This window comes from uncultured Sphingobacterium sp. (assembly GCF_964277905.1).
GTDB classification, from domain to species: Bacteria; Bacteroidota; Bacteroidia; order Sphingobacteriales; family Sphingobacteriaceae; genus Sphingobacterium; species Sphingobacterium siyangense.
In genome coordinates this window covers 115207-309861 of sequence record NZ_CAXYKD010000029.1, presented here as the reverse complement: position 1 = coordinate 309861, position 194655 = coordinate 115207, and the positions used below count along the sequence as shown (strand labels likewise).

Genomic DNA, 194655 nt, shown 5'->3' with positions numbered 1-194655 from the left:
GCCCGTTTGGATAGCTAAGGCCATTCGTAAGGCTGTTGTCGACAACAAAATCGATACGGATGTCTTTTCCATTGTTGTATACTCCTCCAGTGGTTGCCATGACTTTCACCTTATGCTGGTTGTCGAGACTGTTGTCAAAAATGTCTTCGCCTAGGGTTACCGTTCTGACTGGTGTCTGATAGGCGAAGTATACCGATTGAAATTCGAAATCTGGGAACTCCCAGTCGTTATTTTTGCAAGACGCCAGGCTTACCAAAGCCATGGCGTAAAGAAGATTGATCTTTTTCATTATGCGTGTATTAATGTTAATTCCATCCCGTATTCTGTACAAGATTGCTGTATTTGAGTACTTCACTGTACGGGATCGGACCGTAGTACATAAAGTTTTCATAAAGCCTATTCTCTACCGGAATCTCGGTATAGCTGTTGTTGCTTATACTGACTCCTTTTGCAGCAACGTTGATATCCAACTTCCAGCGACGCAGGTCCCAAAACCGAAACCCTTCAAAACAAAGTTCTAGTCTCCGCTCATTGCGGATGAGCTGCCGCATTTGCTCTTTGTTGTTTTTTACCTGTTCTAGGTAAGGATCGCCATTGTTGGCTCCTACACCCGCCCGTCTGCGAATAGCCTTGATGATGTCGTAGGCCGAGAAGGTAAAAGTACCCATGCCAGTAGGCCCCCAGGCCTCATTTGCGGCTTCGGCATAGGCCAGATACATTTCTGTCATCCGTATACGTGTATTGAAATGCATTTGTTGTGTAGAAGATGAAGGGTTGAGGTTTACATCTTGGCGCAGCAGCTTTTTCAGGTAATAGCCCGTCCGAGTAGATGTCTCGACCTTATTTAACCCATCGTTTGTTGGACTATTGGCAGCGGTATTGATAGCCGTGTTGCTTACGCCTGCCGTGGCACCATTGACAATAATGTAAGTCTTCAATCGGGGATCCCGCTTGTCGTACGGATTGGTTTTATTGTAAGCCGAATTGGCATCGTCAATGGGATAGCCATTTTCCATGGGAAAGGCATCGACCAGATTCTGTGTTGGATTGAGACGTCCTCTGCCAAACAATGTTGGCGGAAAATGGTCCTGTTCCATGCTGTTGCTATTTCCTTTGTCGGTGCGCCAAAGTATTTCGGCCGGATTGGATCCGGAGGTTAAGCCATCGACCACATCTTTATTGTACCAGGTGAATCCTTTCGGATCGATACCACTTGGTCCACCTTTGGCCTGGATGACCTGCCCCGCATAGGTGGCGGCTTGCTCCCAGGTTGTTTTGCTGCCCTCGCTGTATGCCGGACTTGCCGCCATTAACGCTGCTCGGGCACGAATTGCCTGCGCGATGCGCTTTGTCATGCGGAGTTTGAAATAGGCTCCAAATACACGGTTGTAGTCGTCTTTATTGATTGTGCCTGCGTATTTGACCGGAACTTGACTGTCTGCACTGATGTCTTCGTAATCCATAGGCAACAGGTCTTCTGCTTTTTTGATGTCATCGTAAAGTTGCTGCATGCAGGCTTCGAAGGGTGCACGACTGTGGTTAAAATCCGAATTGACATCTTCGGGAGTCAGCAGGATAGGCACACCAAGTATCTCACCGGTACTCGACTTTCCGGCATGGGATTGCAACAGGTGAAACATAAATAGTGCCCGGAGACCATAAGCTTCACCTTTCATGCGATCGTTAAACATCGTACTGACCTTGGGATCTAAGGCCCATTCTACTTTATCACTTAGGGATAAAAAATTGTTGAGGTACTGTATGGCTGCATAGCTATTGCGCCATTGGTCGAAAGGATTGTTGATGCTTGTCCATTGTCCGGTTGCTGTTTTAAGGTAAGTATTGCTTTTATCGTTGCTCACAGCATTGTCTGTGGCGACATCATCAAAGCTATAGCTATTAGCCGGAACCCGGTTGTATCCATTTAAAAGTAGCCCTTGTGCGTAAAGTGGGCGACTATTGGCTGTTTCAATTTCAAGATTATTTTCAAGAGCCGGCTCAAACATATCTTCACAGGAAGAAAATAGTAAGCTGCTTAGGATGGCTATGGTTAGTATTCTTTTCATCATTCTCGTCTTAGATAGTAAAGATTAAAATAGTGCCTTCAGTCCGATGTTGAAAAAACGCATTTGTGGTGCTTGTCCAATATTCAATTGCATCGTTTCCTTTTCTTTGGCGATGGTCAGTAGGTTGGATCCCGTGGCATAAATCCCCAGTTCGTGTATAAACTTAGCATTGAATAGACGCTTTGGGAAATCGTAAGACAGCTGCACTTTGGATAGGTTGATGCGATCGGTCTTGTAAAGCCAAAAGTCTGAGCTTCGAAAGTTGTTGTCACTGTTAAAGGTGGTAAGGCGCGGATAAGTTGCGGCCTCCTTGGTCGACTCTGTCCAGCGGTCACGTACGACCACTGAATATTTATCTTCCGCATCTACCCAAAAGTAAGAACTGTTTTTCATCGCTTTGGCTCCGAACTGTCCCGTTGCCGCGGCAAATAATGTGAAATTATTCCATTTGACTGTCAGGTTGCAACCTAATGTCAGTGGGGCACCGGCCCATCCGCCTTTGCCTAAGTATACTTCGTCGCGGGTATCGATGGTACCATCACCATTCTGATCTTTATACTTGATATCCCCAGGCTTGACTTCTCCAAATGTTGAAAAGGCAGCTTGGTCAATTTCACTTTGACTGTTATAAAAACCATCATGCTGTAAGCCCCAGATGGCGTCTAATGGTTTTCCGGCTCTGTTTTGGTAAGCAAATTCATAGAGTTCGTCCCTTTTTACCGCCTTGGTCGTATAGTACATCCCGTTGAAACCCAGTGATACGAAGGTTTTGTTGATCTGTTTGTTCAGGTTGATGCCAAAGTCGACACCCCGGCGTTCGTCGTCGTTAAAATTGACATAGGGAAGGTCAGAATAAACCGGCCAGTAAGTCATAAAATACATTGGGTACTGTGTTGCCGCCTGTACCAACCCGCCGCTCATCCGATTAACAAAGTAGGACGTATTAAAGGTGATCAGGTTGTTGTAGAGCCCACCTTCGAGGTTGATATTAAATTCCTTGCGTTTCGGGAATTTCATGTTGGGGTTGTCACCCCTGCGTCTGTCAAAGGTATGGACGAGGTCACCGTCGCGCCAGCTATACCATGCTGCGTCGTTATAGGTATAATACCCCTGATAGAGGTAATAGTCGCTAATATCCAGATCCGTGTTTAATATACCGGCCGAGGCGGATAATCTTAACTCATTGACGACTTTGCTGTCGATCAAAAAATTTTCTTTAGATAGACGCCAGGCGAGCGCTAAAGTAGGAGATAGGGCTCTTCTATTCCCTTGTGGTAATTTGGCGGAATGACTGTAAGCACTGCTAAAGTCAACATAATATTTGCTTGAATAATTGTAGCCCAACTGCAGCCCTAGGTTGGCATTGCTGGTTTTGTGGTAGCTGCCAGAGGCAGCGATCTGGAACGCATTGGCCAATAGGATTGCCGATACATGGTGGTCATTACCGTAGGTACGGTTAAAGTTTAGGGACCCATTGAGACCGATGGTCTGTCTATAGGTACTGCCACTGATATTTTGGATGCCTGAAATACGGTCGTCACCATATTTTGTGAGGCTACTGATAAGGTCTTTTCCATCATAGTTGTTCCACGATGCCTGATAAACAGCATAATTGTTGTTATAGGATTGGTTGTAATTTGACTGATAATCCACAGCCAGGTTGGTTTTGAAAACCAGACCTTCCAAGATGTTTTTTAGATCAAAATTTAAACCCGTATTAAATTGAAACTGCCGATTTAGATAGCGGTTTGTGCCGCCGGCATAAACGTTTGCAAAGGCATTGGTTTGATCCAGCTGACTTCCCCCAAGGAGATATTTGCCATCGATGAGAAAATTGCTGTTGTTGACATACACCATCGAGTTGACGTCACCTTCTTCGATCATATCAATAGGAATGAGTGGAGAGAAGCGATGTGGCCGCACGGTTGCTGCTGCACCCCAGTAGTCCGCATTTACCCCTTTGGAAATATAAAAACTGGCTGCTGCATCGACGTTCAGGGAGATCAGATCATTGACTTTCACATCGATGTTACCGCGCATATTGAATCTATTGGCGCCACCATTTTTTTTCGCCTGTCCAAAATTGAGGAGGGACCCTTCAGACCAAAATCCAAAGTTGGTATAATATTGTGCACGTTGATTGCCTCCTGAGATTTCGGCGGTGGCATCGTAGCGATTATAGTGATCTTTGATATAGTCCGATGAATAGTAATCCACGTTGGGATAACGATAAGGATTTGTTCCGGCTGCATGTTGATAGATTGTTTCGGCACTATAGAGTGGTGATAATCCATCATTTTGTCGAGCTTCATTATACAATGTCATATATTCTGCGGAGCCAAGATATTGCGGATAGCTCATAGCCGCATTGATACCGCTATTGGCTCTAATTTTTATCTGTTGACTTCCGGATTTTCCGCGTTTTGTCGTGATGCTAATAACGCCTTTGGCTGCTCGGCTACCATAAAGAGCGATGGCATTGGCCCCTTTCAATACACTGACCTGATCGATTTCTGTTGGCATAACGTTATTGGCATCACGCGGAAATCCGTCCACTAATACCAAATAACCACCCATACCCCAAATATTACCGTTGTATCCCGGAATAAAGGCATCTAGATTTTCCAGACTGTAGGTGTTGTAACTCTTGTCGAGCAATTGTGGAACATTGATGGATTGTACATTGCCCATGAGGTCCTTCTTCTGAACTTTTCGGAAAGCGACCTGTACAAGTGTCGTACTATCGGTGCCAATACTGTCCGGACCAACAAATGTCGAGCGCTCCGGAAAAATATTTTTATGTTGTCTAATGGTTGGATTAAGTGATTCTTTCGCCATTCCTTCAGCGGTAGCTATCCAACTTAATCCAAGACATAGTGCTATTCTTAATTTTTTGTACTTCATTTTTTGAATGATTAAATGAAAAACTTGTTACCAGCCTGGGTTCTGATAGAACTCGGGATACATGTTGACATCTCTGACCTTTAGGGGCAACCAGTAATGCTTGCTTGTAAACTTCCGTTCCAAAAGGACATTTTCTTTCATGTTGACGACGCGGTTTTGGGATGGATCTACGGTGTTGAAGGTTCCTGCCCGATCAAAAACAACCGATTTTTTTAAGGTGTAAGGTGATTCGGTCAACAGCAACCAGCGTCGCAGATCATTAAAACGATGACCTTCAAAAGCGAGCTCCACAGCTCGTTCCCGCCGTAATTCAGGTAACAATGCGTTAGCCGAACCTAGAAATTTGGCATCTACATGCCCCACGCCAGCCCGGTCCCGAACGATATTGATCGCATCAACTGCTGTTTTACCGTAATTGTCGGCTTTGCCTGTAGCTGAGTTGGAAGCCATCATGGCGGATTCGGCGTACATCAGATAGACATCAGATAAACGCATATAGGGCACGTAAATATGAAGATTGGATCCATAATTATAGGCTTGATCATATTTGTTGGCTGTTATAGGGACAAATTTACGTAACACGTAGCCTGTCTGGCTGCCAGACTGGATATCTCGATAGCTTCCATTACTGTAAAGGTTAGCGTATCGATTTTTTTCGTCCTGTGTATTTCCCTGGACGACTTTTGTTCCATCGAAAATGATGTCCTTATAAAAGCGTGGGTCGCGATCTTTCCAAGGGTATTCGGCATTGTAACCTGATTCTGCGTCAGACTGGGTAATGTCTTTGATCGGTAAACCGTTTTTCATACCATAGTAGTCGACATAATTGGCTGTTGGAATAAACTTCAATGCATCTCCGTCGGAGACGACCAGCGGAATGTACTGTTTACTGGTACCATAATTCGATACCCATGCGTCAATGTAGGGCCCTCTAAATATAGCTTCTGTACTGCCGGGCATGGCCCAATTTTGGCCTGTTGTGTAAAAATTCAAGTGAATATTGGCCATAGGAACAAGGGCGTAATTTGTCTGTCCGCTTTCGACAAGTGAAAGTAGTTCGCCAAAGGCTTGGGCTGCTTTTTTACAATAGTCGGTATGATAGGTTTTATTCCCGGTAGACTGAAAATTCATCAAAGGGCTTCCCGCCCAAAGATAATTTTTGCCAAGATAAGCAAGGGCCATGATTTTGTTGATGCGCAATTGATTTTTCCCCAGGGTACGTTTTCCGGCAGTGGTATTGTCCCAGTCGATCGGCAATAGATTGGCCGCTTCTCTAAAATCGGCCGCAGCAAGATCCGCACAGACATGGTAGCTCAATCTTGGCAAACGCAGCTTTTCGTCACTTGGAAGTACATAATTGATGTACGGCATCCCGCCAAAATATTCCATCAGTCGGTGGTGAAACCAACCTCGGAAAAATAACAATTGCCCCTTGATCAGGTTCTTTTCTTCGGCGGTGGCTTCGGTTAATTTGTCGATATTTTCTAGTCCGAGGCTTACTTTTCGCAGACCAAACCAGGCCGCGCTCCATAAATCGCGGAAGGCGCGGTTGGCAAATACATCCCCATTGATGGTGGTAAAATCACCCTGATCCATCCAGCCGGAGCCCCAGCCGTCGGATTCTCTTTGCCAACCCCAAAAATTACCGTTGTCGATTTTGTGAACGAAATGATAATTTCCAGCCGTTGAGGTCATTTCATCTTCACCCCAGTTCCACGAGTTGGTCCAGTAGTTGTTGCTGAAGTTGACAACACAGCTGTATAACTCTTCTGTATAGCCCTGAAAGTTAATAAAGTTTTTAAATGCTTCTTTGGAGGACACATTGGACTGTTCTTCTTTATCCAGGTATTTTTTACACGAGAGTAGGGAAGTTGAAGACCAGATCACAGTAGATATAAAGATTACCTTGAAATACTTTTTCATAGTGGTAGGATTAAAATGTAATGTTTGCACCTAGATTAAACCGCTTTACCGTAGGGTAGGCGCCCTGTGATGCCCAGCCCGTACCGGCATAATTGGATTCACGGTCGTCTGGCATTTTGGACCAGAAAACTAAGTTGTTGCCATTTAGAAAAATGCGAAGGTTTTGAAGCCCAAGGCGTTTGATTACGCTGGATTCCCGATTAAAATTGTAGGCAATTTCGGCTGTTTTCAATCGAATGTAGGAACCATCAAACATATACCGGCTACCGGGTGTATAAGTACTCGACTGTGATAACCAGCGTGGTAGTGGTACGTCTGCATTGACATTGTCTTTTGACCAATAGGAACCTTCGTCATAAGCGAGGTTAAGCTGGCCCGAGAAGCTGTTGAAAACAACTTGCCGGGTGACATTATTTACGGCATACCACTGGGTCATGACACTGAAATTCTTCCAATCAAATCCAATGGTATAATTATAAGTGTTCTGTGGAACCGAAGGAAAGGCGTAGGGAATATTGTCCTTAGCATCGATAATACCATCCCCGTTATAATCCAGTATATGATAATTGCCGGGTAGTTTCGCTAGGTCATTGCTTTCGTGCGCGGTACTCGAATAAAGTTCGTCCCAAGTATTGTAATATCCGGAGCTAACATAAGAATAGGTTTGACTCACTTGTTTGTTATCCGGTTTCTGATATTCGGGCAGCAGCTCGGGTGCATCGGCATTGATGACTTTATCCTTGGCATGGGTAAAATTGATATCAGCCCATATTCTCCAGTCGGTATTGAGCTGTCTGTTAAATTTCAGTTCTACTTCAAACCCTTTATTCTGTACCTTACCTAGGTTGGCTGTAGGTGCCTCCATCCCAAAGTAGGAAGGAATGGCTCGGTTGGCGCCGCTAATCAGGACATCTGTCCTACGGTCTCTAAAAAAGTCGACTTTACCGGTTATCTGGCTATTGAACAGACCGAAGTCGAGGCCGACATTGAATTTGTTAACTTTTTCCCAGCGGATATTTGGATTGCCAAGCGCACTTTCCTTATACCAGATATAAGGACTGGTATTGCCGTCGGAGTAGGAGTAGCGGCCTTCAACCCCCATGCCAGCGGTGCCCCCATATGCCCATTGGGTTAGGTACAGAAATTGACGGCCGCCACTATCGTCACCGATGTCACCATAGGACGCACGTAACTTGAGCATATTGAGAAACGAGATAGGCCTCATAAACTCTTCTTCAGTAACTAGCCAGCCTATCCCACCGGAATTGAAAAAGGCGAATCTATTGTCAGGACCGAATTTTTCTGATCCCGTATAGGCTCCATTGTACTCGAGCATATATTTATTTTTGTAGTTGTAGGTGGTGCGGAATACCCAGTCTTCGCGATAGGAGGGAATCATACTCCCTGTTCCGGTCTGATTGCGGTTGAATAAACCCATGGCAGTGATGTTGTGATTCTTAGCGATGGTCGTTGCGTAGTTTAACTGCAATTGATAAAATAATCTTCGATAGGTAGACCAGTCTCTGACCTGTCCGGCACCGGTTGTCCAGTTTATGCCCTCGACGAAGTCAAATCTATTGGTACCATCGAAAGCGATCTGATAGGTTGGCAATCCCGTATTGGGATCGATCCATTTACTTTGTGTACTGTTGTTGGCATCATTGATACCGCGGCCGCCCTCGACAAACGTGTTGTCCAGTGAGATTGTCCCACGAACGTTAAGCCCCTTCGTTAAAAACTTAAGATCTTGTTCGAGCGTAAAATCTGTTGTAATACGACTGGTGGTGATGTATTCGGTTCCGCTAAGTGCCAGCACACGGGCAGAGTTTATCCCGGCTTGTGTGTTTAAGGCATAGTAACCCCAGGTACCGTCTGAATAGCGTGGATAAATAACATCTGGAGCTACCGTATAGGCAGCGATCCAATAGGAATAGTCGTTGCCGCCGCCCCATGGACTTTTTTTGACACCGCGAGACCCTGCCAAGTTGGTTGAAAATTTAGTTGTGGGAGTAAGCTGGAAGTCTAAATTGGACCGTACATTTAGACGGTTAAAACCGTAGCCAGCTTTATAACCGCGAGCATTTTCGAACTGGCGGAACATATCGCCTTCGTAAAGAAAGTCCGCATTGGCAAAATATTTGACAAAGGGTGTACCACCAGCAATATTGACGCTGCTATTTTGTGAAAAAGCGTGGCTTTTAAAGAGTTCTTTTGCCCAGTCGGTATTCACATAACGTTCGCGTTCCGTCCGGTCAGCGGGAAAACGGTATTTATTGATGACGTCTTGTGGAAGATAGTTGGCCCAACTGGAAGGAGAAATCCCTAACTCATATTCGATAACTTTGTTGCGTAGCATCAAAGCATCGTACGAATCCATTTTTCCCGGAAGTTGGGAAACCGTTTTTACAATGTTGTTGACGGTACCGCGTATCAGCATTTGCCCTTCTTTACCCCGCTTGGTGGTGATTAAAATAACGCCGTTGGCTCCTCTGACGCCGTAAACAGCGGTTGCCGAGGCGTCTTTGAGGACGGAAACAGTTTCGATGGAACTGATATCAACGGCAGATAGTGGTCGTTCCACCCCATCGACCATGACTAATGGGTCGGTATTATTCCAGGTACTGCGTCCGCGGATCACAATACGGGGATCTTCCTCGCCCGGCATACCGGTACTTGCCGTGGTAATGACACCGGGCACATTACCGGTCAATGCGGCGCCTACACTGGAAACACCACCTGCGCGCTCGAGGATTTTACCTGAAGTTTGCGCAATGGCGCCAACGACAGTTTCCTTTTTTTGACGACCATAGCCGACAACAATGGTTTCCTCGATTTCGATAGACTTATCGCTTAGTTGTACTTCTACCGTGTTCTTATTGTGGATATCCACTTCGAGTTGGCCATATCCTAGCTTGGAGATGGTCAATAAATTATTATCTGCAGGGACTTGGATCGTGAAAGCTCCATTGTCATCGGTAGCCGTGGCTAGCGAGGTGCCTTTTACCCTGATGGACGCACCGCTCACTTTTTTATGGTTACTATCGACGACAATGCCCCTTATCTGCCTTTTGGCCTGAGCATAGAGTGTTGCCTGTCCAACATAAAGCAGGAACAGCAGTAAAGTGAATGGCTTAGCTATACCCCATAGCTTTTTCCAATGCCTTACTCGTGTGATTGTACATGTAATCATCATCGCATTTGTGGATTGATAAATAGGTTGAAGAATTCTTGGTTAAATTTTCTCTAATTGGCTAGATACGTTTGTATCGGTGTTCCCTTTGTTCATTTTGATAAAAAATCTAAGGGACAGTCATGGATCATCAAGTACTGTCATATGCTGTATAATAATTGGTTAAATTTTTTATAACTATATAGCAACCGGTTGCATTGTTTGCATATAGTTTTCCCTATATTGGAATGCCTTTCAAAGCAGTTTATAATTGTATACCAAAGCTAGCCATTGGAAAATTTGGTGGATAGCAAGAATGTTTAAATGAAGGATAAGAATGTCAAAAAATATCGCTTACAGGGGTCAAATGATTGTAGAGACTAGTTTAGTAGGGATTAATTTGATAATTTAGTTGACAGTTCAATACAGATTTTTTTGTATTGAAGATTACATACCTAAATATATGATACGAACTTTAGTGGTATTCACCTGGATGATGCTGACGTTTTTTTCTTATGGACAAAGCCAGCCTGTAACTTTTCAACGCTATTCTTCAAAGGATGGACTTTCTTCCAATACAATCTATAGTATCTACCGCGATAGTTATGGTTTTCTTTGGCTAGGAACAGAGGATGGGCTTAATCGCTTCGACGGACGTCATTACAATGTCTACCGGTATGATGCCAACAAAGAGAATAGTTTAATGGCAAACCATATTTCGGCCTTATGTGAAGACATGAAGGGAAGAATATGGATCGGTACAAATGGAGGGGGATTAAGTTATTATGATCGGGAAGCTGACCGGATCAGGTCGTACAATCTTACCCCTGATGGTAAATGGCTCAGTACCGCTATTAATGCGATCGATAAGGATGCAAGTGGAAATATCTGGATCGCTTCCTATGGTGCTTTGTATATTTTGGACGTCAATGATCTACAAAAGAGAATGGATCCAACTTATCGACGTATTGTAGAAGCTTTTGCCGGTAAAGTAACGGGCAGTGTTTTTCGTGACCGAAAGAACAACATGTGGGTGTCATCAGAGAATGGCATATTTCGCATATCGGCAGACCTAAAGACCATAAAACGTTTTGAAGTTCTTTCGGAAAAGGAAGGATATGGAAATGGAATTGAAATTAGTTCCATTGTTGAAGATGATCAGGGCCGTATCTGGGTCGGATCTATGCTCGGCCTTAAATATTTGAATCCGGGCGATTCGCAGTTCAATAAATTTAGCGCAGGAGAAGGGAAAGGAGCTTTAAGTAGCCCCCGCATTTACACCTTATGTTACAATCAAAAGCAGGACTTATGGATCGGAACGGACAATGGTCTTGATGTGCTTAATACCAGGGATTTAACAATTCGGACTTTTAAGCCGGATCCAAGTAATGTTCATAGTCTTTCTCATAAATCAATACGGTCTATTTTTGTCGATAATAGCGGAATTTACTGGATAGGTACCTTTCAGGGAGGGCTAAATAAATTCGATACCAATTTAAGCCAATTTAGATTAAAAAGTTTAGATTTTTTGGAGGGTATGACCGGTGACCCAGCTATAGTAACTTCTTTCGCGGCTTATCAAAATAAGATTTTTTTGGGCGTTGATGGTGGTGGTATCTGGAAATATGATCGAACGACAGATAGACTGTCGTCTGTTGAACTTTCGGCGAACTTACCTAAAGATCTTACGGTGTTGACTTTGGAAAGAAAACTCGATCAGCTTTGGATCGGTACCTATCAGCAAGGGGTTATCTGTTATGACCTGCTTAATGGAAATCTAAAAAGATATACTGTTGGTAACAGGGAAGATAATTTGAATAATAACGATATTTTTTGTTTAAAAGTTGACTTTCGAGGAAATACCTGGGTTGGGACAAATGGCGGCGGCGTGAACATCATTCAAAAAGGAAGCGCTATCGTTAAAAAATACAAGCGGGAAGAGCACTCAAACGATGGGATAGAGCTACCTGGAAATTTTATACGTGCGCTAGCGGAAGATCAGGAACATAATATGTGGATAGGAACTTACGGCTCGGGCCTGGTGATGTATGATCCTTTGAAACAACAGACTACACTGTATGATAAAGCAAAAAATAAGCTCCCAAGCAATTATATATTAGCCGTGCATACGGATAAAAATGGAAATTTATGGGTTGGAACAAATGGCAATGGTGTAGGCTTGCTGCGAAAAGGGAAGACATTTTTTGAGACACTTTCTGAGAAAGATGGATTAGTGAATGGAGCCATTCAGAGTATTATTGAGGACGATAAAGGGAGGATCTGGTTTTCAACAAACAAAGGATTGAGTTGTTATTCTCCGGTGCAAAATAAGTTCAAAAACTATTCTAATGCTGTGGGATTGCAAGAAGGTGCTTTTATGCTCGGTGCGTCACTAAAAACGGACGATGGAGAAATTTATTTTGGTGGGCAGAAAGGGTTTAACCATTTTTATCCGGCTCATTTAAAAACAAATGGCAATCCTGCGAAGGTCGCACTGACGGATTTAAAAATTGACAATGTGATCGTTCAGCCCACGGAGAAGGGGCCAATACAGCAGTCTCTGTTGACTGCCGATCGCATCAACCTGAAATACAAACAAAATTTTTCAATTTCTTTTGCCGCGCTAAATCTAACTGTACCTGAGGATAACCAATACGAATACCGACTTGTCGGCTTTGACAAAAATTGGATTCGAAATGGAAAGGACAATAGCGCCTATTATACAAATTTGGATCCGGGAGATTATGTTTTTGAGGTTCGCGCAAGCAACAACGACGGTATTTGGAACAAGGAAATCAAATCGATTGCGATACATGTTGCTCCACCGTTTTGGCGCACCATTTATGCTTATCTATTTTATGTGCTAGCAGTAATGGGCGGCCTGCTGTGGATCAGACATCGCGGGATTCAAAAGTTAAAACAAAAATTTGCGATTGAACAAGAGCGTATCCAGGCGAGGCAGCTCATTGAACAGCAAAAGAGAGATGCTGAGACAAAGCATCAAATAGATGCAATGAAAATCCGATTCTTAACAAATTTAAGTCATGAATTCCGCACGCCAATCTCTTTGATCACAGGGCCCGTGGATGCTTTGATTGCCAAAAATAAAGATAGCAAACTGGGCGATCAACTAAATTTGGTAAGCCGTAACGCGCGGCGGCTTTTAAATTTGGTCAACCAATTACTGGATTTTCGTAAAATGGAATACCATGAATTGAAAGTGCAGGATGAAGATGGTGAATTGGTATCTTTTGTACAAGAAGTATACCGTTCATTTCAGGATATGGCGCTGCAAAAAGGTATCGATTATTCTTTTTTTCCATGCCAGGAAAAATTGTATTGTCGTTTTGACCGAAATAAGGTTGAGCGCATTCTATTTAATTTAATCTATAACGCTTTTAAATTTACCAAAAAGGGTGGGGATATCGCTGTAAGTATATCCTCCATAAGCCTTGTCGACAAGAAACTGCATGTTTCCCTTGAAGTGCGCGATACTGGTATCGGAATTCCCGAGCAATTGCAACAATCGATATTTGAGAGTTTTTTTCAGCATGATACTGAGGGCAAGGTGGCAAGTCAGGGTTCAGGTATTGGACTGTCAATTGCACAGTCATTTGTTCAGATGTACCATGGCGAGATTTCGGTTAGCAGTCAACCCGACAGCGGAAGTACCTTTAAATTTGATCTATGGCTGGATCAAGCTGAGCCGGTATATGAGGGTGGGGTTGAACCAGAAGTAGTTACGGAGATACAACCTGTGGAACTTAGACAGTGCCCTCTTGTGTTGGTTATTGAAGATGATGAAGATTTTAGATATTACCTCAGCGAGTCTTTAAAGGAGTATTATCAGATTATCGAGGCTACTAACGGAAAGGATGGCTGGCAAAAAGCACTTTTTCATCACCCTGACCTTGTGGTGAGCGATGTTCAGATGCCATATATGAATGGTATGGAATTTTCACAGAAGCTGGCGCAGGATAAACGGACAAAACATATTCCTGTTGTACTGCTGACGGCCTCACAGGTCGACAATGGTCTTGTTTGCGGGCTTGAATCGGGTGCGGTGGGATATCTGACCAAACCTTTTGATATGGATGTACTGGTAGCGAAGGTTAACAGTTTGCTTCAGCTGAACCAGGCGTTCAGGGAAGTCTATAGTAAACAAGTGTCTATTTTAGCTCCCGAAATGACGATCAGGTCCGAAAAAGATAAATTTTTACAAAAAGTACTCAATTATGTACACGATAATATCGATAATCCGCAGTTATCGGTCGAAGCGCTAAGTGCCCACACCTCGATGAGCCGAGCCTCCCTTTACAATAAGCTACTGGAACTGACGGGCATGTCTCCCGTAGATTTTATACGCTCTGTGAAACTAGAAAAGGCGGCAGGTTTGCTGGAAAAAAGCGATAAGTCTATTTCTGAAATTGCTTATGAGACGGGATTTGCCAATCCAAACTATTTTACAAAAGTCTTTAAAGCAAAATATCAAATGACGCCAAGTGAATATATCCAATCGCATAAAAGTACATCCGTGCACTAAGCATAATATTGTTGTTTAAAAGGTCGTTTTAGGTCAGTTTTTTAGGAGGGTAATCTGTTTTAAACATTTTTACCCTTCTTTTTTTTATTTGTTGCAATCCTATCTGGTTGAAAGCTATAGTTTTGTCTTATAACCAATCGCTGGAGATCTAGCGAATTCAAAACTAATCAACTAAAAAAATGAAATTTTTTATCGATACGGCAAGTCTCAGTGAGATTCGTATGGCTCAAAATTTAGGTGTCCTAGATGGTGTAACGACCAATCCTTCACTGATGGCCAAAGAGGGAATTACAGGAACAGCTCCTGTACATGCGCACTACAAAGCTATCTGTGATATTGTAGACGGTGATGTAAGTGCTGAAGTGATTTCAACTGATTTTAATGCGATGATTGAGGAAGGTTTGCGCTTAGCGGCCTTAGACAATAAGATTGTTGTTAAGGTTCCAATGACTGAAGACGGCATTAAAGCAATTAAATATTTTAGTACAAAACAAATTAAAACCAATTGCACCCTGGTCTTTTCTGCCGGGCAAGCACTCTTGGCCGCCAAAGCCGGAGCAACCTATGTATCTCCTTTTGTCGGTAGGCTCGATGATATCTCTGTCGATGGACTGGCCCTGATTCGCGAAATTCGGACGATCTACGATAATTATGCTTTCCCTACCCAGATTCTTGCGGCTTCGGTACGTCATAGTGCGCATATCTTGGGTTGTGCCAAAATTGGTGCGGATGTGATGACTGGACCTTTGCAGGCGATATTTTCCCTCTTAAAACACCCATTGACGGACAGTGGCCTTGCTCAATTTTTAGCTGATCATAAACGCGTTGCCGCACAAAGTAACAATTGAGATGGTCATGACAAGACATAGTATCCATAATTTAGAAGCGATTGTTAAGCAAGTCCGAAGGGATATACTCCGCATGGTGCATGGTTGCCAGTCGGGACATCCGGGAGGATCGTTGGGCTGCACCGAATTGTTGGTCTGCTTATACTTTGAATTGATGCAGCGAAACGATCAGTTTGATTTGAATGGCCTCGGGGAAGACCTGTTTTTCCTTTCCAATGGTCATATCTCTCCGGTATTTTATAGTGTGTTGGCGCGAGCAGGTTATTTTCCAATCGATGAACTTGCCACTTTCCGAAAGCTCAATTCAAGACTGCAGGGACATCCGACAACACATGAAGGACTGCCAGGTATCCGTGTCGCTTCGGGATCCTTGGGGCAAGGTCTTTCTGTCGCTATTGGTGCTGCTCAAGCCAAAAAACTAAATCAAGATAACCGCATGGTTTATGTGCTTATGGGCGATGGCGAATTGCAGGAAGGGCAGGTATGGGAAGCGGCCATGTATGCAGCTCACAACGAAATGGACAATTTGATTGCTATTGTAGATTACAATGGTGCGCAGATTGATGGGGCTACCAATGATGTCCTTTCGCTGGGCGACCTACCCCGCAAATGGATGGCATTTGGCTGGAAGGTTATAGAGGTTATGCGCGGTAATGACATTGGTTCTGTGATTTCAGGACTTCGAAAGGCCCAAGCTTCGACCGGAACTAAAATGCCTGTAATGGTGTTGCTACATACAGAAATGGGAAATGGGGTTGATTTTATGATGGGCTCACATAAATGGCATGGCATAGCACCCAGTGATGAACAACTAGCTGTGGCCTTAAACCAGAATGCAGAAACATTGGGTGATTATATCGCCTAATCGTAGGACGATTTTGAAATAGATTAACATGAAAAAATATACATATACAGAATCAAAAGACACACGTTCTGGATTTGGTGCCGGTTTGCTGGAAGCAGGAAAGGAAGATGAAAATGTAGTTGCACTCTGTGCAGACCTGATCGGTTCGCTCAAAATGAACGATTTCATCAAGGCCTTTCCGGAACGTTTTTTTCAGATCGGCATTGCCGAAGCAAATATGATGGGTATTGCAGCTGGACTTACCATCGGTGGAAAAATACCTTTTACTGGTACATTTGCCAATTTTTCAACGGGTCGGGTATACGATCAGATTCGTCAATCTATTGCCTATTCGGATAAAAATGTGAAAATAGCGGCTTCGCATGCCGGCCTTACGTTGGGTGAAGATGGGGCGACCCATCAGATATTGGAAGATATTGGATTGATGAAAATGCTCCCGGGGATGACGGTTATCAATCCTTGCGATTATAATCAGACGAAGGCTGCAACGCTAGCTGCTGCCAAACACAAGGGGCCAGTCTACCTGCGGTTTGGACGACCCGTGGTGCCGGTTTTCACCCCGGAAGATCAGGAATTTGTGATCGGCGAAGCCGTGATGCTCAATCCGGGTACAACTGTGACTATTTTAGCAACTGGACATCTCGTCTGGGAAGCCATATGTGCCGGGGAAGAATTGGAAACATTAGGTATTGATGCCGAAATCATTAATATCCATACTATCAAGCCTCTAGATGAGAAAGCCGTACTGACTTCTGTCGCTAAAACAGGCTGTGTTGTTACAGCCGAAGAGCATAATCGTATCGGTGGACTTGGAGATAGTGTAGCGCAACTGTTGGCAAAACAATTGCCTACTCCGCAGGAATATGTGGCTGTAAACGACAGCTTCGGTGAATCGGGACCGCCTAGTGCGCTGATGGATAAATATGGCTTAAACGCCGATGCTATTGTCGCTGCGGTATTAAGAGTACTCAAAAGGAAAGAGGTGATTTAGTTGAAATTGGGCGTTGTCCCGTCAAGGCCGATAGACCCGCTATCTATTTACTATTAAACCAATTATAATATGAAAAAGATGATCTGCACCATGTTGTGCGTTTTTTCCACCAGCCTAGTGGCCCAGGCGCAGCAGACTGCCCCACAGGGATTTGATGTTGAGCGAAAATTGACATCAACTGGGAAAATAGATTCCCTTGTTTATCCTTCAAAAACTGTAGGAGTTAAGAGGAAAGCGCTGATATATACCCCGCCGGGATACAGTGCCGCAAAAAAATATCCCGTATTATATCTCTTGCACGGAATTGGCGGTGATGAAAGGGAATGGTTCAGACATGGAAATCCTCAGGTTATTTTTGATAACCTGTATGCAGAAGGAAAAATGGAACCTATGTTGGTGATTATGCCCAATGGCCGTGCCATGGAAGATGACCGTGCTGGTGGAAATGTGATGGCACCGGATCGGGTAGCGGCGTTTTCAACTTTTGAAAAAGATCTGCTCGATGACCTGATTCCATTTGCTGAAAAGCAGTTTCCCGTTATCAAGGATCGCGAGCACCGCGCGATTTTTGGATTGTCTATGGGCGGTGGACAGGCCCTGAATTTTGGACTTGGCCATATCGATACTTTTGCCTGGGTGGGGGGCTTTTCCTCCGCGCCCAATACCAAGATGCCCCAGGAATTACTGCCTGTTCCGAAAGAAGCTAAAGATAAATTAAAACTGCTGTGGATCTCCTGCGGTGACCAGGATGGTTTGCTCAATATAAGTAAGCGCACACATGAGTACCTTTCAGAACATGGGGTGCCTCATATTTACTATCTGGAGTCGGGCGGGCATGATTTCAATGTATGGAGAAATGATCTCTATAATGTTTCGCAATTGCTATTTAAGGATAAGAAATAAAGGCCTTACTAATTTGATAATAGCAATAAACAATTCGACGGTTTGCCTTGGCCGTTCTTAAAATGAGTTTGTTAGTCCTGATGATTAATTCCGAAACTGCAAAAAATACTATCAAGAAAAATGATTGAAAACTTTATTTGGAAGTACATAAGCCTATTCATTGCGATCTTGTCACTGCATACTACAGCGTTGTTTGCCCAAAAGCGATCGGCATTGATCCTATGGTATGATCGGCCTGCAGACGAAAAGGTATGGGAACAAGCTTTACCGCTTGGAAATGGTCGGTTGGGCGCGATGGTTTATGGAATTCCATCTTGTGAGCGTATGCAGCTCAATGAGGAAACAATTTGGGCGGGAGGTCCTTATCGCAACGATAATAAGAAAGGTGGAGCGGCATTAAAAACTATTCAGAATTATATATTCGATGGGAAACCAGCTGAAGCCGATAAGCTTGCAAATGAAACCTTTTTCACTAAGACACATGGCATGCCCTATCAAACGGCGGGAAATATTCTGCTGCGATTTCCTGGGCATGAACGGTACCGGCACTATTATCGCGAACTGGATATTGAACGGGCAGTTGCGCTGTCGCGTTATACAGTAGATGGGGTAACATTTACCAGAGAAGTTTTTACTTCGTTTGCTGATGATGTCATTGTCATGAAAATAAAGTCGAGCAAGAAGGGGAAACTCAACTGCACATTAACTTATGAGAATGAGTCGAAGCATACTATTTACAAAAACGGTGATAAGCTTATTTTAGAAGGACGAGGATCCGATCACGAGAGTATTAAAGGGCAGGTTGTTTATCAGATTCATACGGGAGTAAAGCATACCGATGGACAGCTTGTTGTGAAAGAGGAATCGATTGATATAAAAGGTGCAAGTTCCGTTTGTCTTTATATTTCAATTGCGAGTAATTTTCAAAATTATAAACAACTGGGAGCTGATCCCTATAAGCTGGCCGCGGAAAGATTAGAAAAGGCCATGGACAAAGACTATCAGCAGGCTTCACACCAGCATACTGTTACTTATAGCAGACAGTTTAATCGATTCCAGCTGCATTTGGGGGATGCTAGTAGCGAACAACAGTTGCCGCTGTCCGCGCGTATTGCGGACTTTGCACGTACACAGGATCCGGCCTTAGTGACCTTGTTGGCTCAATTTGGGCGCTATCTGCTCATCTGCTCATCACAGCCGGGTGGCCAGCCTGCTAATCTGCAAGGTATCTGGAACCGATCCATGCAACCAGCTTGGGACAGTAAATATACGATCAATATAAATACCGAAATGAACTACTGGCCAGCTGAGGTCACCAACCTTTCCGGTACGCTTCAGCCGTTATTTTCCATGATCAAAGAACTCAGTGAACGTGGTGAAGAAACCGCGAAGACATTGTACCATGCGCGTGGCTGGGTGGCCCATCACAATACCGATATCTGGCGCGTGACGAGTCCGATTGATTTTGCCGCTGCCGGAATGTGGCCAAGCGGGGGTCTTTGGCTGTCTCAACATCTTTGGGAGCATTACCTTTTTACGGGAGATAAAGAGTTTTTGCGGCAACTTTACCCGGTTATGAAGGGAGCTTGCGACTTTCTTTTGTCTGCGCTTGTCGTGCATCGTGGTTATCCAGCTGAAAAATGGCTCGTCCTGAGTCCCTCAATTTCGCCCGAGCAAGGGCCACTTGCGGCAGGCGTGACCATGGATAATCAACTATGCTACGACATGCTTACCCGTACCGCTTTGGCGGCAGAAGCGCTCGATGTTGATGCAATGTATAGGGATACATTGCTGGCAACGGCACGGCGGATTCCACCAATGCATATCGGTCGATTTAATCAGTTACAAGAATGGCTGGAAGATGTGGATGATCCTCAAAATCAACACCGGCATGTATCCCATTTATACGGATTGTTTCCAGGTAGTCAAATTTCACCGTTCCGCACGCCTAAATTGTTTGAGGCTGCACGTAATTCATTGATATATCGAGGTGATTTTGCGACGGGATGGTCAATTGGATGGAAAATAAATTTATGGGCCCGTTTATTGGATGGAAACCATGCCTACAAAATTATAAAGAAAATGCTGAGCATTTCCGATGAAAACCATCCCGATGGACGTACCTATCCAAATCTTTTTACGGCACATCCTCCATTTCAGATTGACGGTAATTTTGGCTTAACAGCGGGTATTGCGGAGATGCTGGTCCAAAGCCACGATGGCGCTGTGCATCTGCTGCCAGCGATTCCCGATCAATGGAAAGAGGGTTGGGTAAAGGGTATCAAGGCGCGTGGTGGATTTGAAATTGAAATGCAATGGAAAAAAGGGAAGATAAAGGAGGTAATGGTCTTTTCACCTTTAGGCGGTAATTTGCGGCTACGGACAGCTTCGCCATTGAAAGGATCTGAACTTCAAATCGCAAAAGGCGATCAGACTAATACCCTTTTAGCTCCTGTAATAACACCAGTAAGTATTCAATCTGCAGATTCACAGCTGAAAGGAATTGAATTACCAAGCTATTATGAATACGATGTACAAACCTTGCCTGGAAAACATTATACTTTTAAGGCTTACTAAATTAATGCGACTAATGAATCCTGTCAATATGTTAAGAATGAAAATCGGCGCTTTTGTCTTCTCCTTAATGATCCCGTTTTTGGGAGCATTGGCGCAGCAAGCCCATAATCCAATCATCTTTGCTGACGTGCCCGATATGTCCATGATACGCGTCGGTGATACCTATTATATGAGCAGTACGACCATGCACATGAACCCCGGTGTCCCGATTATGAAGTCCAAAGACCTGGTCAATTGGACGTTGATTAATTATGCGTACGATCGTCTTGGCGATCAGGATGAACTCAATCTGTCAAACCATAAAAATGCGTATGGGCACGGCTCCTGGGCAAGCAGTTTGCGCTTTCATGAGGGGCGGTACTATGTCAGTACATTTTCGGCCAATACAGGAAAAACGCATGTCTACCACACAGCAGATATTGAACATGGCCCCTGGGTTTCGAAAGAATTTCAGCCGATGATGCACGATCATAGCTTATTCTTTGACGAGGGGAAAATATATATGATCTGGGGTGGGGGACGTATCTATATTGCTGAATTATTGCCTGATTTTTCAGGTGTTAAAGCAGGAACACAACGCGTATTGATAGACGATGCCTCTTTACCCGCCAAGCCTAAAGAAGGCAAAGCCGGTTTACCTGCTGAAGGATCCCAAATGTTTAAGATCAATGGTATGTATTATCTTTTTAATATTTCATGGCCAGCGGGAGGAATGCGCACGGTGATTGTACATCGGGCGAGCCAATTGGAAGGTCCATATGAGGGGAAAGTGGTTTTGCAGGATCAGGGTGTGGCACAGGGAGGTCTGATTGATATGCCCAACGGAAAATGGTATGCTTATCTTTTTCAGGATTATGGTGCTGTAGGCCGAATTCCGTTTTTGGTTCCTGTCAAATGGGAAGATGGATGGCCAGTGCTTGGTATTGACGGAAAAGTCCCGGCCACATTGGAACTTCCCGCAAATAAAAGCTTAAGCCCCGGAATTGTTGACTCGGATGATTTTGACCGGAAAGCCGGACAAGCCGCCCTTCCCCTGGCATGGCAATGGAACCATAATCCAGTTGTTGATCTTTGGTCAGTGACCGAACGCAGTGGCTTTTTGAGACTGCGAACCGGCGACCTTACTGATGACTTTCTTTCAGCTAAAAATACATTGACGCAACGCACCATCGGCCCGAGCTGCAGCGCCGCTATTGCTGTAGAGGTTTCTAACATGAAAGATGGTGATTTTGCAGGAATATCGCTATTGCAAAAAAACTATGGTTTAGTAGGAGTCCGGATGGAAGGAAATACAAAATCCTTGGTAATGATTAATGCGATGACGGGGGCGCCACAAGAACTGGCGAAGATCAATCTCAAACAGCAGCGTATATTTCTTAAAGCAAACTGCGATTTTTCAAACAAAAAAGATACGGCCCAATTTTTTTATAGTACCGATGGACACCATTGGAAGATGATAGGTAACGTGCTAAAAATGAGTTACACCATTCCTCATTTTATGGGGTATCGGTTCGGACTTTTTAACTATGCGAGTAAAGAGGCTGGTGGCTACGTAGATTTTGATTACTTCCATTTAACCATAAATTAAGATGATATGAGAAAACAATTTTTTACGTTATTTCTGTTTGGATTCCAATTCCTGTTTTTGCCTTCAATAAATACGTTAAAAGCACAAAATCCGATCGTACAGACATCCTATACGGCGGATCCGGCACCATTAGTGTATAATAACCGTCTTTATCTTTATACCACGCAGGATGAAGAAGAATCCACCTGGTTTAATATGAACAATTGGCGGGTGTATTCAACCAATGACATGGTGAACTGGACCGACCATGGTGCGATTCTCTCTTATACAGATTTTGAATGGGCAAAAGGGGATGCTTGGGCGGCGCAATGTGTTGAAAAGAATGGTAAATTTTATCTATATGTGCCTGTTATTTCTAAACTCAACAATCGTGGTGCGATCGGTGTTGCAGTTGCTGATAGTCCGTTGGGACCTTTTCATGATCCCTTGGGAAAACCATTACTACAGAGTGAATGGGGCGATATCGATCCGACTGTGTTTATTGATGACGATGGTGAGGCACATATGTACTGGGGGAATCCTCAGCTGAAATATGTCAGGCTGAATGAAGATATGATCTCTTATGCGGGTGATATCGTTGAGGTTCCGATGACAGCAGCATCATTTGGAAAAAGAGTGGGAGATCCGAAACGACCTACAACCTACGAGGAAGGTCCCTGGTTGTACAAAAGAAACAGCTTGTATTATCTTTTTTGGCCGGGAGGCCCTTTACCTGAATTTATTGGGTATTCGACCAGCAAAAAAGCCGAAGGACCCTGGAAGTATGGTGGTGTAGTCATGTCAGCCGAAGGAAAAGCATTTACAAACCATCCTGGTGTTGTCGATTTTAAAGGGAAGACCTATTTCTTTTATCACAATGGAGCTTTACCCGGCGGGGGAGGTTTCACGCGCTCTGTTGCTGTTCAGGAATTAAACTTTAATCCAGACGGCAGTATCCCGCCGATGAAAATGACTGCAGGAATTACTCAGGGGCTAGCAAACGTAAACCCTTACGAACTTCATCAGGCCGAAATGATTGCTTGGTCCGAGCATGTTAAATCCTATCAGCATGAAAAAGTAGGCGTTTTTATAAAGGCAAGGAAAGATGGAGCTTATACCTGTGTGAAAAATGTTGAATTTGGTGAGAAAGGTGCCAGCACTTTTTTTGCGCGGGTGGGAACAACACATAACGGTGGTGTGAGTATGGAGGTTCGTTCGGGAGCGATCGATGGGGCTTTATTAGCTACGATACAAGTTCCTATGACAGGAGGCGATGACCGCTGGACTACAGTGGAGACTGTATTAGCCGATAAAGTGAAGGGAATACATGATTTATACTTTGTTTTTAAAGGCAAGGCTCCGTCGAATATTCTGTTTTTCGATTGTTGGAAATTTGGAAGGTAAAGTGGTAGAATATGTTTTTTAGAATAGAAAATTTCTTTTGTTTTTCATCTTTTTTTAGTCGTCTAACGCTGGTTACTGTTTGGCTTCTCGGACTACTACCATGTGCTGCCAGTGTACGGTTGCCAGCGATCATGGGGGACCAGATGGTTCTACAGCGGGATATCGATCTTAATATTTGGGGATGGGCAGCGAAAGGCGAAAAGATTACTCTTCGTTTTAGAGGGGCATACTATTATACAGAAGCAGGGGGGGATGGTAAGTGGTCTGTGCATATCCCGCCACAGCATTACGGTGGTCCTTATCTCATGGAGATCAATGACATTGTTATTCGCGATGTGTTAATTGGCGATGTCTGGCTCTGTTCGGGCCAGTCCAACATGGAGACACCGATTAAGCGGCTTGTCGAACGTTTTCCTGAAATAAATGAATCGAATAATCATATGATCCGCTATTTCAAGGTGCCGACACAAAATAGTATAGTGGATAGACAGGAAGATATACCTTCTGGTGAACGATGGCATTCGGGTATCGCCTCTGATGTTATGAATTGGACGGCATTGGCCTATTTTTATGCGATGGAGTCCTATCGGCATAATGGTATTCCTGTCGGAATGATCGTATCTAGTCTCGGCGGATCAGGAATAGAGCGCTGGATTGATCAGAAATATCTGAAAAAGTTTCCTGAATTGTTGCTAGATCAACATGCTGTCGATAGCTTTCGGTTGGCCGAAAGAGATCTGGGAGCGGATTATTGGACGAAAGAAGAATATAACGATTCGGATTGGCCAACGGTGCTGGTGCCTGAATACTGGAAAAAAGCGCAGCGAACTACTAAAGGGGTACGTTATTACCGGAAGGATTTTACTGTTCCGGTAGCTAAAGAAGGGCGGCATGCTAAGTTGTATTTGGGGACTCTGATCGACAGCGATTCGGTGTATGTCAATGGTCATTTTGTAGGTTCTACTGCCTACCGTTACCCGCCACGGATTTACGATATTCCTGCAGGGATACTTCATGCAGGAAGAAATAATTTAACCGTTCGCCTGCGATCGGATGGAGGGGATGGCGGATTTACACCCGATAAATCCTATAAGATTAGATTGGACGATGTATGTATTGATCTTGCAGGCGAATGGCGTTGGCAAATTGCGATCGAGCAGGAAGAAGTTGAAAAGTATAAAAGCCGCCTGCGGCATTTGGGGCAGGTTGGTTCAGGCCTGTATAACGGAATGATCTATCCATTGCGCGGCTATGGAATAAAAGGTGTTCTCTGGTATCAAGGGGAAGCAAATGCGGGCGATCCATCCTATTATCAAAGCTATCTTACTAGTTTGATCAGTAATTGGCGCGCGCAATTTGGTCAGCCTCAGCTTCCTTTTTTGATGGTGCAGCTGCCCAACTTTATGGCCAAAGATACGTTACCGGCGGAGTCTAACTGGGCAAGGATCAGGGAGGCTCAATTTGAGGTTAGCAAAGAGGTCCCTTTAACAGCGCTTGCCGTGACTTATGATCTTGGTGAGTGGAACGATATACATCCGCTAAATAAGAAGGATATGGCAAAGCGATTATTTCTATGCGCGCGTAAGATGTTGTATGGCGAACAAGTAGTTGCCTCCGGCCCACGGTTTAAACATATGCGGACCGATGGAGATCAAGTTGTCGTTTCATTCAACGAAATTGGAAAGGGACTGGCTATCGGTCATGGTAAAAAATTGCAGCATTTTGCGATTGCAGGTTCAGACAGAAAATTCGTATGGGCGAATGCAGTTTTACGAGGGAATGAGGTTGTATTGAGTCATCCAAAGATCAGCAGTCCACAGGCAGTCCGCTATGCATGGAGCAATAATCCCGAAGATGCAAATCTAGTCAATAAGGAAGGAATGCTAGCTGTGCCATTTCGTACCGATAATTGGTAGCATGAGTAGTTCGAAGCAAAAAAATCAATTGAATAGTATAAAAATATAATTCAGCAATTTAAGTAATTAATATAATCAATTTATGAAGGGACTAAATATTGTCTTAAAAAAACGGACAATTGTATTGTTATTATCCGTTACGGGAATTTTATCAACAACACGGGCGTTGGGGCAGCAGCAAAATATGGTGAAGGATCTCAGTAAGGGGTTTGTGCACCAGTCTATAGGTAATCCATATCTACCGCTTTGGGAGCATCTCCCTGATGGTGAACCCCGTGTTTTTGAAGATCCTGACCAGCCGGGGAAATATCGCGCATATATCATTGGTTCCCATGATTTACGTTTTACGAGTTATTGTGGGCCTGACATTCGGATGTGGTCAGCGCCGATTGAAAACTTAACGAGCTGGCGAGACGAGGGGGCTATTTTTAGCTATCCGATTGATGGAAAATGGGATGTGATGTATGCCCCAGATCTTGTAGAGGTCAAACGTAAAGATGGAAAAAAAGAATACTACTTGTTTCCACACAGCAGAGGAGATAAACGTGAAGCAATGGTAGTCAAAGGCGATCGACCAAATGGCCCCTTTAAACCTATAAACCTCACGGAAGACGGTAAGCGTACTTTGCCCGGAAGTATCTTAGGGTTTGATCCGGCCGTTTACATTGAATATGTGACGGATCCCAAAGATCCTGATTATGAAATTGGATTCCGGGCATATGGTTTTTGGGGTTTTCAACGCTCGATGGCGGCACAGTTAGATCAGAAAACGATGTATTCGCTACGATCAGGTACCGAAATTATTAATTATCTATTGCCAGCAAGTGCACGATATGGTGAATTGCGTGATCCAAAAGGTACCGCCTATCCTAATATTTTTGAGGGCGAGGATTTAGGAACTTTTAATTTTTTTGAAGCTTCATCAATTCGTAAAGTCGGCAACAAATATGTTTCGGTATACAGTGGCTATTCGGGTCCTGAATATGGGGTAGGGAGCTCAAATTCAACCTTGCGGTACGCGGTGGCGGATTCACCTTTGGGGCCTTGGAAGAGTGGTGGTGTTTTGGTCGATTCGCGTGCTCCAGTATTAAATAAAGACGGATCGGCTATCGAAACCAGCAATGCGGGGCATAATACCCATGGCAGTATCGAATTGATCAATGGACAATGGTACGTATTTTACCATAGACCGCCACGCGGATTTGGCTTTGCACGTCAGGCGGTAGTAGAACCTATCAGAGTTTCGTGGGATGAAAAAAGTGTAAAAGATGGTGGGATGGTTGCTATCCGAGCTTTTGACCCATTTCAAGAAAATTTAACCATCAAAGATAAGCAGGGAAAAGAATATAAAGGTGCAGAGGTGACATCGGAAGGATTCCATTTCTATGGATTAGACCCCTATCGGTATTACTCGGCTGGATATGCCTGTTATCTTTCAGATATCAGTTTACAACAGGATTCATGGGACGTATGGGATAACCATATGCCTGTGACAAATATGAAAAATGGAACTATCGCAGGTTTTAAATATTTTGGATTTGGTGGCCTGAAACAGGATAAATTTGGATTAAAGGCGTTCGAGGGAACAAAAAAAGGAAATCGTACGACCTTCAATCTGTTTATTACACCAAAAACACAAGCTTCATTTAAGGTCAATGTGTGGCTGGATGGCCCTTGGGATAACGAAACCTGGAAGGGAAAGCGTATTGCGCAAATAACAGTTCCCGCAAATACGGCGACAACAGTAAAGCAATTTACGGTCGATGTTTCTAATTATGTCGATCACTTGGATGGCAAACATCCCTTGTTTCTAGTCGCCGAAGGTGAAGAGGGAAAGCCGCTTTTTGATTTTATAGGATTGGGATTTAGTTCGAAAGACAAAAAAATTGAACGTCCGGTACCGCCTTCGGTTACGATTACAGTGAATGGCAAAAAACTAATGTTGCCTTCGATTCCTGTGCGATCTACCGATGAGAACGGCATCGTTGGTTACAACCATTATGAAGTTACTTTTCCAATGGAAACCAACGATAAGAAGATTCCTGTGGTGAAGGCTATGGCAAATAACCCTGAAGTTGAAATCAAAGTTAAACAAGGCAGCTCGGTGACCGATTACGCACAGGTCGATTGTGTTTACAAAGGACAAACCAAAAGCTATCTGGTAAAGTATGTAAAGAATTGAACCGTTAGCCGGTAAGCGGCTTTACAAACATGTAGAAAAAGGCTGTCCCAAGAAAATGGGCAGCCTTTTTTAAACATTTTTATTGGAATATAAAACATTTGTATTGGTTCCTGGTAGAAAGCTACTTGTAGTTTTACCCTTGTAATTCAACTAATCGAATAACCAATTATATGGATCAAAGTATGACAGAGGTAAAGCCTATTAAAGGTTTTTACAAACTTTCAATGAAACAACGGGTGGGGTTTGGCGCTGGTGATCTTGCACAGAATCTTATTTACCAGACTGTTTCGATGTACCTCCTGATTTTTTATACCAATGTTTATGGAATTTCTGCTGCTTCGGCGGGAGTCATGTTTCTCATTGTCCGAATCGTGGATGTGCTGTGGGATCCCATTGTAGGTGCATTTGTCGATAAGAGAAATCCCCGGATGGGAAAATACAGATCTTATTTGGTGTTGGGAGGAATTCCATTGACGGGGTTTGCAATTCTGTGTTTTTGGAATGGCTTTTCGGGTTCTTTGGCCTACGCTTATATTACCTATGTTGGCCTATCAATGCTTTATACTTTAGTGAATGTTCCCTATGGTGCTTTAAATGCTTCTTTGACGAGGGATACGGACGAGGTGACAAAACTAACATCGACGCGCATGTTTATGGCGAACGTGGGCGGGCTGGCTGTTGGATATGGCGTACCGCTGGTCGTACAGTATCTCTCTCCAGATGGAAAGATAAACTCAAAAGATTCGGCCGAAGCCTGGTTTACAACGATGCTGATCTATGCTTTAGTCGGATTGGCCCTTCTGATTTTTTGTTTCTCACAAACAAAAGAACGGGTTATTATGGATGAAAAGGATACTGATAATGTACGCGTATCTGATCTATGGCGAGAATTTAAGCACAATCGGCCTTTGCGTATTTTGGCGTTTTTTTTCATTACAGCATTTGCGATGATGGCCATCGGTAATTCGGCAGGATCCTACTACATGATCTATAATGTACATGCTCCAGATATGCTACCTTATTTTATGGCTCTGGGCTCCCTGCCTGCTTTTATTTTTATGCCATTGGTGCCGGCTATCAAACGTACAATAGGAAAGAAGCAAATGTTCTATGTTTTTCTGACTGTCGCTATCCTTGGAATGCTCATGTTGTACATAATTTCATCCAACGAGACACTCAAGAGTAGTATTGGACTGGTATTGGCTGCTCAGTTTATCAAATCAACTGGTGTAATCGTTGCTACGGGGTATATGTGGGCACTTGTACCTGAAGTCATATCCTATGGCGAATATAAAACCGGTAAGCGTATTTCGGGTATTGTCAATGCACTGACAGGTATTTTTTATAAGGCTGGAATGGCATTGGGAGGTGTCGTCCCTGGATTGGTACTGACTTATGTTGAATTTGATAAAGATAATGCCGTAAGACAATCTGCATTGGCTGAAAAGGGAATTTTATGGTTGGTGGCTGTTATTCCTGCAGTACTTTTGGTGCTCGCGATGTATGTTATCTCCAAATACGAGCTGGATGATGTAACGATCGATAAAATTAACCGGGATATAGAATCAAGACATACTTATTAATCAAAAATAAACCATGAAGATGTTAAAAACTATTTTTGTGGCGGTAGCAGCCTTACTATTTGGTCCTGCTGCTTCAGCCACTTTGCAGAACCTGAAGGGGGCTCCTGATTCATTGACCTTGAAAGATGCATTTGAGGGTAAATTTTTTATAGGAACAGCATTAAACCTTGATCAGATATGGGAGCGCGATCAGGCAGCGGTCGCGGTGGTCAAAACGCAGTTCAACTCCATAGTTGCCGAGAATTGTATGAAAAGTATGTTTTTGCAACCAAGGGAAGGTGAGTTCGATTTTAAGGATGCGGACCGCTTTGTCGCATTTGGAGAAAAAAATAAAATGCAAATTATCGGTCATACGCTGATTTGGCATTCGCAGACACCAGCTTGGTTTTTTGTCGATAAAAATGGGAAAGAGGTCACCCGAGAGGTACTTATCGAACGCATGCGGAAGCATATACAAACCGTTGTTTCCCGTTATAAAGGAAGGGTATTTGGTTGGGATGTGGTGAATGAGGCCATATTGGATAATGGAGAATGGCGTAAAAGCAAATTCTACCAGATCATCGGGCCGCAATTTATTGAATTGGCCTTCAAATTTGCGCATGAGGCAGATCCAAATGCAGAATTATATTATAACGATTATTCAACTGCTATCCCCGAAAAAAGAAAGGGTATTATGCGCATGGTGCAACAGGTAAAGGCCGCCGGTGGGCAGGTCACTGGAATTGGTATGCAGGAACATAATGCATTGGACAATCCATCGGTCGATGAAGTCGAAAAAACCATACTCGGATTTGCGGGGCTTGGTGCGAAGGTAATGGTGACGGAAATGGATATTTCGGTCCTACCGCATGTACGTCCCAATATGGGCGCAGAAATAGGGGAGCGTCATGCCTACAGTAAAGCGATGAACCCGTACGAAAAAGGACTTCCTGCAACGAAAATGAACGAGTTGGGAGCGAGATATGTAGCGTTTTTTAATTTATATCTCAAACATCGGGATAAAATATCGCGTGTGACATTGTGGGGTGTTAGCGATGGAGACTCATGGAAGAATGGTTGGCCTATTCCGGGACGTACAGACTATCCGTTGTTATTTGACCGGAATTATCAGCCCAAACCTTTTGTAAAAGATATTATTGCGTTGACTCAAAAAAAAAAGAAATAAGAAAAATGAACAAAAGTAAGTATTTATATCCCGGAGGTTACATGGCTGATCCTTCAGCGCATGTTTTTGAAAGCAAAATTTATATTTATCCTTCTCACGATAGGGAAAGCGGCATCCCCGAAAATGATAACGGCGACCATTTCGATATGCAGGATTACCATGTATTTTCCCTAGAAGATATCAATGCGGAGGTTGTTGATCATGGAAAGGTATTGGATGTAAAAAACATTCCTTGGGCCGGTCGTCAGCTTTGGGATTCCGATGTAGCCGAGAAAGACGGGAAGTACTATATGTATTTCTCCATGAAAGACAAAAACGATATTTTTAGACTGGGTGTCGCTATGGCAGACCAACCCTATGGACCATTTGTGCCGCAGGATAATCCAATTAAGGGAAGTTACAGTATTGATCCATGTGCTTTTAAAGATACAGATGGTTCCTATTATTTATATTTTGGTGGTATATGGGGTGGACAGCTTCAATTTTATCGGAATAATAAGATTGTTTTGCCCAATGAATTGCCGAAATCTGATGAAACTGCATTGTCGCCAAAGGTTGTCAAGATGTCTGCTGATATGCTGGAGTTTTCGGAACAGCCGCGGGATCTTGTTATTTTAGATAAAGAGGGCAAACCATTAAAGCATGGGGATACGGAAAAGCGATTTTTTGAAGCTTCCTGGATGCATAAATATCAAGGTAAGTATTATTTTTCCTATTCTACAGGCGACAGCCATTTGATTTGTTATGCCATCGGAGACAATCCTTATGGACCATTTACTTATCAAGGGGTGATCTTATCGCCTGTTGTTGGTTGGACCACACACCACAGCATCGTGGAATTCAAGGGCAAGTGGTACCTATTTTATCACGACTCGGTTCCGTCTGGAGGAAAGACCTGGCTCAGAAGCATGAAAGTTATTGAGTTGACGTATGATGAGAATGGTCATATTAAGCCAATCGATGGATTGTCTTCTTAAAAAATGTATTTGTTTTTTCACGGATGAGGTATACCATGTATTTCCATTTCTTATTGTTGATGTTGCTTTGTAGTATCCCCACTACTTTACGGTCGGAGGATGGCAGTCAATTGTGGCTGCGGTTTTCAAAACAGGAGAAACCTGTAGGCACCATCCAGGTTATAAAAGGAAAATCAACCAATGTAACCTTGGCATTGGCAAAACAGGAACTGGAATGTTACTGGAAGGGAGGGGATGTCATCTTAAAATTAGATCCTAGCCGAAAGGATTTAAAAGATGGCTATCAGATAAGCCAACACGAAAATCAGGTTTATGTGATTGCCGGCCAATCTGTGGGTATATTATATGCTGTTTATCATTTATTACGTCTTCAGGAAACGGGAGTAGGGATACCCCGCTCGGGATGGGTTGAAATACCTTCCTATGATATCAGGGTTTTAAATCACTGGGACAATCTGGACGGGACAATAGAACGCGGCTATGCCGGGCATTCATTATGGAACTGGGGGGAATTGCCGAATAAACTTTCATCCCGATATGAACAATATGGACGAGCCAATGCTTCGATAGGAATTAATGCGACGGTATTGAATAACGTGAATGCTTCTTCGGATCTCTTGAAGACGGACTATCTGATAAAGGTTAAAGCGTTGGCGGATGTCTTTCGTAAATATGGAATTAAAGTATATGTGTCAATCAATTTTTCCTCACCCCAAAACATAGGCGGTTTAACCAATTCAGATCCCTTAAATCAGGAAGTTAAGCGCTGGTGGAAATCCAAAGTCAAAGAAATTTATGCATTAATTCCGGATTTCGGGGGATTTTTGGTCAAAGCAAATTCTGAAGGACAACCAGGACCGCAAGATTACGGAAGAACCCATGCGGATGGGGCAAATATGCTTGCCGATGCGCTAAGTCCTTATGGTGGTATAGTGTTTTGGCGGGCTTTTGTCTATCATCCGACTAAAGATGACCGTGCCAAACAGGCTTATCAAGAGTTTGTTCCCCTTGATGGCGAGTTCCGGGACAATGTTATTCTTCAAGTAAAAAATGGGCCTATAGATTTTCAGCCCCGAGAGCCATTCAATCCTTTGTTGGGCGCGATGCCTAATACAGCAAAGATGCTCGAATTTCAATTGACACAGGAATATTTGGGCTTTTCTAATCATCTGGTCTATTTGGCCCCCTTGTTTAAGGAAGTATTGGATAGTGATACCTATGCCAATGGGAAAGGGCAAACGGTGTCAAAATTGACCGGCAGTAGGGGGCATTTGGGAGGTAAAACTGCAATCGCCGCTGTCGCCAATATTGGTTTGGATACCAATTGGACAGGGCATCATTTTGCCCAGGCCAACTGGTACGCCTTTGGGCGCCTGGCGTGGAACAATAACCTTTCGTCGGCTCAGATAGCAGATGAGTGGATACGTATGACTTTTACTGGAGTTGAGGAGTTTGTGGAACCTGTAAAGAAGCTGATGCTTGAATCACGGGAGGTAGCAGTCGATTATATGATGCCTTTAGGTCTACATCACCTTTTTGCTTTTGAGCATCATTACGGCCCAGAACCTTGGGGCGATATCCCGGGGGGACGTCCAGACTGGATGCCATGGTATTACCATAATGCGGATAGCGTGGGATTAGGCTTTGACCGAACGGTTAATGGAAGTCGTGCTGTAACACAATATAATCCACCATTGGACAAGATTTATGGGAATATATCCACTTGTCCTGAAAATCTTTTATTGTGGTTTCATCATGTTTCTTGGAATTATCGAATGAATAGCGGCAATACGCTTTGGACCGAATTATGTTTCCGTTATGATCACGGTGTCCAAAAAGTGAGGGAGTTTCAAAAAGTTTGGGATCGTATGGAAAGGTATATTGATCGATCACGTTTTTCGGATGTTCAAGCTAAACTGAGAATCCAAGCTAGAGATGCAGTTTGGTGGAAAGATGCTTGTCTGCAGTACTTTCAGTGTTTTTCGCGTCAGCCGATTCCTTACGAGTTGGAGCGACCGATACATAATTTAGAGGAGTTAAAGAAAATTAAGCTGCCGATAGGGCATCATAATTAATAACGAAAGCAATGTCTTCAAGACCTTATTCATAAATGGGGTACTTTATCTGCTTATTCGACGTTTATAAATCGTAGGTGTTTCGCCCGTTATTTTTTTAAAGAGTCTGTTGAAATAAGATATATTTTCAAAGCCCAATTTAAAGCACAGCTGTTGGATATTGTCTTCATCGATTAACATCATCAACTGTGCTTTTTCTATCTTTTTTTGATTGATGTAATGTACCGGTGTGGCATTCATGTGTTTTTTGAAAAGTCGGATCAGATGATCTTTGGAGATAAAAATCAGATTGGCAAGTTGTTCGATTGAAATCGTATGATTGATATTTTCGTCTATGTAATCGAGCACACGCAGAAGTCGTTTTTCTACTTGTGGTATTTTGTTGGTCGCTTCTGCTAGAAATCGGCTCATCAACAAATGAATGATCGCTTGGTTTTCGGAGGCTCTGGCGAAAGGCGAAGCCGTTTGAAGTGCCATGTTTTTCATTAATTCTGATGAATTATCGTAGCCCTTTGGATCGTAAATTTTTAACTCACGACCTGGATTCGAGGCATAGAGATGCTGGATGACTGTTTCCAATAGCTGATCAGATTTGATCTCCTTTGGAAAAGTGTAACGATCAAAAATACTTGACCTTATTTCGGGATTTTCATAAATATGGATGTAATAAAGCGAGAGTTTAGCTGAGCAGGCATAGCTATGATGGATATAGGCTGGTGTAAGATAGAGATGGCCAGGTCGAAGTTTAATGATTTCATCCTTTAAAATAATAGATGCCTCACCTTCACATACATAATGTATTCTTGCAAAAGGACTCTTAATATTTTGAAAGTTCCAATCTGCCAGATGTTCCGCATAGCCAATATTCAATAGTGTAAAATCGAGTTTATTCTTTTCGTTATTTATCATTATGCTAAGCGGAAAAATAGTTAGATACCATATTAATCTCAGATACAATAATACTCGTTTTCTCTAAAAAAAAACAACACTTTTTACGTACAGTTGTCGATAATGTGGTTTTTGCGCAAGCAACACATCTCTAAGAGATCGTTGTATGTTTTTTGTGGAATTATTCCGAGAGTTTTGTTTTTTGTGAAGGTGATGGTTTCATAACAGCCGTACTAGTAGCTGAACTTATCTGAGCAATTTTTTTTTAGCATCAAGCAATTTATCTGATCGTTACTAACCTTCCCTTATTTGGAATTTTTGAAAGAGAGGTTTTGCAATATATAATGGGATGGATCGATATCGTGTTAGTTTTTATCGCTAATGGAGTTCCTTTCTCCATTCTATATAATTATTTTTGACTATACGATACTAGTAAAGATTCCAAAACAGGAAATCTCATCAATTCCGACAGGAGCTTTGATACAATTCATAATCAACGCAATTGTTATTTAAATCTTGATGCCATTTATAAATGAAAGCAATAAAAATAGTGAAAGAGGGACGTGTGGAAATCATGGATATTCCGCAACCGACTGTTAAGGATGGACATGTCCTCGTAAAGGTAGACTATGTTGGATTCTGCGGTTCGGATCTGAATACCTTTCGGGGGTTGAATCCATTGGTCAATTTGCCGGTCATACCAGGGCATGAAATTGGGGCAACGGTCGTGGAATTGGGGACTAATGTGACAACTGATCTTAAGGTTGGTACAAAAGTTACAGTAAACCCGTATTCCAACTGTGGTGTTTGTACCGCATGTAAAAATAATAGGCCCAACGCTTGCCGTTACAACGAGACTATGGGGGTACAGCGCGATGGTGCCATGACCGAATATCTTGTCTTACCTGTTGAAAAGATCATCGCTGGGGGACAACTTTCATCCAAAGAATTGGCTCTTGTGGAGCCTATGAGTGTGGGCTTCCACGCCGTTGACCGAGCATCGGTAACAGACAGCGATATTGTATTGGTATTTGGATGTGGTATGATTGGAGTGGGGGCAATCATTCGGTCAGCATTACGGGGAGCAACAGTCATTGCTGTCGATGTGAGTACTGAAAAGCTCGAACTAGCGAAAAAACTAGGTGCAAAGTATGCGATTAATAGCGCTACGGAAGATCTGCATGCGAGATTGGATGTGTTGACTCAGTCCATGGGAGCTGATGTTGTTATCGAAGCCGTTGGCCGAAAGGAAACATACCTGGCGGCCATTGCTGCCGCTGCATATACAGGCAGAGTGCTGTATATCGGGTATGCAAAGGAAGCAATTCCTTTTGATACACAGTTTTTTGTCAAAAAGGAGCTGGATATCAGCGGGTCGCGCAATGCCACGGCAAAGGATTTTGCTGCGGTAATGAATTACTTGAAAATGAAAACCTGCCCGATCGAAGAACTGGTAACGGCTATTTATCGGGTGGAGGATGCACAATTGGCCTTGGAATCATGGTTGAATGATCCTGGACGTGTTTTTAGGCTACTGATCGCGTTTTGATCGAAGCGGCTTTGGCTTTGTGAAAGATCGAATTGAGGGAAGGGTAACTATAAAATATCTTGCTGTTAAATGAAGGATGATGAAACAATATTAAAGCAATATATGTACATTTAGGTGTTCATAGTACAATTTAAATACCTAAAGGAAAAAAATAAACTTCAATGGCAATGCGCAGGAAATTTTTAGCATGTTTCTTCATCATATTGTTTTCAAGGGTGTTGTTTGGTAATTCCCAAGATTCTGTTCAGCAGGGATTTGTCGCCAAGACGGAACGATTTTTTAAAGAATCGGCTAAAAGGAGTGTCCGGGATTTGGAAATGGACCGTGCAGCGATCCGCCAAAATCGGGTATTGGAGGATATTAAGTTATTGGCGAGCCAATCGCGTTCCTTTCTGCGCAAAGGTTTCGATTCGTTGAACGTGGACCAGGGGCTGAAGGAGCTGATCGTCTTACATGATATTGCAAAAGATGGTGTCTTTGAAAACAAGGGTTCTGCCCAATCATCGCGCAACCTTACAGTGACCTTCAACATCTTGAACGCACTTTCCATAGAGGTAAGGAGTTTAAAACGCGATATGGACCGTTATCAGGATAGGATCACAAATTATCAGTTGGATCTCGACTCGTTGAGCAATGACCCCGCACTTTTTGTCATCTCTAAGGATTCCACTAATCTTGCCCGGTATATGGACAGGATTCGGGTGATTGCAAGGGAGATTTCACCCATTACGCTGAAATTGGCAGAGCGGATCAACAGTGTCCACGAACTGCAGAATAAAATTAATATCGAGCTGGCACGGCTGGAATCGGATATGGAGGAGGTGCTCTACTATCAGAACCGGCTCTCTAACCGAACGATAGCTCGTAACTTTGTCAATATTTGGGTCCCAAGTAAGTTTGAACGACCGATGAATGAAATCCTCTTCTTCTCATTCGTGAAAGCAAAATGGCTCTATTTCTATTATTTGAGAGCGCATCTGGGAAAACTGCTTTTCTTTTTTTTGGCAACCCTGGTCGTCGTTTCCTATGTTTATGTATTGCGCAGGAGGATCAACGATAAAAATATGGTTCAGTCAAGTCTGTTGCTGCACCGACCGCTTCTGAGCGGATTAATCATCGGATTGTGCGTCATGCAATTTATATTTCCCGCACCACCTTTTGTGTTTACGATCACCATATTGACTGTTGCCTCGGTCTTTTTATCCCTCGTTTTTAGACCGGCAATAACAGGGTATTGGATGGCGATATGGCTTTCCATTCTGACCCTTTTTATTTTAGCCGGATTAGATAACCTCGTGCTTCAACCTTCACGATCGGAACGTTGGTTGATTCTTGTCATTGCTACCCTTTCCTGCCTGGTCGGTCTGCTGGCGCTCTTGAATAAGGAACGTCGCGACGAGATCAAAGAACGTTGGATACTTTTTCCAATTGCATTTATGGTTTTCCTGGAATTTGGGTCTATTATAATGAACCTTTTTGGGCGTTTTAACCTTAGTAAGGTGCTTTTGGTGGCTGGATTGACAAATGCTGTGGTTTTTATTTTGTTTTTGTGGGTGATTCGATTGGTCAATGAGGGATTGCAATTGGCTTCTTCGGTCTATCAGAAGCAGGAAAGAAGATTATTTTATATCAATTATAATAGGGTTGGTAAAAGAGCTCCGGCTTTTTTCTATGCGGTATTGATTGTTGGATGGTTTGTGCTCTTTGGCCGAAATTTCTACGAATTCAGGTTCCTTGCAGATCCCTTGAGAGACTTTTTGGAAACCGAACACCGTTTGGGGAACTATCAGTTTTCGGTCAATAACCTCGCGGTGTTTCTATTAATTATGGTCTGTGCAACGGTGCTTTCGAAGATCGTTTCCTATTTTGCTGCGGACTCCCAATGGGAGAAAAAGGAAGGGGCAGCTCAGCATAAATTTAGACTGGGAAGTTGGATTCTGCTCGTTCGGATCACGATTATCGTGATTGGATTTTTTCTGGCCTTTTCTGCGCTGGGAATTCCGGTTCAGCAGATCGGAATTATCGTAGGGGCGTTGGGGGTAGGAATAGGTTTCGGCTTGCAGACGCTTGTCAATAATCTTGTGAGTGGTTTGATCATTGCCTTTGAAAAGCCTGTGAATGTTGATGACCTAATTGAAATCGGTGGACGATCGGGAAAAGTGAAATCTATCGGATTTCGCAGCAGTGTAATTGCGACAGCGGAGGGGGCCGATCTGATTATGCCGAATGGCGATCTGCTCAATGCACATGTGATGAACTGGAGCCAAGGTGGTGCCAAAAAACGTCTCAGTATTCGACTTGAGGTAAAATATGGGGTAGACCTTGAACGGGTAACTCAGCTGCTCAAAAAAATAATGGACGAGGATGAGCAGATTCTTTCTTCAGGAGGCACTGCTGTGCAATTTGTGCAGGTGAGCTCGCAGGCAGTGGTAGTCGAACTCTATTTTTGGGTCAGAATATCCAAAGATAGTGGCGGTGTCAAGAGCGGATTATTAACCAAGATTTATGCAGCTTTTGCTGATTCAGGTATCGATATGGCTTTGCCGATTCAACAGGTAATTCTCGATCAGACCGATAGCGAACAAAAGTAGAACCCAATCATTAAGGTTGCTCTACCTGAAGATGTCGAAAGAAAGAAGTACAAAGAAGCCGCCTTTTCGTTATGGAAAGCGGCTTCTTTTTTTAGATCAGGGGATTTTTTACCGGGCTATTTACCGATTGTCGCATCAGTACATCAGTTTACGGGAGTCGACTTTCGAAGTAATGGGATAGACGTCTTTGTAAACATCAATTCCGGTTTGGTCGAGTGGAATGCCTGCCATAACGGTTTCCGTTCCCTGAATCGTAATTTCTTTCTTACCAATCGATACCGTTGCCCAAATGGGATCCTGATAAACCAATGTGCGTTTTAAGATGCCATGATCTTTATAGAACGCTGCATCAAAAGCTTTGCTTTCAAAGGTTTCGCCTGCCCAATAGTACGAAGAGCTGTTGATCTGTACGTAGTGGATGCCGTTTATCTCATTGTGATAATTGAGGTGATGGTGGCCCGTTAGTACGAGGATGATTTTATTGAATCCTGCCTCGCTGTTGATCTGTTCAAGCAAATAGCGTACCTGCATGCCATTATCTAAGCCGCCTATGGTATTTTCGAGCCCTTGATGGCAAAAAATAATCGTTCTGAGTTTTGTCTGTTGAAGATCCTGTTTTAGCCAGGTCAACTGCTCTTTTCCGATCGTACGCGGATAGCCTTCAATCTTATTTTCGGGATCTTTTTCATTGCCGTCCAGCACAACAAAGTGGAAACCTTTATCGTCAAAAGAATAATAAGGGGATGTTGCATCCCAGAAGGCCAAAGCTTGTTGTTTGGTGAATCCGCCATCGGTATCGTGGTTACCCAATACGTAGTGTTTTTTACCCTTAAACTGTGCCCATATAGCCATCAGTTTTTTATTAGCGGGTTTTGGGACACAGAAATCGCCTAAGGAAATAATAAAATCAGGCTGTTGTTGGTTCATTGCATCGATAAAAAGTTGAGCGCGACGTTCACCATCATGCATAAGGTCATAATGCAGGTCGGCAATAATACCGAATTTTAGGTTTTGCTGTCTTGCTCCCAAGTTCTCAGATGCTGCAGAGTCTAGGTCTGTACGTGTTTTCGCAATACTGAATGCGGCGGGAGCTAAAAGTCCCGAAATACCTAGGCTGCCAATTTTTAGGAATTGTTTTCGGTTTATCATGGTTTTTTAATTGATATTGATTTTGGGCTTTGGACAAAACTAATGATTGTTGCACATATCGCACATATCAGCGCAACGAAAAGAAATATATTGGCAGTATTGCCTGTGTAATCGATCAGCTTACCAAACAAAGGTTCACCGACAGCAGCAAATACATAGGCAAACATATTCATTACACCAATGCCTGTCCCGACGAGTCTAGCTCCTAATAGATCTGGACTCAAGGTCCAGAAGTTGGCTTGTGGACCGTATACAAAGAAACCTGAGGTAAACATGAGGATACCCATTAGAAGGTGATTGTGAATAGGCACCCAATAAATGAGAAGGGCAATAATGCAGCTGATTATCATACCTGCGGCAATAGATTTACCTCTGTTTTTGTTAAAGACGAGGTCTGAAATGTACCCAAAAGAAAGGGCTCCGAGAGCCATTCCAATAGGGATGAGCAGTGTAAGCCACATGTTGCCTGAGGATTCTTTATAGTTGTTCCCTAAAAAGTGGATCGGTACCCAAAAGATTAAACCGTAGCGTGCCATACTTTGAAATCCAATGGCCAGCGAAGCGATCATAAAGTTGCGATGCCGAAATACGTGTAAATAAGACTGCTTCCAGTTGTCTTGTTTTTCCGATGCTGCAACCTTTTCTTGTGCGTCTTCTTGCTTCGCTATTCCTTCTTTTTCTTCAGCAAAAGTATATCCTTTTCGTTTGGGATCGCTGTATGCTACAAATAGAAAGACCACTAATGCCCCGGCAAGAAATAAGATGGGATAGCGAAATAGTGTACGCCAGCTTTGTTCCTGTTGGACGAGTAACAAGGCCATAAAAAAGGTCAGAACGGAGGAGCTTCCAGCAGCCATGGTATAAAAGCCAAAGGCCTTGCCACGTTCGGAACTGTTCCACCAGTTGGAAATAAGCTTACCTCCAGAGCCCCAGGCCATAGACTGGAAATAACCGTTCAATGTCCAAAGGACCAAAATAGCAATATAGGAGCTGGCAAAACTGATGGCGAGATTACAGAGAATAGATAGCCCTCCGCCAGCGACAATCATAATCTTGGGACTCCATCGATCGGCGAGATTTCCATTGATGAGCTGGCCTATCGCATAGCCCATTAACATTGCAAAACTGATCCAGCCTACTTGCTGAAAACTGATGTCTAGCTCTTTGGCAATACCTCTTGCTGCCCATCCAAAATTGTGTCGCCCTGTGTAAAAGAATAAGTAGCAAAACATGGTTACAAACAACATTTTCCACTGGTCTTTTCTAAATTTTCTTTCCATTAAAGCTGCTCCGTTGAGGGGTTGATGAATAAACCTGCTCGTATTGGTTTGTGCGTTAATGCATAGCTTATCGCTTCATTGACTTCGGCCAGTGGAAAGTCGCGTTCGATCAATGATTCGAAGGGATACTTTTGCCAGTTTTCGATGATAAAATCTACAGCCGCGGAGAAATCGGTATAGTTGTAATTGTGCAGCCCTTTAATCGTGAGCATCTTTCGGATCACTTTTTCGGCGTCTATCCCAGTAGGGCGCTGCTTAAACACAGCACCTACGAAAACAGCATTTCCATGGAGCGCCAAAGTTTCGATGCCGAGTTCCATAGCCTCTGGCGAGCCGCTCATGTCGATAAATCGATCTATTACTGTAGCTTGTAATGCTGTTCTGGATGTGGTTTCACGCAGATCTATTGTAGCAGTCGCACCAAATTTCTTGGCAAGTTCTAAACGTGCAGGATTAATGTCAGAAGCTATGATACTTTTGGCGCCCATTTCCTTGCACATGGCAATGCTAACCAGACCCAATAATCCAATGCCTGCGACATGAATGTTTTTTTTCGTAATGGTTCCTGCCAGGCGAAGGGCTCCGGCCGAAGTGGCAACAGCACAATTGATGGTGGCGGCTACTGCGGGGGAGATATCTTTTGGAAGTACCCGTATGCAGGTATGCGGCCGTAAGATGATATGTGTGGCTAATCCACCATGAAGGCCATCCGCTTCGGTTATCTGACGGTGACCATATTTGTAGATCTTATCGTTTTTCTGTGGAATATCCGGCTGATAGTTGGTACTATTCGGATCGCTGGAAAAAACAGTCCAGGTAATCAGGTCGCCAATATGTAGCTGATTGCCTTGTGTATCAAGTCCGCTATGATCAGGAGAAATCGCGGCGATAACGCCTACAATCTCATGACCTAAAATTGTAGGACGTGGTTCGTTGCGCAGCCCACAATAGGTATGGAGATCACTACCACAAAGTGTGGTATAGCGAATGTTGACCAAAATTTCACCATCCTGCAAAGGAGGAATAGGCTTACTCACTTTGGAGAGCGCTGTATTGGCACGATCAAATACGTAATATGTTGCTAGGTTTTTCATTTTATATAAAAATACATAAGTTTTGTAATACTAAACAAAGTTTATTTATACTGTATTTTTAAAGGGTTAAGTTTTTGTGAATTATGTATCATTTTTTTCTGGACAAAAAAATGAACAAAGTGAAAACGTTGTGTCGAATATCTTGTTATCTTGTCAAAAAAAGTGTAATCAGATTATTCTATGGAACTTGTAAAAAAGAGCATTCTGTTTTTGGGGCTGATAGCAGTCTCTTCCTGCGGTGATAAAGTTGAGAAGAGCGTGGTGGATTGTTTCGGTCAATCTATCCTAATTGATGTCGAGCACAAGGCTTCAGACTCAAATGCATCAAAGATTGATTTTAACATTACGTATGCAGGCAAGGAGACAGTGGACAATGCGGTTCGATGGGACTTTGGTGATGGCACGGTGCAAGATTTTACAGGACGAGATGCGAGTCATACATACACAAAAGCGGGGACGTATACAGCCATTGCCAAGGTAGGATTGAACAATGGACATTGCTCTTTCGATATTAAAGAAACAGTAACGATAAAATAGCGTTTTTAAGTTAGATTTAACCCTATAATTATACCCTTATCATGAAAAAGAAATATTTTTTTACAATGATCTTGCTGTGTATGTTTTTTTCGGTAATGGCCCAGGAGAACAAAAAGGTAAATGCGGGCTGTGGTATGGCATCCACCTATGCCGAGATGGCCTTTATGAGTTTTAAAAAAGCTTATCAGGCTGGATCACTGGATGATGCCAAAGTTTTGCTTAAGGACGCTGTAGGCAAAGCAAAAGAAGCTTCTGCTTACAGTATAATTCCAGATTGCAATTGTGCGAATGCCAAAAATTACGCACTTAATGCGGTAATCTTTGGAAACAAGGCGTTAAAAGCAGCTGATTTGGACAATCTAAAAAAGTGGGCCAAGAAAGCGATGGATATGTCACTGGATGTGATGACAGCCATACCCAATTGCAAATAATTTTGAGCATATTCAGTAAACTCTAGGCAGGCTTTGGAAATTTAGGAAATCTTTGCTGACAGTGCAGCATCGCCGAAATGGATTTTAAAATAGTTAAGTTTATTTGGCGAATAAACAAAAATAAAATACTTAAAACTATTTTACTGAGCTATTGTTCATTAAACCAAAGGTATATAAGGTATACGGCTATTAGAGGATAGTTTTTTGTAAAGGCTAGGTCAAATTGATCTAGCCTTTTTTTGAAAGAGTTAAGAAAGAATCGAAATTAGTGTAATTTTTTTTAAGGTAAATTTTTTAATTAGCATGTGATTGTTTAGCTTTGATATTCCATTAGTCATTATTGTTAATTTATTACCTAAAAATTGTGCAAAGCCAAACTATTATTACCTTACTTATTGTTGGAATAGTCATCAGTAAAACGCTGATAGGCGTACTGATCTACTTTTTAATCCGAAAGAATCGGTTGTTAAAGGTCGAGCAGCTCAAATTGACGACCGCAAACAGTATCCTCAGTGAACAGGCAATTCGTATTCACCATTATAATGAGGAATTAAAAATTGCCGAGAGTTTCAAGACTAAAGTCTTATCGATTGCCTCACATGATCTCAGAGCACCATTTGCATCGGTCGAAATTTTGTTGGCGATTGATGATATTTCTCTAGTTGATAAGGAGGAACTTAAACTCATCTTTTTAAATCTAAAAGGACAGGTGGCCAGATCGCGTACGATGTTGGAAGAGGTCTTACTATGGACAGAGTCACAACTCCGTGATAAACTTGAAAATACCGAGAACTGTAATATTCGCGATCAAATTGATGCGGTATTGGGGATCTATACGCTAGAAATCCAGCGTTTCAATATACAGATCATAAATTCGGTGAATCCGGATTTTTGGGCGGATACACATAAAGGAATTCTCGCTTTTGTGCTTAGAAATGTGATTAGCAATGCCATTAAATATGGACGAGTCGGCGGTAGCATTGTGCTGCAACTGATAGATGATCCGAGCGATCGGTGGGAACTTATCGTCAGCAACGAAGGGGAAGAACTTACGTCGGAAGTCCTCCATAATCTAAATTTTGTCAATAGCTGGGACCGAAAAAAATCTGAGAGCAAAAATGGTGCAGGCTTGGGTATCTCCCTCTGTAAGGATTTGATCAAACGGATAGATGGAAAAATGCAGTTCGAGAATCAGCCTGGTACAGGCGTTTCTGTTCGGATCTCGTTTCCGCGGAAGGCTTATCAGGCTGTCTCTTGATAACAATCAATCCGCTGTAAAAGCCCGATATAGATCGGGCTTTTTTTATGAAGAATTAAATGACAAACTTAGTTTTTTATGAAAGATCGATTGGTATGAAAGATCCGAAAAACCAATTATTTTGCGGCTTTTCCAGACGAAAAACACATCAAGGGTGTTGAACAAATTTTACTTTTTGATAGCCTCTAGCATAAAAAGTCCTTCAGTTTCGAAAGGGAGTTCAAGAATACGATTTTGGGCATCCATATCGACTTCAATAGAACCAAATCCAACTGCTTCCAATAGTTCGACGTCTTTAGCAGGACGTGGATGTGCACTGATGTCTAATGCCGATTTGATGTCATTGATCTGATCGATAGCGCCCGATGGGCATTCATCGTGCCTTTCGGTACTAAAGACCGTTTTCCCAAAATCGGCATCCAGGTTGATCAGTTTTCCGCCCGGCTTAAGCACACGTTCCATCTCGCGGTAGCATTTTTCAAGATCGGGGATGGTCCACGTCATCAACCTGGTGAAGACGAAGTCAAAGGTGTTGGCTTCAAACTGTAGTACTTGCGCATCCATGACCCGATAGTCTACGCGAAGTTCTAGTTCTTGGCTGACGAGTTTTGCATATTCAATCATTTGCGGGGAGAGGTCAACGGCAGTAACCTCAAAACCGGCAAGGGTCATAATGTTGGCAAAATATCCCGTAGCAGTACCAACCTCAAGTACTTTATTGCCCATAGTCTGGCTACGGACGGACTTGAAAAACGCTAGCCAGTGTTCGGTCTCCGGCCGGGACCAAGCTTCATCCCTTTCCTTCCGCCAGGAGCTACTACGGTCATTCCAATATGCTGTTATTCTTTTAATCATCGTAATAATGTTAACGGGTACAAATTTATCCATTTTATCAGCAACAATTGCTGGAATTTATGTCATATCTCCGATCAGCTTACTTTGGGTTTTTATTCTCCTTGCCTCAGCTGCGAACATAAATATCATCAAGCCAATGCACCAACGTAATAATAAATAATAAGCAATACCTGTTGAATATTACACGATGACGTGGGGAGTTTGCCGAGGAAGACAAATTTTAGCTGTTTTTTGATTGTTTCAGTTCATCAATTGTCCGGTTGTATCGATCATAAATGACTTTTTCAGGTTCAAAATTTGGATTAGGTTTCCAATATTCTTCGATCTGAATCGTATTTTCCCTTAAGGTGGTCTTTGACCTTAGTAGTGTTCCTTTTCCATGGACTTCGTTTATGTCAACAGGGTTGATGGAGGAAAAATGTTTTTCTAGCATTTTCGGGATTTCGCGAAAATTGATGCAATTTTCGTAAATAACGACCTTTTTGCTTGTTTTTATCAAGGGTAAGAGAGCTTTCGCTATCCATCCTGGCTTTTCTGACGCGATTTGAAATGCCGGTTGTGTCAGATAAAAGCTGAACTGCGCCTGGTCGTCGCTGTGGTAGTTGCTGTAGATAATGGTCTCGATAATTTCCCAGGAGATAAATTGGGTTGTTTTTAGCAAGGGGATTTGATAGGATAGGCCTTTATGATCGGATGTTACACTTTCCTGTTGGGCAATCTGTCGTGTTATGGTTTTCTCGGATACTCGAAATCCAACGGTCATACCGTACAGGATAATACCGGGGAATAGTATGAAAAGTCCAGAAACGACATAAGCTCCCACAACTTTGCTGTCATGAACCATCATCAATATGGTCAAAGCTATTCCGATGCAGATAAACAGCCCAAGTAATAATTTAATGACTAAAAGAGGGTTAAACTTCATTTGCTCAAAGCGCGTGATTTTTAGCTAAATGTACTAAAACTTCTTGATGTTTTAGAAAACATTTGAGCGTTTTGAAAAGAGGCAGTTCGTTGCTGGTATGTCAATAATTAGTATATTTGCTGCACTAGCGATACATGAAAGCGAAACAATTGATATGGATTCTACTGCCGCTGATGCTCCTGCAGAGCTTCTCTTCGGTATGGCTATGGACTGTTTTTGAATTTAACAGAGATTATATCGCTAAGAATGAGTGTATCAATCGATTCAACGAAAAGGCACTTTCCTGTAGAGGACAATGTATCTTGATGAAGAAAATGCGTGAACATGAGGAGAAGGAACAAAAAAACCTGGAATCTCGTATAATCGACGTTGTATTTATCAATAATCAGCAATGTTTTAACCTTGATATCGCTTTTTTTGAAGAAGCGGCTGCGGAGACCTTACTTCCAGCATATCAGGCAAACTATAGCTATAGACCAATCTTTACTATTTTTCATCCACCTTTGGTTTAAGTCATTTTGCTTTTCGTACGGGCTGTCGGCATGTTGACTGATGGCAGGTACTGTCTATTTTCAAAAGATTTAAATCAATACATATGAATTTATATTCCCGTGTCGGGACTGTCGGGGGCGTAATCTTACTGCTACTCGCGTTTTCAGTTGCTTTTTCAACTTCATCCTGTACTGCCGATCATTCAAAAAAGAACGGTAAGAATGCTACGGATTTTATCCTGCCTAAGGAGTCCGATCTGGTCCGTGTAGCGGATACTGTTTGGGATGTTACCAATTATACCGTATATGCGGATGCTAAACTCAACAATAAATATCATACCATCTATCTGCGTTTAAGAGATACCTCGGGAATTCCGATCAATGACAAATCCCTTGATTTTTATCCAGAAATGAGTATGGGACGTATGAAGCATGGTGGCCCCTTTGAGCATCCCGTCGCGCTCGGCGACGGCTGGTATAGAGGCCCAATGGTTTTTATTATGGCAGATATCCCGCAGATGGGAAAGGGTTGGCAATTACATACGATACGTAGTCACAATCGCATAAAAGATACACTTGCCATCAAGATTCCGGTTACTGCAGCAGCAACCATGCGAACAATGAGCTCAGGAACCAGAGACGATAGTCGCGTATTTATTTCCTGCCTATTGCCTGATAGCGTAAAGCAGGGAAAGCACCCGATCCGATTTTTAATGAATAAAATGGATGGTCATCATTTTCCGGTATTAGATCATTATGTCATTAAACTAAAGACCAATAGGTCTACTACGGAAACGGGGTCTTCGGAAAATTTTGCTGCTGAAAGTACAGGTAATGGTTACTATGAAGGCACTGTTAATTTTTCTATGCCTGGTCGTTGGGAAGTCATTGTCGAACTATGGAAAGCGGGCAAAAAATCAAATCAGGATGATATAAAATATCTAGTGCAGGTCATTTAATACAAACAGAATTTATTTTACCAATATACTTAAACAATAAAAATGAAAAAGAAAATCAACGTAATTCTAGGCTGTTTCGGTTTTGTAGCTATACTGGCGTGTAGCGGAAATGAGGGTACAAAAGTCAAGAAAGAAGATCGTGCCGAGCAACCTTCCGTAGCTGAGCCTGCGGCTATGCTCGATTATAAAACAGCGGGATCCAAAGGTGTAGGAACCATTACGTCCTTTGAACACAAACCCTTTGATGCGCAGCTTGCAAATAAGGGTGTAGAACTATTTGTGTCGAAATGTGCAATGTGCCATAGTTTTGACCGCACATTAGTAGGGCCATCATTGGATGCTGTCATCAAACGTCGTACCCCGGAGTGGATTATGAACATGATGTTAGATCCGGCAACCATGCTGGAGAAAGATGCCGACGCAAAAGTACTTAGCAAGGAATATGGTTCGCCAATGATTAGTTTGGGCTTGAAGCAAGAAGAGGCACGTGCCATTTTAGAATATTTGCGTGAACGTAATAGCACAACAAAATAGATCGGATCAATGAAGTTTCAGCGCTGTAGATGGTGGTTTTGTATGATAATGGCTTGGGCAATATGTGTGCAGGCAACCAATCTATTGTGGGCATTTATTGAATTTGAGTGCAATCGCACGTATATCGAGCAAAATCTCTGCGTCAATCGTTTTGAACCGGCAGTGAGCTGCAAAGGTTTCTGTTTCCTCAGCGAAAAGACGGTTGAACAAAAGGATGTGAACAATGTGCTCGCCAAAATGAAGGGGGTGGAAATATTGGTCTTTGTGCAGTATGTGAAGGAAATCTTGCTGTGCTCTCCAATAGTACCTGCTGTGAAGACTGTCTATCCGAAAGACTTTGTCTCTGATACCTTCGGAGGTATACTACCTAAAATTTTTAGACCGCCAATCATTTGATTATTCCACAAATATTTTTTTACAGAATAATCATAAAGAAATGGTAATACGAAAAGAGAAACTAGATTTTCTAAAATTAGAAGATATTGATTCCACTTCGAAGGGAATCGTTATTATGCCTATAGCAGCTTTTTTACAAGCTAAAGCAAATCAAAATACGCTCCATCTAAGATCTTTTTATACCCTTTTGTTTATCAAGAGTGGTGAACTGTCTATGGTAGCGGATCAGAGCGTACAGATTATAGCTGCCCATGATATAATCAGCATAAATTCAAATTGTGTGTGTAGTTTTCAGGCAGGTTCGTCTGTAGAAGGATACAGTGTCTTATTTACAGAATCTTTTTTCATGGAAAGGCAGAACACTGCTGTAAGAAAATCCTTTCATTTTTTAAGGAGTAGATGTAAGCACGCTTTTGTGCTCTCAAAAGAAGATATGATCAGTTGTCTACATATAGTAAGTTTGATGGAAACTGCTTATAATTCAGTTAAATTGAGTGCTCACGGTGTATTGAGCCGCTACTTAACCATGTTGCTCCAGATTTTGGGACGGCAAATCGTGGTCGATCATGTAGTTGTAAAGCAGGAGGATGATGACGATAAAATCCGAAGTTTCGAATCTTTGGTTGATAGTCATTATGCGCAGCAGCGTTATCCGTCATTTTATGCAGAGCAATTGAATATATCGATCAACTATCTTAATCGGATTTGTCGAAAAAAAAGATCGACGAGCTGCGGTACTATTATCCGTGGACGCATACTATTGGAGGCCGAGCGATTGCTTTATCATACTTTTAAAACGGTAAAAGAAATTGCCTTTGAACTTGGTTTTGAAAATGTACCATATTTCAGTACATTTTTTAAAGCAAATAAAGGAATGAGTCCCGAGGAGTTTAGGAAAAATTGTTGATGTAAATATGACTAAAGGCCTTTTTCATGTAGTTGAAAAAGGCTTTATCTTTCCATTGTAGCATCTTCCTGGATCTTCACAAAAAGAATAAAAGTGGATTTTCCATTTCCTTTTTATATTTTAGTAGTAAGATTCAACCAATTATCTTCTATTACCACAAAGTATCGAGATAAATTTATGTTCGCTTAACAGTAAAGTTAAATGGACATCGTTTATTTATCCATATTTTTTTACGATAAGAAACAACCGATGAGTTTAAAGGAAATGCCTATTGAAATAAATACGTTCATTCTTTTCCAGCAAGGAAATGAGCAGGCGTTTCGACGTGTGTTTGAAAAATATCAGCCACAGATCTTTTCACGCGCGTTATATTTCTCAGGTCAGTCGGAAGAGGCGGAAGAAATTACACAGGAAGCCTTTGTGCAGTTACATCGTTATCGTGAAAAAATAAACACTCCGGAATCAATTTATCCCTTTTTATATCGCGTTGCCAAACGTATGGCTATTTCTAGATTTAGGCGAAAGATATTGCGTGATCAATATGAACTCGAGCAGCATGCGGATTGGGAAGAAGCTGGACAGGCCTTGGCACAACAACTGGACTACCGTGAGCTTCAACAAGAATTGGAAAAAATCATAGGAGAACTTCCTGAACAGCAGCAGCGTATCTATCGTCTTAATAAGCTGGAAGATCATAGTTATCAGGATATTGCTGAACAGGTAGGACTATCCAAAAATACGGTGCGCAATCATCTGGCCCTGGCAAGTAAATTTGTCCGTCTTCGTCTGGACAAGATTTTTCTATTTTTTTTGTAACATAAAGCATCTTTAACATAAGGAATAGTAGCCTGGACAACCAAGGGTTGATGCCGCTTTTATTATTTTTTAAATACTTTATAATTCCATTGGTACATCTTTCTTTTTCGTTCGATTAGTTAGTATAGAAGAGCAAAGAAAGCATGAATGAAAATAAGGAATACAGTGAACTGATCGCAAAATATAGAAGAGGTTCTTGTAAGGCGGCGGAGATAAAGCGGATTCGGGAATTGGTAAATGACCCTAAGTTTATTGCTGCTTTGGAAGAGCAGTGGGAAAAGGGAGGGCATGTTGTCGAGGAGACCGCTATTGACAAAGAGCGACAGTTTCAACACATTTTATCGCGTATAGAGGCGGGTGAAAAAATTAAAGCGATTCCTGATACCCGTAACGTCGGACGGCAGGGACGCCTATGGCTTAAAGTGGCCGCTTCTATTTTTTTATGTGCTTTTGCAGCTTCACTATATTTTTATTTACAACAACCTTCCAAACAGACGGGCGAAAGAAGATTGGCCAGCCAACATTCGGCTGTGGTACCGGGGAGACAGACAGCACAGATCCTATTTGATGATGGAACTGCTGTCGATCTTGAGAAAATCATTGGAGATACCACTATCGTGCGCACATCGTTTACTGTTCGTAAAACCAAAGACGGAAAAATTACCTATCATTTTCCGCAGGGACAAGCTGAAAATAAATTGGTATATAATACGATAGTGACGCCTAAAGGCGGTGAGTACAAATTGGTGCTTCCTGATGGTACACAGGTGTGGCTCAATGCTATGACGAAAATTCGCTACCCCATCAATTTTCGGGCGCAGATTCGGGAGGTTGATCTAGAAGGTGAAGCTTACTTTGAGGTCACAAAGGTCATGAATGGAGGCAAACGCATTCCTTTTATCGTGAAAACGGGTGGACAGTCGTTGGAGGTGCTGGGGACAGCTTTTAATATCTCCAGTTATAATCAGCAGGTGGTTACTACACTTACTGAAGGAAAGGTGAAATTGACCTATGCGGGAGCCCAAGTTGGCGAGAAATTCCTGATACCCAATGAGCAGTCACGATACGATATCAAGAAAGCTGTATTTACCAAAGCTGTGGTTGATCCTTTTTACTTTATGGCGTGGAAAAATGGGAATTTCGCCTTTGATGACGCTTCAATCTATGAGGTGATGGAGGCAATTAGCCGCTGGTATGACGTCGAAATCCGCTATCATGGCAATTTAGAAAAAGTTCGCTTTTCGGGTTCTATATCCCGATATGAAAATATCGATAAACTGTTGAAAACAATCGCCCTAGCCGGGGGTGTCCGCTTTGAGCGGAAGGAAAGGAGGGTAGAGGTGATGTAACAGGAAAAAAACAGGAGTGTTGGAAGCACTCCTGTCTAATTGATGGATTTTGGATAAATCCTAGATTGATAGATCAAGTCGCTTATTATTAATTTATCAACCAATGCAAATTTATAAAAAAAATCGGGCTCGCGTTTTCCCGATGAAGGAAAACGTATGCTTTAAAATTCCAATTTCAATGAAATTGTCTATTGCTTTGCCGCTCTTATTTGCCGCAAATATGCATGTCGGAGCGATGACTTACGCGCAAAAGGTAAGTTTATCCATGAAAAATGCCAGACTATCTACCGTTCTCAAAGACCTACAGAAGAAAAGTGGTGTTAATATTTTCTTTAACGAGTCCATCTTTTCGGAAGATAAGCTTGTCAATGTAAATTATAGAAATGTACCATTTAACGATGTATTGGAAGACATCTGTAAGCGATACAAGATCGATTACAAGCGTGTAGATAATAATATTGTATTGAATCGCACCACGTTTGCCTTGTCGAAAACAGAAGACATTCGGATGAATATTCAGAAACGGCAGATCACAGGGATAGTCAAATCGGTAGACGGTAAGGGGCTTGCTGCTGTAACGGTAACAGAAAAAGGAATGGGCAATAAGACCAGTACCCAAGCGGATGGTAGCTTCCGAATTGAGGTACAAAGCCAAAACCCTGTTCTTCAGTTTACGATCGTAGGTTATCAGGCTAAAGATGTCGCTGTCAATAATAACAATGTATTGACTGTTCAATTGGATACGGTTATCAATGCAATGGATGAGGTTGTCGTTGTGGGATATGGAAAGCAGACGAAGCAGGATCTAACAGGCTCTGTCAATCAGTTGGATGCAAAGAGTTTCAGACAAGGTGCGGTCATCTCGGCCGATAATCTAATTCAAGGTAAAGTTCCCGGCGTGCGTGTAGTAGGGAACAGCGGCGAGCCAGGTGGTGGCGTGGATGTTACGATTAGAGGGGTAGGTTCTATCCGCAGTGGCAGTACACCGCTATTTGTTGTTGATGGAGTACCCTTGAGCAATGAAAATGTGAGCCCTGGTGGCCAGGATATCGGTTTTGGTTCAAGTAGACCTAAAAATCCACTGAATTTTCTGAATACAAGCGATATCGAATCCATTACGGTTCTTAAAGATGCTTCAGCAGCGGCAATCTACGGGGCGAGAGGTTCTAACGGCGTGGTGATTATTACGACAAAAAAAGGGAAGAAGGGGGAGGCTAATCTGACGGCTGATTCATACTTGGGATTTTCTTCGGTGGCGCATAAAGTAGATGTGATGTCTGCCGAACAATATCGCAGTGCAATAAAAGATAAGGCCTTTGATCACGGTAGTAACACCGATTGGCAGGATGTGGTCTATCGCACGGCAAAAACAAGGAACAATTCCCTCTCCTTTTCAAAAGCAAGTAGTACAGGTAATTATTATGTGTCTGCCGCACAGATGGACCAGCAGGGGATTGTGCAGAACAGTGATTTTAGACGAACTTCTGCTCGTGTTAATGCTTCCGAATCGTTTTTGGATGATAAAAGGCTTACGGTTGGATTTAACCTTACGGCTAGTGAAACCAAAGATATTGGTGTGCCGACAAGTGACAATACGGGGGCATTTGGCCAATTGATTACACATACCTTGATGGCAAATCCTACCCGTTCGGTATTTGATGACAAAGGGAATTTTACAAATTTTAATATGAATGCGCATTACAACCCGATGTATTTGTTGGATATCTATCGGGATAATACGCGGACACTGCGTGCATTAGGTAATTTGGATATTTCTTTTCGCATTATCGATGGGCTGGTATACAAGTTCAATTTGGGAATTGACCGCGCCATGGGTGAACGGAATACAACTATTTTCCCCAATATTACCGACCTCAATCCCCGAGGAAGATTCATGAAATATAATCAGAATTCGAAAAATACCCTGCTCGAGCATTACCTGAATTATAGTAAATTGATCTATAAACATAAAATTGAAGCTTTAGCGGGATTTTCCTATCAGAAATTTGATAATGGAGGAAATGGTTATACCATTGATGGCATCGCAAATAAGGGGGAAGGTGTACTTCCGGAAAATAATCCGGGCTACGCTGGACGTCCAACAACAGCAACAGGTTTTTCTCAGGTGAATGAACTGCAGTCCTATTTTACACGTGTCAACTACAGTTATGACAATCGTTACCTGTTGACAGCTTCCTTGCGTGCCGATGGATCTACCCGATTCGGAAAGAATAACAAATATGGTTATTTCCCTTCATTTGCTTTGGGCTGGAATATCGCTAAGGAAAACTTTCTGAAAGAGACCAATTGGCTAAATGACTTGAAATTCAGGGCCAGTTGGGGGAATACGGGTAATCAAGAAGTTCAAAATAAAATCACCAAAGCGAGTTACTCCTTGGCAGCTGGCAATGGCTACTACATGAATGACGATCTTGCATTGGTCAACGGCGTATCTGTCAATCGTACACCCAATCCAAATTTAAAATGGGAAGTTGTGACGCAAACAAACTTCGGTGTTGATTTTGATTTGTGGAAAGGTAAATTGTACGGAACATTGGAATACTACAATAAAACCACCACAGATGCAATATTAAATATTCCTTCGCAGGTATTGAGCCCTACGGCCGATATATGGGTCAATATCGATGGTAAATTGGTGAATAAAGGATTTGAATTTTTACTCGGATCAAAGTTGATCAATAAGGAAGGATTTAGCTGGACAGTGGATGTCAATGGTGCGACATTGCAAAATAAAATCGAAGATTTGCCTGTATCCGAAATTCTTTCTGGCGCTATTGCGGGGCCAGGGCAATCTGGTGTGAACGTCAATATTTATAAGAGCGGATATGCTGCCGGCTCCTTTTATTTATGGGATTATGAAGGAGTAGATGATAAAGGTAATTACCAATATAGTGACCAACGTCGAATTATTGAAGGGGCTTTACCCAAATTTACCTACGGTTTGAATAGCCAAATGTACTATAAGGCATTTGATTTTTCTTTTTCATTTATCGGACAGTTGGGCGGTTATAATTTTAATAATATGGCGATGAATGCATTGAATATTAATAATCTGGCATCGGATAGAAACGTGTCCAATAGGTATTATGCGCCCAATATCAGTCCTTCCAATAACCCGCAGATTTCAACGCTTTACCTTGAAAAGTCTGATTTTATTCGACTTAATTCTGTTCGTTTAGGCTATACGATACCTTTGGTCAGCAAGAAATGGGTTCAATCCGTTGGATTGTACGTAACGGGACAGAACCTATGGACGGTAACAAAATATTCTGGATATGATCCGTTAATCAACAGCCCGCGTGTAAGTAACGGCAACCAGTCGCTGGGGGTTGATTATACGGCCTATCCTTCGGCAAAGACATTTTTATTTGGTGCAACGATTAAATTTTAGTGATGAAAAAGATTTTTTTTAATAAATATATCCTCTGCGTATCCTTTATGCTGCTTTTAGGTAGTTGTACAAAGTTGGATGAGCAGGTACTCGATGAGGTTCTTGGTGACGATGCTTCAAATCCCGAAGGCGCATTGGCCGCGGCTTATGATCGTCTGGGAAAAGGAACTTTTGTTGATCACGGTGGTGTTTTTGCCCTCCAGCAATATACCACTGATGAAGCTATTTTGGCAACCCGTGGAAGCGATTGGGGGGATGGCGGTAAATGGCGTTCGATGCATGAATTTACCTGGACACCAGATAATGCCATTGTAACCGACAATTGGAATATGTTAACCAATGGAATCACACGAGCAATGACGGCGGTTAAAGCTGTGACTGAGTCAAATATCCCACAAAAAAAGCTCTTTCTTGCTGAATCCAAAGGACTACTGGCATTCTATATGTATACGGTTCTGGATTTGTATGGTCAGGTTCCTTATAGAGACCCTTTGAATGAACGGGAACCTTTGGAAATAAAAAAGGCAGCCTCCACTATTGATGAACTGATTGTAGAAGTCGAGAGCTTACTTCCTGATTTGGCTTCATTGGGTGATCAATCCACCCACAATGGTCGATTTACCAAAGAAGCAGCCTACGGTTTATTAACACAGATGTATCTCAATCGCGCTGTTTTTAAAAACAGGATGGCAAATACCTATGAATTTACCGAGAAAGCTGTCTCTGGTGATGGAACAGATATGGATAGGGTCATCTATTATTCTTCACTGCTGATCAATTCTTCAAAATTCCGTTTGGAAAGCAACTATTTTAATAGCTTTTCCATTAAAAATGAGAAAGGCCCAGAGCTAATCTGGGTAATTACACAGAAAATCGATAAGATCAGAAATGGATCCAATTCTTTTGCTTATGTCTGCGTCGAACGTAACCAGCGACCTACTCCGGTAAATCGTGGTACCAATGCAGCCTGTATCACACCTGAATTTTATGCGACATGGAATGGAAATCATGATGATCCACGTTTCTCAAGAAAATATCAATATGGCGACGGTACTTGGTTTTATAATGATCGGGAGCAAAGTGTTCCATCGACAGATATTGTACCGGGGACAAATCTGATGTGGTTTCATTTTAACCGCGGTATTATTGAAGGCCAACAGTATGGGCCAAAGCTGACTGCAAATGGCGCTTTTGAAATGACCGCAGACGGACGTATTAAGGTATCGCAATTGTCTATGGAGAAAAGTGCTGGTACAAAGATGATATTTACTCCAGAACTCAATTTTGACGATCCCAAACAGGCTGTCTTTAAGCAAGATCAAATCAATCGTGGTGTTCGGGTTTTTAAATATGAATACGATCCCGGAGACGGCAATGGCTCAAGTAATGTCGATATTCCATTGGTGCGCCTTGGTGCAATTTACACAATGCGTGCTGAAGCTTATTTCAGAAAAGGAGAAGTGAATTTGGCGCTCAATGATATTAATAAATTACGTTCATCACGCACGAGGGAGTCACTCTACGGAAATGAACCTGGGAAGACAATTTCCTCGTTGAATGCGAGCGATCTTTACCGTGAAATTGCTTTTGAAACGTATTGGGAGCTGCTTCGCCGCCCACAAATGATACGTTTCGGAAAGTATGATCTGCCTTATAGCGCCAAACCGGCAACACAACCGTTCAGGCGTCTGTTTCCGATTCCACAAAGTGTTATGGATGTGACGAAGGATTTTAAACAGAACGAAGGGTATTAAAAACGGGGTTCTTAATAAAATACTCCCCTATTCCTTAATAGGGGAGTATCAAATACTATTGAGACCGCTGGATTTCCGCTGTATACCTTGGTGAACCAACCTTATTTTTTCTTTTCCGATTTTTTCTTACCATCAACAGGTAAATCCAATATAGCCATTAATAATAGATAATAACCTTTTTCCAATCCTATTTTTTGCGCTTTTTGGTGTATAGTGTCCATATCTTTAGTCAATTATTGTTTAAATTCTATTTTACTATTTGGGTAAACAGAATCAAATGCTGTACCCAAAAGCTTCCCTTGGCCCGTTAACCGTATTTTTAGGGTGTAAATAACGTAACGCATTCACTTTGTGACAAAAAAATACGGACTGCTCAAGTATTTAATGCAGTGAAGGTATCGGACGTATCCGCAGTGAGATGTAAAAAGTACATGAACGTCATTGCTGTAAAACATTTTCAAGGCCAGTATTGTCATACTTCCAATTAATAATTAAAACAGGTATTTATGAAAAAGATAATTCCATTTGCGCTCATGTCGAGTTTATTGGTGCTCGTGTCGAGCTGTGCAGCAATTGAAGGTATATTTAAAGCTGGTGTGTGGTCGGGCATCTTATTGGTTGTTGTCGTAGTCGCTATTGTCATTTGGTTGGTGAGCAAGCTGTTTGGCGGATCAAAATAATGATATGAAATAGGATTTTCGCTAATTAGGGACTTATTGTTTTTCGACGAGATATTTCCAGTAACGTTTGGGAACATGTCTTAAGTGAAGCTTCAGGTTTTTGCGTGATTCAATAGAGGTACTCTTAAAATAAGTCTTCCAGAGATGCTGATAATCTTTTTCTTGAGGATCGAGATCCACTTCTAGCTGATATGGATCTTGAACCTCATGTGTATTGTTGTTGGATACCTCCAAGATATTTTTGCCATCATAATGGAAGCCATAGTTTCGCCGTATATCATAAATTAACCAGCACTGGTCGGCGAATCGGTTTTTAAAGAAGTCTACAACCAGGGGAATCACATTGAAATCGGGGTCAACGATGGCTGTGTAGAGATCATCGTTAGACTTGACAAATCGGATAAAAGCCTTCATGCGGTGTCGTTCGCGGCTGATCTTTTTGATCGTCTGATGGATACGGAGTACAGGTGGGTATCCATAATTGCGTATATCCAATTTTCCCCTTCGAAAAAGTTCAATGATCAATCGAAATCCATTGAGCCATTCAGATTGATTATCGGACAAAAAGTTATGATAAAAAATTTTTGTTTCTTGTGCTCCGAGTATCTTTTCCATTCCCACTAAAATGCGCATGGCTTTTTTTACATCAGTATGAACCTGTCGCTTCTCCGAAAAAATATTAATTTCCATAGGCTTTTCTGTTGTGGGAATGCTATCAAATTCTTTCCGTTCAAAGGCTTCAAATACACAACAGAGGTATCCGGAATAACTTCCGTCAAAAATATAGTCCATTAGAAAAGTGTTAGCTGTGTATTGGAAGCCGTGACCAGTGTACGCGGGTTACTTTCAAGAATAGACTTTCTGATGTTTTCGGGATAATGGAAGCCTCCAGCTATGCGTGTATCTTGGCAAACCATAAAATATTTGGCGCGATTATAGGCAATTCCTATTTTTCGAAGTTGATATTCCTTTAATTTTCCATATTTGCGCGACTGTACAATTTTGTTTGCGGATTGCCTGCCAATACCGGGGATTCGGATAATCCACTCATACGTAGCGCTGTTGATGTCGATGGGAAAGAATTGTGGGTTGCGTAGCGCCCAAGCAAGCTTAGGGTCTATTTCTAGATCGAGATGTTGATGCGTGCTGTTGAGTATTTCATGAAGCGAAAAACCATAAAACCGAAGTAGCCAATCTGTCTGATAAAGTCTGTTTTCACGTACAAGAGGTGGTGATGTCCCAATTTGGGGAAGGTTGGAATCGGTCGCGTTGATGGGAATATAACCCGAATAATAAACCCGTTTGAGATTGTAATCTTTATAGAATGAATTGGCGGCCTGCATAATCTGTAGGTCGCTCTCTGGAGTTGCTCCAATAACCAACTGTGTACTTTGGCCTGCTGGCACAAATAAGGGTGTTTTCTTGTTTTTTTTTCGATCCTGCCGAAGGTTGAGGATTTCATTTTTAATAATCGCTAGGGGCTCGCGAACGGATTGATGATCCTTTTCGGGAGCAACCAGCTTGAGTCCCTCCTCAGTGGGAATTTCGAGGTTCACACTCATCCGGTCAACATATAGACCTGCTTCTTTTAATAACGATTCACTCGCACCCGGAATGGCCTTGAGATGGATATAACCATTAAACCGTTCTTCCGTCCGAAGTTTCTTGACGACCAACATTAAGCGTTCCATGGTATAGTCGGCAGATTTGAAAATACCCGAACTTAAAAAAAGACCCTCAATATAATTACGACGGTAGAAGTTCATGGTCAATTCGACAATTTCCTTTACCGAAAATGCTGCCCGTTGTACGTCATTGCTTCGTCGGCTCACACAAAATGAACAGTCGTAGATGCAATAATTGGTCATTAAAATTTTTAGCAGGGAGACGCAGCGACCATCTTCGGTGTAGGTATGACAAATGCCACTAGTCGATGAATCACCTATACCACCACTATTTTTTCGCTTACTTCCGCTTGAGCTGCAACTTACGTCATACTTAGCGGCATCAGCTAATATTTGCAATTTATCATCAAAACCAAACATGATTTATTCTCTACTATTTTGATGTAAAATTACTAATATTATTAGTATTTAGAGTGCGTAAAATTACTTGATTTGCTTTTTTTTATTCGTACTTTTCCCCTTTCACTGCCGAAGATAGCCTGAATTTTCTGAAAAAATAAACGATTTTCTACAGGATACTGTTCCTTAATAAACGACATATTATGGCAGAGAATAATTTAAATAACAAAGAAGCTTTAGATAAGCTTAAAGCAATTGTAGATCAAATCGATGTGGGAACAGTGTGTTCATTCCCAGCTGAATCGGAGTATCCGCATGGGGTTCCAATGAGTAGACAAGAAGTAGACGAAGATGGAGATATTTGGTTTATTTGTTCTGCTGAGAGCGATACCTTTAAGAATATTGCACAGAACCCAAAAGCTTCCTTATTTTATGCGGACCCAAAACACTACACCTTTCTAAGTATAAATGGTAAAGCGAGTCTTTCGCGAGATCAGGAAAGGATAGATCGTTACTGGAACAAAATGATGGAAGGATGGTTTGAGAAAGGTAAGGAGGATCCCAATATCCGATTGTTGCGTGTTACGCCTAAAGATGCTCATTATTGGGATTCAGACTCCAATATGATTGTCAACCTGTTTAAGATGCTAAAAGTTAGACTAACAGGTGAAACAGAAGATATAGGTAAAGAAGGAGATCTGAATATTTGATTTCCTTAGCTGAAGAATTTACAGCAAATACAAGCTCCTCAGCGTTAAAATGAGGAGCTTTTTATCGTAATCAATAAACCGCTTACAGTCTTCACGCGTTTCCTTTAATTACACGTAGAAGCACTGCAATGATAGCGATAACCAAAAGAATATGAATTAGCCCTCCGCCAACAAATCCGCCAAAAAAACTGATTGCCCATATCAGGACCAAAATAACAGCGATAGTATATAATAGATTTCCCATAGTAATGATTATATGTGTTTATTGAATAACAATATTTATCCAGCGATGGTTTACTATTTTTTCTCTTTTTTCCACTTTCGGATTCTCCCGACTGCATTTTGATAAGGTGAAGCGGTGTTAAATTGAATCATTCTGCCTAAGGTCCATTTTTCGTACCACGTTACACCATAAAGCTGAATGTTTGTTTTTTGCTCAAGGAGTTCCATAATTCTTAAAACAGTTTGATCTAGTTTTGCGCACAAAGTCGTAAAATCTAGGTCGGCATAATCCTGATAAAATTTTTGAGCCAGTTTGCCTAGCTCATTCCATTTAAAACCAGTCTCCGGAAAATCAACCTCTTTGTCATCTTCACTTTTCTTATTCCATTTGAGAACCAGCTCACCCCAGCCAATTAAATAGGAAATTAGATTATTTATACTCATTATGGTTCCTTTAGCATGCCCCTGGAGTATAAGAAGATTAGTTTGATCGATTGGAATATCGGAAAGTTCACAGACAAGTTTGCTGTAATTTGTACGTATAGCTTGAAGGAGTTCGTCTTTTGTGGTTGGTATAGCCATGGCATAAATGTGAATCATGCATAAGATACAGATAATTATGTAAAATTGATGAGCTCGGGATGGAGTTGTAGCGCAGAACGCGTTCACAAGCTCGCAACAGACAATGTTTGACAATGCCCTTTGTTTTAGTCTGATAGCTTTTTTGAATATATTACTGGAATTGAAAAAACTTAGCCTTTAAAAGTGTAAAAAATATGGTTTAATTAGTTTTTTTTGATAAAATTTATTGTTTTATTGTGGTCATGTTGTGTTTTGTTCTGTTTATGGCGAATATTGTTGTAAGCATTTGAGTGGTGTTTTTTACAGAAAAAATACTGTATGAAATGTGCTGCCGATGAAATAATAAACTGAAAAATTGATACAAACATGAAAAAGATTTTATTGTTAGTGACTGTGGTTATGTTCGCCGTTACGGGCGCATTCGCTCAGATTCATAAACCTGTAAAATGGACTGTAGCCAGCAAAAAATTGAACAACAAGGAAGCTATTGTTTACGTGAAAGCTACCATTCAAGATGGTTGGCACATTTACTCTCAAAATGTAAAAGACGGAGGACCAATTCCAACATCCTTCAATTTTGGTAAAGCCGCAGATTATGCGTTAGTAGGTAAGACTGCTGAACCAAAACCAAAGATTAAACACGAAGAGGTTTTCAAAATGGATGTGGGATACTTCACAAATGAAGTGATCTTTCAGCAAAAGGTTTCGCTCAACAAAGGAACTGCAACAGTAAAAGGGACAGTGGAATGGCAAGCTTGTGACGCATCACAATGTCTTCCTCCAGATGAATATGCTTTTGCTGTAACGATCAAATAATGTCATAAATAACAGCAATGAACCATCTAAAGCGATTTTGCGCTTAGGATAATTGATAGAAAAAGGAAAAATTAAGGATAAAGGCGAGGTGTGATTACCTGGCCTTTTTGTTTAAAGGGCCTTTTGGTATAAAAAATAGACCCTTTGGTATAATATGTTAAATCTATTTTTTACGGAATTTTAGTTTTGCTTAAATGGATTACACAAATTTACTTCAGCAGGCAGACCTTTTTTTAGTGCAGAGTTATCGCGATAACCACAATCCACAACTGTGTTTTCACACCATTGATAGGGTTCGTGATATTGTAGATGCAGTAACGACCATAAGTGAAAAATATACCCTGACGGCCGAAGATAAATTCGTCGTAAATTGTGCCGCTTATTTCCAGGATATTGGTTATCTATTTGAAGGGGTAAAAGGAACCCGGCAAAAGAGTATATCGTTAGCGCGTTGTTTTCTACAGGAGCATTTTGTTGTAGAGTCGGTAATAAAAAAAGTTGAAATGTGTATTCTCGCAACAAGGCCCTCGAAAAAACCGGAAAACCTGCTGGAAGAAATAGTTGTGGATGCAGTTTCTTTTCATTTAGGAAGTAAAAGTTTTGTTGACCTTAACCAAAGGATGTATCTGGAGGTAAATTATAGAAAGAATCAGGTGATCGATGAACGTATCTGGTGTGCACTGACCCTTGCCTTCTTGCGAACCCACACGTACTTTACGAAGGAAGCGCGAATATTGAAGGAAAGTATAAAGAAAAATAATATAGCCTATTTTGTGAAGTTGCAAATTACAGGAAAACAGTTATTGGTCTAATGTAATGGTGTGTTTTATGGTAAAAATGATAAAGATAGATCGATTAAAGTTGAAGCATTGTACACTAGTTTGTTTTTTGATCATGGGATTGTTCGGTTTCAAGACCGCATGTTACGGACAAATGGGATTTGGACTTCGGGTTGGTGGTAATATTTCGCGTGCAAGTGGGAATGCATTTGGCGCCAATAGAATGGGATATCAATTGGGTGGAGATTTGATATTTGGGCTTAATAGCAAGATGGATATTCAAGTTGAACCTAGCTATAATTTAACCCGAATTCGTGTCAATGACAACACAGCCTCCCTTCCTGGAGGTTTGTCCAAAGGGACCCGTTCGCTGAAATATCTCAACACTCCGGTGTACCTTAAAGTTAATTTTACAAGAAAATTTTCCATCCTGGGCGGTCTAGACCTTAATATGCTGCTCAATGACGATGCTTATAAACTTAATGATGGAAAACCAGCGTTCAACAGTCGTACACGGATTGGTTACGCATTAGGGATAGACCTTGGCGCGCTGTATTTTAGATACCGACAGTTCAAAAAGAATAATAAAATCGTAGACAACTGGGATGCACATATTGACCAGTATCAACTGGGATTTAAAGTGCGTTTGTTTTAAGCGAATAGATCCACTGGTAGGTAACCTTTACAGACTTTCCTGTGCTGTAAGCTGAGCCGCTCTGATTTTGCTACATCAGGCGGCTTTAATTTTTTAATGATTAACCATTTGTTGTGAAGATGTTTATTGCTGGATATCAAGGATATTTCAATATCTTGTGTAGACAAACCAATAGTTCCTTCCGCTAAATTCGGGACGGCAATAAATTATAAACGAATGGATAGAAGAAGTTTTTTTAAGAAAGCCAGTTTAGTTGGCCTGGGCGTATTGGTCAGCAAATTTCCTGTATGGTCAAATACCGTATTTGCCTGGGATAAACCTGTTCACAACATTCCGGAGGAAAAAGGTATCAGCGGGCAATGGTTTGATTCGCTGTATGAAAAGGGTAAAAAAATTACTTATCGAAAAAGTAAAAATGAGCTTCGGTACATTGGAATGCCTGTGGGTGGTTTACATTCGGGTACGGTCTATATAGGAGGTGATGGCCGGCTATGGTTGTGGCAGATATTTAATACGGCTTATGATGGTGAGCGTGAGGGGATAGAGCCCAAAAATGTACAATGGAACAATGGAAAAGAATTGGTCACTGTGCGGCCGAGGGATGGATCTGCTTATATTGAGCCTGCTATAGCAGACAACCTGCGGACTATGGAACAGGGCTTTGCGATTTCGACCTTAGTCGATGGAAAGCAGGTTATCAAGGAGCTTAGGGAAAACCACTGGGATGAGGTTGCATTTGAAGCAACATATCCAACATGTCGAATAACCTATAGCAGTATCGATTTTCCATTGGATGTGGTGTTGGTCGCCTATTCACCATTTATTCCTTTAGATCAGGACAATTCTTCGTTGCCACTTACCACAATACATATCGAATTGCAGAACAAGGGCGGCGCGCCAGTCGATGTAACGGTTACGGGCTGGATGGAAAATGGTGTACATAAAGGGCGGAAAGATTTTGATACTGTACACAAACGCTCTTTCCTCGCGGAACATGCCGATACTCAAGTGTTGCTTTTTAGTTGCGATCAGGTTCCTACTCAAGCCATGGAAGCTGGCGACCATGGATCAATGGCTTTTACCTGTATTGATATAGAAGCGCAACCCACGACGAGGTTACAGGAATGGCCTGTAAACCCGCAGGAGGTAAAGGCGGATAGGGTGGATTCGACCGTCGATTTTTCGGATTTGCAAGTAGGTGCCTTTACGGTAAAACGGACAATAAAAGCGAAGGCGACAAGCCAAATTTCTTATGCAATATCCTGGTATTTTAACAATCCACACCCTAAACTGAAACTTCACCTCAAGGATGCGCAATCAGGTTATTGGTATGGTGCCAGGTTTAGTAATGCGGCCGAAGTAATCAATTATTATTTGAACAATCGTGAAAAACTCGAGAGTGAAACCATGGCATGGCAGCAGACCTGGAATGATACAACACTGCCGTACTGGTTTATGGATCGCACTTTTGTCAATATAGGCACACTGGCCACAGCAAACACCATGCGTTTTGCTTCGGGAAGATTTTGGGGCTGGGAAGGAGTAGGGGCATGTGCTGGTACCTGTACGCACGTATGGCAATATGGGCAGTCCATGGGCAGGATATTTCCGGATCTTGAACGTAATCTACGTGAAGTGACGGATCTAGGTGTTGGCTTTCAGTCTGATACCGGTGCCATCATCTTTCGTGCTGAATATGAAAAAAGACCGGCTATCGATGGGCAGGCTGGTGTTATTCTACGCTTCTATCGCGATCATCAGATGAGCAGCGACAGCGAATTCCTTAAGCGAAACTGGCCTAAACTTAAGAAGGCAGTTCAATTTGTTCTTGATCAGGATAAAAACAAGGATGGTATGACCGATACACCAATGGAAAATACACTCGATGCGGTCTGGGAAGGTGAAATTGCCTGGATTGTCGGATTATGTCTCGCAGCAATACAGGCTGCTGCATTGATGGCGAAGGAAGTAGGTGATAAAACCTTTCAAAAATTGTGTTTGGAATACGTTAGGAAGGGATCTGAAAATATGGATAGCAAACTCTTTAATGGAGAGTATTATATTCATCGTCCCGATATGCTGCGGGGGCGAAAGATGCTAGGCTCTTATAATACCTGTCATATTGACCAGGTTTATGGTCAGGCCTGGTGCAGACAAGTGGACATGCCGGGGGTCAATCGTCAGGAGAACGTAGTGTCTGCATTGAAAGCACTCTGGAAATATAACTTTACCATGGATGTTGGTCCCTATATAAAAACACATCTTGGCGGAAGGCCTTATGCCTTGGCTGGGGAGGGGGGCATGGTTATGAACACTAATCCAAAGAATGAAGACAAGGCTTATGGGGACAATACTACCTGGCAATTAGGTTATTTCCATGAATGCATGAGTGGCTTTGAACATCAGGTCGCAGCACATATGATGGCTGAAGGCATGGTTGACGAAAGTTTAACATTGACAAGGGTGATCCACGATCGCCATCATGCTGCCAAGAGAAATCCTTTTAATGAGATTGAATGCAGCGATCATTATGCACGTGCCATGGCAAGCTATGGAACCTTTATCAACGCCTGTGGTTTTAGTTATCATGGGCCGAAAGGGCAGATTGGATTTGCCCCTAAGTTAGGAAAAGCAGATTTCAAGGCGCCTTTCACAACAGCAAAAGGATGGGGGACATATGCCCAGAAGCGAAAAACTAAAGGGGTATGTCAGTGTACACTGACCTTGAAATATGGTCAATTGATGCTCAATGAATTTCATCTAGGTGATGCGGATGACCTATCGCTCAATAAAAAACAACTCATTGTAAAGCAAAATGAAAGGTCGATTGAACTGGTTGAGCTGAAACGCACCGATGGGCGTCTGATCCTTAGTTTTAAGGAGCAAGTCATGCTAAAAAATGGAGATACACTAACAATACAATGGCTATGAAAAAATGGATAAATAATTTGCTTCTTTTCATGATGCTTGCTGTGATGGTCGCTTGTGAATCATCGCCACGTCATTTGGGTGATCCGCCGTTAAAACCAGACTGGAAGGATTTATTTTCGCAGCAATTACCTTTGTTAGGTCACCGCAATTGGATATTGATTGTTGATAAGGCCTATCCCGCTCCTGCGACCAAAAATATGCTGATTATTAATACGGGAAGAAAGATGCCCGAGGTATTGGATACCGCATTGCGACTACTCGATAAGCAAACACATATAAAACCTGTTTTTTACCAAGATAAGGAGCTTGGATACTTAGATGAAACCATCGCGCCAGGCTTAAAAGCATATCAGGAGAGTCTAAAGAAATTACTTCCGAACATAAAATTAATCCCGCTGATGCACGAAGAAGTATTTGCGAAAATGGATAAAGCAGCACAGCTTTTTGGTGTTGTCGTACTGAAGACCGAGTCAACTCTACCTTACAGTTCCTTATTTATCGAACTGGACTGCAAGTATTGGGATGCTGATCGTGAACGTATCTTAAGGCAACGTCTTGCTGATCAGGTGAAATGAAACTTATCTTAATCATTGATAAGTTTTTAATGGCATTTGGAAGACTTTTGGTTTAGTGCGTACAACAACAAAGCAACAGTGTTGCATTTAAGTGTTATTGTTTTTACATTTGTGAAAACGAAATTACTATGAGCAGCATTTCCCAAAAAACTAAATTGCCTGTCACCGTTTTAAGTGGATTTTTAGGCGCAGGAAAAACAACACTATTGAATCATATTTTACACAATAAGGAGGGTAAGAAAGTGGCCGTCATTGTGAATGATATGAGTGAAGTGAACATTGATGCACAGGCTGTTGAGCGCGAAAATGTACTTTCGCGAACGGAAGAAAAATTAGTAGAGATGAGCAATGGATGTATTTGTTGTACATTACGGGAGGATTTGATGGTGGAGGTGGAGCGACTAGCGAAAGAAAACCGCTTTGATTATCTTCTTATCGAAAGTACTGGTATTTCAGAGCCTATCCCTGTTGCCCAGACATTCAGTTATATTGGTAATGATAATGCGATTGACCTGTCTACATTCAGTTATATTGACACCATGGTAACAGTTGTGGACTGTTTCAACTTTGCCAAAGATTTTGGAAGCGCCGACACCTTATTAGATCGGAAATTGACGGATGACGACTATGATAATAGGGCGATCGTAAATCTGTTGACTGATCAGATCGAGTTTGCGAATGTTATCATTCTGAATAAGGCCGATCTGGTATCTGAGGAAACTTTGGGTACCCTGGAGGCTGCAATTGGGCGGCTCAATCCAGGTGCAAAGCGTATCCGTACACAATTTGGACGCGTTGATCCCCGGGAAATTATGGGTACGGGCTCTTTTAATTTTGATGAAGCTTCATCATCGGCCGGGTGGATCAGGGAACTTGAAAATGAACATACACCCGAAACAGCAGAGTACGGTATTTCATCTTTTGTCTTTCGATCGCAACGACCCTTCCATCCACAACGACTGCACCATTACCTCAACGAGCGCTATCCGCACAATATCATACGAGCTAAAGGTCTCCTGTGGTTGGCCTCCCGCCCGCATTTGGCCATTAGCTTTAGTCAGGCAGGCGGTAGCGTAAGGTTGGAAAGTGCAGGCTCATGGTGGAGTAGTATGCCCGAAGAGCAGCGTTATCAGTATCCCAGTTATGCCGAAATCAGACCTGAACTTCTTAAACGTTGGCATCCCGAGTGGGAAGATCGAAAAAATGAATTGGTATTTATAGGTCAGGATCTGGATAAAGAAAAATATCTGGCGGAGCTGGAAGAATGCCTGTTGACCGAAGAAGAAGGCGATGACTGGCGTTTTACTTGGTGGAAAGACGAATTTCCTAAAAATATTTAAAACTATTTGCGATCTGCACCGGTTAAAAAAGTAAGTAATGTAGGTTAGATATTGTATTTTTCAAAGGTCAGGGGTTGATTTCCTGGCCTTTTTTATGCTGAATTGTGAGATCTTACCAGAAAACTATGCTGAACCTTTATCAACCCGAACATCTAAAAAAACAAACTTTTTTTGTGTTATGGTTGTGTTAAGATAGAAAGTTAGCTACGATTAAAAACAGGCGTATGGGTTTGTCAAAATATCGCGAAAAGCGTTCCGCAGGAAAAACACCGGAACCCTTTGGAGGTAGATCAAGCGGAAAGGAATTGCGGTTCGTCGTGCAGATGCATGATGCTTCACATCTGCATTATGATTTTCGGCTTGAAATGAACGGAGTGCTCAAAAGTTGGGCGGTTCCCAAGGGACCATCTATGGATCCATCTATCAAACGCTTGGCCATGATGGTTGAAGATCATCCTTACGATTACCGGAATTTTGAAGGTATCATACCAAAAGGACAGTATGGTGGTGGCACAGTGATCGTGTGGGATGAAGGGCGATATGAAGCTTTAGCTCCTGAGACAAATGATGTTGTAAAAATGGATAAGAATCTTCGACATCAGCTTTATAGCGGAAAGCTCAAATTCAGATTGTTTGGAGAAAAATTGAAGGGAGAATTTGCTTTGGTAAAAGCATATGGAAGAGGGGGAAATGAATGGCTACTGATGAAGTTGGAAGATCAATATGCAACAAGCAAGGATTTCATAGCAAAGGATAAATCCGTATTGTCGGGAAAGACGATAGCGGAAATGGAAGAATCGCCCGATAAAGTCTATGGACAACCAGTTGTTAAAAAGAATAGCATATCAAAAAATAAAGGCAAAAAAAGTAGGAATGCTGCTGAAATAATCAGTAACCAGTTGGAAGAAGTGCCTAAAAAGAAAACGGCTGAGACGCAGAAACAAGCGTATAATATCACCGACTTGCTAAAGAAATCACCGAAGCAGGTCTTTTATACTACGGTGCAGCCCATGCTGGCGACGCTGATCGACGAGCCTTTTGATGATCAAAATTGGGTATACGAGGTGAAATGGGACGGTTATCGTGCTGTTGCCTTTATGAAAAATGGCAAAATAGAACTAAAATCCAGAAATGACAAAAGCTTCAATGAAAAGTTTTATCCAGTATATGATACCCTGAAAAGCATCGCGATCAATGCCGTACTCGATGGCGAGATCGTTGTATTGGAAAAAAATGGAACCGCTAATTTTGCGGCCCTACAAAACTGGAGAAGTGAGGCAGATGGTGATTTGGTATATTATGTATTTGATATCCTTTGGTACGATGGAAAAGATCTAAAAGGTCTTTCGCTATTGGAAAGAAAAGCGATTTTAAAGGAAGTAATGCCGCAAAACGATTTGATTTTATTGAGTGAACATTTCGATACATCGGGCGTTGGATTTTTGAATGAAGCCAAAAAACTCGGTATAGAGGGGATTATGGCCAAACGCAAGGAAAGCGTTTACCATATACATGAGCGTTCAGCTGACTGGTTGAAAATCAAGGCTAATAGGCGTCAGGAGGTTGTTATTAGCGGTTTTACAAAGAACGAAGGCTCAAGCAAACTGTTTAGTAGCCTATTGGTAGGCCTATATGAAGGTAAAAAGCTTATTTATACTGGAAAGGTCGGAACAGGATTCAGTGCAAAATTACAACAAGAGCTGATAGCGCAGTTCAAACCCTTGGTCACAAAAAATAGCCCGTTTGATGACGAACCCGATATCAACAAATCCTCACGATTTAGACCCCGCCCTCCTCATGCCGCTGTCACCTGGCTACATCCCAACCTGGTTTGCGAAGTGAGCTTTACAGAAATGACCGGGGACGGCCTTATGCGACATCCCTCATTTGTCGGCATGCGTAACGATAAAAATGCCAAAAAAGTGATTCTAGAAGAAGAGTTGGCTGTTAATGAGATTATCGGCGAACAATCAAAAGAGGGAGATGGGATGCGAAAAAATAGTAAGGAAGGCAGTTCGGATAAGAAAAACTATAAAACAATGCTAAACCCCAAAGACAAAACCCAGGTTCAGAAGGTAAATGGACATGAGTTAAAATTTACCAACCTCGATAAACTATTTTGGCCTGACGAAAAGATCACCAAGCGCGATTTAATTAATTACTATGAGCAGGCTGCACCGTTTATTTTACCATACCTTAAAGATCGACCACAAAGTATGAATCGATACCCAAATGGTATCAAAGAAGAAGGGTTCTATTTCAAGGATGTTACCGATACAGCACCGGAATGGGCAGAAACCTATCTTTACCAAAGTGAGGCCGATGGCCGTGATCGGCATTATCTGGTCGGAAAAGACGAGGCTACATTGTTATATATGGCTAATCTTGGCTGTATTGAAATGAATCCCTGGAGTAGTACCGTCGGAAAACCGGATAATCCGACCTTTTGTATCATTGATCTGGATCCGGATAAAAATACATTTGATCAGGTTATTGAAACCGCCCAGCTCACCAAACAACTTTTAGATGATATGGCGGTACCTTCGTATTGTAAAACAAGTGGTTCCACTGGACTTCACATATATATACCATTAGGAAATAAATATAATTACGATCAGTCCAAGGAGTTTGCGCATATTATTGTCACCCTGATTCATGCGGAGCTACCCGACTATACCAGCTTAGAGCGAACTGTTCGTGCTCGGAAAGGTAAAATGTATCTTGATTTTCTTCAAAATAGACCACATGCTACCATTGCTGCAGCATATTCAGTACGTCCCAAGCCTGGAGCGACAGTGTCCATGCCATTACATTGGGATGAAGTTAAAAAAGGGTTGAAAATTAGTGATTTCACCTTGTTTAATGCGATTCAAAGAATGCATCAGCTGGGTGATATCTTTAAACCTGTATTGGGGAAAGGGATCGATCTGAAAAAAGTAATTGATACACTTTCAAAAAAATAGTATTGATATAACCTGAATATAGAAACTCATTGACCGATCTATTCGGTGAAATATAAGTAACGAGATTGTCAGAATAATCATTAGTTATTTAGAATAGTTTTAAATAGATAACTTTGGATGTATATTTGGAATGCAGAAAAGGTATACCTTTTAACTGCATACTGATTTTATATTGAACGATTATTGTTAGCTAGATGAATAAAGTAGAACTGTTTGAAAATGAGCGTGCAAGTGGCTATGACCAATTTGTTGAGAGCTGGATTCCCAATTACCATTATTTTTTAGATCAGTTGCCAAAGCTCCTCCGAGAAACTGAAAATAAGGATTTATTGGTGGTAGGATGTGGCACAGGAAATGAAATAGAACGTTTTGTTGACACAGCAGAATCTTGGACAATAACCGGGGTAGATCCGTCGCCTGAGATGATTAGTCAGGCCCTGGAAAAATTTGAAGCGGACGAGAATGTTCATCTTGTCGAAGGTGTGGTAAGTGATTTGGACGAAGAGAAACAATATGGTGCTGCGACGCTTTTGCTTGTATTACACTTTTTAGAAGACAATGGCGAAAAATTGGTTCTGCTCCAAGATATTTCCAAGAGAATGATGTCGCAAGCACCCTTGTTATTATTAGATATTACGGGCAATAAGGAGCAGATTCAACAAAACTTGCAGTTGTTGAGACTTCTTCTGCCCAAGGGGATAGATGAAATACAGGTCGCTCAAAGATTGCGAAGAATCGAGCATGAATTGTTGCATGTCTCGGAAGAACGATTAGCCGAGCTCTGTGAGGAAGCCGGATTTGAGCCTCCTGTTCGATTCTTTCAATCATCGATTTATATGGGGTGGATAACCCGAAAAAAAGATATTATTTCCTTTTCTTAGCAAAGGGATTGAAGGAAAGCCCTGCATTAATATAAAACGAAGGATCGGGACTTGCTTCCCATACATAATCGCGCTGGGTTTTGTTTTTTTCAAATACGCGTGCACGAGGTATGGTTTTTAGTCCTGATTTAAGGGTAGCAATAAAAGATCGGCCCAGGTTATGTTCATAAGTCAGACCCGAATTGATCTCCATCTGACTGAAGGTATATACTTTTTCAGCGCCCTGAAAGTTATAGAGGTAGAAGATCGTACTATTTAAATCGGAACCTATTGAAACGCGGCCATTCCGTAAGACCTCTTTTCGAAGGTAGGCTCCTTTAGGTAAGATGACATCAAGTATCATCCCATTGGCAAATTGTTGCTTGTAGGCAAAGGTTGGGAAAACCGGAATAATTGCTGCCGGATCTATAAAGCCGATGAGGCCCACCGCCATTTGAATCTCCCGCGTAGCTTTTAGTACCACAGTAGCAGATAATATCCCATTAATGCGTTCTATTGCTTTTTCACTCCCATTGGCAGCAACCGTTGCGGTATAAAATGCTACTTTGCCCCATAAACGTGAATAACGGGTAAGATTAAGTGATTCGTAATGATAATGATATTGATGGGTTGACTGTATGGTGGATTGTGCGATAGGGTCTAGACGATTGGAGTTGATAGAAGTGAATTGATAGCCAATATTGGTACCCAAGTTCCAGGTTCTGCTCTTTAAAAAATTAATGTTGATACTACCTCCGGCTTGGTACATCGATTCTACTTTTGTTTTAGGTAAATCCTGACCTTGGAGTTTTGATGAATAACGGTATCCTGTATTGGATTCATAGGTCAAATTGAGAACCCGTGTTATGGGGAATTTGTCGGTAACAACAGCCCTCACTTTTTGCTGTACGCTATCTTTAGTCTGTGCGATTGAAGTGGATATACGAAACAATAGTATAAACACTAAAAGTATTTTTTGCATAAATGTATGATTAAAATCATTGTAAGGATAGCCGAAATTTGTAGGTGGGATTTTTTTTTTAGACCAACAGGTCTTGTTTTTATACAAAAGTCCAATTTAGGGGAACAGTGAAAAGGAACGTTAAAAATCATCTCCCAGTTTTGGTATAAAAAAAACAGGTCTTCGTATAAGAGATCGGATTCTTGCCAAGAAAAGCTTTATTTTTGTTATTTAGGTTAAAATCATTCTAATGCATGCAAGACTTCAATAATAGCATTGTTTTAAGGTATTTTACAGAAAATAAATTCAGGCCACTGCGACATGTGTTTTTTCTGATCGGTTTACTGTTGCTCTTTGCAAATGCAAATTCGAGTTCTCATTTTCAAGGGAGTTACCGGTTTTATTTTTCTATTATCCTATGGTTTGTATTCGTCTGCATGTTTTACGCCAATATGTATGTACTGATCCCAAAGTTTTTCTTTAAGGGCAAATATGAGTTATATGTCTTAGCACTGATATTGCTGGTAACAGCCAGTTTGCTGGTAGTCATGTACATTGCAAATTACATCTATTCCATTCATATTCCCGCTATAAAAAAACCGGAGTCGGACTCTATGGGGCTAATCGCCGCATTATTTATCTGTATTCCGATTATTCTGACCACCACGACATTTAAGCTTTTTAAACGTTGGTTGGAAGACAATAAGCGTATTTCTGAACTGAAAAACCTGGCTTTGACCACAGAGCTTGTTTCTTTAAAAAATCAGATTCAGCCACATTTTTTATTCAATATGCTGAACAACGTTAAAGCTTTAATTCGAAAAGATCCGAATATGGCTACCGAGGTCATCATGAAGTTATCAGATTTTCTAAGATATCAGCTGTATGAAAATAACGATGATAAGACACTTCTGAAGTCCGAAATCAACTTTATTGGCAATTTCCTGAAATTGGAGGAAATACGCCGCGATAACTTAAAAACGCGTATATCTTGCCCAATAGAATTGGAAAAAAAAGGTGTATTTCTACCGCCGCATCTATTTACGGCCTTTGTTGAAAACGCGATTAAACATAGTCTTAGCGCCGGTGATGCTGATACTTTCATCACAATCCATTTTTCTGAGACGGATCAGCAGCTTTGTTTCGAATGTGAAAATTCGAAAGATCCCGACAACTCATTTGTCCGAAGCAAATATAGCGGACTGGGATTGGCTAATGCCAAAAGACGACTGGATCTGCTGTATAGAAATGATTATGAACTGTCGGTGTCAACAACTGAGACATTATATAGCGTTAAACTTACTATTCCCTTATGAATTGCATTATTGTAGACGACGAACCCCTGGCTAGGGAGGAAATGAAAAATTTAATCGAAGAAATTTCGTCTATTCAGATAGTCGGTACATTTTCCAATGCGATATCGGCATTGGAATGTATTAAGACAAACCCGGTGGACTTGCTTTTTTTGGATATCGAGATGCCGACGGTCAATGGACTCGATTTTGCACAGTCTCTTCCAAATGACAAGCTGGTTATCCTGACGACTGCCTATGCGCAATATGCACTGAAAAGTTACGAATTGGATGCAATAGATTATCTGCTGAAACCGATTAATAAAGACCGCTTAGCCAAAGCGATCGATAAAGCAATGGCCTATAAAAAATTACTAGCGTTAAAAGAAAACCAAAGTACGGTTGAGAAGGCCAGTGAGGATGCACTTTTTATTAAATCGGATAGGAAATACTATAAAATTGCATTTACTGATATTCGCTTTATAGAAGCACTCAAAGATTATGTGGTTATCTATACCCGGAATAATAAACTGATTACTGCAATGAATTTGAAGACAATTCACCAGAAACTTCCGGTGAGCCTGTTTGCGCGTACCAGCAAATCCTATCTGATTAATTTATCGTTTATTGATTCTTTTGATAACCATACTGTTTACATCGATAAGTTTGAAATCCCGATTGGTGAGATTTATCGAGAATCTTTCTTTAAACAATATACCGGAGGGCTACTTTGATCGAATAGTTATCCTAGGCAACCACAAAGCGATCCAGAAAATCGACTTGGATACCATAACTACGTAGGAAATTTGTCAGATAGTCGACACAACACTCTTCTGTTTCGAACCGGAAAATAGCCTCCTCATCATCAAGATCAACCGTGGCATCTTGTACTTGTGGAAGATGAGTTTTGACCAATTGCATCAAAAAAATTTTCTTGTCTTTGGTCTTCACAGAACTTTTAAAAATCAACACTTGCCTAACTTTCATCGCTACTAATTTATTTGCGTTCAAAATCATTTGATTCCCCAATCACCTGAGGTATCCTTACAAATCTATGTTCCTGGTGACACCGGGAAATCGATATTATACGAAAGCATTTAATTTTTATACAAAACAAGATTGAGCAGGCAGTGTACGCATGATGTAGATCAAAAATAAATACCAGCGGCTATCAATTCTAAATTTCTACAGAAAGGGGAGGCATCTTTGTCAGGTGTTACAGTTAAGTAGCTTTTTAGTTTTTGAAATATGATTACAAATTTAGTTATCCTATTTTTAAGCACGATAGTCGCTTTTTGGATCAGCGCTATCTGTGGAGGAGGGGCAAGTCTTATCCTTATACCTCTCTTGAATTTTATGTTACCTTCATCGGTCATTCCTTTTTCGTTGACTATCGGTACATTTACAAGTTCAGTCTCAAGAATAGTCGTTTTTAAACGGCATATCAACTGGAAAATCTTTTTATGGTTTGTGCCGTTTTCCATTCCAGCTGTACTATTGGGGGGATATCTGATTAAATATATCGAACCCTCTTATTTGCAGTTGATTGTCGCGTTTTTCCTTATTGGAAATATCCCCCAATTATTTGGATCAAAAAATGCGGATTTGCCATCGGAAAATAAGTATTCGAAATCTTTTCTGGCAATTATTGGTTTTCTTTCCGGCTTTATTTCGGGAATTACAGGTGCGATTGGGTTGCTGTTCAACCGGTTCTATCTGAGAATGGGCCTTTCCAAAGAAGAGATTATAGCCACCCGTGCCGCAAATGAAGTGTTTTTACATCTCGTAAAGCTTATTATTTATATTATTTTAGGTCTGTATTCTAAGGCAGCCTTGGGACTAGGTTTGGCTATTGCCATAGCAACAATAGTCTCTTCAGTGACAGTCAAATTTATATTGCCCTATGTCAGTGATAAGCTCTTTAAAAAAATAGGTTATGGCGCTATGGTGGTTTCGGGAGCAGTATTGCTGGTCGGTAGTTCGCGTAAGATTGTCGATCAGGATAGTTTGCTGATTAGCTTGGCTCATTTTCCAAATAAAACCGAGCTTACTTTGAGCTGGAGAGAAACAAATCTTGTCTTGGAATATAGTAAAGCTCATGGTCTGGAATTCGAACGATCTATTCACTGGACTGGTCTGCCGCTTCAGCTCCGGCAAAAATACTTTACCCTCAGCAAAAACCATAGTAGTATCCATATCGAAAAGGTTATGCAGTTTAGAAAAGGAGCCAGCTATGAATTTTACGCCCATAAAGAAGGTGTATTGACACGATTAGATTAGTGTTTTTTACGAACAACATGTTTGTTTTTAACGCTAATCCTCCATTATAATTAATACTAATTCTTGATTAAAATATATAATCTACCTATTTAGTAGTTTATTAAAAAATATTCCTATATTTGAGCCGTAGAAATATTTAGTAGGAAGGATATGGCATTGGAATATTTAGCACAACAGGCACACGAACAACATTTAGATCAGGCTTTTTCGCGTAAAGAACAAATGATGATGCGTGCGTTATGTAGGCTTAAAATGTCCGATCGTGTTTTATATATCGGTGCTCATCCGGACGACGAGAACAATAAATTGTTGACCTTTTTGGCTCAGCATCAGTTGGTCGATACGGCCTATCTTTCCGTGACGCGTGGTGAGGGGGGACAGAATTTTATAGGCACAGAAAAAGGACTGGATCTGGGTGTACTTCGGGTGCAGGAATCACTTGCAGCCCGTGCAATTGAGGGAACAAAACAGTTTTTTACACGTGCTAAGGATTTTGGATTTGCAAAATCTGTCGATGAAACGCTGGCACGATGGAATGAAAACGGTGTACTTGCCGATATGGTTTGGACAATCCGTTATTTTCGCCCTACTGTAATTGTAACACGTTTTTCACCGGATGTCCCAGACTCACATGGACATCATCAGGCCTCAGCAATTCTAGCGGCAAAGGCTTTTGATCTGGCCGCTGATCCATCAGCTTATATAGAACAGCTATCCGAATTGGAGCCTTGGCAGGCTCGGCAGCTCTTGTGGAATGTGTATCAGGACAGTGGTGTGAAGGATATCGGTGGAGAAGTAAGGCCTTTGCCAGCATATTTTTCGCTGGATATTCCAGTGAGACACGGCTCTTTGGACTTTCATTATGGTGAGATTGCTGCAGAAAGCCGTAATAGGCATCGTTCTCAGGCCATGGGAAGTCTTGTTCGGCATCAGCCTAGCACCGAATATTTTGAATTATTAAAAGGTACACCGATCAGTTCGGAGAAACAGCCCGCTATTTTTACGCAATATACTGCTCAAGATTCTTATTCACTCGTATTTAATCGCTTGGTGGACGATCTTATTGCAAAATGTGAGTCAGATACAGCAGAACTTGTTTTGGAGCTTGGAACGATTTTGTTTTGGATGAGGATTGTTCCTGATGGTCATGTTATCCATGAAAAGCGAGCTGAGGTAGAGCGTCTTCTGCTCGACTTTGCTGGTGTATCTTTGGAAGTACAGGCTATTGAGGAACTTTGGGTACCAGGAACCGAGGTTAATATGATCCTGAACGCGCATATCCCATCGGAATCCAATCTACAGCTGACCACAGTGAAAGTTCCATTTATTCGTAACGGAGAGCAAAAAGACTTTACTTTGTCACCTTCGAAGACGATCCATTTAAATGGTCAGCTTCTGGATACGATTTTACCTTCTTTTCCAACTTGGCTTAGTGCTGAGGGCGATGCACATAACTATGCGCCGGCGTCGCCTGCTGATGTTGTATTGACACAATTTGGAACTGAATTGTCTGTTCATTTGGAACTGCAGTTTGCCGGCTTACCGATCGCGGTTAAGTTACCTGTGAAACATGCTGGTAGTCCTGTTGCGGTGGCCCCCCCGGTGACAGCAACTTTTGATTCGGACATCGTGGTGCTCTCCAATGCGACCAGACGTTTAATTGCTTTAGAGCTACAATCTAATGTCTCCGAATCCTTATCTATAAAGGTTAAGCTTACGCTACCAGATGGGCTCGATGTATTTCCGAAAGAAATTGAGCTCAATATAGCGGGTAATGCAACCGAGAAGCTTAGCTTTGAGTTGAGGTCGCCTGCGCAGCAGGAATATATTCAAGAAATCGGCTTTGAGATTGAGACGGCTGCAGGACGGTATCCGTTCACATCCAGAAGTATTGTTTATCCACATATTAATCAACTAACTTACTTTCCCAAGGGCATATTGCGGGTGCTAAACTTACCCGTGAATATTACGGCCCAGAAAGTTGCTTATATTTCGGGGATGAACGATGAGCTTGCAGGGAGCTTACGCCAGCTTGTTGGTCATTTGGAGATTATTCCATTTGAGTCAATTGGGGGAATTGATCTCTCAGGCTTTGATGCAGTAGTTTTGGGAATACGAATATACAATAGCCATCCGCTAATTACGGGATTTCATCAACTTTTTCGTGACTATGTTGAGCAGGGTGGTGTATTGATAGGACAGTATAATACGCCGTATGATTTGCATTTGACGGAGGTTGGGGCTTATCCTTTGGCGGTTTCCCCGGAAAGAATTACAGATACGGAAAGCCATATATCATTTTTGAACCCTTCCCATCGCATATTGAACTACCCTAATGTAATCGGACAGCATGATTTTCAAAATTGGGTACAGGACCGGGCACTTTTTTTACCTCAAAAATGGGCTTCGGATTTTGAACCGATACTGCGTGGGCAAAATGGAGATAATCGTACGGAAGATGGGTTATTGCTGCTGCACAAAAAAGGAAAAGGTTATTATATCTATAACAGCCTGTCGCTCTTTCGACAACTGCCAGCAGGAGTAGCAGGGGCATATCGCCTTTTTGCGAATATGTTATCCCTAGCTTCGCATTAGACCAGAATCTTGTCGGATAAAAAAATCCCCAGTGCGTATTGACTGCACTGGGGATGGTATCACTGCTATTTTATGTCGATTTTTTCTAATCCTTTTTATGGAAAAAAGACGCTTTGGGAATATCGATCACTTTTGAATCATTGACATTGTATTGAAGTTTTAAAGTGAAACCTCCGCCAGCTTCAAGGAAATCTACAGCAATTGGGTGGTAGCCTGCTTCTAGCGCAATCTGTCCGCTTTTCATAATCGGTGCATGCTGCCCGTCATTATCAACGACAAGCTGATCATGGATCCGCAGGACACCACCATCATCACAAGTAAAATAGAAATTATAGATTCCTTTTTCTTTGACGTAGAGATATCCTCTTATTTTTGCACCAAAAGAAGGCATTTTGATGGTATCGCTTAGCGCTACATTGTTAATCACTTCCTGACGCACTTTGGAACCCGAAATGGCAGAAGTATTGGTAAAAGTTCCATTGAAAAATGTCGCCGTAAGACCAGGAACCACGGTGCTTTCATCAACTTTTATACCCTTTTTCCAAGTATCATTTTTAAAATCAACCTGATAGAGCTCACTTTTTGCGCCCGAAGGCGAGATTGTCGCAAAACGAATAGGGCCTTCTTTTTTAACGACAAGAGAGCCGTTCAGCACTGCGCTTTGCTTTGTTGGAAGACTACCATCGGTGGTATAATGTATTGGATTTTGAGGAAGTTCATTCGAGACTTTTAGTGTGGATTGTCCGTCGACAATTACCTGTGTTTCGGCGAAACCGTTGAGGTCTGGCATACGATACCGTAAACCCATTTTGTTCCAAAGTCCAAAGTGTGCAATCACTCGATTTCTATAGCTATCATACAGGGATTTGTTGGTCCATACGCGTTCCGATAAAGCACTTAAACGTGGGAGGATCATAAACTCTAACCGCGCGGTTGAGGGGATCATTTCTGTCCAGATATTGGCTTGTGCACCTTGGATCAAATGTGCTTTTTGGCTGGATATATCCGAAGGTACCACGCTCATATTGTACACGGCATCTAGGCTGCTGCTATTTGGAAGGTAATCAAAATAAAGCGGATTTGTAGGTGTCATAACGACCCTGTGACCACGGTTAACAGCTTCCATAGGTGCGTTTTTTACCCAACCACGCCAGTACATGACCATCATGCTGGTATCGGAACTGCCGTCCAATATTTCATCCCAGCCGATACTCTGTTTATTTTTTGAACGGATAAAATTGTTCACTCTTTTGACGAAATAACCTTGCAGATCATGTAAGTTAGGTATTTGCTTTTCTTTCATAAAAGCCTGCGCAGCCGCTGATTTTGACCAGGAGTCTTTTTCCACCTCGTCGGCACCAATGTGAATATAATGTGATGGGAATAGCTCAATTATTTCGCTTAGTACATTCTCAACAAAAGTATAACTGCTTTCTTTCCAGGGGCTGATCGGTACAGAAAATTGTTTTCCCCAGCCCGCGGACTGACTGTCCAATAGGAGTTCGGGATAGGCCTTTGTAGCCACCATCATATGCCCTGGCATATCTATTTCCGGAATGATTTCTATTTGTCGGCTACCCGCATAAGCTACAATGTCCCTGATATCCTGTTGTGTATAAAAACCGCCATATTCTTCCTTTCCGTTTGTTGTGCGGATCAATTCCTTAGGCAGATTAAAATCGGGATTTTCCTTGGCTTTAACAAAGCAGGCAGAATCCTGATTGTTATACGTCCGCCAAGCCCCTTGTTCGGTTAGTTTTGGGTATTTTTTGATTTCTATGCGCCAACCTTGATCGTCTGTCAGGTGCAGATGAAATTTGTTGAACTTGTAGGTTGCAAGTAGATCGATAAATTTATAAATATAATCTTTTGGAAAAAAATGACGGGCTACATCGAGTTCGACACCTCGCCATTGGAAAGCTGGCTCGTCTTTGACCGTTACATAGGGAAGAGCAAGCTTAGCTGTTGTTCCTGAGAGTAAATATAATTGCTGGATTGTCTGTAATCCATAAAATGCACCCTTTTCAGATGCGGCGATGATCTGGACACCTTTTTGATCTATGATCAATTCATACCCCTCATTTGAGAGCCCTTGATTTTTAATCAATTGCAACGTTGCGCTGGCTTTCTTTACGTTTTTTTTGTTCAGTTTCCCGAATAGGGAATGGTCGATCCATCCCGATAATGATTTAGAAGATAGGGCTGGATCAATATAGTAACCCAATTCTTGACCCTTTAGCTGAAAAAGGCCTGGCTTAGCCTCCAATTGCTGCGGAAATGGAATGAGTTGAGGAAGTGCATTTTTTTGTTGCGCAAAATTTAGTGTCGGCAGGTACAGGGCACAGGATAGGAGTAAGGTTGAGAAGATTTTATTCATGAACGTGTTTTTTGTGATTCACAAGTGTTATTAGATTTTGTTGCAATATACCAATATTTCAGGTATTGGCAGGTAATTTTAGTTGATCAATATTCCGTGAGATTATGCGCAATATTCCTCTTGGTACTATTATAAATGTTTGTTTGACATTTATATATTTATTCTTATCTTTAACTTGAAAATAACCTTTATTTGAATGGGCCTATGTTGTGTTTATATCCTGAATATTTTCATTGTATAGTTGTTGCGGTGCTCAACAATTTTGCAAAAAGTTACAAATGGATTGGGGCGAATGATAGTCGGCAAAGGATCTCATCCAAGAGAACAGGTTGGTGTTGTTAACTTATTTGGTGGTGGCGGAGCTATGAAAAATTTTCTCATTATTATTGTTTTTCTTTGGCAGTTGGCCTATGTTTATGGACAGCCCAACAATGCCCATTTTTTTTCCCTTCAAGATGGCTTAAGCAATCAGCAGGTACTGGATATCGTACATGACGATGAAGGATTTATGTGGGTAGCCACAGAGCTGGGGCTGAACCGTTATGCGGGAAAGTCTTTTAAATCGTATTATGCCGCCGATAAGCAGGACGGTCAATCGATCAATAGCAATGAAATTAATACGTTGCTGTATGCAGATAGGAAAGTATATATCGGAACAAGGTCCAATGGGCTGAATGTACTTGACCTAGGCACAAATAGATTCAGTTATTATACACATGATGCAGCTAATCCAAAATCCATAGCCACGAATGATATTACGGATATGATTGAAGGCAAGGATGGGAAATTGTGGTTAGCGACCTACCATCAAGGGGTGCAGCATTTTGATCCGGTAACGGGAGAATTTAGTCATTTCAATAAAAAGAATTTTCCGGGTCTTCCCGAAAATAGCATTTGGTCTCTGGCCGAAGATCAAAAAAGAATGCTTTACATCGGGCATGTTAACGAAGGTTTAACAATAATGGATCCCATTAGCCATTCTTTGAAAAGACTAACTAATCACAATACCTCCGGACAATTACCGGATAATGAAATTAAAGTTTTGTTTTGTGATCAAGCCGGCAATATGTGGATAGGGACCCGAAAGGGGCTGGCTGTGTATCATCCAGCTTCAGGTAAACTACAGCAGATTTCTTTGGCAAGATTGGCAAAAAATGGAAATGAACCTTTTGTATATGCGATTAAGGAAATTGGCCATACGTTGTGGATAGGGGCCGAATCGTCGCAACTCTTTTTATTGCAGCCGAGCTATGGTTATGATAAGCGTATTGAAGCCGTACAGCATGTAGAGCGTTTTGATCTGGGGAAAGGCAATAATACGATGGTCCAGCATATTACTCCCGATCGGTTTGGAAACGTTTGGCTAGCGTTATATGGTGGTGGCTTGGGAGTTGTGAGTCATATTGCCCCCTTCTTTAGTGTCTTTCCATCAGACAATATGCTGCCGGATCGACTGGCAACAGTGAGCAATGTATTGGTGGGTGAAAATCGGACAATACGTTTGGCGACTGAAGGTTCAGGTCTAGTCGAAATGAATGCGGAAGGGCGTTTATTGAGACAGATTACCAAAAAGAATGGTGGGGCAGACGATTTCCTGCTAACAGCTTTTAAGGATCAGCATCAACATGTTTGGCTCGGATTACGTAAAGGTGGAATTGCCGTTCAATATGCTGGATCGTCCGTTTGGAAAACCATTGATTTAGGTGAGCCTGTGACGGAGGTACGCGCGATTTATGAGGACCATTTGGGACAGATCTGGTTTGCAGCACATCAAGGGGTATTTATATACGATGAAGGAAAGGGGCATGTCCAGAAGCTTTTGATCAACAAACCAATGCTTGGCGATTATGCGCCCCGAACGTTAATGGAAGATGGCCAACACAATATGTGGGTCGGAACTTATGGGCAAGGACTCTATGTTTACGATCCCCAGCATAAACTGCTTCGAAAAATGGACAAGGGTAATGGCTTGCAAAATAACACGATTAATCATTTGTTGCGGGACAGAAATAACAATATCTGGGTGGCTACAAATCAAGGACTGGCTTTACAGGAAGCGGGTAAGAAGATTGGTGATCTGTCTCTATTGATGCCTCCGGGAGGGAATGCATGGCTTTTTGTCAATGGACTCGCAGAAGATCATACTGGAAATATTTGGTGTTCGACCAAATCGGGGATGTTACGCTATGTCCCGAAAGAAAGACGTTTTCTACAATATGACCAGTCTTTCGGTTTGCCATTGGGAGGTTTTATCAATGCAAGTGTAGGAAAAGACAGTGAAGGTCGACTGTATTTTGGGATGCAGGAAGGAATGTGTTATTTCAACCCAGCCACAATCCCGTCCAATTTACCAACCTCGCCCCTAAGTATTAGCCGATTTATTGTTTTTCGATCCGGAGAGTCCGGTACGCAGGTCGATAAATATCCCTCGTCGACAAAGGCAATTGAACTCAATTATGATGAGAATAGCTTTCGTATCGAACTTGCTGTGATGGACTTTGCTCTAGACGGTTTGGTCGAGTTTGGCTATAAATTGCAAGGGCTTAATAGTGACTGGATTTTTCTGGGAAACGAGACCAACCTCGATTTTCGTAATATACCCTATGGTGAACATGAGCTGCTGATTCGCACCCGGATGAAAAATGGGCAATGGTCGCAGGACTACCAGCATCTATTGATCAACATTGCGCCACCTTTTTATCTCAGTTTATCCGCCAAGATCGTGTATCTGCTTCTTGTGCTGCTAATTGGATATATTATCATTTCTTTCTATTTCAAAAAAATGAAAGCTGAATCCGAACTAAAACTGAAAGAGCGGCAACATGTGCAGGACGAACAGTTACATGCAGAACGCCTGAATTTCTATACGCATATAACGCACGAGCTACGGACACCTTTGACGTTGATTCTAGGCCCCCTTGACGACCTGTCCCAAGAGCAGCAGCTTACTGAAAAACATCGCGAACTGGTTCAGACGGTACAGAAAAGCGCTAATAGACTCTTCACATTGGTCAACCAGTTGTTGGAATTTAGGAAGGTAGAATCGCAGTTTAAACCCTTTGTACCCGAAGCTGGGTCTTTGGGAGAAATGCTCGTAGATCTTGCCCATAAATATAAAACATTGAATCACAAACCTGGTCTTCGGGTGTTGTCTGAACTCCCTGTGAGGGATTCACGTACGCTATTTGATGCCGAAATCGTACAATTGATCGTCGATAATTTATTGTCGAATGCCTATAAATATACCGAGTCAGGTTATATTAAACTAAGCTTGCATTACGAAGAATCGGATTTGGACCATTGGGCGGTGTTGTCCGTAGAAGATACAGGAGTAGGTATTAGCAAAGAAGATATCGGTAGGATTTTTGAAAAGTATTATCAGGTTGCGGGTACAGGTACTCAGGGTACGGGTATTGGTCTGGCCTTGGTGAAAGAACTTGTGGCGATCCATCATGGAAAGATTGATGTGAATAGTACATTTGGTCTTGGTACCACCTTTACGGTAAAATTGAAAACCGATCGATTAGCTGTTGAGAATGGCGAGCTGCCTGTTTCTTCGCAACGTCCGCTAGTGCTATTGGTTGAGGATGATCTGGAACTTCGTGAATATCTGGGAAGTACCTTGCAAAGACAGTATGATGTGGTGCTCGCCGAAAATGGAACTGTAGGCTATCAAATGGCGATGGCCAGGGTGCCGGATTTGGTGATCAGTGATATTATGATGCCCGATATGAATGGTTTTCAGCTTGTACAGCAATTGAAACAGGAACGTAGTACAAGTCATATCCCACTGTTGCTATTGACAGCAAAAAACACCGATGCAGACCGACAACGGGGCTATGATCTGGGGATAGACTCCTACCTGATCAAACCAGTTACAGCAGCTTTACTTTTCAAACGTATTGACAATCTATTGAACCGACAGAAACAGATCAATGAACTGGTTTTGGAAAGTTTAAATACAAAACCATCTTTTTCAACTACCAATATAGAACTAGAACAAAAGCCTACGGAGGAACTTTGGCGTGAAAATGAATTTGTTCAGGATTTTATGCAGATTGTCGAACAGCATATGCAGGATGAGGTATTGGATGCTGCTACCCTCGCTGATCGCATGAATATGAGTCAGTCTACCCTTTATCGGAAATTGAAAGGCATCACAGGGAAAAATATCAATCAGCTCGTACGTAAGATACGTATCCATAAGGCGGCAGATCTACTTCGGACCGGGAAGTATAACGTGACTGAAGTGTCATTTATGGTCGGAATCAATAGTGCGATTTATTTTCGGCAATGTTTTAAAGAGGAGTTTGGCCAGCTACCTTCCGAATATCAACGATCCGACAATAAAGCCCGCGTAGTGTATTAAAACAATCCACATCAGATAAGTATGCCCCTACTATTTCAACATAGCTAGGGGCATAGTTTTTTCGTAGATCAGTTTGAAAAAAAACATAAAATATGCCTTAAATATGTTTAAAAAGCTGTTTTTGACTAAAAAATATATGTTTTTTGACGGATTTGTGTACGATAGAATGCTGCAAAATCGGCTAAGTTTGAGGTATTAATCCAATTATAAATCTAGGTAGGGGTGGCAACGATGCAAAAGAAATAACCAAAGTAGACCGTAGTTTACCATCATATTGTCTTGTCCGGCTAGATTGTATTATTTACTGTTTAATTCGTATTGAAATTTATGAAAAACTTAAAGATTGCTTCTTTTTACACCATGTTGAGCGTGATGCCAACATTGCTGTATGCGCAGGAGAAGGTTACGGGACAAGTTTTCAACAAAGCAAACGAGCCTATCGTTGGTGCGAGTGTACTCCTCCTAGAAGGGGGGAAGGGAACCTCAACAGACAAATCGGGGAAATTTGAGCTGAATGCTAACAAAGGAACGCTCGTCGTGTCATTTGTTGGGTATAAGACTCGTCGAGTTCCATTGGATGGAACAACAAATTTAAAAATCCAGCTCGAGGCAGATGAAAATGTATTAGAGGATGTCGTCGTTGTCGGTTATGGTAAACAGTCCAAACGTAATATTACAGGGGCGGTAAGCAATATTAAATCGGAGGATATTGTACGGTCGTCATCGACGACGACTGCTGGAGCTTTGGCAGGAAAGGTGCAGGGGATCTCAGTGCGTGCCAAAGACGCGCGTCCAGGTCGTGGTGCAGCGATCGAAATCCGGAATATGGGTTCGCCTTTATATGTAATTGATGGTGTTGCTTATGGAGGTCAGGAAGGTACTGATTGGGTTGGTACACAGAATGGCTCCGGCGCAGATATCTTTAATTCGCTGAATCTCGAAGATATTGAGAGTATCTCTATTTTGAAAGATGCCGCCGCAGCAGTATATGGATTCCGTGCTTCCAGAGGTGTTGTATTGATTACCACCAAAAAAGGTGCAAAAGGAGAAAGTGCAAAAATTAATATTAATGGCTACCAAGGCTGGCAAAATTTGACACGTTTTCCGACCATGGCGAACGCTAAACAATACACACGTGGATTAGTTGAGGCCGCACAGAATGAAAACCGCGACCCGAAGACGGTATATACGCCTGAAGAGTTGGCGAAATGGCAGGCAGGGACAGAGCCCGGCTACCAAGGCTATGATTATTATGACATGGTGATCCGTAAGAATATTCCACAGCGATACATCAATGCCAATGTCACCGGTGGAAATGAAAAGTCCAATTACTTCCTGTCATTGGGCCACCTCAATCAGGATGCAATGATCAAGGATTTCAATTATAAGCGAACCAATTTCCAAGCCAATATGGAAGCTGAGGTACTCAAAGGACTTACTGTCGGGACGCAGATTTCAGGAAGACATGAAGGAACACAGGATGTTGGCTTACCAGGTGGGGATGGATACTTCTCGTCTATTTTGGCTATTATGAAAAATAGACCGACTGTAGGTCCCTACGCAAATGACAATCCGGAATATATCAATCATACCAATGATTTTCCCTATAACCCGGCTCTCTTTAGTCGCGATATTGCCGGCTATAAAGACAATAAATACCTTGCTGGAAATGTGAATCTCTTTGCGGCCTATAAGACAAATTTTGGTTTGTCGGCAAAAGGAACTGTTTCTTACAATTATACCAACAATAAATTTGAAGGCTTCCAATATACCTATGATGTATATCGGTACGAAAATAATGCCTATAAGCGTACTGGTGGAAGTGATGCTGGCTGGCGTTACGATACCACGAGGGAGATTGTTTCTCGCTTTGCACAGTTCCAGATCGATTATAACAAGCAGATCGGCGATCACACTTTCGCGGGAATGTTAGGCTATGAGCGTTCAGATTGGGACCGGACGTATAAGGCATTGGGCGCAAATCCTTCAAACAATTATATTCCGTTGTTAAGACTGTCGGAGCTCAATAGTTTGGCCGATGAATGGGCTTACGAGGCTCGGGCTGGATATATTGGCCGTATCAATTACAACTACAAGGGCAAGTATCTTCTGGAGGTACTGGGCCGTTATGATGGTTCCTTTAAATATTATGAAGGTAAACGCTGGGGATTGTTTCCAGGAGCATCGGTAGGTTGGCGTATTTCGGATGAAGGGTTCTTTAAACCCTTAAAATCTGTGGTGAGTGACCTTAAAATCCGTGGTTCGATCGGACAAACAGGACTTGAAGAGGGCGTGGGAATGCACGATTACCTTGCCGGATATAATTGGGCGGCTGGAAGTGCTGTCTTAGACGGAGCCTATGTGCCCGGGGTACAGCCTAGAGGTTTACCAGTTCGCAACCTCTCCTGGGTTAAAAATACCAATTATAACATGGGTATCGATGCGACACTGCTGAAAAATAAGCTGACATTGACGGCCGATATCTTTAAAATTATCCGTACTGGATATCCTGGCAAACGGTACGATGTCTTATTACCAGCCGAAATCGGTTACGATCTTCCCAATGAAAACCTTGGTAAGAACGGCTATTATGGAGCCGAAGGTATCATTACCTATACCGATAAGGTCGGTGAGCTTAACTATGTTGTCAGTGGGAATATGACTTTTTCACGTTATCGTGACCTAGAAACCTATAAGCCTCGTTTCAGTAATTCGTGGAATGAATACCGTAACTCGATTGAAGACCGCTGGGGTGGAGTATGGTGGGGATACCAAGTAGTTGGACGATTTCAGTCGGAAGAAGAGATCCGCAACCATCCGATCAATAATGATGGTCAGAACAATAGGACGCAACTTCCTGGTGATCTGATTTATAAAGATGTAAACGGCGATGGGGTTATCAATGATATGGATCAGCGTCCGATCGGTTATCCGACGGGTTGGGCACCGATGATGAGCTTCGGTGGTCGGATAGGACTCGACTGGAAAGGCATCAACTTAAATATTGATCTGGCCGGCGGTGCGGTGCAATCCTGGTTTCAGGATTATGAGTTACGTAATGCCTTCCATGGTGGGGGTAATTCTCCAGCCTATCTACTTGAAGATAGATGGCATCGCAAAGACCCTTATGATCCAAACAGTGAATGGATTCCGGGACGCTACCCTGCGATTCGTAATGGCAACTCAGGTCCCAACAGTCGAAATAGTGATTTTTGGTTGACCAATGTACGTTACCTGCGTGTTCGCAACCTGGAGGTTGGATACAATCTACCAAAAGCATGGATTCAAAAGATAAAGGCCGAAAAAATACGGTTCTATATCAATGCCTCAAACTTGATTTCGTTTGACAATGTCAAAGACTACCAGATTGATCCTGAGATCGAAGCGAGAGCAGCAGTAGTATATCCACAGCAAAGGGTATTTATGGTTGGATTTAATATGACTTTTTAACATGAAACTACGATTTAAACTTACATATATAGGAGTTGCTTTATTGACCTTGTCCTCGTTGAGCAGCTGCAATCACGACGATTGGTTTGACCGGGATTCAAAATCATTGATTACCGATGCACAGCTTTGGAATGACCCGAAACTGTTGACTTCACTCGTCGCCAATTATTACGACAGAATGCCAACGCTACATGGTGTTTTCAATACAGGAGGAATGACCGAATTGGATGATGCCATGTGGTCGGGACATCGCGATCAAAACTGGCGTAATGATTATCAGTTTGGTGACGATTACGGTCGCTATTGGGATTATGGACTGATTCGGGATCTGAACCTTTCTCTCGAAAATATTGATCAGTTCAGTACACAATTGTCTGATGCACAACGCAAGCAGTATAAAGCCGAAATACGCTTCATCCGCGCTTTCGTTTACTTTGAGCTCGTCAAACGCATGGGTGGGGTTCCGATCGTTACAACCCAGCTCATCTATGACTTTAGCGGTGATCCAACACCATTGCAGGTGGCACGTGCCAAGGAGTATGAAGTATACGATTTTATTTACAAAGAATTGGAAGAGATCAAGGAAGATCTTGCCGTCTATAATGCCAGTAAGACCAGAGCCAACAAGTATACAGCATTAGCTTTGGAAAGCCGGGCAATGCTTTATGCGGCATCCATCGCGAAATATAATAATCTAATGGCCTCACCGATAACGACTTCTGGAGGAGAGGTGGGGATTCCAGCCAATATGGCGACGGGGTATTATACCAAGTCACTGGCTGCTTCCAAGGAAATTATGAATGGCCCCTATGCGCTTTATAATGAGAATGCCGATAAAGGTGCCAATTTTTATGATATGCTCAATAAGAAAACTGGTGCTGAAGTCATCTTTGCCAAGGATTTTGTCACGAGTTTAAAAGTTCACCGCTTTGCTTATGACAATATCGTCAGAAGTCTGACCGAAGACAATGAGTCGTCATCGACGATTTCTCCTTCATTGAGTCTTGTAGAAAGTTTTGATTATCTAGACGGTAGCAAAGGTACACTACATGATAAAAACGGCGCAGGAAATTACGTAGCCTACCAAAATATTAACGATATTTTTGCGAATAAAGATGCTCGTTTGTTTGGGACTGTGATTTATCCGGGAACTTCCTTTCGGGGACGTGCTGTGAGTATTCAAGCTGGAGTGGCAACTTGGGGGACGAATGGAGCTTACCAGTTTACAGCAGCGCCACAACTGGGACAGAATTATGCGAGTGGTGGTTTGTGGACCGGCTTTGATGGACCGCTTTATGACGCACAGGACGTCAGCAACACCGGCTTCTATATCCGTAAATTTGTCAGTGATGCGCCGGCAGCCAGTACACGCGGTACATCAGCTGCTAACTGGTGGCCGTGGTTTCGTCTTGGTGAAATTTATCTCAACGCGTCAGAAGCTGCATTTGAGCTGGGACAGACCGTGGACGCAAGAACTTACGTCAATAAATTACGCGAAAGAGCAGGATTTCCGGCCAATAGCGTTAGTAACCTAACAATGGATATTATCCGGAACGAACGCCGTGTCGAACTTGCTTTCGAAGATCATCGTTACTATGATCTTAAAAGATGGCGTATTGCACATTTGGTGTGGGACGGATCGGAAAATGATTCCAACGCTGTTGTATATGGACTATATGCTTATCGTGTCGTGCGTCCAGGGCATGCCGATGACGGTAAGTACATCTATGAACGGGTAAGACCTGCGCGTTTCAGAAAGGCACGCTTTTTCCGTATGGCCAATTATTATGCGTCCATTAGTCAGGATGTCATTAATAAAAACCCTAAAATAGTTAGAAATCCATTCCATTAATCTAGTTGTACCATGAAAATAAAATTTTTAAGCTTATTGGTAGCTTTTGCAAGCCTACTCGTTGTAGGTTGCAAATATGATAATTTTGAAGCCCCAAAATCAACGCTCTCGGGACGCGTTGTTTATGAAGGAAAGGCGATTGGCGTTCGGAATAATGGGCCTCAATTGGAATTATGGCAGGATGGGTATCCGCTTCGCTCAGCAATACCCGTATATTTTGATCAGGACGGCTCTTTTTCTGTTAGTCTTTTTGATGGTGAATACAAATTGGTGCGGAAAGGAGATTCACCATGGCTACAACAGGCAACAGATACGGTATTGGTGCAAGTGAATGGCAATACGACAATTGATGTGCCTGTAACACCCTATTTCACGGTGACAAACGAGTCTTTTCAAAAAAATAATAACAGTATTACTGCTAACTTTACGGTTAATAGAATAGTAGGTACGGCAAATTTGGAGTTTGTGCGACTTTACCTCGGTAAATCTGTTTTAACAGATCAGGTACAACGCGAGCTACGTGTGGATGCCAATTTGGCTAATGTTGCTTTTGGTCAACCGACAAGTATCGTCGGTGAATTGCCGGACAACCTGAAAAACCTCGATTATGTGTTTGCCCGAATAGGGGTGAAAGCTACGGTATCTGGAGAGTATTACTATACGGCAGTTCAAAAAATAGCTTTAAAATAGGTGCTGATGGCAAGTAAAATTGCCGGATTACGAAGCCACGGGATTATATCCCGTGGCTTTTAAAGATGCAAAAAAAATGGTCTAATGCTTATTTATTCTACTAAACCTTCATGAAAAAAAACAAAATTTCAATCTTAGTTACCTTATTTTTAATACATGCTACATGCGGTGTTTTTGCTCAGGCTTATCGCAGCGGACCTACGGACAAAGATTTTGCAGGTTATTTATTTGCCTATTTCAAAGGTAATGCTGTCGCAGATGAGGCTGTTTGTTTTGCGATCAGCACAGATGGCTATACCTACAGAGCCTTAAATGAAAACCAGCCTATTCTGGATTCGAAGGTGATCAGCAAGACTGGCGGTGTACGTGACCCCCATATTCTCCGTGGCGAAGATGGGAAAACATTTTATATGGTGCTCACCGACATGACCTCCTCCAAAGGCTGGGATTCTAATCGGGGTTTGATCCTGCTAAAATCCGAAGACCTTGTGCATTGGTCTCAACAAGCAATCGATATCCAGCAGCGTTTCAAAGGTCAGGAAGCGTTGAAAAGAGTATGGGCACCACAGACTATATATGACCCTTCGGTCGGTAAATACATGGTGTACTGGTCCATGCAGCACGGAAATGGTCCGGATATCATCTACTATGCTTATGCTAATAAGGAGTTTACGGATTTTGAAGCCGAACCTAAAGTGCTGTTTCTTCCAAAAAATGGTAAATCCTGTATCGATGGCGATATTATTGCAAAGAATGGCTTGTTCTACCTTTTTTACAAAACTGAAGGACATGGAAATGGCATTAAGCTGGCGATAACCGATTCACTGACTTCGGGAAAATGGATTGAACAACCGGGTTATAAACAGCAGACCAATGATGCTGTGGAAGGATCCAGTGTCTTTAAACTCAATCAGTCGGATAAATATATCCTTATGTATGATGTCTATGGTAAAGGGAAATACCAATTCTGCATCTCCGAAGACCTTGATCGTTTTAAAGTAATCGACCATCAAATTGACATGGATTTCCATCCACGTCATGGGACCATTATTCCTATTTCAAGACAAGAACTTTTGGATTTGACCTCCAAATGGGGGAAACCCAAAGATATGGAATTCGCATTTCGAAAGAATCCAGTTTTGGATGGCTTTTATGCCGATCCGGATGTACTCTATTCCAATAAAACAAAAAAATACTATATCTATCCAACGAGTGATGGTTTTGATGGCTGGGGGGGCTATTATTTCAAGACCTTCTCGTCTTCCGATCTCAATCAGTGGAAAGATGAAGGGGTGATTTTGGACCTGAAAAAAGATGTTGCCTGGGGACCTCGAAATGCATGGGCACCTACAATTACGGAAAAGAAAGTCAAGAACGATTACAAGTACTATTATTATTTTACAGCAGCGCAAAAGATCGGTGTTGCGGTGGCTGATTTACCTACCGGGCCTTTTAAGGACGCGGGAAAACCGCTGATCGATTTTAAGCCTGAGGGTGTCAATGGCGGGCAGGAGATTGATCCGGCGGTGTTTAACGATCCGAAATCGGGAAAAAGCTATCTGTATTGGGGAAATGGCTATCTGGCTGTTGCTGAACTCAACAAAGATATGGTTTCGATCAAAAAAAATACAGTCAAGGTACTCACTCCGGATAAGACATTCCGCGAAGGTGCCTATGTTGTCTACCGTAAAGGACGCTATTATTTCTTTTGGTCAGAAGACGATACCCGCAGTGAAAATTATCGGGTACGCTATGGAACTGCAACTTCCCCTGATGGACCGATCACTGTTCCGGCTAATAATTTAGTCTTACAAAAAGATCCTGCGAAAGGGATCTATGGCACTGGGCATAATTCGATTTTGCAGATTCCCGATAAAGACGAATGGTATATTGTTTACCATCGATTCAATTATCCCAAAGGTATTGATATGGGCGACGCAGCAGGATTTAACCGGGAGGTATGCATGGATCGTTTGTATTTTGATGATCAGGGCAATGTGTTGCCTGTTGTTCCAACGCTTTAATCACTTGAACCTAATGCAAAAAAGTAAAATGAATAATCTCATAAAAAAACTATCCGTCTTAGCTGTTTCTATTGGTATGGGCATCAGTGGCCTATACGCACAGGCTGGATTTGGTGAGGCCGAAGCGATCAATTCAGACTGGCGTTTCCATTTGGGTGATATCCAGGGGCAGGCCAGCGCAGAAACGAAGCGTGGAGCCTGGCAGCAGGTCCGTTTGCCCCATGATTGGGGCGTAAAATACCCCCTCAGTCCAAGTTTAGCCAGCGCGACAGGCTATTTACCGGGCGGTATTGGCTGGTATCAAAAACAGCTCCCGATACCTATGGAAGATCAGGGCAAAAAAATATTTATCTATTTTGAGGGCGTATACAACCGAAGCGAGGTGTTTATCAATGGTAAATCTGTTGGAAAACGCCCCAACGGCTATATATCCTTTTCTTATGATATCACGTCATATATTGAGTTTGGAAAAGAAAATACCATCGCTGTTAAGGTCGATCACAGTAAAAGTGCCGATTCAAGATGGTACACGGGATCGGGCATTTATCGTGACGTTTGGCTTGTAAAGGCCAATCCCTTGCATATCGATCAATGGGGAGTATATGCCTATCCCGAGCTAAAGCAAGGGAAAGGAATGTTAAATACCGAAGTGACCGTTGTCAATAGTACGTCCAACGGCAGTGCGGTTACCGTTGTGCAGGAGTTGATTGATGCCGCAGGGAAGGTTGTCGCTAATAAATCGGAGAAAGTGAAGGTTGATGCTGCCGCTAAAGCGACGATACAGCAGCAGTTGACGGTTGCAAACCCTAAATTGTGGAGCTTGGATCAACCCGATCAATATACCTTGCGGACAAGCGTATTGCAAAATGGAAAGCAAATTGATCAGTCGGCAATCAAAACGGGCTTCCGAACTTTTACATTTGATCCAAACAAGGGCTTTGCTTTAAACGGCGAATGGATGAAAGTCAAAGGCGTATGCCTACATCACGATGCCGGTGTGCTGGGTGCTGAAATGTATACCGAGGTATGGCGTCGGCGGCTGCAGACATTAAAATCTTTGGGTGTCAATGCCATTCGAACCAGTCATAATCCGCAAGCATCCTCGCTTTACACCTTATGTGACGAGTTGGGGCTGTTGGTTATGGATGAGGCATTTGATGAATGGGAATTTCCAAAACGGAAATGGCTGCAGGGCTGGAATGTCGGAACGCCCGGTTTTGAGGGATCGTATGACTTTTTTGAAAGCTGGGGCGAGCAGGATCTTGCAGATATGGTCAAACGGGATCGCAATCACCTCTCGATTTTCGCCTGGAGTATAGGGAATGAAGTGGATTATCCAAATGACCCTTATTCACATCCTGTCCTTAACGGCGAGAAGAAGGAGGGTGGTTTTACACAGGCTTCGTATGGCGGATACAAAAAGGATGCACCAGATGCGATGCGTCTTGGGGATATTGCCCAAAAACTGGTTGCTACAGTAAAAAAATATGATAAAAGCAGAGCTGTTACAGCAGGGCTTGCAGGTGTGGCTATGTCCAACGAAACAGCCTATCCGGGGGCACTTGATATTGCAGGGTACAATTATACCGAAAGTCGTTATCAACTGGATCATCAGCGTTATCCAGCACGCGTTATTTTTGGAAGTGAAAATCGACATGATCTTCCAGCATGGCTTGCGGTGCGTGACAACAAGCATATATTTGGCCAGTTCTTGTGGACAGGTATTGACTATCTCGGAGAGTCGGGGCGTTGGCCTTCACGTGGATTTTATTCGGGACTGCTGGATTTTGCAGGTTTTATCAAACCGAGGGGTTATTACCGCCAATCGCTGTGGTCCGATAAACCAATGGCTTATTTGGGAACCTATCCATTGAAGGGCGGAGCAACGACTACCGATGTCTGGTCTGCATTGGAATCCGAACAGGGGCAACGGAAAAATGAAGCGCCCTCCATGGATGCCTGGCCAATTTGGAACTATCAGGAGGGGCAGCAAATCAGGGTGGTCTGTTATACCAATAGCCCTCAGGCGCGATTGGAACTCAATGGTAAAGTTGTTGGCGAAGAGAGAAATTACGATGAGAAGACAGGTATCATCTTTTGGGATATTCCCTATGCAACTGGTAAACTAGAGGTTGTTGGTCTGGACACGAATAAAAAAGAAGTAGTTCGGCACACTATCGAATCCAGTGAACGTCCGGCGGCGATCCAGGCGACGGTGATAGGAGGGAAAGCGATTGAGAGCGGTGGCATTTTGCAGGTTGCCTTGCAAGTGGTGGATAAAAAGGGACTTCCTGTAGTCCTTTCGGAAGATGAAATCACCTGTGATATTGCTGGACATGCACGATTACTGGGTATGGAAGCAGGGAACAATGCAGATATGGGCGACTATACCGATAATAAACAGCGCGTCTATCATGGAAAAATGATCGTGTATGTTCAGGCTTTGGGCAAATCGGGCGATACAATTAATATACGATTTACCTCGCCTTGGTTGACTATGGCAAACGTAACCTACAGCATAAAATAATTAACTCACTTGTCTTTATTGAACTTCTGAACTAAAAAAAGCACCGGAAAACTCCGGTGCTTTTTTTATGCCAAAATCTTATTGGATGTTCATTTCACTATTGGAAAAATTACGGTTTTATATAGTTCTTTATAAAATAACGTAATCCAACCTTATTAAATAAAAAAAATTATTAAATACTTTTTTTATTATAAATTTTATTATTAATTTAGCTTCACTATAAATCTAAAGACTGACTCAATTATATCCATGCGTTTAATCATATGCCTTTTATGTGCTGTTGGCACAATGTTGGCCAAAGGACAAGAGCTTTATACGTTACAGTCTGCTCATCTTTCTGGAGTAGATTCCGGCTACGTTTATATACCCAAGATGAAGCCGGACAACCGTGCCTTACCTGTCGTGTATGTGCTGCATAGTCATGGGGCAAATTATAAAAGTCTTTCAAAATTTGTCGATTTTCAGGCATTGAGCGATCAATATGGCTTTGTGGTGGTATGCCCCGACGGTCTTCGGACGAGTTGGTTTTTAGACAGTCCACAAAAAGGCGGAGCACAATTTGGTCGGTTCCTGACAGGGGAATTAATGCCATACATACAGGGCAAATATCATACAGATCGGGACAACTCATTTATTACGGGTGTAAGTATGGGGGGGCATGGTGCACTTTCGCTCTTTTTTAACTATCCATCATTTTTTAAAAGTGCTGGTAGCAGTTCGGGAGTTGTCAATCTGAGACATTCGGCTTTCAAGAAGACAAGTCTAGCCCAACATTTAGGTCAGTACAGCGATCAAAATCCATTATTCGATCGTTTTAGTGTCATCCATAATGTCCATAAGATCGCTGGGAGTGAAAAGACATTTATTTTTGATTGTGGTACTGAAGATTATCTATATGGGGCCAATAAGTCCCTTCGGGATAGTTGTGATGTACTCAAGATCAAAGCCACTTATATTGCGCAGCCCGGCGCACATACCTCTGGCTACTGGGCCAAAACCATTCCGGTTCATTTCGCTTATTTTAATCGTCTGATCCATTAATCGATAACCTATATGTTTTATTCACCTTATACTGATCCCTTAGTCCGGCAACAAAATAGTGTATCCCTGGTTCTTAAACCGGTATTTGGCGCGTATTTTTTAATTATTTACTGCAATTAACTTCATATGAATTGGTTTAAATCTTTTTTTTCTATTTTATTGATTTCTGTCACACTCTCCTCGCAGGGGCAGGCTGTTGCTTCATACGATGTCTTGATTGTGGGAGGGGGCGCAAGTGGTGTTTCTGCGGCTTTGCAAGCTGCCCGTTTGGGAAGTAAGGTCCTTGTGGTGGAAGAGACAAGCTGGTTGGGTGGTATGCTCACTGCCGCTGGGGTCTCCGCTATTGATGGTAACCATCGTATGCCTTCGGGAATATGGGGCGAATTTAGGGCAGAACTTTATGCCTATTATGGTGGTCCAAAGGCAGTGGAAACAGGCTGGGTAAGCAATACGCTATTTGAGCCTTCGGTCGGTAACCGCTTGCTAAAAAAGATGGTTGGAGCCGAAAAAAATATTGCCGTTTGGTATAAAAGTACCCTTTTGGACCTGAAAAAACAGCCTAAAGGCTGGACTGTTACCATTGAGCAGGAAGGAAAAAAGAAAACCGTAAACGCTTCTATTTTAGTCGATGCGACGGAATTGGGGGATCTCTTGCCGCGTGCGGGTGTTGCTTACAGCATCGGTATGGATAGCCGCTACGATACGAAAGAAGAATTTGCTCCCGAAAAGGCCAATTCAATAATTCAAGACCTTACTTATGTCGCTATCCTGAAAGACTATGGTGCCGATCCAAAGAGATTGCTAAAGAAACCTCAAGGTTATGATCCTAAAGAGTTTGAACATGCCTGCGATGTTAAAGATCCTGCTTCACACAGCAATACGCCTATCATCAATTGTGATCAAATGATTACCTATGGCAAATTGCCGAATGGAAAATACATGATAAACTGGCCTAAAGACGGAAATGATATCTACCTGAATATTATTGAAATGTCGCCAAAGACGAGGACGGTGGAATTGCAAAAGGCGAAAGATCATACCTTACGTTTTGTATATCATCTTCAAAATCAGCTTGGTTTTAAAAACTTGGGGCTTGCCGATGATGAATATGATACGGCCGATAAACTTCCCTTTATTGCTTACCATCGCGAGTCTAGACGTGCTAAAGGCTTGGTACAGCTTACATTGCCTTATGTGCAGAGTCCTTATCAGCAGGAGCTGCCTTTGTACCGCACAGGTGGGATAGTAGGCGATTATACCATCGATCATCATCACCTGAAGAACCCGGATGCTCCCAAAATTGATTTTGTTAAGATTCGGGTACCATCTTACAATGTACCCCTTGGGAGTTTGATTCCTGATAAAATAGCGGATTTTATTGTTGCTGAAAAAAGCATCAGTGTGAGCAATATTGTGGCTGGGGCCACCCGCCTTCAGCCAGTTGTATTGGGTATTGGTCAAGCTGCTGGAGTACTGGCAGCGCTGTCTGCAAAACAAGGTGTTGCTCCCAAAGATCTTTCATTAAGGGAAGTCCAGCAAGTACTTTTGGACAATCATGCCTATCTCATGCCCTTTATCGATGTTGATCCAAAAGATAGCCGGTTTCAGGCAATCCAACGTATTGGAGCAACCGGGATTCTTAAAGGAAAAGGGGTGCCCTACAAATGGGCCAATCAGACTTGGTTCTATCCCGAACACCGCATAAGTGAAGTAGATCTGATCGATGGTATGCGTAGTTATTATCCATCGGCCGATAAAGTCGCTGGCTCGGGTGCCGATGTCACAGCAGAATTTTTTGCGGCTCTATTGCTCCAGGTCGACCCCAGTTTGAATAAAGATAAAATCTGGTCCGTCATTGCAGCAAAAGAAAATCAAGTGTTAACAAGGGCTCAAGTGGCAGTTGTGTTGGATCTTATCCTAAAGCCGTTTGAACGGCCGGTGGATTTTACTGGCCAATTTATAGCAACAAAAAATTGATTTCCGAACGCATAGAAAAACGAGATGATACCAATTTTACCAAATTCTACAGCGACCCCACAGCAGCGAAACGATAGTTTGGATGCTCTGCGGGGAATTGCGATCCTTTTAATGGTGCTTTCATCGAGCATTTCATTTGGAAACCTTCCTGCTTGGATGTACCATGCACAGGTGCCACCGCCCAAACATGTATTTGATCCCAGTATAGCAGGTATAACCTGGGTAGATCTGGTTTTTCCGATTTTCCTTTTTACGATGGGGGCGGCCATCCCATTGGCTATGCGGAAAAAAGTGGCTAACCTAAACGCTTTACCTATCGTGGGTGCAATTTTTAAGCGTTTTGTTGCCTTATTCTTTTTCGCCTTATTTTCTTTTTATATGCGCGCTTGGGTTATGAGTGGAGAGCCTGCTGCGTCGCAGTATCTCTTGTCAATCGTGGGGTTTGTCCTGCTCTTTGCACTCTATGCCGATTTAAAGTCCTATTTGCCGATGCGGACCGCGAGACTTGTTCACGTAGTGGCCCTGTTGCTATCTGTTGGGATGCTATATCTATTGTATGCACAAACGGATAGATTTACCCTCCAGAAGACAGATATTATTATTCTGGTACTGGCCAATATGGCTTTGTTTGGAACGCTGTGGTGGTGGCTGACGGCAAAATCCATCTGGTTACGTATAGCGATTTTACCATTTATTATGGGCGTTTTTTTGGGATCCAAAGAAGTCGGTAGTATCAACGAATTTATCTACAAACTCAGCCCTGCGACTTGGCTTTATCAATTTTATTACCTCAAATACCTCTTTATTATCCTTCCGGCTACAGTTGTCGGCGAGTGGATTATTGCTGATACGTCGTTGGTCGACAAACCCGGGATGCAGCGGTCTCAACTGGCATTACAAGGCTTGCTCTGTGCACTTCTAATTGGGCTGAATGTCTTCAATCTCTACATGCGCTATCTCGATATCAATATCGGACTTACCCTGATGTTGATCTTTTCGCTATGCTTCTGTTCAGGTGTTTTTCGGAAGGGCGAAGTACTGACACTACGGGCAAAAATAGCCGTACTCGGAAGCTATCTGCTTTTTTTAGGACTGATCTTCGAAGCGTATGAGGGGGGAATAAAAAAGGATTATTCCACATACAGCTATTATTTTGTCTGTACGGGCTTAGCCTGTTATGCGCTAACAATGCTGTGTTGTATCGAGAATCTTGCTTTTGGAAAACCGCTGTTTCGAGGTATAGCATTGGTTGGTAAAAATCCGATGGTCGCCTATACCGCAGGAAATCTATTGTTGATCCCACTATTGGCGCTTACGGGACTACAGAGCGCTCTTGATCAGATGGGGGCACAGGGTGTTTTTGGGGGAGTGATGCGAGGTGTATTATTCACCGGAATCGTGGCGCTGTTGACGATCGTGAGCAGCCGGTTAAAACTTTATTGGAAGTCATAAAATGAATGAATTATTAGAACAAACGGTGGAGCTTCGCAAAGGGCGTAAGGCACTTCCGCCTATTTTTTGGATCTCCACAACATGGTTTGCCATGGGGCTACCTTTTGTTGCCCTTTCGGGTGCGAGCTCCATTATGTATAAAAATTTGGGGGTATCGGACGCACAGATTGCTTTTTGGACCTCATTGATTATGCTGCCCTGGACAATAAAACCCTTATGGGGGCCTTTTTTGGAGCTGTATAAGACCAAGAAATTTTTTGTCTATACCACGCAGATACTCACGGGGCTACTCTTTGGTCTACTTGGTCTTACGCTACAGTTGGATCATTTCTTTAGCTTCTCCATTGCCTTATTGACACTGATCGCATTCAGTGGTTCCACACATGATACCGCAGCCGACGGGGTATATTTGAATGAACTGAATGCAAAACAACAGGCAAAATATGTCGGCTGGCAAGGTGCCTTTTATAATGTGGCCAAAGTTTTTTCTGGCGGCGTACTCGTTTATTTGGCGGGGCAATTGGAGCAGGAAATCGGCATTAAATCCGCGTGGATGGTGGTGATGTTTGCTTATGGATTTATTATGTTGGGGATTGGATTGTACAGCATACGTGCTTTACCTGCTCACGATGAAGCACCCAAATCCACTTCTTTAAAGGAGGGAGTGGATACGCTTAAAGACGTTATCATAACTTTTTTTCAGAAAAAGAATATTTGGTTTAGTTTACTTTTTATTGTCTTTTATCGTTTTGCTGAAGGGCAGGCCATTAAGATCACCCCCTTATTTTTTAAAGCGCAACGTACCGAAGGTGGTCTGGGCCTCAGTACTTCGGAAATTGGATTGCTTTATGGTGTATTTGGTGCCATAGCTTTTGTGTTGGGATCGATTGTCGCAGGCCATTTTGTATCCAAAAAGGGCTTAGACCGGAGAACACTTATGATCCTTTGTGCCTTTTTTAATGTTCCATTTGTAGCTTATGCATTTCTTGCGATCACATTGCCGACAAACCTTTATCTCATAGCTGCTGCTGTCGCCATCGAGTACTTTGGATATGGTTTTGGCTTTATCGGAATTATTCTTTTTATCATGCAAAATATTGCCCCAGGTAAATATAAGATGGCACACTACGCTTTCGGAAGTGGACTTGTTAATCTGGGATTTATGATTCCTTCGATGATAAGCGGCTGGCTGAGTGATCATTTGGGCTATAAAGAATTTTTTATCTGGGTGTTGATTTCTACCATTCCAGCCTTTTTGGTTTCCTGGTGGGTGCCACTGCGAAAACCCGAAAAAGAGCATACCGACGAAAATAATTAATGCATATGAACATACTTTCTTATAGGAACTGGAAGGCCTTATTGTTGCCTTTTTTTTTACCGGCATTGACTTTAGCGCAATCAAAGGATATTGATTCTACGTTTGATAATCAGCATTATCGCGCAAGGCTTGAGTTTTTTAAAGCGATGCCCAATCAGAAGGACGAAATCGTTTTCCTTGGCAATAGCATTACCGAAGGTGGAAAATGGCAAGAAATCCTCCAGCAGAAGCATGTGATCAATCGTGGGATTAGCGGTGATGTGACTTACGGTATTTTAGCACGACTAGATGAGATATTAGCGTCCAGACCACGAAAAATATTTCTGCTCTGTGGGGTGAACGACATGAAAAGAGGAATACCGCTTTCCATTATTTCAACGAATATAGAAAGGATAATAAAGCAGGTTAAAAAGCAGTCGCCAAATACAGCGCTTTTTGTGCAGGGACTTCTACCTGTGAATGAATCTTTACTGCCAAAAATCTATGAAGAGGTTCGGAATGACAAGATCGTGCTACTGAACAAAGCTTTGAAAGAATTGTGTACGGCACATCAAATTCGTTTTGTAGACTTACAGCCGATATTGGTGGACGGTAAAGGGGAACTAAAAGCTGAGCTAACAATTGATGGCTTACATCTGAAGCAAGCCACCTATTTAATTTGGGCCAATTATTTAAAACAGCAAAAACTATTATGAGATCATTGGAATTTTTTAAGGCGTATCGTGTTTTCCAAGGTTGCTTCCTAATTGGAATATATCTATCGGTATTTTCCCAGTCCCTCTCAGCTCAGGAGACTAAAATAGATAGCAGTTACGCCAACTGGTATTATCAACAACGAATGGCCTATTTCGAACAAAGTCCAACAATTAAAGGAGCAGTCGTGTTTTTGGGAAATAGTATTACTGAACGGGCAGAATGGCAGGAATTGCTTGCAGATTCAAGATATCCTGTACTGAACAGGGGGATAGGCGGAGATAATTCGTTTGGGATTCTTGCGCGTATAGATGAGGTGTTGCGCGGACGTCCGCGGGCAATTTTTCTGATGGATGGCATTAATGACCAATTCCGAAAGCTTCCGCAGGAAGTGTCGGTCAATAACTACAAGCGTATCATTAAACGAATAAAAAAGATCTCACCAAAGACCCTTATCTATCTTCAGAGTGCTTTGCCGATCAATGAAGAACTAACAAAAGAGCCTTATACAAAAGGTAGAAATGTGTTGGTTCCGATCTTAAATGAAAAACTAAGACAGCTTGCAGCAGATGAAAATGTTCCATTTGTTGACCTCTGCCCACTTTTTCAGGACAATGAGGGAAAACTTAACGCAATTTACTCAGCTGATGGTGTGCATCTGATACCCAGTGCCTATATAAAATGGGTGCAATTATTAAAAGAAAAGAAATATTTATGAGAATTACAGGGACATTTATTGACGAGATTTCCCACGATATTCCGCACCAGAATTGGGGTCCGGAAGAGTGGGATCGGGATTTTGCATATATGAAGGCAATTGGTATAGACACTGTTATTATGATTCGCAGTGGCTATCGTAAATTTATAACCTATCCATCGGCTTATCTGATGGACAAATATGGCTGTTTTAAACCATCGTTGGATCTTGTAGAGCTTTATCTGCAGCTTGCAGACAAGTATGAGATGAAATTCTATTTTGGACTTTATGACAGCGGTATTTATTGGGAGACAGGAGACCTGAGTCACGAAATCGATGCCAATCAATATGTAATTGAAGAGGTTTGGGCTAAATATGGGCATTATAAAAGCTTCGGTGGATGGTATATCAGTACGGAAATCAGTCGTAAAACGAAAGGGGCGGTTCATGCTTTTCGTACACTTGGGTTACAGTGCAAGACCGTCAGTGGGGGCTTGCCGACATTTATATCGCCCTGGATTGATGGGAAAAAAGCTGTGCTTGCCGCTTCTCCCGAGCTTAGTAAAGCCGATGCAGTTTCGGTATTGGAACACGAACGGGAATGGGGCGAAATTTTTGAAGGTATACAAGGTGCTGTCGACGCAGTGGCCTTTCAGGATGGACACATTGATTACGATGAGCTTCCCGATTTTTTTGAGGTCAATAAGAAATTGGCTGATAAATATGGTATGGCCTGTTGGACGAATGCCGAATCTTTTGACCGGGATATGCCGATCAAATTCTTGCCGATCAAGTTTGATAAACTAAGGCTAAAACTTGAAGCTGCAGCAAAGGCGGGTTATGATAAGGCTATTACTTTCGAATTTTCTCACTTTATGAGTCCACAATCCGCTTATTTACAGGCAGGACACCTTTACAATCGGTACCGGGAACATGCACTGAACCACAATTGGTGATAGGGATCGCGTGTTTACAGCACGCGAAATGACGACAAAAGCAATCTCGAAAAAGTCAGAGAACAAGAAATAGCATTATTGATAAGAGTAGGCCAGAGATTTTAAATGGCCTTTAAAGAGCAAATTCATTTATATATGAATCATTATAGTACAATTTATAAAGACGAATTATTTAATCATATTCTTCCTTTCTGGACGGAGCATTCGCTCGATAAGGAGTATGGTGGCTATTTTACCTGTCTGGATAGAAGAGGTGGAGTTTTTGATACGGATAAGTTTATGTGGCTGCAGGGGCGGCAAGTTTGGCTCTTTTCGAGTATTTACAACAAAATTGAAACACGGTCATCCTGGTTGGATATTGCAGTTCATGGTGCCAGCTTTATGGAAAAACATGGACGTGACGAAGAGGGGAACTGGTATTTTTCACTTGATCGACAAGGGAAGGCACTTGTGCAGCCCTATAATATTTTTTCCGATTGCTTTGCTGCCATGGGATTTGGTGCCCTGTATACAGCAACTCAGGAGCAGCGTTACGCGGAAATTGCGCAAGATACCTTTCATAATATATTGAAACGGCGAACACATACCAAGGGCATATACGATAAGGCTGTTCCAGGGACACGTCCATCAAAGAATTTTGCTTTGCCTATGATCTTGAGCAATCTCTCCATCGAACTGGAGCATTTATTGGAACCTAACCTGGTGCAGGAATTGATTGAGGATATCGTGGTGGAGGTAATGGATGTATTTTATAAAGAGGAGCAGGGGCTTGTCTTTGAAAATGTAAGTCCCAATGGTTCATTGCTGGATAGTTTTGAAGGAAGATTGCTCAATCCGGGACATGCGATAGAGGCCATGTGGTTTATGATGGATCTGGGAGAAAGATTGCAGCGACCAGCGTTGATTGAAAAAGCTATGCGTATTGGTCTTCGTATGTTGGAGCATGGATGGGATGAGAAATATGGAGGTATATTCTACTTTATGGATGCGCAGGGTAAACCGACCCAGCAGCTGGAATGGGACCAGAAGTTATGGTGGGTGCACTGTGAAACACTGGTATGTATGGCGAAAGCTTGGGTACTGACGGGTAATGAAGAGGCTAAACGTTGGTTCGAACGGGTTCATGAATATACCTGGACGCATTTTAGGGACCCCGAACATGGTGAATGGTTTGGCTATCTCAATCGAAGAGGTGAGGTATTGCTCGATCTCAAAGGCGGAAAATGGAAGGGATGCTTTCATGTACCTCGTGCCTTATGGAAGGTATATGAGGTGTTTGAAAAAGCAAAAATAATCGTGTAACTTAACTGGTATGGATGCTCTCAATGGAATAAATGCGTTGACCTTAGTTTTCGCAGCGATATTGATCTTTGCGATCGCTTATCGTTTTTATGGCTTGTTTCTAGCAAATAAGCTGCTCAGGTTGAATGGTAGTCGTCAGACACCGGCGGTGGAGTTTGCTGATGGACATGATTATGTGAAAACCGATAAAAAAGTGCTGTTTGGCCATCATTTCGCAGCGATAGCTGCTGCAGGACCACTAGTTGGTCCAGTTCTCGCGGCACAGTTTGGTTACCTGCCCGGCGCTCTGTGGATATTAATTGGTTGTGTATTAGGTGGCGGTGTGCACGATATGGTCGTGCTTTTCGCTTCTGTACGACATAAAGGAGAAAGTTTGGCAACCATTGCCTCCAAGGAGGTCAGTAAACCTATTGGGGCTATTGCTGGTATTGCCGTACTTTTCATTTTGATCCTAACGTTGGCCGGATTATCGCTGGCCTGTATTAGTGCAATGCACGAGGCACCATGGTCTTTATTTACGATTGTACTGACAATGCCCATTGCTATTTTTATGGGCTTAATGATGCGCTATCGGGAGGGCTCGGTGACCTTGGCGAGTATCATTGGCGGTATCCTGCTTATTGCAGGTATTATAGCTGGTCATCACCTGATGCAGGTTCCAACTTTTCACGCACTTTTCAACTGGGATGTGAAAACGATCTCTATCGGTATTGCTGTATATGGTTTCTTCGCTTCAGTATTGCCCATCTGGCTATTATTGGTTCCGAGAGATTACCTTTCGACTTATCTCAAAATAGGTACAATTATTATGCTGACGGTAGGGATATTTTTTGTTGCACCAACAATTCAGATGCCCGCCTTGACCTCATTTATCCATGGTGGCGGACCCGTAATTTCAGGACCTGTCTTGCCCTTTATCTTTATTGTGATTGCCTGTGGAGCCATATCAGGGTTCCACGCTATTATCGCAACCGGGACGACGCCCAAAATGATCGGTAATGAACGCGAGATCTTGTTTGTGGGGTATGGCGCCATGCTTGTTGAAGGCTTTGTTGCCTTGATGGCCTTGATTGCAGCTTGTACGTTGATGCCTGGTGATTATTTTGCAATCAATACGCCGGTAGCCGATTATGCACAGTTTCTAGCGCAGCACCCCCATCTTTCAGCTGTGGATTTACCACATTTTATAGACAGAATAGGTGTAGATCTGCACGGTCGGACGGGCGGGGCAGTGTCGTTGGCTGTAGGGATGGCTCATATCTTCGATAAGGTTCCTTTTATGAACGATATAATGGCCTATTGGTATAATTTCGCTATCATGTTTGAAGCTGTTTTTATTCTTACAGCGATTGATGCAGGTACCAGGGTGGGACGTTTTTTTCTACAGGAAATGCTTGGAACTGTTTTTCCTAAATTTAGCGATAAAAACTGGAAACCAGGTGTATGGATTTGCAGCGCCCTGTTTACGTTTTCCTGGGGATATTTGGTTTATACCGGTAACGTAAGTAGCATTTGGCCATTATTTGGTATTAGCAATCAGCTCTTGGCAGCCTGTGGTCTGATTGTATGTACAACGATGCTCATCCGGATGAATAGACGAAAATATGTCTTGTTTGCAGCCGTTCCCGGTGTCTTTATGGCTGTGATTACATTTTGGGCCGGCTATCTTCAGGTGGTACAAGGATATGTGCCTAAAGGACAGTACCTACTGGCGGGCTTGGCCGTAGCAGCGATGTCATTGATGGCGATTGTATTTATCGGAACGTTTAAGAAGTGGATATACCTTGCACAAAGGAAAGAGCAGGTGAAAGATCAATATGGAGAGGTTGTGAAGGAGATTGTAGAAAGATAAAGTAGCGTGGATTTCACTGAAATCCACGCCTTATGTCTTAATCGATAATAGAAAGCAGACGGTCCCGAATGAGAAGGCAAGCTCCAAAGGCCGCAAGTTTTTCCCCATTATTTGAATAAGCAAGTTTGGTGTCCTTGTTGACAATGGATAATGAAAACTTATTGACTGCATTTTTCAGCGGTAACATCAGGTATTCCTCACTCTTGGCTAAAATACCACCTACGATGATGATTTCTGGATTGAAAATATTGATCAATGTAGCAAGCCCACGACCTAATTTTTCCCCAAGTTCATTGATCAACTCAATAGCGAGATTGTCATCTTTTTTTGCAGCAGTGATAATATCGCTGAGCCGGATATCTTCCAGATCATTGAATTTTTTTGTTAGGATGCTCGTTGCGCCATTTTGCAGTGCTGCTATTACACGGTTTCTAAGTGCAAAACCAGATGCTTCCGTTTCGAGGCAACCCTTTTTTCCGCAGCGACAGATGATATCGTTGTCAAAAATGGGAATATGTCCAAATTCACCCGAGAAACCCGATTTCCCATAATAGATCTTTCCGTTGATTAAAATACCCAACCCGATACCGTTGTCTACATTGACAAAGAGTGCATCTTTCTCGTCCTTTAAAATTCCGCTGGAAAATTCGCCATAAGCAAGCGCCTTACTGTCGTTTTCAAGATAGGCGCGCAATTGCAGCTCCTGTTCGAAATATTTCGATAAAGGATCTTCATAAAAATTAAAATAACTGTAGGAATAACCTGTTCGATAGTTGATACGGCCAGAAAGATTGATACCTACACCCAATATTTTATCCTTTTGAATCTGATGTGTGGCAATAAACTGATTGATCTCCCGGCATATATTCTGGAGTGATTCCTGATTATTCTCCAAACGATGTGGAATTTCCTCCTGGCTGGCAATAATGTCTTTCTTCATATTCATGACCACGATACTGAGGTGATCATGGCTTACCTGAACACCGACAAAAAATGCTGCATTCGGAAGTAGACCGTAGGAATTCGGTTTTCTGCCAATTCCCGAAGTCGATTTTCCATTGTCCTGTACCAATGCGTCTTCGATGAGTTCATTGATGCATTCGTTAATCTTCGGAATGCTAATGTTGAATTCCTTGCTCAGCTCAGGAATAGTCGAAGGACCTTTGGTCGCAAAAAAGGTTAAAATTTCCTTTTTAAGTAAAATGTTTTTATACGCTACACCGCTATAGCTCGCATCATGTAAGTCACTCAAAAATTTTATACCCATAACTTTGTTACGTTAACTTCAGGGTAAATATAGTAAATATCTCATCATCGCAAATTAAGTTTATGTTTTTTCTTCTTTAGTCTGTTTGAATTAATAAAAAAAATTAGAAATAATTTGAATATTTAAAATTTTATTTCTTATTTAGTGTTGTGTAAATAATATACCTAATAATTGTAAACCAAAATACGTTGCCTTGTCCGTGTCAGAACGTTGCGTGTTTTATCCAATGGAAAACGTCTGATCATGGTGTAGGTAACCGAGTGACCATAAATACTATTTTTTTAACATAACACTATTTTTTCATTCCTAAATTATGAAACCAACACATGTAAAACGCAGGTATCTTTTTAAGGCATTGGGATTACTTATTGTTTTTATGCAATCCGCAATAAGCTTTGCTCAATCCATTGTAAATGGTACCATACGAAATCGCGATGAACAGCCTATTGCTGGGGCGACGGTTAAAGTAGTGGGGACTTCTGTAAAAACACGTACAGATCAAAAAGGGAGTTTTACCGTGCAGGTAGACCGACTTCCGGCTGAACTTCAGGTTAGTTATATCGGCTATTTGTCGCAGTCGCGGAAGATCACAGTTGCCGGTACACAAAGTTTTGTTTTGCAGTCCGATGAACGTCAGATTGACGAGGTCGTTGTTGTGGCTTATGGTACGCAAAAGAAGAACAATGTTGTTGGATCTGTCGTACAGATCGGAGGTGATCAGCTCAAGAAAGCCCCGTCGATGAATTTGACCAATGCACTTGTAGGACGTGTTCCCGGATTGACAGCATTACAACAATCAGGACGCCCGGGGGCAGATAATGCGACATTATATCTGCGCGGGGTAGGAACTTATGGCGGTAATCGAAGTCCTTTGGTGATTGTCGATGATATCGAAAGACCGCTTTCTACCTTGGCTTATTTGGACCCAAGTGAGATAGAAACGATTTCCTTTTTAAAGGATGCAGTTTCCACGGCTGCTTATGGTGTACAGGCCGCTAATGGTATTATATTGGTTAAAACAAAAAATGGACGAAAGGAACAGACCAAAGTAACCTATGACTTTGGATACAGCATTGGCCAAAATACCCGCTTTCCAAAATTCCTCAATGGACCGGATTATATGAACTGGTATAACAAAGGAACAGAACTGGACAATGATTTTCTCCGAAATACGAAGCAGACTGAAGCACCTTACATCTACACTCAGGAACTCATCGATGCTGTGGCAAATGGAACCAATACCAATCCGTTATTTGGGAATACAAACTGGATTGGCCTATTGGCAGATAATAATAGCTATTCGCAACATCATGCCGCAACAATTTCTGGTGGAGCGGGCAAAACGCAGTATTTTGCTTCGGTCAGCCATATGAACCAGGACGGGGTGATCGACAATACCAATTTTAAACGCTACAATATCCGTACAAACCTTAAAAGTGAGCTTAACGAATACCTGACGGTTGGTTTGAACATTGGTTTGCGTAATCAGAATACCAATTTACCCGGTATTTCACCCGATAACTCGGCCTATATGAATCCATTTTACCAGGCTGTTCGGATGCTCCCGAATCTGCCTATGTATGCCCAAAATGGACTACCGGTAGCATATCAGGCCGGAGCAGGTTGGGTCAACCCAATTGCTTCCGTAGCAAATTCGGGATACCAGAAGCTCAAAAGCAATATCTTTCAGGGAACAGCAAACATCGATTTTAAAGTTCCGGGAGTAACAGGTTTGCTGGCAAAAGTCCAGGGCGCATACGACTATAATTCGGATGAATCCAAATCTTGGCTGACACCCTATCCGACGATGGGAAGACAGCGGGACCAGGTTGCAGGCGACTTTGTGGCCATGACCACTTTGCCTGGAATCACAAAGACCTCTCTTCGTCAGAGTTTTGCTGCAAACTATCGCAGCACCTGGCAGGCCAGTTTAAATTACAACCGCACTTTTGGTGATCATAGCATCGGTGTGTTAGGTTTATATGAATATGCAAAAACTCATGGTAATCAATTTGGTGCCGGCGCAAGTAATTTTCCAATCAGTATTATTCAGGAAATAAACTATGGTTCGGCTTCCCAGGAAGACATTATCAAGTCTACAGGTTCCAGCGATGCAGAATCTGCACGGGCGGGATTCGTGACACGGCTGAATTATGCTTTCCGCGATCGTTATTTGGTGGAGTTGGTGTCGCGTTGGGATGCCTCCGCTAACTTTGCCAAGGAAAATCGCTGGAAATCTTTCCCGGCCATTGGATTGGGCTGGGTTGTCTCAAATGAGTCCTTCTTTAAGGAAGCTGTCCCTTTTGCAGATTTCCTTAAATTAAAAGGGTCTATTGGGCGTACAGGCAATGATCGTGCACAAGTGGGTAGTTTCCCTTACATTAATACCCTTTCGCAAAATACAACACCAGTCATTGTCATAGACGGCAAGCCGGTCAAAGCCTTATATACCAATGCACCTCAAAACCCACTATTGAAATGGGAAGAATCCACCACATCCAATGTTGGATTTGAATCACGGTTTTTAAATGGAAAATTTGGTTTTGATTTCGAATGGTTCTACCGTTATACTTCCGGTATTCTGGGACAGGTAGGGAACCTTTATCCAGCGTCGATGGGAGGTTATTTTCCGAGTTTGGCCAATATTGGCGAAGTTGATAATCGCGGTTTCGATGCCCAATTTCGTTATAACGACCGTTTTGGTGAATTCAAACTGGGCGTAACCGGCAATATCAACTGGGCGAAAAACAGGTATCTGAAGCTGGATGAAGCGAACGGTATCCCTTCTTGGCAGAGTCTCATTGGCAAACCTATCGGAACAAAAATTGGATTTGTCAAAGAGGGTATGGTACAGACCTGGGAGGAAGCACGCAATACACCTTCACCAAGTTCTGGATTTATGGCTCCCGGTTTTTTCAAATTTAAAGATTTGAATGGCGACGGCAGGATTACCCGAACAGATGATATGACCTATATTGGACGCTCCAATGTACCTGAATTAACATTCGGTTTGAATTTCGATATGGCTTATAAAGGCTTCGACTTTTCAGCATTGTTGCAAGGTGCTGCACGTGTTGATGTTGCCCTAGCAGGAGCCTACGAAGGATCGTCAGGAACTTCAGGGGTAGAGGATAATACACCTTTTACGCGACCTTTTTATAACTATGGAAACTCCCCTTATTTCTTGGTTGAAAACTCATGGCGCGAAGACAATCCGAATGCCGAATTTCCACGTATGAGTGCCTATAAAGCAACAGGTATGTCGACGAACAATGCAAATGCCAATTCAGGATGGATCAGAAAAGGAGATTATCTGCGGCTTAAATCCGTGCAGTTGGGCTACACTTTCCCGAAAGGATTGCTGAATGCAGCGAAGATTGAACATGTACGCGTGTTTGCTTCTGGCTCAAACCTTTTCACATGGGATTACTTGAAATATCTCGATCCCGAAATGCCAAATGTCAATAATGGATTTTATCCGCAGCAACGGATTTTTGAATTTGGTTTAAGCGTTACTTTTTAATCTCCTAAAAATTACTATTACAGATGAAATCAACTCTATATACCAGCTGTCGGCAGCTTTCATTTTTAGGCCTGTTGTTTATGGCGTTGCAAGGTTGTTCTGTCGATCTAATTCCACAGGACCGGATCGCAGAAGAGAAGGTATGGGCTGACCCCAATTCGGCCGAACTATATGTTTCGGGTATCTATGCTGAATTTAAAAAATTCCAGTTTGGTCAATTTCCCAATTTAGGCTATGACAATGCAATGGATGCCTTAGCCGATGGAATGAAATTTACCTCAAATACGGCTGGGAATGGTACCGTCAATATTCTTGTATCCAACTCAAACCAGTTTTCTTCCGCAAGCGTGGGTTTGAATTATTGGGCGAGCGGATATGAACGTATCCGTCGTATCAATGAAATGATCAATGGGATTAACACCAAGTCCAGCCTTTCCGATGCTCAAAAGCAGGTTTATGAGGCTGAGGGCAGGTTCGTGAGAGCATATGCCTATTTCTGGCTGGCAAAGATCCATGGAAGCGTGATTCTATTCAAGAGTATGGATCAGTATACTGAAAAAGATCACGAACGCTCGAGCGAGGAAGCCGTTTATGATTTTATCCTGGAGGATCTCCAATTTGCGGCGGATCATCTTCCGCTCAACAATCTTGCAGGCCGGGCTACCCAGGGCGCGGCCTATACCTTGATGGCGCGTGTAGGACTGTATGCAGGCTCTATTGCTAAATATGATCTCAAGCAGTTCAATCAGGATCCTTTGACGGGCATTTCACAGGCGAGGAGCGCGGAGTATTTTAAAAAATCAGCCGATGCGGCGCAGAAAGTCATCGATATGGCTAATGGGGGAGTCTATGCTTTGGACGATAATTTTGCAAGCATTTTTACCAATAAAAATACAAAGGAAGCAATCTTTCGGGTAGATTTTGCAGCACCTGATGTCACGCATCAATACGACCTGGGCTATGCCCCACCTCGAGATGCTCAGGGTAATACATTGGTTTATGGTGTACCAACCGCGGAATTGGTCAATGAATTTGAAATGGCCGACGGATCCAAATTCTCCTGGCAGAATGCTGCGCAGGCAGCGGCTCCCTATACAAATCGTGAGCCTCGTTTCTATGCGACGATCTTGTACAATGGTGCAACCTGGAAAGGAAGAACACTGAATACGTCGACGACCGATGCGATAGAAGGATTCACAACATTTGGCGCGAGTGGCGACCCCAAACGTACCGTTACGGGATACTATGTACGCAAAATGCTTGATCCTACAAATACCACATTCGTTCAAAATAAGAGTACACAAAGCTGGATCGAAATGCGCTATGCCGAGGTCTTGTTGATTATGGCGGAAGCGAAAGCGCAATTGGGCGATTTTGCGACTGCAACAACCTACATCAATCAGCTTCGCCAGAAGCGTGGACTTAATGCCCTTAGCCTTGCCAACAATAATCAGGCAATGGCCGCAGTGGAGCACGAGCGCAAAGTTGAACTCGCTTTTGAGGGACATCGTTTTTGGGATTTGCGCCGTTGGAGAAAAGCTCACCTCCTGTTGGATAATGTGAAGTTTACAGGGCATAAGATCAGTCCGAACGCAACAGGATTAACGTATGAAGTTGTCTCAGCAGACGCAACCAACAGAAGTTTCAGTACAAAATTATATTATCTGCCCATACCTGAAAATGAAGTGCAGTTGAACGGCGCTTTGACTCAAATTAAAGGTTGGTAAAAACATGAAAGACTAGCAATGGACAAAATAAAATTTTACAGTTTATGGGCCTGTGCGATCCTTTTGGGAGGATGTCAAAAACCTAATTATCTGGAGCGGAATGTGAAAAATCAATTGATGGATTTTTACGCTACGATTGATGGGAAAGGGCAAGATCGGCTCTTCTTGAGTACGATCAGCAATGATACGGTGTATTTGCACGTAGATTATTATTATCCGATCGATTCGGACAATGAAGTAGATCTTTCGCGGCTGATGTTGCGTGCTTCCGTTCCGGCTGATGCCCAGGTGACGCCGGGATTAAATGGATTTACAGACTTGACGGCACCCAAGAAAATTACTGTTACCGCTGGAAACGGTGACGCAAAGGATTATGTGGTCATTGCCGAGAAGAAAGGCAATACGGATATTTCGGGAATCAAAATTACATTTAAAGACAGCGAACAAAAGGAAAATGAGGTTGAGGGGATCTTAAACGGGAATACGGTGACGTTTTATGTGGTGCCGGGTATGGATCTTTCACAATCTACGCTGAGTTACGTTATTAATAAACATTCCAGTGGTTCTATAGCAAGCGGAGGTCAGGTCAATTTAGCAAACGGTGCAGAAGTACCCCTGACGATTTCTGGAGCCGGAAATATCATGCGGCAGCTCAAATTGGTTGTCAAAGAACCTGTCAAACTTGAAAAAGGGGTGGGCATTAACCGGCGCTTGTTCCTGAAGAAAGCGGCAGACTTGGGCTTCACTGCAAATAGTGAAACGTCCTGTTTTGTGAGTGGCGATTACCTAGTGATTGTGAGCCGGACTTCACCATCTGTATTTAAGGTGTACAACCGTTTCACAGGAGCTTATTCCCATAACCTAACAAATCCTTTCCCGGTAGGCCGTTTGATCTTCCAAGGCGTGAGCGATGAAAAAGGACGATTTATGCTAGGAACTTATACGCCGAATGGACAGAGCTTTGTGCTATACAAATACAAAGATGTTTTTGATACCAGTCCTGCCAAGCTATTGGATCTACCTTATAGCAAACCTGCTGCGGTAGCTGCCGGCGATGGCAATATCGGTCGTAAACTTAACTGGGTAGGGGATATGGACGGAAACGGTCAGTTACTCGCTTCTGTTGCAACCAGTCGTTACCTCCTGCGTTGGACAGTCGAAAATGGCCAGATAAAATCTACAGCTGCCGATGTCCTGGAATATAAAGATGGTGCGACATCATTAGGCTTCCTACCGGAATATCTTCCTTTAGGGGTCGGCACTAACGCCGAACTGATCGCGAGCACTAACGCCGAACTTGCTTATGTTTCGGGAAGTACATGGGGGCGGCTAGCAGCATTCCCGGCAATTACAGGTACTGCTATGAATGGTGGTATCGCCTTTCAGCGTTTTAACAATGCAGATATTTTGGCTCAGGTCAAATTGTTTGGAAGCAATGAGATTGGTCAGATGTATGTTTATGATATTAGCGATCGAGCCCGCATTGGTACCACACTGAGTTCTCCGACCTATAACCAATTGCGTGTTTATGAGTCCGAACTGTTTACTGGCGGTACCAATGGTAATGCAACCAGCGACATCTGTATGGGAACCTCAGAAAATGGACAAAGGCTTCAGGTGTATATGTTGACGACCTTTGGTTATCTCGTTGCGCAGGAGTTTACAATTTATGCCGATTCAAATTAAAATAATCGTTCCTTCACGCAGCTTGTGTTGCAGTGGAGGAACATTGTATTCATTCGTAAAAAAATAAAATTATGAACAAGCACATCAAAACAAGCTTATTGTTGATGTTAGGTTTAGTTTCGTGTAAAGTTGGATTTGCACAAAAAAATGATTTAAGTAGCGTGTCCAAAAAGATTGTCAGCGCAAATAAAGGCGATATCGTTTTGTTGGAGGATTTTCTAAAAACGGACTTTTCCAAGTTGCCTTACACAAAGACCGTATTACCGGGGCCGCAGTATATCATATCTGATGATCCCGAGTATATCCGTGTTCCGGAAGCCATTGCACTACAGGAGACGGTTGATCCCGGAGCAGTTAGGTTGTATGTCTATAATGTCAATGGTGTCAAAGAACCTCAAAAAATGCCCCGTAAGATTTCGGCGGTCATAAAAAACCTGGGGCATGAAAATATGCATTTTCGCATGTTGAAGTATGCCTCACAAAAACCGAGTTCAAACTACTTTGAAATTGGAAAGAAGGGGCTTGAGGACTACTTTTTATCTGCTGTAAACAATCAGGTGAAAGTACTTAAACCGGGGGAAGTGATGGCTATCGATGAAAAACTGGAAAAACAGCTGGTACAATACGATGAACTTGTCCATGGATTCTATGAATTTGTGGTAGACCAGCCGGCGCAGATCTCTGTCATACAATTTGCCCCAAATGAGTCTGGACCAAAAGTGTTTCCGCGGATAAAGACGCTGATTCCACATAGTCACGCAAACGCTGGGCGTGGTATTTTTCCAATTTCCAATTATCAGATTAATCCGAAAGATACGCTTGACACCAAAAAAGGAGCAGTGCAGCTGATTATTGCCGACGGGCAGGACGATCCATGGATCACGGGAACGATTGGCGCGAAAAAAGAATTTGCCAAGAATGCCGGAAACTACGGTGTGCTGTATAAAACAAAGATCAAATGGAAGAGTACAGACGGAAAAGGATTGGCTTTGGTCAGCTGGAACAGCCGATCTGGCGACAACCAATGGTGTGGTGGTATGGGGCTGACAATGGAACTTGTGGGGCAAGACGGTCAAAAGACAGTGATGCAATATCCCAAAAATGCGCTGATTACAAAAGGTTATCCAGAGGCAATTCTCATCGAAACTTATTGGCCCGACCCGAAGAAGGAAATACAGGAAATTGAATTTACCTATTCTCCTCCGGGAGCTTCCTGCCTACCGACCCCATTAATTTTTGTACCCATTGATCCGAAGAAATAATGAAACACATACTCTTACTTTTTTTACTAGGCCTGACCGCCTGCAGTGCAAAAAATGAATTTGTTAAACCAGAATTTCCGGTTGTAGGTGTTGATGGGAATGAGTATCTCAAAAATGAGGTGCGTCCGGCTTCTTCAAAAGCTTGTTTTCAAGGAGCCTACTATCGAAAAGTCGTTTCCAGTACAGATGTTTGGGTCGGCATTAAGGCCGAAGTTACCTTACCAAAGATGGAATTTGATCCGGCTCGGTTGAACCCGGGCAAACCCAAGCAATACCTGGATAATCCCTCCGTTTATATGGGCGGTAACATGGGGGGACAGGAAACGGATATTGGTCTTACCTGGGAAGTTATTAAAGATGAAAAAGGAAATGTGACTGAAGACAGACGGGCTTTCAGACCATTTTTACGAAGAGCTGCACATAGCTCTGGCCAGGCAAGTCTTTATCAAAATGCACCCGCACAGGACGAATATTATTGGTATCCTGGAGAAAAGGTGCTAATGACATTGGAAATTGTTGGTCCAGGGATGTTAAAATTTGCTATACAGGGTAACGGCAAGAAATATGAAGCTACGTTTGAAAGTGCAGGATATACCCTGGGTGGATTGGGCGAGTTTAAGCGGGTGAACGCTATCGATCAGGTGGCCAATGAAGGCAAACCTGTACAGGCAACAAAAACGAAAGTATTGGAAGCGATTTGGTCCTACACCACTTTACTCCGCTATGATGCAAAGCAAGTGATCGAAGTGCCTATGCATGCGGGACGGATGACGCAGATGGCCTGCCCAGAAGCACAATATTTTAAAATCCAACAGGATGCAGCCAACCTCAAAAAAGGAGGGGAGAATGTACAGATAAATGGAGCTGGTTTTTAAATATTGCTCACAAAAAATATAAACGGCCAAAGCCAGTTTGTACTTTGCTGCTACCTATATAAAAATCAACAAGGTTATTTCCTTTCAAGGAAATAACCTTGTTGATTTTAGCTAATTGTTTATTATACCTTGCTCAATAGCGCAAACAAAGCTTTAGCAGTTTCTTCCGAAGACCCAGGGTTTTGCCCGGTAATGAGATGACCATCTTTGACTACATAACTATGCCAATCTTCCCCTTTGCTGTACTGACCACCCAATTTTACGAGTTCATCTTCCACTAAAAAGGGAACAACATCCGTTAGTTGAACCGCTTCTTCCTCGCTATTTGAAAATCCGGTAACTTTTTTGCCTTTGACCAGTGGCTGACCATTACTATCCTTGACATAGCGAAATACAGCTGGGGCATGGCATACGGCGGCGACAGGTTTGTTGTCGGCCCAAAATGATTCGATCAATGCAATGGATGTCTTATCGTTGGTTAAATCCCACAAAGGGCCATGGCCCCCAGGATAGAAAACAGCATCATAATCCTGCTCATTGATATGATCCAAAGGAATGCTATTTGCCAATTTTACTTGAAGCTCCTTATCGGCATCAAAACGTTTGGTTGCTTCGGTTTGAAAATCCGGAAGCGCACTTTTAGGGTCTATCGGTGGCTGACCACCTTTAGGCGATGCGATTGTGACGTCCACTCCTGCATCTTGTAAAACATAGTAAGGTGCAGCAAATTCTTCTATCCAAAAACCTGTTTTTTCTCCTGTATCTCCCAATTGGTCATGTGATGTCAATACAACCAATACTTTTAATTTGTCTTTTTTCATATTAAATAACCAAGTCTGTTAAAAAATTATATGTTTAAAACGATAGTACAAAGTAGGGGATAAATTGCCAGAGCCCTATGTGATATACATCACAATTTAGCGAATGGTTTTGCTTTTGTGATATAGATCACATTATTTGGCTTGGTATAGCCTGCTCAGTGTTTCGCGGGAAACACCCAGATATGCTGCAATCAAATGTTTGGGAACGAGATTATAGAGTTCGGGATATTGCTGCATGAGTTCCTCGTAGCGGCTTCGAGCATCGTTGTTCAGCAGTGACATTATTCTTTTTTGTAGCCCAATGTATCCTTTATTGGAACGCCATCTAAAAAAGGTTTCAACTTCGTGAATTTCCTTACATACTTTTTCACGGTCCTCGTTCGATAAGCAAAGAGTGTCTGCATCGCTGACACAATCTAAATTGACCGTAGCCGGGCCTTGATTATGCAATGCATTATAATCGGAAGCCCACCAGGTTTTTGTGGCGAACTGTAAGATATGCATCTTTTGTTCATCATTGGTGAAATAGGTCTTTAGACAGCCATTGAGCACAAAATACTCTTGTTCCACAAGGTCTCCCTGACGGATAATCATTTGCTTCTTTTTAAAGGAGATCGGTTTAAAAAAAGAAAAGAAGTAGTCGAATTGTTCGTCGTTTAACTGGACGGTCTTGTCGATATGTTGTCTCAGAATTTCACGTTCGGTCATAGCTAACAGTTACTTGATCGATTTAAAATTAAACAAAATCTCACAATGATAGCGAAGGCCTGCATCAAGTTCCCCTCAGATTCAAAATTAAGAAGGGAATAACACTACTTTTATAGCGTGTTAACAAGGGGTTAGTAGGGGATATACCCCTGCTAACCCCCTGTTATACCCCTGTTACCCCCCTGTAATCTCCCTGTAATATATTAAGATAATATCAATTAGATTTTAACTTTTGCCCAAACAAAAAAGGACCTTGAAATACTTTAGCCGCGCTGCTAAATTTCCATGTTTAACCGGTTTAGTGATTTAGAAAAAATGATTTTTTTTTGATTTTATTTTGTTTATACAAAGTTATTTTCTATTTTAGTGTTGCCCATTCAAGGGCACTTTTCATAAAATAGGTTAATAATATGGCTAAAACACCCGGAGTACCCCATGCTTTCGGGTGTTTTTTTTGTTTTTTACCCTTGCGTTATTTCCTTGGATATGTTCAACTAAATTTAAATGCTTAAGAACCTATATCTTGCCTGATTGACTCATTAGGTATATATTTCAGTTTTAATATTCTAGAATAATCGCTAGTAATCTCATGATTATGAAAATTTATTTCGCTGTATAACGATTCTGCTACAGTGTTGCTAATTATAATGACTTTGAGTAAGTTTAGGGAAAGAGCCACAGTAAATAAATTATGTCCATCGTTGACAAACAGACTTTAGCAGATTTAAATGTTACCAACAACAGGTATAAGGATATGATTGATTTTTTCGATTGTACAGTTACGCTAGGTGGGCGGGATATGTTGTATAGTTATTTTCTTAAACCTCTTTCCTCTAAATTGGAAATAGAAAGCAGACAGCATTTAATTCTTTTTATGCAAGAAGTTGAGATTTCGGGTCTATTGGATAAGTATATGATGCAGGATCTTGAGCAATATTTGTCTCTACCGCAAGAGCCCTATTCACCTTCTCGGACTACTTATTACTTGGAAATGGTGTCAACGAATTTTTTGTCTTTGGATTTTAAAAAACGCGAGATACTTGTTAAGCGATCTGTTCACGAGATCGCTAAGATTACAGACGGTCTTGCTCATTTTTTAGCATCTGCAAAATCAAAAGACCATACAATAGAAATACTAGAAGAATATCATAAACATGTAGATTGTGTGCTGGAAGATATCGATCAGGATGAGTTTATACAGCTACTGAATAACAAATTTTCTAAGGAGCTGATGATCAAATACGATTATCTTTTTAGAAATATAAAACGAAATGCAATACGTGAGATTTTCGATGTTTTGTATCATTTGGATGCTTTGTTCAGTGTAGCAAAAAGTATCAAAGGAAAGAATCTTGTTTTTCCTCAGATTGAGGAAAAGACAAGAGGAGAGGATATGATCACCATACGTGGGGCTTATAATTTATTTATCGAAGATGCCATTAAAAATGATGTCGAAATAAAAAAAGAAAACAACCTTTGGTATCTGACTGGAGCAAATATGACGGGCAAATCTACTTTGTTGAAGACAATTGGAAGCTGCGTTTATCTGGCACATCTTGGTTTTCCGGTTCCAGCGGATGCGATGAAGACATTACTTTTTGATGGAATATCGGCGACCATAAATTTAGGTGATAATATAAATGCAGGTGCAAGTCACTTTTTTAATGAAGTATTACGGGTTAAACATTTGGCGGAGTTACTGGCATCCGGTAAGCAAATGTTTATTCTCATGGATGAGCTATTCAAGGGGACAAACCATAGTGATGCCAGTGAAGCAACCCTGGAGTTAGTCAACTGTTTGAAAGGATACAAGAACAGTGTATTCTTATTGTCCTCACATATTACAGAAATTTGTCCTATACTGTATAAAGATGGTATTGCACTGAAATATTTGGGGGTTCAGCTGGATGAAAAGGAGGGAATTGTCTTTACATACCGACTTTTGGATGGTGTTGCCGAAGAAAAGTTAGGCATGTGGTTATTGCGCAAAGAACGGGTATTTGAGATTTTAAGGAAATTTGATTTGGGGAGACAAAAAGAATGAGATTATAGTGATATTGATTATCTTGTTCGAGTTTTATAGTCTATTGCAAACTTTTGGTCAAACCGAATCAATTGTTTAAGCATTTTTTTTTGCGGTAAAATTGCAGATATCTTATCGGATTCCGTAGGCTTGAAGAAGTAATCTAAACCATTTTTTATGATATATCGTATTCAATTTAGTGCTGTTCTATTTTTTATCTATTTTAACTGCTACTCGCAATCTAAATATGTCAATCCATTTATCGGCGCGGTTACCAGCGGTGAAAAAGCCGAAACGGGAGGACATGGCTTCGGTAAAACTTTTCCAGGGGCAGCAACTCCATTTGGCTTAACACAGGTTAGCCCCAACACGATTACCGGTGGAGATAATGGTTCTGGATACAACTACGAGCATACCTCGATCGAAGGATTTGCCTTTACACAAATGAGTGGTATAGGCTGGTACGGTGATCTAGGTAATTTTTTAGTCATGCCGACCACAGGAGAGCTGAAAACTTCGGCAGGCAGTGCCGAACATCCGGAAAAAGGCTACCGCTCTCGTTTTTCCAAAAAAGATGAGAAAGCAGGTGCCGGTTACTATGGAGTGTTGCTTTCAGATTATAATATAAAAGCTGAAATGACCGCTACACCGCATAGCGGAATGCTTCGGTTTACCTTTCCCAAACATAAAAAGTCGCGGATTCAGATCGACTTAGCGCGGCGAGTAGGTGGTACATCTACGGAACAATATGTGAAAGTGGTGGACAACCATACCATCCAAGGATGGATGAAGTGCACGCCCGAAGGTGGAGGTTGGGGAAATGGTGATGGGAAGGCAAATTATACGGTCTATTTTTATGCCCAATTTAGTAAGCCTTTTACCGATACAGGAGTATGGAGTTGTGCCCTTCCAAAGGGGCAAAAACGGAAATTGGAAGATGTTACAAGTGCCAGTTATCAAGAGATGGTTTCCAGATCTGTCGTCACAAAAAATATCGGCATTATGGAAGGTAAACACTTGGGCTTTTATACCGAATTCCCTACACAAGCAAATGAGCAGGTCTTAATGAAAGCTGGAATTTCATTTGTCAGTATGGAGGGAGCCAAAAATAACCTTGAAACAGAAATCAAAGATTGGAACTTTAACAATGTATTGGAGCAAACGCAGAAACGATGGGATGATGCATTAGGGAAAATCGAGGTTCAAGGTGGGACAGAAGACGAGAAAACTGTTTTTTACACGGCTTTGTATCATTCGATGATCGATCCGCGAGATTTCTCGGATGTAGATGGAAAATACGTTGGCGGTGACGGACATATTCACCAAACGAAAGATTTTACCAAACGAACAGTATTTAGCGGCTGGGATGTTTTTCGAAGTCAGTTTCCTTTGCAAACGATTATTAATCCGACTATCGCAAATGATATGATCAATTCTTTGGTCACATTGGCCGAAGAAAGTAAACAGGATTATTTAGAACGTTGGGAATTTTTGAACGCGTATAGTGGCTGTATGATCGGAAACCCTGCCGTATCAGTTATTACGGACGCCTATATGAAAGGGATATCCAACTTTGATGTAGAAAAAGCTTATAAATATGCGCGACAGACAGTTGAAAAATTTGGAAATGGAGAAAAAGGAACTACAGGAGAAATTTCGACGACATTGGAATATGCTTATACAGAATGGTGCCTGTCTCAATTAGCGAAACGATTAAATAAAACGACTGATGTGGATTTATATGCTCATCGTGCGCAAAGCTATAGAAATCTCTTTGACCCAACAGTTGGTTGGTTTCGACCGAAAGAACAGGATGGTACATGGAGCCAATGGCCAGAAACGGGGCGCTTAACCCAAAATTATGGCTGTGTTGAGAGCAACCCTTATCAGCAGGGATGGTTTGTCCCTCATGATGTGGATGGACTTGCGGGCCTTTTGGGTGGTAAGCAAAAAACCATCGCGGATCTCAATAGTTTTTTTGAACTCGCTCCGCAAGATATGATGTGGAATAATTATTATAACCATGCCAATGAACCGGTACACCATGCCCCCTTTTTGTTTAATCGTTTAGGCGCACCTTGGCTCACGCAAAAATGGACGCGTGAAATTTGTTCACGTGCCTATCATAATTCAGTTTATGGTCTGATAGGTAATGAAGATGTGGGGCAAATGTCAGCATGGTATGTCTTGGCGGCATCTGGATTACACCCTATTTGTCCGGGTGACACACGCTATGAGATTACAAGTCCTGTGTTTGATACGATCACCTTTAAACTTGATCCCAAATATTATCCTGGGACACAGTTTGTAATCAAAACAGAAAATAACTCGCCTGAAAATCGCTACATCCAAAAAGCTGAACTTAATGGCGTCTCTTATAATAACTGTTTTATAGATCACAATGAAATTATGCGAGGCGGAACCTTGGTATTGTTTATGGGGAACGAACCAAATAAACAGTGGGGGCTCGGTAAAACTGTTGAAAGCAAATAAAATCAAAGTTTCAAGCAAGTATCTGAAAGTCGCCTCAGTAAATGTTTTGGCAAAATAAAAGATGAATTACTTTAAAAAGCAACTCTATATCCTGTGTCTATTGGGCGTGTTGGGCCAGGCAAAGCAGAGCTATAGTCAGCAGCTGCCGCTATTTAGCAAAGAAAGCAACAGCCTTACTGGAGACTGGCTAATAGCAACTCCCCAGGCGAAAGCAGGACTTTTCAAGACGAAAGAAGGTCATTTGGTCTTTTCCAATGGTTTGGTCAGCCGTACATTTACGACTTTTCCAAATGTAGCCAGTATTGGTTTGGATGAATTGACTGGAAATACAGCATTTCTACGGTCGATTCGACCTGAAGCCAGCGTAACAATCGATGGGTTTACCTTTGATGTCGGCGGATTGGAAGGACAGAAAGTACATAATTATTTACTGAAAGAATGGATCCCGAGTTTAAAGGCAAACCCCATGGCTTTTAAATTCCATGACTATAAAATTGAAGATACAAAACCCCGTTTTGGTTGGAAAAAGAGACCAAACTGGATGCCTAAAAATATGCCTTGGCCTGTCCCGGGCAAAGAGCTGACGTTTACCTATACATTGGATCAGCAGGCGATCGATGCGCTTGCCGCAAAGAGTAAAAGTGACCAAAACAGGGCATTGCTGTTGGAAGATAAATTTCAGCATCTGGATTCTGGATGGAAGTTGATGGTTTCAAAATCACATGAGCGTAATTCCTTTGTCAATGAAGGAAAAGTGGGCGAAATTATGGCACTTGAAAATGCTGCTGTGTTCGCTGAAAGAACAGTTCCTCAAGAGGTAAAGGTACTCGTAGCCAAGATGAATAAAGGTACTGATCAATCCAACGATTGGGGATTGGGTTTTGGACTAAGCCTAACGAATAGTAATCCCAGACTTTATTGGCGAGCAAGCGAAGGCAAGGTTGTTTTTTTTGATGGCAAACGCGATAACGGGACTTTCGAAGTTGGTAAAGTAGATCAGCTATGGTTTAGATATGAAATAGCAGATAAAGAATTATTGGCACAAGCCTCTTTGGACGGACAGCAATGGCGTACTGTTGGTCATCTTCCACTAAAGTCGGGTGACAAGATACAACTGGTCCGTGTCGGAAAAATGGATCCAAACGGCGGGAATAAGGATGGTAAGGCTTCGACAAAGGAAGGTCGCTCCAAAATAGAAGGTTTTTGGGCATACGGTGATTTTCCATCCCAATTTGCAGGCGATCTGTCCAGTAAACTTGCTTATATGAAAAACATTACGGTACAGGTTCATTATGATCTTTATGGTGACATGCCGATCTTTAGTAAGTGGATTACCGTGCAGAATCAGTCGGACCGGGAAATTGTGGTTAATAGCTTTAAGAGTGAGCAATTGGCTGTATTTGAGCCCGAAAGTTCGGTGGATCATAGAAGCCGTTGGTTATACCCTAATATCACGGTGGAAACAGATTATACATTTGGCGGTATGAGCGAGGAAGTCGTTTATTCCTCGAGCCTGGAGTGGAAAAATGACCCGCTATATACGACACAGGTCAACTACGACCGAGAGACACCCTGTCTGTTGGAAGTTGCACCTAAAATGGGACCTGAACAACAGGTTGCTGCCGGTGGAGAATTTGCAAGCTATCGGGTTTGGGAGCTGTTGAACGATAGCTGGGAACGGGAACGTAAGAGCCTTGGATATCGAAAAATGCTGCGCTCCATGGCGCCATGGGCAACTGAAAATCCAATATTGATGCATGTACGGAGTTCGGACAACGAGTCGGTAAAAAAGGCAATTGATCAAGCAGCGGAGGTTGGTTTTGAAATGGTGATTATGACCTTTTGGTCTGGATTCAATGCCGAAGATGATTCTCCCGAAAATCTCAAGCGTATGAAAGAGCTTGCTGACTATGCGCGTAGTAAAGGAATTGAACTTGGAGGCTATTCGCTCCTGGCCAGTCGGCATATTGATGCTAAAAATGACGTTGTGCTACCTGAAGGCATGCATCCTCGCTTTGGAAGTTCACCCTGTATTGAGAGTGAATGGGGCCAGGCTTACTTCAAAAAGCTGTATAAGCTGTATGAAAGTTCGGGATTGGGCGTATTTGAGCACGATGGATCTTATCCTGGAGATTGGTGCTATTCCACCGATCACCCCGGGCATCATAATGAAAAAGACTCGCAATGGAATCAGTTTAAACGGATCACTGATTTTTACAAATGGTGCCGTGAAAAGGGAATCTACCTGAATATTCCGGATATGTATTTCTTGAATGGCGGAAACAAAGTCGGGATGGGCTACCGTGAGGCAAACTGGTCGCTTCCGAGGGCACAGCAGGAAATTGTGGAAAGACAGAATATCTTCGATGGTACCTGGGCAAAGGCGCCGTCTATGGGCTGGATGTTTGTTCCTTTGGTAGAATATCAAGGCGGAGGCAAAGAGGCGACGATCGAGCCTTTGAAGGATCACCTACCACATTACGAGCAACGCTTGGCCAATCTATTTGGCGCAGGTGTACAGGCCTGTTATCGTGGGCCACAGCTTTATGACTCCCCAGAGACGAAAAATGTAGTGGCCAAATGGGTGAATTTTTACAAGAAACACCGCGAAGTTTTGGACAGTGATATTATCCATGTAAGGCGTCCTGACGGGATGGATTATGATGCTATTTTGCACGTGAACCCGGCTGGAAAAGAAAAAGGATTACTAATGATCTATAATCCATTGGACGAAGCGATAAAACGAAAAGTTAAGGTCAACTTGTACTATACCGGCCTGATAGGAAATGTACAAGTGGTTGAGCAAGATCAAAACAGTAGGACAATGCCATTGAATGCAGCCTCGGAAGCGATCTTTGAGGTCAATATACCGGCAAAAAGTCAAACTTGGTTCGTCATTAAGTAAGCCGTTCGGCGAACGTTTCGGATCAAGACTTCAATTTTTTAAAGAGTCTTCTCATCACGATGATGAGAAGACTTTTTTTTTGACTTGACTTATGTGTTATTTTGTGTGCGACTTTATCTGATTGACAAGAGTTCACCACATGTTTCTTTTCGGATCAGGTTTGTCGTCGTTTACGCAATGGGATAAGCCATGCTATACGTTATTCAATATGGAGCAATTTTTTGTGCTGTTGCGAAGAATGGCGCTTCCATTGGAGAGCCTTTTAAGAATAAGTCAGATAGGATCGCAAAAGAAGAAAACTCGTTTATTGTCAGTTTTGGACTTAATTAAAAAGGTTCTTTTTACTTAACCTCTTTTTTCTCCGGCCATTTTACAAACTCGCCCGTTTCGAGTGTAAGTTCACCAGTTGCAGCATTATAACTATCCTTGGATAGAATAGGGATTTCACCGGCTACTTTACTTTGTTCGGGGGGGTGTGTACGGTTATGGTAAGTCGGCACTTTTTCAAGCTTGACCAATTTACCATTGATGCGTAGATTTTTTTGAACAACGGTTACTTTAGGCAATTTGTCGTATCGGATGACATTCAACCCTTCGAGGTCCCGCGGTCTTTGGGCGAAATCGATAAAATATTTGTATTGTTCCAAGAACGATGTGATGTGTTTTTTCATCTGGATCTTTTTACCCGGGAAGGCTAGCGACCCTATATTGACCACTTTTTTTGTGCTTAAATCTTCGACATACATGGTGACCTAGGAATGTTCATAATCGCCCCAGCTGAAATAGGTTTCTTTGGGGTTAATAGTATCTGGAACGGCTTTGCCTGCGATATAGCCCCTCCGCATCTGAACTGGCATAATATCCTGTAGTTTTTAAAGCCTTTTTTGTCCGTTCAAACCAACGCGAAAAGATGCCATTAAATTTGATGTCTTCTTCTTTACCAGTCTTAATACTGATACCGCCACCGGCAGATTGAATACCACAATATAAAGGCATATTGTTTAGGGATATATTAAACGGTGAAATGTAAAATGAATAGTGGTCTGGGATGTCATCTTGTACAATAATATCAATGGAAATAGAATGGAAATCATTGACGGCAGAGTCCAATACATAATAGGAATTGGTATGCTGTTTTCATATTTTTTTTTTAAGCTTCTCTTTGGTTTGGGAAAAGGCTGTGCCACTGCATAAGGTAAGCGGTAAGAGCACCACCAAAATATTTTTTATCAATTTCATAAACAGTTTTAATTGTGTTCACCAATATACTTTTTTTTCTTTTAGCAGTAAAGGGCTGATTAACTGGTCGATTAAAATAGCACACCAGACGAATCGTAAATCATTTTTGGCGAATTGTAAACGGTGGGATGAATCTCTGACCGAGCACTTTATATTTGGTTCCAAGAAATGCCAAGAACATCGATTGGAGCTTTTTTTGAAGTAGGGAGTGAACAGATCTTAATTCGCTAATTCATTGTGCTGTAGGTTTATGTGTGCCATTTTAATTTTAATTGTCATAGTAGATAGTGCCTTATACTTAAGGTGAATGTTTTTCATAGGTAGTAAGCCGTAAAGGACTCCCCGTTCTTGCGGCTTTTTTTGTGTCTATTGGCCAGTTATAAGAATCGCTGGCTAGCGTAGTCCTATAGTCAGTTTGCTAGGAGACCTTATATTTCTTGACTGTTTTAGGCTAGGATAAAAAAAATAAAAAAAGTCAAAATTTCTTTAGGACGTTTTGTCTTTCCCGTTGTCATCATTGTATAAATGGAGATTTTGGCCGTTAAAAATCCATTTGCAATGCAACTACTATGAAATTTTAGCCTATTAATCATTTTTAGCATGGCACTGACTAATAAAATATTCCAACAAAGTGAGATTGAAAGTTTTGAATTCAATCACAAAGTTTTAAAAAACTGTTCATTTATCGATTGTACGATAAAAGGGAAAAGCTTCATGAACTCCATGTTTCGTGATTGTAAGTTCATTCGCTGTACCTTTATCGACTGTAACTTTCAGTCTGTTGTTTTTCAGGAATCCGGGCTTTGGATGGAAAGTACATTCGAAGCGAACGATTTTTCGAAAGCCATTATTGGAAATTTAAAAATTGAAAAGTCCTCCTTCCTTTACAATACATTTGACAAAACAACTTTCGATGGGACGAATTTGGTTCATGTGGTTTTTAAAGGAAAGATCAGTTCTTCATGGTTTTATGGAATTCCTTTTACAGAAGATTTATACTCTACCAATCTTTTTATTCTCAAAAAAGCCAAACCATTAAAAACTCCTTTGGTAAATTTCGGTCATGCGGAATTGAAGGACGTTATATTTTCTCGAAGGCTAGATCTCTCCAGTACGGTTTTTCCGAACCAGGAACATCTTAAAATCATCAATAATCCAAGACGTTTTTTCGATAGTTTCCTCAAAAGGTCAAAAGAAGTATTCACGGATAATGAATCGTTAGTTTTCTGTCGGGACTTGGTAGATAATGTCTTGTATAAACCCGAAAATAGGGGGATGCCAATCATATTGGTTGATTTAAATCAATTTTATCCCTCGTTGAATGAAAATAGAGATCGTCTTATTGTTGATCTCCTGAAAGCGGGATAATCATATCATTCTATATATAATTGTTAATGTAAAGCCGTTTGGAGTTCCCAGCTCTAGCGGCTTTTTCGATTTATACCTGCCGTTGCCTTTGTTCGCGCCAGCCATTGCCATTGCTCGCTCTTGTTCCTAGCAAACACCTACCTAAGACCTAATGTTTACCTGGTTCACGAGGTAAACACTAGGCGATTCATAGGAATTTGATTGGTTAATTGCAAAAGCAGGGCCGAAGCCGTCCAGTCAAAAGGCAGTTCAAGGGCCATAACTCATGGCGGCGGTTAAAATGCAACCTGCTGTATCATAGTTTTTTTATGTTTTTGTATATATAAGAAAATTAGGTATATTTAATTAATTGTTTAAGACGAACGAATGAAAGATACGAAGTTATTAAAAGGCACTTTACAAACGATTATTCTAAAGCTATTGTCTGGAACGAAAAGAATGTATGGCTATGAAATGACTCAACAAGTAAAACTCTTAACCGAAGGAGAGTTTATCCTGACTGAAGGAGCGCTCTACCCTGCATTACATAAGCTAGAAGCGGAAGGACTCCTGGATACAGCAATAGAAGTAGTCGATGGAAGAGCAAGAAAATATTACTCCCTGACAGTGAAGGGAAAAAAAGCTCAGGTAAGTAAAATGAAAGATGCGTTGACCTTTGTGGAGAAGTTACAGGTTATCTTGAACACTAAACCAATTGTATCATGACAGAAAAGAAATTGACCAAAGCGGAATTAGGTATTCTGATGGATTTTATTCGTTCTAAAGGATATCGTTATGTTGATGTTCAACTTGAAATTCTGGATCACTTTGCTTGTAAGGTAGAGGAGCTCATGTCTTCAGATGCCGGTATATATTTCAATCGAGCCATTGATCTCGCTTATGCCAGTTTTGGAGCGGCAGGTTTTGGAAACATTGCCGCTAGCTATGAATTGAATCTGCAACGTAAACAGATCAATAAATTTCCTGCTGATTTTTTACAATTCGTCAAGCATTGGCATAGTGCAATTTATATCGTGTACTTCACATTGTTCTATTATTTTGTGCCGCTCGATGCAGATGCTTTTTGGACCGGATTAAAATTAGGGATGATCGGTACACTCGTTTTTTATATTCCAGTATACTTATTGCGGCATCGACCTAGAGGGAGCAAATACTGCGTTTATCGCAATTATCTTGGTTTAACGATACCGATTATGGTTTTGATCATCGGGTTGGTTTCTTCGGAATGGATTGTTAATTATATTCCTTTAGCTTTGTATCGTATTGTAATTCTTATTTTTATGTATGTTGGATTAGGAATTTTGTATATATTTGAGAAGAATCTAAAGGCCATTGTCCGACGGGTAGATGAGATCGAAGTGCTGCACCAGAGCTGACGATTAATTTTTTAAATTATGAAATATCTTTTCCTGTTGTTACTAAGCATTTGTTTTTTGTCCAGCTGTGACAAAGAAGATATTGACTTTGACTCCACGGAGGTCGGTGGTGGAACAATGGCTAAAAGGTATCAATTTGAAGGGCGTTCCGTCGGGTTTTCGGTTAGCCAGATTTACGTGGATGGTACCACAGATAAAAACTTCTATTTGGGGACAGTTTGGGGATTAAAAGATACCACACCGCAACTAAAACTAACTTCCCTTCGTAATTATTATAAACCTTTCAAAAGCACAATTTCTTCTACACAACCAACTTTATCTCCTATTCATGTCATTCCTGGATTTGATGCTGTGCGAGCTTTCGCGAAGAAAAGCAAGGGGGAACCGGCTGTTTTGAAGCAATCGTCGGTAGGGGCATTTTTCGACTATAGGGCGATACGTTACCATCTTAATAATAGCCCTGACGTAGATAGTGTACTCAAATTGGTTCGTCACCATGATTCCACCACGATAAAAAGAGCTAATAGCCTGTTGTTGCGTCGAGAACATATTACATTTAGTCTCCATGCGGATCTGAAAGACTATGAACAGGCTTTTAATAAGGATGCACTTGGGAAGTTAAAAAATACAGGATATAATCCCTACTATGTTTCGTCAGTCAACTACGGTACACACTCGATCATGATGGGAGAAAGTGATTTTCCACGTGGTGATCTTAAAAATGTATTGGAAAAATTGCTGTACAATCAATTTCTGACGAAAACCGACGAAACGGTATTAAAAGGTTCCGACGTATTGGTTTATCTGCGTGGTGGACGTCAAACAAGTTTTATTAGACGCGCGACAGGCCTGGGCGAAATTAAAAAACTTGTCATTGATTATAAAAATGAACTTGAAATGCAACAGAATAGCTTTGATTATCCCATTAGCTATAGTCTAGGAGGCCTTAGTTCCCATGGGCACCTTAAATTCTGGTACTCTTATGATTTTCTCGTCCGTGAGGAAAAAGAGTAATTTTTATTTAAACATATAGATAATTAAAGGATATTTTTTACATTTGGGCTATTGTCGCAAACGGCATAATAGTGCTGTTTTTTTGTCTATCTATTTTAAACAGGGCATAACCATTAGCCTTTTTGCTTCAATACCATTATTAGCTAAAAACAATTATTAAAGAAGAACTATGGAAGAAACAATTAAGACATTGATCTATGTTCACGCATTTTTTGGTGGGATAGGATTGATTACCGGCCTGATAAGTGTGGCTGTAAAAAAGGGGGGAGCAGGGCACAAGAAAATGGGGATTATATTTTCCTATGCGATGGTGATTAGTTCTTTAATTTCGCTTGTCATTGCGAGGATGCCGGGCCACGAAAACACATTTTTATTTTTGATCGGTATCTTTACCATCTATCTCATTCTAGCAGGTAATCGCGCATTGACTTTACGCAGTAAAATTAAACAACAGGCCGATTGGAAAGACAAACTGATTTCCGCCACGATGCTACTTGTATCGGTTGGTATGTTATGTCTTGGTCTAATTGGATTGGTACAACAGGTGGCAAATTCTGTTTTATATGTCTTTTTTGGTGGTTTTGGTGCATTTATGAGTATTCGGGATTTTCAGCTGTTTAAAAGTTTCAAAGAAAAGAAAAATGCCTGGCTGGTCAGTCATTTGGGCCGTATGGTAGGCGCATTGATTGCGTCGGTGACTGCATTTTTAGTTGCTGGGATTCAGCTTGGCTCAACGCTGGTTTGGATTATGCCAACTATTGTTGGCACCGTGTATATCATCTATTCCAATCGAGCATTGAACAAAAGTAAAGTACTTCGTACAGATTTGCATTAATCTAGCGAGTTAAACATTAAAATCAAGCATTAAAAAGGCCTAAGTTTTTTACTTAGGCCTTTTTAATGCTTGATTTTATGCAGATGAATCGTTGTCAAGAGGCATTTTTTATGACTTTTTTTTACGTTGACTTTTGATCCAATTCAATGCAATAGCACTTGGTTCACGCGATGCCGAAAGGCTTGTATTGTGATCTAATAAAGGAAATAAGCAATATTCGAAGGGCTTTCCTTGTGCTTTCAGTGCATTGATATGTTCAATCGATAAGCCTACAGGTATTTGGATATCTTTGGATCCAAAAAGCCAGAGTCCTGGAGTTGTTATCGTTTTAAGTGATGTCATCGGATCGGTATTTGTAAATTGATAGCGATCTGGATCATTCGCTACATGTTGTCGGGCATCGGTTTCCGTATGTTTATCCCAAAAATCTTTTTTCCCATTTGTAAAGAATTGGAAGCGGAGCTGCTCACGGGCAGGGATAACTGCTCCACTGTACAATACAAAAAAGTCGACCAAAGGATTTTGGTTAGTCGCTAAGGGAATGATCCATCCCGCTTGACTGAATCCCAATAGCCCTAAAGGAATGTTCGTTTTCCCTAGTTGTTGATGGAATACTTTTACTGCCGCTTGTGCATCTTTAGCGAGGAGGTGAAGGTTGGCAGAATCGATATTATTGGTACCGACCTCAGGGCCAGCATAGGTCCCCTCAGATTTTCCTACTCCGCGCTTGTCATAAGTAAATACGGCAATACCGTTTTGGGCTAAATATGAGGCAAACTCCATCATTCTTTTCTCTTGTCCAGAACCATGTATGAGGACAATGGCAGCATGGGCACGCCGAGGCTGAAGTATGGTTCCTGCCAGGTTAATACCCTCACTCTTAAATACAATATCTTTTGTAGACCAGTCTAAAGATTGGGCTTTTGTATGCTGTGAAAAGAGCACGCAATAAATAGCGATGAGAAAAGTTAGCGTACTAAATGTAATCCGCTGTAAGGGAGAATAGTTCGTCAAGGAACAGTCTAATGAATAAGTTTTAGGCATAATTAATTCGGTGTTAAATTTACTTTTGTCTAAAGTAATGGGTTTAATTCTAAAAAGTTTGCGTTTTTCGGTAGACTGTGGATTTAAATCGGTAAATCGTACTATTTTCGTTGTAAATGGCGGAAAAAATTCTCTCGAATCCTCTGCTTGGCATTTCGCAGATACGCTATGTCCATTTCTGAAAAAAGTTTACAAAAGGTCTAATACAGCTCTTACTTTACGGTTGGTCTTATACGGCTCTTACTTCACAGTTGGTTTTATATGGGAGGGGGGCTATATTTTGTGGGTAGAAACTAGCGATCAAATTTACTTTTGATCCGTCTTATAATCGTTATTTCTACGGGACTTATTCGGATTTTATTCGCTTTCATCCGAATGAAGTCCGAATGAGGTCCCTATAAAGTCCGTATTAGCTCCCTGAAAATTAAGAAAGTTTGTGGGAAATAAAATAGCAATGGAATAAGATTCGTTAACAGTGTTTTAAGTTTTTCTTTCGTGTTGTATAACGTAATATATCCTTTATCAAAAGTTAACATCTGAAAATTATTTTTGAGCTGAATGAAGCGATTGTTCCTGTGGTAGTTTTCCTTAAGGAAAACTCAGCAAGTAAGAAAAACTCAGCAAGGACAACCATAAATCTTATGAAAGAATAATATGCAAATTTTCTGCAACATGATTCCTCTCTTAGGGGAAACCGATCTTAGTACTGGACTTCTTATTGTTTTTGCCCTTTGTTTATTTGCCGTTGTGGCCTTTGAATTTGTCAATGGCTTTCATGATACCGCGAATGCTGTTGCAACGGTAATTTATACCAAAGCACTTAAACCAATTGTAGCCATTCCTTGGTCTGGCTTTTGGAATTTTCTAGGTGTTTTTGCAGGTGGGATCGCAGTGGCTATGGGAATACTTAAATTGGTGCCTCTAGATACTTTAATGGCACTTCCGGTTTCGGTAGGCGCTTGTTTGGTTCTTTCTGTACTATTGGCGGCTATTATCTGGAATTTGGGGACTTGGTATTTTGGTATTCCATGTTCGAGTTCACATACTTTGATTGGTGCCCTTATCGGGGCTGGTATAGGCTTCACCTGGTATTATGGTGGCAGTGGTGTCAATTGGCATAAGGCCGAGGAAATTGGTCTTTCTTTGATTCTCTCACCTTTGATTGGTTTTGGTCTAGCGGTGTTATTGATGCTCTTTTTAAAGCATGTCGTCCGTTATAAAGCACTTTTTCACATCCCACAGGGGGAAGATGACAGACCTCCCTTGTTAGTACGCGGTATTCTTATACTGACCTGTACATTGGTCAGTTTTTTTCACGGTAGCAACGATGGACAAAAAGGCGTAGGACTGTTTATGTTGATCTTAATTGCATTTCTGCCTGCTCGTTTTGCAATAAACCATTCCGTACCAGATGCGGCTGTCATTAAAACGCTCGATCAAACGGAAATCGTGTTACAGACAATTGCTTCCAGTAATGTCGCTCAGGGAACGATGTTTGTGCAAGTCAATCAGGAGATTGAACAAGTCAAGTTGCATTTGATGGATAAAAGTGTAACGGATAAAGCCGGGACTTTTAAATTCAGAAAAGAGGTTGAAGGTTTGGTTAAAACCATTGCTGCATTAGAGAGCAATAAACAGATCGATATCAATCCTGAAAATCGATTGGAGCTCAATCGTAAGTTGGGCGAATTGAAACATCTTACGGACTTTGCACCGATCTGGGTGATCTTAACTATTTCAATCGCCTTAGGTCTTGGGACAATGATCGGTTGGAAACGTATTGTAGTAACGATTGGTGAAAAAATAGGAAATGAACATTTGAGTTATGCTCAAGGAGCCTCAAGCGAGATTGTTGCCGCTTCGACAATTGGTATCAGTACCGTATTGGGTTTGCCTGTTAGCACAACGCATGTGCTTTCAAGTGGTATTGCCGGTTCAATGGTCGCTTCTGGAGGAAAGAGTAATCTGAATAAAGGGACACTCAAAAGTATCGGTCTTGCCTGGGTACTTACTTTACCCGTGTCAATTGGCTTGGCATTACTACTATTTGTATTCTTCCATCTTTTTATTTAGTTGATTGTTATCTGAATGTTTTTGTCATCCATTGCATTTGTACACATGGCTATTGACAGGTAAATATTAAAAACTTAAAAAATGAAACAAATTCTTGTTGCCTCCGATTTTTCAATCAATGCAAGTCATGCTTTGCGTTACGCCTTGTCTTTGGCTTCTCGTTTGAATATGGAAGTTGCTGTTGTACATGCCATACACCCGACAGAAGGGATCAACAACAGTACTTATAACGCGATCTTTATAGAAGATTATTACGCTAGAAAACGTGCTGCTTTGCAAGAATGGACTGATCAGGTCGTCCAGGAAAATAAATACAATGACCTCAAAGTGAGAACCGTTGTTGAAGTAGGTTATCTGCGTAATGTAGTCACAAAATATGTTGAATATACGGATGTTTCTTTTTTGGTGATGGGAATTACTGGGGCGACAGGCATTAAAGAAATTGTCGGTAGTAATGCGAGTATGGCTGTGACAAAATTGCGTATTCCAACCTTGATTGTACCTCCTGAAAGTAATCTGTCGGTTATTCCAGTCATTACATTGGCAACGGATTATAAAACAACAAAATTGTCTGTTCGTGATGTCAAAGCGCTCAATCGTATTTTAAAGCTTTCGGACCCCAAGAAGTTGGAAATTCTACACGTCTCAGAAAGGGATTTGGACGAAAAGCTCGTGCGTAATGGGGAGAAAAAAATGCGGCAGTTGCTTCCTAACGTAGATATCAACTTTAATTATGTGGATGAGGATGATACACGGCCATCACATGCGATCATTGACTTTGTTGAAAACAATCAGACCGATATTCTGTGTTTGGTCAAACGCAACCATAATATGATTTACCGTTTATTTGCAAGCAGTACGGTGAATGAAGTTTTGAACCGATCAGTTAAAGCGATTTTGGTTTTGCATGAATAATCTGAATGGAAACTTTTTTTTACGCTATATATCAAGCCTTTTTGGATTTTCCAAACATCTTTTTTCTTGACTTTACCAATGCTGCAGAACGCGTTAGCTCGGAAAATTCGAGTTGTCTGATCCATTTTTTAAGTCCCAATTTTCGGAATCGCTAAATTGAACAAACGGTTGCGTTTTGATCAGAGTTGCCAATGCTGATAATTCTCATTATTATCGTAAGGTTATAGTCTGTTCGTAAGCAGATTGACTATAGTTTGTTCGTTTATAAAATAAGAAAATTGTGAAAAAATATCTATTTCTTGCAGGTATCCAGGTAATGTCAGCGCTAGGGCTATCGGCTCAAACGACAAGGTCAAATGTACCATTACAGCTATTGGGTACCCGGAGTTGGATCCGAGTAGACATGAAGGATAATCAACCGAGCATGTCCGGAGCGAAAGTCTTTTGGGCAAAAACGAATAAGAAACCGCAGACAGCCAATGCGGTATTGGCAGAAGGTGTCAAACGTTATTATATTCAGCAGGTAGAGCCTGAAACGACCTATTATATCTGGATAGAATCTGCTACAGGAAAATCCTTGGCAAATGGAAAAGTGTATACGAGCAAGAGATGGCAGCTGGATAATACTGAACTCGATGAAGAGCAAAAGAATCCAAGTTCAAGAGCAGTTCCTGTTGGTATGGAAGTCTATTGGCAGGATGAATTTAACGATCAATTACTTAATCGGAATAAATGGACGACCAACTATTTTTCATCCTTGAACTATCTGAATGCAAAATCCAAGGATGAAATGTTGCATGATCGTTTGCCACAACCTGCTTATACTTTAAATGGATCAGCGATCAATCTGTATGTCAACGATACTATTCCCAAACGGATTTTTACAGCGGGTGGCAACCAGAAGATTTCATCCATCCAAACCTATGATTGGAAGTCCAATGAAAATTTACTGGACAACAGCAAAGGTGGGTACTTTGAAGTTAAGGTAAGGCGCAACAGACAGGGGAATCCCAAGGGAACAAATACCGCTTTTTGGTTTGATTCACCTGGACCAGATATTCGTTATTATGTTCAAGAAGGATCCGAAGTCGATGGAATTAAAGGCATTCGCCCCAAGGGACAGCTTTTTGAAATCGACGTTTTCGAATATATTACAGCTCAATTTGTGATACATGGACATGTTGATCAAAAAGGGGTATTTCAACGTAATCTTGCTACACATATTGCAGAGGGGTATGAACATGTCGGACAATGGGTAACACATGGGGTATTGTGGACACCTACAAGTATTAAACATTATATCAATGGAGATCTGATCAAAGAATATACGAATAAAAATCAGATTTATTCACCCAACCACTTTTTGAACGTATTTCTTGGAGCCTATGGATCTGAAGGCGGAGTCAATATGGAGGTCGATTATATTCGGGCGTATAACTGGCCTTTAAAAGATGGTAATGAATTGCCTAATCCAGATTTTGAGCATAAATCTGGCCTTGCACCTTGGGAAGGAGCAGCGGTCATCGAAGAAGGGCGCGGAGAAAAGGGGAGTAAAGCGGTGGTACTTGCGCCGGGTCAAAAAATAGAGCAATATGTTTATTTGGATCCCCAACAAGACTTCAAACTTGTCTATTGGAGTAAAGGAGACAAAGTCCAGGTGGAAGTCGATGATGTCGCTGTCGTAACAGGAAAGTTGTCGAATTTAAAGACGTTAATACCTGATTTAGGAAAAAAAGGTGGAAAGCAGGAGCTTGATTTTGTTACTGGCAAGGAGATTAATCCGAATAAAAAAATTGTTCGGATCGGATTTACCAATGTAGGAACGGGAAATGCATTTTTGGATAATATCACGTTGAAAAAAAGATCGTTATAATGCGGTTTTCTTAATAAATATTGGCTCCATGTATATCACGTAGGAGCCTTTTTTATGTTTTTTTATTTGGTAAATGTTTCTTTTGATATGCTGAAGGTGACATATTTGTCTGTTTTTTGAAGAAATGAGAGAAAGTAGCGGAGTCCTCAAAACCCAATTCAATCAGTGTAGTCTTGATTGGATTGGGCCCCAAACTCAGCAGGTGCATAGCTTCCTTTAATAAACGATTATGAATCAGTTTGAGGGGGCTAGTCTCCATGTATTGCTGTGTTTGCATCCAAAGATTGTTTGCAGTTATATTCAGTAAATTTGCGTAATAAGCGACATGGTGTTCTTGTTTATAATGAAGTTCTACTAATTCAAGAAAGCGATTCAGGGTGGCTGGATAAGCGTATGGTGCTAAATTATCGATGTGGTTGATTAAGGAGTGGTTAATCTCTAGTAAGCTAGTTGCCAAACGTGATAAAATGAGTGATAATGGTGGCTGATAGCGATAGAGTTCATTACGGATCTTATCGAATTCATAGCGGAGCGTTTCAAATTTAGATGGCGTGACCTGAAGTATCGGATAATCTTTAAGGAGTTTTATGTTGATTGAAAGCGCATGACATAATTTTTCAAAATTTTGCCAGGGAATTCTAAAATGATAAACAGCGGTTTCTTTGAAAAAATAGAAATAACTTGACTGACCGGGGAACATTAGATGAATTTGATAACCCATTATATTATGTTGCTCCTGATCAATCTCACGGCGACCTCCGCTCGAATGTATTAAGATAAGGGTCACCACTTCTTTGCTTTTGAGCATATGGTAGGTGTGTACCCTGATATTCCGCATGCGATATAAAAAACCGAGATGCTCTACCTCGTCGTCGCATGTTGTTATGTTTGCAGCATTAAACATAGTTATTTTGGTCTGGGGAGGTGTTAAGTGTACGATTTGTTTTATTGAGTTTTTACGATTCTTATTTAACGATTATAGGGATATTCCTGTACCCAATGAAACTTGCGCTGTATTAATTCGAACGCTTGCACGTCTTGTTTAATAAGTTTAATGTGCGCTGTATGGTCATCAAAGGTTTTTGTCAGAAGAATATTTCCGTCAGGGTTGATCTGATAATCAAATTGATAATTGTTTAGGGTAATTTTCTTCCCGGCTGCATCAATAACAACGCTCTCCCTTTGTGGGGTATAGTCTGTGTTGCGTATTAAGACCTTGTTGTTATCAATTTCGAAAACAATAAGTCGCCAATCTTGGGGGATTGATTTGCCCTGTGTTCCCGCTTGTTCAATACGGTAGATTCCATAGAGTGGTGACTTCGTTAGGTACTCAGCTATCATTTTTTTTGTACTTAATATACCCATGCTCTGTTGCACTATAAAGAGCAGTAACACGGCCAATTTGGCGATAAACAAGCTTTTTCTTTTCCAGCTTTTGTTGAATAGGGGTTGTTGGATAGGGAGTAACTGTACAGGTTTTCCTGAAATAAAAATTACGAACAATGCTTTTAAGTAGGGAAGCAGTAGAAATATGGAAAGTAGCAGGAGTGCTGTAGAGACCATTTTAACGGGGACGTCATAAAAATAGTTGACGGCCATAATATTGATACTGGTCGCAACCGTAATTAGTGCACCAGCAACCACCGTTTTTCTGAAAAGCAATAAGCCCGATAATATTTCTACTGAACCAATAAGTATATTGTAGCCTTGAGAGTAACCGATATAGGTCCATGCCAGCCCCATAGGAGAATACTCGCCCAATGGCTGGAGAAGTTGTGTTAACCTCGGCGGTTGCATTTGCATATAGAAGACTTTGTACAGTCCATAGTTAATAAGCATAAAAGCAACATAATAGCGTATTGCTGTGGTTAACCAATAGAAAAGGATTGTGTAGCTGGCTCTTCTTCGATCCAATATGGACCATAAAGCTGCCCCAACTAATGCCAGCAAGAATAGGATCAATAGGGATACCCAGGCATAGGAGGTATCTCCACTTCCGTTGATGAAGATGCTGTGGTCGTAAGAATAGCCCAATATATTTTCTGCAAACCAGGGAGTCAACCTTTGCATAAAATGGGTAAGAGGGGTGCTGATATATCCATATAAGGGATAAGTGCCGTTATTAAAAACAAGAATAAACGACAAAATGAAAATAAAGGAAAATCGAAAACCTAATTTTCTAAAGGCAGGCCACCGTTCTGGGGCGTTTTCGTTAAGAATATGCATAATTAAAGTTTACTGTGTTTAAGTTAATATTTTTTGGTAAAATAGGTCGTATGTTTGTTGAAATAAATAATCGATTAAATAGTAAATAATCATTACGACATATTTGAACAGAAGTTTTTATCTTGCTCTTAAAAAATAAGAATCATGGACAAGATCAAAGAATATTTTGAATCGCTCGTTGTCATGAATGATACGGACTGGGAAGTATTTTCCGCTAGGCTTGTTAAGATGGAGTTTCCAAAAAAGTCATTGATTTTGGAAATCGGAAAAACTGAACAGTATTTATCTTTTATTGAAAAAGGAATTGTACGTTTCAATATCCCAAAACTGGACTATGATTTTACTTTTGGATTTGCTTTCGAAAACTCTTTTGTAAGTGGGTACGATTCCTTCTTGACGCAGCAGCCTTCATCGTATCATCTCGAGGCAATAACAGATTGTATTTTATGGCGGATATCGTTTGAGGATCTCCATGCAGTATATCAAACAACAACGGTTGGTAACCTAATTGGTCGGAAAGCGGTTGAGGACATTTTTCTAAAAAAAATGAAACGGGAACTGACGCTACTTGAAGATTCGGCAAAAACCAGGTATATCAATTTGATGCGTGAGCAACCCGAACTGATTCGCAACATTCCCTTAAAATATCTGGCTTCTTATATTGGTATTAGACCGCAATCGTTAAGCCGGATCAGGAAAGAAATTTATTAACAAATGTTCATTGATAAAAAAAGGAAGGGCACCTATTTTTGTTATAAAAAAGATGAAACCATTTTTTGTTTTAATTGTCGTTTGCATTATTTCCAATCTCATCCTATTGCTATTGAAGGGGGAGATGGATATTCTTTTAGCGGGTAAAGTTGGATTGGCGGTGATGCTGTTGTTCACAGCATTGGGACACCTACTTTATACCAAAGGAATGATGTTGATGCTACCCGATTTCGTTCCATTTAAAAAAGAAATGATCTATGGAACCGGTTTAATGGAATTCATGGCCGCAATTGGACTATTTGTCCCCCAGGTGAGTCGGATAACGGGAAATCTTTTAATTGTCTTCTTTCTACTTGTATTACCTACAAATATTCGGGCAAACTTAAGGCGTATCAATTATGAGACGGCTACTTTTGATGGCGCCGGTCCAAACTATTTGTGGTTTCGTATTCCGTTTCAAATCTTGCTGATCGCCTGGACCTATTATTTTGTGGTTCGTTAAAGTAGTTTTCTTAACCAAAGCATAGCAATAAATTAACATAGTGTTGTTTAGTTTTATTTAACATTTTTTTATTTTTGCTAAACTTTTAGATTGAATAAAATGAAAGAAGCTATCAAGATGGTCGTATTTGATATGGCGGGTACGACAGTGAACGAAAATAATATTGTTTATAAGACGCTTAGAAATGCAATAAATACGGTAGGGAGATACGAACTGACATTAACAGAGGTATTGGCCCACGCTGCAGGTAAGGAGAAGCTACAGGCAATTAAGACTGTACTCAAAAATAGTTTGGATGTTGATGATGATGAATTGGCTCAACGGATGTTTACTTTGTTTTTGCAAGACTTGGAACACGCTTATGAAGTCGAGGAAATTTACCCTAACGCGAATGGGGAAGAACTTTTTGCGATCTTGAAAGAGCGCGGTATCTTGCGTGTGCTCAATACGGGCTATGATCGTAAGACAGCTGAGTCACTTTTGGAGAAGCTTAATTGGAAAGTTGGCAAAGACGTAGATGCATTAATTACTGCTTCTGATGTACCTCGAAACAGACCTTATCCAGATATGATTCATCTCGCCATGCAAAAATTTGAAATTACGGATCCGGGTTTTGTCGTTAAAATTGGTGATTCTATTATTGATATACAGGAGGGGCAACAAGCGGGTTGCGCTTTGAGTATAGGCATAACAACAGGTGCACATGATGCGGCTCAACTCAGATCGGCAAATCCCGATTATGTGATTGATGATCTACTGGAAATTGTTGAAATACTTGAAAAGAAAAATATATCCAATACAGTCGTCTAGTCTTTGGCGCTGTTTAATAAAAAAGCGGGTATTTCCTACAAGAAATACCCGCTTTTGATTGTGATATGATCCACATGTTATTGCATTTGTATGCCTTCCATTGAATTCTGGTTTTTGTTTTTCTTAAACATATTCATATCCATTTTTCCAAAACGGTAGGAAAGATTCAATTTGATCAACTGCGGATTAGAAAGTCGATAATAGGTTTGAGAGAACCCTTCACCCGATGAAACAATGGTATTGCCGCGTGTTCTGAAGATATCATTGATGGCCAATGTTGCTGAGGCAGCCTGATTTTTCAAGAAGCTTTTCTTGATGGCAAAGTCGATACCATAGAATGGTTTGATATAGCCTTGTGAAGAGCTTTGCGCCTGGTTCATTGGTGGACCGAATGTTTGTCCCTGTGTAACTGGCATATTTGTTTTGCCTTGATATTCAAACGCTAGCTGTAGATTCCAGTTTTTCTGTAAGTTGAATGTATTGTTCAATTTTCCAAATACTGTCCACATACCTTCCGAAGGCGTTTTCTCATCCACCTCAATTTTGGAATTATAGAAGTTAAGGTCTGCAGTCAGGTCCCACCATTTTTTGAGATTATTGGTAAAAGTAAATTCTGCCCCATAATTTTTGCTGGAATTGGCATTGATATAGGTGTTAATGAAATCCATTTTGTTCGTGACCGGATTGAGTTCCTGTGTCAGGTAACGTGTAATTAGATTGTTTGTACGTTTATAGTATACCGTTGCCAAAAATGTACCTTTTCCATGTGTACGGCTGTAGGAAAGTTCGCCAGAAGTGGTGAATTCGGGTACAAGGTCAGGGTTACCACGTGTAATATTTAAGCTATCCGTGTAGTCAACAAATGGTATGAGCTGAAAGAAGTTCGGACGGTTGACACGACGGGTTACGCTCATCTGTATTTGGTCTTTTTCGGTTAGCTTTTTGCTCAAGAACAAAGAAGGAAATAAGCTCAGGGGATACTTGTTGTGGAACTTTTCGTTTGTATTCAAAAGTTCACCGTCGTACGTTGAGCTTTCTGCGCGCAGCCCAACTTTATAGGATACCCAGTCCTTGAGGTTTCCTCCAAGTGAGGCATAGGCTGCATAGACGCTGTTCTTATTGTTATAGTTGGCTGAAGCTGCGGTGATATTCTCAAAATCATCTTTGTCCACTGCTTTTAGGGAATTGTTGTTGAGATTTTTGAGTTTATTGATCTGTGCACGCACACCAGTTTCGAGTTTCATCCCATTTTTAAATGGTTTGACATAATCTGCCTGCACAGTCATGAACTTATTATCACCAGAACCGATGTTTTTTTGGATCTGAGTTCCGCTGATTTCGCTGCTTGCATTGAGGTAATTGGTGGTGTATAAACCATTGGATGTGTTGTTACCGCCAAAATAATTGAAATCCACAGATAATTCCTCGCCTTCAGTTTTGAATTTTTGGACGAGACCAGCTTGCAATCCACGTGGCTTAAAGCTTCTTTCAGACTCGGAAATCCGATCGCTGAGTGATTTGCTATTGCCAGAGGTGGTTAAGATCGACGAGTTCTCATTCGGCTTAAATTTACCCTGAACCAATACGCCGGCTACAGATAGCGTTGTTTTGGGACTTAAGTCGTAATCTACGCCGAGCCGGCCAAAGGTAATCATACCTTTTGTTTTGCCTTCAATATCTTGATCTACTGTTGATTCTACGCCATTAATTGTACTGGTACGGTGGCTGTCGCCCTCGGTGTTGGTCCGCATGCGCATATTCATTCCCGTCAGTGAGATATTGAATTTATTTTGACGCAGATTTAAACTACCCATAAAGTTAGTTCCACCAAAGCGGTCCCCACCTAAGGTGACCATACCATTGTATCCAGCTTTCTTATTTTTCTTCAGAATAATGTTGAGGATACCGGCCATACTTCCGGAAGCGTCGTATTTGGCAGATGGATTTGTGATAATTTCGATTTTATCGATCACATCGGCAGGAATCTGGTCAGGGCTGAGTGTTGTAGGTTTTCCATCGACAAAAATTGTAGGGGCTGCATTTCTCAGTTTTACGTTTCCGTCGATATCTACTTGTACAGAAGGCATATTGCGAAGTACATCGATCGCAGTACCGCCAGCTGCAACGATATTTTTCTCTACGTTGAAGACTTTTTTGTCGATGTCCATTTCGAGTAGTGCCTTGCGGCCAGTCACGGTAACTTCATCGAGTTTACGGTTGTCATTTTCCAGTTTGATCGCACCTAGATCTTTGGTTGTTGTTTTGCTATCGCTATAGTCTACAGCTAGATCTATAGGTGCATAGCCTACGGAGCTAATTTTTAGCTTCCATTTTTCTTTTGGCGAAATGGCTGCGAAATTGAATTTTCCATTTTCTGAAGAGCTGGAACTTTTTACGAGGATTTCCCTTTCTTTACCTGTAGCTTGATCCTTGATAACCTTCAATAAATTCACGGAAGCTTGTGAGATAGGTTTCCCGTTGCTGTCCACAATTTGGCCCGAGAGCTGACCTTCGGACATGGCGAAAGCAGGACGACCACCTGCAGGGGCTTGAGCGTGTACGGAAGCAACCGCAGTTGCCATTAGCGCTATTGCTATAAATCTTTTCATTTTTTCTTTGCTATTCTACCGGCTACGCGGATTAGGCTGTTCGATAGTCCACAAATTTGAAAAGGATTTTTTAGCTATGCAATCATCTGTAGACCGAAGCGGCCAATGTGTAGACGAACGGATAAATGCATCGATTCAATTTGTGGCGGTAGCATTAGATAAACTGTTCGATATTTTTGATATATTTTTTACCAATAGGAAGGGCGGTTTCAGGTAGGGTGAGTTTGTTTTGGGCGACCTGCTCAATACGATTTTTATTGACAATAAAAGAATTATGTATGCGTAGGAAGTCTATTGTAGGTAATATTTTTTCCATTCCACGGAGGTTGCTGCGCGTAAGAAGGGGCGATTCACGGTCCACCAGGTATATTTTTACATAGTCTTTCAAGCCTTCTATGTAGCTGATTTCATGGAGAAAAATTTTCGTCTTTTTGTATTCTACATTGACGATAATATGATCCTGTTCGGGGAGCTGTTTTGCACGGAGCAGCATACCTTCTTCCACTTTTCGGACTGCAGCTGCGAGTCGTTCTTTTGAGATCGGCTTAAGCAGATAATCAATGGCATTTAGCTCGAAACCTTCAACAGCATATTGGTGATAGGCCGTGGTGAAGATAACCAAAGGGCGGGGAGCGAGCTCGCGAATAAACTGCGTGCCCAATTGATCGGGCATTTCAATATCCAAAAAAATTAGATCGATAGCGTGATCTTTTAAATATTCTTCCGCTTCGGCCGTCGCATTAAATTTATGAACGACTTCGATTTGCTCAAAATTCAACAAGTCGTCTTCTAAAATGTTGAGTGCGAAGGGTTCATCATCTATGAGTATACATTTAATCTTCATCGGTCATCAGTTTGAGGGTGACTTCGAAATCTCCAACATCGGTTTTTCTGATGCTGAGGTCATGTCGATTGGGATACAATAATTGTAATCGTCTGCGTACATTAGTCAGTCCTATACCTTCGTTTGGACGCGGTTCTGTATGTTGCAAGATTCTATTGCGGGATATAAAAATAATGCCGCCCTGAGTCTTCTGAAATTGAAACTGTATCTGTGGTGCAGTTTTGCTATCCACACCATACTTGAATGCATTCTCCACAAAATGTATGAAGAGTAATGGGGGGATCATTCTATTTTTGACCCTGTCTTCGATATCTAGTGTTATATTTCCTTGGATAGGAAGACGAAGGGTCTGTAAGGCGATAAAATTGCGCATATGGTCGATCTCTTTAAAAAGTTCGACTTTGGGGCCGTCTACTTCGTAGAGTATATAGCGTAGCATGTCGGATAACTTAACAATAGTGTCTTCGGAATCTGGTGATTGTTTACGAATGAGCCAACGGATATTATTAAGTGTATTGAATAGGAAATGCGGGCTGATCTGAAGTTTTAACATCGTTAGTTCTGCCGTTGTTTTTTCAAGCGCAATCTGTTTGTTGAGTTCCTTTTGTCGCGCTTGTTCATCGTAGAGGAAGATCATTGAAGACGTGATCATACAAAGGGAATAAATAATGCCTGGGCCAATGACCAAGCGTACGAAAAGAATATTTTCCTTCTTCAGATGAGCAAGCTCTCCAGCTGGATTAAAATAGACTATGCAGTAGTTCAGCGCGACGTAGGTGGCGAACCCAATTGCGATTAATAGTACAAAGATCTTTCTACGACCAAAAAAATAGGTGGGCGCAACAACGTAGCAATGCAAGTAAAAATGAGTAGCTAGAAATACAATATTTACTAAATGCGATAATGCCGAATAGGCTTTGAAATCAGCGATCTTATCCGGCTGGTAGAGATACGTTATAAAGGGTAACAGCAGTAATATGGTCCAGATGACAATATGTAAATAGAATTTTCTGAAGAATCTGCCAATCATGTTATGTCTAATTAATCCCTTTACTTTTGGATAAGACCAAACTTAGATAAATTGCTTTTTATATGCAATATAAATACGTTTCTATGCAAAAAGAATTATGCATCGAAGCCTGTTTTCCTAAGGTTATCATGACCTGTTGCTAATCGATTTGGTGTTAGAAACATGACCTGCTGTTAAATGATATAATGTTAAAAAGAGGTTTGCGAAAGAAGATGAAAGCGGGAAATACGCTGGACTGTTGGAAATAGTTTTGTATTTTGCAGGTATAAACTTTGTAACGTGACATTCAATCCAGACCGATATCAGAATATGCCCTACAGACGCTGTGGGAAGAGTGGTATTCTCTTGCCAGCCATATCATTGGGGCTTTGGCAAAATTTTGGTGAAACCGATATTCAAGCTGTATTCCGGAAAACCTTGCTGACCGCTTTTGATCGTGGGATCACCCATTTTGACCTTGCCAATAATTATGGTCCTCCTCCGGGAAGTGCCGAAGAGAACTTTGGACAGCTATTGCGTACCGATTTTGTGGGCTATCGTGATGAACTTTTAATTTCCACGAAAGCTGGGTATACCATGTGGCCGGGGCCGTATGGTGATTGGGGAAGCCGTAAATATTTGATGGCTAGTCTACATCAGAGCTTAAAACGGATGAGTATAGATTATGTGGATATATTTTACCATCATCGACCGGATCCAAATACACCGTTGGAAGAGACAATGGCAGCATTGCGAGATATTGTTCATCAAGGAAAGGCCTGCTATGTAGGCTTGTCCAATTATCCTCCTGATCTTGCTCAGAAAGCTGCTGCGTTATTGCGTGCCATGGGGACACCATGCCTTATTCATCAGCCTAAGTATTCGATGCTGGTGCGGACACCTGAGGAGGGACTTTTGGATGTGCTGCAGGCAGAAGGAATCGGAGCGATCGCTTTTTCACCTTTGGCACAGGGACTGCTGACCAACAAATATCTCGGCGGCATTCCGGCAGATTCACGCGCTTCGAAAGAACATTTTTTGAAAAGTGAAATGATCACTCCAGAATTAATGGAGAAGATCGACCGGTTGAATAATCTTGCGGTACAAAGAGGGCAAACATTGGCGCAAATGGCAATTGCATGGTTGTTGAAAGATGAACGCGTAAGCTCGGTTTTAGTAGGGGCCAGAAATAGTGAGCAGCTGGTTGATTCCCTCAAGGCCTTGGACAGGTTGGACTTTACGACGGATGAATTGACGCATATCGATACTATTCTGAAGCATAATTAATCACCTAATTGATCATATCATGTTTGCCTTTGAAGCACAATTGGAAATTATTGGTATCAATCCTTTTGTTTTTGTTCCTACGGATATTCTTGAAAACCTATTTAAGGATGCAGGAATAAACAAGGGATATATTCCTGTGAAAGGAAAAGTGAATGAAAAGGATTATGTTCAGACGTTGCTGCGGTTTAAGGGGGAGTGGAGACTGTACATTAACACGGTTATATTGTCGAATTCGCCGAAACGAATCGGTGAGACCTTAGCCGTAACAATCGCTTTTGATCCGGAAGACCGCACTATTTTGCCTCACCCCGAACTCGAAGCAGCATTTGCACTAAATAAGGAAGCTCTGCAGGTATTCGATGGATTGTCTCCATCAAAGCAAAAGGAAATCATCCGCTATATTTCTTCCTTAAAAACTGCGGATAGTCGAAGAAAAAATATCGAAAGGGCAATCGGTTTTCTTTTGGGTAAAAACCGATTTGTGGGACGTGAAAAGCCCTAAGTAATCAGACCGGTCTTCGATGTGTGTACTGTAATTCTGGCCAGATATCAGGATTATTGGTCAGAATTTTAGTAATAATTTAAATATACTTATGGATAATCCTAAAATTGTATGGGGTATCATCGGCTGTGGTGATGTCACAGAAAAAAAAAGCGGACCAGCGTTTAATCGCATAAATAATAGTCAGCTAATGGCTGTAATGCGAAGAGATGCGGCGAAAGCTGCTGATTATGCTAGTCGACATCAAGTACCCTTGTGGTATTCAGACGCTGACGATTTGCTCGATAATATCGATCTCAATGCAATTTATGTAGCAACGCCACCGTCATCTCATCTCGCGTATGCACGATCTGCCCTGCGTAGCGGGAAATCTGTTTATGTTGAAAAGCCCGTTACGTTAAATGCGATAGAAGCAGAAACATTATTGCAGGAAGTTAAAGAAAGAGACGGGAAGTTGGTAGTTGCACATTATAGGCGGCAATTGCCTTTGTTTCTGAAGGTTAAGGAGCTTGTTGGAAATGGTGAAATTGGTGAGTTAAGGACGGTACAATTGCGTTTATGGCAGAGTAGAATGCCCGACCTAGTGACCAAAGGTGGCGGAGATTGGCGTACTGATCCTGCTGTTTCGGGAGGAGGTTATTTCTTTGATTTAGCCCCACATCAATTGGATTTGATGCTCTATTTTTTTGGAATGCCGGTTTCATACGATGGTTTTAGCTTGATTCAGGATAAAGAAAGTGCTGTAGCTGATCTGACCACAGGGACCATTTTGTTTGAAAATCAGCTTGTCTTCAATGGAAGTTGGTGTTTTAATGTTGCCAAAGAAAACCAGGTAGATAAGGTTGAAATGGTAGGAAGCCTTGGGCATATTACTTTTTCTGTTTTTGGAAATTCAGTTATTGTCAAAACAAGAGATGGAGAGAAGGAATTTATATTTGATCATCCTGAAAATATTCAATTGCCGATGATTTCGCGTACGGTAGATTATTTCCGCGGTATCGGGCCAAATCCATCTCCGATTGAGGAAGCCTTGGTTCTGATGAAGATTATCGATAACTTTTCGACAATAAGGCAATAATGTTATCGTCGTTCTTATCCTAAGCAGCCTGATGCCAGGTACTATCTGTTGGGTCTACCAGCAGTGTTTTATTTTGCGCATTGCCTTGCAATGCTGTGAGTGACAGTACACCCATAAGGAGTACTGTCAACTGATTGAATTTGTTCATCGCTGCATGTTAAATTTTTGCTAAAGCAAGATTGATAAATGATAGTTCTTCGGCGGTAAGCGTGATATCGATGGCTTGAGCATTTGCTATGGCCTGTTCTGCATTTCGGGCACCTGCCAAAACCACAGTGATTGCAGGCTGTAGACTGGTCCAGCGTAATACCAATTGAGAAAGTGTTACACCTTTGTTAGTGGCAATTGGACTGATGGTATCCAAGAAAGTCTTTACCTTGGCCATATCAAATTGTTGGAAATAACCATTGCGGTGGTCGTTTTCTTTTAATTTACCTGTATTAAAATATTTACCGGTTAATAAACCGCGTTCCATAGGGCTATATACAATGATACCTAGATCATTTTCCTTTGCATAAGGAACAAGGTCCTGTTCGATACCTCGGTTTAGCATACTGTAACCAACTTGATTACTTGCAATGTTGAGGTTCTTCCGTGCTTCTGAAACTTGATCGACACTATAATTGCTGACGCCGGCGGCACGGATCTTACCTTGTTGTAAAAGAAGATCCAAGGCTTCCATCGTTTCCGAAATCGGGGTCGTGCTATCTGGCCAGTGAATCTGAAGTAGATCGATGTAGTCCGTACGTAAGCGTTTTAGGCTATTCTCTACTTCATGAATTACACTAGTTTTTGACGAATATTTATAAACTGGAATAGTTTTACCAGCTTCTTCTGCATCAAAGAAAAATTCACCTTTTCCTTGGTTACTGCCGTCCCATACCAAACCAAATTTGGTCAATAGCTGTATTTTGGTCCGATCATAACCCTGTATTGCCGCACCGATCATTTCTTCACTTAAACCAAATCCATAAAAAGGGGCTGTATCCAATGTAGTGACACCATTGTCGATAGATGCTTTTACAGAATCAATAGAATCTTTCTTTTCATTTCCGCCCCACATGTTGCCGCCAATGGCGAAAGCTCCATAAGTAATTGCTGATAATTCTAAATCTGTTTTTCCTAATTTTCTGTATTCCATTTTTTTATTTTTTATTAAAATTATTTATTACGCTAATGCACCTTTTTTATCAAATAAATCTGTTCGAAATGGCGCTTATTATTATTTGAATGATTGATAGCACAAAGTTATAACCCTGATTTTTATTATTAAAATAATTTAAATTAGGTTATTCTATCATTTTTGTGATATATTATTGGGTGTTTTTTAAGGAAAGTACCGCGGGATTCCTGTTAAGTTTTTCTTGTGCAATCCTGCTCAAACTAGTAAATTTATATTAGGCAGTTGGTCTTGTGAGCAATCACATTTTTATTGGGATAGCTGTTCGGTAAAAGAATAACAATGCAAAAAGTAGAACAATTTAAACCTGATGTGATTATTATTGGATCGGGTTTAGCAGGACTTACGACAGCAATGGAAGTCACCAATGCTGGTAAGAAAGTGCTTCTTGTAGATCAGGAAACGGAAGAAAATCTAGGGGGACAGGCCTATTGGTCCTTCGGGGGACTTTTTCTTATCAATTCGCCACAACAACGTCTAATGGGTATCAAAGATTCTTATGAACTTGCCCGACAGGATTGGATGGGGACTGCCGGGTTTGACCGTGAGGAGGATTATTGGCCACGACAATGGGCTGAGGCCTACTTGAAATTTGCAACAGAAGAAAAGTCTGCCTACATCGCTAAGCTTGGTATAAAGCTGATGTTTATGGTCGGTTGGGCGGAGCGCGGTGATGGTTCGGCCTCGGGGCATGGTAATTCGGTTCCTAGATTTCATGTCAGTTGGGGGACCGGAACCGGAGTGGTGAAACCTTTTGTGGATAAAGCTTATGCTGCGCAGGAAAAAGGTCTTCTGCAGTTTCGCTTTCGACATCGCGTAACAAAATTGCTAACGCAAGATGGTGCGGTAATTGGAATTGGAGGTGATATATTGGCAGACGATCACCAGGCAAGGGGTGTTGAAACCAACAGAACTATTCTTGCAGCGTTTGAATATTATGCAGATCAGGTCGTTATTGCTTCTGGAGGGATCGGCGCAAATCATCAATTGGTACGCGAAAACTGGCCTGAACGATTAGGTAAAGCACCGTCACAAATGATTTCAGGTGTTCCCGCCTATGTCGATGGAAAAATGATCGGAATTGCGGAAGAGGTTGGGGCTCATATGATAAACCGCGATCGCATGTGGCATTATACGGAAGGGATTGAAAATTGGAATCCAATATGGCCTAAACACGGCATCCGTATCTTGCCTGGGCCCTCTTCGCTGTGGTTTGATGCCCGCGGTAACAGACTTCCCGCTCCTTATTTGCCTGGATTTGATACCTTGGGTACACTCAAACACCTGCAAGAGTCAGGCTTTTCTTATTCCTGGTTTATTCTGACGCAGAAGATTATCAAAAAAGAGTTTGCTCTTTCGGGCTCAGAACAGAATCCAGATATTACCAACAAGGATTATAGATTATTTTTGAAACGCATTTTTGGGAAAAATGCTCCCGGGCCTGTTGAGGCTTTTAAGGAAAAAGGATCTGATTTTATTGTTTCGGACAATCTAAAGGATCTGGTCGTTCGTATGAATCGTTTGACAGGGGAGGATTTATTGGACTATGAAGCAATTAAATCGCAAATTGAAGCGCGTGACCGGGAAGTAGATAATAAGTTCTCAAAAGACACGCAAGTGAACTATATCAGGAATACACGGAATTACCGTGGTGATAGATTAGGCCGAGTGGCAGCCCTTCATAAAATCCTGGCGCAGGAAAATGGACCGCTCATTGCGGTACGTCTCCATGTACTGACCCGGAAAACCTTAGGTGGTCTTAAAACGAATCTCCAAGCACAAGTACTAACAAAGGATGACAAGGTGATAAAGGGCTTATATGCTGTCGGTGAGGTGGCTGGATTTGGTGGTGGCGGGATGCACGGCTATCGGGCACTGGAAGGCACGTTTTTGGGAGGATGTATTTTCTCCGGCATGAAAGCCGGACAACATATTGCGAGTCTACCAAAGGCACCATCTGTCTAAGAAATCTGATGAAAATTAATTCTTTTCTTCATGTTAAAATAGAGGTTCCATAGGCAATCAATGCGATGTTTGCCTATGGAATAAGGAACTATTAAGCTTTTTTTCTGATAGAGCGCATCGTTTGGAGAAGAACAGAAACGAGTACAAGAGCGAGTCCAACATAGAAGGAAGCATTGACTTGTTTGCCTTCGTTGAAGAATAAAAAAGCAATGATAATTGAATAGATGGGCTCGAGATTGAAACTCAAATTGACTGTAAATGCAGATAACTTCTTGAGTGATTCAGCAAAAAGAACATAAAGGCCAACTGTACAAAATAAAGCCAGCAAGATTAAATAGACCCCGTCAGAAAAGCTCGGTATAAAACGTTCGGTAGGAAATAGATAATAGAAAATGGGTAGTCCAAATCCCAATACAACGGTGCCACTAAGCATCTGATAAAAATTGAGCAATTTACTATCATATTGTTTGACTAATCGCTCGTTGTAAATGGTATATAGAGCCGCAAAAATAGTTGAAATTACACCCAAAATAATCCCAAGTTGATAAGAGCTATCAAAATGAAAGATTAAACTGATTCCGATCAATGTCAGCATACTTAACATGAGCTGCGCTGCGCTAAATCTTTTCTTGTTGATGATTGGCTCTAATACAGCGGTAAAGAAACTGGTCAGACAATAGCAAACAACGCCAATGGAAATGTTGGAAAACTTAATGCTACCATAAAAAAATATCCAGTGGATGGTGATTAATACGCCGACTTTCGCAATTTTAAACGCATCTTTAGTGGATTTTAAACGCTCAATTTTGAATAATTTGAGAACGAGGAATAAGATGATTGTTGAAAGTAAGACCCTAAACCAGACGAGTGGTATTTGATTGAGGGTAATAAGCTTGCCGAAAACACCGGTGAATCCTGCGAGCAGTACTGCGGTATGAAGTACTAAATATGATTTTTTCATAAGAGAAATGTCTTTCCCATAAAGGGAAATTTAAAAGCTAAATAAATAGTTAATCCTTATATCATCCGAATTTGCTCCTGATCGGAAGCCATTATTCGTTTGACAATGCGCTATATTATTTTGCTGGAGGAGAAAGACAAGTTCTTCGGCCCATGGTTTTATGATTGTTTTTAACAAATATAGAAATTATCTACAGTATTCAAAGTGTTATATTTCAGCTATTTTGTTTGGATTAATATTCTTCATCCTAAAGACTAAATGTTATATTAGTAATCTCGCTAGGGGGGATCCCAAGTTAATCGTCTTCCTAGTAATGAATACACAATATCAATATAAACCAAACTAAACAATGAAGAGAAAAGAATTTATCCGAAATACGAGTCTATTGGCTGCATCAGCACTTTTTGCACAGACGAAAGTATTCGGTTTCCAAGCTGATACGGTTCGTGTAGGGCTGATCGGTACAAACGGAATGGGCTGGTCTAATCTGAACGCCATCTTGAAGGTACCGGGAGTGCAGTGTACGGCATTATGTGATGTCGATGAAAATGTTTTGGGGAATCGAGCTGAGGAATTAAAGAAACGCAATATCAATGTGAAGACTTATATCGATTATAAAGACCTCCTAAAAGCAAATGACGTTGATGTTGTTATTGTCGCTACCCCCGATCATTGGCATTGTATGCAAATGGTTGATGCTGTTGCGGCCGGAAAAGATGTGTATGTCGAAAAACCGATTGGAAACTCCATTCGGGAATGCGAAATTATGGTTGCAGCTGCGAAAAAGCATAAACGCGTTGTACAGGTTGGGCAATGGCAACGAAGCCAACAACATTTCAGAGATGCGATGGATTTTGTTCATAGCGGAAAATTGGGGAAAATACGTCTTGTTAAGGCTTGGGCTTATCAAGGTTGGATGAAGAGTATCCCGGTTCAGGCAGACGCTCCTGTTCCCGCGGGAGTACATTATGATAAATGGTTGGGGCCAGCACCAAAACGTGCATTTAATCCCAATCGTTTTCACTTCAATTTTAGATGGTATTGGGATTATGCGGGGGGCTTGATGACCGATTGGGGGGTACATATGTTGGATTATGCGCTAATTGGAATGAAAGTATCAGATCCTGTTTCGGTTATGGCTGCTGGAGGTAAATTTGCTTATCCTGACGATGCCGCTGAAACACCAGATAGTTTAACAACGGTATACGAGTTTGATGGATTTAATGTTCAATGGGAGCAGGCAACAGGTATAGATTTGGGGCCTTACCAAAAGACTCACGGAGTTGCTTTCATTGGCAATAATGGTACTTTGGTGGTCAATCGTGAGGGGTGGGAGGTTATCCCGGAGAAAGGGCGAATGGATGCTGTCTCTTTTCAACGTTCACAGGACAATGGATTGGACAAGCATATGGTTAATTTTGTAGAAGCAGTTAGAAAGAAATCTGTGGAGGGTTTACATGCTCCGATAGAAGCTGGGGCACATATCGCGATATTCTCACAAATGGGAAATATTGCTTATCGGGCCAAAAAGAAATTGTTCTGGGACAAGCAAAAGCGCAGTTTCAATGATAAGGATGCCGACCAGTACCTGGCGAAAGTTTATCACAATGGTTATAACCTGCCCAAAGTCTAAGATGTTAAAAATAGGTATTAAAAAGATATTGTTTTGTCTAGCACTGGCGGGGTTGGTTGTGAACCAGGTTTCAGCGCAACAGATGGAACACATGTGGGATGGTGAAGGGGGAAATAAACCGATCGCCCAAAATAGAGGGAAACTGTTCCGTGAAGGCAAATATGCGATGTTTATCCATTGGGGAATCTATTCGCAGCTGGCAAATACCTGGAAGGGAAAAACGTTTTATGGCATAGGGGAATGGCTCATGAACAAGAGCGTGGCCAATATCCCTGTTGCGGACTATATGGCTGCTGCGGGTTCTTTCCGTCCAGATCATTTTGATGCTAAAGCTATTGTGCAGCTTGCAAAAGATGCTGGAATGCGTTACATCGTGATTACAAGTAAACATCATGATGGATTTTCAATGTTTCATTCTAAGGTGAATTCTTTTAATATTGTTGAGGCGACTGACTTTAAGCGCGATCCAATGATTGAGCTCGCGAAAGCATGTAAGGAAGGTGGGATCGGTTTTGGCTTCTATTATTCGCAAAATCAGGATTGGACTTATCCTGGCGGAAATGGAGGCCCAAAGGTGAATGTAGCTGGTCAACCGAAAACATTTGATGATTATTTTTGGGAAAAATGTTATCCTGAGGTGAATCAGATTACAACTGAGTATGGACCGATAGAATTGGTCTGGTTCGATACTCCTGGGGGAATGGACAAGAAATATGCACAAAAGCTTGTTGAATTGGTTCATAAAAATCAACCCGGAGCATTTGTGTCGGGGCGAGTGGGGCATGGGCTTGGTGATTATTCTACTTTAGGAGATATGGAAGTGCCGCGGCAGAATGTTCCGGGTCTTTGGGAAGCAGTAGATGTAACCAACGATTCTTGGGGTTATGCTTGGTACGACAATAATTGGAAGAGTGCTCGTGAGATCTTGTCACGTACATTGTCTACTATCGGTCGGGGTGGGACCTATATGTTAAATGTTGGGCCTAAACCCGACGGGACTATTCCAGAACCAGCGAGTTTAGCGTTGCGCGGTGCGGGTGCCTGGATCCGAAAATATCCTGAGACCGTTTATGGTGCACAGGCGTCACCTTGGGGGCATGCCTTACCCTGGGGAGATGCTACTGTGCAGGGACGTAAAATTTCATTGTTGGTCTATCATTGGCCGATCAATGGAAAGTTGTTTGTTCCGGGCCTAACAAAAGGGATAAAGTCGATTAGCCTTTTAACTTCCAACGGCAAAAAGTCCTTGAATTACACGTTCGATGGAAAATGGTTAAAAATCAATACGCCAGGTGTAGCCCCCGATCCATTGGTTTCTGTCATTGAGGTAGTTATGCGGGAAATGCCCGTTATTGATAAAATGTTGGGAGTTGATCCGGCCATGGAGACAATTGTGCCTGTTGATTTTGCTGAAGTTGAAGGATGTAATAAAACTGGAAAATCCTGGATGGAAAAATTCGGTGAATGGAAGCATGTGGTTCAAGTAGGGCAATGGACTGATGAAAGTAAACTAACGTATGCTATAGACATTGTTAAGCCAGGCTATTATCAAATTGATCTAAATTATACGGGGCAGGGGAGAGTGGTGTGGAAGATCGAAAACTCGGCTGGGGAGATCGTGCAGAATCAGCAAGCGGCCTCTTCTGTGTATAATTGGTACCCTTGGGGATGGATGAAATTTAAGGCTCCGGGGCGCTACAAAATTACTGTTTCTTTAGTGGAGGGCGATGGTGATAAACTCAGTCTTACTGCACTTCGATTTAAATCTGTAGAATAGAGCTCAAAAGTCTATTCTACAGATTCTTCAATAATCACCTTTCTGTGCTCTCGGCCCCAGTTAATCATTTCTTGGATGATATTACCAAATGTCCGGCAATAGGCAGTCGGTAGGTATTCAATTAGCACAGGGCTGTCCGGATTGACTTTTCTGTTAACAAGCTTGTTGAGTTCCATATCTTTCAATTCTTTGGACAGCATACGTGTCGTGATACCAGGGATACTTCGTTCAATTTCTCGAAACCGTTTATTACCGTTGCATAGTGAATTGATAATAGGAATACGCCATTTTCCGCCTATAAAATACAGGGTGTCTTGTAATGCTCTTAGTTCTTCTACTTGATTTCTTTCCATGGTAATTTTGGTATACTCTATTATACTGGTATCAAATGTATATCAAATACCCAATATATTTGTCAAAAAAATAGAACAATGGAAAATTTAGAAAACAAAGTCGTCTTAGTTACGGGAGGGAATAGTGGAATTGGTTTCGCAACAGCAAAGGAGTTTAGTGAAAATGGAGCACAAGTTATTATTACAGGAAGAAGAAAGCAAGCTATTGATCAAGCTGCTGAGCGGATAGGAGCAACAGCTTACGTGGCGGATCAGGCTATACTGCAAGATATTGAAAAACTTGCTCAGGAAATAAAAGATCGGTTTGGATATATTGATGTCCTATTTATAAACGCCGGTATTACAGGTGAAGGAGGTTTTATTGATGAAGCATCAGAAGCGAATTTTGATGCAGTAATGGATATCAATTTAAAAGGTTCATATTTTACATTGAGCAGATTTATCCCTCTACTTCGCGATGGTGCGTCTGTCGTTATTCTTTCTTCTAATGTAGCTACCTTAAATATGCCAGCGAGTTCGATTTACCAAGCGAGTAAAGCGGCCGTTAATTCCTTCGCCAAAACAGCGGCAATGGAGCTTGCAAACCGTAAAATTCGTGTAAACACGGTGAGTCCGGGTCCGACTAGGACAGATGTGCTTAACAAGAATTATGACCAGCAGACTGTCGAAAATATTTGGAATAAGTTGGCAGCAGAATCTCCACTCAAAAAGATAGGTACAGCCGAAGACGTCGCTAAAATGGTTGTTTATTTGAGTGGTGATCATGCATCTTACATCACTGGTGCTGATTTTGTTTTGGACGGTGGAATGGGGATCAATCATTCTTAACCACCTACATAGCGCATAAAGAGGACTTTAGGTGAAGAACTTATCCTTCGTAGATATTCAATTATTATCATACGAAGGATAATCAATAGTTCAGATTCTTTGTCTGATCTCGCTTATTATATTGGGGCGGATTGCATGCTAATTTTACAGCATTAAATAGTTTCAGCTATTCTTGCAGCAGCGTCTGTATTTTTTCAATAGAATCCTCATTCTCCAAAAACTCAATATAAGGTAACAATGGTTCAATATCCTTTTTGTCCATTGTTTCTATGTCTTCAAATAAAGCATTTACAAAATCAGTGCAAAAAGATTTGCCAAAGCTGTAAGTGTTTATTCTCGCCAGATCCTCACAATTGATTTCGGTGGCATTCAGATTAAATACAAGCTCAGGAATTTCGTAGTCGCCTTCCGCCGGATAGCCAATATACCTAAACATGCTTTCCTTCCATACGCGAAATAGAATTTGATGTGAGACATGTTTCCCAAAGTATTCGAACACCTTGGAAAGTATATCGTAAGCGGTTTCTTTCTCAAAAACACCAGTAATGCTTTTGTCGATCAATTCGGCATAGGAAATGAAAATTGAGCTATCAAAATGAACACCAAAATTAGCGGTCAGCATGGCCACAATATGTTCTCTGGGCTGGGTTCTTAAAAGTTGTCTTGCTGTTAATGAGGTTAAGTTATGCTTTTGTTCTCGACCGTGGCTGTCGGGGAGGAGTACGGTGTGTTCTTTGTCGAGGAGCGAGATGACGAATTTCCAATCTTCGGGCCTTTTGAGAATCCTGCAGTTCTGGGCGAGATAACCGCTCCTTTTAGGGTCGGGTTTCTTATCGCCAACAATAACTTCTCCAGGTTGAATAATATGTTCTGGAGGAACTTTAAACCTGCGTATATGCACAAAGAGTTCTTCTCCGGAAGGTAACGCAAGAGTACCAAATCCTTTGTTATTGTCGAACCATTTGACTGCGCCGATAAACATGGCTGGGGTTGAGTTTTGTTTCAATAGTATAAAGGTAATGAATAAATGCCTTTATTAGGTATTGAAAATGAAATATTTGCAATTATTTGTGCGATATCACTTATTTTTCTCGTATTTACCTACTTATTTGGTTGGGGAAAAGATTTTCGGAAGGCCAAAGGCGACATATTTGTCTTCGCTTTGAATAACTTGTTAAAAGATTGGGGATGGCCAAAGCCTAAATCGTAAGCAACTTCGCTTACGGATAGGTCTGTGATGGATAATTTCTCTTTTGCTTTGTCAATTATTTTACCATGGATGAAATGCTGGGTATTTTCACCGGTCTGCAAACGGAGCAGATCGCTTAAATAGCTAGCTGAAATGTGTAGGCGTTCAGCAAGATACTGCACCGTTGGAATGCCTTGTTTCGTAGAAATATTGTTAGAGAAATATGCTTCCAATATTTCCTCAAGTTTGGCTATTAAGTTTGTATTAATCGCTTTTCGTGTGATAAACTGTCTTTTATAAAATCGGTTGGCATAATTTAAAAGTAATTCAATGTGGGAAATAATCACATCTTGACTAAAGTCATCGATTCGACTAGTTAATTCTTCATCGATGTGTCGGAAGATGGAAATAATTCGGTCCTTTTCTTTTTCGGATAAATGTAAGGCTTCATTTGTGGTATAGGAAAAAAAGCCATATTGTTTTATTTTTTTTGCTAGCGGATATCCCCAAAAGAAATCAGGATGTATCAAAAGGGTATATTGTGAGCATACCTCGCCTTCATTTGTGCCGTGGTTTCCTATAATTTGATTTGGAGCGGCAAACAGAAGTCCGCCTTCGTCAAAATCATAATAACCTTGTCCATAGATGAGTTTTCCTTTAACACTCGGTTTGTAGGATATTTTGTAGAAATTCAATACATGCGGTTGAGGAATATTGTTGAGCATAACTTGATGAGTGCTGCCATTCACCATGCTAACCAAGGGGTGGGCTGGTGTTGGAAGGCCAAAAGCACGGTGAATATCCGATAGAGATTCCATCTTTGGGAGAGCTTTTTGTTCTTTTTTCATTTTTGAATTTACGTAATTCTCGTTTACAATAGCCGATAATGTAAACGAGAATGAATTATTGACATAGGGATTACTTGGAAAAGCCTTGAGCTTGGGCTGAAACAGTATCCCATTCCTTCCATGTGGCAATCCTTTCGGCATATACACTACTTACCCAAGATAGGTTCCCATTTCCTAGATTAAACCGCAAGGGAGGATTTTCTGTGTCAACGATACTGAAGATTGCGGCTGGGGTCGCATTCGGATCACCTTTCTCCATTTTTCCTAAATCAGTAAAAAATTGGGCTTTAAAATCCTGGTAGAGATCTAATGTTTCAGCAAATTGTAGTGATTCCTGACTTCCAAATTCGGTGGCATAGGCTCCGGGTTCTATGATGGTTACTCTGATACCAAACTGTTTGACCTCAAGTGCTAAGCTTTCGTGTATTGCTTCAAATGCCCATTTTGAGGAACAATAGTATCCGATTACAGGCAGCGTAACGTGGCCTAAGCTACTTGATGTACCTAAGATGTGGCCATATCCTTGCTGACGTAATAATGGTAAAACAGCTTGAATGACAGCGACCGGTCCAAGGATATTTGTTTCGTATTGTTTTCGAATATCGTCCATGCTTGCTTCCTCAATAGTTCCAACCAGAGAGTAACCTGCATTGTTAAGGACAATGTCTAACTGGCCAAAGTGATCATATGCCTGTTGTACAACAGTTTTTACTTTTTCGGTATCGGTAACGTCCAATTCCAGTGTCAATACGTTGTCTCCATATTTCTCATTGAGATAGGCGATGGAAGAGAGTCGTCGTGCGGTAGCAATTACTTTGTCTCCCCGCTGTAATGCTGCCTCTGTCCAGATTTTCCCGAATCCGCGCGAACTGCCCGTGATAAACCAGATTTTACTTTGCGTATTTTGTATCATATTTCTTAGTATTTGTAACACAAATTTCCAGAAAGCGCGTCTAATAAAAATCGCCAAATTGAGGGAATATGTAGCCGAATGGAGTTTTGATAAATTTATTTAGGAGAATAATTTTATGGAATTATTTTTTGTCTCTTAGTCGTAATTTTGAATTAACTTAGTATGTTAAAATCTGTTTTATAAGATAGATTTTCAGTAAACGTAAAGTTCCGTATGCAGCGTGTAATTGCTAAATCCATTCTTAACAAAACAAAACGGAGAGATCCTTGGTTTCTTGATGACTATACTGTAAATCCCTATAGCGGATGCTCTTTTAACTGTCTATATTGTTATATCAGGGGTAGTAAATATGGGGTAAATATGGCTGAAAAGCTAAGTGTCAAACAGAACGCGATTGATTTGTTAGATCGTGCTTTAGCGCTCCGTGCCCGTAAAAAACAATATGGAATAATTGTACTGTCGTCTGCAACGGATCCTTATTTGCAATTTGAACAAACCGAGTTACTGACGCGACAATTATTGGAAATTATACTATATTATCGTTTTCCGGTACATATTATCACTAAATCGGATCTCGTCAGTAGAGATTTTGATTTATTGAAGCAGATCGATGCAGAAGCAATACTCCCATTTGATCTGCAAGATAAATTAACACATCGTGCTTTTATTACCTTTTCATTTTCGACAATCGATACCGAAATTGCCAGAATATTTGAACCGGGGACACCATCGCCTGAGCTTCGTTTGAGTGCATTGAGCAAGGCGCGAATGATGGGATTGTGTAGTGGCGTAAGTTTAATGCCTTTGTTGCCTTTTATTTCAGATACAGGAGCTCATCTTGATCAGATGTTTTCGACTTTTCGATCCGTTGATGCAAATTATATTTTTCCAGCAACCTTGGCGTTATATGGTTCTGACCCTAGTGATAATCGGACTTTGGTTATGCGTGCGGTTGAAAAACACTATCCACAGCTCGTGGAAAAATACCAACGACTGTTTGGTCCGGACGGTAAACTTCCTAACTATTATCGACAGGCATTTGCGGAAAAGGTAAAGGGATTATGTGTACAATATGGGCTGCGAGACCGGCTGTTTTAGCTATTAAGTTTACTGATTTTATCTTCAAAAAATCAGATCTCATTTTTGTTTTTATAAGTTGTTGTAAAATAGGTTTATATGGGCCGAAAAAGACGTTTAATTTATTTTTCGTACCTTTGTACTGTCAAAAGACAGAATGGCGTGAGTTTATTCCGCTATGGCTTTGTGCCTTTGGCACAGCCTAGGTTGTTCGTTATACTTGTTGAAGTATATTTTGGAGATGCTTTTTGAATGGAGCATTTCGTCTTTAAAAGATTAGTTTCTTTTTCATCATTGCTCTTACCGAACCGAGAGTAAAGTATGTTAGTTAATAAGTTGATTGAACTGTACGAGTAAGATTTCGATCAAACGAACTCAACTGTAGGGATATTTTTATTTGTAAGAAAATAGCGTAGGCGTATGGCCTTAGTGGATTACTCATGCCCTTATGGTTTATTTATGTTTAAAAAAATTAAAGAATGGATAAAACTAGTAAGGTAAAAGTAAAAGTTGAAGACTTGGTACTTGTTTTCGGAAAACAGAAGAAGCAAGCTTTGAAATTACTAAATGAGGGTTTCTCCAAAAAGGAAATCTTGGCAAAGACAGATTGCACGATCGGAATCAACAAAGCTAATTTTGAAATCTTCGAGGGTGAATTCTTTGTTATAATGGGACTATCAGGCAGTGGGAAATCTACCCTGCTCCGTTGTCTTAATCGATTGAACGAACCTACATCGGGAAAGGTATTTGTCAATGGAGAGGATATTACAGGGAAAAATAATAAAGATCTTCTTGAAGTCCGTAGGACAGAAATGAGTATGGTCTTTCAAAAGTTTGGTCTGTTGCCACATCATACCGTATTGAGCAATGCCGCTTTTGGTTTAGAACTAAGAGGGGAAGAACGGGAAAAACGGGAATCTAAAGCTCAGAAAGCGCTGGATGTAGTAGGACTGAGTGGATTTGAGCAACAGTTACCGTCTCAGTTATCTGGTGGTATGCAACAGCGGGTTGGACTGGCTCGGGCACTTGCAAATGATCCCGAAGTATTACTGATGGATGAGGCATTTTCAGCATTAGATCCCCTGATTAAAACAGAAATGCAAGATCAGTTACTGGAGTTGCAGGATAATTTACAAAAAACGATCGTTTTTATTACCCATGATCTCGATGAAGCAATCAAATTGGGCGATCGTATTGCTATTATGAAGGATGGTGTCATCGAACAGATCGGTACCGCGGAAGATATCTTGACAAATCCAGCAAGTGACTATGTTAAAGCCTTCGTTGAAAAAGTGGATCGCAAGTCAATCATTTCGGCAGGTTCACTGATGTTTGAGAAACCTACTGTTGTACGTTTCAAAAAAGATGGTCCCGAAGGAGCTTTGCGTAAGATGCGCGCTACAGGAATTGAAATTCTCCCAGTAGTTGACGCTCATGAGACTTTTCTTGGTTTTGTTCACATGAATGAAGTCATTCAATCTGCAAAGCGTAGGGAACCTACCGTAGAATCCATTATACATACTACCGTTCCAACCGTATCAAAAGAGGTGACCGTTGAAGAAATGTTGCCCCTGATATCGGAGATCCGGTCGCCAATCGCTGTCGTGAATGAACATAATCGTTTGTTGGGGATCGTAACACAGACATCGTTAATTATCGAAGCGACAAAGTATAATGAAGAAGAAATTATTGAATTAAAAGAGAAAGCAAATAATCAGTAGAAATGAATAAAGTAATCGATATAGGACAATACATCGCTGTAGCCGTCAATTGGCTGACAGATCATTTAGAACCATTTTTTAACTTGATAAAAAATACGGGGAATGCATCCATTATTGGACTGGAATGGGTGCTAACAACGATACCTTTTTTTATTATCATCGCATTATTTACAGCATTAGCCTGGTGGAAATCCGGGAAAGGGGTTGCATTGACAACGTTGGTGGGATTAACATTGATCTATCTGATGGGATTTTGGATTGCAACGATGGAGACGTTGGCCCTGGTGTTGGTCGCTACACTGACAGCATTGGTTATATCAGTTCCTTTGGGCGTGTGGGCCGCAAAGAATAAACTAGCAGCGAAAATCATTCGACCCTTACTTGACTTAATGCAGACGATGCCTGCCTTTGTTTACTTGATTCCAGCGGTGTTATTTTTTAGTATCGGTAAAGTCCCGGGAGCTTTTGCTACCATTATTTTCGCTATGCCACCTGCTGTCCGTTTGACGACTTTAGGGATTGATGCGGTTCCAAAAGATATCGTGGAAGCTGCACGTTCCTTTGGAGCAACCAATAGTCAGATCTTATTTAAAGTAGAGCTGCCCTTGGCTACAAAAACAATCTTAGCAGGGATCAATCAGACCATATTACTGTCTTTATCGATGGTTGTTATTGCCGGAATGATTGCTGCCGGTGGCTTGGGAGAAAAAGTGCTTGAGGGTATTAATAACTTGGATATTGGTCTTGGTTTTGAAAGTGGTTTGTCCGTTGTGATTCTCGCTATTATTTTGGATCGAATCACGCAGGGCTTTGTAAAAAAGAAAGCATAGTATGAAGAAAATAAAAAGTATGGTATTGTGTCTGATCGTGTTATTGCTTGCGTCATGCAGCACAGGCCGGAATAAAAATATTATTCATATCGGTATGGTCGATGGCTGGGCTGAAGGAGTCGCAATGACAGAGGTCGCAAAAGTTATTATGGAAGAAAAGGGGTATCATGTCGTTATCCAACGCGCTACACCAGATATGATCTTAGCCTCGATGAATAATGGTGATACAGATCTATATATGGATGTCTGGCTACCTTTGACCCATGGAAGTAAAGTGGCTAAATTCCCTAATATAGAAGAGCTTGGGACGAGTTATAGCCATGCGCGAAATGGACTTGTTGTACCGGATTATGTAACAATTGATGGAATTGAAGAGTTGAAAAAACATGAAAAAGAGTTTGATAAACGGATCATTGGAATAGAAAAGGGGGCTGGAATAACACGTGCCGTGGATCAAGTGATCAAAGATTATAGCCTCGATTATAAGCATGTAAACTCATCTACCGTAGCTATGATCACGGAATTGCAAAATGCGATCAAAGCAAAACGTTGGATTGTGGTAGCTGGCTGGCAACCGCATTGGATGTTTGCTAAAATGAAATTGAAGTTTTTGGATGACCCCAAAAAGACATTGGGTGATGCCGAGCAAATTAAAATTTTTGCACGAGGAAACTTTAACATTGAGCAGCCGGAGCTAGCCCGATTTTTCTCCAAAGTCTACTTCGATGAATCAACAATGGCTGATTTGTTGTCACAAATGCAGGGAAGCCAGGACAAAGCATTTACGGCAAAAGAATGGGTCAAGAAACATAATGATCTCGTAAAGGGCTGGTTATTGTAAACTGAGGTGATTAAATAGTTCTGCCACCGCAGCACGCTACACGCCATAGCATAAGGAGGGCATTGTCATTACGACAATGCCCTTAAAAATTTACGGGCCAGTTGTATTTGTTGTTGTTGTATGCTGGATAAAGGATATCTGCTATCATCAATCCATGTGTCGAGCCCCTTTGGAAATTCCCAGGCGAAATCTAAGACTTTCGCTTTTTCCGCAGCTAAAATAATGTCATGTTTCGTTGCATTTGGATTGGCAATCTTGATGTTATTATAAATGCTATCCTGGATGAGTGGAAAGTTGTCCGCCATATCCTGATTTCTATTTGTATCCATAATGAATTATTTTCAAATAATTAAGAATGATTCTAAATAATTTTATACTTTAGTCAAAGATAGCAGTCATTCTATTGTTATGGGGTCTGCATAAAGGAGTAAAATGTCCGTCGAAGGGAATATTTCTGTTAAGGTATATTGCCTAATGTGCGTAGGACTATTTGAATCCTAAAAGGAATTAAAAATGGCACTAAGATTATATGATATTGATTCACCCAGTTTATTATTGGAGCGGACTTACCCAAGTACCTGCTTTTCCGTCGACACGGGAATTTATGAATCTGTAACACATTTAGATACTACATTTGGAAAAGGTTTTTATAAGGAGATTTTCTTCGATGGTATTCATATCGGTTACGGTCATGCACAGTTATTTAAACGGATGCGGTTTCGTTTTGAAAGTGATTTTGAAACAGTTGAAATGCACTTTGCTTTAAAAGGCAATAGTCTGGCGAGTGGCGAAATGATGCCCTTAGGTGTAAATTTTGAGACCTACCAGCATAATATTATTTACGGAAATTCAATGTGTGGTCAAATGGAGTGGGGGAATCAGGAGTTTCAGTTATGTGAAATAAACTTATCGCCCGAATTTTTTAAAAGATTCCTGCCCGAAGATTCTAAATTCTTTGCAGATTTTCGGAATGCCATTGACCGTGGTAAATCGGGATTGCTGACCGATATGCATAGACGGATTACTCACGATATGTATGAAATTATCAACGATGTAATCAATTGCCAACGAAAGGGAATTTTTAAGAAAATTTTCCTGGAAGCAAGGATTATGGAGCTCTTGCTTCTTCAATTGGAACAGTTTCAGAAAGAGGATTTTGCAGCAGTTTCGTTAAAAAAAGCCGATATCGATAAGATATATGCCGTTCGTGAGTTTCTTTTAAAAAATATGGACGCCAATAGTACATTGGTCAATCTCGCGCATCTGGTGGGTACCAATGAATTCACATTGAAAAAAGGTTTTAAGGAGCTCTTTGGTACGACTGTTTTTGGTTTTTGGCATGATGCAAAAATGGAACATGCCAAGAAACTGATCTTAGATGACGATCGAACAATCGGTGAAGTTTCTGATTTGGTTGGTTACAAAAATCAACGCCATTTTTCGGACGCCTTTAAACGTAAATTTGGAATCCCACCGAGTAAGCTAAAAAATACCTTGTAATGTGGAATAGCTTTTTTACACTTTACGGACCTTTTATTCCTTCTTACGGAAGTTTTAATAGCGCATGAATCGGGTTTGATAAAAGTCGAATAATTACCTTTGTTTAGAAAGGTTCTTAATAGAAATCTTTTGATCAAATATGTACGTAATTAGAAAATCATGGGAAAAACTGAAATGAAAGTAATACAGCTGGCCCTGACTGTAAGTAGAAAAGAATACCTGACGCCACATTATATTCGTGTTTATTTGACTGGTGATGGTGTAGATCAAATCGCTAATACGACCGTCGGGGTCAATAACAAGATCTTGATTCCGCCAAAGCATGTTGATCGCATTTATTTTCCAGAATTTGATTATGAACGAGGGCAGTGGAAGCCGATGGATGAAGCGATTAGGCCAACAGTTCGAACTTATACACATCGCGGTATCAACCTTGATAGAAATGAAGTATGGATTGATTTCGTCGCCCATGGTGATGAGGGGCCAGCTTCAGCTTGGGCTATGGCTGCAAAACCTGGCGATGCACTCGGGATTCTGATGAAAGCAGGTAAGACGTCCCTATATGAAGTTGCAGCTAACTATCTTCTTGTTGGGGATGCAACTGCAATTCCTGTTCTGGGGGCAATCTTAGAAGATTTGCCACCTTCGGCAAAGGGAATATGTATGATTGAAGTACATGGTAGCGAAGATATACAGCAATTGAAGACTAAGGCTGCTATTGATTTTATCTGGTTACATAATGATACGCCACAGGAAGGTAGCCTTTTGGCAGATTTGGTGAAGATCAGATCCTTGCCCGTAGCCGATAAATTTGCTTATGTGGCTGCTGAATTTTCGACAGTTAAGGAGATTCGCAATTATTTGCGTAAGGATCTCGGTTGGGGAAGAGAGGAGCTTTATGCTTATTCGTATTGGAAAGCTGGAGTTGCTGAAGATAAATCTGCTACAGACCGCCGTAGTGAGAGTGAAGAAATCCAGGCCTAACGTTTACGATAGGTTATGGAGAAACAGAAACAACTGATCTTAAACGGCAAGTTAAGTAGGGTGATGTGGCAGATGTCGTGGCCTGCCGTGATTGCAATGGTCCTGTATGGTCTGAACAATTTTCTAGATGGTATTTTTGTTGGTCATCTGATTAACAATACAGCGTTGGCAGCTGTCGGTGTAACCTATCCTTTAGCCCAATTTGCACAAGGTTTTGGTACCCTGATCGGAACAGGTATGGGGGCAGCAATTAGTATTTGGATAGGTGGGGATCAACAGGAGAAATTACATAGGTCATTTGGTACGGTGCATTTTTTGACTATTATTTTCTCTCTTATAATTACGCTCCCTTGCTATGCATTTGCCGACAAATTGGTCTACATGATGGGCGGTCGAGGTGAGATATTGGCTCTTGGGGTTGATTACTTTCGAGCAACCATATTGGGTAGTTTTTTCTGGATTTATGGTTTGGCCCTCAACATGATTATTCGTGCAGAGGGTCGTATGAAAACTGCGGCCTGGATGATTGCAATAGGATTGCTTGTTGATGTCTTACTTAAACCGGTTTTTATAGAACACTTTGGTTGGGGTGTATCAGGAGCAGCTTGGGCAACCAATATATCGATGATCATCTACACATTTTTAGGTGTATGGTATTACGCCGGGGGAAAGGCTTCGTTCAAAACAAAGTTTTGGTCTTTATCTTGGGATTTATCGATTTTAAAAGAAACGCTTTCATTAGGAATGCCCGGGTTTGTCATGATGGTCATGATTGTAATCCAGAATATTGTTGTCTTCAACGCATTGGCCAATTACGGAAATGATATGGATATTACGTTTTTTACGGCGGTCAATCGGCTTTATATTTTATTAAATACCCCACTATGGGGGCTTATGCGGGCTTTGCAGCCTGTAACGGGGATGAACTATGGTGCTGGGCAGTATACGAGAAGTATCAATTCGTACCGTTTATTTGCCATTACTGGGCTGCTGATTCTGCTTCCGTTCTGGTTGCTGGTGATGCTGCATCCCGTTGCTGTCATATCGATCCTGATACCAGGAGCGATTTTTTCAATACAGCAGCTAATGGATTTCAGAATTTACATGAGTGTTTTATTGGTTCTTCCATTTATTTTTATGGCGATGGTGTGGTTTCCTTCCATTGATCATGCCAAGCCTGCGACTTTTATCAGTGTATTGCGGCAGGTTGTATTTTATATTCCTATCTTAATTATTGCACCAAAATATTTTGGTGTACACAGCATTTACGTAGCGAGCGCGGCGATAGATTGGATTATTTTCATTATAGTCATCTATGCGGTTCGACGAAGCACGCGGAAGCTCAATATGCAAGTTGATGTATAAGACATTGCAGCGCGAACGATGTTAATGTTAAGTTAAGCAATCTTTAAGATTACATTGTTAATATACTACTCATCTTCTAGTAATATAGGTTTCATTTTTTTGGGCAAAATTCAAAATAATGAAACCTATTAAACTACCTCAATTTAGGAAAACAGCTCAGGTGACCTTAGCTATTGCATTGCTGAATGCGGCACATGTCGATAGCGTATGGGCAAACTTTGCGAATGAAACTACCAAGCTCGAAATTGCCGATCAAGCTATTATTAAAGGGATTGTTAAGGATCAGGACGGCAAACCTATTGACGGCGGCACGATCATCAATGAAACCAGCAAACAGAGTACGCGTACAGAGTTTAATGGTAAATTCAATCTGAAAGGTCAGGTTGGCGACCAAATCCGTGTTTCTTCTTTAGGATATAAAACAGCTACAATAACTGCTACAGATGGGGATCTTGTGGTGGTTTTGGAAAAAGATGATTCAAAGTTGGATGAGGTTGTTGTCACGGCAATTGGTATCAAGCAACAAAAGAAGCAAATTGGTTACGCTACCCAAGAAGTCAAATTAGACGTACTTAAAGAGTCTAAAACAATGAATATTGGTACAGCGCTAACGGGACAAGTATCTGGTCTTATCGTTAATAATCCAACGGGGATTTTTCAGGCACCATCTTTTCAATTGCGTGGTAAGAGCCCACTTATTGTTGTAGATGGTATTCCTGTAGAATCTGATTTTTACGACATGTCCAGTCAAAACATTGAGAATATCAATGTACTGAAAGGAACAGCCGCTTCATCTTTATATGGATCACGCGGTAAAAATGGCGCGATCTTAATAACAACCAAAAGTGCAAAAAGCGATAGGCTGGAGTTTTCGGTTGGAACCAGTAATATGTTTTCTGCTGGATTTACAGTTTTTCCTGAATCGCAGAAGGAGTTCGGAAGTGGATCCAACGGTAAATATGAGTTTTGGGATGGTGCTGATGGAGGTATTTCAGATGGAGATATGACATGGGGACCCAAATTGAACTCCGGAATAAAGGTTGCACAATGGAACAGTCCGATTCGTGATAAGCAAACTGGTGAAGTGATTCCTTGGTGGGGCGATGTGAGTGGAACCAAGTATAATGATAAGTCACGTTACGAAAGAGTGCCGATTGATTGGGTCGCACATAACAATTTAGAGGATTTCCTTGGAACTGGACTGATTACCGAAAATAATGCGACATTATCGTATCGTTCGGAAAAGGTAAGCATATTTGGAACAGGAAAATATGCTTATCAAAAAGGTCAGGTGCCCAATACAAAGCTTTCTACAGGTGGATTAAATTTGAATACCTCTTACCGTTTTACTCCTGAGGTACAATTAGATCTTAACTTATCCTATAATAAAGTGAAATCTCCAAATTATCCAAGGTATGGATATGGGCCTAAAAATCATATGTATACGATTCTGTTGTGGATGGGAAATGATGTAAATGGACAGGAATTAAAGGATCACCTCTATATTCCGGGACAGGAAGGCTATCGTCAAGCAAACTATAACTATGCTTGGTACAACAACCCTTATTTTGCAGCTAATGAGTTGAACCAAGTATACGATCAGGATATTTTGGCTGGGCAGACTGCTTTAACTTGGCGTATTTCACCTGAATTTACCATCAAAGGTCGTGCTGCAGCAAGACAAAAAAATCTATTCCAGGATATGCAGAGTCCTAAGTCTTACATGAATTATGGCGATTCACGGAATGGGGATTATAAAAACTGGGATAGCAAGCAGCTTAATTTTGATGCGGACGTCTTAGCAACCTATATTAAGCAGTTGTCTGATAATTTCGGTGTAACCGTTAATGCGGGATCTTCCACTTTCAAAAGAGATTATCGTGAGCTTTATCAAACTACTGATGGTTTAGTTGTACCATTTGTCTACAACTTAGGCAATACCCAAGGCCCAGTTAAGGCAACAAATACAACAACTGAGAAAATAATCCGAAGTGCTTATGCGTCGGTAAACTTAAACGTGTTTAAGTCCACCTATCTGAATTTTTCGGGAAGAAATGACTGGTCATCAACATTATCAAAAGCAAATCAGTCATTCTTTTATCCATCGGTTTCGCTAAGTAGTGTTATCTCCGATTATTTTAAACTGCCTGCACAAATTGACTTTGTTAAATTGTACAGTTCCTGGGCATCGGTATCTTCTGATCTGGATCCTTATAGCATTGCTGCGACGTATAAAAAAGATGTTACCTATGGTTCGACGCCATCAGTAACCTATCCTGCAGGTATTATTAATCCTGATATCCTTCCGCAGCAGTCCATTTCCTTAGAAATTGGTGCTTCTATGGCTTTCTTTAAAAATAGGCTTTCGGCTGATGTAACGTACTATAATGTTGTTGATAAAAATCAGATCATCGATTTGAGTATTTCCCAAGCATCCGCTTTTACTTCGCGCAAGGTGAATGGAAATAAATACCGTACAAAAGGATTGGAAATTTCTTTGACAGGAAATATAATTAAAAATGAACAATTTTCGTGGACATCTACTGTAAATTGGTCCCGTGCAATTCAGCGTTTGGAAGAAATTTATAATAACCAAGCGAAATACGGTAATCTTAAAAAAGGCGATCGTGCAGACAGCTATTATGGTACTGTCTGGGAAAAATCGGCTGATGGTAAGGTTATCTTGAATCCGAATACGGGTATGCCGACCAAAAATCCATTTCCACAGTATTTAGGTTACTTTCAACCGGACTGGCAATTTGGTTTTGCAAACCAGTTCAAATTTAAGGGATTTCAGGTAAATCTTGATTTCGACGGATCTATTGGCGGCGTGATGAATTCGACAACCATAGAAAAAATGTGGTGGGGTGGAAAGCATCCTTCTTCGGTCTTATATCGTCAGGAACAATATGATGCAGGGAAACCAGTTTTTGTACCAGATGGGGTGATCGTAACAGGAGGTGAGCTTACCCGCGACGTGAACGGTAATATTACTTCAGATACCCGAACGTATACAAGTAATACAAAAGCTGTTGATTGGCAGGCTTGGAGTCAAAATTATCCTTATCAGGCCAGAGTTACAGAGTCTGAAAGCAAACTGTTTGCCAATGTATTTGATCGATCATTTGTAAAACTACGTAGACTGTCGGTCGGTTATGATGTCAATAAGGTGTTTAAATTAAAACAGCTTACGGCCTTAAATGCATCACTATTTGGCTATAATTTGGCTATGTGGAAGAAAGTACCTTATATCGATCCTGATTTTGGTGTTGGAAACGATGGAAACTTACAAGATCCTTCCACGCGATATATTGGTTTTTCTCTAGATTTTAAGTTTTAATAAAGTAGTACGATGAAATTATTTAATAAACATATATTTCTTGGATTATTTTCTCTTTCAATCATGACTTCTTGTCAGAAATTGACTGAAGTAAATGTTAATCCAAATGAAGCGACAACAACCCACCCGCAAGCTTTATTGACGAAGGTAGAATGGGATGCTTTTCGGACCTGGCATGGTACCTCACCACTATATGCCTTGAAAATGATTGTGCAAACGGATGGTGAAAATGCGAATCAAATTTATAATTGGCAAAGGGGAAGCTTTGAGCAATATGGTAATCTTCGCAATATTACCAAGATGACCGAAGAAGCTGAACGTATTGGCGCTGAAAGTTATTTGGCATTAGCAAAATTTTTCCGTGCGTATTATTTTTATAATCTTACCTTAACTTTTGGTGATGTCCCTTATTCAGAAGCAGCAAAGGGTGAAAATTCGGCAATTTTTGCGCCGAAATACGATACACAGAAAGACGTTTTGGTGGGTGTATTGAAGGAGCTCGAGGAAGCAAGTATTATTCTGAAGAAGAACAATAACACCATAAATGGGGATATTATTTATGGTGGAAATAGTGGCAATTGGAACAAGTTAGTCAATTCATTTCGCCTAAAAGTACTATTGACGCTTTCGAAGAAAACGACTGATCTTCCATTTAATGCAGCAACAGAATTTTCAAAAATATTTACCAATGAGTCCAGAATCACTGATGTTAGTGGTGCTGAAGATGGGCAACTCGTCTTTTTGAATCAAGAGGGTAATCGTTATCCGGAGTTTAACTCTAGCGGTTATGGATCTGGAATGTATATGGATTCCACTTTTATCCAACGATTGCAGGACCTGAAAGATCCGCGATTATTTGCCGTCGCTACACAAACAAGACTGGGTAAAGAAGCGGGTAAAGCGATTAATGACTTTACGGCTTATGAAGGCGGTGATCCGATTGTTCCTTATGCACAAGTGAATGCAAAAGCCGTATTAGGTAAATTATCGAAAGTCCACGAACGATTTTATCAAGATCCCACAGCTGAGCCATTGGTCTTATTGGGCTGTTCGGAGATGCAGTTTATTTTGGCTGAAGCCATTTTGAAAGGTTGGATAACGGGCGATCTCAATGCAACGTATACCAAAGGAGTACAGGCATCGTTCAAATTTTATGAAAAGTATGCGAAAAATTTAGGAACTTATACAAATGAAGCGCAAGCGGCCAAATATCTTGAACAAAATTCGGTAAGTCTTGACGGAGCTAGCTCCAATGAGCAAAAGCTCGAACGTATCTTGATGCAGAAATACCTGCGCTCATTTCATCAGGGGGGATACTCGGCTTATTTTGATCATTTGCGCACGGGATATCCGAGTTTCCGTAAATCTGCAAATGTGAAAACAGCCTATCGCTGGATGTATCCTCAAGATGAGTACAATAATAATACTGCGAATGTATCTGATGCGATCAAATCACAATTTGGCGGAAATGACAATATTAATTTACAGACTTGGTGGTTAAAATAATGGATTCAAGAAGGGTGTTTTTAAAAAAAGCAGCCATGCTGGCTGGGAGTACAGTCGCTATAAACTGGCTGCCTGAATCAATACAAAAAGCCTTGGCGATTGAAGCTCCAAAAGGATCAACTTTTTTGGATGCCGAACATGTTGTCTTTTTGATGCAGGAAAACAGATCGTTTGACCATTGTTTTGGAACTTTGAAGGGCGTACGTGGCTTTAACGATCCCCGCGCGATGAAATTACCGAATGGTCTACCTGTATGGATACAAGGAAATAAGGAAGGTGCATATTTTGCACCTTTCCATTTAGATATCGTCAATAGTAAATCGACTTGGATGGGGTCGCTTCCGCATGGCTGGCGTGATATGGTTGCTGCTCGTCATGACGGGAAAATGGATAATTGGTTGGAAGCAAAGAGCTCTGGCAATTCAGAATATAAGGCTATGCCTTTAACAATGGGTTATTATAACCGTGCGGATATTCCTTTTTATTATGCTTTTGCAGATGCATTTACGGTTTGTGACCAGCATTTTTGTTCTTCACTGACGGGAACGAGCGCTAATCGATCGTATTTTTGGACTGGTACAGTGCGCGAAGAACCCCGTAATCCCGAATCTGTTGCGCATGTAGACAATGGCCAGATCAACTACAAGGATGTCAAATGGAAAACCTATCCTGAACGACTGCAAAAAGCAGGGGTCTCGTGGAAAGTTTATCAAAATGAACTAAGTTTACCAGTAGGCTTTAAAGGAGAAGAGGAAGATTGGTTGGCCAATTTTACAGATAACAACCTGGAGTTTCACCAACAATATGGTGTAAAATATCATTTGGCACATTATCAGTGGATGAAAGAACGGGTAAAAGAGCTGCATAAATTTTTGGAAACAAATCCAAAAGAAGAATTGCTGCATAAAGCCAAAGCGGAATTGGAGGATTTGAAAAGAGATGTCATTCATTATACCCCCGAAAATTTTGACAAGCTATCCCAATTTGAAAAAGATATTCATCGTAATGCTTTTGTGACTAATCTAGCTGATCCCAACTTTCACAAACTTGAAAAATTAAGTTATAAAGAAGGTGGAAAGCGGCAGGAAGTTGAGGTGCCGGCCGGAGATGTTTTTTATCAGTTTAGAAAAGATGTTGAAGATCACCAATTACCTACAGTGTCGTGGTTAGTGGCACCTTGTCGTTTCTCGGATCATCCGGGCTCACCTTGGTATGGGGCATGGTATGTATCCGAAGTCCTCGATATATTGACCAAAGACCCTGAGGTTTGGAAAAAGACAATTTTCATCTTAACTTATGACGAAAATGATGGATATTTTGACCATATCGCTCCTTTTGTTCCGCCATTGAGCACGAACAAAGATCAGGGTGCCGTGTCAGAAATCGACACTTCGGATGAATATGTTACGCTAGAACAGGAGCGAAAAAGGAAAAATAGTAATCATGTAAGTTTTGAAAGTCCTATTGGTTTGGGCTATCGCGTACCAATGGTGATAGCTTCACCCTGGTCTAAGGGTGGTTGGGTCAATTCCGAAGTTTTTGACCACACCTCCTGTCTTCAATTTTTAGAACATTTTTTGGAGAAGAAAACGGGTAAGGTGGTACGAGAAGAAAACATCAGTCAATGGCGAAGAATGGTCTGTGGCGACTTAACAACTTCTTTTCGTCCTGTAGATAACATTGTCAAAACAAGGCTTAATCCGGTAGACAGAGACGGGTATGTTGAACGTATATTTTCCGCTAGGAATAAAAAGCTCCCAACAGATTTTGTGAAAATCGACAGCCAAAGACTGGTGGAAATCAAATCGACAGGTCAGTATCATGCAGCTATGCAGATGCAAGAGCAGGGATGGAAGGATGCCTGTGCTCTACCTTATGAATTGCAGCTAAAAGTACAGCATACACCAACGATGCTTTCCATCAGTTCAACCTTGGAAAGAAGGCTCAATACAGCTAAAGCGGGAGCGGGTCTACCTTATTATGTTATTTCCTATGTGGCGTATGATGGCCATGCGGCGGGTAAAGTTTGGAATTTTACGGTATGGGAAGGGGATCAGTTAGCGTATGAATGGGAACTCGATAAAATTGTAGGAGAGTACATATCATTTGCATTGCACGGGCCTAATGGTTTCTATCGTGCGATTGAAGGCGCAAAGTCACATATTCCAGCTATTGATGTGTATACGAAAGTGGTTTCTGGAAAGCCTATTCTTTGTGTACAATCAGAGTCGCTAAATTGGGATTTACTTCTTAAAGACTGTTCCTATGATCTTTTCCATGCGAAGGCAATGCGCAAGGATGATCCTGCTTTGGTTGAAATCGATTGCAGCAAGAGTGAAGGTTGGTATGATATCGAAATAACGTGTTCAGAAGATCATGCGGTCAAATTCCGCTATGCTGGACATATAGAGACTGGTAAATCAAGTAAGACAGACCCGTTAATGGGTAAAGTGAAATTATAGCTGAACCAATTAAATACTAGTACGAAAGCGCTGTTTCACGATCGATGTACACAGCGCTTTTGCTTTTGCAAAATAGAGCAAGATTCTTTTCGTGTAGATTTTGGCAAAAATGGGATTTGTGTCTCTTGTGTCAAAACGTTATTTTTATGGTTTGGATCGTAGTTCATTACAGAGAGCTACACATCATGACGAATATGGAGGAGCAAAAAATTATTTTGGTTGAAGATGAACAGGATGTTGCTGATTTGATTGTACAAGGCTTAGGCGAGGATGGCTATAGGGTCATTCATCTGGGGCGTTCGGAAGGTCTGGAACAGCTTTTGGCGAAGCAAGATGTCTCTCTTGTGCTATTGGACATTCTTTTGCCGGGAACTAACGGCCTGGATATTTGTAAGCAGATCAGACAGTGGGGGTATACCGATTTACCTGTTATGATGCTGACTGCACTTGGTACTCCAGAGAATGTGGTGCTCGGACTCGATAATGGTGCCGATGACTATCTTTCCAAGCCCTTTAAGCTAATTGAATTGAAGGCTCGGATACGCTCATTAATCCGCAGGCAACAGTCTATCGTACAGGCAACACAACGTGAGTTACAGCCCTCGAAGGACACATTTAGTTATGGTTTTCTGAGTATCGATGATTATAAAAAAATAGCCTACTGTGAGGGGCAGGAACTCAATCTGACAAGTACAGAGTATCGTTTACTCTTGTTGTTTATTCAGAGCCCCAAAAAGGTATTTGAGAGAACGGAGCTTTTGGACAAAATATGGGGAATAAATTTCGATATTGGATCAAATGTCGTCGATGTTTATGTGAATTATTTGAGAAAAAAGATTGAAAAAATAACGAGCAAAAAAGCAATCCATACGGTTATTGGTATGGGATATGTTCTAAAAATAGAAGACTGAATATTTCAAAATGCACAATTATAATCGAAAGCTTATTTATCTCATTGCAATTCTGGTCATTTATGTGAGTTGTTTTGTTGGCTTTATTTTTTATTCCGTTACAAATTTTGCTTTTACAGATTTTTATAAACGGCTGGATCTGCGGCGAAATATTGCTGCTGAAAAATTTCTGAATAGTAAATCCGCCTCCCAGGCTGATCAGTGGAGCCTTGATTTTATAGAAAATCTCAATAATCAGCATGAATTTTTAGTGGAATTTGATAGCAATGGTGCTATTTTAAGAAGCCAGGGATTTCATCAAGAACTTTGGGATAAAATCAATAAAAAGGGAAGCTCAAATTTCAAGTCGGGTAATCAATTCTATTCAACTAAATATTTTTCGCAAAATGGTCGAAAGTATATTGTAGGCGCTTCCGCTGAAAATTACTTTTATACACACCATTTGGCCTACCTTCGTAATCTGCTTATTATAAGTCTGATTTTGGGAATTCTCTTTATATTCGTTGTTTCGGTTTTTATGAAACGTTCGTTCTTAAAACCAATACTAACCATGATGAAAGAGGTGCAAGAGATTGGTTCGGAAAATCTTTATAAACGATTGGATGAGGATAAATATAAAGGTGAGCTTCATGGTCTGGCACTCACATTTAATCGGATGTTGACGCGCTTGGAAACTTCTTTCGAAACACAAAAGAACTTTATCAGCAATGCGTCACATGAGCTAAATACACCCTTGACATCCATCATAGGACAGGCAGATCTTGCTTTATCCAAAGAAAGAACAACAGAGGAGTACCAACGAACATTATTTAAGATCATTGAGTCGGCAGAGCATTTGGAAAAGAAAACAAAAGCACTTTTACTGTTGGCGCGTACAGGTTTTGTTAATAATGCGACCGCATTTAGCCCCGTTCGTATTGATCAGATCGTGATGGACGCCGAGCTGACTGTTAAGGCCATCAATGATAAATTTAAGATTATCACAGATTTCAGTCTGTTACCAGATGATAGTATGCGACTTAAAGTGAATGGAAATGCAATTTTGCTACAGCTTGCGCTATCCAATATTATCAGTAATGCCTGTAAATATTCATCCGATAGGACTGCTTATATTGCTTTGGGGGCATTGGACAATAAAGTCTTTATTCTAATAAAAGACAAAGGTATCGGAATACCCTCCCGCGAATTGGATCATATCTACGACCCTTATTTTAGAGCGTCCAATACGAGTGGCATTGACGGTTATGGTATTGGACTTCCTTTGGCCAGAAATATTATTAAGTTGCATGGTGGGACATTGAAGGTCAATTCTGTTGTGAGTGAAGGCACCACTGTAGAAATTGAACTACCCACTTACCTTCGATTCTAATGTAGTTTTAATTTTGATCGTATTTCTAATCTCATTTTAATACTGTTGCTCGCTTTCTAATGGAAAGCTAATTTTAGATTCATTCCGTTGCCATATGTGCGTTTTAACTTTGCTAAAAAAAAAGCATGGCTAAAACAACGCGTATATTAATACCTAGTGATTTTACAGTTGATTCACTCCATTTTGTGCGTCAAAGTATTGAAGAGTCAATGGCTGATTCTATCGATATTATCCTTGTGTATGGCAATAAAAGCAGCACTTCTGCGAGTGAATTACTCGGAATTGGATTGGAAGATCAACTGGAAACACTTCAATCGGAATCTTTCTTAAAAGCCTGTAGCGGAATCTATCAGCGCTATAAAAACCGTAAGCTCAGTATTTTTGCGGATATTTTGGGTACCGATAACAGTCATTATTTGCAGCATTACCTAAAAGGACAGTCTGTAAATGAGGTCATAATACCACGTGATTATACCTATAAAAAGAAAACACGCAATTTTTTTAATGTCGCTAGTGCACTCCGTAAAGTCGAGAGTCAAATTCCCTCTACAATTTCATTTAAGGAACAACCAAGTATTAGAGACAGAGAAATCGGACTAATTGAATGATCGATCGGAGTTTTTACTGTTGTTTTTAGCTGAAATTCATCATTTATAACTTATCTTCTATCTATTTTTTATGGGGCATATACAAGGCGGACCATCACCTTTGCAACGGTTGGCTAGCTTATTACATACAGAACGAAAAACGATCAATTATATATTTATTTATGCCATCGTCATCGGTATTTTTAGTTTGACTATTCCAATAGGGATAACAGCTATCTTTAATTTTTTAAGCAATGGAGCGATGTATAGCTCTACCTATATCTTAATTGCTTTTGTGTTATTTGGCGTGATTGTGGGCGGGGTATTATTGATCGGACAATTGACCTTAGTCGAGTATTTAGAGCAGAAAATCTTTCTAAAATCGGCGGTTGAATTTTCTTATCGCCTGCCGAGAATTAAACCTGAAGAGTTACTTGGAAAAAATCTTGTGGAGTTGGTCAACCGATTTTTTGATGTTATCATTATCCAAAAGGGAATTATCAAACTTTTGATCGATATTATCGCTGCAGTGGTGACAATTTTCTTTAGTGTGGTCTTATTATCATTTTATCATCCTGCATTTCTAGCCTTTGGCCTTGTTGTCATTTTTTCTGTTATTACGATACTTGTTTTATACTATAAAAGAGGGTTGAAAACAAGTATTGAAGAGTCTGAATACAAATATGAGACGGTAGCCTATTTGGAAGCTGTTGCCGGACAAATTGACCATTATCGTGCTGATGAGACGAAAATGAACGAAGTGACAAAAACAACAGATTATATTGTCAGTAAGTATTTAGGGGCGAGGAACGATCATTTTAAGGTTTTAAAGCGTTTTTTTATTGGTTCTGTCCTACTTCGCACCCTGTTGTTTGGAGCGATGCTCTTGCTTGGATCTTATTTTGTTGTTGAGCGGCAAATGACTTTTGGTCAATTTGTTGCTGCTGAAGTTGTCATCGTTCAAATTGGTTATGCCATTGAAAAACTGATGACAAATTTGAATACTATTTTTGATATGCTTACTGGAGTTGTCAAATTGGCGGCTGTAACGGATCTTGCGTTGGAGGAGGACGCTGCGGTTTATGTTGATTAATAAGGATCGTTCGAGTCAGAAAACGCTCTCATGGAGAGATCTTTCCCATGATGCGGTTGATAAGTTATTGAAAGAGCGGGGATCCCTAGTCTTGGGGCGAATTCTTGTGTTTTCTGGGATTGTTTTTGTACTAGCACTTTTTCTCCCATGGAGGCAGACAATTCCTGGAGTAGGAACGGTTACTGCTTTACGTCCACAAGATAGACCACAGACTATCCAAAATCAGATTGGTGGGCGCATTGAATATTGGGCCGTTACTGAGGGGCAGGAAGTGAAGAAAGGTGATACGATTTTAGTGCTTTCGGAGACTTCTCAATCTTATTTTGATCCCATGTTACCATTGCGGTTAGAAGAGCAATTGAATGCCAAACAAAGCGGAGAAGATGCTGCTAATCAAAAAATGAAAGCCACTGAAGCGCAGATTCAGGCTTTACAAAATGGTTTGGATTTTCAGCTTAAGTCAGCTAAAAATAAGGTTATTCAAGCTCAAAATCTGGTAAAAATAGATAGCGCAGAATTGGTCGCTGTCATGAGCTTTTTTGAGACCAGTGAAAAGCGGCTCAAACGGTACGAAGAGGGCTATCGTGACGGCTTATTTTCGTTAACAGATATCGAAACAAGGCGCTTAAATCTGCAAAATGATCGAGCTAAAGTTGTAAGTGCAGATAACAAGTTGTCGAATTCAAGACAATCATTAACGAACGCCAGTATCGAATTGAACAACATCCGTGCAAAGTATAATGAATCATTGGCGAAAGCGCAGTCCGATTTAAGTTCCGCCTTTTCCTCCAAAGCCTCAGTTCAAGGGGATATCGCCAAATTGAGAAATGAGATATCCAATATTGATGTACGACGAGGGTTATATGTCGTGAGGGCTCCGCAAGATGGTTTTATTGTAAAAACCTTTAAGGCAGGAATTGGTGAAAATATGAAGGAGGGTGAGTCCGTTGCGACATTACAGCCTAAAAAACCACTGCTTGCCGTAGAACTTTATGTAAACGCGATGGATGTCCCACTGATTGAGCCGGAAAGTGATGTAAGGCTACAATTTGATGGCTGGCCATCGATCCAATTTTCCGGATGGCCGTCTGTCGCGGTCGGTACCTTTGCTGGAAAAGTTTCAGTCATTGATAAAGTGAGTAGTACGAATGGCCGATTTAGGATTTTGATACGCGCAACAGATCCTGTTCCGGAAGGAGATGAGCCTTGGCCTGTTCGGTTAAATCAGGGCTCAGGTGCATATGGCAGAGTTATTTTAAATAAAGTTCCTTTATGGTACGAGATATGGCGACAGTTGAATGGCTTTCCGCCGAGCTTGGAAAGAGAACCAAAAGAAAGTGAGAAAAAGTAATTGTTATATGAATAAATTGAATTTTATTTTTATCCTGTTTTGCATTTTTTTCTCTCCTCATCTTTCGGCTCAGGAAAAGGAGTATGGAGCAACGAATACTTTTACCGTGGATGACATGGAAGAGCTTTTAATGGCCAATCATCCCGTCGTTAAACAAGTGAATCTGCTGAGTGAAACTGCAAAAGCCCAGGTAACACAGGCGTTAGGGAAGTTTGATCCGACGTTAAATTCCAGTTTTAAAAATAAGCATTTTGGCAATACGGATTATTATAATCAGTGGAATAGTGAGCTAAAAATTCCTCTTTGGTTAGCTGGCGCAGATCTGAAAATTGCTTATGATCGAAATGTTGGTGATTATACAAACCCGCAATCCCGAACAAATAATGCAGGGCTTTCCGCAATCGGTTTAAGTATTCCATTGGGGCAAGGTTTAATCGTCGATAGCAGAAGAAATACGCTGCAGCAGGCAAAGGCTATGATCAGCTACCTCGAAGGCGAAAAGATAAAACAAATAAATGCCATTTGGTTTCAGGCACTTTCAGATTATTGGAATTGGTATTTTGCCTATCAGCAGTATCAGCTTTTATTAGAGGGTGTAAAATTGGCTGATCAACGGTTTAAAGCAATCAGTGAGCAGACGACGCTGGGAGATAAACCTGTAATTGATTCCATCGAAGCTTCGGTCGTTGTAAAAGAACGGCGGATAGAACTTTCAAAGTATGAAGTTGAACTTAAAAACGCGAAAATTGTATTGTCCAATCATCTGTGGAATGATCAACAATTTCCAGTAGAACTTCCCGATCATGCCATACCGCATAAGCTCGAAGATCCTGTTATTTTGCCAGATAATAGTGTGATCGAGGCGCTACTTGATTCGGCAAAAATTGCTCATCCCGAAATGATAAAGTTGGCGAGTAAAAATCAACAACTTCTATTTGAGGAACGTTATCGAAAAGAAATGCTTAAACCTAAATTTAATGTGTCAGGCACGCTCATTTCTAGCCGTCACGGTTTTAATGATTTTGTACCACCGCAGTATGATTTTAATTGGCAGAATTATAAAGTAGGTTTTGAATTTGCATTTCCACTTTTTATTCGCGCCGAACGTGGGAAGCTCAAAGAGGTACGGATTAAGCAAGATCAGCTGAGATTTGAACAGGTTGCGACCGAGAGAAATATTTACAATGAAGTCGTTAAAAAATATAATGATTTAAATGCTTACAGTAAACAGATTGAACTTCAATCGATCAATATAAGTAATCAGGAACTGCTTCTTCGGGGGGAATTAAATAAGTTTGAACTGGGTGAATCAACCTTGTTTGTAGTTAATAGTAGGGAAAACAAGCTGATCGAAATGCGGATCAAGCAAGAGAAGCTTGTTACGGACTACAGAAAGGCACTAGCGGAATTATATTACAAAGCCGGAACTAAATTTTAATCCCATTTTAATCTGTATCTTTTTTTTAATCTCATTTTAATATCGGTCTTAAAATTCTAATAGAAAGTTAATTCCAGATTCATTCGGTTGCCATGATGACCTATTAATTTTGTATAAAAATAATTGGATATGGCAAAGGCAATGCGTGTATTGATTCCAAGTGATTTTACGATTGATTCACTTTTTTTTGTGATTCATAGTATAGAGCAATCGAAAGCCGAAGAACTTGATATCATTCTTGTCTATGGTAATAAGAGCAGTACATCGATCAGCGAACTATTGGGAATCACATTGGATGACCAACTCAGTAATCTTCAATCGGAGGACTTTTTGAAGGCCTGCCAGATGATCTGTCATCGTTATGAAAATCGTAAGCTAAATATCTATACAGATATCATCGGCTCTGACAATCTCAATTATTTACAACATTATTTGCGCGGAGCTCGGATTGATGAAGTCAAAGTTCCCACAGATTATGAATTTGAAAAAAGAACACGGCATTTTTTCGACGTCGGACAGGCTTTGCTTCACTTGAGTAAAAGTAAACAGAAGAATGTCTCGATTGTCGCAAGACCTGGGACAAACAAAACAGGAGGAAATGTCTTGGCGGATTTATTTTTTAACAAGAAATGGGATGTTAACTATTAAGAGAAAAATATTGGCAAGGTTCAACTTCGTCTTGTTGTCCTTTTTGCTTTTAGGAGCTAGTTCAATGGTTATGTTTTATGAAAACCCCGAGCGGCTTTTAGAAGGAGAGTGGGAAGAGCAAGGTTGGTACTTTGAGAAAGTGGAGAAGTCTCCAACGTTCAAAAAACAGGCGGTTATCCATGAGGGAATAAAAGATGCTGCAATCGCTCACCTTCCACCCTTGCAGGATGGATTATGGCATTTTGAAAAAATGGGTGACAAAAATTTTATTGCCCATCATGAGGACAAACAATACAATTGGTTTTTGAAGGGACGAGGCCATATCCTTGAGCTTCGGAAAAATGATGAGCTTATAGAGAGCTTTGTCATACAAAAATTGAATAAAAACCAATTGATACTGCATCTTAACTTGGATATGCAGACGAAAGGAATCGCACGAATTGTGCTGAAAAAAGGAGGAAAGGAAAAATATGCTGAGAAAATATAGCAATCATAGAACGATTCAAGATAATATCAAATTAGGGGGAATAACTGCATTCTCTGCGGGAATGGTCAATGTCGCATCTGTCATTGTCTTTTTCTCGTTTACATCCAATGTAACAGGTTATTATGCTGTTTTTGCGCAAGAGATTGCGAAAGGAAATTGGTATCAAGGTGCAGTAGTGCTATTTTGGATTTTACTTTTTCTAGTGGGGAGTATGCTTTCGAATCTTATCATCATTCATGGTAAAGGACGTTTTAGCTCCTATCTGACACATTCCATTCCTTTGGCATTGGAAATACTGAGTATATTATTTGTCGGGATATATCTTGATGTATTTTATGAAGATTCTTTGAAAGAAACAGAGATACTTGTAGGTGCATTGCTGTTTGCAATGGGATTGCAAAATGGTTTAACAGCGAGCATATCGAATTCTGTTGTGAAAACGACACACTTGACAGGGCTAACGACAGATTTAGCAATATTGATTTCGATGTTCACTAAGGAGTCGAACCGAAGCAATAAGGCATTGGTCGACAAATTTCATTTGCTGCTGAGTATCGTGGGAGCCTATGTCATAGGAGGGCTTGTGAGCGGTATTTCATTCACCTATTTATCGAATAAGACATTTTACGTGGTTTGTTTTGTTCTTTTAATCATTGGTTTGTACGACCATTACAAATTGTATCTGTTGAAAAAGCAATTTGTGAATCGTCATCGTCAGCCAGTGGCAGCTTAGTTGACCGAGAAAGTTCTTGGTTAACTAAGCAAAAGGGCAAAGAGTTTAATCGCATTTCAAAAAATGCGATTTTTTTTGTCCAAAAAATGCTTATCTTCAACCTCGGTTATCACGCTCTGCCAAAGCGCATGAAACACTACTTAATCAATTTAAAACCACGTCATGATCAAATTCTTTTCCATCCGGCCTTTTTGGGCACTCTCTCTAATTTCTCTGTCAGTATCACCGCTCTGTGTAAAACAGGTTTGTGCGCAAGAATTGCACAGCCAAAGATCAGTACATGATCAACATAAAAACCAACAGAATCTTTTACGAGCAATTAAGTTAATTGATCGGTCAATGGAAGTCTATTTTTCTGGTGAAGATTTCAAAATGCATCGTTTTTATAATCCATTTACGCAGGTTCGATCCGAAGAAAAAGCGAGTGTATGGATGTACTCTGCTTCCATAGAAGCTGTAAATGCTGTGTTGAGCGGCTTGAAAAAGCAACAAAAGGCAGGTAATACCGAGCTTTACGGAAAGTATTATTCCCGCTATGTGGATTTATTGGCTAAGCTTCATGTAAATGCAGCTTATTATTTAGGGACATTTACGCTAACATCTTTTACACAACATAAAGAATGGACGGTGTATGCTGTCGATCGTGTCCGAGAAAAAGGAAAAGCAAATGTAACGGGAGTGCTGAATGTCTATGATGATCAGATGTGGCTGGTACGGGAATTATTGGAAGCTTATCACTTGACTGGGCAAGAACGCTATTTGCAAGAAGCTGAATACCTTACTGCTTATGTTCTTGATGGTTGGGATTGTACTTTGGATGAGAAAGGGAAAGAGCATGGTGGAATCCCATGGGGCCCAGGATATGTAACTAAGCATGCCTGTAGTAATGCACCGATTATTAGTCCGCTTGTTGCATTGTATGAAATCTATAAAAAGAAAGGAGATCAAATCGTTGCGCATTCCATTGATCCGAAAGATAAACTAACTCGTATTTCTAAAAAAGAGAAGAAGAGCGATTTTTATCTCCGTTATGCTAAAAGGATTTATGACTGGCAAAAGACGTATCTTCTTAATGAAAAGGGTGTTTATGCTGATATGATGGGTGATTGTTTTCCAGATTGTTCGATCGCTTATGAAACGGTCAACGGAGTACAATACCGAAAAAATACCGAGCTCAGAAAAGCGGTTGGAACAGCATTTTCCTATAATAGTGGAACGATGATTTCTGGAGCAGCAGACTTATATCGTGTTACGAAAGCAAAAAGCTATTTAGAAGATGGCAAGAAACTGGCCGATGCGACTTTTACTTATTTTGGAAAGTTAGGGCAGCAGATTCCTGAGCACTATACCTATGCGACAGATGGTTTTAATAATTGGTTTAACGGCGTGTTGTTAAGAGGGTATACCGCTATATCTCCGAATTACAGCAAGGCTGGACTGTATGCAAAATCTTTTCAGGATAACTTGGATTATGGCTATACCCACTTCTTGAAAGATGGATTTCTGCCGAATGACTTGCTTGGAGGCTGGGCAAATGATAAAGGCAAGAATGATTTGGAAGGAATGTTCATGTTCACTTATGCAGCACAGTATGCAACACTTGCGCAAGTTGAATCAACACAATAGGTGCACGCTTGGTCGGACACCTATTTTTATTCAGATATGATTATTTGCTCAGTTAAGATTTAGATAAAGTAGTTTGAGCGTCCTGAAATTCGGTAGGACTTTGGCCAAACTGCTTTTGAAAATTACGTGAGAAATGAGTAGCGGAACTGTAGCCCAATAAATTAGAAATTTCGTAAACTTTATATTGTTTTTGAATAAGCAGTTCTGCTGCTTTTCTGAGCCGAGTTAAATTAATCAGTTCATTGGGTGATAGGCTGGATACCACATTGATTTTGCGATAGAGTGTAGGTCTGCTCATACAGAGAATATCGGCCATTCTATCGACATTAAACTGTGGATCATCGAGATGTTGCATAATGATTTCTTCAATCTTCAGCAAGAACTCTTGTTCACTTTGATTTTGCCCGATCTGTTGGATTTGTGACATCGGATTTTTAATAAAAAACTCCTTGACCTTAACTCTATTCTTTAATAAACTGGCTATTTGTGCTCTTAAAAAAGCGGGCGAAAAAGGTTTTTCAATGTAAGCGTCGGCACCAAATTCTAAACCCTGAATTTTTGATTCAATACTATTTTTTGCCGTCAAAAGTATAACTGGAATATGTGCATAAGCGATATCCTCCTTAATTTTTTGACAGAGCTCAAAACCATCCATTTCTGGCATCATTACATCACTTACGATCAGATCGAAATATTCAGAGGCTAATAAATCTAGGGCTTCTCTTCCATTAGAACTCGTCGTTATCTGATAATCTTCATTGAGATCATCCGCAATAAATTCAAGCAGTTCGGTATGATCATCTACTAATAATAAATTGGATTTGGCATTCATAATTATGGGTTTGTATTGTGATTCAAAGGTAACGTCAAGCTAAATACGTTCAATTGGAGGTCGTTTGTACTATACAACAAGGTACCTTGGTGTTTTAAGGTTAGGGATCTTGTCAATGCCAAGCCTAGACCACTTCCGGGAACATTCTTATTTTGCTTTAAACGATTGAATGGTTCAAAAATTCTTTCCCTTTCTTCTGAAGGAATTAAAGCTCCGTCGTTTTTCACGGTCAATATAAAGATATTTTTCTGTTTATCCATATTCAAATTCACTTCAATATAGGATGAGGAATATTTAAGCGCATTATTCAATAAGTTGTAACAAATCTTGTCGAATGCGTCGATATCGACCTGACCTATAATATCAGGCATAATGTGCGACACAATCTGCTTTCCCTGCGCCTGGAGTGTGACCGTAAAATTGTTGATGATTTCCTGAACCGTTTGGCTTATGTTTTCTGACTCAAAGTGTAATTTGAATCCTTCCGTTTCGACCTGTCTAAAATCCAGTAACTGATTGCTAAGCGCAATCAACTTCTCCGTATTGTTCTGCATGGTCAATAATAGCTTGTTTGTTACAGGATTGTGATCTACCTTATCCATAAGCTTCTCTAAGGGGGCCTTGATCAATGTCAATGGTGTGCGTATTTCATGGGCAACATCGGTGTAAAAATTGATTTTTGAGCGGTAGAGTTCTTGCTCACGTAGATTTTGTACGGTTAGAAGGTGTTGTCGATTGCGTTGTTTGATCTTTTCATTGAAATGATGAATAACAAATACAATGAGCCCCACAAGGATTAGTGCGTAGCAAACAAAAGCTGGTATACTTGCCCATATAGGAGGAAGAATCGTGATTTTAAGACTAGCAAAGGTGGGTATTGTGTTACCATTTGGATCCTCCGCTTTTACGGTAAAAACATAGTTCCCAGGCGCAAGTTTGGTGAAGTAAGCACGTTGATTGCTTGTAATGTCTATCCAATTGTCGTCAAGACCATCCATTTTATAACTATAGTGAATCGAATGGGGGGCTTGGTAGTGTAATGCCGCAAAATCAAGACTGAAGGATGATTCGTCGTGTTTTAGTTTGATATTTTTTGTGAATAAGATTGATTTGGATAAAATACTTGCATCGGTATATTGATTGATCGCTCTATTGTTGATGTAAAAATTAGTGATATAAATCGGTATTTGATTCTTATAGTTAATTTGGTTTAGTTTTTCCGGGTTGAAACGTATAAGTCCATTGATGGTACCGAAGTAGAAGTTCCCATTGTCGTCATCAAAAGATGAATTGTAATTGAACTGAATCGTCGGTAGGCCTGACTCCAAGTTGAAGATCCGTTTTCTGCCATTGGGCAGATGATAGCGCACCAGCCCTTTAGAGGTACTTACCCAGAGATTCTGTTGTTTGTCTTCTAAAAATGCGAGCGTTACATTACTGGGCATTCCTTCTTCCAGGCCAATGTTTTCAAAACTGTCCTGATTTGATTTCTTCTTAGCCATTCCACCTTCAGTGGCGATCCAAATTTGATTTTTTGAATCCTCAAATAGACTATTGACCCTATTGTTAGGCAAAGAATTGGGGGCATTCTGATGATGTGTATAATGTTTGAAATAACCTGTGGTCGGATTATAGCAAAATAGCCCATCGCGCCATGTACCTACCCAGATATTTCCCTCTTTATCTTCCAAAATAGTCGTGTAAAACATGTATTCGGGGACATTATCAATGAGGTGAAAAGACTTTTTTTCAAAGTTAAACCGGTATAAGCCACGAGTTGATGCAGCTATAATGTCTCCTTTTCGAGTTTTATAGAGATAAAATAGAAAATTGCTTTGTAGATCAGAAGGGGTTGCATTGTTATTGCGATCGATGTGATAAATGACTTTTTGAAGCTTTGGCGAAAATATGTCCAGGCCATTGACGAAGGTGCCGATCAGTAGTTTATCACCAATAGGAAGAACGCCATGGATATTATTGTTTGCCAGATTCCCCTGCTTATCGGAAAAGTTTTGGATATTACCCGACTTAGGGTCCAGTTTAGATAGCCCTCCATTTTCGGTGCCTATCCATATATTCTGATCGATATCTTTTTTGATAATGCGTACAACAGAGCCTTTTAAGCTCCCGGGGCGATCTTGTGGGAGGAATTTTTCGATGATACTATTGTTCTTATGATAATAATTGATCCCACCAAAATAGGTTCCCAGCCAAATACCCTCATCCTTATCCTGTAGGATGTTATAAATGGCATTGTCAGATATACCCCAAGGGTTTTCTTGTTCTTTCTGAATGTTGATGTAACGTCGGCTAGCAATTTGATAAATGAAGAGGCCAGACTCCGTTGCAAACCAATATTCATGATCATTTGGCTGTATAATATCTCTGACATAGAGAAATTGATGCAGTTGATCTGGTCCAAGGATAGACTTAAGGGATTTATCTTGAAAGCGATAGCAATAAACACCAGTTTTTGAAGTACCAATCAATAAGTCTCCGTCACGGTTTTCCATTATTTTCTCAATACTAAACCAATCCTTAGCACCATATTTTGCTTGAAAGTCAAGCATGAGTACGGGTTTTCCGGAAAGACCTATTTGGAAGATTTTGCCTTCAGGAGTTCCAAAAAATACCGCTCCATTTTTTGTGCAGCTGATGGACGTAATGTAGAGATCTGACTTTGTAAATTGTTGAATTGCATGACTAACTAAATCATGGCAATAGAGCATTCCATTTGATATAAACCAAATCCTTTTGCGTTGATCGGTAATAATAACAGGGACGTCCGCATTTTCAAATTGTTTACTCAGCAGTCTAAATTGTTCATCGACGGGGTTGTAACAATAGATTCCCTGATCTGTACCAATCCAAATTCTCTTTCGAAAATCTTCTTTCAATGAAATGATATTATTGCCCCCCAGACTATTTTTTCCAGATTTTGACGCATCAAAATGTTTGAAATTATTACCATCAAAACGATTTAACCCATCTTTTGTACCGAACCAAAGAAAGCCCTGACTATCTTGCATACTACAAATGACAGCATTGTTAGACAATCCTTCATTGATTTGATAATGATTGAAATAATAGGGCTGCGCACAGAGCAACGAGGGAAGCAACAGAAAAAATAGAAGACGTAAAGGCTTTAGGTTGATCATGATCATTTGGTTATTGATACAAAATAGTGCTAAAATGAAACAATTTAATCTTAAAATTTCTGAAAAAATTAAGACTTTAGCTTATATATTGTAAGCGTTAAAATTATAAAAAATCTAGAAAAGGACGTAAGTTCTATCTAAACAAAGATTATAAACCATTTAAAATATTACGAATGAGAGGAAAATTGACCTTGCTTGGTCTTTCTGCAATGCTGGCATTTTGTGTGTCTTGTCAGCAATCGACTGGTTCCAAAACTTCAAAAGCAGATTCTTTATCGGCCTTCATGGATACCGCACAGTTCAGCGGAACTATTGATCAAAAACAGGCTTATCTATATGAACTGAGCAATAAAAATGGCGTACAAGCTTATTTTACCAATTTTGGTGCACGTTTAGTGGGATTATGGGTACCTGACAATAAGGGGGAGTTATGCGATGTTGTTTTGGGCTTTTCTAAAGCGGCTGATTATAATAATCCCAAAGAACCATTTTTTGGTACTATTGTAGGGCCTTTTGGTAATCGGATCGCTAAGGGAAAATTTAAGTTGGATGATAAAACCTATACATTGGCAGTAAATAACGGTCCTAATACGCTGCATGGAGGTTTTAAAGGTGTGCATTTTGCCAATTGGACATTAAAATCGTCAGATAAATCGTCTCTTACTTTTGCTTACACCTTACCTGATGGACACGAAGGGTTTCCAGGAAACATCCAAATGGAAGTGACTTATACGCTTAACGATAATAATGAATTGATGATTGCCTATCGTGCTACTTCCGATAAAAAGACGGTGATCAATTTGACCAACCATGCTTACTTTAATTTAAATGGTGAGGGAAGCGGTACAATTCTGGATCATCAGCTTCAATTGTTTGCGAATGAATACACACCAGTGGATAGTACACTAATACCAACAGGGCAATTAGCACCGGTAAAGGGAACAGCTTTTGATTTTACAACCTTGAAACCAATAGGAAAAGATATTAATGCCAATGATCAGCAACTGAGCTTTGGAAAGGGCTATGATCACAACTTTGTCTTAAGCAAGGAGAAAGATGGCGATTGGTACAAAGCAGCCCATGTGATTGGAGATAAATCGGGTATTGTTATGGATATTCTGACTGCAGAACCTGGAATACAATTTTATAGCGGTAATTTTATGAATGAACAAGTGCAATTGAAGAACGGGAAAAAAGACTCCTTTCGTACCGCCTTTTGCCTCGAACCGCAGCATTTTCCGGATGCCCCAAATCAGCTCAATTTTCCAACAACCGTCCTAAACCCTGGGCAAGTTTATCAAACGAAATCCCTGTATCGTTTTTCGGTAAAATAATACATATTTAATAATGATTGGTTTGAAAGTACACCACTGAAAAGAGGTGTACTTTCTCTTTTTAATAGACTTTAAAACGTTTTAGGTCTATTTTATTTCTTTGATACAAATAGGCAGTTTTTTGAGAAAAAACGAAAGTCTGTACGATTGAATATATCTTAATTTTGGACAAATCAATTATACAAACTAATCAATCTAGGTATGTTTAAGGGTCTTAAATGTCTGCCAATATCTGCTACATTGCTCTGCTGTGCGAGCAGTTTTATCCCCTTAGCAAAGGGAGCTAATTTAATTCCAGTTTCTCCAGGGGGGATCGAGTTGCAAAAAGCAATAAAAGGGGTTGTTAAGGATAAGGATGGCAATCCTATTGTAGGAGCGACGGTCGCATTGAAATCCAAACCCAATATTGCAGTCTCAACAGATGCCAAAGGTAATTTTAACCTGACAGGTGTCAATGCCGGTGAACTTTTGACCGTAAGATCTGTAGGCTACCTTTCCAAAGAAGTGATAGCAATCGCTGACTTGGCAATCACTTTGGAAGATGAAAACTCGCGCATTGATGAAGTGGTCGTTGTAGGTTACGGTACGCAGAAGAAAGAATCCGTTACCGGTGCAATCACCGCAATTTCTTCCCAGGATATCTCCAGATCTGTTGCTACAACAACGTCTGGAGCTTTGGTAGGTAAGATTGCAGGGGTCAATAGCCGGATGTCGGATGGGCGTCCGGGAGCTCCAACAGGAATCAGTATCCGCAATATGGGGACACCCTTATATGTGATCGACGGTGTTCAAAAGGATGAAGGGCAGTTCAATAATTTAGATTTCAATGATATTGAATCGGTTTCGGTATTAAAGGATGCGTCTGCTGCTATTTATGGTGTGCGTGCTGCCAACGGTGTTGTTGTGGTGACGACAAAGAAGGGGAAGCGTGGCGATAATAATACCTTTAATATCAATTCATATTATGGCTGGCAGAGTATGTTTCGTTTTCCCAAGCCAGCCGATGCCAGTACTTATATCAAAAGCTATATTCAGTCTGATGCTATTCTCGGAACTGAACATCCACAATATACGTTGGCAGATCTCGAAAAATGGCAACAAGGTACCGAGAAGGGATATCGTCCTTTTGATTGGTATGATTATATTCTCAAAACTAGCCCACAAACTTATATCTCGGGTAATGTCAGTGGTGGGTCCGAAAAAATTAATTATTACCTGAGTGTAGGGCATCTGGACCAGCAGTCCATCATCCGTAATTACGGCGGCTTCAATCGTACCAATGTGCAGATGAATATTGACGCGAATGTATCAAAACGATTAAAGATTGGTGCCAATTTGAATGGGCGGATCGAACAGCGCAAACAACCGGGCGTACCTGGTGCTGACGATACTTGGCAGGCTTTATTTGCGATATATCGGAACCTGCCTACTGCACGGCCTTTTGCCAACGACAATCCTTTATATCCAACGCAGACATCGCCCAATGCGGAAACTAACTTTGCGATGCTGAATTATGATCTGTCCGGTACTTATCA

General features: G+C 41.2%; 144 protein-coding genes (1 of these 144 only partly in view). 105 read left to right on the top strand and 39 right to left on the bottom strand.

What is annotated here, in order from left to right; all coding sequences use genetic code 11:
- From ACHWSC_RS13905 to ACHWSC_RS13885, 5 genes are all read right to left on the bottom strand, one after another.
- The coding region (locus tag ACHWSC_RS13905) for a DUF1735 domain-containing protein (RefSeq protein WP_394677165.1) at positions 1 to 289 on the bottom strand (289 nt) is incomplete at its 3' end.
- A gap of 16 nt (positions 290 to 305) precedes the next feature.
- On the bottom strand, positions 306 to 2069 hold the full coding sequence (locus ACHWSC_RS13900) for a RagB/SusD family nutrient uptake outer membrane protein (RefSeq protein WP_394677164.1): 1764 nt from the start codon (positions 2067 to 2069) through the stop codon (positions 306 to 308).
- Positions 2070 to 2090: 21 nt separating this feature from the next.
- Positions 2091 to 4970 (bottom strand): SusC/RagA family TonB-linked outer membrane protein, encoded by a 2880-nt coding sequence (locus tag ACHWSC_RS13895; protein WP_394677163.1) that lies wholly within the window; start codon positions 4968 to 4970, stop codon positions 2091 to 2093.
- Between the two features lie 27 nt (positions 4971 to 4997).
- On the bottom strand, positions 4998 to 6893 hold the full coding sequence (locus ACHWSC_RS13890; RefSeq protein ID WP_394677162.1) for a RagB/SusD family nutrient uptake outer membrane protein: 1896 nt from the start codon (positions 6891 to 6893) through the stop codon (positions 4998 to 5000).
- 10 nt (positions 6894 to 6903) lie between these two features.
- On the bottom strand, positions 6904 to 10086 hold the full coding sequence (locus tag ACHWSC_RS13885; RefSeq protein WP_394677161.1) for a SusC/RagA family TonB-linked outer membrane protein: 3183 nt from the start codon (positions 10084 to 10086) through the stop codon (positions 6904 to 6906).
- Positions 10087 to 10525: 439 nt separating this feature from the next.
- Here ACHWSC_RS13885 and ACHWSC_RS13880 point away from each other — a divergent pair, with 439 nt between their 5' ends.
- From ACHWSC_RS13880 to ACHWSC_RS13815, 14 genes are all read left to right on the top strand, one after another.
- Positions 10526 to 14605, top strand: coding sequence for a two-component regulator propeller domain-containing protein (locus tag ACHWSC_RS13880; protein ID WP_394677160.1), 4080 nt, complete (start codon positions 10526 to 10528; stop codon positions 14603 to 14605).
- Positions 14606 to 14784: 179 nt separating this feature from the next.
- Positions 14785 to 15453: a fructose-6-phosphate aldolase gene (fsa, locus tag ACHWSC_RS13875; protein WP_288061210.1), complete on the top strand. Its 669-nt coding sequence runs from the start codon at positions 14785 to 14787 to the stop codon at positions 15451 to 15453.
- A gap of 7 nt (positions 15454 to 15460) precedes the next feature.
- Complete coding sequence (locus tag ACHWSC_RS13870) at positions 15461 to 16318, top strand: transketolase (protein ID WP_198385951.1); 858 nt, start codon at positions 15461 to 15463, stop codon at positions 16316 to 16318.
- 28 nt (positions 16319 to 16346) lie between these two features.
- Positions 16347 to 17309, top strand: a complete 963-nt coding sequence (locus tag ACHWSC_RS13865; protein WP_394677159.1) for a transketolase family protein — start codon at positions 16347 to 16349, stop codon at positions 17307 to 17309.
- Between the two features lie 69 nt (positions 17310 to 17378).
- Positions 17379 to 18212: an alpha/beta hydrolase gene (locus ACHWSC_RS13860; protein ID WP_394677158.1), complete on the top strand. Its 834-nt coding sequence runs from the start codon at positions 17379 to 17381 to the stop codon at positions 18210 to 18212.
- A 120-nt stretch (positions 18213 to 18332) separates the two neighbouring features.
- Positions 18333 to 20789, top strand: a complete 2457-nt coding sequence (locus tag ACHWSC_RS13855; RefSeq protein WP_394677157.1) for a glycosyl hydrolase family 95 catalytic domain-containing protein — start codon at positions 18333 to 18335, stop codon at positions 20787 to 20789.
- Between the two features lie 28 nt (positions 20790 to 20817).
- A complete protein-coding gene (locus tag ACHWSC_RS13850; RefSeq protein ID WP_394677156.1) occupies positions 20818 to 22377 on the top strand; it encodes a glycoside hydrolase 43 family protein in 1560 nt (519 codons plus the stop codon).
- A 6-nt stretch (positions 22378 to 22383) separates the two neighbouring features.
- A complete protein-coding gene (locus ACHWSC_RS13845) occupies positions 22384 to 23760 on the top strand; it encodes a glycoside hydrolase family 43 protein (RefSeq protein ID WP_394677155.1) in 1377 nt (458 codons plus the stop codon).
- Positions 23761 to 23771: 11 nt separating this feature from the next.
- Positions 23772 to 25676: a sialate O-acetylesterase gene (locus ACHWSC_RS13840; RefSeq protein ID WP_394677154.1), complete on the top strand. Its 1905-nt coding sequence runs from the start codon at positions 23772 to 23774 to the stop codon at positions 25674 to 25676.
- Positions 25677 to 25758: 82 nt separating this feature from the next.
- A complete protein-coding gene (locus tag ACHWSC_RS13835; RefSeq protein WP_394677153.1) occupies positions 25759 to 27858 on the top strand; it encodes a hypothetical protein in 2100 nt (699 codons plus the stop codon).
- Between the two features lie 170 nt (positions 27859 to 28028).
- Complete coding sequence (locus ACHWSC_RS13830; RefSeq protein WP_394677152.1) at positions 28029 to 29441, top strand: MFS transporter; 1413 nt, start codon at positions 28029 to 28031, stop codon at positions 29439 to 29441.
- Between the two features lie 19 nt (positions 29442 to 29460).
- Positions 29461 to 30606, top strand: coding sequence for an endo-1,4-beta-xylanase (locus ACHWSC_RS13825; RefSeq protein WP_394677151.1), 1146 nt, complete (start codon positions 29461 to 29463; stop codon positions 30604 to 30606).
- Between the two features lie 5 nt (positions 30607 to 30611).
- The gene (locus ACHWSC_RS13820) at positions 30612 to 31583 is read left to right on the top strand and encodes a glycoside hydrolase family 43 protein (RefSeq protein WP_394677150.1); all 972 of its coding nucleotides are present in this window, start codon (positions 30612 to 30614) and stop codon (positions 31581 to 31583) included.
- Positions 31584 to 31606: 23 nt separating this feature from the next.
- Complete coding sequence (locus tag ACHWSC_RS13815) at positions 31607 to 33658, top strand: alpha-glucuronidase (protein WP_394677149.1); 2052 nt, start codon at positions 31607 to 31609, stop codon at positions 33656 to 33658.
- 45 nt (positions 33659 to 33703) lie between these two features.
- Here ACHWSC_RS13815 and ACHWSC_RS13810 read toward each other — a convergent pair whose 3' ends face one another.
- On the bottom strand, positions 33704 to 34567 hold the full coding sequence (locus ACHWSC_RS13810; protein WP_088162333.1) for an AraC family transcriptional regulator: 864 nt from the start codon (positions 34565 to 34567) through the stop codon (positions 33704 to 33706).
- Positions 34568 to 35078: 511 nt separating this feature from the next.
- Here ACHWSC_RS13810 and ACHWSC_RS13805 point away from each other — a divergent pair.
- Both ACHWSC_RS13805 and ACHWSC_RS13800 read left to right on the top strand, forming a co-directional pair.
- Positions 35079 to 36095, top strand: coding sequence for a zinc-binding alcohol dehydrogenase family protein (locus ACHWSC_RS13805; protein ID WP_120332439.1), 1017 nt, complete (start codon positions 35079 to 35081; stop codon positions 36093 to 36095).
- A 167-nt stretch (positions 36096 to 36262) separates the two neighbouring features.
- Positions 36263 to 38686, top strand: coding sequence for a mechanosensitive ion channel family protein (locus ACHWSC_RS13800; protein ID WP_394677148.1), 2424 nt, complete (start codon positions 36263 to 36265; stop codon positions 38684 to 38686).
- A 135-nt stretch (positions 38687 to 38821) separates the two neighbouring features.
- On the opposite strand, the gene ACHWSC_RS13795 is transcribed toward ACHWSC_RS13800, so the two are convergent.
- Genes ACHWSC_RS13795 through ACHWSC_RS13785 form a run of 3 tightly spaced genes read right to left on the bottom strand, consistent with a single transcriptional unit; the run spans position 38822 to position 42209 of the window.
- Complete coding sequence (locus ACHWSC_RS13795; protein ID WP_394677147.1) at positions 38822 to 39835, bottom strand: metallophosphoesterase family protein; 1014 nt, start codon at positions 39833 to 39835, stop codon at positions 38822 to 38824.
- On the bottom strand, positions 39832 to 41115 hold the full coding sequence (locus ACHWSC_RS13790) for an MFS transporter (RefSeq protein ID WP_394677146.1): 1284 nt from the start codon (positions 41113 to 41115) through the stop codon (positions 39832 to 39834). The genes ACHWSC_RS13795 and ACHWSC_RS13790 overlap by 4 nt, the downstream gene beginning before the upstream one ends.
- Positions 41115 to 42209 (bottom strand): zinc-binding dehydrogenase, encoded by a 1095-nt coding sequence (locus ACHWSC_RS13785; RefSeq protein ID WP_394677145.1) that lies wholly within the window; start codon positions 42207 to 42209, stop codon positions 41115 to 41117. Before ACHWSC_RS13785 ends, ACHWSC_RS13790 begins: the two co-directional genes overlap by 1 nt.
- A gap of 210 nt (positions 42210 to 42419) precedes the next feature.
- On the opposite strand from ACHWSC_RS13785, the gene ACHWSC_RS13780 reads away from it, so the two are divergent.
- The 3 genes from ACHWSC_RS13780 (at position 42420) to ACHWSC_RS13770 (ending at position 44435) form a co-directional block, all read left to right on the top strand.
- The gene (locus ACHWSC_RS13780) at positions 42420 to 42746 is read left to right on the top strand and encodes a PKD domain-containing protein (protein ID WP_313181637.1); all 327 of its coding nucleotides are present in this window, start codon (positions 42420 to 42422) and stop codon (positions 42744 to 42746) included.
- 41 nt (positions 42747 to 42787) lie between these two features.
- A complete protein-coding gene (locus tag ACHWSC_RS13775; protein WP_236582798.1) occupies positions 42788 to 43177 on the top strand; it encodes a hypothetical protein in 390 nt (129 codons plus the stop codon).
- Between the two features lie 364 nt (positions 43178 to 43541).
- A complete protein-coding gene (locus ACHWSC_RS13770; protein WP_394677144.1) occupies positions 43542 to 44435 on the top strand; it encodes a sensor histidine kinase in 894 nt (297 codons plus the stop codon).
- 168 nt (positions 44436 to 44603) lie between these two features.
- Here ACHWSC_RS13770 and ACHWSC_RS13765 read toward each other — a convergent pair whose 3' ends face one another.
- Together ACHWSC_RS13765 and ACHWSC_RS13760 are read right to left on the bottom strand one after the other, a co-directional pair.
- Positions 44604 to 45290 (bottom strand): class I SAM-dependent methyltransferase, encoded by a 687-nt coding sequence (locus ACHWSC_RS13765; RefSeq protein ID WP_394677143.1) that lies wholly within the window; start codon positions 45288 to 45290, stop codon positions 44604 to 44606.
- A gap of 220 nt (positions 45291 to 45510) precedes the next feature.
- Positions 45511 to 46215, bottom strand: a complete 705-nt coding sequence (locus ACHWSC_RS13760) for a hypothetical protein (RefSeq protein WP_394677142.1) — start codon at positions 46213 to 46215, stop codon at positions 45511 to 45513.
- A gap of 134 nt (positions 46216 to 46349) precedes the next feature.
- Between ACHWSC_RS13760 and ACHWSC_RS13755 the strand changes: the two genes are divergently transcribed.
- The 10 genes from ACHWSC_RS13755 (at position 46350) to ACHWSC_RS13710 (ending at position 57513) form a co-directional block, all read left to right on the top strand.
- On the top strand, positions 46350 to 46727 hold the full coding sequence (locus ACHWSC_RS13755; RefSeq protein WP_075993542.1) for a hypothetical protein: 378 nt from the start codon (positions 46350 to 46352) through the stop codon (positions 46725 to 46727).
- An 83-nt stretch (positions 46728 to 46810) separates the two neighbouring features.
- The gene (locus ACHWSC_RS13750) at positions 46811 to 47665 is read left to right on the top strand and encodes a FixH family protein (RefSeq protein WP_394677141.1); all 855 of its coding nucleotides are present in this window, start codon (positions 46811 to 46813) and stop codon (positions 47663 to 47665) included.
- A 42-nt stretch (positions 47666 to 47707) separates the two neighbouring features.
- Entirely contained in the window at positions 47708 to 48199 is a 492-nt protein-coding gene (locus ACHWSC_RS13745; RefSeq protein ID WP_313181655.1) for a cytochrome c, read from the top strand.
- 48 nt (positions 48200 to 48247) lie between these two features.
- Positions 48248 to 48595, top strand: a complete 348-nt coding sequence (locus tag ACHWSC_RS13740) for a hypothetical protein (protein WP_088162326.1) — start codon at positions 48248 to 48250, stop codon at positions 48593 to 48595.
- Positions 48596 to 48635: 40 nt separating this feature from the next.
- The gene (locus ACHWSC_RS13735; RefSeq protein ID WP_201667652.1) at positions 48636 to 49502 is read left to right on the top strand and encodes a helix-turn-helix domain-containing protein; all 867 of its coding nucleotides are present in this window, start codon (positions 48636 to 48638) and stop codon (positions 49500 to 49502) included.
- Between the two features lie 249 nt (positions 49503 to 49751).
- Positions 49752 to 50318 carry an RNA polymerase sigma factor gene (locus tag ACHWSC_RS13730; protein ID WP_394677140.1) on the top strand — a complete coding sequence of 189 codons (567 nt, stop codon included), beginning with the start codon at positions 49752 to 49754 and terminating at the stop codon, positions 50316 to 50318.
- Between the two features lie 143 nt (positions 50319 to 50461).
- A complete protein-coding gene (locus ACHWSC_RS13725; protein WP_394677139.1) occupies positions 50462 to 51667 on the top strand; it encodes a FecR family protein in 1206 nt (401 codons plus the stop codon).
- Positions 51668 to 51845: 178 nt separating this feature from the next.
- The gene (locus ACHWSC_RS13720; RefSeq protein WP_394677138.1) at positions 51846 to 55079 is read left to right on the top strand and encodes a SusC/RagA family TonB-linked outer membrane protein; all 3234 of its coding nucleotides are present in this window, start codon (positions 51846 to 51848) and stop codon (positions 55077 to 55079) included.
- Between the two features lie 2 nt (positions 55080 to 55081).
- Complete coding sequence (locus tag ACHWSC_RS13715; RefSeq protein WP_394677137.1) at positions 55082 to 56833, top strand: RagB/SusD family nutrient uptake outer membrane protein; 1752 nt, start codon at positions 55082 to 55084, stop codon at positions 56831 to 56833.
- 506 nt (positions 56834 to 57339) lie between these two features.
- Positions 57340 to 57513: a hypothetical protein gene (locus ACHWSC_RS13710; protein WP_167512259.1), complete on the top strand. Its 174-nt coding sequence runs from the start codon at positions 57340 to 57342 to the stop codon at positions 57511 to 57513.
- A 33-nt stretch (positions 57514 to 57546) separates the two neighbouring features.
- Here the strand turns inward: ACHWSC_RS13710 and ACHWSC_RS13705 are convergent, their stop codons facing one another.
- Positions 57547 to 58305 (bottom strand): TIGR03915 family putative DNA repair protein, encoded by a 759-nt coding sequence (locus ACHWSC_RS13705; protein WP_120332453.1) that lies wholly within the window; start codon positions 58303 to 58305, stop codon positions 57547 to 57549.
- Positions 58305 to 59558: a putative DNA modification/repair radical SAM protein gene (locus tag ACHWSC_RS13700; protein WP_394677136.1), complete on the bottom strand. Its 1254-nt coding sequence runs from the start codon at positions 59556 to 59558 to the stop codon at positions 58305 to 58307. Before ACHWSC_RS13700 ends, ACHWSC_RS13705 begins: the two co-directional genes overlap by 1 nt.
- A gap of 182 nt (positions 59559 to 59740) precedes the next feature.
- Between ACHWSC_RS13700 and ACHWSC_RS13695 the strand changes: the two genes are divergently transcribed.
- Positions 59741 to 60247: a pyridoxamine 5'-phosphate oxidase family protein gene (locus tag ACHWSC_RS13695; RefSeq protein WP_088162323.1), complete on the top strand. Its 507-nt coding sequence runs from the start codon at positions 59741 to 59743 to the stop codon at positions 60245 to 60247.
- A 91-nt stretch (positions 60248 to 60338) separates the two neighbouring features.
- Here the strand turns inward: ACHWSC_RS13695 and ACHWSC_RS13690 are convergent, their stop codons facing one another.
- Complete coding sequence (locus tag ACHWSC_RS13690; protein WP_112376008.1) at positions 60339 to 60491, bottom strand: lmo0937 family membrane protein; 153 nt, start codon at positions 60489 to 60491, stop codon at positions 60339 to 60341.
- Between the two features lie 53 nt (positions 60492 to 60544).
- Complete coding sequence (locus ACHWSC_RS13685; RefSeq protein WP_394677135.1) at positions 60545 to 61051, bottom strand: ClbS/DfsB family four-helix bundle protein; 507 nt, start codon at positions 61049 to 61051, stop codon at positions 60545 to 60547.
- 366 nt (positions 61052 to 61417) lie between these two features.
- On the opposite strand from ACHWSC_RS13685, the gene ACHWSC_RS13680 reads away from it, so the two are divergent.
- The 8 genes from ACHWSC_RS13680 (at position 61418) to ACHWSC_RS13645 (ending at position 71991) form a co-directional block, all read left to right on the top strand.
- The gene (locus ACHWSC_RS13680; RefSeq protein WP_394677134.1) at positions 61418 to 61867 is read left to right on the top strand and encodes a protein-disulfide reductase DsbD N-terminal domain-containing protein; all 450 of its coding nucleotides are present in this window, start codon (positions 61418 to 61420) and stop codon (positions 61865 to 61867) included.
- Positions 61868 to 62061: 194 nt separating this feature from the next.
- A complete protein-coding gene (locus ACHWSC_RS13675; protein ID WP_394677133.1) occupies positions 62062 to 62679 on the top strand; it encodes a hypothetical protein in 618 nt (205 codons plus the stop codon).
- Between the two features lie 25 nt (positions 62680 to 62704).
- Positions 62705 to 63301, top strand: coding sequence for an outer membrane beta-barrel protein (locus tag ACHWSC_RS13670; protein ID WP_394677132.1), 597 nt, complete (start codon positions 62705 to 62707; stop codon positions 63299 to 63301).
- 216 nt (positions 63302 to 63517) lie between these two features.
- Positions 63518 to 66232, top strand: coding sequence for a GH116 family glycosyl hydrolase (locus ACHWSC_RS13665; RefSeq protein ID WP_394677131.1), 2715 nt, complete (start codon positions 63518 to 63520; stop codon positions 66230 to 66232).
- Positions 66229 to 66807 carry a hypothetical protein gene (locus tag ACHWSC_RS13660; protein ID WP_394677130.1) on the top strand — a complete coding sequence of 193 codons (579 nt, stop codon included), beginning with the start codon at positions 66229 to 66231 and terminating at the stop codon, positions 66805 to 66807. The genes ACHWSC_RS13665 and ACHWSC_RS13660 overlap by 4 nt, the downstream gene beginning before the upstream one ends.
- 128 nt (positions 66808 to 66935) lie before the next feature.
- Positions 66936 to 68147, top strand: a complete 1212-nt coding sequence (locus ACHWSC_RS13655; protein WP_394677129.1) for a GTP-binding protein — start codon at positions 66936 to 66938, stop codon at positions 68145 to 68147.
- Positions 68148 to 68371: 224 nt separating this feature from the next.
- Positions 68372 to 71110 (top strand): DNA ligase D, encoded by a 2739-nt coding sequence (gene ligD, locus ACHWSC_RS13650; protein ID WP_394677128.1) that lies wholly within the window; start codon positions 68372 to 68374, stop codon positions 71108 to 71110.
- Between the two features lie 194 nt (positions 71111 to 71304).
- Positions 71305 to 71991: a class I SAM-dependent methyltransferase gene (locus ACHWSC_RS13645; RefSeq protein WP_120332463.1), complete on the top strand. Its 687-nt coding sequence runs from the start codon at positions 71305 to 71307 to the stop codon at positions 71989 to 71991.
- On the opposite strand, the gene ACHWSC_RS13640 is transcribed toward ACHWSC_RS13645, so the two are convergent.
- The gene (locus ACHWSC_RS13640; protein WP_201667658.1) at positions 71975 to 72952 is read right to left on the bottom strand and encodes a hypothetical protein; all 978 of its coding nucleotides are present in this window, start codon (positions 72950 to 72952) and stop codon (positions 71975 to 71977) included. The genes ACHWSC_RS13645 and ACHWSC_RS13640 overlap by 17 nt on opposite strands.
- Before the next feature lie 233 nt (positions 72953 to 73185).
- Here ACHWSC_RS13640 and ACHWSC_RS13635 point away from each other — a divergent pair, with 233 nt between their 5' ends.
- Both ACHWSC_RS13635 and ACHWSC_RS13630 read left to right on the top strand, forming a co-directional pair.
- The gene (locus ACHWSC_RS13635; protein ID WP_394677127.1) at positions 73186 to 74247 is read left to right on the top strand and encodes a sensor histidine kinase; all 1062 of its coding nucleotides are present in this window, start codon (positions 73186 to 73188) and stop codon (positions 74245 to 74247) included.
- Positions 74244 to 74957 (top strand): LytTR family DNA-binding domain-containing protein, encoded by a 714-nt coding sequence (locus tag ACHWSC_RS13630; protein ID WP_088162316.1) that lies wholly within the window; start codon positions 74244 to 74246, stop codon positions 74955 to 74957. Before ACHWSC_RS13635 ends, ACHWSC_RS13630 begins: the two co-directional genes overlap by 4 nt.
- Positions 74958 to 74970: 13 nt before the next feature.
- Here the strand turns inward: ACHWSC_RS13630 and ACHWSC_RS13625 are convergent, their stop codons facing one another.
- The gene (locus ACHWSC_RS13625; RefSeq protein ID WP_394677126.1) at positions 74971 to 75210 is read right to left on the bottom strand and encodes a hypothetical protein; all 240 of its coding nucleotides are present in this window, start codon (positions 75208 to 75210) and stop codon (positions 74971 to 74973) included.
- A gap of 261 nt (positions 75211 to 75471) precedes the next feature.
- Between ACHWSC_RS13625 and ACHWSC_RS13620 the strand changes: the two genes are divergently transcribed.
- On the top strand, positions 75472 to 76503 hold the full coding sequence (locus tag ACHWSC_RS13620) for a sulfite exporter TauE/SafE family protein (protein WP_394677125.1): 1032 nt from the start codon (positions 75472 to 75474) through the stop codon (positions 76501 to 76503).
- Between the two features lie 150 nt (positions 76504 to 76653).
- Positions 76654 to 79098 carry a PIG-L family deacetylase gene (locus ACHWSC_RS13615; protein WP_394677124.1) on the top strand — a complete coding sequence of 815 codons (2445 nt, stop codon included), beginning with the start codon at positions 76654 to 76656 and terminating at the stop codon, positions 79096 to 79098.
- Between the two features lie 85 nt (positions 79099 to 79183).
- Here ACHWSC_RS13615 and ACHWSC_RS13610 read toward each other — a convergent pair whose 3' ends face one another.
- On the bottom strand, positions 79184 to 81475 hold the full coding sequence (locus ACHWSC_RS13610; RefSeq protein WP_394677123.1) for a family 20 glycosylhydrolase: 2292 nt from the start codon (positions 81473 to 81475) through the stop codon (positions 79184 to 79186).
- A gap of 262 nt (positions 81476 to 81737) precedes the next feature.
- Between ACHWSC_RS13610 and ACHWSC_RS13605 the strand changes: the two genes are divergently transcribed.
- The 15 genes from ACHWSC_RS13605 (at position 81738) to ACHWSC_RS13535 (ending at position 107675) form a co-directional block, all read left to right on the top strand.
- Positions 81738 to 85844, top strand: coding sequence for a two-component regulator propeller domain-containing protein (locus tag ACHWSC_RS13605; protein ID WP_394677122.1), 4107 nt, complete (start codon positions 81738 to 81740; stop codon positions 85842 to 85844).
- Positions 85845 to 86171: 327 nt separating this feature from the next.
- Complete coding sequence (locus ACHWSC_RS13600; RefSeq protein ID WP_394677121.1) at positions 86172 to 89294, top strand: SusC/RagA family TonB-linked outer membrane protein; 3123 nt, start codon at positions 86172 to 86174, stop codon at positions 89292 to 89294.
- Position 89295: 1 nt separating this feature from the next.
- The gene (locus ACHWSC_RS13595) at positions 89296 to 91146 is read left to right on the top strand and encodes a RagB/SusD family nutrient uptake outer membrane protein (RefSeq protein ID WP_394677120.1); all 1851 of its coding nucleotides are present in this window, start codon (positions 89296 to 89298) and stop codon (positions 91144 to 91146) included.
- Between the two features lie 12 nt (positions 91147 to 91158).
- On the top strand, positions 91159 to 91836 hold the full coding sequence (locus tag ACHWSC_RS13590; protein WP_394677119.1) for a DUF3823 domain-containing protein: 678 nt from the start codon (positions 91159 to 91161) through the stop codon (positions 91834 to 91836).
- Positions 91837 to 91946: 110 nt separating this feature from the next.
- On the top strand, positions 91947 to 93860 hold the full coding sequence (locus ACHWSC_RS13585; RefSeq protein WP_394677118.1) for a family 43 glycosylhydrolase: 1914 nt from the start codon (positions 91947 to 91949) through the stop codon (positions 93858 to 93860).
- A 28-nt stretch (positions 93861 to 93888) separates the two neighbouring features.
- Complete coding sequence (locus ACHWSC_RS13580; RefSeq protein WP_394677117.1) at positions 93889 to 96387, top strand: sugar-binding domain-containing protein; 2499 nt, start codon at positions 93889 to 93891, stop codon at positions 96385 to 96387.
- A gap of 249 nt (positions 96388 to 96636) precedes the next feature.
- A complete protein-coding gene (locus tag ACHWSC_RS13575; protein WP_394677116.1) occupies positions 96637 to 97428 on the top strand; it encodes an alpha/beta hydrolase in 792 nt (263 codons plus the stop codon).
- A gap of 126 nt (positions 97429 to 97554) precedes the next feature.
- A complete protein-coding gene (locus ACHWSC_RS13570) occupies positions 97555 to 99405 on the top strand; it encodes an FAD-dependent oxidoreductase (RefSeq protein WP_394677115.1) in 1851 nt (616 codons plus the stop codon).
- A gap of 24 nt (positions 99406 to 99429) precedes the next feature.
- Positions 99430 to 100857, top strand: coding sequence for a DUF5009 domain-containing protein (locus ACHWSC_RS13565; RefSeq protein ID WP_394677114.1), 1428 nt, complete (start codon positions 99430 to 99432; stop codon positions 100855 to 100857).
- A 1-nt stretch (position 100858) separates the two neighbouring features.
- Positions 100859 to 102175 carry an MFS transporter gene (locus ACHWSC_RS13560; protein ID WP_394677113.1) on the top strand — a complete coding sequence of 439 codons (1317 nt, stop codon included), beginning with the start codon at positions 100859 to 100861 and terminating at the stop codon, positions 102173 to 102175.
- A gap of 5 nt (positions 102176 to 102180) precedes the next feature.
- Positions 102181 to 102870 carry a GDSL-type esterase/lipase family protein gene (locus ACHWSC_RS13555; protein ID WP_394677112.1) on the top strand — a complete coding sequence of 230 codons (690 nt, stop codon included), beginning with the start codon at positions 102181 to 102183 and terminating at the stop codon, positions 102868 to 102870.
- Positions 102867 to 103586 carry a GDSL-type esterase/lipase family protein gene (locus ACHWSC_RS13550; RefSeq protein WP_394677111.1) on the top strand — a complete coding sequence of 240 codons (720 nt, stop codon included), beginning with the start codon at positions 102867 to 102869 and terminating at the stop codon, positions 103584 to 103586. The genes ACHWSC_RS13555 and ACHWSC_RS13550 overlap by 4 nt, the downstream gene beginning before the upstream one ends.
- Positions 103583 to 104521, top strand: a complete 939-nt coding sequence (locus ACHWSC_RS13545) for a DUF4434 domain-containing protein (protein ID WP_120332480.1) — start codon at positions 103583 to 103585, stop codon at positions 104519 to 104521. The genes ACHWSC_RS13550 and ACHWSC_RS13545 overlap by 4 nt, the downstream gene beginning before the upstream one ends.
- Positions 104522 to 104656: 135 nt before the next feature.
- Entirely contained in the window at positions 104657 to 105823 is a 1167-nt protein-coding gene (locus tag ACHWSC_RS13540) for an AGE family epimerase/isomerase (protein ID WP_120332922.1), read from the top strand.
- 10 nt (positions 105824 to 105833) lie between these two features.
- Positions 105834 to 107675 carry a carbon starvation protein A gene (locus ACHWSC_RS13535; RefSeq protein WP_394677110.1) on the top strand — a complete coding sequence of 614 codons (1842 nt, stop codon included), beginning with the start codon at positions 105834 to 105836 and terminating at the stop codon, positions 107673 to 107675.
- 37 nt (positions 107676 to 107712) lie between these two features.
- On the opposite strand, the gene ACHWSC_RS13530 is transcribed toward ACHWSC_RS13535, so the two are convergent.
- On the bottom strand, positions 107713 to 108942 hold the full coding sequence (locus ACHWSC_RS13530; protein ID WP_394677109.1) for an ROK family protein: 1230 nt from the start codon (positions 108940 to 108942) through the stop codon (positions 107713 to 107715).
- Between the two features lie 313 nt (positions 108943 to 109255).
- Between ACHWSC_RS13530 and ACHWSC_RS13525 the strand changes: the two genes are divergently transcribed.
- The 5 genes from ACHWSC_RS13525 to ACHWSC_RS13505 all read left to right on the top strand — a co-directional run bounded on the left by ACHWSC_RS13525 (position 109256) and on the right by ACHWSC_RS13505 (position 118015).
- On the top strand, positions 109256 to 112465 hold the full coding sequence (locus tag ACHWSC_RS13525; RefSeq protein ID WP_394677108.1) for a SusC/RagA family TonB-linked outer membrane protein: 3210 nt from the start codon (positions 109256 to 109258) through the stop codon (positions 112463 to 112465).
- A gap of 23 nt (positions 112466 to 112488) precedes the next feature.
- Positions 112489 to 114192, top strand: a complete 1704-nt coding sequence (locus ACHWSC_RS13520) for a RagB/SusD family nutrient uptake outer membrane protein (protein ID WP_394677107.1) — start codon at positions 112489 to 112491, stop codon at positions 114190 to 114192.
- A gap of 18 nt (positions 114193 to 114210) precedes the next feature.
- Positions 114211 to 115878: a DUF5018 domain-containing protein gene (locus ACHWSC_RS13515; protein WP_394677106.1), complete on the top strand. Its 1668-nt coding sequence runs from the start codon at positions 114211 to 114213 to the stop codon at positions 115876 to 115878.
- Between the two features lie 71 nt (positions 115879 to 115949).
- Entirely contained in the window at positions 115950 to 117140 is a 1191-nt protein-coding gene (locus ACHWSC_RS13510; RefSeq protein WP_394677105.1) for a copper amine oxidase, read from the top strand.
- A complete protein-coding gene (locus ACHWSC_RS13505) occupies positions 117140 to 118015 on the top strand; it encodes a hypothetical protein (RefSeq protein WP_394677104.1) in 876 nt (291 codons plus the stop codon). Before ACHWSC_RS13510 ends, ACHWSC_RS13505 begins: the two co-directional genes overlap by 1 nt.
- Positions 118016 to 118137: 122 nt before the next feature.
- Here ACHWSC_RS13505 and ACHWSC_RS13500 read toward each other — a convergent pair whose 3' ends face one another.
- Together ACHWSC_RS13500 and ACHWSC_RS13495 are read right to left on the bottom strand one after the other, a co-directional pair.
- A complete protein-coding gene (locus tag ACHWSC_RS13500; protein WP_394677103.1) occupies positions 118138 to 118836 on the bottom strand; it encodes a type 1 glutamine amidotransferase domain-containing protein in 699 nt (232 codons plus the stop codon).
- Between the two features lie 132 nt (positions 118837 to 118968).
- The gene (locus ACHWSC_RS13495; protein WP_088162307.1) at positions 118969 to 119544 is read right to left on the bottom strand and encodes a Crp/Fnr family transcriptional regulator; all 576 of its coding nucleotides are present in this window, start codon (positions 119542 to 119544) and stop codon (positions 118969 to 118971) included.
- A gap of 691 nt (positions 119545 to 120235) precedes the next feature.
- Between ACHWSC_RS13495 and ACHWSC_RS13490 the strand changes: the two genes are divergently transcribed.
- The 3 genes from ACHWSC_RS13490 to ACHWSC_RS13480 all read left to right on the top strand — a co-directional run bounded on the left by ACHWSC_RS13490 (position 120236) and on the right by ACHWSC_RS13480 (position 126965).
- Positions 120236 to 121588, top strand: a complete 1353-nt coding sequence (locus ACHWSC_RS13490) for a DNA mismatch repair protein MutS (protein ID WP_394677102.1) — start codon at positions 120236 to 120238, stop codon at positions 121586 to 121588.
- Between the two features lie 156 nt (positions 121589 to 121744).
- Positions 121745 to 124060, top strand: a complete 2316-nt coding sequence (locus ACHWSC_RS13485) for a GH92 family glycosyl hydrolase (RefSeq protein ID WP_394677101.1) — start codon at positions 121745 to 121747, stop codon at positions 124058 to 124060.
- Between the two features lie 61 nt (positions 124061 to 124121).
- Positions 124122 to 126965, top strand: coding sequence for a hypothetical protein (locus ACHWSC_RS13480; protein ID WP_394677100.1), 2844 nt, complete (start codon positions 124122 to 124124; stop codon positions 126963 to 126965).
- A 341-nt stretch (positions 126966 to 127306) separates the two neighbouring features.
- Here ACHWSC_RS13480 and ACHWSC_RS13475 read toward each other — a convergent pair whose 3' ends face one another.
- Positions 127307 to 127636, bottom strand: a complete 330-nt coding sequence (locus ACHWSC_RS13475) for a hypothetical protein (RefSeq protein WP_394677099.1) — start codon at positions 127634 to 127636, stop codon at positions 127307 to 127309.
- Between the two features lie 127 nt (positions 127637 to 127763).
- Positions 127764 to 127961: a hypothetical protein gene (locus tag ACHWSC_RS13470; protein ID WP_394677098.1), complete on the bottom strand. Its 198-nt coding sequence runs from the start codon at positions 127959 to 127961 to the stop codon at positions 127764 to 127766.
- An 843-nt stretch (positions 127962 to 128804) separates the two neighbouring features.
- On the opposite strand from ACHWSC_RS13470, the gene ACHWSC_RS13465 reads away from it, so the two are divergent.
- The 5 genes from ACHWSC_RS13465 to ACHWSC_RS13445 all read left to right on the top strand — a co-directional run bounded on the left by ACHWSC_RS13465 (position 128805) and on the right by ACHWSC_RS13445 (position 132797).
- On the top strand, positions 128805 to 129572 hold the full coding sequence (locus ACHWSC_RS13465) for a pentapeptide repeat-containing protein (protein WP_394677097.1): 768 nt from the start codon (positions 128805 to 128807) through the stop codon (positions 129570 to 129572).
- A 366-nt stretch (positions 129573 to 129938) separates the two neighbouring features.
- Positions 129939 to 130277 (top strand): PadR family transcriptional regulator, encoded by a 339-nt coding sequence (locus ACHWSC_RS13460; RefSeq protein WP_120332513.1) that lies wholly within the window; start codon positions 129939 to 129941, stop codon positions 130275 to 130277.
- A complete protein-coding gene (locus tag ACHWSC_RS13455; protein WP_394677096.1) occupies positions 130274 to 130948 on the top strand; it encodes a hypothetical protein in 675 nt (224 codons plus the stop codon). Before ACHWSC_RS13460 ends, ACHWSC_RS13455 begins: the two co-directional genes overlap by 4 nt.
- An 18-nt stretch (positions 130949 to 130966) precedes the next feature.
- Entirely contained in the window at positions 130967 to 131962 is a 996-nt protein-coding gene (locus ACHWSC_RS13450; protein ID WP_394677095.1) for a hypothetical protein, read from the top strand.
- A gap of 169 nt (positions 131963 to 132131) precedes the next feature.
- Complete coding sequence (locus tag ACHWSC_RS13445) at positions 132132 to 132797, top strand: hypothetical protein (RefSeq protein WP_120332516.1); 666 nt, start codon at positions 132132 to 132134, stop codon at positions 132795 to 132797.
- A gap of 108 nt (positions 132798 to 132905) precedes the next feature.
- Here ACHWSC_RS13445 and ACHWSC_RS13440 read toward each other — a convergent pair whose 3' ends face one another.
- Positions 132906 to 133841, bottom strand: coding sequence for an alpha/beta hydrolase family protein (locus ACHWSC_RS13440; RefSeq protein ID WP_394677094.1), 936 nt, complete (start codon positions 133839 to 133841; stop codon positions 132906 to 132908).
- A 672-nt stretch (positions 133842 to 134513) separates the two neighbouring features.
- On the opposite strand from ACHWSC_RS13440, the gene ACHWSC_RS13435 reads away from it, so the two are divergent.
- The 3 genes from ACHWSC_RS13435 to ACHWSC_RS13425 all read left to right on the top strand — a co-directional run bounded on the left by ACHWSC_RS13435 (position 134514) and on the right by ACHWSC_RS13425 (position 138702).
- Entirely contained in the window at positions 134514 to 135914 is a 1401-nt protein-coding gene (locus ACHWSC_RS13435; RefSeq protein WP_394677093.1) for an inorganic phosphate transporter, read from the top strand.
- A gap of 81 nt (positions 135915 to 135995) precedes the next feature.
- Entirely contained in the window at positions 135996 to 136829 is an 834-nt protein-coding gene (locus ACHWSC_RS13430; RefSeq protein WP_145327879.1) for a universal stress protein, read from the top strand.
- 280 nt (positions 136830 to 137109) lie between these two features.
- On the top strand, positions 137110 to 138702 hold the full coding sequence (locus ACHWSC_RS13425; protein ID WP_394677092.1) for a family 16 glycosylhydrolase: 1593 nt from the start codon (positions 137110 to 137112) through the stop codon (positions 138700 to 138702).
- A 52-nt stretch (positions 138703 to 138754) separates the two neighbouring features.
- Here the strand turns inward: ACHWSC_RS13425 and ACHWSC_RS13420 are convergent, their stop codons facing one another.
- A complete protein-coding gene (locus ACHWSC_RS13420) occupies positions 138755 to 139510 on the bottom strand; it encodes a helix-turn-helix domain-containing protein (RefSeq protein ID WP_394677091.1) in 756 nt (251 codons plus the stop codon).
- 161 nt (positions 139511 to 139671) lie between these two features.
- A complete protein-coding gene (locus ACHWSC_RS13415) occupies positions 139672 to 140772 on the bottom strand; it encodes a hypothetical protein (RefSeq protein ID WP_394677090.1) in 1101 nt (366 codons plus the stop codon).
- Between the two features lie 300 nt (positions 140773 to 141072).
- Between ACHWSC_RS13415 and ACHWSC_RS13410 the strand changes: the two genes are divergently transcribed.
- From ACHWSC_RS13410 to ACHWSC_RS13400, 3 genes are all read left to right on the top strand, one after another.
- Positions 141073 to 141639, top strand: a complete 567-nt coding sequence (locus tag ACHWSC_RS13410; RefSeq protein WP_394677089.1) for a Crp/Fnr family transcriptional regulator — start codon at positions 141073 to 141075, stop codon at positions 141637 to 141639.
- Positions 141640 to 141691: 52 nt separating this feature from the next.
- Complete coding sequence (locus tag ACHWSC_RS13405) at positions 141692 to 142141, top strand: hypothetical protein (RefSeq protein ID WP_394677088.1); 450 nt, start codon at positions 141692 to 141694, stop codon at positions 142139 to 142141.
- A 99-nt stretch (positions 142142 to 142240) separates the two neighbouring features.
- Positions 142241 to 142951 (top strand): HAD family hydrolase, encoded by a 711-nt coding sequence (locus tag ACHWSC_RS13400; RefSeq protein WP_394677087.1) that lies wholly within the window; start codon positions 142241 to 142243, stop codon positions 142949 to 142951.
- 77 nt (positions 142952 to 143028) lie between these two features.
- On the opposite strand, the gene ACHWSC_RS13395 is transcribed toward ACHWSC_RS13400, so the two are convergent.
- The 3 genes from ACHWSC_RS13395 to ACHWSC_RS13385 all read right to left on the bottom strand — a co-directional run bounded on the left by ACHWSC_RS13395 (position 143029) and on the right by ACHWSC_RS13385 (position 147434).
- The gene (locus ACHWSC_RS13395; protein ID WP_394677086.1) at positions 143029 to 145560 is read right to left on the bottom strand and encodes a TonB-dependent receptor domain-containing protein; all 2532 of its coding nucleotides are present in this window, start codon (positions 145558 to 145560) and stop codon (positions 143029 to 143031) included.
- Between the two features lie 154 nt (positions 145561 to 145714).
- Positions 145715 to 146404 (bottom strand): LytR/AlgR family response regulator transcription factor, encoded by a 690-nt coding sequence (locus tag ACHWSC_RS13390; RefSeq protein ID WP_394677085.1) that lies wholly within the window; start codon positions 146402 to 146404, stop codon positions 145715 to 145717.
- Positions 146394 to 147434: a sensor histidine kinase gene (locus ACHWSC_RS13385; protein ID WP_394677084.1), complete on the bottom strand. Its 1041-nt coding sequence runs from the start codon at positions 147432 to 147434 to the stop codon at positions 146394 to 146396. Before ACHWSC_RS13385 ends, ACHWSC_RS13390 begins: the two co-directional genes overlap by 11 nt.
- Before the next feature lie 279 nt (positions 147435 to 147713).
- On the opposite strand from ACHWSC_RS13385, the gene mgrA reads away from it, so the two are divergent.
- From mgrA to ACHWSC_RS13370, 3 genes are all read left to right on the top strand, one after another.
- Positions 147714 to 148700: an L-glyceraldehyde 3-phosphate reductase gene (mgrA, locus tag ACHWSC_RS13380; protein WP_394677083.1), complete on the top strand. Its 987-nt coding sequence runs from the start codon at positions 147714 to 147716 to the stop codon at positions 148698 to 148700.
- 19 nt (positions 148701 to 148719) lie between these two features.
- Positions 148720 to 149202: a YdeI/OmpD-associated family protein gene (locus tag ACHWSC_RS13375; RefSeq protein ID WP_394677082.1), complete on the top strand. Its 483-nt coding sequence runs from the start codon at positions 148720 to 148722 to the stop codon at positions 149200 to 149202.
- Between the two features lie 91 nt (positions 149203 to 149293).
- Positions 149294 to 150280 (top strand): Gfo/Idh/MocA family protein, encoded by a 987-nt coding sequence (locus tag ACHWSC_RS13370; protein ID WP_394677081.1) that lies wholly within the window; start codon positions 149294 to 149296, stop codon positions 150278 to 150280.
- Positions 150281 to 150299: 19 nt separating this feature from the next.
- Here ACHWSC_RS13370 and ACHWSC_RS13365 read toward each other — a convergent pair whose 3' ends face one another.
- On the bottom strand, positions 150300 to 150428 hold the full coding sequence (locus tag ACHWSC_RS13365; protein ID WP_394677080.1) for a hypothetical protein: 129 nt from the start codon (positions 150426 to 150428) through the stop codon (positions 150300 to 150302).
- Positions 150429 to 150437: 9 nt separating this feature from the next.
- Complete coding sequence (locus tag ACHWSC_RS13360; protein WP_394677079.1) at positions 150438 to 151421, bottom strand: aldo/keto reductase; 984 nt, start codon at positions 151419 to 151421, stop codon at positions 150438 to 150440.
- A gap of 321 nt (positions 151422 to 151742) precedes the next feature.
- Between ACHWSC_RS13360 and ACHWSC_RS13355 the strand changes: the two genes are divergently transcribed.
- On the top strand, positions 151743 to 153425 hold the full coding sequence (locus tag ACHWSC_RS13355) for an FAD-binding dehydrogenase (protein ID WP_394677078.1): 1683 nt from the start codon (positions 151743 to 151745) through the stop codon (positions 153423 to 153425).
- 91 nt (positions 153426 to 153516) lie between these two features.
- Here ACHWSC_RS13355 and ACHWSC_RS13350 read toward each other — a convergent pair whose 3' ends face one another.
- Positions 153517 to 154386: a DMT family transporter gene (locus ACHWSC_RS13350; protein WP_394677077.1), complete on the bottom strand. Its 870-nt coding sequence runs from the start codon at positions 154384 to 154386 to the stop codon at positions 153517 to 153519.
- A gap of 349 nt (positions 154387 to 154735) precedes the next feature.
- On the opposite strand from ACHWSC_RS13350, the gene ACHWSC_RS13345 reads away from it, so the two are divergent.
- Together ACHWSC_RS13345 and ACHWSC_RS13340 are read left to right on the top strand one after the other, a co-directional pair.
- A complete protein-coding gene (locus ACHWSC_RS13345; protein ID WP_288061372.1) occupies positions 154736 to 156019 on the top strand; it encodes a Gfo/Idh/MocA family protein in 1284 nt (427 codons plus the stop codon).
- The gene (locus tag ACHWSC_RS13340; RefSeq protein ID WP_394677076.1) at positions 155952 to 157796 is read left to right on the top strand and encodes an alpha-L-fucosidase; all 1845 of its coding nucleotides are present in this window, start codon (positions 155952 to 155954) and stop codon (positions 157794 to 157796) included. Before ACHWSC_RS13345 ends, ACHWSC_RS13340 begins: the two co-directional genes overlap by 68 nt.
- Positions 157797 to 157807: 11 nt before the next feature.
- Here ACHWSC_RS13340 and ACHWSC_RS13335 read toward each other — a convergent pair whose 3' ends face one another.
- Entirely contained in the window at positions 157808 to 158149 is a 342-nt protein-coding gene (locus ACHWSC_RS13335) for a winged helix-turn-helix transcriptional regulator (RefSeq protein WP_394677075.1), read from the bottom strand.
- Positions 158150 to 158227: 78 nt separating this feature from the next.
- Between ACHWSC_RS13335 and ACHWSC_RS13330 the strand changes: the two genes are divergently transcribed.
- Complete coding sequence (locus tag ACHWSC_RS13330) at positions 158228 to 158977, top strand: SDR family oxidoreductase (RefSeq protein ID WP_394677074.1); 750 nt, start codon at positions 158228 to 158230, stop codon at positions 158975 to 158977.
- 166 nt (positions 158978 to 159143) lie between these two features.
- Here ACHWSC_RS13330 and ACHWSC_RS13325 read toward each other — a convergent pair whose 3' ends face one another.
- The 3 genes from ACHWSC_RS13325 to ACHWSC_RS13315 form a co-directional block, all read right to left on the bottom strand.
- A complete protein-coding gene (locus ACHWSC_RS13325; protein ID WP_394677073.1) occupies positions 159144 to 159983 on the bottom strand; it encodes a cold-shock protein in 840 nt (279 codons plus the stop codon).
- A 95-nt stretch (positions 159984 to 160078) separates the two neighbouring features.
- Positions 160079 to 161014, bottom strand: coding sequence for a helix-turn-helix domain-containing protein (locus ACHWSC_RS13320; RefSeq protein ID WP_394677072.1), 936 nt, complete (start codon positions 161012 to 161014; stop codon positions 160079 to 160081).
- A gap of 70 nt (positions 161015 to 161084) precedes the next feature.
- Positions 161085 to 161927, bottom strand: coding sequence for an SDR family NAD(P)-dependent oxidoreductase (locus ACHWSC_RS13315; RefSeq protein ID WP_394677071.1), 843 nt, complete (start codon positions 161925 to 161927; stop codon positions 161085 to 161087).
- A gap of 213 nt (positions 161928 to 162140) precedes the next feature.
- Here ACHWSC_RS13315 and ACHWSC_RS13310 point away from each other — a divergent pair, with 213 nt between their 5' ends.
- The 4 genes from ACHWSC_RS13310 (at position 162141) to ACHWSC_RS13295 (ending at position 166396) form a co-directional block, all read left to right on the top strand.
- Positions 162141 to 163025 (top strand): radical SAM protein, encoded by an 885-nt coding sequence (locus ACHWSC_RS13310; protein WP_394677070.1) that lies wholly within the window; start codon positions 162141 to 162143, stop codon positions 163023 to 163025.
- A gap of 458 nt (positions 163026 to 163483) precedes the next feature.
- Complete coding sequence (locus tag ACHWSC_RS13305) at positions 163484 to 164725, top strand: glycine betaine/L-proline ABC transporter ATP-binding protein (protein WP_201669243.1); 1242 nt, start codon at positions 163484 to 163486, stop codon at positions 164723 to 164725.
- 2 nt (positions 164726 to 164727) lie between these two features.
- Positions 164728 to 165555 (top strand): ABC transporter permease, encoded by an 828-nt coding sequence (locus tag ACHWSC_RS13300; protein WP_394677069.1) that lies wholly within the window; start codon positions 164728 to 164730, stop codon positions 165553 to 165555.
- 1 nt (position 165556) lies between these two features.
- Entirely contained in the window at positions 165557 to 166396 is an 840-nt protein-coding gene (locus ACHWSC_RS13295) for a glycine betaine ABC transporter substrate-binding protein (protein ID WP_394677068.1), read from the top strand.
- A 68-nt stretch (positions 166397 to 166464) separates the two neighbouring features.
- On the opposite strand, the gene ACHWSC_RS13290 is transcribed toward ACHWSC_RS13295, so the two are convergent.
- On the bottom strand, positions 166465 to 166725 hold the full coding sequence (locus ACHWSC_RS13290; protein ID WP_046675378.1) for a hypothetical protein: 261 nt from the start codon (positions 166723 to 166725) through the stop codon (positions 166465 to 166467).
- Positions 166726 to 166909: 184 nt separating this feature from the next.
- Here ACHWSC_RS13290 and ACHWSC_RS13285 point away from each other — a divergent pair, with 184 nt between their 5' ends.
- The 16 genes from ACHWSC_RS13285 (at position 166910) to ACHWSC_RS13210 (ending at position 187796) form a co-directional block, all read left to right on the top strand.
- Positions 166910 to 167896 (top strand): helix-turn-helix transcriptional regulator, encoded by a 987-nt coding sequence (locus ACHWSC_RS13285; RefSeq protein WP_394677067.1) that lies wholly within the window; start codon positions 166910 to 166912, stop codon positions 167894 to 167896.
- Positions 167897 to 168055: 159 nt separating this feature from the next.
- Positions 168056 to 168880, top strand: a complete 825-nt coding sequence (locus ACHWSC_RS13280; RefSeq protein ID WP_205400874.1) for a siderophore-interacting protein — start codon at positions 168056 to 168058, stop codon at positions 168878 to 168880.
- Positions 168881 to 168895: 15 nt separating this feature from the next.
- Complete coding sequence (locus ACHWSC_RS13275; protein WP_394677066.1) at positions 168896 to 170245, top strand: MATE family efflux transporter; 1350 nt, start codon at positions 168896 to 168898, stop codon at positions 170243 to 170245.
- Between the two features lie 118 nt (positions 170246 to 170363).
- Complete coding sequence (locus ACHWSC_RS13270) at positions 170364 to 173585, top strand: SusC/RagA family TonB-linked outer membrane protein (protein ID WP_286753702.1); 3222 nt, start codon at positions 170364 to 170366, stop codon at positions 173583 to 173585.
- A gap of 12 nt (positions 173586 to 173597) precedes the next feature.
- Complete coding sequence (locus tag ACHWSC_RS13265) at positions 173598 to 175091, top strand: SusD/RagB family nutrient-binding outer membrane lipoprotein (RefSeq protein WP_259254182.1); 1494 nt, start codon at positions 173598 to 173600, stop codon at positions 175089 to 175091.
- Positions 175091 to 177553 (top strand): phosphocholine-specific phospholipase C, encoded by a 2463-nt coding sequence (locus tag ACHWSC_RS13260; RefSeq protein WP_394677065.1) that lies wholly within the window; start codon positions 175091 to 175093, stop codon positions 177551 to 177553. Before ACHWSC_RS13265 ends, ACHWSC_RS13260 begins: the two co-directional genes overlap by 1 nt.
- A gap of 146 nt (positions 177554 to 177699) precedes the next feature.
- On the top strand, positions 177700 to 178464 hold the full coding sequence (locus ACHWSC_RS13255) for a response regulator transcription factor (protein ID WP_227550161.1): 765 nt from the start codon (positions 177700 to 177702) through the stop codon (positions 178462 to 178464).
- Positions 178465 to 178474: 10 nt separating this feature from the next.
- Positions 178475 to 179833 (top strand): ATP-binding protein, encoded by a 1359-nt coding sequence (locus ACHWSC_RS13250; RefSeq protein WP_394677064.1) that lies wholly within the window; start codon positions 178475 to 178477, stop codon positions 179831 to 179833.
- A gap of 125 nt (positions 179834 to 179958) precedes the next feature.
- Positions 179959 to 180441 carry a hypothetical protein gene (locus ACHWSC_RS13245; RefSeq protein WP_394677063.1) on the top strand — a complete coding sequence of 161 codons (483 nt, stop codon included), beginning with the start codon at positions 179959 to 179961 and terminating at the stop codon, positions 180439 to 180441.
- Positions 180442 to 180511: 70 nt separating this feature from the next.
- Positions 180512 to 181513: an ABC transporter transmembrane domain-containing protein gene (locus ACHWSC_RS13240; protein WP_394677062.1), complete on the top strand. Its 1002-nt coding sequence runs from the start codon at positions 180512 to 180514 to the stop codon at positions 181511 to 181513.
- Positions 181503 to 182864 (top strand): HlyD family secretion protein, encoded by a 1362-nt coding sequence (locus ACHWSC_RS13235; RefSeq protein ID WP_394677061.1) that lies wholly within the window; start codon positions 181503 to 181505, stop codon positions 182862 to 182864. Before ACHWSC_RS13240 ends, ACHWSC_RS13235 begins: the two co-directional genes overlap by 11 nt.
- A gap of 7 nt (positions 182865 to 182871) precedes the next feature.
- Complete coding sequence (locus ACHWSC_RS13230; protein ID WP_394677060.1) at positions 182872 to 184302, top strand: TolC family protein; 1431 nt, start codon at positions 182872 to 182874, stop codon at positions 184300 to 184302.
- Between the two features lie 129 nt (positions 184303 to 184431).
- Positions 184432 to 184950, top strand: a complete 519-nt coding sequence (locus ACHWSC_RS13225; protein ID WP_075993469.1) for a hypothetical protein — start codon at positions 184432 to 184434, stop codon at positions 184948 to 184950.
- A complete protein-coding gene (locus ACHWSC_RS13220; protein WP_075993468.1) occupies positions 184937 to 185437 on the top strand; it encodes a hypothetical protein in 501 nt (166 codons plus the stop codon). Before ACHWSC_RS13225 ends, ACHWSC_RS13220 begins: the two co-directional genes overlap by 14 nt.
- Positions 185421 to 186170, top strand: coding sequence for a YoaK family protein (locus tag ACHWSC_RS13215; RefSeq protein WP_201669238.1), 750 nt, complete (start codon positions 185421 to 185423; stop codon positions 186168 to 186170). Before ACHWSC_RS13220 ends, ACHWSC_RS13215 begins: the two co-directional genes overlap by 17 nt.
- Positions 186171 to 186332: 162 nt before the next feature.
- Positions 186333 to 187796, top strand: a complete 1464-nt coding sequence (locus ACHWSC_RS13210) for a glycoside hydrolase family 76 protein (RefSeq protein WP_394677059.1) — start codon at positions 186333 to 186335, stop codon at positions 187794 to 187796.
- A gap of 52 nt (positions 187797 to 187848) precedes the next feature.
- Here the strand turns inward: ACHWSC_RS13210 and ACHWSC_RS13205 are convergent, their stop codons facing one another.
- Together ACHWSC_RS13205 and ACHWSC_RS13200 are read right to left on the bottom strand one after the other, a co-directional pair.
- Positions 187849 to 188628 carry a response regulator gene (locus ACHWSC_RS13205; protein ID WP_394677058.1) on the bottom strand — a complete coding sequence of 260 codons (780 nt, stop codon included), beginning with the start codon at positions 188626 to 188628 and terminating at the stop codon, positions 187849 to 187851.
- Between the two features lie 2 nt (positions 188629 to 188630).
- Entirely contained in the window at positions 188631 to 191786 is a 3156-nt protein-coding gene (locus ACHWSC_RS13200; RefSeq protein ID WP_394677057.1) for a two-component regulator propeller domain-containing protein, read from the bottom strand.
- A gap of 173 nt (positions 191787 to 191959) precedes the next feature.
- Here ACHWSC_RS13200 and ACHWSC_RS13195 point away from each other — a divergent pair, with 173 nt between their 5' ends.
- On the top strand, positions 191960 to 193120 hold the full coding sequence (locus ACHWSC_RS13195) for an aldose epimerase family protein (RefSeq protein ID WP_394677056.1): 1161 nt from the start codon (positions 191960 to 191962) through the stop codon (positions 193118 to 193120).
- 201 nt (positions 193121 to 193321) lie between these two features.
- Positions 193322 to 194655 carry the 5' end (the start) of a SusC/RagA family TonB-linked outer membrane protein gene (locus ACHWSC_RS13190; protein WP_394677055.1) on the top strand. It continues 1858 nt past the right edge of the window, so the window shows 1334 of its 3192 coding nt (coding positions 1-1334); the start codon lies at positions 193322 to 193324; its stop codon lies beyond the right edge, outside the window.

Excerpts from the sequence above, each read along its gene's own strand:
- ACHWSC_RS13850 (WP_394677156.1), top strand. The coding sequence starts at position 20,818 with ATGTTAAGAATGAAAATCGGCGCTTTTGTCTTCTCCTTAATGATCCCG.
- ACHWSC_RS13360 (WP_394677079.1), bottom strand. The coding sequence starts at position 151,421 with ATGGAATACAGAAAATTAGGAAAAACAGATTTAGAATTATCAGCAATT.
- ACHWSC_RS13375 (WP_394677082.1), top strand. The coding sequence starts at position 148,720 with ATGTTTGCCTTTGAAGCACAATTGGAAATTATTGGTATCAATCCTTTT.
- ACHWSC_RS13690 (WP_112376008.1), bottom strand. The coding sequence starts at position 60,491 with ATGGGAAATCTATTATATACTATCGCTGTTATTTTGGTCCTGATATGG.
- ACHWSC_RS13390 (WP_394677085.1), bottom strand. The coding sequence starts at position 146,404 with ATGAAGATTAAATGTATACTCATAGATGATGAACCCTTCGCACTCAAC.
- ACHWSC_RS13880 (WP_394677160.1), top strand. The coding sequence starts at position 10,526 with ATGATACGAACTTTAGTGGTATTCACCTGGATGATGCTGACGTTTTTT.
- ACHWSC_RS13400 (WP_394677087.1), top strand. The coding sequence starts at position 142,241 with ATGAAAGAAGCTATCAAGATGGTCGTATTTGATATGGCGGGTACGACA.
- ACHWSC_RS13745 (WP_313181655.1), top strand. The coding sequence starts at position 47,708 with ATGAAAAAGAAAATCAACGTAATTCTAGGCTGTTTCGGTTTTGTAGCT.
- ACHWSC_RS13290 (WP_046675378.1), bottom strand. The coding sequence starts at position 166,725 with ATGGATACAAATAGAAATCAGGATATGGCGGACAACTTTCCACTCATC.
- ACHWSC_RS13405 (WP_394677088.1), top strand. The coding sequence starts at position 141,692 with ATGAAACCATTTTTTGTTTTAATTGTCGTTTGCATTATTTCCAATCTC.
- ACHWSC_RS13900 (WP_394677164.1), bottom strand. The coding sequence starts at position 2,069 with ATGATGAAAAGAATACTAACCATAGCCATCCTAAGCAGCTTACTATTT.
- ACHWSC_RS13470 (WP_394677098.1), bottom strand. The coding sequence starts at position 127,961 with ATGCCTTTATATTGTGGTATTCAATCTGCCGGTGGCGGTATCAGTATT.
- ACHWSC_RS13365 (WP_394677080.1), bottom strand. The coding sequence starts at position 150,428 with ATGAACAAATTCAATCAGTTGACAGTACTCCTTATGGGTGTACTGTCA.
- ACHWSC_RS13570 (WP_394677115.1), top strand. The coding sequence starts at position 97,555 with ATGAATTGGTTTAAATCTTTTTTTTCTATTTTATTGATTTCTGTCACA.
- ACHWSC_RS13315 (WP_394677071.1), bottom strand. The coding sequence starts at position 161,927 with ATGATACAAAATACGCAAAGTAAAATCTGGTTTATCACGGGCAGTTCG.
- ACHWSC_RS13225 (WP_075993469.1), top strand. The coding sequence starts at position 184,432 with ATGGCAAAGGCAATGCGTGTATTGATTCCAAGTGATTTTACGATTGAT.
- ACHWSC_RS13525 (WP_394677108.1), top strand. The coding sequence starts at position 109,256 with ATGAAACCAACACATGTAAAACGCAGGTATCTTTTTAAGGCATTGGGA.
- ACHWSC_RS13790 (WP_394677146.1), bottom strand. The coding sequence starts at position 41,115 with ATGGAAAGAAAATTTAGAAAAGACCAGTGGAAAATGTTGTTTGTAACC.
- ACHWSC_RS13760 (WP_394677142.1), bottom strand. The coding sequence starts at position 46,215 with ATGAAGTTTAACCCTCTTTTAGTCATTAAATTATTACTTGGGCTGTTT.
- ACHWSC_RS13675 (WP_394677133.1), top strand. The coding sequence starts at position 62,062 with ATGGATTACACAAATTTACTTCAGCAGGCAGACCTTTTTTTAGTGCAG.
- ACHWSC_RS13820 (WP_394677150.1), top strand. The coding sequence starts at position 30,612 with ATGAACAAAAGTAAGTATTTATATCCCGGAGGTTACATGGCTGATCCT.
- ACHWSC_RS13480 (WP_394677100.1), top strand. The coding sequence starts at position 124,122 with ATGAATTACTTTAAAAAGCAACTCTATATCCTGTGTCTATTGGGCGTG.
- ACHWSC_RS13835 (WP_394677153.1), top strand. The coding sequence starts at position 25,759 with ATGAAGGGACTAAATATTGTCTTAAAAAAACGGACAATTGTATTGTTA.
- ACHWSC_RS13430 (WP_145327879.1), top strand. The coding sequence starts at position 135,996 with ATGAAACAAATTCTTGTTGCCTCCGATTTTTCAATCAATGCAAGTCAT.
- ACHWSC_RS13640 (WP_201667658.1), bottom strand. The coding sequence starts at position 72,952 with ATGCAAAAAATACTTTTAGTGTTTATACTATTGTTTCGTATATCCACT.
- ACHWSC_RS13305 (WP_201669243.1), top strand. The coding sequence starts at position 163,484 with ATGGATAAAACTAGTAAGGTAAAAGTAAAAGTTGAAGACTTGGTACTT.
- ACHWSC_RS13205 (WP_394677058.1), bottom strand. The coding sequence starts at position 188,628 with ATGAATGCCAAATCCAATTTATTATTAGTAGATGATCATACCGAACTG.
- ACHWSC_RS13725 (WP_394677139.1), top strand. The coding sequence starts at position 50,462 with ATGAATGAAAATAAGGAATACAGTGAACTGATCGCAAAATATAGAAGA.
- ACHWSC_RS13575 (WP_394677116.1), top strand. The coding sequence starts at position 96,637 with ATGCGTTTAATCATATGCCTTTTATGTGCTGTTGGCACAATGTTGGCC.
- ACHWSC_RS13795 (WP_394677147.1), bottom strand. The coding sequence starts at position 39,835 with ATGATAAACCGAAAACAATTCCTAAAAATTGGCAGCCTAGGTATTTCG.
- ACHWSC_RS13800 (WP_394677148.1), top strand. The coding sequence starts at position 36,263 with ATGCGCAGGAAATTTTTAGCATGTTTCTTCATCATATTGTTTTCAAGG.
- ACHWSC_RS13460 (WP_120332513.1), top strand. The coding sequence starts at position 129,939 with ATGAAAGATACGAAGTTATTAAAAGGCACTTTACAAACGATTATTCTA.
- ACHWSC_RS13550 (WP_394677111.1), top strand. The coding sequence starts at position 102,867 with ATGAGATCATTGGAATTTTTTAAGGCGTATCGTGTTTTCCAAGGTTGC.
- ACHWSC_RS13775 (WP_236582798.1), top strand. The coding sequence starts at position 42,788 with ATGAAAAAGAAATATTTTTTTACAATGATCTTGCTGTGTATGTTTTTT.
- ACHWSC_RS13665 (WP_394677131.1), top strand. The coding sequence starts at position 63,518 with ATGGATAGAAGAAGTTTTTTTAAGAAAGCCAGTTTAGTTGGCCTGGGC.
- ACHWSC_RS13255 (WP_227550161.1), top strand. The coding sequence starts at position 177,700 with ATGGTTTGGATCGTAGTTCATTACAGAGAGCTACACATCATGACGAAT.
- ACHWSC_RS13860 (WP_394677158.1), top strand. The coding sequence starts at position 17,379 with ATGAAAAAGATGATCTGCACCATGTTGTGCGTTTTTTCCACCAGCCTA.
- ACHWSC_RS13855 (WP_394677157.1), top strand. The coding sequence starts at position 18,333 with ATGATTGAAAACTTTATTTGGAAGTACATAAGCCTATTCATTGCGATC.
- ACHWSC_RS13555 (WP_394677112.1), top strand. The coding sequence starts at position 102,181 with ATGAACATACTTTCTTATAGGAACTGGAAGGCCTTATTGTTGCCTTTT.
- fsa (WP_288061210.1), top strand. The coding sequence starts at position 14,785 with ATGAAATTTTTTATCGATACGGCAAGTCTCAGTGAGATTCGTATGGCT.
- ACHWSC_RS13680 (WP_394677134.1), top strand. The coding sequence starts at position 61,418 with ATGAAAAAGATTTTATTGTTAGTGACTGTGGTTATGTTCGCCGTTACG.
- ACHWSC_RS13645 (WP_120332463.1), top strand. The coding sequence starts at position 71,305 with ATGAATAAAGTAGAACTGTTTGAAAATGAGCGTGCAAGTGGCTATGAC.
- ACHWSC_RS13335 (WP_394677075.1), bottom strand. The coding sequence starts at position 158,149 with ATGGAAAGAAATCAAGTAGAAGAACTAAGAGCATTACAAGACACCCTG.
- ACHWSC_RS13520 (WP_394677107.1), top strand. The coding sequence starts at position 112,489 with ATGAAATCAACTCTATATACCAGCTGTCGGCAGCTTTCATTTTTAGGC.
- ACHWSC_RS13865 (WP_394677159.1), top strand. The coding sequence starts at position 16,347 with ATGAAAAAATATACATATACAGAATCAAAAGACACACGTTCTGGATTT.
- ACHWSC_RS13735 (WP_201667652.1), top strand. The coding sequence starts at position 48,636 with ATGGTAATACGAAAAGAGAAACTAGATTTTCTAAAATTAGAAGATATT.
- ACHWSC_RS13565 (WP_394677114.1), top strand. The coding sequence starts at position 99,430 with ATGATACCAATTTTACCAAATTCTACAGCGACCCCACAGCAGCGAAAC.
- ACHWSC_RS13630 (WP_088162316.1), top strand. The coding sequence starts at position 74,244 with ATGAATTGCATTATTGTAGACGACGAACCCCTGGCTAGGGAGGAAATG.
- ACHWSC_RS13755 (WP_075993542.1), top strand. The coding sequence starts at position 46,350 with ATGAAAGCGAAACAATTGATATGGATTCTACTGCCGCTGATGCTCCTG.
- ACHWSC_RS13270 (WP_286753702.1), top strand. The coding sequence starts at position 170,364 with ATGAAACCTATTAAACTACCTCAATTTAGGAAAACAGCTCAGGTGACC.
- ACHWSC_RS13895 (WP_394677163.1), bottom strand. The coding sequence starts at position 4,970 with ATGAAGTACAAAAAATTAAGAATAGCACTATGTCTTGGATTAAGTTGG.
- ACHWSC_RS13885 (WP_394677161.1), bottom strand. The coding sequence starts at position 10,086 with ATGATGATTACATGTACAATCACACGAGTAAGGCATTGGAAAAAGCTA.
- ACHWSC_RS13700 (WP_394677136.1), bottom strand. The coding sequence starts at position 59,558 with ATGTTTGGTTTTGATGATAAATTGCAAATATTAGCTGATGCCGCTAAG.
- ACHWSC_RS13220 (WP_075993468.1), top strand. The coding sequence starts at position 184,937 with ATGTTAACTATTAAGAGAAAAATATTGGCAAGGTTCAACTTCGTCTTG.
- ACHWSC_RS13655 (WP_394677129.1), top strand. The coding sequence starts at position 66,936 with ATGAGCAGCATTTCCCAAAAAACTAAATTGCCTGTCACCGTTTTAAGT.
- ACHWSC_RS13535 (WP_394677110.1), top strand. The coding sequence starts at position 105,834 with ATGGATGCTCTCAATGGAATAAATGCGTTGACCTTAGTTTTCGCAGCG.
- ACHWSC_RS13660 (WP_394677130.1), top strand. The coding sequence starts at position 66,229 with ATGAAAAAATGGATAAATAATTTGCTTCTTTTCATGATGCTTGCTGTG.
- ACHWSC_RS13615 (WP_394677124.1), top strand. The coding sequence starts at position 76,654 with ATGGCATTGGAATATTTAGCACAACAGGCACACGAACAACATTTAGAT.
- ACHWSC_RS13815 (WP_394677149.1), top strand. The coding sequence starts at position 31,607 with ATGAGGTATACCATGTATTTCCATTTCTTATTGTTGATGTTGCTTTGT.
- ACHWSC_RS13340 (WP_394677076.1), top strand. The coding sequence starts at position 155,952 with ATGATAAGGATGCCGACCAGTACCTGGCGAAAGTTTATCACAATGGTT.
- ACHWSC_RS13515 (WP_394677106.1), top strand. The coding sequence starts at position 114,211 with ATGGACAAAATAAAATTTTACAGTTTATGGGCCTGTGCGATCCTTTTG.
- ACHWSC_RS13280 (WP_205400874.1), top strand. The coding sequence starts at position 168,056 with ATGGGAAAAACTGAAATGAAAGTAATACAGCTGGCCCTGACTGTAAGT.
- ACHWSC_RS13715 (WP_394677137.1), top strand. The coding sequence starts at position 55,082 with ATGAAAAAGATTTTTTTTAATAAATATATCCTCTGCGTATCCTTTATG.
- ACHWSC_RS13260 (WP_394677065.1), top strand. The coding sequence starts at position 175,091 with ATGGATTCAAGAAGGGTGTTTTTAAAAAAAGCAGCCATGCTGGCTGGG.
- ACHWSC_RS13285 (WP_394677067.1), top strand. The coding sequence starts at position 166,910 with ATGGCACTAAGATTATATGATATTGATTCACCCAGTTTATTATTGGAG.
- ACHWSC_RS13210 (WP_394677059.1), top strand. The coding sequence starts at position 186,333 with ATGATCAAATTCTTTTCCATCCGGCCTTTTTGGGCACTCTCTCTAATT.
- ACHWSC_RS13215 (WP_201669238.1), top strand. The coding sequence starts at position 185,421 with ATGCTGAGAAAATATAGCAATCATAGAACGATTCAAGATAATATCAAA.
- ACHWSC_RS13240 (WP_394677062.1), top strand. The coding sequence starts at position 180,512 with ATGGGGCATATACAAGGCGGACCATCACCTTTGCAACGGTTGGCTAGC.
- ACHWSC_RS13625 (WP_394677126.1), bottom strand. The coding sequence starts at position 75,210 with ATGAAAGTTAGGCAAGTGTTGATTTTTAAAAGTTCTGTGAAGACCAAA.
- ACHWSC_RS13580 (WP_394677117.1), top strand. The coding sequence starts at position 93,889 with ATGAATAATCTCATAAAAAAACTATCCGTCTTAGCTGTTTCTATTGGT.
- ACHWSC_RS13890 (WP_394677162.1), bottom strand. The coding sequence starts at position 6,893 with ATGAAAAAGTATTTCAAGGTAATCTTTATATCTACTGTGATCTGGTCT.
- ACHWSC_RS13330 (WP_394677074.1), top strand. The coding sequence starts at position 158,228 with ATGGAAAATTTAGAAAACAAAGTCGTCTTAGTTACGGGAGGGAATAGT.
- ACHWSC_RS13295 (WP_394677068.1), top strand. The coding sequence starts at position 165,557 with ATGAAGAAAATAAAAAGTATGGTATTGTGTCTGATCGTGTTATTGCTT.
- ACHWSC_RS13310 (WP_394677070.1), top strand. The coding sequence starts at position 162,141 with ATGCAGCGTGTAATTGCTAAATCCATTCTTAACAAAACAAAACGGAGA.
- ACHWSC_RS13785 (WP_394677145.1), bottom strand. The coding sequence starts at position 42,209 with ATGAAAAACCTAGCAACATATTACGTATTTGATCGTGCCAATACAGCG.
- ACHWSC_RS13510 (WP_394677105.1), top strand. The coding sequence starts at position 115,950 with ATGAACAAGCACATCAAAACAAGCTTATTGTTGATGTTAGGTTTAGTT.
- ACHWSC_RS13720 (WP_394677138.1), top strand. The coding sequence starts at position 51,846 with ATGAAATTGTCTATTGCTTTGCCGCTCTTATTTGCCGCAAATATGCAT.
- ACHWSC_RS13740 (WP_088162326.1), top strand. The coding sequence starts at position 48,248 with ATGGCTTGGGCAATATGTGTGCAGGCAACCAATCTATTGTGGGCATTT.
- ACHWSC_RS13505 (WP_394677104.1), top strand. The coding sequence starts at position 117,140 with ATGAAACACATACTCTTACTTTTTTTACTAGGCCTGACCGCCTGCAGT.
- ACHWSC_RS13485 (WP_394677101.1), top strand. The coding sequence starts at position 121,745 with ATGATATATCGTATTCAATTTAGTGCTGTTCTATTTTTTATCTATTTT.
- ACHWSC_RS13300 (WP_394677069.1), top strand. The coding sequence starts at position 164,728 with ATGAATAAAGTAATCGATATAGGACAATACATCGCTGTAGCCGTCAAT.
- ACHWSC_RS13810 (WP_088162333.1), bottom strand. The coding sequence starts at position 34,567 with ATGATAAATAACGAAAAGAATAAACTCGATTTTACACTATTGAATATT.
- ACHWSC_RS13595 (WP_394677120.1), top strand. The coding sequence starts at position 89,296 with ATGAAACTACGATTTAAACTTACATATATAGGAGTTGCTTTATTGACC.
- ACHWSC_RS13345 (WP_288061372.1), top strand. The coding sequence starts at position 154,736 with ATGAAGAGAAAAGAATTTATCCGAAATACGAGTCTATTGGCTGCATCA.
- ACHWSC_RS13870 (WP_198385951.1), top strand. The coding sequence starts at position 15,461 with ATGACAAGACATAGTATCCATAATTTAGAAGCGATTGTTAAGCAAGTC.
- ACHWSC_RS13275 (WP_394677066.1), top strand. The coding sequence starts at position 168,896 with ATGGAGAAACAGAAACAACTGATCTTAAACGGCAAGTTAAGTAGGGTG.
- ACHWSC_RS13445 (WP_120332516.1), top strand. The coding sequence starts at position 132,132 with ATGGAAGAAACAATTAAGACATTGATCTATGTTCACGCATTTTTTGGT.
- ACHWSC_RS13490 (WP_394677102.1), top strand. The coding sequence starts at position 120,236 with ATGTCCATCGTTGACAAACAGACTTTAGCAGATTTAAATGTTACCAAC.
- ACHWSC_RS13610 (WP_394677123.1), bottom strand. The coding sequence starts at position 81,475 with ATGAATAAAATCTTCTCAACCTTACTCCTATCCTGTGCCCTGTACCTG.
- ACHWSC_RS13370 (WP_394677081.1), top strand. The coding sequence starts at position 149,294 with ATGGATAATCCTAAAATTGTATGGGGTATCATCGGCTGTGGTGATGTC.
- ACHWSC_RS13530 (WP_394677109.1), bottom strand. The coding sequence starts at position 108,942 with ATGGGTATAAAATTTTTGAGTGACTTACATGATGCGAGCTATAGCGGT.
- ACHWSC_RS13620 (WP_394677125.1), top strand. The coding sequence starts at position 75,472 with ATGATTACAAATTTAGTTATCCTATTTTTAAGCACGATAGTCGCTTTT.
- ACHWSC_RS13235 (WP_394677061.1), top strand. The coding sequence starts at position 181,503 with ATGTTGATTAATAAGGATCGTTCGAGTCAGAAAACGCTCTCATGGAGA.
- ACHWSC_RS13840 (WP_394677154.1), top strand. The coding sequence starts at position 23,772 with ATGTTTTTTAGAATAGAAAATTTCTTTTGTTTTTCATCTTTTTTTAGT.
- ACHWSC_RS13670 (WP_394677132.1), top strand. The coding sequence starts at position 62,705 with ATGATAAAGATAGATCGATTAAAGTTGAAGCATTGTACACTAGTTTGT.
- ACHWSC_RS13845 (WP_394677155.1), top strand. The coding sequence starts at position 22,384 with ATGAGAAAACAATTTTTTACGTTATTTCTGTTTGGATTCCAATTCCTG.
- ACHWSC_RS13685 (WP_394677135.1), bottom strand. The coding sequence starts at position 61,051 with ATGGCTATACCAACCACAAAAGACGAACTCCTTCAAGCTATACGTACA.
- ACHWSC_RS13415 (WP_394677090.1), bottom strand. The coding sequence starts at position 140,772 with ATGCAAAGGTTGACTCCCTGGTTTGCAGAAAATATATTGGGCTATTCT.
- ACHWSC_RS13590 (WP_394677119.1), top strand. The coding sequence starts at position 91,159 with ATGAAAATAAAATTTTTAAGCTTATTGGTAGCTTTTGCAAGCCTACTC.
- ACHWSC_RS13750 (WP_394677141.1), top strand. The coding sequence starts at position 46,811 with ATGAATTTATATTCCCGTGTCGGGACTGTCGGGGGCGTAATCTTACTG.
- ACHWSC_RS13265 (WP_259254182.1), top strand. The coding sequence starts at position 173,598 with ATGAAATTATTTAATAAACATATATTTCTTGGATTATTTTCTCTTTCA.
- ACHWSC_RS13320 (WP_394677072.1), bottom strand. The coding sequence starts at position 161,014 with ATGAAAAAAGAACAAAAAGCTCTCCCAAAGATGGAATCTCTATCGGAT.
- ACHWSC_RS13410 (WP_394677089.1), top strand. The coding sequence starts at position 141,073 with ATGGACAAGATCAAAGAATATTTTGAATCGCTCGTTGTCATGAATGAT.
- ACHWSC_RS13805 (WP_120332439.1), top strand. The coding sequence starts at position 35,079 with ATGAAAGCAATAAAAATAGTGAAAGAGGGACGTGTGGAAATCATGGAT.
- ACHWSC_RS13350 (WP_394677077.1), bottom strand. The coding sequence starts at position 154,386 with ATGAAAAAATCATATTTAGTACTTCATACCGCAGTACTGCTCGCAGGA.
- ACHWSC_RS13200 (WP_394677057.1), bottom strand. The coding sequence starts at position 191,786 with ATGATCAACCTAAAGCCTTTACGTCTTCTATTTTTTCTGTTGCTTCCC.
- ACHWSC_RS13830 (WP_394677152.1), top strand. The coding sequence starts at position 28,029 with ATGGATCAAAGTATGACAGAGGTAAAGCCTATTAAAGGTTTTTACAAA.
- ACHWSC_RS13440 (WP_394677094.1), bottom strand. The coding sequence starts at position 133,841 with ATGCCTAAAACTTATTCATTAGACTGTTCCTTGACGAACTATTCTCCC.
- ACHWSC_RS13560 (WP_394677113.1), top strand. The coding sequence starts at position 100,859 with ATGAATGAATTATTAGAACAAACGGTGGAGCTTCGCAAAGGGCGTAAG.
- ACHWSC_RS13825 (WP_394677151.1), top strand. The coding sequence starts at position 29,461 with ATGTTAAAAACTATTTTTGTGGCGGTAGCAGCCTTACTATTTGGTCCT.
- ACHWSC_RS13475 (WP_394677099.1), bottom strand. The coding sequence starts at position 127,636 with ATGAAAAAACACATCACATCGTTCTTGGAACAATACAAATATTTTATC.
- ACHWSC_RS13635 (WP_394677127.1), top strand. The coding sequence starts at position 73,186 with ATGCAAGACTTCAATAATAGCATTGTTTTAAGGTATTTTACAGAAAAT.
- ACHWSC_RS13765 (WP_394677143.1), bottom strand. The coding sequence starts at position 45,290 with ATGATTAAAAGAATAACAGCATATTGGAATGACCGTAGTAGCTCCTGG.
- ACHWSC_RS13500 (WP_394677103.1), bottom strand. The coding sequence starts at position 118,836 with ATGAAAAAAGACAAATTAAAAGTATTGGTTGTATTGACATCACATGAC.
- ACHWSC_RS13540 (WP_120332922.1), top strand. The coding sequence starts at position 104,657 with ATGAATCATTATAGTACAATTTATAAAGACGAATTATTTAATCATATT.
- ACHWSC_RS13385 (WP_394677084.1), bottom strand. The coding sequence starts at position 147,434 with ATGATTGGCAGATTCTTCAGAAAATTCTATTTACATATTGTCATCTGG.
- ACHWSC_RS13455 (WP_394677096.1), top strand. The coding sequence starts at position 130,274 with ATGACAGAAAAGAAATTGACCAAAGCGGAATTAGGTATTCTGATGGAT.
- ACHWSC_RS13465 (WP_394677097.1), top strand. The coding sequence starts at position 128,805 with ATGGCACTGACTAATAAAATATTCCAACAAAGTGAGATTGAAAGTTTT.
- ACHWSC_RS13730 (WP_394677140.1), top strand. The coding sequence starts at position 49,752 with ATGAGTTTAAAGGAAATGCCTATTGAAATAAATACGTTCATTCTTTTC.
- ACHWSC_RS13245 (WP_394677063.1), top strand. The coding sequence starts at position 179,959 with ATGGCTAAAACAACGCGTATATTAATACCTAGTGATTTTACAGTTGAT.
- ACHWSC_RS13435 (WP_394677093.1), top strand. The coding sequence starts at position 134,514 with ATGATTCCTCTCTTAGGGGAAACCGATCTTAGTACTGGACTTCTTATT.
- ACHWSC_RS13695 (WP_088162323.1), top strand. The coding sequence starts at position 59,741 with ATGGCAGAGAATAATTTAAATAACAAAGAAGCTTTAGATAAGCTTAAA.
- ACHWSC_RS13600 (WP_394677121.1), top strand. The coding sequence starts at position 86,172 with ATGAAAAACTTAAAGATTGCTTCTTTTTACACCATGTTGAGCGTGATG.
- ACHWSC_RS13230 (WP_394677060.1), top strand. The coding sequence starts at position 182,872 with ATGAATAAATTGAATTTTATTTTTATCCTGTTTTGCATTTTTTTCTCT.
- ACHWSC_RS13250 (WP_394677064.1), top strand. The coding sequence starts at position 178,475 with ATGCACAATTATAATCGAAAGCTTATTTATCTCATTGCAATTCTGGTC.
- ACHWSC_RS13355 (WP_394677078.1), top strand. The coding sequence starts at position 151,743 with ATGCAAAAAGTAGAACAATTTAAACCTGATGTGATTATTATTGGATCG.
- ACHWSC_RS13420 (WP_394677091.1), bottom strand. The coding sequence starts at position 139,510 with ATGCTCAAAAGCAAAGAAGTGGTGACCCTTATCTTAATACATTCGAGC.
- ACHWSC_RS13585 (WP_394677118.1), top strand. The coding sequence starts at position 91,947 with ATGAAAAAAAACAAAATTTCAATCTTAGTTACCTTATTTTTAATACAT.
- ACHWSC_RS13710 (WP_167512259.1), top strand. The coding sequence starts at position 57,340 with ATGAAAAAGATAATTCCATTTGCGCTCATGTCGAGTTTATTGGTGCTC.
- ACHWSC_RS13395 (WP_394677086.1), bottom strand. The coding sequence starts at position 145,560 with ATGAAAAGATTTATAGCAATAGCGCTAATGGCAACTGCGGTTGCTTCC.
- ACHWSC_RS13195 (WP_394677056.1), top strand. The coding sequence starts at position 191,960 with ATGAGAGGAAAATTGACCTTGCTTGGTCTTTCTGCAATGCTGGCATTT.
- ligD (WP_394677128.1), top strand. The coding sequence starts at position 68,372 with ATGGGTTTGTCAAAATATCGCGAAAAGCGTTCCGCAGGAAAAACACCG.
- ACHWSC_RS13495 (WP_088162307.1), bottom strand. The coding sequence starts at position 119,544 with ATGACCGAACGTGAAATTCTGAGACAACATATCGACAAGACCGTCCAG.
- ACHWSC_RS13450 (WP_394677095.1), top strand. The coding sequence starts at position 130,967 with ATGAAATATCTTTTCCTGTTGTTACTAAGCATTTGTTTTTTGTCCAGC.
- ACHWSC_RS13545 (WP_120332480.1), top strand. The coding sequence starts at position 103,583 with ATGAGAATTACAGGGACATTTATTGACGAGATTTCCCACGATATTCCG.
- ACHWSC_RS13705 (WP_120332453.1), bottom strand. The coding sequence starts at position 58,305 with ATGGACTATATTTTTGACGGAAGTTATTCCGGATACCTCTGTTGTGTA.